The sequence below is a fragment of the Dyadobacter sp. Leaf189 genome (genome assembly GCF_001424405.1).
GTDB lineage: Bacteria > Bacteroidota > Bacteroidia > Cytophagales > Spirosomataceae > Dyadobacter.
In genome coordinates, this window is record NZ_LMPS01000001.1 from 1,501,956 (window position 1) to 1,732,641 (window position 230,686).

The window sequence follows — 230,686 nt, forward strand, 5'->3', positions numbered from 1 at the left end:
TTTTAACATATTTTTAGAATTGACACCTGACTGTATACGTTGCCAAAACCGGTACAAAAGGCATACCAAGAATAGGGTTTTCGGCTGGTTACAAAAACTTTTTGGTAACACGTTCCAGGTCGTCAGGAGTGTCAACGCCGTGTGAATCGTCAGAGGTAATCACCGCTCTTATCGCGTAACCATTTTCCAGCCAGCGCAGCTGCTCCAAAGCCTCGGCCTTCTCCAATGCAGACACCGGCAGCTTTGTGATTTCGGCAAGTACGTCGGCCCGGTAAGCATAAATTCCAATGTGTTTGTAAAACGTATGTGCAGCAAGCCATTGCTCTTTTTCTGCATTGCGGAGATAAGGTATTGTTTGGCGGCTGAAATACATTACTTCATCTTTCTTGTTCAATACAGCTTTTGGCACATTTACATTAAACAGAAGATCTTCCTGATCGATCACTTTCACCAGGGTCGCGAGCTCGGTGCGACTGTCAAGTACCCCGGCGAGCTGGTCGATTGGTTCGGGGCTGATAAATGGTTCATCGCCCTGGATATTAATGATATAGTCAAAGTGGCCTTCTGTTTTTGTAAGCGCCTCATAGCAGCGGTCGGTACCGCTCTGGTGAGCTTCAGATGTCATTACAGCAATTCCTCCGAAGCTTTTTACATGATCCATAATCCGTTCATCGTCAGTGGCCACGATCACCTGAGCCAGGCGGGCCGCTTTGGATGATTGTTCGTAAACTCTCTGGATCATACTTTTACCCCCGATATCCACCAGGGCCTTCGCCGGAAAGCGGGTAGAGGCGTAGCGGGCGGGAATGATTCCTAATATTCGCACAAGGTCGTTGGTTTGATTTTTGTCCAATTCTGTTCCAAAATAAAGCTAAAAATTGCAAAATACTTTTTCACATCGCTTTTCAAAGAATATCTGGCGCATCCTTCCCGATGCCGATCCGGCAAGCTCGTTATGGGCCATTGAGCTACGTGACACGGAACATAAAGTTGCCTCTGTCGCGGTGATTGACTTAGCACAAAAAACAATGCAATGGGAAGGTGTCCCGCTGGGGATGGACTGGTGGTCGTCAGTGACTGCATTCGCTTACGGCCGGTTTTTCCTGCATCATTACAGATATCCTGATCTGCCGGAGCCGACAGACTTATCTGCATTATCTGCGGAGGACGGCGCGCATTTATGGGATTTACCGAATCATCTGCTGGTTAAAGTGGCTGATAAGAACCGCATTGGAGTTGCAGCAAAGGCTGGGAGCGGGTTCAGCTATCATTTGTGCGACGTACGTTCAGGCGCGTTGCTGCCGCATGAGGAAATTGTTGCAGTTGACGAGGATCAGGTAATTTTGGAAGAACCTGTTCGTTACAAAAAAGGAAATGTATTTTTCGATAAGCTGGCGCTCTTTATTGAGGAGATTACGGGCGGGCATCAGCCCATTAGTATCGATTATTTAGAGAAAAGGCCCTTTATGATCTTTTCTTATTATATTTACCATCAGGATAAAACCGTGCAATATCTTCTGATTATCACTACTAAAAGAGAGCTTGTTTTACACGAAAAGCTATCAGAAGAACGCGAAGGAATAGGCCGCTCCACAATGATATTAAAGGCGTCAGCACTGATTTATCTTAAAAATAATAACGAATTTTCGAGTTTAACGCTTTCATAATAAATGAAATACATTTTTTGCCTGACTGTTCTGGCAGGTATTTTTTCAGGAATGATCAGTGCCCGGGCTGCGGGGAATGTAAGGATTGATTCAGTAGGAGTTGAGAGGGTAGGAGGCAAGGTATTTGTCTTGCACAAGGTAAACCAGGGACAAACCATGTTTGCGGTAGTGCGGCAATACGGTACTTCTATCCAGGCCCTGCGTGAAGCCAATCCCGGCATGAGCGATCAGATCCAGTTTGGACAAACTATCCGAGTACCCTATACTCCGAAGGTCAGCAAAAAAGAAGCTAAGAAAGAAGAGAAAAAGGAGGAGAAGAAGGAAGAAAAGAAAGAAGAGAAAAAAGAGGTTAAACCTGCGGTTCCGGCCACAGCTGCAAAGCCTGATACTACGCCATCCACTACTTCTGCGCCTACCGCAGGATCTGCCGTTTCGGTATCCCCCAATGGAAAGCACATCGTTGAGCCAGGACAAACACTTTACCGTGTTGCTGTGAAATATGGCGTTTTAATGGCAGATTTGCGTAAATGGAACAATCTGGCGGACGATAACTTGAAAGATGGTCAGGAGCTGATTGTAAGTGAAAAAGGTGCTGAAAAGGCTGTTGCGGCAGTTACACCACCCGTGGCACCGAAAGTGACGAGCACAACAGTTGTGAAAGACTCTGTAAAAGCAAAAGCGGTTGTTCCCGAGAAGGTAGTTAAGCCTGTGGAGGAAGTTGTTGAAGCGCCGAAAGTTGTCAGAGGCAAGAGGAAATCAGAATCCGGGTTGGCAGAAGTGATTGAGACTGACGAAAGTACCAGTAAGTTCCTGGGCTTGCACCGTAGTGCGCCAATTGGTGCGTTGGTAGAAGTATTGAATGAATACAATCAGGAGAAAATCATCGTCCGCATTATTGGACGGATACCGGATACCAGCGTTAATGATGACATTGTTATTAAATTATCATCACGCGCATTCGAAAAAGTATCCCCGAACAGCAAGCGTTTCAGAGCAGTTGTAAGTTACCTGGAATAGTTTTGTTATTAATCCCGTCATGAAACATTCACCCCAATTCCGTTCGAAGAGAGAAGAGGAAAGAGAAGCCCTGAAAAATACGGCTGGTTATAAAATTTGGAGCGTTATGTTCACATTGCTCTACCCCTTCATCGCAATTTTTACATTTCTTTTTTCAGGAATAGTCATGTTCTTCTCTGGTATCTCCCGTGTTCTGGCTTACCTGTTTGGAGGAAGCCATGCAAAGCATTGAAGTGCCCCATTTATCTCCCTACATCATTGATTTATTGGAGGAAAAAGTCGTGCAATACAACAAGCCCGACTTTATCTCCCTCGATCCCGTCAGTATCCCACATCGTTTTTCTGTAAAGCAGGACATCGAGATCATGGGTTTCTGGGCGGCAGTACTTGCCTGGGGACAGCGCAAAACGATCATCAGCAAATGCCTGGAACTGGCTTCGCTCATGGATAATGCTCCTTTTGATTTTATCAGAAATCATCAGGATAGTGATTTAAAACCCTTCCTGGACTTTAAGCACCGCACGTTTAATGCGACTGACACGCTTTATTTCCTTCATTTCTTCCAAAACTACTACCGGCAGCACGATTCACTTGAATACGCATTCAGCAAGCACATCAGCGCTTCGGACGAGACGATAGAAAAGTCGCTGATCGGTTTTCACAACATGTTCTGCGATTCAGAAAATTTTCCTTCGCGAACTGCCAAGCACATTGCCACTCCGGCCCGGAAATCCTCCTGTAAGCGGTTGAATATGTTTCTGAGATGGATGGTCCGGAAAGACAATCATGGTGTGGATTTTGGTATCTGGAACAACATTGTACCTGCACAGCTGGTCTGTCCCTGCGATGTGCATGTTGACCGCGTTTCCAGATTTCTGGGCCTTATCAAAAGACCTAACACTGACTGGCAAACTGCATTAGAACTTACTGCTTCATTAAAACAGCTCGATCCGTCAGATCCTGTCAAATACGACTTCGCATTGTTTGGGTTAGGGATTGAAGGTTTTGCAAAGTAGTGTTACAAACCCGCTTCCAAGTACTTAACCCAAGAAAAAAGGCGCTCCCGATCGTTAATTTTCCCCAGCCTCTGAATTATCCTTTTCTCGTAAATCACTCTAAGTGTAAAACTTGCAGCTGCAAAGTTTGCAACAATTCACTAAACGATCGGCGAGATGAAAAAAATCTACAGGTTATCAGGTGCTGTCTTTTTAGCGGCAGCAATGTTTAACAACGTTTGCGCACAAACCACCTCTTTCGGTTCGCAAGCCGGCAATCAGGGTACCGATGGTACTTACATGGGAATCTGGGCGGGCTCCTCCACAATTGGTGAGCATAATACATTCGTTGGAAGTCTTTCGGGGTACGGGAATGTTGGTGGGAATCAGAATACAGCGCTTGGGAGCAGGTCTGCCTACACGCTCTCTAGTGGTAGTGAGAATACCTTCTTAGGGTACTTCTCGGGTAAGGCAAACACGACGGGCAGTTGGAACACTTTCGTGGGTTCAAAGTCTGGCGCAGCGAATGCGGTTGGTCTGAGAAACACATTCCTGGGCGTAGAAGCAGGGGGTAAAAATTACTTCGGAAACGAAAATATATTCATCGGTTGCCGAAGCGGTTTTTTCAATACGGACGGAAACTACAATCTGTTTGCAGGTAATGGCGCCGGAGAATACAATTCAAGCGGCAATTATAATGTGTTCCTTGGCCATGGTTCCGGGAGAAGCAATTTGAAAGGACTTGCCAATACGTTTATCGGGTACGAAACTGCGGGTAGCGCTAACGTGACCTACGCGACAGCAATTGGTGCGGCGACCAAGGTTACCCGGGACCATAGCATTGTGCTCGGAACAATTTTCGACAATGTGGGAGTGGGTGTTGAAGCTCCCACTTACAAGCTCCATCTCAGTACTTTCTCAGCCGCAAAAGCAGGCTCTTCTGCCTGGATCATTGCTTCTGACAAACGTCTTAAAAAGGATGTTTCAGAGTACGCGGAAGGGCTTGATGTATTGAAGCAGATCAAGCCTGTCTGGTTCAGCTACAATGGAGAGGCGGGGTTGCCGACGAATAAGAAATTCGTGGGTATCATTGCGCAGGATATGCAGAAAATTGCTCCTCACATGGTAGGTACATTTACCTATCAGGATTCGCTCGGGAACAAAACGGACTATCTTGATTATGACGCCAACGCACTGACCTACATGCTTGTAAACTCTGTCAAAGAGCAGCAGCAAACGCTTGATCGGAAAGACGAGGAGATTCGCCAGCTCACCGCAGAAACTGCGGAGTTAGCAAAGAGGCTTACCCAACTTGAACGCATTGTAGCTTCCAATACAACCCGGCCGCTTACGACTCCTGCCGCAAGAACCAATGATGTAAATGAAAATGGCGTGATCCTGGAACAGAATGCACCGAACGGCTTTTCAGGTATTTCTTCTATCAGGTTCTTTATTCCGGATACGATCAAGGATGCGGTATTGAACATTTACTCAACCAATGGACAGAAAATCCGCTCAGAAATCGTCAGAACACGCGGAGAAGGCGCTGTACAGCTTTCTGCTGATGATTTTGGAACGGGCGTGTTTGTTTACGATCTCATAACAGATGGTAAGAGCAACGGAGCTAAAAAGATGATGGTAAGTAAATAGTGCTTTAAAACGAGAAAAGCCGGACTTCAATGAAGCCCGGCTTTTCTCATTTTACTAATTAAACTTATAGAGCAGCGCGGTCAAATCGTACCGTTTCAACAGTAAACAGCGGCTTTCCTCCTGCATTTGGATTTTTGAACACAAAGAACAGCTTGTGCAGCTTCTGGTCAGCCGGACCTTTTACTGGAATACTTACTTCTCCGGTTTTGTCAATTTTCACTTCACCGATCTTTGTACCGGCCGGGCTATCGAGGCGCACTTCCAGCGTTCCGCCAGCTGTAAACTTTTCGTTGCTGCCGCCAGCAATCGCCAGGTTTGTAATTCCCGACAGGTCAATACCGTCGAATGCGAAGAAACTGCCGCTTTTCGATCCCAGCACAACTTCCTTGCCATTCTCAACCTTGAAATTAACAGTATGCATGGCTGAGTCTGCCAGTGCGGCTGTCAGGGTAGCAGGGCGTAAAGCAAGTGTTTTCGCGCCTGTAAGTGGTCCCATTGTGCTGCTTCCCTTGTCGGTGTAGCTGGCCGAGATAATGTATGAACCCTCTTTTTTCTTCGCTTCCGTTACATAAGAGCCTTTCAATGGTTTTTTATCAACAGCCTTATCATTAGCAAGAGAAAGGATGTATTTGACCATATCCTCAATTTCCTCCGGCTTATGCTGCGGGTGGCCCGGCATTGCCTGCTCGCCCCAAACACCACTTCCGCCTTTCAGAACTTTATCAGACAATGTTTTAAGTGAATTGCGCTCGCTTGCATACTTCTTGGCAACTTCCTTGTAAGCAGGGCCAATGGATTTTTTGTCTATCGAATGGCATGCTTTGCAGTCGCTTAGTTCGATTAACCTTTTTCCGGTTTCAAATCCAGTATTTGCCTGGTGACCCTGGGCAAGTATGGTTTTGTCAAAACCTTCCAGATAATTAATGGTCACAGTTACTTCATCCTCAGCTATTTTCTTGTTTGCAAGGCTGCCATCTTCTTTATCCGAAACAGAAACTTCGTAGTTAACGGGTTTGTCGTTCCAGTAAAAGGATTTATTTCCTTTGATAGCTACATCCACTTTCGGGATCGCATTGCCAACTCTCACGATTACTTCCGAAGTATTTGCATTTCCTGCATTATCAGTCACTTTCAACACGGCGGTGTATTCACCCGCTTTCGCATAGGTGTAGCTTGGATTAGCCACATTGCTTTTTGGAAGACCTTTTCCAAAAGACCATTCGTACTTGATCGGATCGCCGTCGTAGTCGACTGAGCCTTTTGATGAAAAGTTAACTTTCAATGGCGTAGCGCCGGTGGTGTTGGTAGCAGAAGCTACTGCCAGTGGCACGCGGTTGCCAGCATTGTAAGTGATGTGTGACAGACTGGCTTCATCGTTTTGGGCAAACCAGTTTGGTCCGTATTCCAGTGTATAAAGCGAACCGTCATTGGCAAACTGCATATCAATCGGGTGACTGAATTTTGTATTTGGCAAGAAGCGGTCAATGCTTTTCAAATCACCTTGCTCGTTCATGGTAACTATATTGATATAGTCACGAATCCAGTCGTAAGCGAAAAATTTTCCATTGTAATACTCAGGGAATTTCACTTTACTGTCCTTAAAATCAGCAGAATAGTAAACCGGCCCGGCCATTGCATTACGGCCGCCTTTGCCCACGATCGCACCGAATTCAGGAGAGTCTGCATAAGGATAAAAGATGAATGCAGGATTAGCCGGCGGCAACTCTTGCAAGCCCGTATTATGCGGTGAGTTATTGATCGGTTTCGCAGGGTCAAATGGACCATGTGAAGTACTGTCAGCGAAATTGAAGTCGATATAAGGCTTGTTGTCCGCAATGAAGAGGGGATATCCGTAATAACCTGCCTTTCTCGCCTGGTTTACCTCGTCGTAACCGCGTGGGCCACGCTTTGGATCGTCCAGAGAAGCGTCAGGACCTACATCACCCCAGTACAGATAACCATTATGCTGGTCAACTGAAATGCGGTAAGGGTTCCGTGTTCCCATCACGTAAATCTCAGGACGTGCTTTCGGGTTGCCGGCAGGGAAGAGGTTGCCTTCGGGAATATCATACAAATTGGTTCCGCCTGGCATATTCGCGCGACGATCGCCGTAACGTGGTTTAATGCGTATTACCTTGCCTCTGAGCGAGTTTGTATTGGAAGAAGTATGCTGTCCGTCAAAGCCTTCACGTCCCGGCCGCTCGTCAATCGGTCCGAATCCATTGGACTGGAATGGGTTTACGTCGTCTCCGGTGGACAGGTACAAATTCCCTTTACTATCCCAGGCAATGGACCCGCCCGTGTGGCAGCAGTCTGTTCTTTTCACAGGAACAGTCAGTAAAACTTCTTCCGTACTGAGGATCAGCGTGTCTTTTACATCGTCATATTTGAAACGTGATAAATGCTGCGCCGTATCAGGAGCAGAAGAAAGCGGAGAATAGTACAGGTAAACAAGCTTGTTGGTTTTGAAATTAGGATCGATATTCAAGCCCATTAAGCCGTATTCCTGTTTGGTATAAACAGGTACCTCGGCTACAACTTTCACTTTGCCCGTTTTCGGATTATACAATTTCAGCTTTCCTTTTCTTTCTGAGAAAAGTACGCGCTGATCTTCCAGCACTACCAGCTCGGTAGGTTCGTCAAGCTTGGTAGCGAGCGTCTGTTTGGTAAAACGGTTTTCTTCCGGTCTCGACTTCGCGAAGTCCAGCTTCTCGGCCATTGCCCATTTCAAGCCGCCGATGAAATGTTTTACAAATACCGGATTTTCATAGGTAGCATCTTCATGTCCGAAGTTGGTGTAAAATGCTTTTCCCCCATCATATTCATGGTACCACGACATAGGATGGTTGTCGCCCATTTTTCCGTCTTTGTAAGACTTCTCGTCGATGTTAACTAAGACATTTACCTTTGGATTAAAGTTTTTGAAATCATAAAACTCATCCTTGATCTTCCATTTCTTCGGAAAGCCCGTCATGGAAGGGTGCTGATCATTTACAACGTAAGCTTCACCTTCCTGCACGTTCGGGTTGCCTGGGTGGCTTGCGAAATAGGCGCCGGACAGCTGGTTGTACCAGGGCCAGTCGTACTCGGTGTCGGTAGCCGCGTGAACTCCCACGTACCCGCCTCCTGCCTGGATGTAGTGTTCAAATGCCTCCTGCTGTTTCTCATTCAGGATATTGCCGGTAGTGTTCAGAAAAACAACCGCCCCATACTTTTGCAGGTTTTTCTCTGTAAAGACAGTTGCATTCTCGGTAGTATCTACCGCGAAGCCATTTTCTTTGCCGTATTTCATGATAGCCGCTTTCCCGGCAGGGATAGAAGAATGCCGGAACGCAGCCGTTTTGGCAAAAACAAGCACACGCTTTTCAGGTGTGACAGTCTGTGCCACGGACGCTAAACCGCAACAGACAAGGCCCATTGCACCAATTACTCGGAAGCGGTTCAGTAAGTTTTGATAAAGAATTTTACGCATTACAGATTAGGTGAACTGGTTATTTTTTAGTGTTGGAACTGCATTCTCATTCTACTCAAAACGAAATAATGCAGCAGGTAATTATATGAAAAAAACCTCCCTTCCATAAGGAAGACAGGTTTTTAATATACTTGTACAATCGACAATTACAAACCTAAAACTTTGCGGTTGAACGCCTCGTCAGCGCCGGTTCCGGCAAAATCGTCAAATGCCTTTGTAGTTACTTCTATAATGTGGCTTTCGATGAAAGGCGCACCTTCGGCAGCACCCTGAACAGGCGACTTAATGCAGCATTCCCATTCCAAAACTGCCCAGCTGCCGTAATCGTACTGAGATAGTTTGGAGAAAATACCGCCGAAGTCAACTTGTCCGTCACCAAGCGAGCGGAAGCGACCAGCCCGGTCGGCCCAGCCTGCAAATCCGCTGTAAACACCTTGCTTACCCGATGGGTTAAACTCGGCATCTTTTACGTGAAATGCCTTGATCCGATCGTGGTACAAGTCAATGAATTGAAGGTAGTCGAGCTGCTGGAGTACAAAGTGGCTGGGGTCGTAGTTGATGTTGGCGCGGGTGTGACCATTAAGGTAATCAACAAACATTTCGAATGTGGATCCGTCAAAAAGGTCTTCCCCGGGGTGGAGCTCGTAAGCTACATCCACACCGTTTTCATCATATACATCCAGGATTGGTTTCCATCTTGCAGCCAGTTCTTTGAATGCAGTCTCTACCAGTCCGGCCGGGCGCTGTGGCCACGGATACAGGAATGGCCAGGCCAATGCACCGGAGAAAGTAGCGCTCGCGGAGAGGCCCAGTCTGCGGCTTGCCTGCGCAACGTATTTCAAATGTTGCGTCGCCCATTCCGCACGTGCTTTCGGATTGTTGCGCACTTCGGGTACTGCAAAACCATCGTACATTTCGTCGTATACCGGGTGCGATGCCACCAGCTGGCCGATGATGTGCGACGCGAGCTCCGTAATTTCCAGACCTTTATCAGCCAGTTTGCCTTTCAGCTCATCAGCATAAGTCTGCGACTCGGCGCATTGTTTCACATCAATCACCCGCGGATCCCAGGTAGGAAGTTGAAGGCCCTTATAGCCCAACCCTGCCATGTAATCAGCAATTGAATCCAATGAGTTAAACGGAGCTTCGTCACCCAAAAACTGAGCAAGGAAAATTCCAGGTCCTTTTATCGTTTTCATATTTGTTGATTTAAATAGTTACCCAAGACTGCGCTCTGTTGCTTTCAAGTATCTTCTCACAAATCAATAATTCCCGGTATCCGTCTGCGAAGGTTGGGAATGTTGGGTTTTCTGGTTGTTTGCCTGCGGCGATGGCTGCGTATACCTCTTTGAACATTTGCTTTGAAGTATCAGGGAAGCCTTCGTTGTGCCCGCCAGGGAATGTAATTGTTGAGCGCACATCTTCATTCACAAGAGAAGGATCGCGCATCAGGATTTCATTGCTCTTGTCACGGTTACCGATCCACATTTCGTTCGGCGACTCTGAGCACCAGCTGAACGTTTTCTTGGATCCGGCAATTTCAAGCGCCATTCTGTTTTTCCGGCCCGCTGAAACCTGTGATACCGTAATTACCCCTTTGCTTCCGTTGTCAAAACGCAGCAAAACGTTTGCGTGGTCTTCCGTATTAATAGGTACATCGGCATAATCCTCAGGCTGCAGCATTTTGCCTGAATACGTTTCCACCGGTTTAAGCGGCTTTTTACGTGTTTTGTGAATGGTATTGAAGTCCGCCATTACTGAAACCGTTTTCAGGCCGGTAATGTATTCCAGAATGTCCATCAGGTGAGAGCCGATATCTGCAATCGCACGGGAATCGCCTGATTTGTCTGGTTCGAGGCGCCAGTTGTAGTCGGTTTCGTAGAAAAGCCAGTCCTGCAGATAAGATCCTATGAATGAATAAATCTCACCCAGCTCGCCTTTTTCGCGCATGGATTTCATCTGACGTGCCAGCGGATAGTAGCGCAGGTTGAAGTGTACAGCATTCACCAGTCCGGTTTCAGCAGCAAGCTTTACCAGCTCTTCGGCTTCGGCAAGGTCTTTGGCAAGTGGTTTTTCACAAATTACATGTTTTCCAGCGAGCAATGCAGCTTTCGATTGTGAGTAGTGCAGGAAGTTGGGCGTACAGATATGTATTGCCTGAATGTCATCCTGTTTCAAAAGGTCTTCGAAAGTATAGGAACGTTCGATTCCGAGTGCGTCTGCTTTTTGAGCGGCCAGTTCAGCCGTTACTTCGCAAAGCGCTGCTACTTCAACATTAGGAAGGCGTCGCAGCGCTTCAATGTGCGCCGGGCCGATGAAACCTGTGCCGACAACGCCGACTTTGATTTTATTCATAAACGGGTATGGATAATAGGTGAGAAAACAGTCCGCCGGAGCGGGTTGGGGATTTAAGGTTAAAAATAATGTTTAATGCAGGTCAGAAGTCAGTCCACTTGGTGTCCGTCTGATTGGAGGCAATGACAGTGTCAATGAACTTCATTCCTCTCAAACCATCCTGCGCAGTCGGGAAGTCGTATACCGGATCGACTTTGCGGCCCTCCCAATAAGCCCGCAAATGCAATGCAAAATTGCGGTAGAGGTTGGCAAATGCCTCGAAGTAACCTTCCGGGTGGCCTGCGGGAATGCGCGTATGCACCTGGGCAGCTTTTGAAAGATTTCCTACGCCCGTGCGGATAATGCGTGCGCCCTGATTGGTTTTGTGGATCAATGTATTGGGGTCCAGCTGCTTCCATTGCAAGCCGCCGGTTTCGCCGTACACGCGGATATTAAGGTCGTTTTCTTCTCCGTTGGCGATCTGGCTGTTTTGCAGGATCCCTTTCGCGCCGTTGTTAAAGCGGAGGAGAATATTGGCGTCATCATCCAGCAGGCGACCTTCTACAAAAATGGTCAGGTCGGCGCAAAGCTGCGTGATTTTTAGTCCGGTAATGTATTCTGCGAGGTTTTCGGCGTGCGTTCCGATGTCGCCTAAGCCGCCGGCTGCACCGGAGCGTTTTGGGTCGGTACGCCAGGCAGCCTGCTTGTTTCCGGTCACTTCTACCAGTGTAGCCAGCCAGCCCTGCGGATATTCCACAATTACTTTCCTGATTTCGCCGATAGCACCCGACCTAATCATCTCGCGGGCTTCTTTCACCATCGGGTAACCGGTGTAGTTGTGGGTCAGACAGAAGATCAGGCCGGTTTTTTCAACCAATGCAACAATCTCTTCTGCTTCCTTAGTATTTAATGTAATCGGTTTATCGCAAACGACGTGAAAACCATTTTCAAGGGCAAGTTTGGCAGGGGAGTAGTGAACGTGATTGGGGGTAACGATTGCAACGAAATCCATTCGCTCTCCTTCCGGAAGCTGCTTTTCCTTCGCAATCATTTCTTCAAAATCATTATAAATCCGGTCCTCCGGTAAGTACAATGCTCTTCCTGACTCTTTTGACTTCAATGGGTCGGAGCTGAAAGCGCCGCAGACAAGTTCAATTTCTCCATCCATGATCGCTGCACGGCGATGTACCCCGCCAATAAACGCGTCCAGGGAACCACCTACCATGCCCATTCTGATCTTTCTTGACATTCCAGTTGGTTTAAAGTTTTGAAAAGATTTTAAAGGTATAAAGAGTAGTATATATCACTCTTACTTCTTACAAATATAATTTTAACAGTCAAAAAACACCCCCGAAAGCCTGTTAAAACCAGTAGAATCGCCGTTAATTTGTTTTTTCTGTGAAAATCTTAAATTAAAACTTTAAGGCAGACCGTTTTCAAAAAAACCATCTAATTCAAATAATCAAACCCTTTTAGTCTTATGACTCAAACTGTTAACAGCAGCAGGTTATTCAACGCCAGTTGTCTTGCCATCATTACAACGGCCTTTTCATTCAGTATAAGAGCAGGTATCCTCCCGCAATTAGGCACTGAATTTGGCCTTACCGCCGAGCAGTTGGGCTTTATTAACTCCATGTTCTTCTTCGGGTTTCCAATCTCGATGGTCATAGGAGGTATCGTGTACCACACCATCGGACCGAAAATTATCATGCAGGTGGCCGTTGTGGCTCACACGCTTGGTATCCTGCTGACTATCTATGCAGGCGGCTACACAGGTCTTTTGGTGTCTACATTCTTTATCGGGTTTGGAAACGGCTGTACAGAAGCGGCTTGTAACCCGATGATCGCGGATATGTATTCTTCAAACAAGCTGAACAAAATGCTTGGCCGCTTTCACATGTGGTTCCCAGGTGGGATTGTACTCGGAAGTTTGATCTCGAAATTTATGACAGATGCAGGTGCATCATGGCAGACTCAGATCTGGGTATTGATGATCCCAACCGTTATTTACGCATTCCTTTTCCTTGGTCAGGCTTTCCCAAGACCAAAAGTGGAAGGTGTAACTTCACTTGCGAAAAACTTCCAGGCGATGCTTACTCCTTTATATATCTTCATTTTCTGCTGCATGGCACTTACTGCGATCACAGAATTTGGTCCTAACCAGTGGGTTAACGTGGTATTGAGTAACAGTGGAGCAGATCCAATGCTGGTATTGGCATTGACATTCGGTGTGATGACGATCGGCCGACTTTTCACAGGCCCTGTTGTTGATTTGGTTGGACAAACAGGTATTCTGCTTTTCGGAGCGGTTCTGGCAGCTATCGGTATCTACATGTTTAGCACAGTAACCGGCCCGATCGCCTATTTCGCAGCTGTGATTTTCGGACTTGGTGTATGCTTCAACTGGCCAACTGTGATCGGTTTCGTAGCGCAACGCGTTCCATTGAGCGGTGCACTTGGAATGTCCATCATCGGTGGGGTAGGTATGTTGTCTACTTCAATCTTCCAGCCTTTCATTGGTCGCTGGATCGACTCAGCGCATGCTGAATATTCGGCACAAGGTCTTACAGGCCCTGCATTGGAGCTGGCGGCAGGCCAGGCTACATTGTCTACCATGCTTACTTTCCCGATCATCCTCATCGTCGCATTCGCGATACTGTGGTTCTGGGCGGGGAACCCGAGAGCAAGTGCAATGGACGAAAAAGTCGTTGCTGAGCAGCCTCAGTTGTAAGGTCAGCTTAATAGCATGAAAAAAGCGTCAGGCAGTTATCTGCCTGACGCTTTTTTCATGCCGTCTAACCTATTTCAGTTTCACAATGGTAACCCCCGCGCCGCCACGGTCGGGATGTTCGTCCTGCATTCCTTTTACCTGCGAATAGCCCCTCAAATGGTTTCTCACAAGTGTTCTCAGGATTCCGTCGCCTTTTCCATGCACGATCCGCAGCTCATCATAACCGAGCATAATTGCATTGTCCATAAACTGGTCCACAAGCCCCAGCGCTTCTTCTCCGCGTTTGCCGCGCATATCCAGGTTGAAGCTGAAATTGAGCATGCGCTCATTCAAATCAACTCCTTTGGCAGTGGATTTCAGCTTCTTTTCGCCTGTGGCCGCTTTGTAGGTCTTGTTGGAAACCTTTTCGAGACGGTTCAGCTTTACATTCGATTTCAAATCCCCGATCCTGATCTCAGCATCTTTACCTTTTACAGCCAGTACCTCGCCAATAGCAGTCTGCCCGAGAATGCGCACGTAACTTCCCGGCACGATTTCGCCGCCTTCCGGCTCGTATATCTCCTCTGCCGGCGCTGTCTCTTTTACTTCTTCCAGCGCCAGGTTTTTCTTGCCAAAAGTTTCAAGTTCGCTTCGGACGGATTTCGTCTTCTCTTTCTCTGCTTTATTCTCCTTGATTTCCCGAATGGTATTCTCGATCAGCTGATTTGCATCAGTTAGCAGGTTTTTCGCTTTTTGCTTTGCCTCGTTTACAATCTTTTTCTCATTGTTTTCAAGACGTTCTTTCAAAGTAGTATAGTCTGCCAGCTGCTTGGCCAGCTTCCTTTCCTTGATCCCGATTTCAATGTTCTTCTCCGAAAACACTTTGCGTTCAATGTCGAGCTCTTTCAAAAGCTTCTCAAAGTTAACCTGCTGCTTGCCGAGCTTGTCTTTGGCGCGGTTTACCACAGATTCCGGTAGCCCGATCTTCGATGCAATTTCAAATGCAAACGAACTGCCGGGACGGCCAATTTCCAGTTGATAAAGTGGTTCCAGGTGCTCTCCATCAAACCGCATTGCGCCATTCACGAGCCCCTCGGTTTTGTCGGCGAGTACTTTCAGGTTTGTATAATGTGTGTTAATCACGCCATAAGCGCTCGATTTTACGAGGTTTTCCAGGATAGACTCCGCGATTGCGCCGCCCAGTCCCGGCTCGGTACCCGTTCCGAACTCGTCAATGAGGAATAAGGTACGCCGGTTTGCGGTTGTCAGGAAGTAACGCATGTTCGTTAAATGGGAACTGTACGTACTCAGGTCATTTTCCAGCGATTGTTCGTCGCCTATATCAATGAAGATATTTTGGAAAAATCCCATGGATGAACCTTCGTCGACAGGTACCAGCAAGCCGCATTGGAACATATATTGAATAAGTCCCACTGTTTTTAAAGACACAGACTTACCTCCCGCATTCGGTCCCGAAACGATCAGTATCCTTTGCTTCTCACTCAGTTCAATGTTCAGCGGCACTACTTTCTTGCCTTGTTTTTGGAAAGACAAATGCAGCAGCGGGTGACGGGCATTTCGCCAGTCTATAAACTGTTTGTTGGTAAAAGGCGGATTGATCGCGCTCATTTCAGCGGCCAGTTTGGCTTTAGCCCGCAGAAAGTCCATTAACCCGAGAAAACCATAGGCTTTTTGGAGATCCGGAACAAAAGGTCGCAGCTGACTGGTCAGTTCAAGCAATATCCGGTTGACCTCGCGCCGTTCTTCATATTCCAGCTCGCGGATCTCATTATTGGATTCAAAAACGTCCGTAGGTTCAATGAAAACGGTTTGTCCGGTGGCGGATTCATCGTGGATAAATCCCTTCAGCTTCCTTTTATGCTCGGCCGCCACAGGAATAACCATTCTTCCGTTCCGCACCGTAAGTGAAACATCGTCACCGATCCAGCCGCTGCTCCGAGCCGATTTCAGGATTGTATCAAGCTTTTTACGGATTCCTGCCTGCTCCGAAATTAGTCTTTTTCGGATGCGTGACAGTTCGCTGGAAGCAGAATCGCGGATTTGTCCGCGGTCATCAATAATGCGGTCGATAGCGTCAGTGATCGATTTGTCGACTTTGATAGTCCTGGCGTACTCGCCCAAAATAGGGTAGGAGTCGGGCTCCTGGCTTTCAAAGAAGCGCTGACAAAGCTTGATCGTGAGCAATGAAACTTTAAGGTCAGAAAACTCGGCCTGTGTCAGCAACATTCCTTCGATTGCGGCGCGTTTGAGATAAGGTGTCGCGTCTATATAGTTCTGGGAAGGAAAATTCTCTCCGATTTCCAGGATACGCTGCATCTCCGCCGTCTGGCTGACGAGCTTTTCTACCAAAGTAAAATTCTCCGAAAACTTGATCTTTTCCACAAAAGCTTGTCCCAGCGGACTGATACAAGCCTCCTTCAATCGCTCCCGAAGGTTATCAAAACCTAATTTTTGTTCTAGTGTATTGGGGTAAAGCATTATTTGGCTTTCGGCGTTCAGCTTTCGGCTTTCGGCCTTTTTTAGTTAAAGATGGAAGTGGTGGCTTGTGAGTACTTCGGTTTTCGGCAATCGGCTTTCGGCTTTTTGGTTTATTGCTTGCCGGTTTTAATTCGCAGAGCAAAGGTCTGATTGCCGACGGCCGACAGCCCTAAAATATCCCCCTGATCTCCTCTTTCAGCACTTTCAATGCATGTGAGGCTGGCTGTACTTCTTTTTCGATTACGTGTGAAAAGATTTTTTTAGCCAGGTCAGAAGGTGGGGCTTCTGCTGGTACTTCGGTGGCTGCCTGGTTGATAACCGCAACGGTTTCGTTCATTGCATTGGTGATCTGTTCCCAGGCGTGTGTACTCATATATAGCTGCTGCGCCACGTTGTGATTGTATTCATCCCTGATCTCCTGCAAAAGGACCTGCTGCAATTCCAGCGCGCTCATTGCCGAAGGTACCAGTCTCAATAACAAATTACTAGGCGTGATACGTTCAAGAAAGAGGCACATGCGCTCGTAAGCCTGCAATCTCAGGGGAAGGGTGATTTCGACGTTTTTGCTTCTGATATCCAGTTTCTTGTTTTGAAAAATCTTGTCTGCAACTGTCGTGACGGTCATGTAAATGCCGAACGTAACAATCCCACCAAGTAGCAAAAAGGCCAGTATAAGCTGATATTCCATATTCTAATGTTAATTTTCGATCCAAAAACGAATTGCAAAATTAGCGGATTGCCAGAATAAGCGGATATTTATTTAAGGTCGCGAAATGGAACGGGGATCGCCGCTGTTTAGTTTTTATCCGAACGAGTATCTGCATTCAAATGGAAAGTCCGATTCAACTTACAGAAAACGCAAGGCTGGAAATAAAATCTACACTGGAAGCAAACAAGATTCCTGACACCTACGGACTGCGGGTAGGATTGCGCGGCGGCGCGTGCAGCGGCACTTTTCTGCTCGGATTTGACACTGCAACCGAGTTTGACCAGACTTACCTCGTGGAAGGAATCAAGGTAATCATAGACCGCCGCCACCTGATGTACGTGATCGGAGTATCGGTTGATTATGAAGAGGGCGTGAACGGCAGCGGCTATACGGTTTCAGCCAACGAAAGAAACATGAAGTAAGTAAATCAGTTATTCTTCGATTGTTACGTGTTTCCAGTTTTCGCCTGAACGGATCCGGTTAAGCTGCGTATGCGTAATCCCAAATTGCTTCGCAATCATTTTAAGTCGGTTATTGTCATTCTTAAGCAGCTTTTTAATGATACGCACTTTGCTTTCCGTCAACTTGTAATTTTTTGTACGTCTTGGGATCACACGGTTAATGAATGCCGGATTTTCGCGGTTATGCTCAATCATTTCAGCCTTCGTAACCCATTTTAGATTCTCGTAGTAGTTGTTTTGTTTTTCAAAGTCGATGTGTATAACAAAGTTATGCTCTGCATCAGGCTTATCTACAAAGTGCTCAGCTACAAGCTTGTGTACGTATCGATTTATTGTTTTTCCTCCCGCAACCCTGATATTCAGCGATCTGTACCCCTGGATAACTGATCCTTTAATGACCACTCCCTCCTTCGGATTGTTCTGAAAGCTTTTCAGCCTGCCGTAATTAGATACTTCGTAATGAGGAGCGTTCTCGATTTCGTCGAAATTAATTTTTGCCCACTTTTCGTTCCAGAAACTCCGACTTACATTTAACTCATTCATTGTGTTAAGGATATATTATTAGGTTTTTTCAGGTTGCATTTAAATTTGCCGCGTCGGCTTGCTATGCGCTTTGCTGGAAACATTTTTGCAATCTTTTTCTGTTGCTATAAGTGTGCCTTATCAGGTTTACACATTTACATTCATCAAAAACTATAAAAATGAAACGTACGCTCATCATCGGCGCTACCGCCAATCCAACCAGGTACGCATATCTGGCTGCTCAAAAACTCAGGAATTACGGTCACCCGATCTTGTTACTCGGCCGGAGAAAAGGTTCGGCTCTGGGAGAAGAGATACATCTTGAAAAGACAGACTGGGAAGACGTGGATACCGTTACATTGTACATTAACCCGAGCCACCAGCCTGAATATTACGATTATATTGTCTCTTTAAAACCCAAACGCGTCATTTTTAACCCTGGTACTGAGAACCCTGAATTTAAAAACATGTTGTTGGATAAAAATATCATACCAATTGAGGGCTGTACGCTGGTAATGCTATCAATTGGTCAATATTGATTGTATTACCACTTAATTAATGCAGAAGCCCACGTGAACCCGCTTCCGAAAGCAGCCAGACAAATCAGGTCGCCGCTCTTCAACCTGCCTTCCTCCCAGGCTTCCGATAATGCAATGGGAATGGAGGCGGCGGTGGTGTTACCGAAGCGTTGCAGGTTATTCACTACTTGCGATTCGCTCAGTCCCAACTGCTGCCGCACATAGTCGCTGATGCGGATATTAGCCTGGTGAGGTACCAGTAAGTCAAGGTCGCTGTGAGTGAGTCCGTTAGCTTCAAGTGCTTCACCAATTACCTCTCCAAAACGCACAATTGCGTGTTTGAAGACTGCATTTCCATTCATGTAAACATTAAATCCGCCTTCTTCCAGCATTTCGCTGTTCACAGGTCTTCCCGGCCTGCTGCTTCCTGGGTCGCGGACATAAAGTTCTTCTGCAAATCGCCCGTCTGCGTGCAGGTGTGTAGATAATATACAATGTTGGGGATCGTCGGTTGCCGATACGACGGCCGCACCTGCGCCATCACCAAAAATCACCGCAGTATTGCGCCCGGCGGTACTTTTATCTATCCACGAAGACTGGATTTCCGAACCTACCACCAAAGCATTCCTGTACATTCCCGATTTGATAAACTGGTCGGCGATAGAAAGCGCATATACAAATCCCGAGCATTGTTCACGAATATCAATGACGGGCTTTCCGTCCATTTTGAGCTCTCGCTGCATTAAAAATGCGGAGCCGGGGAAAAAATAGTCGGGGGTAATAGTTGCGTAAACGATTACGTCAATCTCATCAGCGCTCATGCCAGCGCGTTCCAGCGCCTGGCGGGAAGCAGCGGCGGCCATGCTGTAATTCGTGTCTTTGCCATATTCAAAGTAACGGCGCTCGCGAATGCCGGTACGTTCCTGGATCCATTCATCGGATGTTTCCATCCATTGTGTCAGATCATTATTGGTCACGATGTTTTCAGGAACGTAGTAACCCAAACCTGTAATGCGCGAGAATTTCATATTTGTATTTTGAACAACAAGTTGTCAATGATTTAGTCAGGCCTTTTGTCTTCTCAGATTCTCTGCCAGCGATAATCCGATATAAAGGACGAGTATCAATGGTATTGCAAGGAATTTTAAAGTAACAAGAAGCACGATCGAACTAACTATTAAAAGAAACCGTGCCTCGTTTCCTTTCCAACCGAAATGTTTGAATTTTAATGCAATCAATGGCAGCTCCATTACCAGCAGGTACGACATTACTACTGTAAGGATCAGGAGATTGGTTGTGTTGATGATGATATCTTTCCAGAATTCACTTTCGAACTGAACTATGAATGGCAGCGCGGCGATCAGCATGGCATTGGCCGGGGTAGGTAAGCCAATGAAGGTATCCGATTGCCTGGTGTCGTTATTGAATTTGGCTAAACGCAATGCCGAGAAAATCGCAATGATAAATGCGGGATAAGCCTTCCAGATCCCCATCAGGTCGGGAATGCTTTGCATTAACAATTGGTAAACGATGATAGAGGGCAGTAGTCCGAAAGTGACCATATCTGCCAGCGAATCGAGGTCTTTTCCTATGGCGGAACTCACTTTCAGCAGTCGCGCCAGAAAGCCATCAAAAAAGTCAAAAATCAGCGCCACGCCGACGAGGATGCAGGAGATCAGCAGGTTATTATGAAATGCTTCCACCACGCCAACGCAGCCACAAAGAAGGTTTCCGCAAGTGAGTGCATTGGGTATGTTTCGCCTGATCATGATATCGTCGGGTTTCTTATCTGAAAAATGGATTGTTCTTTTTCTCAAAACCAACCGTGGTTGCATCCATGTGGCCTGCATAAACGGTATAGTCTTCCGGTAATGTGAAGATTTTGGTACGGATGCTTTCCAGCAATGCGGCGTGGTTCCCGCCTGGTAAGTCTGTGCGGCCGATACTGAGCCGGAAGAGCACGTCGCCGCCGATTACAAAACGGTCTTCGTGACTTACAAATGCAATGTGGCCCGGCGCATGTCCCGGCACAAAAATGATTTCGAGACTGCTGTTACCAAAGCTGAATACTTCTCCTTCTTTGAGGTAACCGTCAAGTTCCGGTTCTTCGAATTTGTAAAAGCCGTAATTGGAAGCGTAAGTTTTCACGGCTTTCAGCAGCGATTCGTCGAGCTGGTGCAGTGAAAATGGAATGTTGTATTTCCGTTTCAATGCAGCTACGCCCAGTACGTGGTCAATGTGTGCGTGGGTGTTAATAATATGTACCGGTTTGAGGTTGCTGGCCTCTATAAAACCGGCCAGCTCCTCCACTTCCGACTGTTCATAACAACCCGGATCTATGATAACGGACTCGCCGGTTTCATCATAAAGCAGGTAAGTATTCTCGGAAAATGGGTTGAATGTAAAATCTTTTACGCGAATCATTAAAGTCAGATTTACTGCATTTGACGCAGGGGCGAAGTTACAAAAGACTTTGTAAACAGCCCCGCGGCGTTGACGTAATAAGACCTAAAAGAAAAATGCCACAATGCAAGACCCTCGCATTGTGGCATTTTGGTGCTTTGCTTAATTAATCCGCCTTTACTTCCTGCAAAGTGGCTATAATGCGGTTGTAGTACAATCTGGTAGTTCCCTCGTAGCCCGAATCCGTACCAACGAAAAGCCAGATCTCTCCATTTGGATTGGCTTTGACGATGAACGGTTTGTCTGCATTCGACTTGTCGATGAGCGTGTATTTCACTTGATCTGTTCCATTTGCCACATCTCCCAGCACCAACACATCCGCACCTCCCTGCGACTGCTGCCCTTTATCCAGGTTAAACTCGTACTCGGTACCTTTCAGGATGGTCCTCGGTTCTGTACCGGATGCGCCTACCTTTACATAAACCGAATTGGCGGGCGACCCCCCGATTCCTACACTGCCGTTTGCTGCATTGGTTCCCAGGTTGATATCAAAGACAGTCTCGTAAGTTTTACCCGGAACAAGGCCGGTTACCTTTTTCTTTAGGTACATAAAAACATCGTCGCTGCGGTTTGTGCTTTGAATCATAAAAGCTTGCTGAGAGCTATCGAGTCCCTTCGGTAAGGAGGTTACACCGGCAGCTAATTTCAAGATCGAAGTGTCAGTTTTGGTGGAATAATCGGAGAATTCAGCCACCCAGCCTTCCTCTCCTGTCTCAAAATTGGAATTCACTGTTGTAATTGCATCCAAACCGTCATCATTGCAGGCAGCCATCGCCAATGTGAAAAGTACACCTGCTGCTGCGATCCATTTTTTCATGGTACAAACTATTTTATTGATAAGGTAAATAATGCGTTGTTTCTTCCAAGAGGCAAATTCCGGCTGCAAGGTTGGAAACGGCACTGCTTTAAAATGGCTTTACACTTACCCGATTGAAAATATAACGGGCCGCTTGTGCAGGTCAGGTTTATTCGATTTCCAGTTCCTGACGGGCATTGTTTTCAAAAATTCGGTAGCTGCAGTGATGTCGGCTGCGATGCTGAGCATTGTATCCGGCTGGCAGGTTTCCAGCAGTGTGTCAAGCAACTGGTTATTCCTGAAAGGAGTTTCCATAAACAGCTGCGTCTGCTGTCGCTGCCGGCTTTCCCTTTCCAGCGTTTGTATCATTTTCTTACGCTGTACCTTGTCGATCGGCAGGTAACCATGAAATGCGAACGATTGTCCGCTCAGCCCCGAGGCCATAAGCGCCAGCAAAATGGAAGACGGACCTACCAGCGGCACCACCTGAATGCCCAGCTGATGTGCAAGATTCACCGCAACGGCACCGGGATCAGCAATACCGGGGCAGCCTGCTTCGGATATTACACCCGCATCGCGGGTCAGCCTTTTCAATGCATCATAAGTTTCGGCCTCAGGAGTGTCTTTGTTCAGTTCGATAAATGTGAGCTCGTCAATCACTTTCCCGAGTCGCAGACTGCTGATGAAGCGCCTGGCGGTACGCACATTCTCCACAAAAAAAATATCCAGCGATTCAATAGCCGAAATCACCCCCGGACTGAGTACCTGATCTTGTGTATCATCAGCCAGGACGGTGGGTATCATGAAAAGCTTTAAGGCAGTTTTATGCATTGAAATTGTAGTTATTGCTTGTTTCCAACCAATCCGGGGCTATTTGCATCCTAAGGTTTATACAAACTTAATCACTATGAAAAGGCTTTTATACTTCACACTATTTCTTACGGTTCTTATTTCCTGTAAAAAAGACAGCATGGACGCGGCCATGAATGGAATTGCTGTTGCAAGCCCGATCGCCGGTAAGTGGCGCCTGAGCCAGATTGAACGCGCTTCTGTAGACAACAGGAACGAATGGGAATACGTTGCTGCTTCTCAGATCGATACCATTGGTTTTCGTGAAGATGGGGTTGTTCTGCAAGCCGACGGCCTCCCGATGTGCTGTGCGCCCAAATCCCTTATTATTAATGGCGTGTTGATGGATATCAAGCCTCAATATCCGATTCCTGCAAACGGACTTTGCGCAACTGTCAACTGTGTTTATTGTCCGGTATGGGAAATCACAGTTACCAACAACGAACTGATCGTATCTTCCTGCCTCAAACAACGCCGGAAATACATCAGATAGCCTCGTCGAAAAAGCCTGTAACAGCTGCAACGAATTCTTTCGGTTTTTCTGCCTGCACCCAATGGCCAGCGTCTGCAATGGTTTCAAACCTGGCATCGGGAAACATTTCCTGTATTTCCGCAAAATCCTCGTCTTTAATATAATTAGACTTTTCGCCACGTATAAAGAGCACTGGGCCAGGAATGGGTGTCTCGTATGTGATCTCCTGACCTACATTGGCCATATCCGTTGTGAGCAGCGGCAGGTTAAAACGCCACGCAAAGCCGCCTTCATCCTTTCTGTACAGGTTTTTGAGTAAAAACTGGCGCACTGCCAGTATCGGCTCATATTCCCTTAACAGCTCATCAGCCTCGTTCCGGCTTTCTATCTTATCAAGGGGAATCGCATTCAAGCCTTCCAATATCCTGGCGTGGTGAATAGGGTAACCTTTCGGGCCGATATCAACCACAACCAGCGCCTCGTAAGTGCCCGGGTAGGTTACGGCATATTGCATCACCGTTTTGCCGCCCATTGAATGTCCGATCAGGATTGGGTTCTCTAAATGATGTTCTGCTATAAATTCCTTTAAGTCTGCTGCGAAAGTGTGAAAGTCAAGCGGTCCCGCGTGTGGGGAGCGGCCGTGATTTCGCTGATCGACCAGGTATACGCGGTATCCCAGCTCCGCAATCGTCTTGCTGATTCCGGACCAGTTATCGAGCAGGCCGAAAACGCCGTGAAGTATAATGACCGGCTTGCCGTGTTTACCTACCTGTTTAAAATTGAGCTGCATGATATGAGTTGAATGAAATTTAATAATACGATAATATTGGAATTTTTGCCCGCAGGCGCCTCCATTTAAAAAAGTTTTAAAATTACCGAAACCGGTAAATAATCGGCTGAATACGGTAATGCTGCTGATAAAGGATTTTTAACGATTTGATAACTTGTAAAATATTGAAGTATTGGTACACTATTCTGCATTATTCCAATAGATCAGTTAGTTACGTATATTAGTATTGTATTTTAGTAGGATTAACGTTTTTGTTTCTAAAATAAAAATCTTATTATTTTGCGGTAAATGATCACTCATCGCTATCGATGATGCCCCCATTTATACAAACCAAATCACCAACTTTTATGAACGGGAAAAGTTTACTTTTCAAGGCAGCGTGTTGTGCGCTGGTTACTCTTCTATTAACCATTTTCGGGCCGGATGTTTCTGCCCAGGTAACTTCATCAGCAATCACCGGCCGGGTTACAGACACAAAAGGTGACGCGCTTCCAGGTGCAACCGTTGTGGCGATTCACACGCCTTCCGGTACAAGGTACGGATCTGTTACTAACGAACAGGGTCTGTACACGATTCCGGCAGTTCGGGTAGGCGGGCCTTACTCAGTGACTGTCTCGTTCGTCGGCTTCAGCGACAAATCTCAGGAAAATATCTTCGCAAACCTGGGAACAGCGGCAAATGTTAACTTCGATCTGCAGGACGGCTCTACAGACCTGAACGAAGTAGTTGTGACAGGAGCAGGAAGTGACATTTTCAGTTCTGATCGTACTGGTGCAGCTACAACCTTTAACAAAGGATTGCTGGGCAGCCTGCCTACTTTGGGAAGAACGCTGAATGACATTACCAAATACATTGCTTACGGCAATGGCCGCTCATTCGGTGGGCAGGACAGCCGTTATAATAACTTCACCATTGACGGATCGGTTTTCAACAACGGTTTTGGATTGGGTAACGAGGCAGCAGCAGGTGGCCGGACAGGTTCTTCTGCAATCTCGCTGGACGCGATCGAAGAGGTTCAGATCAACATCGCGCCTTTTGACATTCGCCAGTCAGGTTTTGCGGGTGCAGGTATCAATGCGGTAACCCGCTCGGGAACAAACGAATTTTCAGGATCGGTTTTCCATTTCTTCAAAAACAAAAGTCTTGCAGGTGATAAGACTTACGGAAGCAAGATCAATGTAACTGAGTTCAATGAAAAAACGACCGGTTTCCGTTTTGGCGGCCCGATCATTAAAAACAAACTTTTCTTCTTTGTAAACGGGGAGTTTGTAAAACGTTCGAGTCCTGCATTGGATTTCGTTTTAAACCGCGGTCAGTCGGGTGACAACGTGTCCCGTACTACTGCTGCCGATCTGGAAGATCTGGGTGCTTTCATGAGAGATAAGTTCCAGTATGATATCGGTGCGATTGACGGTTTTAATAACGAGAACAAGAGTAACAAGTTTCTTGCCCGCATTGACTACAACATCAGCGACGCGCACAAACTGACAGTTCGTTACTCACACCACGATTCTGATTCTGACGTGTTGATCAGCCAGAGCAACAGTAGTAACACAGCTGGTTTCGGTAACCGTACCAACTCACTTTCTGCTATTTCTCCTCAGAATACAGGCTACATTATCCAGGATAATACACGTTCTTTTGTAGCTGAACTGAACTCGAACTTCGGTGGGAAATTTGCAAATAACCTGATCGGTACATTCAACAAGCAGATCGAGGACAGAAAGTATAAAGCGCCGATTTTCCCGACTATTGAAATCCAGAAAGACGGATCTACTTACACTACAATTGGTTCTGATCCATTTACACCAAACAACAAACTGGATTACTCCACGCTGAACATTACAGACAACCTGACTTATTTTGCAGGAAAGCACACGCTTACAGCCGGCGCTTCTTACGAGTATTTCAAGTCGAATAACCTGTTCTTCCCGACTTCAAACGGAGTTTATGTTTTCAGGTCTATCGCGGATTTCAAAAATGCGGCTAACGCATACCTGGCTAACCCGAATCTGACTGTTGCACCGGATACATTGGTTCGTTTCAACTATCGTTATTCATTGCTTCCAGGCGGCGCTGCACCTTGGCAGGAGTTCAAAACGCAAACGATCAGTTTGTATGTTCAGGATGAATACCAGGTTACGCCTAACTTGAAAGTGACGGCAGGTCTTCGTGGCGATTATATCACAATCCCGAACACTTCAAAGCAATATTACAATGCAGAAGTAGCAGGTATCGAATTCAAGGATCCTGCTGGCGAGCCTTACAATGTTAACACGGGTAATGTTCCAAAAGCACGCATTTACCTGTCTCCACGTATCGGTTTCAACTGGGACGTAAAAGGAAATCGTACCACCCAGGTTCGCGGTGGAACAGGTCTGTTCCTGTCCAGAATTCCTTACGTTTTGATTTCAAACCAATTGGGTAACAATGGTGTGAACTCTGCGACAGTTGCCGGAAACAACACGACAGCTTATCCATTTACATTGGATCCGTCACGTTACAACCCGACAACATCGGCTCCTTTGCGTGGCTACCAGGTGAATGCATCTGACGAAAACCTGAAATTCCCTCAGGTTTGGAAAAGCAACATCGGTATCGATCAGCAACTGGGCTGGGGTGTTGTAGCGACTGTGGAAGGTATTTTTAACAAAAACTACAATGCACTCCGCTATATTGACGTGAACCTGAAAGCGCCTACTGCACAGTTTGCAGGTGTTGATAACCGCGACCGCTTCCCGGCTTCTGGCTTGTCTGGCAATGCAGTTAACCCTGCCCGCCTCGTGAACACGACGGTTTCAAACGTGTACGTTTTGACCAACACCAACAAAGGTTATTCTTACTCGATCACTGGTAAACTTGAAAAAGCAGCAACACGCGGCTTCGGTGGAATGATCGGTTATACTTACGGACAAGCGAAAGACATTGCTTCGGTATCCAGTACAGTGGAAGGTAACGTACCGGGTATTAATGGCTTGAACTACCTGGATCTTGCATGGTCGGGTAACGATTTGCGTCACCGTTTTGTAGGATATGTAAGCTACCGTAAAGAGTATGGTGGTAAATTCGGCGGCGCTACCATGTTTACATTGGGTGGTGTTTCTAACAGTGGCACGAAGCTTTCTTACATCAGTTCAACGGATTTGAATGGTGACGGTCAGAACAATGACTTGCTTTATGTTCCAAACAGTGCTTCGGAAATCAGATTCTCTACGCTGACTACAACTGTTAACGGGAAAACTTACACATTCTCGCCTGAGCAGCAAGCACAAGCTTTCCAGCAATATGTTGACAATCACCCATATTTGTCAAAAAGAAAAGGACAATACACAGAGCGTAATGGCGGTGCTTATCCTTGGCTGACTAGATTTGACTTCACAGTTGAGCAGGATTTCTTCGTGAAAGTAGGAGCGAAAAACAAGAAGAACATCATTCGCCTGAGAGCTGATATTTTCAATGTCGGTAACCTGATTAACAACAAATGGGGTGTAGGAAACCAGGTGACTGTTTCTTCAAACAGCACACAATCCAACCCGCTTAACTTCGCCAGTGTTTCAGCAGACGGAGTTCCTTCTTACAGAATGGGAACGCAGGTTGTAAATGGCGAGACTGTCCTGGTTCGCGACGCTTTCGTGAAAGGTCGTACGATCAATGACGTTTGGCAGGCACAGGTTGGTATCCGTTATATCTTCAACTAAGCAGAAATCTGCTGGTTAGCAAGCGAGCCCGGTCATTTGGCCGGGCTCTTTGTTTTTATTCCTTTTTGTAAAATATACTTTGTACCAGCACCGGATTGTCGGTGCAGATGATATCCGGCCCGCCACTCTCCCAGAGCTTCTGGTACATTGGCCGCGACGCGCTTGCCTGGAGTGTATCTATATTGCCATTGGTACCCAGCGACGATACGACATTCAGGTTATGTATTTTGTCGTAAAATGGCTTATCCTGCAAATCCCGCGGGGTTAATGCAACCAGCTTTTCCATCGGCAAGCCTGATCTGGTGACTGCTTCAATGTGATCATTACTGTTAAATCCGACAGCCAGCATCATATCCGGCGCAAGCTGGTGCGCTTGTTTTGCCTCTGCCAGCGAGTAGCAAATCAGCACCGACTTATTTGCATTACCTGTCGCTTTCAGCATTTCAATGGTTTTGGGTAAACTGGTTTCCGGCTTTTTATCGACAATCAGTACCAGGTTTTTGTCTTTGCTCCAATCCAGCACGTGCTGTAATGTAGGTATACCATGCTCCGTGATGGTACCCTGGCTGTCTTTCAATTTCAATTTGCTTACCTCTTTCCATTTCTTCTTATCCAGCAGCCCTTTTCCATTGGTGCGGGTTTCGAGTTCGTTATCATGTGAAATGACGAGGAGGCTATCTGCCGTCATTCTTACATCAAATTCAAGTAAAACGCAGGGGACCTGCTTGTAGGTCCTTTCAAAAGTGGCCAGACTATTGCCTGGGAAACCGTCTTCGGTACCGCCCTGGTGCGCCATGATCATGGGAGTGGTGCGGCCGGAGGGTTTCAGGTAGCTTTGCAGCGCGTTAGGGGTGTCAAACTTGCATTCGCCTGTTTGTGCATAACTATACATCGGAATGGCGCCTAGCAGCATTGCAATTCCGTTTTTGACTATTGAGTTCATGAGATTGGAAGTTTAGTCCGCTACGTTGTCCGTCTTCAAAATCGATTCCATCCCTGTCCGGTAGCCTTCTATAATCAGCCTCGAAATATCGTCTGACGTAAAATGCTGTAAGTCCAGGAACAGTGGGGCGATAGGGCGTATTACAGTGAGCTTCATCTGCTTTCCTCTTAGTATAGACCGGTCAACATACGATTCGGCCCAAAGAATATTACTGTTAACAATTTGGTTGACAGTGATATCTCGAACGCGTTCGATCAATGTAATGAGGTTTCGTGCATTGATTCCTTCGGGTTGGTATAGCAGAGGGGAGTGGCAGGCAATGAGCACGATTTCGGTGGCGCCATCTTCAATAGCCTGGCGAATGGGCGCTACTTCGCGCATTCCGCCGTCCAGGTAAAGTTGCTGCTCTATTTCCACGGCAGGCATCAACATGGGAATGGAAGAACTCGCAAATACGAAATCCACATAATGCGGGTCCGTTGTCGAAACATACCTGATCTCGCCGGAGCTGACATTCACAGCACCTACTTTGACTTTAACAGGGGTGTTTGCCAGATAGTCGTTTTTAATGTTTTTGCGGATCAGGTTGTGCAGGGGTACCGGGTCGACGATTCCGTCAAACCGGCTCATTAATGTATTCATTCCGAGCATTACGCGGGAGCGCAGCATAGATATATCCTGCGGCGCAGTGATGTTTTTGATCCAGAATTCAAGCAGGCGACGACCGGCGACCTGCCAGTTAACCTCATTCTTTTCAATAAGCTGTTTGCCTGCCTCATTGGCCAGAAAGGTTGTATTTAATGCGCCTACCGAAATGCCGTAAATCATTTCAGGTTCGAACCCATTTTCGAGTACCGCCTGGATCACGCCAACCTGAAAAGCGCCCTTCATAGATCCGCCCCCAAGGACAAGTGCTTTCATTTATTTAATGAGTTAATGGGTTTATGAGTTAATGAGTTGATGAGTTAATGAGTTGATGAGTTAATGAGTTAATGAGTGAATGAGTGAATGCTGTGGAACCAAGATACAAGCTTTGTCACCCTGAGCGCAGTCGAAGGGAGGAGCGACAACGCAATCCCTTCGACCGCCCGGCGGCGCGGTCCGCTCAGGGTGACAAGATTTCCCTTCCTCCCTTTTCTCCTTCGTCCCTTTCCTCCTTCCCTTCCAATTCTAAACATTTTCAATATTAAATTGATATAAACAGAAGATTTTATTCCAAATTTGAAGATTAGTGTTCAGGAACATCTTTGGTGTTCACAGGATCGGAATCCTGGCCTGGACTACCTCTTAATATCCAGAGGGACGATGTCCCTTTTACATGCATATGACCCTTTCAATAAAGGAAATTCAAGTTCCTATTGCAGATGAAATGAAGGCTTTCGAGCAGAAATTTCGTCAATTTATGAAGAGCGATGTAATGCTTCTTGATCAGATCATGAACTACATTGTAAGGCGTAAAGGCAAGCAACTACGTCCGATGTTCGTCTTTCTTTCCGCTGGGGTCTGCGGTACTATTTCAGAATCAACATACAGGGGCGGCGCTTTGATTGAGCTTTTGCATACAGCCACACTCGTGCACGACGATGTTGTGGATGATTCCAATTATCGCCGTGGCTTTTTCTCGGTCAATGCATTATGGAAGAATAAAATTGCGGTGCTGGTAGGGGATTACCTGCTTTCCCGCGGACTGCTTTTGTCAGTCGATCATGAAGAATTCTCCTTGCTCAAAATCGTTTCCACAGCAGTCCGTGAGCTGAGTGAAGGCGAGCTGCTGCAGATAGAGAAAGCGCGCCGGCTTGATATCGACGAAGAAGTATATTACCAGATCATCCGTCAGAAAACAGCCTCACTGATCGCTTCCTGCTGTGCAGTGGGCGCGAGCTCGGTGGGTGCGACCGAAGAGATCGTTAGACGAATGCACGCATTCGGAGAGAAAGTTGGAATGGCATTTCAGATCAAAGACGACCTTTTCGACTATGGCGAAGAAGAAATCGGAAAGCCGCTTGGCATTGATATTAAAGAAAAGAAAATGACCCTGCCGCTGATTTATGCCCTCAACAAAGCATCCTGGCTGGAAAAAAGAAGGGTAATTAACATCATCAGAAATGAAAGCCACAAACCAGGCAAGGTGAAGGAGGTCATTGATTTCGTAAAAAGCTCCGGCGGACTGCGCTATGCTCAGGAAGTAATGCAGCGGTACGTTGAAGAAGCACATGCGATTCTCATGCAATTCGCAGATTCCCCCCACAGAAGATCTCTGGAACAGCTGGTACAATTCACGATAGAGCGGAGCAAGTAAAAGTCCTATAGAAAGGCAGCAAAATTTAATATATAAGTAAGTGTAATAATATGACTAAGGATTTAGTTATATTCGTGTACTCACCTTAACGCTGCCGCTTATGAAAACTTTTCTGCTGTGTCTGCTCTTATCCTGCGGACAATTTTCAATCGCCCAATCAGTTGTGCTCTATCAGAATGAAAATAAAGGCGGAGCACCAGTTCCTCCTGATCTGGATAAGAAGTACGGGAGCCAACCCACCAACAATTTCGAAACGCCTTACAGCATTCAGAAACGCTTTCAAAATGCCTTTCAAAGGATACTCGGCAGCGAAATGCGTCAAAACCTGAGTATAAGGGCAACGTTATACCTCAACGAACAAGGCAAAGCTGACTACCTGTTTTTCAGTCTCGCCAACCCTTTCTACCCTACTACGGGGCAGACTGCGAAACCCGAGTCACTGAATCTGGATTCATTATCCAAAGTTGTGCAAATCGGTATCCAGCCTTTTGCAGATAGTCTGATATCGAGACGAACGATAGGCCGAAAGGCGGTGATAGGGATGTACGCTGCGCTTAACTTTTCAAATCTGCCTGCTGGCGTTCCCCACGCTGTTAAGGATAGCGTCATCAGAACACTCGCGGAAGCCGTTGAAACCCGCGATACCATGAGAGTAAAAGAACTTTCGTTAAGCCGGGCGCTGCTTACCTCCGTTCCTGACGTAATCTACCGCTTCCCCAACCTGGAAAGACTTTTTCTCGCTGACAATGATATTGAAAATGCAAGTATAGATCTGTCCAGGCTACCGAAACTGCAGCAATTGGATTTAAGTGGCAACATACTTAAAACTAACGCGATCAGCCTTCCAAAGAACAAAACCCTGCATTCTCTGAATCTGCTTAAAAATCAAATGGACGATATTCCGCCTGTTGCCAAGAGTTGTAAAAAGCTTCAAACCCTCTGGCTGGGCAGCAATCAAATCACCGCATTGAAGAACAGCAGTTTCAGAAGGGTAAGGCGCCTCAGGGACCTTAATCTTTATAAGGCTGAATTAACTTCGGTCCCAAAAGGCATCAGTAAAATGAAGAGACTGGAAGTGCTCGATTTATATTATAATCAACTTGAAGTGCTGCCCAAGTCTATTTGCAAACTTAAAAGACTGACGCACCTGGCAATTTCTCATAACCAGATCAGCGCGCTTCCGGAGAAAATATACAAGCTGAAAAATGTGCATACCTTATACGCGCACCACAACCACCTCAGCAAACTGCCGGAGCGCATTGTACAAATGCAGAACCTGAAAATACTCGATCTGGGTTATAACTGGCTCACTCAATTCCCAAATGAACTGGTGGCTTTTACAAACTTGCAGGAGTTGGATTTATCAGCCAATAACTTCCCCGAATTCCCTCAGCAATTGCTTCAAATCAAGAAGCTGGATAAGCTTTATTTGCGTGGTAACCCTTTCCTGGGAGAGGATAGGGAAACCAGATATAACCGGCAGTTCAGCTTGTTGAAGGATAGAAATATCGAGGTTTTCTATTGATTGCTATAAATTCCACCAGTAAGTAAACTTCAACACAACAGCTCTGTTTTTAACGCGGAAATTCTCGGGTAAATAGTTGTCGGTATACACGATAAACAAGTCAGAAGCTGGCTTGTACCTCCATTGCAGACGGGCATTCAGGTTGATATTGTCAGCCTGATTGTTGTACTGCATGAATGTCGTGAAGAACAGCCGGTTCGTGAAGGTAACATCTACACGCGGCCCCACGAGCCAGAGCTGCGTGCGGTTCCAGGGTTCGGGAAGACGGATATCGTTGTAGTTTCCCGCCATTGTAATAGCCACATAAGGCTGAAAACGATAACCCAGCTCCGCGCGGAGGTTGTTTCTGTGCCCATTTTGATAGTAACCCCCGAAAATACCCGACGCGAGGAAGGTAAAGCGGTTTTGTGGACCAGAGACAATGTCAAAACCGGTGGCCTTCCATTTATGAAGACTGCCCGTTTCCAGAGTGAAACTGCCCAGGTTTGTTGGGTCAAATGGACGAAGCAAACGAATGTCATAGCTTGCAGCCCACAACGCAATTGTAGCCCTGCTGATAAAATTCACATTGTAGGATAATGTAAATTCTTTATCACTAACATTGAATTTATTATCCCAATACACATTGCTGACCAGCTTTGGTCCGTGACTTATGATTTTCGGGTTTTTGATAAAAAACAGGTAACCGACATTAGGACTGATCTTGTAGTATCCCTGGCGCGTTGCATTGGGTACATATCCGACTTCTGCATTGAAGTTTTTACCCACATACTCATGCTGCCACTGCCAGAAGAAGTTGGCACGATTGAATTTAAGGTCAGCTGCGTGCGTGAAATCATTACCTGATTTGCCGGGAGTAAACGATTTCAGCACCATTACTTTACCTGTCCAAAGGTTTTTCGCACTGGCCAGGTTGAATTCCGCACCGACATTCCGGTTGTAGCGATTGGTACCTACATGTCGCTCGGCCACAAAGTTGGTCGCATCCTTATTTACAAAAATGAAACGCACGTTGGAACGGGCAAGTACCTGTCGCTGTAATGCGAGAACGGCGTAGTTATTTCTGGGAGTTAATGTATCATTTGAGCCCGTCTGTACATCGAGCAAGCCTACACGCCAGTTTTTATTGATCTTGCCGCTTACCCTCGCACCAAACTGGATAGGTACTCCCAAACCAATGCGACGAGAAAAGAATGGGCGAATGGTAGCGTACCCGAAGTTGGCGAAAAGGTCAGCGTTTTCGAGAAAAAACTGGCGTCGCTCCGGGAAAAATAGCTCAAACCGATCCAGGTTAGTTTGCTGTACATCCACATCCACCTGCGAAAAATCTGGATTGACTGTCAGGTCCAGGTTCATGGAAGGTGTAAGTCCGATCTTCACATCACCGCCGATAGCGGGTTTGTAGTTTGGATGTGCATCGGTTTGATAGTTTTTGGTCAAACGCGTCGCTGCGTAAGGAATAAGCGAAACGTTTGGTCCCGGGTTCGGTGGCGGGGTATCCCAGACCAGCACGCCCGTGTAAGCTAGCGAAGCCGAAGGAAACTGGCGTGGTACCGGCGCCCAGGCCGACTTTTCGGAGATTGTCAGATCCTGGCGGCTGAAATTAATTCCCCAGCGGGTAATACCGGGTTTGTAGCGAATACTTTTGAATGGAACCGCAGCTTCCCAAACCCATTTGTCATCGTCGTTTTTCACCACACTGACCCATTTATTATCCCAGCTCAGATCCACAGTACCGCCGTCGCCCTGCTGTCCGTCCCAGGGAGCTCCTGCCGCATTGGCCCCAAACGAAAAACCGTTTGTCTTATCGTCAAACGTATCCATGAAGAGGAGAAAGTTGTCGTTTTTACCAAAAGAGAAATCCCTTTTCAGTGACTCGACGATAATGGAACCTTTCACGGGCTTGTGGTTGACGACGAGTATGTAGAGGTTGTTCTTGTCATAGCAGAGCTTTACGTCGGTCTGTGCCCGCGAAAAGCTGGTGTCCATGGGCGTAATCATAAAGAAGTCCCGCGCCGTTTCCGCAGCGCCCCAGGCCATATCATCGGCTACACCGTCGATAACAGGCTCCGACGTTGCTGCATGAATGTGGTACTGGTAATTTTCATTGGGTTTCTGGGCAATGCTTCCTGAAATGATTAGGCAGAATAATAGGCAGGTTAGGATAGAAGTACGTTGCACTTGTCGGGGTTAAGGAATTAGGAAGATGGAGCTGAATGCATTAGTTTCTGAACCACTTGGCATCGGCATAAAATGTGCCAAAAGGAACAATCGAAGAAAGGAAAGATAAGAGCGACTTTTTAAAAGACCAGCTTCTTTCTATTGCAACCTGAATAAGTAAAATAACGAAAAGGACGAAAAGAACACCGTGGGCTGTACCCACGTGACGAACAGCCATCGGCATGCCTGCGAAATATTTCAATGGCATTGCAATGCCGAGTAAAACCAGGTAAGATATACCCTCCAAAAAAGCCACGATGCGAAGGCGGCCCAATGCAGATTTAATAAGGTCGGAAAACATATTGAAATTCAGATTAGAAATAACAGATTGGAATGTAAAGATACATACTGAACGGTTTTGAACCCGGAACTTTTTGTATACACCATAACAAAAAAGAGGGTTCAGCCAAAGCTAAACCCTCTTTCCGGGAGACCCGGCTATTCGTTACACAGCTGCCACTTTCTTCGTTTTCACTTTCGGAAGTCCGGCAGGTGCATTTTCCTTATTTCTCATTTTTACAAAATCCTTGAAGCGGCGGATAGTAGCCATTGTAAAGCCGATCACCAGTACGAATGTACCCAGCCAAAGAATGTTGATCAGTGGCTTCTCCGTTGCTTTCATAACAATGAAATCACGTTGGGTAGTGTTCACGCCGAAGGTAAATTGCCCAGTTTGCGGATTGATTTCCTGGAACTGGATGCGTAAACCCAGATCGTTGCTCGTTTCCGGTTTGCGGGCCACCATTCTGTCGCGGATTACGAATGAAGGTGTAATCACAAACTCCTTATCCTTATCCAGAATGCGGACGATGGCTTTTACAGCAGCATCGCCAGAGCCCAATGTAACACCTTCTACTTCTTCCGTCCTTACTACATTGTCCAGAACAGCTACGTAATCGTTAACGAAAAACGTGTCGCGCAGGTTAACTGTAAAGTTCTCAGTCTGGCTCCAAACCGGCTCAGCAGTAGGGTTGGTGACCATGGAAACGTAGGTGTACAAATCTTTATCAACCTTGCGCTGAATGTCCGGAGAGGAGACAATGCCGCCCATTCTCGGGTTGATCTGTACGCGGGGGAACAATGTAAAAATCCGGCCTGACGGTTCGCGGTACTCGATTTCGTAGTAGAAGTTTTCGGGGAAAATCTCGATAGTATCTCCCTTTGCATTGTATTTCTTTCCGTCTAATACAATATCGCGCAATGCCACAGCATGGAAATCGCCTTCTACGATATCAACCCAGCTTTTTGGTATATAGCCCGGAATGTGGCGTGGTTCTACGCGTACATCGCGCCAGGTAAGCATATAGTCGCCCATTTTCTCGGCTTTGTTGAGCCAGAGCGTAATGTTCTCCTTGTTCTCTTTATTGTCGTTGCTTGTAAATTCCTCACTGCGAGAGATCATCAAACCTGAGTTGTTAATCGAAACAACTTTGGTATAGGCAGACGAAAACAGGATCCCTATCAGCATCAATGCAACACCAATGTGCGTTATTGCGCCTCCTGACAGGTTATAGTTTCCACGAATGATATTCAGCAGGATCGTTCCGTTTGCAACAATGGCGAAGATGGCGGTTGTGAGCAGCACGATGTACTGGATATCACTCACACCTTTTACCGTAATCACAGCCGCACTGATCAGAAGCGAGATAAGCAGTGGGTTATAAAGTGCCTGCAGATTTCCTTTGCCCGTGCGTTTCCACCAGAAGAACTGACCGATACCAGTCAACACGATGATAAGCGAGAAGAACCAGAGCTGGAATTTATTGTAATGGGCGATCTGGTCGGCCGGCAGCGCCATGTTCAATACCGTTCCAAATGCTTCGGCTATCTTATTGTAAACCGGGATTGATGTTGTAGCCAGAATCTGAAATCCGGAAAGGCAAAGCAGGGTAGCGCCAATGAAAATCCAGAATTCCTGAGAGTAGGTAGATACTTCCTCTTCGTCGCTCGGCAAAGATTTCCAGCGGTAAACCAGCAGTGCAATCGAAACGATTGTGAATGTGAAAAGGTAGATCAGTAACTGACCGGACAAGCCAAGATCTGTAAACGAGTGAACAGAAGCGTTACCTAAAACTCCACTTCGCGTCATAAACGTGGAATAAAGGATCAGGATAAATGTCGCGATTGTTAATATGAAGGATGTTTTCAATGCAGTTGCATTCCTCCTTGCGATGATCATGGTATGAACCGCCGCTACGAGCACCAGCCAGGGTACAATGGAAGAATTTTCAACTGGATCCCAGTTCCAGTAGCTACCGAAGTTAAGCGTCTCGTAAGCCCAGTAGGCACCCATTAAAATTCCGACACCGAGTATCAGCGCAGAGAAAAGTGCCCATGGCAATGCAGGACGTACCCATTCCTGAATTTTCTTGCTCCAAAGTCCTGCGATCGCAAATGAAAACGGGATCAGCGTGGAAGCGAAGCCGAGGAAAAGGGTAGGAGGGTGGATTACCATCCAATAGTTTTGCAACAGCGGGTTCAAACCATTTCCGTCTTTTGGAATGAAGTTCGGGTCCATCTTGTAGACAGGCAGATCCGGCATTACTTCTTTTAATAACAAGAACGGGGTAGAACCTATTTTCAGATCCAGGCCTGGAATGACCACGCCGAGGATCATCGATGTAAGGAATGCTTGTACCAATGCAAAAACCGTCATCACAGGAGCCTCCCATGAACGGTTTGAGAAGATCAGAATGCAGCCCAGCACTACATTCCAGAAAATCCATAGCAGGAAGCTGCCTTCCTGATCCTGCCAGAAGCTGGAAATGGTATAACCGGTTGGTAGAGAAAGCGAGGAGTTTTTCCAGGCATAGTGGTATTCAAAATAGTGGTTTCCGATAATCCAGTACAGCGAAAATACCACACCGATTACCGCAGCCATATGGACAAAGAACACAACCCTCGCAAATCGTTTCCAGGTGAGGGTATCTTCCAGCGAAGCCGCCTGCATTCCGGATTTGAAATAGGCGAATGTAGCAACTAGCGCTGTTACAAATGCAATAATAACCAGCAGGTGCCCTGCACTTCCTATGGTACTGTGAATCATGATTGTACTGCGGTATGTTCAGTGGTTTCCATCTTCCCGTTCTCGTATTTAGACGGACATTTCATGAGTATTTTTTCAGCTGAAAATGTTCCGTTTTTCATTTTACCAACCACAACAACCTGTTCTGATTTGTCAAAATCCTGAGGTTTAGAGTTTTTGTAAACAACCTTTTGCTCAACATTATTATTATCCACCAGCGTGAACACAAAGTAGTTAGGGTCTACTTCTGGCTGGTATTCCATTTCAAGGATCTGGCCGACATTGTCTTTTTTAAGTTTTCCAACAACGTGGATACTTTCTTCGTCACCATCCTTGGCCATTTCCCTGGCTTTGGTAAAATCTACATAAGTACTTGCGTCTCCGGCAGTTGAGACGATAATTCCTATTGCAACCGCAATAATGATAAGGCCGAATATCTGGATCTTTTTCACTGGATTAACCTATTTGATATTTAACTCTTTTTCAATTTTTCTAAGCTTGCTGTCAATGCGCAGCATATTAATGGCAATTCCCGCAAACACTACGGCAATTACAGCCACAACGACCCAGATCTTACCATCTTCTCGCAGCTTATCGGCCATAGGCACATCGTCAGTGGCCTGTGCGAATACATTGACGGATAGAAGAAGTAAGGTCAGCAGGATGAGAGAAAGTCTTTTCATCATATTTAATAGACTCAAAATCTTAACGAAATTTTGATTTGAAATGTTTACCGGATTCTAAATTAAGCTTAGTGTGCGACTTTATCGCCGGTTGTCAGGGATTCTTCCTGCACCCGGTTGATGTGCTTCATACGTATCCGCAGCTCGGCCAGCCAGAGTCCCAGAAGGATATAACCGATCACAGCCGGGTAAAATACTTTGCGGATATCGTTGTTGAAATCGTAAGAGCCGAATGTGCTGTTACCGCCACTTCCCGGATGCAGCGAGTCTGTAAGTCTGGGCAGGATGTAAATGATCGGGATAAAAACGGCAAATGCGAAAATGTTGTAAACCGATGAAATCCGCGCTTTTCTCTGCTCGTCCTCAAAGGAGCTTCTCAGCAGCAGGTAAGCCAGGTAAATCAATATTCCGACAGCCGCTCCATTCAATTTCGGATCGTTTGGCCAGGGATCCCCCCAGGTGTAATTGGCCCAGATAGAGCCCGTCAGGCAACCTAGTATACCAAAGAAAATGGCAGACTTGGCAAGCTCGCTGGCGATATCGTCGTCGTTGATTTTTCCCTTGTTCAGGTACCTGATCGAAAAAACCATGGATAAAAACAGCAGGGTTGTCATGGCAAGCCAAAGTGCCACGTGAAAGTAGGTATTGCGGATACTTTCGTTGATAATGGCCAGGCGCGGTACGGGCCCGATCAATCCCATGACGATCACATAAAATATGATCGCGATACACAGGATTTTCCACCAGATCTTTCTCATTTTGAATCTTTTTACCTTAATGTTTGTGCCCGCTCTCTGCTAAAATCAACTTCTCCACAGATAAGGAAAAAGCAGGTAGCTGAGCGTAATTACTATGAGATCAATAGATAATAGTGTGGTGATTTCGTCCGTACTGACAGACCAATCCAGTCCGTCAAGCGCGTTTTTCGCCAGCCTGATTGTCATCAGAAGCATGGGCAGGATGATAGGGAAGCTGAGTACCGCCATTAAGGTCGCACTGTTGTCTGCTTTGGAGGCGATACCTGCCACCAGCGTGAGCACGGAAGCAAAACCGATTGCCGCCAGCACAATGCTGATCAGATACAAGCCGATATCTCCCACCGGATTTCCCATAACCAGAGAATAGATCGCAAAACCGATTCCCGACAATGCGAGCATGATCAGCGAATTATAAATGATTTTGGAAATGATAATCGCTTGGGGGCTGCACAAGCTGTAATAGTACATCAGCCGTCCATGCCGTTCCTGAGAAAAACTCTTGGCAATTGCATTGACCGCTGTAAACAAGATAATGATCCAGAATAACGTATTCCAAACGATAGGAGTGAGCTGGTTCCGGCGAAGGCTGAAACTCAGGTAAGCCACAAAAACGGTGCTGACAACGTACAGTAACATGCCGCTAAGCGCATATTTTTGTCGCCATTCCAGGGTTACTTCTTTCCAGATTAGGGTTCTGATCTCGTTCAAATCGTGCAATCGGCTATCTGCGATCAGCTATCGGAGCGTCGCTTAATGATGAAAATCCCGGACTGGGATCCTCTGTTTCGAGCTGCAAAAATACGACATAAAGCCTCAGGGAAATAATAAAACGGACAGGATTTTGAGCGACTGTTGTCATAAAGCATTTGAATTCCGCGTGGAAATATTTGAATTGCGGGTGGATAGTGCTTTATTTGTGGTTTAAATAAAATCAATCTAAATAAGCATAGATGCCCGGCAAGAATGTAGCTCAGCTTCGCAAAGGCGAAACAGGTGTGATCAAATCTTTCACCGACCGGGATCTGTCTTTGAAGTTGCTGGAAATGGGCTGTCTGCCCGGTGCGGAGGTGAGAGTGGAAGCGGTGGCACCCTTTGGCGATCCGATCTGCATTAATGTTTCCGGCCAGTATAGTTTATCTCTTCGCCTTAACGAAGCGTCTGTCATTGAGTTGGAATAAGGTTTAATGCTGTTTACAGTCTTCTCCATTGAAACAAGGAAATATAAAAGTAGCGCTGGTAGGTAACCCGAATGCCGGCAAATCCACATTATTTAATGCATTAACCGGTTTACGTCAGAAAACCGGCAACTTCCCTGGTGTTACAGTCTCCAAAAAGTCAGGAACATTTAGAATCCCTTCCAATAATAACCACGAAGAAGCACAGGTAACCCTGGTCGACTTGCCCGGATTGTACAGTATCTATCCTAAATCGAAGGATGAAAGTGTGGTAATGGACATTCTGGCTAATCCAAAACATCCAGACTTTCCGGACGTGGTTGTAATTGTGGTGGACGCTTCGAACCTGCAACGAAACCTGCTGCTGTTTACCGAAGTGAGCGACCTTGGGATACCTTCCGTCATTGCTTTGAATATGCTTGACGTTGCGGAAAGTATGAGCCTCACAGTGAATGCAGTACAGCTTGCAATGCAGCTGAATGTGCCTGTTGTCAGTATCAATGCAAGAACAGGAAAGGGAGTTGACAAGTTGAGGGATGCGATCGGGCAGCTTTACCATTCTCAGGAGAAGGCCGCGCAACGCTATTTTTACGAACCACAGGAAAGTGAGGTAAATCTTATCGGAGAAGTCAAAGAGATTTACCAGCTTGAAAATGACTATGTTGCATTGCAATATGTTTGTCAGCACGATAATTTCTCCTTCCTCGAACAGCCGGCCCGGACACGTTTGGATAAGCTGATCGAGAAGTATGGTTTTGATGAAAAGCATTTTCTCGCCACGGAGACCATTGCGCGGTATGAAAAGATCAAACCGATTGTTTCAAAAGCAGTTAAATCTGCCGGGATCACGGAGCAACCTTACTGGACCAGAAAGCTGGACAGTATCCTGCTGCATCCGTTTTGGGGTTACATCTCGTTTCTGGCTGTCCTGGTCATCGTATTTCAGGCCATTTTCGCGTGGGCAACTTACCCCAGCGACCTGATCGATGCAGGTATTGCGCAAGTAATCGAATGGACTAAGGAAGTACTTCCGCCTGGGGTTTTAAATGACCTGATTACGGACGGTATCCTTGCGGGAATTGCTGGCATTGTCGTTTTTATTCCACCTATTGCTATTCTTTTTGCATTGGTTTCGATCCTCGAAGAATCGGGGTATATGGCTCGGGTAATGGTAATCATGGACAAATTAATGCGTCCATTTGGCTTAAATGGCCGGAGTGTGGTGCCTCTTATTTCAGGAGCTGCCTGTGCGGTACCCGCGATTATGACGACAAGGAGCATCAGCAGCAGATATGAACGGCTGCTTACCATCCTGGTCACTCCCCTGATGAGCTGTTCTGCGCGGTTGCCCATTTATACGATTCTTATTGCGCTGGTGGTACCATCTACCACAGTGCTTGGTTTTCTCAATTTGCAGGGTCTGGTTTTACTCGGACTGTATGCTTTGGGTTTGATTGGTGCCTTGTTCTCAGCCTGGCTGCTTTCACTTTTTATTCCAAGAAAAGAGCCCAGCTATTTCATGCTTGAAATGCCTTCCTATAAGTTGCCAAGGTGGGGACATGTGGGTTTTACGATGTACGATAGTGTAAAATCGTTTGTGCTCGAAGCCGGGAAAGTGATCATGGCGATCTCGATCATTCTTTGGGTGTTGTCCAATTATGGTCCGGGCGATAAGATGGCGCTGGCCGAGCAGCAGACTGTTGAGCAAATGCAGGCTGCACCTCAGGAGCAAATTGATGCGGCAGTAGCTTCGGCAAGATTGGAGAATTCCTATGCAGGACAGTTCGGTCGTTTTATCGAACCTGCAATCCGCCCGCTAGGCTACGATTGGAAGATCGGGATTGCGTTGCTTGCTTCTTTCGCGGCGCGGGAGGTATTTGTGGGTACAATGGCTACTATATACAGTATTAGTGGTGATTCGGAGGATGTACCTACGGTAAAAGAGCGGCTTTTGCAGGAGAAGAATCCGGATACCGGAGCGCCGATGTTCAGTCTGGCAGTATGTTTTTCACTCCTGATGTTCTACGTATTCGCGATGATGTGTATGAGTACGATCGCAGTGGTACAGCGCGAAACCCACGGCTGGAAATGGCCACTGATCCAATTAGCTTACCTCATGGTACTTGCGTACGGATCAGCATTTGTAGTTTATCAGTTGCTGAGTTGAGCTGCTTCGATGTCGGAATGCGTTATCCGCTTTTTGCCACGAGATAGGTCAACGATTGTGGAAAGATCTACTTCCAGAGGTTGATTAAAATCTTTCAAGGAAACATTTTTGGGCATGGTCCGAACAAAAAAAGGTTTACTTGCTTTTGCAGTATAATTCCTTCTCTTTTTCGCGGGCAACCCGTGTTCCAATGATTCTGACTTTCCCATCTCTAACTAAAAAATAAGAAGTTAATATTCTTTTCAGGAAGCTGGTTCCAATGCAAAGGAAGCGAACTTCTCTGGATCTGTTGCTAATCAGGATTAGCCTATCGAGGTCTCTAAAAGTACTTTCCGCCTCAATATTAAGGATTTGGTGTTTTTCCTCAGATTTTCGTTCGTTTCCTTTGTCCCAATCAAAGTTTAGTGGTGCCAATTGCAAATCAACTAATATGATATGCATTTAGACGTACATGACTCAAATTAGTAACGTATTCCAATATCACCAACCCAGGCTATCCACAACATCGGAAGCAATTAATGCGCTTTGACCTCTTTGAGCGGCGGCTTTGTCCCCGGCCAATCCGTGTTGGTATACTCCGAAAATTGCGGCTTCGTGAGGTTTGTATTTTTGAGCTAACAGACTGAGGATTATTCCCGTCAGTACGTCGCCGGTACCGCCCGTTGCCATTCCGGGGTTTCCTGTTGAATTGAAATGTACTTCTCCATTTGGAAGAATGACAGCGGTATTAGCACCTTTCAGACATATAATGACCTTGTGTTTCGCCGCAAATTCCCGACCAAGTTCAAGACGATCAAATTCGTTCTCACTATCACCTGCCAGTCGCTGGAATTCTTTCGGGTGCGGAGTCAGAATGGTGTTCTTGGGTAGCTTGTCCAACAAGTCGCGTTTCGAGGATAGTATGTTCAGCGCATCTGCATCTATGATCAAAGGTACCCTGACTTCTTCGAGCAATCTTTCAAGTACATTCGCCACCTCGGCCTCCTGTCCGACTCCCGGCCCGATTCCCACCGCCGAGTAGGAGCTAAGCTCAGGCAATTTACTCAGGTGATTTTGCGCCTGATCTGCTGAAACCATGGCTTCCGGAATGGAGATCTGAATGATATTGTAGCCGCAAAGCGGAGAATGCATTGTCAATAAACCCACTCCTGAGCGCAGGCAGGCTTTTCCGGATAACACTGCCGCACCCATTTTACCGAAACTCCCGGCCAGCAGCAAAGCGTGTCCATAGGTGCCTTTATGCGAAAATTTATTCCGTGGCTTAACCAGCAGTTCAGCTGCCTGTCGATCGGTGAAGAAGTACGGACTTTGGGCTTCATTAATGAACTGTTGATTCAACCCGATATCAACTACGTGCCACTCTCCGGTGAAAGCGGCATTTTGCGGGAATAAGAATGAAAGCTTCGGAAGTTGAAAAGTAACCGTAAAATCCGGCTCTATAATCACGTCCTCTTTCGCATTCGACTGGTCTGTGTAGAGTCCGCTTGCTATGTCAACAGATACAATCCTGTTGGGTAATGCGTTGATTCTGGCGATGATTTCAGCCAGAATTCCCTCTACCGGCCGCGACAAGCCTGACCCAAGTAATGCATCAATGCAAACAACCTGGTGCGAAATCACTGGGAAGTCAGCAACTGACTGAATGTAAACCGGCGTAAGCTGATCCTGCAACCGGATCAGATTGGCTTGGAAATCTTCTGAACTTTTGTCTGTATATTCAACAATAGCAACCTGCACATCGTAGCTCCGCTGGCTAAGTAAACGCGCAATCGCCAGGCCGTCGCCGCCATTGTTTCCCTTTCCGCAAAACACGCAGATTGGTCTTGTATTAACATATTGATTGCAAAACCAGCTGACAAAAGCTGCCGACGCACGTTCCATCAGATCGAGAGAAGAAATAGGTTCGTTTTCAATCGTGTATTTGTCCAGGCTCCGGATTTGTTCTGCACTTAATATTTTCATGCCCTTTATAATGAATGAGGTAAGTATCTGTTCCAAATCTTCATACCAGCTGGTCTGGCCGATTGTTTTACGCCAATAATTGCGATTAGTGCTTTTAGATAAGCGGAAATAATCTTAGATTTGCACTCGTTTTCGCAAAAGCTGTTTTGAATGAAGGGGCGTCACCCCGTCCGCTGGGAACAAGCTATCACTTAAATCTATAAAAAGCATTCGTCATGAGCGAACTTATTAAACTCGTAGAAGCTACGATTGAAAATCGTAAATCCGAGTATCCTGAATTTTCATCAGGCGACACAATCAACGTACACGTTAAGATTCGTGAAGGTAACAAAGAGCGTATCCAGCAATTCCAGGGTACCGTTATGCAACGTCGTAATCTTAGCTCAAGCGGCGAAACTTTTACAGTACGTAAAATCTCAAACGGCATAGGTGTTGAACGTGTTTTCCCAATTCTTTCACCAAGTATCGCGAAAATCGAATTGATCCGTCGCGGTAAGGTGCGTCGTTCACGTTTGTTCTATCTACGTGGCCGTCAGGGTAAAGCAGCTCGTATTAAGGAGCTTAAAGCGACTAAATAAAGTCCGTCTCAAAAATTTTAAAACCCTGCAAGTGATTTTTTCTTGCAGGGTTTTGTTGTTTTGTACAAATCCGTCAACTCAAACAGCAAAATACAATGACAATCGAATTCTTCAAATACCAGGGCACCGGAAATGATTTCGTGATGGTCGACGACAGAAACCTGCAATTCCCGGTTTCGAAAGAACTCATTGCGTCAATCTGCCACAGAAGATTCGGTGTAGGCGCTGACGGGCTGATCCTGCTTCAAAATGACACAGCGTACGATTTCAGAATGGTATATTTCAATGCAGACGGTGGAGAAGGCAGCATGTGCGGCAATGGCGGGCGCTGTGTTGTTCAGTTTGCCAGCGACCTTGGCGTTTTCTCCGGTAAAACGCGGTTTATAGCTATTGACGGCGAGCACGAAGCTACAATCAGCGGCGACACCATCACGCTAAAAATGTCGGGAGTGAAAGATTTGGAGCGGTACGATGCATTTGATTTCATGAATACAGGCTCCCCACATTACGTCACTTATGTGGATGATGTAAATGAAGCAGATGTTGTAGGTATAGGAAGCGAGATCCGGTATGGTTCGGTTTATGGACCCAAAGGCGGCACAAACGTGAATTTCGTTGAGATAATCGAGGAGAACCATCTGAGCGTAAGAACGTACGAGCGCGGGGTAGAGGATGAAACGTTCAGCTGCGGAACCGGCGTTACAGCTTGTGCATTATCTGCCCATTTAAGAAAAGGCTGGGGAAGTCCGATCAAAGTAGAAACAATCGGCGGTACGCTGCAAGTCGCTTTTACCAACACTGACAATGGCGAATTCAGCGATATTTATCTGATTGGCCCGGCCGTAAAGGTTTTCAGCGGTACATTGACTGTATAGGGATTTGCAGGAAGGCAGCCTAACTTTCGAGTATGCCGCCTTTTACATGAAAAATGGTCTTTTCAGACCATTCAGGCACCCGGCAATAGTCCATCGCAGCTACCTTGCTGCGAACACCGTTGGTGCAGATCACAATAATAGGATCGTAGTTTGCCAGCAGCTCCCTCTTTTCCCTGATATCAGCGAGCGGGATGTTGATCCCGCCCTCATTAAATTCCTCAAATTCCCATTGCTCACGCACGTCAACAAGCACTGAACCTGGCTTTTTGGTCAAATCCAGTGCCTGTGACAAGCTGATATCAGAGTAACTCTTACGCATTTACCTCAATACAGCAAAAGGATGGTTGGTCTCAACCGGGATGTTTTTGGCGATCAGCTTGTGAATGTCGCGTAGAAAAAGCTTTTCTTCTTTGTCGCAAAAGGAGATAGCAATCCCTTTTGCTCCCGCGCGGCCGGTCCGCCCAATCCTGTGAACATAAGTTTCCGGAATATTCGGGATTTCATAATTGATCACGTGGGTAAGATCGTCTACGTCAATTCCGCGGGCAGCGATATCAGTTGCTACCAAAACGCGGGTAGTCTGGCTTTTGAAGTTTTTCAATGCATTTTGACGTGCATTCTGCGATTTATTACCGTGGATAGCTTCCGATGTAACGCCGGCTTTTCTCAAAACCTTCACCACTTTATCGGCTCCGTGTTTGGTACGTGTAAAAACCAATGCAGTTGAAATAGACTGGTCTTGCAAAATATGCAGCAGCAGCGAATTCTTATCCGATTTGTCCACAAAGAAAACAGACTGTCTGATCGTATCAGCTGTGGATGAAACCGGAGTTACTTCCACTTTTACAGGCTGGTTCAGGATCGTTCCCGCAAGCTGCACAATTGCAGCCGGCATGGTAGCCGAGAAGAAAAGTGACTGCCTTTTAGCCGGCAATAATTTTATAACTTTTTTGACGTCATGCACAAAACCCATATCCAGCATACGGTCTGCCTCGTCTAAAACGAAAAATTCCAGCTGGTTGAGTTTAATGAAACCCTGGGTGATCAGGTCGAGCAAGCGGCCCGGTGTCGCCACCAGGATATCAACTCCTCTTCTTAATGCGTCGGTCTGGGGCTTCTGCCCGACACCACCGAATATCACTGTATGTTTTAACCCGGTATGGCGGCCATAAGCAGCGAAACTTTCGCCGATCTGAATCGCAAGTTCCCTCGTTGGTGTTAGTATCAATGCGCGGATCCGCTGTCTCTCGGTATTGCCAACAGGCTTGTTGTAAAGCAGTTGCAACATAGGTATTGCAAAAGCGGCCGTTTTTCCTGTGCCGGTCTGCGCGCAGCCGAGCAGGTCTTTCTGGTCTAAAATAATCGGGATCGCTTTTGCCTGAATAGGGGTGGGGGTAGTGTATCCTTCTTCTTTCAGAGCCTTCGTAATAGGCTCAATGAGTGTTAATTCCTGAAATGTCATTTGTTTTATTTAGCGGCTGTTTCAGATATTGATTCCCAGCCAGATTTTATTGTGGCCAGCGGCCGACGGTATAACAGCAGTTACGTTTTTAACGTTCATGAAAAAATATCGCACGATTGTCTGCCCTTTTCATAAATTTAGCTAATTCTCATCAACCATATGTAGCCATGATCAAAAACAGTACTTTAACATTCCTGCTCTCCCTCATGTTTTTTGCCGTACACGCGCAGGATATCATCGTCAGGAAAAATGGAAAAACAGTCGAAGGAAAGGTAACCGAAGTAGGCGTCGACCGCATTACTTACAAGATTAACAAGGAAGAGAGCAGCGCCAATTTCGTGATCCTCAAAAAGGATGTTCTACGCATTGAATTCGAAAATGGACAAACCGTTTTCATGACCGACCGAATTGATGGTGGCCGGGCCAGGACCGTCGTAGAACGTGAAAATGAAGATTTCGGCGCTAACCTGATCAACATCTCTCCATTTAAAGCACTTGACAGCGGCCCCGGTTTCGGCATCAGCTACGAGCGTATAGTGGACAAAAAAGGCTATTTCGGAATCATTATTCCGCTGACTGTCACCATTCCTGGAACTTCCACCTACATCTTTGACGTGTCAGATAACAATGGATCTTACATGTTCTATTTTTCTCCCGGTTTAAAAATCTATCCATTCGGACAGCGAAAAGTTACCTATGCCGTCGGTCCGAACTTCTTCTTCGGCAAAGGCGAAAGATGGAATAATTCATCGATCTACGATCCCAATACAGGCGGGTATATCTCAAACGAGCAAAACACTGAATGGGTGAGAATGGGCTTGCTGGTTAACAACTACATTAATTTTCAGGTTACACCCAAATTTCAGATCAGCCTCAACGGTGGCCTGGGTTCCAGGTATGTGGACCGGGAAAAGTACCAGGTATCTACCACCGTTATCCGTGGCCTGCAGGTAACCGGCGAATTCAGTTTCAGCCTCGGATTCAGGTTCTGATCATGCAATAATCTATTTAACAACCCTGAAAACCGGATACCGCAAGTATTCCTTCTCGCGGTAAACCGACTGATCATAAATAAAGTCGAGCTGGGCATTTGCATTCTTTGCAAACTCCGGTTCGGCTTTCTTTTTTGCTTCCAGCTTTTGTTTCAGCTCAGGTGATTTGGCAAGAAGCGCCGCCGCCAGATCTTCAAAGACATAATTGGAATAATGCTCCTTCGCCTGCAAAATCGTGTCAAAGAAATTCCATTTGAAAAAGGAGTCCACTGCTTTCGGTTCCAATGTTTCTACAATATAGCGGTTAGTCCATTGGTTGACAGGTATATACCAGTCTCCTTTCTTGAAGGGAAGCCTTTGTTTTTCAGTTCTGACATTTACGCTGGTATGCCAGTAATGTCCCTCAAATGGCGACTTTGGTGATTCCAGATCTTCTATATAGTAGGTTTCAACATCAAGTTCCGTATCTTTTTCAAGCTGCTGCATGGATACCTGGTTGAGTTTCAACAATGCAACTACGTTATGCCAGCCTTGCGGAATCACATATGCATCTGGTTTCGTGACTTCGTCCAGCGGAACGTAAGTATCATAGAAAGGGATTGTTTTGGTAAATGGCTTTGTGCGGTCATAATGAAGCCGCTGGGCTCCGGTTACCTCGCTTTTGATATACTCTGGTTCGTACCCTTTGAATTCGATCTGCGTATTTTTCTCCTTATCCACCTGCCAGGTTATCGCAAATCGCTCCTGCGTTTTCACCGATTCTTTCGTTTCCTGGCGTAATTTCAGCAGCTTGTTCCTGTTAGCAGCCAGGAATTTGAGGTTCCCGTGCAGGTAAGCGTACGTGACCTTCACACGCTGATCGTACGGTTTGAGCATGTGGGTCTCTGTCATCACACCAATCGTGTGAAACAATGCCGCATAACCCGTAGAATACCGCGGCCAGTCAGGAAACTGAACAAATCCTTTGTCGGGCGTCTGGCCCCAGGCATTTACATAAGGAGTGGATTCAAACCCTGCCTCTTTCAGGTGTTTGTACATATAAGGCAGGAAAACATCATTGTTGAAATCGCCCAGCGGTCCGCCCAGCTTGTCTTTCTGCGCATAGTCGAGGGTCATCACATATTGGTAATCTGCTCCATTGCTTACGTGCGTATCTGCAAAAAGATCGGGGTCCAGCTCGTGGAAAATAGCCGCGAAACTCCGTGCATTTCGCGTATCACTTTTGATGAAGTCTCTGTTCAGGTCATAATTGCGCGCATTTCCCCGAAATCCATATTCCTCAGGACCTTCCTGATTGGTGCGCGTCGTACTGTTCCGGTTCAATGCGCCGCCAATGTTATAGAATGGAATAATTGCAAGCACCACACTATCCATTTCAGGGTACTTACCTGGATTTGTTACGATATCCCTGAGTAGCATCATGGAAGCATCCACGCCGTCGGATTCTCCCGGGTGAATCGCATTGTTGACGAACAAAATTGCCTTGCGCTGCGCTTTCAGCTTTTTAATATCAAAAACCTTGTTTTTCGAATACAGTACCAGGTGCAGCGGCCAGCCACTATCTGTCGGGCCTTTTTCGGTGATCTGAATCTGCGGGAAATTCTTTGCGAGCAGTTTATAAAACGCGATACCTTCATCGTAAGTCGGTGTTTGCTTGCCGCCGCTTGTTTCAAAACGCGTTTTGTACTGGGCATTCGCAAAAAGGTGGGTAAGAAGCAGGAGTGAAATCAGCAGTATTCGCATTGTATAATCGGGGGAAACGGATTTAGTATTTATATCTTTCTATCAGGTACAGATAGGGCGCTGTGAGGTGATGGACAAAAATATCCTTTTCAGAATCGGGGAAATTGCGATAATACGCTTCGTCCGGCAATAATGTGATAGTCGGACCAATGCGGACGTAGTTACTCGTATTCGCATAAACCGGCGGTTGAAATTCAGGAAGTACTTTTTTGACAGATTTTGAAGCATAATTGCCAAGATACTTCACGTAGTTCCGTTGCGCCTTCATACTGGGGTTACGCATTTTCTTATACGCATGCTTCATCGCAACCCGTGCGATCAGCTTTTGCTTTTTGATGATACCATCTATGTTTTTAAATGGATTGGTTTTATTGAAATCGTCGAGCGTCTGCACGGAAAATGGAACCTCGGGAATCCAGTCAGCCGCATTCACTACATTGTAACCCCAACCTCCGTCGATCAGGTGCTCATATTCATAGCCAAAGTAAGTATTACCCACTTTCGGGGCGGCACTGCAATACGTTTTGAACCTGATATCCTTCGGCAGCTTCCCCTCTTTCTGGAGTGCATATAAGTGCGCTGTCAGCAAGTAAGCGATTGCGCCGCCCTGGCTGTGCCCCATGATCAGAAATTCACGTGTTCCGGCCTGGTACATAGAATCTACTTTAGGGACGATATCCCTCGCGAGGAATGCAGTGCCGACCAGCCAGCCGATGTGCACAGCTGCTTTTGGGTGATCGGCCAGATGATAACTAAAGGTAAATGTGCTGGAAAGCTGCAGTTCTCCCCTGGCTGGCACCATCGCCGCGTAGAAGTTTTCAAGCCAGCCCGTCGGGTTCAGCGTAGTGCCCCGCACATTGATAGCCGCCACCCGATCATTTTTCTTCCATAAACCCCATTTGTTATCAAGACCTACAATGGGAGATTGGTAGACGGACTGGTAATGCGCAGGCCGTGGAACAACTATTTTGGGACGTGTGGTATCGGTTTTAGTTGAATCGTAAAGGAGCACATGCATTTGGAAGAGCTCCGTGTATTCTGCTTTATCAAATCCCGGCCGTAACTGGTCCCGCGCTGCAACGTAGTTTGAAATAAATGCAAGAGCAAATGCGGGCAAGATCCTGCACAGGTACATTTTCGTGAAAATATGCGGGAAGAAAGGCTTTTCCATGAAGAATAGTTACAGGTGAATGCTGCCGGCAAATCACATTCTTAAATGTAGGAAAGAATCAGTTTAAAATGCTGAAAACAGTCGGCGGCATTCTCTGAAATGGGCAAACCTTGTCAATTACAGAACATTAGAATACCCTTAGAATTACCCCTGCTCACCCGGCCTGAATTGAATACTTTATCAGTAATCGTTATTTTTGACTAGTCTAAATTTTTTTTATGGAGCTGTATTACTCGTTTTCTGCCTTAATTGTCCTTTCTGCTGTCTTTTCCTACATCAATGCGAGGTTCTTAAAGTTACCTGCTTCCATTGGTGTTATGGTGATCGCACTGATTGTTTCCATGGGCCTGATTGCGACTGACAGCCTCTTTCCAAGAACGTTTTTGCGCATCTCCACATTGATCGCAAGTGTGGACCTTACCGAGATCCTGATGGGCGCCATGCTGAACTTCCTACTGTTCGCAGGCGCGATCCACCTGCACCTGGAAGATCTCAGGGAGCAGCGGATCCCCGTTATTGTATTTTCGACGATCAGCGTGGTGATTTCTACCTTCGTGATCGGCTTTATGATGTTCAACCTGCTGCCGCTCACAGGTATTCACATTCCATTGATCCAGTGCCTTGTTTTCGGCGCATTGATTTCCCCCACAGATCCTATTGCAGTACTCGGTATTTTGAAGCAGGCTGGCGTGCCCAAATCACTCGAAACAAAGATTGCCGGCGAGTCGCTCTTCAATGACGGCGTGGCTGTTGTGGTTTTCATTTTAATGCTGGCAATTGCCCGGGGAGAGGAGGTAAATACTTCGTTTAGCGGCATTTCCATGCTTTTGATCAAGGAAGCGCTGGGCGGCATTGTGCTGGGATTATTACTTGGTTTTGTCGGTTCGCAAATGATCTACCGGGTTGACGGATATAATGTGCACGTTTTGATCACGCTGGCGATTGTCATGGGCGGGCACCTTGCGGCTCAGGCGATGCACATGTCGGGACCGCTGGCTATGGTTGCGGCCGGTCTTGTTGTAGGTAATTATGGTAAAAATCTGGGTGGCGTTTCGGAAACGGAACGTGACTATATCGATAAGTTCTGGGAGCTTGTCGACGAAATATTAAATGCGATTTTGTTCCTGATCATCGGTTTCGAGCTGTTGCTTATTCCTGATTTGAAGCAATACGGCTGGGCGGGTATCGTGGCAATCGTGGTGGTACTTTTCGCGCGGTTTATCTCCATTTACATTCCGGTGAGGCTTATCCCATTCCGTAACCGGTTTGGCAAGAAATCTATTACGATCCTGGTATGGGGAGGCTTGCGGGGCGGGGTCTCCATTGCGCTCGCCTTATCGATAGATAGTGGATTAAGCAAGGATATCCTGCTTGCAATCACCTATTTCGTGGTACTGTTCTCGATAATCGTGCAGGGACTAACAGTAGGCAAGCTGACTGCCAAAATGAGCAATGCAGAAGATTTTTCTGATTCAGAGAACGCGTGATTTAGCAGAAACCATGCTGTTGATCTCCGCATTTACCTTGTTGAGCCACAAGTACTGCCCGGCACAGGTCCAATGCGAGTCGCCTTTAAGATAAGAACTGCGTCCCATTTTGCGGAAATCGGCAAGTACGTCGATTGTCGGCATATTCAGTTTCGGGTGGGCGTAAATGCGTTCGATCAGATGATTGTAAACACCGTACCCGGGATTTAATACGGAAACTTTATTGGGTATCACAGACAAGAAAACATGCGCAAATCCTATGGATTCAGCAAACTTGCGACTTTCATTCAGGTTGAGTACCATCGTATCGATTTCACCATTACTCACTTCCTTGAAAGAAGATGTTACGCCGGCAGTGTCGGTATCCATATAGAAAACCATATCCTGGTCATTATTCACCATCGTTACGGATTCATTAACACGATCGAAAAGTCGGTGCTGCAGATCTGCTCTCCATTCCTTAACACGCAGGAAAAAGTCATTCTGGAATAAAACAGCGTCCAGCCTGTCGCGTGTGTAGGTCGCATTGAAAGCATCGTCAAGCCTGTTCATAAACGGAGGCGGTGATACCTCAGTCCTGAAAGTTGCAGTATCGGGGATCAGTACCTGAATCGGGCTAACCATTTTCTGGCGAAAATGTCTTTCTACTGATTCTAAAAGCAGTATGTTAGTCTCTGTGGTATCAAGCTTGATATGCAGGAAATCAGACCAATGGACGTAGGTATATGCATCAACAGAAAAGTCCTTCAAGCCCACGCGCTGCGCTTCCGTAAAGCTGTCTCCAATGATATAAAGGTGAACTTTGCGCATTCCCGGCGCTTTGGCGGGCGGAATGTAATCGGTGCATGTGCGCCTGGGATCTTTGAAGTCCGATAGGTTCGATAACCTGTAAAGGTCTCCGTATTGGTAACCATCGTTGATAAGCTTCCATTCTCCCACCTTCGTAAGCAGATACTGACTTTGCCCGATCGCAAAAACGACCGAGCCAAGAATCAGCAACAAGTATTTCAGAATCTTCATTTAACTATCGCAATTTGACAGACCAAACCTGGATCTTTTTCTCTGATCTGCTGAAAATCAATAATTTGTAGTAGCCTGGCTGATACGTAAGCTGCACCGGCATTTCGGATGGAATAGCCTTGTCGCCCAAACGTTTGCCACTCATATCAAAAACAGTGGTATAGCCTCCCGACTTAATAGTGATAAAACGGTTATCCACGCCGAAGAAATGATACTGGATAACAGGATTTGGGAGGATATCCTTGATCTCAAACAGCTCTTTTCCATCTTTGTTAATGATCGCGGTCTTCGAGTTAACAGATCTCACCAATATCCAGTCAAGGGAATTCCGGTCAAACAATGTCCTGAAAGAAGAACCGGGTTCCGGGCGCAGCAATTGTTTTCTGGAAGTGATTTTTCCCTCCATATTGATCCTTACCAGCTCACCGGAAACACTTACGCCCACCAGCTCCGGCTGACCGGTTCCGGGATCCTGTGTCCAGGTGAATGCACTCGCAGTCCGTGTAAGGATATCAACCGGGAAACCCTGCCGTACGCTGCCGTTTTCTTTCAGCAGGTAGATCTTGCCGTTTTTCTGTGTGACAATAAACCCTTTGTTGCCGATCTGGTTCAATGCGATAACGGGGCTTTGAATGTTCTCAAACCGCACAGAGCTGTTCAGTCTTTTCACCGGCTTGGTCACACTTTCCCAAATGAAAAGCTCTTCCGCAGTAGTTTTGATGATAAAGCGGTTACTGCCTTCGTCGCCTCCGTCAATGGAATACAATGCATTGATATCGGCGGAGGAGGGGAGTATACCGGTGAATGTAGATACTACCGTAGAATCATCTTCATCCAGCGCATAAATCGTTTTTGCAGTAGCGAAAATGCGTTGCTGCCTGCCGATATTCAGAAAATCGACCTTGTAGGAAGCCGTAACAATCGGGCCGTCCAGCTTGGCGATCACCTCTGTTTTACCTTCTCTCAGGTTATTGGTCCTCAAAAGATTGCTGCTTTTATCGGTCAGCAGAATTTCTGAACTTCCATCGATCGGGTTCTGCAATGCGGTTAGTTCCGTGTCAAAGAGATCAGGCCATTCGATATCAATATTGAGGAAAGTGCGGTTAAGTACTTTGCTGGCTGTCTGCCGTTTTTTAGGTGTAAATGTAATCTCCGGAAAAGCCTCGCCCTTTGCATAACGGCATTGAAAAGAGACCGATTCCATTTTTGAGATCAGGTCGGAATACTTGGTAAATCCCTCATTTCCTGCCCGCGTTTGTGCTTTTCTCAGGTTTACGATCACCGAAAGCTGGGCTTCTACATTTGTTTTGGTTAAAACACTGTCGTATTCGGGAGATTGTTTCCAGGTGATCTGGTTTTCGTAATCGACAATGTAATTCTGTAAAACCTGTGAATTGTTGCTGATCACGAGATAGGGCGCCACATAAGTGAAATAGCTGCGTGGAAATCCTGAGAACATTGGTCCGTAAAGCCCGGAAGGCAACTCTGGAATCGGCACTGAATAAATATCATAACCCTGGTACTGGTCCACCGACGCATTTGTTTCGGTGTTCGACAGCCGCGCAAGTTTCTGTAAAACCGGCCGCACTTTGTCATAATTTGAAAACTCTGCAAGCAAGATCTTCCCGTCGCTGATACTGTTATTTTCTTCCAGCTGGCACAAGATCAGCTCGGAACCGAGATTGTTGATGAGCAGGTTACTTTCAGAAGAAATATAGTAATTCAGCTTATCCCAGGAGGACGATTTATATTTTTTATGCCATTTTGAAAACTCTTTTTGGAAGGCGGCTTTGTCCGCAGCAGCTGAGCGGTATAGAAATGAAGTTTGCTGCGAAATGTGCTTGTGACCTGCAAAGGGCATTCCCGGAATATCCTTTAAAATATTCGCCATGTAGTAATCCGGAGCGTCGCTGCCCAGCGATTTCAATGTCAGATTCCCTTTTTTACCAAGCTTTGATTCAATGTGGAAATCCTGGTAAGTCGGGAAGTTCCTGGCGAATTCGGTGTATATGCCAATCGCATTATCTGGTGAAACCACCGATTTCCAGGCATCGTTGCGAAGGTAAATGCTGGTGCCAAATTCGGAATCATCAATATTGGAAAACCTGGAACGCAGCCGGAACGATTGAATGCTGAGGGAAGAAGCGCGCATTGCATCTTCGATCAGGTCACCGTAATAGCTCACGATCAAAAGATTATCTTCAACCAGGTAAGAGAACAGCGGCCGTGAATTGCGGTCGATAATGTCGGTAATGCGGTGATTCTGGAAATTATGGTGCAATGCCCGGATGTTTGCATTTTGCGGACTCGAAAGCCACTGTTCTTCCTCGGAAGTAACAGGAATATACATCAAAACACCCCATTCAGTTGCAGTACGAGGGTGGTAAGAGTAGGAGACAGCTTTTGATTTCAGGAAGTTATAAAGCCGCTTTTTATCCGTGGTAAGCAGGTTGAGGAGGGAAAGGTTGTCGCTCGCAACATCTAGCAGCGGCAGCCTTTTCAAATCAAGACCTGCCTCGGTAGCCACATAGGTGGAATCCTGCAAATGTTCGCTGGTTATCACCACCACTGCATTGGAGGGTATAAACTTCCATGCAGCCGTGGAACCACGTGTCCACTTATATAAGAAATATCCTGCCGACGCTATGATAACAATCAACAGGACAATGAAAATGCTCTTTTTTGACACAGCTTATGTTTTAAGCACGTATCGCTCTGACCTTCTTATTGAGTTCAAGACGAAAACGCAGCAGTTCCTTGAAGCTTCGTATACAAACTTTCCACAGGTTCCATTTCACGATCGATACGGTTCCGGTTTCACGGTCTTTATGCGTGATAGGTATGTCAAACAGTTCTTGTCCGGACTTTTTGGCCATAACCGAAAGGAAAATGTTAGGCGCAAAAGGCTCCGGGTTTGGAAGCTGGTTCATTAATTTTTGAAGAAAACTCCCTTTGATCAAACGGAATGGAATGTTACTGTCCATAATATATGTACCGTAAACAAGGGAGATGGTACTGCGCAGGAACTTGGTAATGAACAGACGCACACCTGCATCGTGCCTTACTTCGCGATAGCCCAGAATAAACTGTGAACGATCACGCTTTTCCCACAATTTATGAAAGTCACCTGAAACGAACTGGTCGTCGCTGTCGGTTTGAAATACGTATTCAGAATTGAGTTCCAGTGCTTTGCGATATCCATTTACAACTGCATTGCCGTGGCCGCCATTCTTTTGATTGATCACCGTCAGATTGGAAACTTCTTTTTCCAGTTTATCCAAAAGCACTTTTGTGTTGTCCTTGGAACCGTCGTTGATGACAATGAGCGTTGTATTATCGTTGGGAAAAGTTTGTTTCAGGAAGTCTGTCCAATTATAAACTACTTTTTCTATACAATCCTGTTCATTGTACGCGGGCATCACTATACTTAGACGGTATGACATGCAGAATTTTATTTGGTATGGTTACGCGAAATTAATAAATAAAGGCTGGAACCTTGATATGTCAAATGATTAATTACTTAGCGTACTTATCCTTTAACGCATTGATAGGCTTTTCAAAGAAATGCCATGAAAAAGATGCCACGGCTATTGTAAGTGCCATTACGACAAACGCTTCAAAGGCCACAGAGCCTTTAAGATCAGGTACATACTGGTAAATTTTCCTGAAAAGGCGCACGGTAGGGTGCATTGGTCCACTGTGAAAATGATTGTACACAAAATTGTGATAGAGGTACAAACCATAACTGATTTTACCCAAGTATATGATCACCGGGTTTTCCAGGAACGCAGCCATGATCCCCCCATATCCCATAATCGCCCGGCCAATCAGGAAAAAGCCGAACAGAGATGATACCGTTCTGTCAAATACGACAAACGAGATGTTGAACCTGTCTTCAAAGGTTTTCGACCAGGTTTGCAATAATACCCAGCCCAGAAAAGCGAGCCAGACCGGCCAGGATTTACTGAATAACTTCTCAAAGGAACTAGTTTTATAAACCTGCAGCCAGGCCATTAAGCCACCTAATGCAAATGAATCCAAACAAGCCGGTGTACTCACATACGTTACGATCCAGTCGTCAATTCCAAACCCGGGATTTGCATAGTAATAGTATAACCGGAACGCAATGCTGAGTGCGCCCATGATCCCGAGCACGGGTACCAGCTTGTTTCTGGGTATAAAAAAGATCAGGAATGGAAAAATGAGATATACCTGCTCCTCAACTGCCAGCGACCACAAATGATCCATTGAACCCATCCAGCTTTTGTAGGTCGCCATGTAAATATTGGTACCATACAAAGCCAGCCAACCCAGTTTTTCACGTGTTGGAGGTACATTGAAAATGTACAGAAGCAAGATGACGAGGTAGTAAACCGGAAAAATCCGGATTGTCCTGCGAACCAAGAATTTGCCCAGGTATTTTTTAAAACCGCCCTCGGTACCGTAATTTTTATCCTTGCTTTTTAAAAGTATGCGGGAAATCAGGAAACCACTGAGTACAAAGAAGATAGTAACACCTGTTGCGCCTACGGGGATTGTATTCACCTCTACAAAAAGGTGCTCTATCAGCACGAGGGCGATCGCTATAAAGCGGATCCCGTCCAGCTGAATAATATGTCCTGATGAATTCGTGCGCATGTTTACCAGTTTACCCTGACCTTGTTGGCTTTGATCGGATTGATCGTGATTTTTTCGTCTTTGAAAAGTATACCGGTGTTATCCCCGTCCTGACGGATTAATGCCACATTATACACCCCTTTTTCGATCGGTTCTGTGAACGGGATATCCGCATAAAAACCTTTCGAAAAGTAGTATTGCTTCAAGAACAGCTCTTTGCGGCTCTTATTGCGTGTCCGGTAAGCCGGGAAGATGTAATACCGGTCTTTTGAGCTCAGCAGCACATAAACACCGCTGTCCTGTAAACGCTGACTGCTGAAAAGGTTGTTTTCGACCAGCAGCGACTTTTCACCTTTCTTGAATGTGGTATTGTCAAACAGCTCCACCATTCCGCGTGATCCGCCGGCATAGTTCTGCCTGTCTGCAATGCTGATCAGTGAAAGCCATTTATCGTAAATAACAGGTGTTTTCTCAACGATATTGGCTGCAAAGGATGTATCGGCAGGGTAATGCAAAGACTTGTCCGTAAACGTCGAGTTGAATTGTGCGGTCACCAGCATTTTACGAAGATTGTAGGCATCTACAAGGTGGTAATGATAGCTGAAAACATTGAAAACCACAGCAAGGAAGACGATTGCCGTAATGTACGGTGTCAGGAACGAACCCCTGATCGGTATTACCACGTAGAGGTAGGCGACGAGCAGCAGCAGGACCGAGTAGATCTTATAACGGCTCGTAACCAATGTTTCGATGCCGAATCCGGCGCGGGAATAAACAACGATCAGCGCAGTTCCAAGAATGAACAATACAGTTCCCAGGCAGAACAAGTCAGTTGTTTTCTCAAACTTATTCGTGTATTTATTTCTGACAATCCTGAAAAGCGTTGTTGAAACAATTGAGACGGCCACGAAGAACAGGACAATACCCAGGAAGAAACAAACCTTGAAGTGGTCGAGTACAGGGAATGATTCTGCAAAAGAGCCGAGGAAAGACATATAACCTTTGATCAGCTGAAAAACGCCAGCCCTTGTAACCGGGTTATTATCGAACTTCTCGTAAGTCGAAAAATAGCCGAAAACAGCGGCACCACTCCAAAGGATCCAGATTGCAAAACGTTTCCGGTCGCCTGATAAAAACAAGAGCAATGCGCCCAGCGGTAGCACCAGGAGCCCATTTCCGCTCGTAAGCATTGTGAGTACCGCCAGGAATAGTGAGATGACAAATGGGAGCGTTTTGGGCTTCACACAAAGGAACATTGTCCAGAGCGTCAGTGTAACTACCCCAAAATTCTGCACTGCCGACATTCCCCAATACATATTTTCCCAGAATGCAAGCGTAAGCCACAAAAAGGGGACAGGCAGTAAGGCGAAAAGTGGCTTTTTGTTCTTTTTCAATAACTCAAACCAAAGCGGGATCACGCCGATGAGTAACAGGTTCCCGCAGATCATCAGGTGCTTGTAATTCAGCGACCCGAATATCCAGAAATCCAGCCACGCGAAAATGCGGGTAAGTACGATCCTGTGCTCGTTATGCTGACGCAACAGTGCACGAAGCTCGCCTTTCCAGTCAGCTGCCTGGCTGTATTCAATGATAAATGCCTTGAATGCGTGGTCGTCCCACTTGGGGATATTGATAGCGTAGTAGTTCCAGACCGTAAAATAAATCAGGACCGGTAGCAAAAGGATCAGGCTCAGAATGACAGTTAAAGCCTTTTTTGTCATGCCGGTATAAGTAATTGATTTAAATGCGTGAAAATGGAATCAGGATCTAGGCCGGATTGCTTCTGGTGGTAAGTCTGACTTCCGTAGCGACTGTTAGGGTAACCTTCGGCTTTCAAACTCTTAAAACCGCGCGGAGCAATGCCATTTTCCAGCAATTGAACTGAAAGCTGCTGTGCGAGCCCGCCTGTGCTGATATGTTCCTCGGCAACCAGGATAGCCGGTGCGTTTTTGATCAGCTCAACAAGATCGTTTTCGATTGTCAATGGAAAATGCAGGGCAGTAACCACGTTCACTTTTGCCGAAAGTTCGGGGGATAAAGAAAGAGCTGCCAGCACATTGTTGGCAATCGGGCCCAATGCAAAAACTGTGATATCGGCATTGTCAGGCTTGTGAATGATCTTGAAAGAGCCTGTTGCGATGCTGTTTGCCGGTGTTGTTTTTCCGGCACCGAGACGCAGGTAAGCCGGCCGGCTGTCAGCAGCAATTTGTCTTACAACTGCTTCCACTTCATCAGAGAATGCAGGTACCCACACATTGGCATTTTGCTGTCCGCTGAGACAAGCCAGATCTTCAATGGTATGGTGGCTGCTTCCCATTATTCCATAACCATAACCTCCTCCGTTGCCTACAAGGAAAACAGGTAAATTGTTGAAACACACATCGTTCCTGAACTGTTCGAGACAGCGGTAAACGATGAATGGAGCAATACTGTAACAAAAAACCTTATAGCCTTTGTGTGCAAAACCGGCTGCTACTCCGACCATATTCTGTTCGGCCACGCCAGCGTTAATAAACCGCTTGCCCAATTTCGCCTGCAAGTTTTCCAATGCATTATAGCCCAGGTCACCTGTAATGAAAACGATTGAATCGTCTTCCATTGCAAGTTGTTCCATGGCATTTGAAAATTCTTTTCTCATTGTTGATGATGAATCAAACTGTTATTTATGAGTAGCTCTCTCCGTCTCGAAAGAGTGTAATGGATAATGTTTTTTTTCATACTCCTGAATAGCTTTCGCGAGTTCAAGAAATTCGTGCTGCTGACTTTCCGATCGCTCGAAACTAGCCGCAACCAGGCTGTCAATTTTTTTGAAAGCCTTCTGATAATCAGTTTCGTTCCGGATTTCCATAGTACAATCCTTAAACTTTTTGAACATCAATTTTATCATATTCTGCGTGTGTTCCAAACCAGCGAATGTAAACCGTCCGGACTGAGAAAAACATCATTACGATCAATCGGTACTGATTTCCCTTGATGTTAAAAATGTACCGGTTGTCGCTTGCAAAATCAACACTATTAAAAACAGCTTTAACTTCACTAAAATTTGCCCAATCTGCGATTTCCGTTTTCAGTGCCCACTCACTGATCGCGCTTCCAGCCGCAGGGTACTTCAATTGGTAGGTATGCAGCGTTTTTTGTTTGATAATTACCATGAAGGCCCTCAGGATTTGGAAAATATTCAATACTTATCGAAAATTTCAAAATGTTGAGTTGTTATGGTTTACTACTATTTACTTCCTTAACTGCTTTACCAATGCGCGAATCTCTTCTGCTGTTTTGTAGGATTTAGGGCCTCGCCTGATCCTGGTGCGAATGTATTTGGGACGTTTTTTGGTCTCTTCAAAGATCTTGGTGATGTATTCTCCCAGGAACGAAATTCCCAGTATTGTTAATCCGCCGAAAAACACGATCAATACAATTACCGTACTGATACCCTGTGGAGTATTCGGGAAAAAGAACAGTTTTGCCAGTATTTGCCAGATAATTCCCAGAATCGAAAGTCCGGTCAATGCAAAACCTGCGTAACTCATTAATTCAAGCGGCGCGAAACTGAACGAGAAAATAGCCTTTTTCGCCCACCAGATGTTCTTTGTCCAGTTGTTAGTTGATACTCCGAACATCCGCTCAGGTCTCACATAAGGTACGCCGGTTTGCTTGAAACCGACCCACGCCCGAAGTCCTCTCAAAAATTGCTCCGTCTCGGGAAGGTCTACCAGTTCTTTAACCACTTTGCGGTCGATCATCGAGAAATCGCCTGCGTCCCTTGGAATGGGAATGTAGCTGAGGCCCTGGAAAACCTTATAAAATGTCTTATAGAAAAAATGAATGTGCGGCTTCATCTCGCGTTGCACGCGCACACCGTAAACCACATCATTGCCTTCCATCCACTTCTCGTAAAATGCCGGGATAATTTCAGGCGGATCCTGTAAATCGCCGTCCATTAAAACCACGCAATCGCCGGTCGCGATTTCCATTCCGCTCAGAAAAGCTGATTGGGACCCGAAATTGCGGGAGTGACTGATACCCACTACATTCGGGTCTTTGTCACAGATTTTATTAATAACTTCTTCCTGATTATCAGGGGAGCTGTCATTTACAAATATGATCTCGTAGCGTACTTTAAGTTCATTAAAGGTCTTTACCAGCCGGTCGTACATAAAAGGAATCGCCTGCGCATCCTTGTAGCACGCGATAATCGCCGTAATTACCGGGTTCAGTTTCGGGTTTTCAAATGCGGGGATTACCTTACTCTCGTAGCTGATACTTTCCTGCCACGCACTGTATTTTGATAGCCCTGTTTGCAGTGAAGTCCGCGCCTTCCAGCCAAAATCCTGCTCGAAAGCAGAGGGATCGCCATACCATTCGGCCAGGTCCCATTTACGGTTTGAAAAGCTGCCCCACTGCGGTTCCTGCGTAATAGAAAATGTGGCCCGGGTAACATCCACGAGGTCGCCCATTGTGGTCTTTTTGCCCGTTGCAATATTATATGACCTGCCGGACGTTGCTGGGCTGATCTTCAATGCGGCATCCAGAAATGCTTCGACACAGTCTTCTATAAAAACAAAATCCCGGCTGATATCCGGTGATACCAGCGAAGGCAGCTCCTTTCTTCTGGCATTTTCAATGAGCTTCGGGATCAGCCGGTCTGGCTCTTCCCAGTACCCGTAAATGGAATAAAGCCGAAGATTCAGTGTTTTCAGACTGGCAACTTTGGCATAATATTCAAGCAGATAGGCTGCCGAGACCTTAGAAACTGCATAGTGGCTGTTTGGCTCCACACGGTCGGTTTCCTTCGGAGAAGTACAGTTAAAACCATATTCCGAGCTGCTGCCCGCATGAATGTAAACCATTTCGGGTGTACAGTTTTGCAGGATATTGGCAGTTCCGATTACATTGGTTTCGTAGGTCAGATTGACATTGCTTTGCTTACTGTAAGCGCCATAAGCAGCCAGGTTAAATATGGTCTGGGGCTTGTATCTTTCAAAAATCTCCTGAACAGAGTTATTGGAAAGGATATCGCAGTGCACAATATTTTCGAAGGGCACATTCAACAGCTTCAACCGCCAGGCTTTGGTCGCATCGTGTGTCAATGCGTAGCAATCTTTACGGATCTTGAATATATCGTTGAAAAGATTGGCGCCGATAAAGCCGCTGGCTCCGAAAACGAAAATTGGCCCTTTTAAACTTTCAATTTTTTCGCGGTAAACCGGTAAATGGTCAAGCATTCGTCAATTCATTAAAATAGCGCTCCTTTACTTCAAGGGTTGCTTGCTCATATTGGTCTTTGTTCATCGGCAGGTAATGCCATTCCAGCTTGTTTTCCATGTAGGAAACACCCTTGCCTTTTACCGTATTCGCGATAATTGCTTTTGGTAATCCGTTTTTGTGGCTTTTCAGCTCATTCACCGCCATACTGATGGATACAACATCGTGACCGTCCACTTCAATGGTTTCAAAACCAATTGCTTTCCATTTTTCAACAGAAGCTGTTTCACCTAAAACCTGATCCGTAAAGCCAAAACCCTGCAAACCGTTTTTGTCGACGATCATCATCAGGTTATCAAGCTGATTTTGAATGGCATAATGGGCTGCTTCCCAGGTAGTACCCTCGTTTGTTTCGCCATCAGAAAGCAATGCATAGGAATAGCTTTCCTCTCCTGCTACCTTGGCGGCGTGCGCAATTCCGGTCGCGATAGGCAAACCATGGCCCAGTGAACCTGTTGCAAAAGGAATTCCCTTGTACTGGCGTGGAGCCGGGTGGGCTGGTAATGTAGTGCCGTCAAGATAAAAGGTATCCAGCTCTTCGTCAGTGATTTCGCCCAATGCATTCAGGCAGGCATAAAGTGCAGCTGCTGCGTGGCCTTTGGACAGGATAAAAGTATCGTCAACCGATTTTTGAAGAAAAAGCACTGCGATCATCAGATCAATGCAGCTCAGGGAGCAGCCGATGTGGCCTGCATTGGCTTTATGGTATAAACCCAGGATTTTAACGCGGAGCTCACCGCTTATTTGCCGTGGATCATTCAATATCTCTTCTGCGGTCATGCGTGATGTGTATATCAATTGTAGGGAACTGCTCACAAAATAACGGTCAAATCGTGTGTTTTAAGTGCGCAATATACGAAATCTTATTGGACGGCTTTGAAAAGGGCAGGTTATGCTGGCGGGTTTTCAGTAACGGACACCTTTCAGGTTGACAATTACCATCGGTACCGGCTGTCCAGCTTTTTTGAGCCTGATCAGGTCGGTTTCAGTCGTGTCCATTACCTGGATGTACTGTGCGTCTTTGGGTAGGTAAAGGTTGGTCAATTGAGCGTCCTGAACGGAGTAGGGAAGGAAAGTTTTATCCATTTCACGCCTCGCTATCAGTTTGATCGCGGGATAAAGGATGGTATCTCCCTTCTGATAGGTGCTTTTGATCTTCTGCGCTGCTGCGTAATAAGGATTCGATATGCGAGGCTCCGCGAAATAGCCGTATTTGGTAGAACGGTCCTGGTAAAATTCCCGCAGACGCAAGCCTACAAAGCACAGCTGAATTGCCAGGAACACGTAAAGTAATACCCTGTATCCAAGTTGCAGCTTGCGGTAGTATTGCAGCAGCAGACTTAACAAAACAATTACATAAGGAAATGAAAATCCCGGGTAGCGCTGGTTCAAACCATACGTGTGCCCCGCGCGGAATGCCATGAAGATCAGGAAAAAAGTAGGGATCAGTCCCATTAAATAGAGCATCCACAATCTCTTACGCTCCTCAGTACTGGCAGCCCGGTGTATATCGGGAATAAACGACAATGCAAAAATGCTGACAGAGAAGATGCTGAACTGCAGCTTATGATGACTGTAAAACAGCCCGGCAAGAATGATGAACAGGAAAGGTACTTTGTCTTTAATATGTTCCGGCGCCTTGATGTGATTTCTGAAACGAAACCAGAGGATGAGCAGCAAGCCCGTAGCAATTGCGACTACAATATTCCTTTTCCCGCCCAATGCATCTGTAAGCCCATTTGTAAAGATGACGAGATCGGTGAAAATCGGTAATGCACGTTGAAATACATTGCCGAGGGTAGCTGGCAGGATTGTTCCGTAAGGATTGTTTAGAGGCATCGTCTCCGCCATTCTTTTATAAAGGTCCGCCTGATCCTTTAACGTATATAACGTGTATTTACCGCCTCCCAAAGTAAGCCACCAGGTAAGTCCCGACAATGCAGCCACTGCGGCCAGCGCCATTCTGATCCAGCCTTTTATACTCCTCAAAAAGAAAAGTGCATACGCACCGTGTGCAAGCAAAACGGAAATGGTAAGAAAGTGCGACAACAAACCTAGCCCTGCAGAAAGAATGTAGCCCAGGTACAACAATGCCGTTTTTTGCTTGCTCGCTTTGTTTTCGATGATCTGAAGAAAGAAATACGTCGCCAGAAGCGTCAGGAAAAAAGTAAGCGAGTAGTTGCGCGCCTGGTGACTGTATGCAATGAAAAATGGCTCGACAGCAACAATGGCAGCTGCGATCAGCCCGGTATTCGCACTGAAAAAGCGTCGGCCAAACAGGTAAGTCAAACCGATGATCATCACACTCAGAAGCACCGAGAAAGATCGGGCGGAGTAGTCGGACAAGCCAAAAATGTCCATCCAGATGTGCAGGAGCAGGTAATAGAACGGGCTGTTACCAATATCGCTGCGCGTCAGGGCGTCGTAATAATCGTTAATTGTTTTGGGTGCCCAGAATTCAGCAGGGGTAAACGCGCGGGCAGTCGGAATTTCTTCGTAGGTAAAAGAGCGTATTACCTGCAGTGGTCTGTAATCCAGTGGAGGCGTTTTCCAAAACTCCTTGATCGCAAGTCTTTGCGTTGAATAAACCGGCTTTTGATTCGCGCCTTCCAGGACAATTCCCTGGCTGACAACCATCGTACTTTTCTCATCAAAAAAAATGCTGAACCGGTCCAGACGATATAATCTTAATGCGGTTCCGGCAATCAGAATGACAATTAAAATGAGCCAGGAACGCAGATTTTCGCTTGTGAAATTTTGGGACATCAGATGTTTGCTGGTGGGTTCCGTTTTGAGAAAATGCACGGAATTAACATATCAAGTAGCCGCGAAAATAAACAAATTTCCTTAACAGGGCATTTTTCAGATTTTAAGAATCGTAAATTCTACCCTGCGGTTCCGCTGGCGCGTTTGTTCGGTCTGGTTGCTTGCAATCGGCCTGGCCGGTCCCCAGGCTTTGGTTTGAATGCGTTTTTCTTCAATGCCTTTTGCGAGCAGGTACTTCTTCACTTCGGCCACCCGGTCAGCCGACAGCTTCACATTTTTTTGTACTTCACCCTGGTTATCCGTGTGTCCTTCCAGCAGTATTTCCATGGTCGGGTAAGTCTTCATCGCATTCACAATGCGGTCGAGCTCCGGAAAGGAAGTTTCTATCACAGTGGCACTGCTTTGTGCGAACATGGTGTTGCTCAGCCGAATCTGCGCTCCCTTTTTTACTGGTTGTAAATAAAGGTTTTTACGTATGGTTTTAAAACCGGTGTCACCCATCAGGTCTATTTCTTCTGAGATCGGGAAGTAACCTTCCCCGGAAGCGGCTACTTTGTAAACTTCTTTCAATGGCAAAATGAGCCGGTACTCGCCGGTTTCAGGATCAAAGGTCGCTTTGCTGAAAACCGAGTTATCTTTCTTGATCTCGGCAACAATCTCGGATTTGACCGGCTTGGTCGTTTCTGCCTCATACACATTGCCTGCTACGATCACCACAGGCTCCGGCTTGATCTCCGGCGACATTCTTATCCTGAAAATGTCCTCCGTACCCGGTGTTTTTTCGCTTGCGGCAAAGTATGCATAATCGCCGGTTGCAGGTACGTTCAGGTATGCATCCCACAAAGGCGAGTTAATAGAAGGTCCCAGGTTCTCCGGTTTCGACCATTTCAGCCAGGTATCGTCCAGCCTCCTTGTCAGGAAAATATCTCCGCGTCCGTAGCCGCTGTGCCCGAAGGAGGAAAAGTACAGCGTTTTATTGTCCAGCGCCAGAAAAGGAGTACCCTCGTCATCGGCCGAATTGATCAGAGAACCCAGGTTGCGCGGTTCTGTCCAGGTTTCATCTTTTTGTAAAAACGAAATATAAAGGTCTTTGCCGCCCTCAGTGTCCGGTCTTTGAATCGAAATGATCAGTACATTCTCAAATGGGGAAACGGTGATTTCAACACTCTCCGTTTTTTCAAGCATATTCAGGATCTTGGATTCTTTAGGAAAAGACCAGCCTGTCTTGGTTTTAAATGATTTGGAAAACCCGAAGTACATACTCCCGTCAGGACGGTACACATTGATCAGGTAAAGCGTTTTGCCGTCGGCTGAGATACTGGTCGCAGCATTGGGTCCCGCGTTATTGATCGGCGAACCCATATTCACTGCATTTGCCCACTGACCTTTCTCATTAGCTGTCGAAAACCAAACGTCCTGCATGGCCGGGTTACCTACATTGCCGGCGAAATTGCTGCGGGTGAAGAAAAGGGTTTTTCCATCTGGCGAAATGACCGGCGCCACGTCCTGACCGCTACTGTTAATCGCGCTACCCAGATTTTCCTTCTTTGACTTAAAGTCAATGCCTGTCGCTACATTGATGCGGGCTTCAATCGGTTCGAGACTTTCCGAAATCCCTACCGCGTCAATTTCATTAAAGCCTGACACTTTGCCGGTTTGCATCACCAGCTTCACTGCATTGACCATCAGGTTTTGTTGCTTTGGAAAAATCCGCAGCATCCGTCCTTTCACAGTTTGCTGACTGGCGGGCGCCTCCATTACGAGGTACTCTTTGCCCGAAGGATCGTAAGCATATACCCGCACAATCGCTCCCGGGTTAAAATTCTCAGCTATTGCAATCTGTTTTGCAGGAATGGCTTTTTCAAATCCGACTTTGATCCAGTCTTCACTTCTGTTGTCCGCCTCGGCGGGCGACCATGCACAGGGACTTGTCCCGAAATCGGGCAGCTTATTTGGTTCACCCAGGATTTGTTTGGCGCGGGAAGCGTGGCCGAATGCAGAAGGCCGTAATTCAGAAGAGTAGCCAAGTACTTTGCTGGCCCATATTACCTCCTGAGCTTCACTGTAATGGGGAAAAACGGAGGTAAGCAGGCAAAATGTAATAAATCGTGTCAGTAAATTCATGGGGGCGCTCCTTTCCGGCAGAGGCAAGTCAGTATCTAGTAATATTATTAAGAATACAGATGAATGCCAAACTTACTGTTTGGAGCCGATCAGCAATATCCAGTCCCAGCCGGGCTGTGAGTCGGGTGGTTGTACCACAACCTGTTCTGCCGTGCTGAACTTTCCGCCGTCCCACCTGCGGCCTGTCCGCGGACTGTACCAGACAGCGCCAAACTCACTTCCGTGCAAGTATTTCAGATCAACTTTGACGGGCCTGGACTCGGGCAGGTACATCATGCACATTCGTTTATTGGACAGGGAAACAATGCCGATATCGGCTTTGTCAATGGAGTCGGGCAGCAGGTCGGGCTTGTCGGGTTGCATGTATTCCCACGGGATACCTTTGAGGATTTTCACCAGCTCGTGAATGTACTCTGCGCCGTCTTTGGTGATATTGACTTTCCAGGTTGGATTGAAATTCTTGATCGTGCTCATGTGGCAAAATCCCGCTGCCGAGCTCATAATAGATTGGTAAGCCTGTGTCCGGATCAATGAAGACTGATCGGTTATCTCTCTTGGAAACTCAGAGTTTGCAATTAAAAATGGCCTTAATGTAGCTTCTGCCGAGTTTTTCTGCCAGTTGGCCAATGCAGCGTACTCGGAAGGAGTTACTGTTGAATCGGGGATAATGAATTTCAGACTCGAAAAATTCGAAGGGTTCTCATTCAGATTAGTAGGTGAGCAGGTATTCAGCGAAGCCAGTATCTGTCCCTCCGAAACCGACCTGATCCCTTCCGCAATCGCGCCAAATTGCGCCGCACTCTGGTATTCTTCTTCACTTACGATCCAGATAACGTTGGAATAACCGGCAAAAGCCTTGCCGACGTAGGTGCCGTACTCTTTCCACGCTGTTTCACTATGGGTGTCGAAAATAACGTTCCAGCTTTTTCTGGATACGACAATGCCCACGACCAGATTTCGCTCCCTGGCGGCTGCTATGATCTTGCCAAAATAGTCGAAGTATGCCTTATTGGGCTTGGTAATGTCATTGTTGATAAAAGGTGAGACCTTGTTGAAGTTTCGCTGGTTTGGCAGCATGGGCAGCAGCTGCACCAGGAAGGTGTTAAAGGATTGCGACTTCCTGATATCCATATATTGAACCGCCTCATTGTAGCTGAGCCGCCGCAGCATTTGCCAGGCCACGTCGGCTACCATCAGAAACGGAACCCCGTTATTGTCGGTAATATGCCTCCCGTTGGGGCTGATTTTCAATGGAAATTTGGGCGCAGCCTCCTGGGTTGACTTAAATGGATGCACAAAGCCCAGACAAAAGGCAATCAGTATTCCCAGGCATGCGGGTAAAAGCAACTGCGCGCGGCAGCTCCTGATTTTCTGTACCAAGTTCAAATTCAATTTGTGCGGAAGCTGAGATCTTACTAGCTGTTTCTTAACTTTTCGATTGTGGCCGCAGGATCATTTGAGTTAAAAACAAAGCTGCCAGCCACCAAAATGTCCACGCCTTCTTTAACAAGTTGTGGTGCATTGTCCAGATTAACGCCGCCATCTACCTCAATCTTGAATGAATACCCAAATTTTTCACGAAGTGCGCTCAGCTTTGCGATTTTTTTATAGGTATTTTCAATGAATTTCTGTCCGCCGAATCCCGGGTTGACAGACATAATCAGCACCAGGTCAACATCTTCCAGTATATCTGTAAGTAGCTCAACAGGCGTATGCGGGTTTAAGGCTATACCGGCTGACAAGCCAAGCTCTTTCAGATGCTGAATGTTCCGGTGCAGGTGCGTACAAGCTTCGTAATGAATGGTCAATCCCCAGGCACCGGCTTTCTTAAATGCTTCAAAGTAACGTTCCGGTTTTTCGATCATCAAATGGACATCGAGCGGCTTGCCGGCGTGCTTATGAACTGCTTCGCAAACGGGTATTCCAAAAGAGATATTGGGAACAAAGGCACCGTCCATCACATCTACGTGAATATATGCGGCCGAACTTGCATTCAGCATTTCAACATCGCGTTGCAGATTGCCGAAGTCGGCAGCTAGTATGGAAGGGGCAATTTCAGCCATTGGAAATCTTCTTTTTGTAAAAACGATATCCGGCGAAATTAGCGAATTACTTATTTAAATGTTGAAAATGGCTTTTGGCTGAGAATCAAAGTCTGGAAATACAGGGGTTTGAATCAGCTGCTCGCCACTAAAACTGCCATGCAAAAGATACTTTCCCAAATGCAATGTATAAACTTCAATCAATGCTTTTTCAGGAAACACAATCCAGTACTCTTTCACGCCATATCGCTCATAAATTTCCTTTTTTATAACGGTATCTATTCGGTACGAGCCTTTTGAAACTATTTCGAGCGCCATTGCTGGTGCGCCCCTGACCCAATCCTGCATGATATCAGCCTGCTCTTTTGCAACAAACAATATATCCGGTTGTAGCACATTGAATTTCTCTTCCAGGATCGTGTCCAAAGGCGCAGTGAAAACCTCTCCCAAATCATTGTCTTCAACATAAGTCGTTAGCGCGTGCAGCAATTTCCTGGAAACCCGATGATGAGAAAGCTTCGGACTAGGCGACATAACTTCCTCTCCGTTGATGATCTGCGTAAGATCTGGATTGTAAAATACGGTTGCTTCCATTGTTTTCATTTTCAGTGCCTTTTACGAAAATACATAAAATTGGAGCAGAATACATTTTGGCTTGCTAAGGTGTTTCTGTTTAGACGCTCGGATTGCAGGCAGGTCACATGGAATTACTAAAATTTCGAATAAATCTTAAATTTGGGCCGAATCCATAACGCCATTCCGCATGAGTCCCGAACAGCAGATCCAGGAGCTTACCGATAAGCTGAACCATTACAACTACCGCTATTACCAGGATAGCGTATCCGAAATCTCTGATTATGAGTTCGACCAGCTCTTAAAGCAGTTGAAGGCACTGGAAGACGCCAATCCGGAATTCAGGCAACCCGATTCACCGACGCAACGCGTGGGAGGGACGATCACAAAGTCGTTTAATACCGTGTACCACAGGTATCCCATGCTTTCGCTCGACAATACATATAATGAACAGGAATTACGCAACTTCGATGACCGCGTAAAGCGCGGACTCGATGGAGAGGCTTACGAATACATTTGCGAGCTCAAATTCGACGGTATATCCCTGAGTTTTACATACGAAAACGGCGTTCTGGTAAGAGGCGTAACGCGCGGCGATGGTACCAGAGGGGATGAGATTACAACCAATGTAAAGACCATCAGAACCTTGCCATTGCGCGTTAAATCGGACAAGCTGCCGCCATTGTTTGAAATCCGGGGAGAGGGTTTTATGCCGCTGAGCTCATTCCAGAAGCTGAATGAAGAAATGGACACGCTGGGTGAAAATCAGTATGCAAACCCGCGCAATGCGGCATCCGGCTCATTTAAATTGCAGGATTCTGCTGAGACTGCGCGCCGGCAGCTCGATTGTTACATTTATTCTTTTCTGTCTGATACTGCATTTTTCAAAAGTCACGAGGAAAGTCTGCTTGCGCTGAAATCCTGGGGCTTCAATGTTTCTCCCGGCTGGAAAAAGGTGAGCAATATCGATGAGGTAATCGCTTATATCCACGAATGGGAAGAGAAAAGAATGACGCTTCCGCTCGCGACCGACGGCATTGTAATCAAAGTCAATTCGTTTGAGCAGCAGCAGGAGCTGGGCTTTACAGCCAAGAGTCCGCGCTGGGCTATTTCATTTAAATATAAAGCAGAAAACAAGCCGGCTATCCTCCGAATGGTCACTTACCAGGTGGGAAGAACGGGCGCGATTACGCCGGTTGCGAACCTTTGTGATCTGACAGAACGTGCGCTCCCGTACAAAGATGTGAAAGGTGTGCATTTGTCGGGTACCCGCGTGAAAAGGGCGACGCTGCACAATGCAAACGAGCTGGAAAGATTGGGCGTAGAAATCGGGGACACCGTTTTTGTGGAAAAAAGCGGAGAGATCATTCCCAAAATCACGGGCGTGGACGTGACCCAGCGCGAACTGTTCCCCACTGAACCTATCGTATTTCCGACAAAATGCCCCGAATGTGGCTCCGAGCTGCAGCGGAATGAGGGAGAGGTTGCATTCTTTTGTCCGAACGACAGCCACTGCCCGCCTCAGCTGAAAGGCAGGATCGAGCATTTCATTCACCGGAAAGCAATGAACATCGAAAGTTTGGGCGAGGGTAAGATCGAGACGCTTTTTGACCTGGGGTTGGTAAATACGCCGGCAGATTTGTACGATCTTAATGAAGGGAATTTGCTGGGTATTGAGAAAAGTATTTTTAATGAAGAAACCGGGAAAACGAAGAAGATCAGTTTTCGTGAAAAAACGGTTGAAAATATTCTTAATGGAATTAAGTTATCGAAAACAGTACCTTTCAAAAATGTCCTTTTTGCGTTGGGTATCCGCTTTGTAGGCGCTACTGTAGCGGAAAAGCTGGCTACTTACTTCAAATCCATTGAAGCGCTCCGCAACGCAACCTACGATCAGCTGGTAGCGGTTCCGGAGATCGGCGGGCGCATTGCGATGAGCATTGAGTCTTATTTCAGCGTGCCCGAAAACCAGCAGCTCGTGGCCCGCCTGCAAGCCGCCGGGTTACAAATGGAGAGCAACGAAAAACCTGTAGAAAAGGAAAGTGATGTGCTGGAAGGTAAAACTTTCGTGATTTCAGGCGTATTTGAAAATTTTGAACGCGACGATCTGAAAGAGAAGATTGAAGCGAATGGAGGAAGGGTTTTGAGCGGCGTTTCGGGTAAACTCAACTACCTGCTGGCCGGAGCGAATATGGGTCCTTCCAAACTGGAAAAGGCACGCAAGCTCGGTGTGACAATTCTTTCGGAGGAAGAATTTTTGGCAATGATCGATAATAAGTAAGGTAAAACGACTTAGAAAGCTAACTTTGCGTTTTCGAAAATCAACCAATTATATAGTTTAATAATGCCATTGGACCAACGTTTCAAAGGGGTAGGTGCCGCATTGATCACTCCTTTCGATCAAGAGAATGAAGTAGATTATACAGGTTTGAAAAAGCTGATCGACCTGGTAAGTGAAGGCGGTAGCGACTACCTGGTCGTACAGGGAACAACCGGCGAATCGCCGACAGTATCTTCCCGCGAAAAACGTGAAATCCTGGCATTTACGATCAAGAACAACTACAAGTCGCTCCCGATCGTGTACGGTGTTGGCGGAAATGATACCCGCGCAGTACTGGAATGCATTAAAGAAACCGATTTCACCGGCGTCGACGCAATTCTTTCTGTTTGCCCGTATTATAATAAACCTACTCAGGACGGTATTATTGCGCATTTTACAGCAATTGCCGACGCTTCTCCTGTTCCTGTGCTGCTTTATAATGTTCCCGGCCGCACGGTTATCAATATGAAAGCGGATACGATTGTGAAGCTTTCTGCTCACCCCAATATCATCGGGATCAAGGATGCGGGCGGAAGTATAGAGCAAAGTATGGAGCTTGCCTCGCGTGTTCCCGACGATTTCCTGCTGCTTTCGGGGGACGATAACCTTGTTACTACCATGATCAGCGTGGGCTGGCACGGAGTTATTTCAGTTATCGCCAATGCATTTCCGAAAGAGTTTGGTGAACTAACCTGGCACGCGCTGGAAGGACGGTTCAGGGAAGCCGCCAGATTACAGCTCTCATTCCTGGAATTCGATACATTGCTTTACATCGAATCCAACCCGGTTGGGATCAAGAAATGCCTGGAAATTAAAGGAATATGTAGCTCAAACGTACGCTTGCCACTGTTGAAAGCTTCTCAGGAGCTTGGTGAAAAGCTTGAAAAAGCGATGATACGCGAAGGATTTATATAATGATTACATTTTATCCCGGGCCCTCCAAAGTTTACGATGAGGTTGGTCAATATTTGCAGGAAGCGGTTGAAAGTGGAGTGATCAGTGCGAACCACCGTAGTGGTTCCTTTATGCAAATGATGGAAGAAACCATCAGCAACCTGAAATCAAAACTGGACGTTCCTGCGGATTATGAAGTTTATTTTGTTTCCTCAGCCACTGAATGCTGGGAGATTATTGCGCAATCGCTGATCTCGGTGCCGAGCCTGCATATCTATAATGGTGCATTCGGCGAGAAGTGGATGGAATACACCCAGAAACTTACCTCCGGCGCAAGCGGGCTTTCATTCGATATGAATGAGCTTCCGGATCTTCCATTTGCCAGCAAACTGTCTGGCAGCGAGGTGATTTGTCTTACCCACAATGAAACATCCAACGGAACTGCGCTTCCTGCAGGTTTCCTGGAGTCTTTGAGATCAGAGGGCGATAACCTCATTGCGGTGGATGCGACTTCCTCTATGGCGGGCGTGGTACTTCCCTGGCAGTCAGCGGATATCTGGTATGCATCGGTGCAAAAATGCTTTGGACTTCCTGCGGGAATGGGCGTGATGATTGTTTCACCAAAAGCAATTGAACGCGCCGAGGAGATCGGAGAAAAGAAGCATTATAACAGTCTGCTTTTTATACGCGAGAACTTCCTCAAAAATCAGACTCCATTTACACCTAACACATTGTGTATCTACCTGCTCAACAAGATCATGCAGCAGGTAAAGCCCATCAGCGAGGTAGCTGAGCAAACCAAATTACGCAGTGCTGGCTGGTACCGGTTCCTGTCTTCCAACAAGTATAACCCGCTGGTAAAGAACGAAGCCGCCCGGTCTGAAACGGTGATCGCGGTGACCAACACGCCGCAGAAGATCACGGAGATCAAAGAAGCGGCCAGGAAGAACGGGATCACACTCGGGAACGGATATGGAAAACATAAGGATACCAGCTTCCGGATCGCGAATTTCCCTGCTATATCCGACCAGGAAATAGCGGCTTTGCAGTATTTTCTCGCTGAAATGGCGCGAAAGCAGTAATGAGTAGTAAACGGAAAGGTTTGTATTTAGTAAATAAAATCAACACCATTTCCCGCAATTTTAAGTTGTGCGTTTAGACCTATTAAAGCAATACCAGGCGCAAACAAAATGCCTCGTGGCCCTGGACTCCATCATTTTCGGCTTTGATGGGGAAGAATTAAAGTTACTGCTCGTTAAAAGGGGGATCGAAGATGAAGACCGGACCTGGTCTTTAATGGGCGGCTGGGTGCAGCCCGACGAAAGTCTGGAAGGCGCATCTTCCCGCATTCTGTTCGAACTTACCAATCTCAAAGACATTTACCTGGAACAGCTGCATACCTTCGGCAGCCCCGATCGCGATCCCGTAGAGCGCACAGTTTCAGTGGCTTATTTCGCATTGATTAATGTGGAGGATTACGCGCACAAGATTTCCAGGAATTTTGAGGCGCAATGGTTTTCGGTACAAGAGCTTCCAAAGCTGCTGTTTGACCACGGTTCCATGGTGGATATGGCGATCCAGCACCTGCGATACAAAGCCTCCCAGCACCCGATCGGATTTGAGCTGCTCCCCGAGAAATTCACTATTCCGCAATTACAGAAGCTTTACGAGGCAATTTTTGGAACTGAACTCGACAAGCGCAATTTCAGCCGCAAACTGCTGTCCACCAACTTACTGATCAAGCTCGACGAAAAGCAAAAGGGATACTCCAAAAAGGGCGCATTCTTTTACAAAATCGACGAAGAGAAGTACAAAAAGCAGTTTAACACCTTCCTGAACTTCCTTCCCGGAAGCGGCTCTTAATCAGTTACCGTGACGGTAATGACCTATTTTCGTCTTAATATATTAGACGAAATACAACGATTTTGAGCAACTTTGCGGTTCTACCTCAATGGTCGCCGCATGTTCAATTTCAAAGAAATCGTTTCCGTCACCCTCATTCTTTTCTCCGTGATTGACGTACTTGGCTCGCTGCCGGTAATTGTTGATTTCAGGAAAAGACTTGGCAAGATAGAATCTGAAAAAGCGACGATCACGGCCGGAATCATCATGGTCGTGTTTCTTTTTTTGGGCGAAAGGCTGCTGAGTCTTTTTGGGGTAGATGTGGCTTCTTTCGCCATTGCGGGTGCGATTATCCTCTTTTTGTTGGGATTGGAAATGATCCTGGGTAGGAACATTTTCAAGCACGATAACATTGATGTGGGCGTTGCCTCCATTGTTCCGATCGCCTTTCCCATTATTGCCGGGGCTGCTACCATGACCACCTTACTCGCATTGCGTTCCGCTTACCAGATCCAGAACATTCTCGTCGGCATCCTGCTCAACCTGTTCTTCGTGTACCTGGTTTTGAAATCATCGACCTGGATTGAAAAAAAGCTCGGTCAGGGTGGTACGGATGTACTCCGGAAAATTTTCGGGATCATCCTGCTGGCGATCGCAATCAAATTGTTCAAGACCAATCTGGTTTTGTAAAAGAAAATCCCGCGGTGTAGTCACATTTGACACTCAATAATCAAATATTTAAACTAACAGAAAGTATATAGCAATGCAACAACTGGATAGCCTTAACCAAGTCGCCGAATTTCACAAAACATTCAAACACCCGATCGTAGCCGCACCTGCTATCCCGTCAGAAGAGCGCAGCCGGTTGCGTGTGGCGCTGTTGGCGGAGGAATTGAAAGAGCTCGAAGTAGCTATTCTTGAAAAGGACATTGTTGAAGTAGCAGACGCACTTTGCGATTTACAATATGTATTATCAGGCGCTGTGCTGGAATTTGGATTAGGCGAAAAATTCAGGGAGCTGTTTGACGAGGTACAGCGCTCGAATATGTCAAAAGCCTGTCTGACAGTGGAGGAAGCAGAAGCGACCGTAGCACATTATCAGGCAAAAGGTACAGAGTGTTATTTTAAAGAAGATAATGGTAAGTATCTGGTATACAGAACTTCCGACGATAAGACTTTGAAAAATATCAACTACTCGCCGGCTGATCTGGCTTCCATTATCGGTTAATCTCGTTCTCAAACAGATTTCAATATGAAAACATCAGTTCTCGAACGGTTTCTCAGGTATGTGCAGATCGATACGCAATCAGACCCCGAATCTGAAAGCTTCCCGAGTACAGCCAAACAGCGCGACCTGAGCAACTTACTCGCGGTGGAATTGCTTCAGATGGGTGTTTCTGACGCGCATGTAGACGAGCACGGTTACGTGTATGCGACCATTCCATCGAATTCCGGCAAAACCAATGTGCCCGTGATTTGCTTTTGCTCGCACGTGGATACATCCCCGGATGTCACCGGCGCGAATGTGAAGCCGATTGTGCACGAGAACTGGGATGGGACCGACATTGTGCTTCCTGACGATCATACACAGGTTTTAAGACCAGGGGAATTACACGACCTGGATCAGCAGATCGGAAACGACATTGTTACAGCCAGCGGAAAAACCCTGCTCGGCGCCGACAACAAAGCAGGTGTGGCCGAAATAATGGCCGCTGCCGAGTACCTGATCAACCACCCTGAGATCAGGCACGGGGAAATCAAGATACTTTTTACGCCCGATGAGGAAGTTGGTCGTGGTACAGAGCGGGTTGACCTGGCTAAACTGGGAGCTCACTATGGATACACGGTTGACGGTGAAGCTGCCGGAACACTTGAAAACGAGACTTTCTCTGCTGACGGCGTGAAAATCACGATCAGCGGCGTGAGTACCCACCCCGGGTACGCGCTCGGAAAGTTGGAGAACGCAGTGAAGATAGCCGCAGATATCATCGCGCGTTTGCCGAAAGATACATTGTCACCGGAAACGACCGAAAACAAGGAGGGCTTCATTCACCCGACACATATAGAAGGTATCCAGGAGAAAGTGACACTCGGCTTTATTATACGGGATTTCACAACAGCCGGTCTGCACGAAAAAGAGGAATACCTCAAAAGCATAGTGGACGAAGTGCTGAAAGCTTATCCCAACTCCACAGCTGACTTTAAGGTGCAGGAGCAATACCGCAATATGAAGGAGGTTCTGGACAAATACCCAGAGATTATCGCTCATGCAGAGGAAGCAATGCGACGCGCGGGACTCAATCCCGTTTGCAGAAGCATCCGAGGCGGTACCGACGGTTCCCGCCTGTCATTCATGGGCTTACCCTGCCCCAACATTTTCGCCGGCGAACACGCATTCCATTCGAAATTAGAATGGGTATCAGTGCAGGATATGGAAAAAGCCGTGGAAACGATAGTCAATATTTGTTGCGTTTGGGAAGAGAAGCGTTAGAGGGAGGATGGAGGACGGAGGAAAGGGAGGATAGAAGTTGAGGTTATGAGTTTATATTCCTTTCCTCCATTCTCCCCTTCCTCCTTCCTCCCTTCCCAAATCAATCATTCATTCATAATTAAAAAGATGTCTCAAAAGAAGACCAAATTTTACGTAGTGTGGCAGGGCAGGAAGACCGGGGTTTTCACGGACTGGAAAGAATGTGAAGCCCAGATCAAAGGCTTTGAAGATGCGCGCTACAAGTCTTTTGAATCCATTGAAGAGGCAGAGAAGGCGATACAGCGGGATTACTGGGAGTTTGTGACAAAAAAAGAGAGTAAACCTGTGTTGAAAGAGGCGCCTGCTTCGGTAGGTAAGCCCATCAAGAACAGTATCATTGTGGACGCAGCCTGGAACACTGCGACCGGCGATATGGAGTACCAGGGGATTTACTATGCAACCGGGAAACGGATTTTTTTGCAGGGACCTTTTAAAGACGGTACCAACAACATTGGCGAGTTTCTGGCGATCGTACATGCGCTGGCTTACTTGCAGAAAAACGAAAGTGACCTTCCCATTTACAGCGATTCACGCACTGCGATCGGCTGGATCAAGAAAAAGCATGCGAATACCAAGCTGGCATTGACACCCAGAAACAAGCCCGTCTTTGAAATGCTCCAACGCGCTGAAAGGTGGCTTGCCAGTAATACTTATCCTAACAAAATCCTGAAATGGGAAACGGAGTACTGGGGCGAGAACCCTGCGGACTTTGGAAGAAAATGAAATAATGGCCAGAAACACACATTTCCAGTTCAAGCAATTTACTGTGCAGCAGGACCAATGCGCCATGAAAGTGTGCACGGACGCTTGCGTGCTCGGCGCCTGGGTGGACGTTGAGAATGCAGACAGGATACTTGACATTGGAAGCGGAACAGGATTACTGTCGTTAATGGTTGCGCAAAGAAATACATACGCAGCTATCGACGCCGTTGAAATTGAGGCCGAGGCTTTTTATCAGGCCGGTGAAAATGTGGAAAACAGTCCGTTCAATGGGCGAATTACATTGTTTCATGCTGCCATTCAGGATTTTACTTCGGAGCATTTATATGATCTGATTATCACAAATCCGCCATTCTTCCAGTCCGATCTGCGTTCTCCTGCCGGGAAGGTGAACCTGGCGCATCATGCAGAAGCACTTGATTTTGTATCCCTGTTGGCATCAATCAAAAGGCTTCTTGCGCCCGAAGGCAGGTTTGTGATTTTGTTGCCGGTAGATGAAGGAAATCAGTTCAGGAAAATGGCAGCTGAACAAAATTGGCGACTGGACCAGGAACTAACCCTTTTTCACCAAACTGACAAAAAGGCTTTCCGTGTTTTAATGGAGTTTAGAAATGCAGCCAGCCCCACGCGTGATACAGTAACCGAAACCCTGAACATCTACCAGGAAGACGGAATTACGCACGATCCGAAATTCAGGGAGCTGCTGAAAGACTTTTATTTAAAATTTTGATCGGGAAAAAAGCGAACTTTGCGGCATTATAAATCCAGTCCGCGCCATTGCAGATTATTCATGACCCATTCAGCTATCCAGATATCCGTTATTGTTCCGCTTTATAATGAAGACGAATCACTCCCAGAGCTTAGTGAATGGATTGGCCGGGTGATGAACGAAAATGGGTTTTCCTACGAAATACTGTTCATAGATGACGGTAGTAAAGACCAATCCTGGGAGGTTATCTCCCGGCTTTCATTAGAAAATGCCAGCATTCGCGGCTTCCGGTTTGTTCGTAATTATGGGAAAACAGCCGCATTACAAACAGGTTTCCAGGCTGCAAGAGGCGATGTAATTATCACAATGGATGCCGATTTGCAGGATAGTCCTGATGAAATCCCCGAGCTGTACCGGATGATCACGCAGGAGCGGTACGATCTCGTTTCGGGCTGGAAAAAGAAACGCTTCGATCCCGTTACCAAAACAATCCCTACCAAAATCTTCAATGCAGCAACCAGGAGTATTTCGGGTGTGTATCTGCATGATTTTAACTGCGGGCTGAAAGCGTACCGTAAAGAGGTGGTCAAGAACATCACGATCTACGGCGAAATGCACCGTTACATTCCGGTAATCGCCAAATGGAATGGCTTTGCCAAAATAGGGGAGAAGGTTGTGCAGCATCGTCCACGTAAATACGGGCACACCAAATTTGGTCTGGAACGCTTTATTTTTGGCTTTCTTGACTTGCTTTCAATTGCCTTTGTGAATAAGTTTGGGCGTCGGCCGATGCATTTATTCGGTAGTCTGGGAACCCTTATGTTTTTTCTGGGAACCATTATAGCATTCTGGCTTCTTGGTAAGAAAATATACAATATTTACCATTTGCTGCCTTACCGTAATGTAACCGACAACCCATTATTTTTCCTCGCGCTTGTTGCGATCATGGTCGGTTCCCAGTTATTTCTTGCAGGTTTTCTGGGTGAGCTCTTTGTTAAACAATCTGTTTCCAAAACAGGTGACTACAACATTTCTGAGCGGGTGGGGAATTGAAACTGAATTTATTTAATCAAAAAAGATAAAAAATATTACCTATTACACAGATAATGATCGCTAACGTACACAAAGCACATCCCTGGCATGGAATTCCAATGGGAGACAACGCACCCGAGCTTGTAACTGCATTTATTGAAATTGTTCCTACTGATACAGTAAAATACGAAATAGATAAAGCGACAGGTTACCTGATGATCGACCGGCCGCAAAAGTACTCCAACATCGTTCCCGCGCTTTACGGCTTTATTCCAAAAACTTACTGTGCCGACAAAATCGCTGCATTGGCGCGCGAGCGTTCAGGTCGCGATGTGACCGAGGGCGATGGTGACCCGCTGGATATCCTGGTATTATGCGAAAAGATCATTTCACACGGGGATATCCTTTGTACAGCCAAGCCAATCGGCGGAATTCGCCTGATCGACGGCGGCGAAGCAGATGACAAGATCATTGCTGTGTTAAAAGGAGATGAAGTTTACGGTGGATTTTCTGATATCGCTGAATTGCCTGAGGGTATCGTAGAGCGTTTGAAACACTACTTCCTTACTTACAAAAACCTTCCGGGAGAAGCTGCTCACATTGAAATCACCAATGTTTATGGTCGCGATGAGGCATTGGAAGTAATCATGACCTCTGTGGAAGATTACAAACATTCATTCTACTGAGCGTCTGATTTACAGCCAGAATAGCAGTATAACAATGGAATATTCGAGCCGTTTCCGATAGGGACGGCTCTTCTTTTATTCGTATCTTTGCGGAAATTTTGAATTATCAGAATCTCTGAAATCAGTATCTCCATACTTCATGAGTAATATACAGGAAATAAAAAAGCGCCGCACATTTGCGATCATCAGCCACCCCGATGCTGGGAAGACAACCCTCACGGAAAAGCTGCTGCTATTCGGTGGCGCGATCCAGACGGCCGGGGCGGTTAAGTCAAATAAAATCAAGAAAACAGCGACCTCCGACTTTATGGAGATCGAAAAACAAAGGGGTATCTCGGTGGCTACTTCCGTGATGACCTTTGAATACAAAGACCTGCTGATCAATATCCTTGATACACCAGGTCATAAGGATTTTGCAGAAGATACTTACCGGACATTAACGGCTGTCGATAGTGTAATCCTCGTTGTGGATTGCGTGAAAGGCGTTGAGGAACAAACGGAAAGATTAATGGAAGTGTGCCGGATGCGCAATACGCCCGTTATCATTTTCATCAACAAGCTCGACCGCGAAGGTCAGAACCCGTTTGAACTGCTGGATGAACTTGAAAGCAAGCTGAGCATCCGCGTTCGTCCGCTCACGTGGCCGATCAATATGGGAGCCAATTTTAAGGGAGTTTACAGCTTGTACGAACAAATGCTGTATTTCTTTAAGATTAATAAGACCAAAATCGAAAGCAATGTTGCCAAGGTAAGTCTGGACGATGAAAGCCTGGTGGACCTGGTAGGAGAAAAAGATGCAGAGCAGCTGACTGAGGATGTGGAGTTGGTAGAAGGTGTGTACGATGCATTTTCGGAGGAAGCATACCAGAAAGGCGAGCTGGCACCCGTATTTTTCGGCAGTGCGATCAATAACTTTGGTATCAAAGAATTGCTCGATACGTTTTGCGAAATATCGCCCATTCCACAGCCGCGTCCCACAGATGTGCGCGAAGTAGAACCTACTGAACCAAAATTTACAGGTTTTGTATTCAAAATCCACGCGAACCTTGATCCGCGGCACCGCGACCGCATTGCATTCCTGCGCATTTGTTCAGGTAAGTTTGAGCGCGGTAAGTTTTACAAGCATGTGCGATTGGGTAAAGAAGTACGGTTTTCAAGTCCGTTTACATTTATGGCTTCTGATAAAAGCGTGATGGACGAAGGTTTCCCGGGAGACGTGGTGGGACTTTACGATACGGGTAACTTCAAGATAGGCGATACCCTGACAGAAGGGGAAAGCCTGCAATTCTCGGGGATCCCAAGTTTTTCTCCTGAGATATTTAAAGAGCTCATTAACATGGACCCGATGAAGTCCAAGCAATTGGAAAAAGGGATTCAGCAGCTTACAGACGAAGGTGTCGCCCAGCTTTTTACATTGGATCTGGGTAACAGGAAGATTGTGGGTACGGTGGGAGAACTACAATTTGACGTAATCCAATACCGGCTCGAACACGAATACGGCGCCAAATGCCGCTGGGTACCCATGAACATTTCCCGCGCCTGCTGGCTTACCGCCGACGAAAAGCCGGCAATGGATCAGTTTATCAGACTCAAAGGAAACCAGATCGCCTACGACAAAGACCGCAACCCAGTTTTCCTAGCCGAATCAGAATGGATGATCCGCATGAACCGCGAGAATAATCCAGCCATTCATTTCCATTTTACTTCGGAGTTTAAGACAGAAATGGCGATTTAGGCGATGAATGAATGAATTTGTCATGCTGAGCTACTTTGTCATGCTGAGCGCAGTCGAAGCACAATGCACTATGCTTCGACCGCCCGGCGGCCCGGTGCGCTCAGCATGACAAAAGCTAACTTACCTCTTCGGCCGGTCGCCCCGCATTCCTCTTCTGTCTTCCAGCATGGTTTTGTATTTTTCCTGCTGCTCCACTGTCAGTATTTTCGACAGCTCGTTGTTGAAGGTTTCCATTGAAGCGCGCATTTCTGTGCGGTCTGCATTTTGTGCGTTTCTTAACTCCTGCATTTTCTGGGCACGGGCAAGGCTCAGGTTGTAAACCTGCTTCTTCTGGTCTTCTGATAAGTTCAGATTCTCGGTGAGCGTTTTGGTCTGGTTTTCGGCACGCTGCTCCGCTGTCATATTGCCTCCTCCCTGACGCTGTGCAAATCCAGCGAGAGTCGTGAAGGTCAATAGAAATACAAACACGATTTTCTTCATGGTTTTTTCATTTAGATACCAGGGTTAGAGTCAAAAACCGTGCTTGGGTTTAAGCGGGTATATTATTAATTATCAGGAACAAAGAAGTAGTCAGGCAGTTTCCAGCAATGTGCGCGTCAGGCTTTCCCATTCTTCTTTCAATGAGCCTTTGAAAACATCAGCTCCTGCGCGCCGGTACCAGTAACCTGCATTGAATGTATCGCCTTCGACCCTGTGCAGGTAGGCGTGCAGGCGATCGTACTCCCGCGTTCCTTCTGCGCTCTGTGCAATGTTATGTGCCGCTTCCCAGTCGCCTTTGGCATCATACCAAAGTGCTTTCAGTAGTTCCGGAATGCCTGCCGGTGGTATTTTGAGTGCGAGTGATTCTTTGAATTGCTCGTAGGTCATAGCGGGATTAGTTCTGTTTTTGAATAAAAGAGTGTTTGCAAAAAACTGAAAAAATAAGTCAACATGAAAATTCACGGTGGTATATTGTAAAGTTGTACAGACTCCATCTCTCTTTATGTTTAAACCATTATCAACCTTACTGGCAGGGCTGATTGTCAGCTTTTATTGTCAAGCACAAGAAACATTCCCGCAGAACGGCGCCTACGATGAGCGACCCGGCCGCTTTGCATTTACCAATGCGACTATTGTAGTTGATCCTAAAACCACCATTGAAAATGGTACACTGCTGATCGAAAACGGCACGGTAATCCAGGCGGGCAAGCAGGTGAAATTACCCGCAGGGGCTGTTACCATTGATTTGAAAGGTAAATACATCTATCCTTCATTGATCGATCTCGACTCGGACTACGGAATGCCGGAAGTAAGACGGGAGCGGCCAGCAGGCGGAAGACAAACGCCGCAACTGGAATCCAATAAAAAAGGTGCTTTTGGCTGGAATCAGGCAATCCAGTCTGAAAATGACGCGAGCCTTATCTTTACACCCGATGCTAAGAAAGCGGCTGATCTGCGCAAAATCGGCTTTGGTACCGTACTGGTTCACCCGCATGATGGTATTGTCCGGGGTAATGGAGCAGTAGTTACATTGACTGACGAGCCTGCCAACAAAGCGCTCCTGAACCGGAAAGCATCGGCCCATTTTTCATTCAGTAAAGGTACTTCTTCGCAGACCTACCCTTCATCCACAATGGGCGTGGTGGCGCTTTTGAGACAAAATTACTACGATGCAGAATGGTACGCACGTACTCCGAAAGCAAAAGAAGCGAACCTGTCGCTTGAAGCTTTTAACGAGATCAAGAACCTGCCTTCGTTTTTTGAAACAGGAGATAAATACAGTGTGCTCCGTGCAGACAAGGTAGGGGACGAATTCGGGGTTCAATATATTATCAAAGGCGGCGGCGATGAATACCAGCGCATTAGCGAGATTAAAGCCACGAAGGCGACGCTCATTTTGCCGGTTCAGTTTCCCGAAGCCTACGACGTAGCTGATCCCTGGGATGCAGATGTGATCAGCATGTCACAACTGAAACATTGGGAAATGGCGCCAAAGAACCCTGCGGAGGTGGCGAAAGCCGGAATACCGTTTGCATTTACTTCGGCAGGGTTGAAGAATAAAGCCGATTTTCTTAAAAACATTAAAACTGCCATTGAATACGGGTTGACCAAAGAGAAGGCGCTGGAAGCATTGACTACTTTGCCTGCTGCCCTTATCAAAGCTGAAAACCAGATAGGGAGCCTCAAACCCGGTATGCTTGCCAATTTCATCATCACCTCGGGGGACTTGTTTAACAAGGATAATGTGATTTATGAAAACTGGGTACAAGGGAAGAAATTCATCATTTCGCCCATCAATGCGCCTGATATCCGCGGTACCTATTCCTTATCGATCAATAATCAGCCTGGTGGAAAATTGCAGATCAGCGGCTCGGCCGATAAGCCGGAGTATAAAGTAGTCGTTCAGGATTCCGTGAAAATCACGCCTAAAGCTGTATTATCCAATGAATTGCTGACGCTGACTTACCAGGCCGATAAGAAGGTTCCTGGTACAACCCGGCTCACTGGCTGGCGCAACGGTACCGGTTTATCAGGAGAAGGTGTACTGCCTTCCGGCTCCGTTGTACCCTGGTCTGCGACACTTACCGAGAAATTCCAGCAGGTTGCAGCTGCTGACACAGCTGTAGCGAAAATAAAGGAGACCGGCCCAGTCGTATATCCGTTTGTAGGTTTTGGCAATGAAGAATTGCCGAAATCGGAGACGGTACTGATCAGGAATGCGACGGTATGGACCAATGAGAAAGAAGGTATCCTGCAAAATTCGGATGTAGTTGTGCAGAATGGAAAAATTACAAAGGTTGGGAAATCGCTGAATGCGCCTTCTGGAGCAAAGACCATTGATGGTACGGGCAAGCATTTGACGAGCGGCATTATCGATGAGCACTCCCATATCGCATTGTTCACGATCAATGAGGGCGGACAAACCAGCTCGGCAGAGGTAAGAATGAGCGATGTGATCAATCCGGATGATATCAATATTTATCGCCAGCTGGCAGGTGGCGTAACCGCCTCTCATCTACTTCACGGTTCTGCGAATTCCATTGGCGGACAGAGTGCGATGATCAAGTTAAAATGGGGAGCAACCCAGTCGGAAATGTTGGTGCCGGATGTGAAAACGATCAAGTTTGCATTGGGTGAGAACGTGAAACAGTCTAACTGGGGCGACGTGGCGCGCGTTCGTTTTCCTCAAACCAGAATGGGCGTAGAACAGGTGTATTTTGATCACTTTTTACGCGCTAAGGAATATGCGAAGAGCTGGAAATCTTTCAACGGTACCTCCAAGAAAGTAGCTGCCAATGCGCCCAGAAGGGATATTGAGCTGGATGCTTTGGCCGAAATTCTGGACAACCAGCGCTTTATCACCTGTCACTCTTATGTGCAATCGGAGATCAATATGCTTATGCATGTAGCGGATTCCCTGAAATTCCGGATCAATACATTCACCCACATCCTGGAAGGTTACAAGCTGGCCGACGGAATGGCGAAGCGTGGAATCGGTGGTTCAACTTTTGCCGACTGGTGGGCGTACAAAATGGAGGTGAAAGAGGCAATTCCCTACAATGCGGCTTTAATGTACCACGAGGGTGTTACCGTAGCTATTAATTCCGATGATGCGGAAATGGCGCGCCGCCTCAATCAGGAAGCAGCCAAGACGGTAGAATATGGTGGAGTTCCGGAAGAAGAAGCATGGAAAATGGTAACACTTAATCCTGCCAAATTGCTGCACGTTGACAATCGAATGGGCAGTATCAAAGCTGGTAAGGATGCTGACCTGGTGCTCTGGAATGCACACCCGCTGTCAGTTTACGCGCGTCCTGAGTTTACCATGGTCGAGGGAACGGTGTATTTTGACCGTAAAAAGGATGAAGAAAAGCAAAAATCCATGCAGCTCGAAAGAGAAAAGCTGATTCAAAAGATGCTGAGTGATAAATCGGAAGGAAAACCTACGCAGAAGCCTCAGGCCACGCAGCCTAAAATGTGGCATTGTGAAGACATAGTAGGTGTGCACACAGAGCACGAAGGAACCAGGTAATTACTCCGTAAATCATCGAAATCATGATACAAAAAATAATAGCAGGAACAATCAATACACTGATCACGCTGGCAGCAATTTCACCCGCATTTTCCCAAAACCCTGCGCCCGCATTGCCCCAATCGAAACCAATGGTACTCACCGGTGCAACGATCCATGTGGGAAATGGACAGGTGATCCAAAACGGAGTGATCGCATTCGATAAGGGTATTATCACTTACGTAGGTGCCGCAGGTTCCAATCCGGCAGCAGCAGGTGCTGAAACGGTCGAGGTAAAAGGCAAACACATTTTCCCGGGCGTTATTTCGCTGAACACTACGGTCGGTTTGCAGGAAATTGCAACTGTGCGCGCTACCCTGGATTTCGCCGAAGTTGGAGAGATTAACCCGCATGTGCGTGCGCTGGTCGCTTATAATACGGACTCAGAGGTAATCCCTACGCTGCGTGGGAATGGAATCCTCGTTTCGCAGGCGGTACCGCAGGGCGGCGTTATATCCGGATCTTCCTCAGTTTTTTATAGCGATGGATGGAACTGGGAAGATGCTGTTTTGAAGAAAGACGATGGTATCTGGGTAAGCTGGCCGCCTTTCCTGGCAAGCAGCTTCAACTATGACGATTTTTCCGTTTCTACTAAAAGAAATGACAAACGCCAGGAGGTAATTGACCTAATCCGAGCTACTTTTTCGGAGGCGAAAGGATACAATGCGGTGGCCGAACCTGCTTCTGTAAATCTGAGAATGGCTGCATTGAAGCCTGTTCTGGCTGGTACCGCCAATTTGTACATTCGGGCGGAGTATGCAAAAGATATCATCGAAGCAGTGAAGCTGGCAAAGGAATTTGATATAAAAAGAGTGGTGATAGTGGGTGGAGATGAAGCCTATAAAGTGGCTGCTTTCCTGAAAGAGAACCAGGTGTCTGTGGTGTTAAATCCAACTCACAGACTTCCCGGCCGCGTTGATGAGAATGTATATATGCCTTACGAGCTGCCCGGTTTGCTCCATAAAGCCGGCGTGAAAGTGGCGATCACGTATGCGGATGAATGGTGGAGAACCAGGAATCTGGCTTTTCTGGCAGGTACTTCTTCCGGCTTTGGTAATGTAACACCAGAGGAAGCACTTCAATTTGTCACCAAGAACGCAGCCGAGATTATCGGTGCAGAACGGGAAGTAGGTACGCTTGAAAAAGGCAAACACGCATCCCTGATCGTTTCCGAGGGCGATATCCTGGATATGCGCGGTAATGTTGTGGGAATGGTGTTTGTAAAAGGCGGGAAAGTAAACCTGGATGACAAACAAAAGCGGCTTTACGAGAAGTATAAAACGAAGTACGGAAAGAAGTAGGTCCTTCCGTACTTTACTGGATCAATCAACACTAATCATATAAATACCATCATCGGCGATCTTGATCAGGCCTTGTCTGTAGAGACCGCCGATTGCTTTTTTAAAGACCTTTTTGCTGATCTGCAAGCGTTTATAGATTTCCTCGGGCGAGCTGTTGTCAGATAAATTGAGGAAGCCGCCTTCTTTCTTAACGATGTCAAAAATCAGTTTGCCGGTAGGCTCAATGATCTCGGTAACGCTCTTTTGCAGACTGATATCCAACTTGTTCTCTTCACGGATCTTCTTAACATAGCCTTTCAGACTGTCTCCAACCTGCAAGTCGCGGAAAACTTCATTGGCGTAGATCAAACCTTTGTGATATTGATTGACAATCGCATTGTAGCCCAGGTCTGTTTTTTGGAAAATCAACAAATCCACTTCGTCGCCTTCTTTAATTGTCAGGCGCTCGTTATCAAGGAATTTATCGACTTTCGTAGAAGCCAGTAATCTCGCACTTTTCTGATCCAGGTATAAAAACACCACGTGCGACTCGCCGATTTCCATTGGTTTGGTTTGCTCCCGAAAAGGAACAAACAGGTCTTTGATCAAACCCCAATCCAGAAAAGCGCCGTACTCGGAAACATCCTTTACTTCCAGGTACGCAAACTCGTTGCGGATGATCTTTGGAGTTTGGGTGGTAGCAACCGGCCTGTCTTCTGAGTCAAGGTAGACAAACACGCGGATCGTATCGCCAACCTGCATTTCATCTGTAATGTACTGGTTGGGCAAAAGCACTTCCTCCCCTTCCACGTCACTCAGGAACATGCCTACACTTGTTACTCTTTCAATGGTCAGGTGATTGTATTTTCCTATAAAAAGCATTATTGATCGTCAATTGTGAGGTACAAAGGTAATGTTTTCGGCACACTATCAGTCTTCATCCCCGCCGCCTTCTCCTTTACCTTCCATACTCTGCCTTTCTTTGGAGCGGTTGAGCCTGTACGACAGTGTCACCAAAAACTGGCGCGGCCTCCATTGGAATTCATTTCGTGAATAGTAACCGGCATTTTCTACAATGCTTCTACGCTTGTTGGTATTGAATAAATCGCGCACACTCGCAGTAATGGTACCGCGACCTTTAAGGATATCTTTGGACAATCCGAGATCAATGAAATAAACCGAAAGATCTTTTCCCTGCGTGGTCTTTCTAGGCGCGCGATAATTGGCGGAAGCCTGAAAATCAACCGACTTAAAGAGCGTCACGCGCGAAGAAACGCGGCTGGTCCATGAGTATGTATCACTTTCATAAAGTTTGTCATTGTAATAACCCTGGTTCATGGCGCGGAAAATATTGGCATTGGCAGTCAGCTTCCACCACGGAGCAGGATCGTAGGTAAGGTTAAATTCAAAACCGTAGGAGTCGCCCGTGGAAAGGTTGATCGGGGTGATGGTTGTAAAACCTGTCGAGTCTACCGAGGTAATGTTCTCAACAACACCCAGCCTGTGGCGGTAGTAAACGCTCGATAGCAACGAGCCTTTTTCCATATTCAACAAATGACCAGCTTCAAATGAATGCGTAAATTCAGGATTCAGCAAAGGATTTCCAGCCCTGAATACGCGCGAGTCGCTGAAATTGGAGAATGGGAGCAAATCCCGGAAACCCGGCCGGCTTAGCCGGTAACTATAGCTGAGCTGCAAGGTTTGTGCTTCCTGCAGCTTGTACGACAGGTGCAAACTTGGGAAAAGATTAAAATACCTCCTCTGGTTGGTCAGTGCAGTTTTTTTGAGCTCAGTCAGGATGTCGGTGTACTCTCCCCGCAATCCTGCTTGTACGAACACCCTCCCGAACTGGTTGCTCGCCATTACATAACCCGCATGGATCTTCTCATCGTAAGCTAAACGGTTGTCGAAGTCAGGCAAAATGATCCAGTTCATCGCCTCATTCTGTTGATGTACCGAGAAGTCATTATCCAGCTGCCTGACCGAGGTTTTCAATCCGGCTTCAATTTTGCCGTCTTTGGCAAATGGGTGAATGTAGTCGAGTTGTGCCAGGAAATTCTTCTCGTCTTCGGTATTGAATGCACGCTGTACGATCCGTGATGCATTATTACTGGCAAACTCATTGTATTTCGCCGCTTCGGTCTCATCACTCAGGATATACTTGGCGTCAAATGAAAGGCTTTGTCCTTTTCTGTCGAAAGTCTTTTTATAGCTCAATGCGGCTTCCAAATTTTGCCTGGGTTCCGTTTCGTGTTCATCCCTGATTACAGTTCGCGTCAGCACATTATTAAAATCAAAATCGCGGTATTGAAGCCTGGATTTATTATCATTTTGGGAATTACGATAGGAAACGGTACCAGTCAGCGTATTGGAATTGTTGATGAAGTAATCAAGACCTACCATTACATTATTGGAATAACCAGAGCGGGTGCGGGTTGTATTCGACTCATATACAAAGCTGGTATCCGCGCCGGTGTAGGTCTGCCGGGAGTTTCCGCGTCCCGGACCTTCGCGGTACATTAATCCGTAATTGGCAATAAAATTGACCTTTTTGCGACGGTAGTTCAGGTTGAAAGATCCGCCAAAATTGGAGGGGTATCCCGCCGTTCCGGTAAATGATCCATTGAGACCATACCGGATATTTTTCTTCATCACAATATTCAGGATACCTACTTCCCCTTCCGCATCGTACCGGGAAGAAGGGTTGGTGATGATTTCAATGCTCTCGATCAGGTCTCCCGGTATTTGCCGCAATGCTTCCGCAGGATTAAGTCCCACCATTCCCGATTGCTTGCCATCGATGAGTATCCTCACATTCTGGCTGCCGCGAAGTGCGACATTGCCTTCCACGTCCACCGTCACCGAGGGCATATTGTTCAGAATGTCGGATGCATTGCTGCCGATATTGCTGAGGTCTTTACCTACATTAAAAACCCTTTTATCGAGTTGCAGGTCCATTTGACTTTTCTCTCCCCGCACCACGAGCTCTTCCAGCTCCTTCGCATCCGATACCATCGCGATCGAGCCGACATTTACATTGGAAGAAACGACATTAATATTTGGAACGACCTTCTCACGTAATGCAAGGAAAGTGATTTTGATGAAATAATTCCCCGGATCAGCTGAGACCGAGAAGGTACCGTTCTCATCCGAAGTACTGCCGCCGATCAGCGTAGAATCCTTCGTCCCGTAAAGCGCCACGTTAGCAAAAGGTACCGGCTTTTTGTCGGCATCGAGCAGCATGCCCGTAATTGCGAAGGCGGCTGGCTCTTCCTGCGCGAGCAGCGGGGTTGAGAGCGTAGTCAGCAACAAAAACAAGCGCAATGATTTTTGCATAACGGGATTTTTAATGCAGCAGCGGGATAGCCGAAGCAATACGTTGAAAGAGATGAATGTTTTAGATGGCAAAAGCCGGTGGAGGTTTAACCGAATTTTAATCTCGGCTAAAAGTATTTGATAAAAAGCTGTTCCAGAGGATATTACTATCCTGTCACCAGCCGGGGAGGCTGGCGTAAATTAGTTCTGAAATCGTATTCGGGGAAGTTACTGCAGCGTGTTGCTCAATCTTTTGAGCTCAATCTCAGCTGCTTTTGCAGCGTAGTTGAGATTGATAAGTCGATAACCTGCATCTTCAAAGCTTCTTTGCGCCTCGCGTACATCGATGATCGTAGCCTGTATCAGCTCAAAACGCTGTAATGTAAGATCGAGCAACTGTCGGCTCAAATCGTAATTCTGCTTTTGTGTTTGCAGCTGTTGAAGTGAACTTACGTAAGTCTGGTACATTTTCACAGCGCCTGCATTATAGTCGCGCACGATCGAATTCCGCTGAATTTTCGCACTTGATGTATTGATTTCTGCTGCCTGTTGCTGCCTTTTAAATGCAGATCCATTGTAAATCGGTATGCTCAGCGTTAGACCGGCTTGCGGTCCGAGGCTACGGTTAAGCAATGTAAACCCGGCCGCGGTCTGGTTACGGGAATAGTTGTAAGCTGTGTTTAAACGTACGGTAGGGTAGCGCAAAGCCGCTGTTTCCCTCACAATGAGTTCATTGATCCTGATCTGGTGATCGGCCGCTTTCACATCTGCATTGGCTGTAATCCGGCCGGCTATGTCATCCAGTTTGAGGTTGGTATCAACAGTGATCGTATCCCTGAGTGTAAGCGATGATTTTGGGTCCAGAGTCAATATGCGGAGCAGCTCGGCCTTTGCTACCTGGGCTACCATCAGCTGGTCCAGGAAAGTCTGGTTCAAGGTATTAAGATCGATTTGCGCCTGGAACAGGTCTGCATTGTTCGCCATTCCCGCTTCTTTCCGCACCTTCAAAATTTCAAGCCTTTTTTCCGAAGCCTGGATCGAAGTGCGCACTGTATTAAGGTAACTCAGCTGGCGGACCACATCATAATAGCTCGTCATAACCAGCGCGATCGTATTCTGGATCTGCGAATTAAGCAGCTCGCTGCTCTGATATTGCAGTTCAGCGAGTCGCTTTTTCGTGGAAACAATCCTTTTTCCATTATACAGGATAATACTAGCTGAAACGTTGGCCTGGGTATTGTTTCCCGCTGCCGCACTTCTGTTGATCTCGGTACCGTTGTTAAGCTTTTGATTTACCTCTGTGATTTGCTCAGTGTTAGACGCATTGGCGGCCACAAGCGGCAAGCCGCCAGCCACTCCGTAGTGGTTAAGTACCGTGTTTACTTCCACATTGTTCTTTGCGATTTCTATCTCGTAACTGTTCTTTAAAGCTGTGGCAATCGCTTCATCCAGAGTCAGGGACAAACTGTCGGTTGCCTGAAAACAGAATGCATTGCTTCCGCAAAACAATAGAGAAACGAACAGGTAGTTTTTAAGATTAAAGATCGCGAGCGGGTTCATGCAAAAACAATATTGGATTAAAACAAACAGGAAAATCAATGGGTGCTTACGGACAGCTCTTCTGCCATTTTCTCTTCTTCTGTCTTTTTATGTTTTTTAGGTGATATAAACGTGTAAATCGCCGGAATAACGAACAATGTAAGGATCAGGGAGAACATCAATCCACCCACAATCACGACTCCAAGCGGGACCCGGCTTGTTGCCGCGGCGCCCAGACTTAATGCAATCGGCAATGCACCAAAGGCAGTTGCAAGGCTGGTCATCAGGATGGGCCGCAAACGCTGTGTGGCAGACTCAATCGCCGCTGACATTCTGTCCATTCCCTGTTCCCGTTTCTGGTTTGCAAACTCAACGATCAGGATACCATTTTTGGTTACCAGACCGATCAGCATGATCATTCCGATTTGGGAGAAAATGTTGATTGTTAACCCAAACAGGTAGAGACTCAGCAATGCACCTGCCAATGCAAGCGGCACGGTGATCATGATAATAAACGGATCTGTGAAGCTTTCAAACTGCCCGGCCAAAACCAGGTACACCAGCAGCAGCGCCAGCCCGAATGCAAAGCTGGTATTGGAAGAACTTTCTTCAAAGTCGCGCGAAGGTCCGGTGAGTGACGTCTGGAAAGATTCGTCCAGCAGCTTATTGCCAATCCGGCGCATTGCTTCCACGCCGTCACCAATCGTTTTCCCTTCCACCAGAGAAGCAGAAATCGTGGCGCTTTTGTACCGGTTATAGTGGTAGATCGTCGGCGGGCCGCTTTCCTCCTGCATTTTGACTACCGCAGTCAATGGAATATTCTCACCCCTGTTGTTTCTTACATACAGTTTTTCAATGTCAGCCGGTCTGTTCCTTTCCGACTTTTCAACCTGGCCAATTACCTGGTATTGCTGCCCGTTCATGATAAAGTAGGCGAGCCGGCGACCGCTGAATGCAGATTGAATGGTAGCCGCAACGTCAGTAGTGGAAAGTCCGAGATCGCGTGCTTTGAGTCGGTCAATCGTTAGCCTTACTTCGGGTTTATTGAATTTCAGGTTAACGTCCACATTCTGGAATGTCGGGTCCTGCCGCGCTTCGTCGAGGAACTTGGGCAGAATATCATATAGCTTTTCAAAATCCAGATTCTGAAGTACAAACTGGACAGGCAGCGATCCTCTTGATCCGATACCAACAGAAATCGTTTGTTCCTGCGTGGCGAAAATGCGCGCGTCATTGAATCGGGAGAGCTTTTTGTTGATTTCCTGCGCAATGTCATTCTGGCTCTTTTTACGCTCTCCTGCCGGTACCAGACCGATACGGCCTGTAGCGCTGTTAACACCACCGCCACCAAAACCTGGTGTAGCAGAGAATGTAAATGCCTTTTCAGGGATCGAATCGTTCAGGAAGTTTCCGAGATCGTCAGAAATCTGCTGCATTTGATCAAAGCTGGTACCTTCCGGCGCGGAGAGATTGAAACGGATACTATTCCTGTCTTCCATGGGCGCAAGTTCACTTTGCAGATTGGAGTAGCTAAACCAGATCAGTACGCCGCAGACTGCCACGAGTACCCAGGATAGCCAGCGTGCTTTCATGAAACCGGTAAGGCTGCGGTTATAGCCATTTTCCATTCCTTCAAAAAACGGCTCGGTTTTGTTGTAAAACCAACCGTGGCCCGAGTTCTTTCTGTTAAGGAATACGTTAAGTACCGGTGTAATTGTCAGTGAAACAAATGCAGAAATCAATACTGCGGATGCTACTACAATACCAAACTCGCGGAAGAGGCTACCCACGAAGCCTTCAAGGAAGATTACCGGGAGGAACACCACTGCGAGCGTCAGCGAAGTTGAAATAACGGCAAAGAAAATTTCCCGGCTTCCTTCCAATGCCGCCTGCCGGATCGGGAGTCCGCTTTCAAGCTTTCGGAAAATGTTTTCAGTGACTACGATACCATCGTCAACCACAAGACCCGTTGCCAATACGATCCCGAGCAATGTCAGGATGTTGATTGAAAATCCGAACAGGTACATAACGAAAAAGGTCGCTACGAGCGAAATGGGAATATCGATCAACGGGCGTACAGCGACCAGGAAGTTCCGGAAGAAGAACAGGATCACGATCACAACCAGCGCAAATGCGATGAAGAGTGTTTCCTCTACCTCTTCAATAGACTGCCGAACGAGCCGCGTATTGTCGATCAGAACGCTGAAAGTAATGTCAGATTTGTTTGACTTCTGTATTTCTTCCAGCCTCTTATTGAATTCATCCGATATCTGAACATAGTTGGCGCCAGGCTGAGGTATAACCGCCAGACCAACCGCATAAACGCCATTGTATTTCCAGCTTTGCTCTTCATTTTCAGGTCCGAGCTCGGCTTTCGCTACATTGCCCAGCCGCACGATTCCCGCGCTGTCATTTTTAATTACAAGGTCATTGAAATCTTTCTCGCTGGTAAGCCGGCCCATTGTACGAATGGTCAATTCCGTTTTGCTACCGTAAATCTTACCTGCGGGAAGCTCTACGTTTTCGGCGGCGAGAGTATTGGAAATGTCATTGAATGAAACATTGTAGGCGCTCATTTTATCCGGATCAAGCCAGATGCGCATTGCGTAGCGTTTTTGACCGAAAATATTGATCGCACTTACTCCGTCAATCGTCTGCAAACTTTGCTGCAATACGTTTTCCGCATATTCACTCAGTTCCAGGAGTCCCTTTGACGGGCTTTGTACAGCAAGCAGCAGGATAAAGTCGCTGTTTGCATCTGCTTTGCTCACAACCGGCGGGGCATCAATATCCTGCGGCAAATTGCGTTGTGCCTGACTTACCTTGTCACGCACGTCATTGGCCGCCCCTTCCAGGTCGGATTCGAGGTTAAACTCGACCGTGATATTACTGGACCCGATCTGGCTGGAAGAGCTGATACTTTTGATCCCAGGAATACCATTAATGCTTTTTTCGAGGGGCTCAGTGATCTGGCTTTCGATGATGTCCGCATTCGCGCCGGTGTAGCTTGTCCGCACGTTCACGATCGGGGGATCGATGGCGGGATAGTCGCGGAGCGAGAGGAAGTTGTAACCTACCACACCAAAAAGAATGATGAGCAGGTTCATAACGACCGCAAGTACCGGCCGCTTTAATGATAGTTCCGAAATATTCATACGGTGGGTTTCAAGGGGATAGTCAATGTAAAGCGTTACATCGTCGCAACTTTCAGGTTTCTTACACTTCTCACTTTCACAGGAGCATCGGGACGGGCGAACAATACACCCGAAACTACCACCGAGTCGCCAACACTTAATCCGCTGGTGACTTCCACTACATCCGCCAGGCGGTCGCCGGTTTCTACCGTCACAAATACGGCTTTACCACCCTTCACGGTAATTGCCTTTTTTCCCTGGGCCTCAGGTATGATACTGTTCGTAGGAATCAGTATGCTGCTTTTGTTTGAATTTGTTTTCAGATAAACCTTTGCGAATGAGCCTGGACTTGTTGATCCTGCGTTCAATACAGCGCGTACCGTGATATTCCGTGTTGACTGGTTTACCTGCGGTTCCGTGGCAATCACCCTGGCCGTTTCCTTTTTCTTGGAAGACTGATCGAGCAATACCTCTACATTCTGGCCTTTGGTGACGTATTTCTGGTAAGTTTCCGGTACTGTAAAATCAATGCGGAGATTGGAAAGCTGCTGCATTGTTGCTATTACGCTGGTAGGAGACACATAGGAACCGGCGCTGACCTTCCTCAAACCGATCACTCCCGTGAATGGCGCTCTTACGATCGTTTTGTCAATGAGCGCCTGGGTGTAAACCATATCTGCCTTGAAGCTGTTGACCTGGTTCAATGCAAGATCATAATCAGCCTGGTTGATACCATTGATCGCAACCAGTTGTTTTAATCTTTTTTCGGTAGTCTCGGCGAGGTTAAGCTGGATCTTGATCTTGTCAAGCTGCGCCATCAGGTCTGCATTGTTTATTCTTGCGATTACGGTCCCTTTCTGAACCGTTTTTCCTTCCGGTACATCCAGGAAAGTAAGTAGTCCGCTCACTTCCGGGCGGAGTTCAGCAAATTCGTTTGCGACAATGGTGCCATTTACTTCAACCTGGTCACTTACCTTTTCCGATTTCGCGATGATCACGTCGACCGTAGTAGGACCTCCGCCACCTTTCTGCTGAAAAGTGTCTTTCTTTTCGCCACAGGAAAGTGCCATGAAGAGCGTACCCGAAATTGTTAGAATAGAGAGGGGAGTAATTCGAAAGCCGCCTGAAAAAACAGACTTTTTGTTATACTTCATAAGTTGGTAGAATCCGCAATTAAGGTTTAGGGGTTTTTCGGATCTGAAATATGCTTTTGGCAACAGTTTCAAAATTATATATTAAATCTGAAACCGATTAGACTTTTCTGTATTATAAAAGTTTAATTTGGAAAAATAAATTCTATAAAGTTTTTGCGATTACCCGCAGCAATGTATCGCATTTCAGCTCTGTTTCTTCCCATTCATGTTCTGGAATGGAATCCTCAGTGATACCTGCGCCCGCAAAAAATGTCGCTTTCCCATTTTTAAATCTCACTGTCCTGAGATTCACAAAGAGGCTTGTGTTTTCTCCCACCTGCGTTGGTCCAAGAAACCCACTGTAAAAAGACCTGTCATACCCTTCGATACTCAGAAGGAATTCCAAACTTGGTTCTTTGGGGACACCGCACACGGCCGAGGTCGGGTGAAGGAGCTTCAACATAACCGGGCCAAGCTCAGGGAAATTGACAGCCGCAGTATCTACTTCAAAATCCGTGCGAAGGTGATAAAGGTTTCCTGCCAGAACAGTTTTTGGTCCCGTTTCAAGATATTCTCTCAGTCTGATTTTCTTAAAGCATTCGACAATGTACCTGCTCACAAGGGCGTGTTCCTCAATTTCCTTTTCGCCCCAGCGGATATCATATTTTGGGAGCAGCTCACCCGACTGTGTTCTCGCTTTTTGCGTCCCGGCCAGCGACATGGTCTTGAAAAAACCGTTTGAATGCTGTTGGACAAGCAATTCGGGACTCGCGCCGAGCCACAGCTCGTTTTGTTCTGGAAGGTTTACAAGTGAGACAAATGCGTGCGGGTATACTTTGGAAAGTTCGCAGAATGCTTTGGCAGGCTGAAAATGTTCGGAGTAGTTAAGGTCTTTCGTTCTTGACAAAACCACTTTTTTAAACTGATTTTGCCTGATTGCCGCCACTGCAAGCTCAACAGTACGCTGAAAACGCGTTTTTGCGTCCTCGTTTTGCTCCGGTTCCAGTACCGGAAGCTGACTGCCGGCGACATATCCAGCTTCATTTTGAGTTGTAGCAGACGCGAGCTCAACCAGCTTCTGAACTTCTACGTGCTCTTCTCCAAGCTTGTTTTCAACTGCATTCACCTGGTACGCGTCTGAAAAGGTGACAACTATATCACCTTCCATAAACTGTACATCCTGTCCGGCCTTCCAGTCGAAGCCTGCGATCATAAATCCTGCTGAAAGCTTGTCAAATTCTGGCTGTACCTTCTTTATTCCATTGCGGATAGCAATAAGCAACTTGATTTCACTGGTGTGAGGAAGCCGCCAAAGTGCAGCCGGGAATCCCATTTGTGTAGCAGCCGCCCATATCTGCTGGATTTGTAAACCTTCAAATATTGAAAGTGAGGTGCGGTTTTCTACTGAAAGCATTTATAATGAAAAATGTGTAAGTCGAATTTGTTTGATTTTAATGCAAAATAAAGTCAGCGGTTTGCATTCACAATAGCGACCGTCAACCTGCTGATGCATACCAGCTTGTTCTGGTCGTTTGTAATCCTGATATCCCAGATGTGCGTGGTCCTGCCCAAATGGATCGAGGTTACTTTGCCCGTCACAAAACCTTCCTTAACAGGTCGTAAATGGTTCGCATTGATCTCCAATCCGACAGCGTGCCTGTCGTCTGACTCCGGTATTACTAAAAACGAAGCAATGCTGCCCAATGTTTCAGCAAGTACTACCGAGGCTCCGCCGTGCAAGATGCCAAATGGCTGGTGCGTGCGGCTGTCAACAGGCATTCGGGCTGTTATAAATTCGGCGCCGATCTCGGTGAACTCGATTCCGAGGTGGTCGGCGATCGTATTAGTGCTGAATGATTTAAGTTGTTCTAATGAAACGGTTTTAACAAACATATCTAAAAAATGTATAAATTTGTTAGTGCTTTATGAAGTAAAAACAAGGTATTTGCAAAAATAATATTTAAATAATCCTATTACTTTGAAAAGAAAATCTATATACCTCATTCGTCACGGTGAAACAGATTTCAATCGCAGAGGAGTGGTACAAGGTAGCGGAGTTGACTCCTTGCTTAACGAATGGGGAGAAGCCCAGGCAGCGGCTTTCTTCAATGCTTATCAACATGTTCCTTTTGACAAAATATATACCTCTGATTTAAAGCGAACACACCAAACTGTCCGTGGGTTCATCAAGCTGGGCATACCCCACGAAAGTTACTCGGGCCTCAATGAAATCTCCTGGGGAGCCAGAGAGGGACGTGAGCCGAACACGGGCGATAACAACTATTACAGAGAGCTGGTAACTGCCTGGCGCAATGGTCACATTGAGCTTGCAGCCGAGGAAGGCGAAAGCCCGATTCAGGTAAGAGAGCGGCAAATTCCGGTGATCGAAACGATCTTATCCCGGCCCCACGAGCGCAACATCCTTATAGCTATGCACGGACGTGCCATGCGGGTTCTGCTGACGACGCTTTTTAATCAGCCGCTTGTGCGAATGGATGATTACGAACATAGCAACCTTTGTCTTTACAAAGTCAATTATTCCTACGATACCCAAAAGTTCGAACTGGAAGTCCGTAACGATATCACCCACCTTCTTTCCCTCGAAATTCCACAAACGCTGTAAAAGCCGCTTGTGTAGGTTCGTTTCCTTTGATGTATTTATACGGCATCCCACATTCCGTGTAAATACATTTGTTATTTTCGGGGTAATCAACGCGCTACTATTACATGTCCAAAAAACGTACTTACTGGATTCTTCAGATCCTTGGATGGACATTGCTGATCATGTTCGAATACGTTCCTTACGTGCTCGAATATGGTTTTGAAATCGGTGAATTTTATACTGCCCTGGCCAATATTCTGCTGGGGATCGTGCTTACCCACGTTTACCGGCTGGTGATCCGTAAATGGAACTGGTCGTCGCTTCCATTGCCGCGTTTGGCTTTGCGGGTGGTAGGGTCGGTGTTGTGGCTGGGCCTTATTATGGCGATGATCAACCAGCCGATGGACCGGGAAATGCTGGAACATAACCTGCTCAATCAGCCGCTGGTTTTTTGGAGTTATTATGCAAACTGGTGTAAGAACCTGCTTGCCTGGATCTTATCCTATACGGTTTACCATTATGTGGAACAGAACCGGCTTGCGAGCTATGAAAAGATCATGCTGAAAATGTCTGCGCGGGAGGCTGAGGCGAAAGTGTTGCGGTCGCAGCTTAATCCGCATTTTACATTCAATGCACTGAACAGCATCCGCGCGCTGGTATATGAAGATCCGTCCAAAGCACAGCTGAGTATAACGCAGCTTTCCAATATTCTAAGGAACTCGCTGCTTGCTGACAGAAGAAAAACGGTTGACTTGCAGGAAGAGCTGCGCACAGTAGAGGATTATCTTGAACTTGAAAAAGTGCGCTACGAGGACAGGCTTCGGTACACGATCAATGCCAATGCGCAGGCTGTTTACTGGCAGGTACCTCCTATGATGCTGCAGACATTGGTGGAAAACGGCATTAAGCATGGCGTTTCAAAGGAAGTTGGGGGCGGCTTTATCGATGTTAAAGCAGAGATCGCGAACGATGTGCTCGCAATCAATATATTTAATTCAGGTAACCTGGGAACCACTGAATCCGGTGGGGTTGGTTTGAAAAATACAGCTGAGCGGCTCTCCATTCTGTATGGAAAGGCTGCTACTTTCAGGATTTATCAATGTGAAGACAATGTAGTTTGTTCGGAAGTTAAAATTCCAATGCTGTCGGAGAATGTGATGATGGTGGGGCAGGAGTCGGGCGCGGGCCACTGAGAAGCAATGTTCTAAATTCTATATTATACTAACTAATTCCCCAACTTATCTGCCATGAGAACCTTGATTGTTGACGATGAACGCCTTGCGAGAAATGAACTGAAACGTTTGCTTGAACCATATACCAAAATTGAGATCGTAGGTGAAGCTGCGAATGCGGACGAAGCGCTGGTAATGATCGATGAATTACAGCCTGAGCTGCTGTTTCTCGACATTCAGATGCCAGGCAGGAACGGATTCGAGTTACTCTCCTCCATCGAAGGGAAAACGCCGGAAGTGATTTTTACAACCGCTTACGACGAATATGCGATCAAAGCTTTTGAATACAATGCGCTTGACTATCTGCTTAAACCGATCGATAACGAGCGCCTAAAAGATACCATTCACAGGATTGAGGAAAACCAGGCACTGCCCGAGGCACCTGCTCCGACCCACGAGCGTGCTGAGAAAGTACTGGGTGGAAATGACCAGGTATTTGTGAAAGACGGAGAAAAATGCTGGTTTGTCAAGCTGGGCAAAATTCGTTTGTTTGAATCAATGGGCAATTACGTCAGGCTACACTTCGACGACCAGAAGCCGCTGGTACTTAAATCTCTCAATAACCTGGAAGAAAGACTGGACCCGAATACGTACTTCAGGGCCAACCGTAAACACATTATCAACCTGGGCTGGATTGAGAAAATCGAACCCTGGTTTAGTGGCGGTTTGCTGGTAACCCTGCAAGGCGGAGATAAAATTGAGATTTCGCGCCGGCAGGCAATTCGTTTTAAAGAATTAATGAGTCTATAAAATCTTAACCCCGACGTGGACTGCGCATGAAAAAACAGGCTCTGGTACTTCTCTTTGCAGCTGCTTTGCTTTACAGCTGTAACCCTTCTGCCAAAAATGAAAATTCGGGCGATCGCAACGGACTTTCGCAAGGCCAGATAAGAATGGCGACTTTCGGAAAATGTGATACCGCTTCGAACGGACAGGGTGTGAGCGTGAAAGTCGAGGTGTGGGAGCCGGCAGATTCCAGTGAAGTTGCTTCTGAGATCCGCAACACGATCGCAGCCAAACTGATCGATAGGGTTAACCAACATGGCGATTCGGCCAGTATCGCCGCTAATCGCGCCGCAGGAACAACGCTCGAAGGTGCATTCAATGTGTTTCAGCGAAACTACAACGACTTCAAGAAGGATTTTCCAGATGCGCCCGGCTGCTGGGAAGTGAGCCTGAAAGGTGATACGGTAATGGTAACTTCCAAAGTTCTTTTTTATCAACTTGACCATTACGCTTTTACCGGCGGTGCACATCCCAATACCTTCCGCTCGTTCCACGCATTTGACGCGACGAATGGTGCAGAAGTGGAGATGAAAAAGTTTGTTGCTGACTCTGCTGCATTGTTACAGCTGGTGGAGCGGCATTTCAGAAAAACCGAGAAGCTTACTTCTGATATCGACCTGGAAGAAGCTGGTTATTTTCTCCTGAATCATCAGTTTGTATTACCCGTTAACTATGTTTTCACGCAAAAAGGTGTTTTGTTTTACTACAATCCTTACGAGATAGCTGCTTATGCGCGTGGTGCAATCCAGTTTACGATCAGCTACGAAGAACTCGGCGATATGATCAGGAAAAAGGGCATAATGTAACTTCCTCACATTTCGCCGGAATCCAGGAAGCTGTAAAATCCACTATCGGTGAAAATCATGTGATCCAGGATGGGAATGTCCAGCAGGAGCCCGGCTTCCTTAATCTGAGTCGTGAGCATTTTGTCCAGCATGCTTGGTATCAGCTGTCCGGAGGGATGGTTGTGGACGAGAATCACGGCGCTTGCCAGGTAGTCAATGGCAAGTTTGAAAATCAGCTTGATGTCCACAGCTACTCCCGAAACCCCACCTACACTCACTGGCAAAGCCCGCATTACCTCGTTTCCGCGGTTAAGAAGCAAGATCCAGAATTCTTCGTTTGGCTTGTCAAGCAGGTATTGCCGCATTTCCTTGTAAACCGACTCCGAGCCCATGATTTTTCGTTTTCGTGTTGGCATGATATCACTTCTGCGACGGCCAAGTTCGAGTGCTGCCACAATGGAAATCGCCTTCGCTTTCCCCATTCCTCTGTATTTCATGAAAGTCTTGTAATCCAGCTTGGCAAGCTCATGTATGCTGTTGCCTACGCTGGCCATAATGATCTTTGCCAGGTCGACAGCCGAAGTTTCCGGTGTGCCGGAACAAATGAGAATGGCGATTAATTCGGCGTCTGTTAAGGCTGCGCGGCCTTTCAGCATTAGTTTTTCACGCGGCTTATCTTCTTCGGACCAGCTGTGAATGCATCTTGGATTGTCTGACTTTGGTTTTCTGGACATTTGGATCAAATTCGGAACCTACTTATCTGTTAGACGTTCGGTCTCTCATTTGGTCACATTTTATTGTCCCAATTCTGTCAATGCAGCCCTGGCTTTATTATCGATGCTGTTCTTGTATTCGTGTTTTTTGAAAGACATTGCTTTCTTAAAATAGTCTGCCGCCTTCTGTTTCTCTTTTTTCTCAAGATAAATATAGCCCAGCTGTAATGCGGCGGAGGCACCGAGGCCAGGGCTCCCGGACTGACTTAGAAGCAGGCAGCGCTCGTAATAGGGCACTGCGCTCGCATTTTGCTCCATTTTGTGCAGTATTCGCGCTTTTCTGTAATTGAACTCGGCCTTTTCGGAGATAGCTGTAAAGTTGTTTTCCGAAAAGTTTTGCATAATAGTCAAAGCTTTTGGCAGAAAGCCGCCGTCGGTCGCGTAGCGCGCCCGGTAAAGCGTTTTTTGTTGCGCACTAATTTTGCCTGCCAAAAATTCTTTGGCAGTTCGTTCCGCAAGCTGATCAGCTTCTACGATCATTTCTCCTGACGAGCCGATTTTTCTTATAAATACATTTGCCTCGGCATCTTTCCCCGCCAGCCAGCGACACATGAAAAGTTTGAAGTAAGTGTCCTTGATATAGTTGAAGCCGCGGTACTGTTTTTGGAATAAAAGATATTGGTCAACCGCCGCATCATAATTACCTCGCTGCAGCTCAATTTCTCCTTTAAGATATTTGAGAAATGGAAAGCTGACATAAGCTTCTCCGCCAGGCGCATCATTCAGAAAAGCGATCGCTTCATCGCTTCGGTTTTCTTTCATTAAAACGGTTGTAGCAAAGAAATGGAGCAGGAGATTGTCAGGCTGCTCAATGGGCCATTTACGGATTCGTTTTTGTTGTTCCGGAGAAAGTTTCAGCGTGTAGGCATGTAACAACAAATCCACCAGCTCGGCTTCCTGACGGAAAAAGGGCTCTTCCTGCTGTACAATCCTCAATTCCCGGATGCCAGCCTGTATGTTGCCTTTTAGGCCGAGTATCCGTTTTACCCACGCATAATTATCAGGGATCGATCCGATCAGTACGTGCAACAAGCCCAGCGACTTCAATGTCGGGATGAAGTCGGGAAATTTCTTGCGGTTCTCTTCAAGCAACTTGTATGCTTTGATTATCTCCCACGCGCCGCTCGCCTGATCACCAAATTTTAATTTTGCAAATGCCCAATGCAGCCGTATTTCTGCGAGCAGGAAGCGTTTGTATGGAGATTGATCCGGCAGCTGCGACACCAGTTCCAGGCGCCCGCTCTCTAATGCAAGCAGCTTTTTGTAAGATACCCGATCCTCCGATATCAGCAGGTAATGCAGATCGGCATAGTTATCGAGATAGGGGATAAATGCATTATTTATCTGCTCTGCCCGCTCTGCATCTATCAGTTTTCGTGCATTGGGCAGCCGAAGCTTCTGAATCTCAAAATATGCTTTCTGCAGCTTCGGGGTAAAATCAACACCGGCCGCCGCGATCTCTGCCTGCACATAATTGGCAGAAAGCACGAAAAGTAACAAGAGAATGCTTGAAAAGCATTGCTTACTTACGACCAGCATTTTGATGAAAAAGTACATAGAAGACATAAAAAAAGGTTGTCTCTTCAGACAACCTTTTCATTCAATTTAATGATTATTACCGACGCTGGTGAACTGGCTCAACGCTTTCCACATCAGCCAATATGCGGCCGCAGTGTTCGCAGACAATCAGTTTTTTACGCTCACGGATATCAGCCTGACGTTGTGGTGGGACAATGCTGAAACAGCCTCCGCAGGCGCCACGTGATACGTGAACTACTGCAAGTCCGTTCATAGAGTTGTCACGGATTTTCTGATAAGATTTAAGCAAACGATCTTCAATCTTCTTCACGTGCTTTTCTCTCTCCGAGATCAACCCTTTTTCCTCTGCTTCACTTTCGCTTGTGATTACTGAAAGCTCACCTTTTTTCGCTTTCAGATCTTCATTTCTTTCATTCAAAACCGATTCGGCACGATTTGCATCCTCTTCAATCAGGCGGATACGGGCACGAGCTTCATTGATTTTCTTATCAGCCAGCTGCATATCCAGCTCCTGCAGTTCTACTTCTTTGGTGATTGCATCGTACTCGCGGTTGTTGCGGACGTTCATCTGCTGATCTTTGTATTTCTTGATCAGCTTTTCACCTTCTTTTTGTGCATTCTTGAAATTGTCGATCTCGTTATTAAGATTGGCAATTTCACTTTTAAATTTTGCTAAGCGGGTCTCAAAACCGATAATCTCGTCTTCCAGATCTCTTACCTCTTCGGGAAGATCACCGCGTGTTTTTCGTATTTCGTCAAGGCTTGAATCAATTTCCTGCAATTTCAGGAGAGCATCTAATTTCTGTGCGATTGTGTTTTCCATGTATGTCTTTTATGGACTTGTTTCAATGCGTAATAAGTGAAGGCAGTCAGCCGAAGATTCTCAATAAATAATCAGAAAATATTCTTGATGAAATTACTTTCTATACAAAATATCGAACTGGATTGGTATTGACCTCTGACAAACAGAGTGCAAAATTAGGAAATTTTCCGGACAAATAGTTATATAGTAAATTTTTAGTATATACTTCGCTTTCGTAGTGTCCGATGTCACAGATCATTATCCTCCGCTCTGCGTCGAAAAATTCGTGATATTTATAGTCGGCAGTTACAAATACATCTGCCTTCGCCCGGATTGCATCCTTTAAAAGGAAACTTCCCGCCCCGCCGCAAACCGCAACTTTCTGAACAGTGTGAGAGCTGGTCGGAGTGAATTTGATCATCGGGAGCTGCATCCGATCTTTCAGGAAACTCAGGAATACATGCAATGGCATCGGCTCAGGCAGGGAGCCGATAGCGCCTGCACCTACTTCCTGGTTGAGATTTTCAAGTGAGGTGAGGTAATACGCTACTTCCTCATAAGGATGTACATCGCGAAGTACCCGAAGCATTTTGCTTTGTAAGTAAGTCGGGAACATGACTTCCACCCTGTGCTCTTTTACTTCTTCCAACTGGCCGTTTGTCCCAATGACAGGGTTTGCCTGCTCACCCGGCAGGAATGTGCCTGTGCCTTCTACTCTGAAACTGCAATTTTTATAATCGCCAATTTCGCCGGCCCCGGCAGCAAACAGTGCATCAAGAATCGACTGGGTATTTGCTACGGGTGTAAAGAATGCGAGTTTGGTAAGTATCTGCGCCTTCGGAGCGAGCACTTTCAGGTCGGTTAACCCTAATCTTTCAGCGATTTGCCAGTTTACTCCGCCTGGTACATGGTCCAGATTGGTGTGCGTGGCGTAGATGGCAATGTCGTTTTTGATCGCTTTAATAACAGTGCGCTCCACATAGTCAGACCCATTTAATTTCTTTAATCCCTTAAAAACGATAGGGTGGTGGGCCACAATGAGGTTGCATTGTTTCAGTATCGCTTCTTCAACTACTTCCTCAGTGACGTCAAGTGTAAGCATTACGCCCCGCGCAGTTACTTCCGGCGATCCTACGATCAGGCCGGCGTTGTCATACCCTTCCTGGTACGAGACAGGAGCCAGGTTTTCCAGCTCCCGGATAACATCCTTTATATAGGTCATTTTAGCTCTGAATACAACTATTTCATTCTCAGAATCTTCCTTTGTTGCGGATTATTCTTTTACAAATAAAATAACTAAATTGATGTCTCAGCTATTGTAATCAATAATAATAATACTAGTTTTGCACCACGTTTTTCAGGAAAGAGCTGGAAAATAACATGGTTTGGTAGTTCAGTTGGTTAGAATACATGCCCGGGCCGCGTAGGCTGGAATGCATGGGGTCGCGGACTTCCGCAGCCCGGTTCGAGTCCCGTCCAGTCCGGCAATTTTGAAAGTTTGTAATATCTGGTTTGGTAGTTCAGTTGGTTAGAATACATGCCTGTCACGCATGGGGTCGCGGGTTCGAGTCCCGTCCAGACCGCCAGAAATTTTAAGTTTAGTTCTTTAAGTATTGGTTTGGTAGTTCAGTTGGTTAGAATACATGCCCGGGCCGCGTAGGCTGTCACGCATGGGGTCACGGACTTCCGCAGCCCGGTTCAAGCCCCGCCGGGTGGCCGTATCCCCAGACCGCCAGAGATTTTAAGTTAAGTTCTTTAAGTATTGGTTTGGTAGTTCAGTTGGTTAGAATACATGCCTGTCACGCATGGGGTCGCGGGTTCGAGTCCCGTCCAGACCGCAGAAAAGCTCAGAGAGATCTGAGCTTTTTGTATTTTAGCGGTATGAGAAAGCCGGCTTTTATTTGAAGCCGGCTTTTGATCACAAATTTCCAAATTGACTAGTACCCTGGATTCTGCTCCATACTTGGGTTGCCTTCCATTTCTCTTGCGGGAATGGGCCAGAGGTAATCTTTGGCCTTGAAGGTGCGGGTTTCTACACTAACCGGCTTCTTGGTTCTCGGGTCAATGGCGCCTTCAACAACACCATTCATTACCTTTTCTCCAATCTTCCACCTGCGGATATCGAATAACCTGCTTCCCTCAAATGCCAGTTCAACACGTCGCTCGCGCTGGTATAACTCCCTGATTTTAGCTTCACTGTTGTATACTTTCGTGTCTATATTCGGCATTTTTGCCCTGTTCCGAATCGCATTCAGATACTTGACTACATCCGGGTGGTTCCATTGACCGCTTTCCACGAGTGCCTCGACGTACATTAAAAGCAAGTCTCCGTAGCGATAAACCATATAGTCCAGCGAGCCGCGTCCCCTGCCTTTATCAGCCATATCAACATACTTCCGGAGCCAGTAGCCCGTTTTTGACGAATAGTTGGCCGCCAATCTGTTCGGGTTGTTAGGTGAGTCGTCCCACGGATTTAAGTCACCATAAAAGGTGGAGCCTGGGTAGGCGATAGTCAGTTCGAGTCTGGGGTCACGATTTGAATGGAAGTTGGGATTAAGCTTATAAATCGCCGCACTGTCGGGAGATAACTCAGCAAGCGTTTTTCCCTGCTTTGTTTCGTATGTGTTAACCAGCGAACCTGTGGGATTCAGACACGCATTTCCGCCTATGTAGCCAGGTGCGCTTCTATAAAAGGTATCATCATTTCCCGATTGCCGGATGAAAATACGCTCTTCGTTTACCTGGCCTTCATAATTAAAAAGCGAGGCGTAGCTGGGGTGCAGCTTGTACAGATTCAGGTCGATCACCTGCTTCGCGGCACTAACTGCCTCGGCATACTGGTGATTGTTGAGGAATGCCACTGTTTGCATGGTGTAACAAGCTCCCTTACTCACCCGCCTGATATCATTTACAGCGTAAACTGCCGGTAAGTCGGCTGCCGCTGCATTCAGCTCAGCGACCACAAAATCAACGACTTCCTGGCGGGTGTTTTTCTTCAGATCGGTTTCAGTCGGTAACACAACGGTGGTGACGATGGGGATATCACCGTAGTACAGCATCAGATCCAGGTGAAACCAGGCACGTAAGGCGCGGGCTTCTGCGAAATAGCGCCTTTTCAGATTTGGCTCAATCAGCGCTTTTCCCGCATGCTCAAGAAAACGGTTGGCTCTTCGGATAGCGGTGTAATTTTCCTGCCAAACCGGCTGAATAGCCGCCCATTCAGTAGCGCGCATTTGCGAGTTGGCATTGCCGAGTGCGACAATGTTGACCTCACCAAAAAAGTTTGCGTACCAAACAGCATTGTCCGTCATGCCCTCGAAGGTAATGCGGGTGTTGTTCTGATACCTGAATCCGCCGGTGGGTACCTGATCGTACAAAATGTTGAGCGCAGTATTGATCTCGCCCTCGGTGTTCCAGAAGTTCTCGTCTGTTGTTGCGGTAGGATGGTCTCTTGTTAAAAATTCCTCAGCACAGGACGATAGCAACAATGCTGACAATGTAAGAGTTAGTAATTTTTTCATACGGTTGTGAGTCTAGAATTTTACATTCAAACCAACTGTAAAAACCTTCATTAACGGGTAGTTGGCTTCGCTTCCCCGGGTTTCAGGATCAAAATATTTCATCTTGCTGAGTGTAATTGCATTTTGCGCATTGACAAAAACCCGCAGGTTAGTAAGCTTGATTCTCTTGACTAGTTCGGGATCGAAATTGTATCCCAGCTGAATGTATTTAATCCTCAAAAAGGCCGCATTGGTGAGCCAGTAATCGGAGGGAAGTGCATTGTTGCCCGGCGCAGGTGACAACCTTGGGAACATCGCATCGGGATTTTCCGGGGTCCAGTAATCAGTTTGATACTGCATCGGAGTTCCTCCGTCGAAATTTGAAGTTACATTCAGCACAGTTTGGTACCTGCCTGTGTAGTAAGCAAGACTTTTTGTAAAACCATTCAGCTGAGTTTCGAGGCTAAAACGCTTGTAGACGAAGTTCAAATTGGCGAAGTAGCTTCCCTGTGGGTTCGGATTTCCCATTATCTGCTTATCCTCCTTATCTATATTACCATCTGCATTGATATCCAAGTATTTGATATCGCCAATCTGCTGGCCGGGCAGCAGAGGTATACCGGATTCAATGTCAGCCTGCGTAAGAAGTCCGTCGGTTTTGTGCAGATAGTAGCTATTGATCGGCTTGCCTACCGCGTTAATTTCCAACCCGCTTGAACTTACATACGGACCGCCCCGCAAAGACAGGATTTTATTATTGTAATAAGAAAAACCCGCGCTTCCACTGATCTCAAAGTCTTTTCCGAGGGACTTGGAATAGTTGAACATGAATTCCCAGCCTTTATTGGAAACCGATCCTGAATTGACAGGCAGGGAATTAACGCCTGAGGAAAGTGACAATGGCGGAGAAAGAAGAATGTCATCCGTTGTTTTACTGAACCAGTCAATGGTAATGCCGAGATTGTCAAACAGGCGGATATCTGTTCCTATATCAAGCATTTTGACGGTTTCCCAGGTGATTTCCGGGTTGCCAATTGTGGTCTCCACTCCATTCCCTCCGTCAATCAGGCTCTGGTAGCGGTACCTTTCCACATTTCCGTTATTCCCCATTAATCCATAGGAGGCGCGCAGCTTGAAGCTGGTCAGGAAGCCGACGTCTTTCAGGAAGTTTTCGTTATGAACGTTCCATCCCAATGCAACCGAGGGAAAAGTACCCCATTTTCTGTTCGGGCCAAATTTGGAAGATCCGTCGGCGCGTACGGTACTTTCAAGCAAGAATCTGTTGTCAAATACATAATTGAATTTAACGAAATAGGATGCGAGGGTCATCTGATCGAAGTTGGACGGGTTATCCGCTTCCCTGGACAAACCGGCTATCGCATAAACAAAATGCTTTCCGTAAGTCTGTGAGAATTCAAGATTGGAGGCCAGGTAATTATAAGTGCTTCTTCCGACACTTGAACCTTTCGAATTGCCGTACGTGAACACCAGATTTCCCGTGTAGTAATCTAAAAAGTTATAGGAGTTCCGGTTGTCCAGGAACCCATTTGAATTGATGCGATATAGGTATTGACCCCGGATTTTCAACTCGGGCGTAATTTGCCAGGTTGGTTGAAAATTGATATTGATCTGATCTGACTTATTCTGCGCGTAGCCGCCTCTTTCCAGTTCAGCCATCGGGTTCATCATTTCGCCAAAATTTCCGTAAGCCTGGTACCCATTGTCTTTGAGCGGATACTTGGGCACAATGTTCGGAGGTGTTGAGTAGACCAAATGCAGCGAATTTCCGAAGCGTACCAGTTCAGATCTGTTTCTGCCACGATTAGCCACCAGGTCCAGCAGCATGGATATATTTTTCGTGAGCGTTACCCCCGTATTGGCCCGGAATGAAAATCTTTCATAATCGCGCTTTGGTGTCAGTCCATCCTGATACAAATAGTTGCCACTTACCGCAAAGCGAGCCAGCTCATTTCCGCCGGAGATACTTACCGAGTGACTTTGGATAATTGGATTCTTGTTCAACATCAGTTCCGACCAGTTCGTATTGGGATATGCGATCGGATCATTGCCTTCTCTGGTTTTTTGGATGGTTTCGCCGCTGTATGGTTGCAGCCCGCCTATGTTTGCATAAGCCTCATTCACCATTTCCATATACTTGGGTGCATCGACGAATTTGGGCAGGTAAGTGGCATTCTGTACGCCGCCGTAGCCGTCGTAAGTAACAGAAAGCTTCCCTGGAATGCCACGCTTGGTAGTTACCAGGATCACGCCATTTGCGGCACGTGCGCCGTAAATGGAAGCTGCGGCTGCATCTTTAAGTACCGTAATGCTCTCAACCGTCGTCGGGTCGACCGAATTGATATCGAATGGAACACCATCCACCAGCACAAGAGGGGAGGAATTGCCGATTGTTGAAATTCCCCGGATCAGTATATTGGAACGATCTTCACCCGCCATTCCGCTTCCCTGCATGACAGTAAGACCAGTTACGCCGCCTTGCAATGCCTGGGAAAGTTGGGTAATTGGTTTATTGGCGACGGCCGCCTTTACGTCGAGCTTACCGATCGCATTCGCCAGGTTACGGGCTTTTTGTTCCGAATAGCCGGTTACCACTACTTCGTTCAGAGCAGTATTTTTTTCTTTTAATGAGACTACCATGTTTTTTGAGCTCAACACAGGCAGTTCTTTCGGATCCAGACCCACGAAGGTGAAAACCAGTGTATCACCGATGTTCGTTTGTATCTCAAAATTCCCATTTGGGTCGGTAGTTACCCCACGGTCTGTCTTTTTGACCTGAACCGTAACGCCGGGCAATGCAACAGGTGGTTCACTTCCATCGAATACCTGTCCTTTTACAATGAGCGTATCGGCCGCCACCGAAGTAAGAGGATTTGCATCAAATGGCTTGGAGCGGGCGCTCGCTGTGCCTGTGAGGAAAACAATCAGGCACAAAGCAGGGATCACGCCCGGCAGTAAGCCGGGCAGACGCAGCAGTCGCAGTTTTTTCATACTCTTGATTAAGGATTGAGCTTGTTTTACAGTGAGTAATTCCTTGTGCAGCCCGGTCCGGTTTACCAGACCGGAAGTAGCCGGGCATGCAGTTCAAACGGTGGTGTTACCAGCATCACCGTTTTTTATTTTCAATGGGTTCAACTCATAGGCAAGTGGCTTGATGAAGAATCGTTACAGGGAACATCCATAGAATTCGATGAGATGTTGTGAACGATGAGTAGTAACTCTACAAATAGTACCCACGGTTACATAAAAATTTTTAGTTTTTTCTTACTTAATCAAAGTTAAAGGGGCGAAAACTATTATTGTACAAGACGGGAGAGCTGACGCGAGACGCGGCATAATTTTTCCTGATAACTCAACAGGCGAGTTAAAAAGGAAATGAAGAAGTTGGAGAAGTCTGAAAGTTCGTTGCGAACTGAGAAACGTAGAAGAGGAAGAAGAAGGACTGAAAAAGCCCCATTCCATGTTGAACAGGCATAAAATGAAAACACGCAGGTTTCAAAATGAACCCGCGTGTCAAATTACACTTCATCAACAAACTAAAAACCAAATAAAACTAATACGAAAAAATTCGCTTGTCAAGTTTTTTTTGCTGTAGGAGGGGGATTCGAACCACCCACGGTGCGGTTAGCTACGGTACAAATACTGTTGGTGGTCCACCCCAGTCGACGTTAGTCGGCATTATGCCGCGTTTATCCCTTATTCACCACCCCCGAGACAGGAGGGCATGGCTGCCAATTTCATCACCCTACAATGTGATCTTCAAACATTCAGGAAATATTATAGTTCCATTCCCGTTTGGTTTTGCAAAATTATAGCTTCCAGATTTAATATAAAATATTTTCATTAAAAATTGTCAAAATTTACAATAATCACATAAATTAGGTTCTTGTATTGCGAAAAATTCAAACATTCAGATCGAAATGCAGAAATATTCAGATATCGATAGTACCGATCTTCGTATTTTATCCCTCCTGATTGAAAATGCTGCGTTGCCGTACACGGAGATCGGTAAGCGCGTATTTGTGTCGGGCGGTACCGTACACGTGCGTATGAAGAAGCTGGAACAAATGGGAATTGTTAAAGGATCTCAGCTTGTCATTGATCCGGCCAAGCTGGGTTGGGACATCAGCGCTTTTTTGGGAATTTATCTTGATAAAAGCTCCCTATACGAACAAGTGGCTACCGAGCTTGAAAATATTCCCGAAGTTGTAAACATTCATTATACAACAGGTATCTATAGTATCTTTCTAAAAATCGTTTGCCGCGATACCGGGCATTTACGTGAAATTCTTCATGATAAGATCCAAAAAGTAAACGGAATACAGAGAACAGAAACTTTTATCTCGTTGGAAGAGCGTATTAACCGCTCCATTCCGCTTACGGAGGGCTAATTATCAGCCAAGTATTGACTTCGGGAAAAAGAAATTCTATTTTTGTATTGTATATATAAAAAACTTATATATATTCGCTTAATCAAATTTTAACTCATGGATAATAACACAACAAGTAACGAGTATGTCCGGGGAACATTAAAAACCATCGTGTTGAATTTGTTGGCCGAGCATGACAGGATGTACGGATACGAAATTACGCAGGAGGTAAAGGAAAGAACGGGCGGCGCAATCGCGCTGACGTTCGGAGCACTTTATCCGGTGTTGCACAAGCTGGAACAAGAGGGGTTTCTCATCACAGAGTCTGTGGAGGTTGATGGCCGGCTTAGAAAATATTATTCACTTACCAGTCCTGGGAACGAGGCTGCCCGTAATAAAACCAATGACCTTGAACGTTTTATAGACGCAGTTCGATTGTTACTCGCTCCTAAAAATCTGGCCACCGAATAAACGAGTTACATGGTTAAAATCTAAAACAGATTGTCCTATGAAACGCCTTCAGGAACACCGCATTGATTTGATTAAATCATATTTGAAGTCGAGCAAGCTGAATCCGGAATTGTTGCCGGAGATCCTCGATCATTTGGCTTGTGAGGCTGAGGAGCGTCTATGGGACGGAAAACCGTTTGAACAGATATTCGAGAATATCGTCGAAACAGCGGATTCCAGGACACTTCTAGATTTGAGTGTTGACCATAAAAATCTGTTAGCCATGGAAAAATCTTTAAATGACATCGTGTTTGAAGGTCGCAACAAGCTTTACGGCGCCTATGATCTGAGGAAATCGTACGGACAAACCATTCAGAAATCCGTCATAATGGGCGTTACCCTATTTGGATTGATCGTGTTCCTTCCGAATCTGTATGCAAGACTGGTACCCGATCCCAAGCCGGATGATATCGCATACATTGTTGAAGCGAAACCGATTGACATTCTCCGGGAGACACCTAAACCTCCTGTGGAAGTGAAAGAGCCAGCACCCGTTGCCAAATCGGTGAGGATGTTGCCGCCGGTTGTCATGCAGGATGATCAGGTTTCCATGGAAAACCTCCCGCCGGCCGTTGAAGAGCTGGAAAACGCAGTTCCTGCTGAAAAAACATTAGAGGGTATAGAAGATATTGACATTATTGTTCCGCCATTAGCAGATATCGGGACTGCCAAGACGGCGGCGGCGGGCGTGAAAACAAGAGAGGAAAGTATCTTTTTACACGTAGAACAAGCCCCGGAATTCCAGGGCGGAATGCAGGCAATGGCCGCGTTTCTACAAAAAAATCTGAGGTATCCTTCTGCCGCTTCAAAGGCGGGGATTCAGGGGAGGGTATTTGTGCAGTTTACAGTTGGATCTGATGGAAAAATTGAAGACGTATCGGCAATCAAGGGAATAGGTTTTGGCTGCGATGAAGAGGCGGTACGTGTAGTGAAACTAATGCCTGGCTGGGTTCCTGGCCGTCAGGCAGGAAATCCGGTACGGGTTAAGTTTACATTGCCGATTGCATTTCAGTTAAACTGACCACCTTTGGGCATTCCGTAAATGCCTCCTGTTATTCAGAAAATCCTCGCTTCGGTGAGGATTTTTTTGTTTTTTTGTAGTTCGAAAATGACTTCATGTACGCAATTGTTGATATAGAAACCACTGGGGGAGGAGGCGCTGCGCGAATTACAGAAATTGCAGTTTTCAGGCACGATGGTCTGAAAGTGGTTGACTTTTTTCATTCCCTGATCAATCCCGAAGTTTACATTCCACCGTTCATCACCCGACTTACGGGAATTGACAATGCGATGGTGAAGGATTCGCCAACTTTTTACGACGTGCAGGATGCAGTACGTGCAGTTACAAAGGATGCATGGTTTGTGGCGCACAATGTGCGTTTTGACTACGGATTTATAAAAAGGGAATTTGGTGCATTCGATGAGTATTTCCAGCGCGATGTATTGTGTACGGTTCAGTTGAGCAGGAAAATATTCCCCGGGCTTAAATCATACAGTCTCGGTAACCTTTGCCAGAGCCTCGAAATAGGCATTGAAAACCGTCACCGCGCTCACGGTGACGCAGAAGCGACTGTCCGGCTGTTTGAAAAGCTGCTTGTTCACGATCGCCAAAAGCTGATCCCGGTTAACCTTTTCGTATAGCGTCACGGTTTGTTTCTCGTGTGGAATGATTTTTTAAGTTTTAGCTGAAAAGTTTTTAACCTAAAAATCCTTTCCAATGAAAGCCTATTTGAATTACCTCATAGTTCTCCTGCTATCATTTACACTCGCAAGCTGCGAAGTGATCGGTGATATTTTCAAAACGGGTATGTGGACAGGAGTGATCTTGGTTGTCGCAGTAATCGCCGTTGTGATCTGGCTTCTTGCCCGGGTATTTGGCGGCGGCAGGCGATAGTTCCTGTACAGAAAGCGTAATTGACTTCCGCGATATAAATTGCCTGCGGGCTTGTTTATAAAAATTCTCCGTTTCATCTTTGCACTCCCTTGCGGGGCGCTATGAAACGGGGGATTAGCTCAGTTGGCTAGAGCGCTTGCATGGCATGCAAGAGGTCGACGGTTCGAATCCGTTATTCTCCACAGATAAGAAGTCACTTACATTTTTTTGTACGTGGCTTTTTTGTTTTTGGACTGTTTTTATTTTGTCTAAAATGCAGGGGTGAAAATCCGAAACCAGCTTTTTTTCGTAAACTTGGGATCGACAGTCTTGATGGAACGAGCAGCTAATCACGTTGCGCATTTCTTCAAAAGCGTGAGTTGTTCAGATAAGCAGATTAAGTGTTTGATAAGCTGCGACTTGTGCCTGCCGATGATTTTTCAAATTGAGTAAGCAGCAGCATTCGCAGGTTAAAGTAATGAGCGATTCAACTTCCAGTAAGGCAATTTTCATAGCGGACGACGATAGCGACGACAGGTTTTTCATCAAACACGCCATCGTTTCGTCGAACATAACAGCAGAACTCATCGAGGCCGAGAACGGACTTTACCTCATTGAGTTACTTAAAAATACTGCATTAAAAGTATCGCTCATCATTGTCGATATGAACATGCCGAAGATGAATGGACTGGAGACCGTTTCGCATGTTCAAAAAATCCCCGCTGCCGAGGGAGCTCCCATTGTAATCATGTCGACTTCCCCCGGTGAGCAACTTGCCAAAGACGCGCAGCGCGCAGGTGTAGCCGCTGTTTACAAGAAGCCGGATTCTATCGAAGAATTTGAGCAGCTCATTCAACAACTCCAAAGGAAATACTTACTTTAAGACAATAAAACGCTCTTCAACAGGCACTATGAATTTTGATCCCACAAAAATAAACGCACCAAAGCTGCCGAAAGCACCCACCGGCATCAATGGTCTCGACCAGATCACATTAGGCGGATTACCGAAAGGGCGCCCCACGCTGATCTGCGGCGGAGCCGGATCCGGAAAAACGCTGATGGCAATGGAGTTTCTGGTGCACGGTGCACAGAAATTCAACGAACCGGGTGTTTTTGTGGCTTTTGAAGAAAAATCAGAGGAACTGGCGCAAAACGTAATGTCACTGGGATACGATCTCAAACAGCTTGAACAGGATAAGCTGATCAAAATTGACCATGTGCACGTAGAGCGGCACGAGATCGAAGAAACCGGAGAATACAATCTGGAAGGACTATTTATCAGGCTTGGCTATGCAATTGATGTTATCGGAGCCAAAAGGATTGTCTTGGATACGCTGGAAAGTCTGTTTTCAGGTCTGGGAAATCAGGCGATATTAAGGGCCGAGCTCAGAAGATTGTTTCAATGGCTCAAAGAAAAACAGGTAACTGCGGTGATCACAGGAGAGCAGGGCGACGCAAATCTGACCAGACAGGGCTTGGAAGAATATGTCTCGGATTGCGTGATCCTTTTGGACCATCGTATTGAAAACAAAGTTTCCACCCGTATTCTGCGCATTGTCAAATACCGCGGTACCGTGCATGGTACCAACGAGTATCCTTTCCTCATTGATGAAGAAGGTATTTCCGTGCTGCCGGTAACTTCCCTGATGCTGGACAATGATGTTTCTTCCAATAAAATATCTTCCGGCATTTCTACACTGGACAAAATGCTTGGCGGTACCGGATTTTACGAAGGAAGCAGCATTCTCGTGTCCGGGACAGCAGGTACCGGGAAAACGAGCATTGCAGCCAATTTTGCAGATCAGGCATGTAAAGACGGGCGGAAGTGCATATTCTTCGCATTCGAAGAGTCGCCGCAGCAGATCATCAGGAATATGCGCTCCATTAATATGGATCTGCAAAAACATGTGGACGACGGACTTCTTTACTTTAAGGCGTCACGCCCGACATTGAATGGTCTTGAACTGCATTTGCTGTCAATGACAAAAATGATCGAAGATGTTAAGCCACAGGTCATTGTCATGGATCCGATCACGAATCTGATCACAGTCGGCTCTACCAGCGAGGTAAAAAGTCTGTTGATCAGACTTATTGATTACCTGCAGTCCAAACAAATAACAGTTATGTTCACGGCGCTGGCGCTGAAAGATAACCGGTCTGAACAATCCGACGAGGGAATATCCTCTCTGGTGGATTCCTGGCTTCTGGTGCGTGATATCGAGTCCAATGGGGAACGTAACCGGGGAATGTACGTGATGAAATCCCGCGGTATGAAGCATTCTAACCAAGTTCGGGAGTTTTTGATTTCAGACACAGGTATCAAGCTGGTCGATGTATTCCTTGGCCCGGGAGGTGTGCTTACAGGTTCAGCCAGAGAGGAACAGCAGCTGCTTGAAAAAACGGGTATTGCCCTGCGTGATCATGCCGTAACAAGAAAAGATCGCGAGATAGAGCGGAAGAAGTTTGTACTCGAATCAAAAATCGCTTCGCTTCGTGAAGAGTTTGAATCAGTTCAGGAAGAACTTAACAAGACGTACATCGAAGAAGAGCTAAAAAAAAGTATAATTGAGGAAAACCGGCAGGTGCTCACTCAAAAAAGAGATAAGCAATGATTTCTGATCAAGTGAATACAGAACCCATCGAAGGAATTTGGGAGTTAAGACTTTACATTGCCGGACAGACACCACGATCTGTTGCGGCACTTACCAATTTGAAAAAATACTGCGAAGAGCACCTGAAAGGCAAATACACCATTGAGGTCATTGATTTGCTTCAACAGCCGCAGCTGGCCGAAGGCGATCAGATACTCGCAATTCCTACGCTTGTAAAAAAGGTACCCGAACCGATCCGCAAGATTATAGGGGATCTTTCCAATGAAGAAAAAGTGCTTGTTGGTCTGGATATTCGTTCGACTTCCAAACAATGAACGAAATTCCACCTGTTTTACCGGATACACCCGACCACAGCATTGAACCTTACGTGCTGCGGCTCTACGTTGCGGGCGCATCGCCAAATTCGACGCGTGCAATCGTCAATATCCGTGAAATATGTGAACGCTACCTGAAAGGAAATTACAGTCTGCAGATCATTGATGTTTATCAGGACAAATCGCTCGCGTCACAGCAGCAATTGCTGGCGTTACCCCTTCTCTTAAAAATAAGTCCTTATCCGGAAAGAAAATTTATCGGAGATATGTCCGATACGGCAAAGTTGCTGCACGGCCTTGGACTATCTCCGGAAAGCAATGGATAACAGTAAAACATACGAAGAGCTACTCGCAGAAGTGCAGCAGCTTTCCCGGCAGTTGCAGGAATCAAACGACACGATCCATGCAATCAGGACCGGGCAGGTTGACGCTATTATCGTGAATGATCCAGAGGCCGGAGACCAGCTGTACACATTGAAGTCGGCAGACCATACCTACCGGATTTTCATCGAAAAAATGAATGAAGGTGCTGTGACGATCAATCGCGACGGGACAGTCCTTTACTGTAATTCGATGTTTGCAGAAATGGTCGGCGTGCCGTTGTCGAATGTGGTAGGCTCTTCATTGGAATCATTTATTGCAGAAGAATTCCAGGAAGCATTCAAAAATCTGATCAGCAACGGGTGGAAAGAGGATATGAAAATGGAGCTTTGCATTCAGCAGAACGACAAAAATATCCCTTGCCAATTATCCGTCGCCACGCTTGATCTTGACGGACGCGAATCGCTGAGTGTAATCGTTACTGATCTTTCCTTTCAAAAACATACTCAAAAGCAGCTCAAAGAAAACTATAAAAGGCTCGAAGAAACCAATTTGCAGCTGGAAGCAAGTAATCACGATTTACAGCAATTTGCTTCCGTAGCCTCGCACGATTTGCAGGAACCGTTGCGGAAAATCCTTATTTTCTCTAACCTGCTTGCGACTACTTACGGGAAAGAAGCGAATCCGGAAGCGAAGATATATCTCGAAAAGATCTCTGCATCCTCAGTACGAATGCGGAATATGGTCAATGATATCCTCAAATATTCGCGGTTATCCAGTGATCAGATTAATCCGGAACTGTTCGAGCTTCGCGAGCTGATCAGGGAAATTGAAGATGATTATGAAATTTTGATTGAAGAAAAGAAGGTCCAGCTGGTCGTAGGCGCATTGCCCGCTATCGAAGGTAACCGGGCGCAGATCAAGCAGGTGTTCCAAAACCTGATCAGCAATTCGATCAAATTTGCTGACCCTGCTGCAACGCCGGTCATTAAAATTACCCACATTTCATCTGACCTAAATAGAAGTGCGCCTGACCAATCCGAAATCCCGATGTGCTGCATCCTGGTTGAGGACAATGGAATTGGTTTCGATATGCAGTATCAGGAGAAGATATTTTCCCTTTTTGAGCGGTTGAATACCAAAGAAAGCTACGAAGGATCAGGTATCGGTTTATCCGTAACCAAGAAGATCATCGAAAAGCACCGCGGGCAGATTTCAGCAGAAAGCAAAGAAGGAGCTGGTGCCCGGTTTACAATTCTGCTCCCTTTCAGCCAGCGTTTTCAGGTTTAGTTTTTCGTGCGCGGCTTAAAGTACTCTTTTACTCACCTTACCTTTCAACAACAATGAAGAAAATCTACAAAGGTCTTTCACTTATTCTGCTATCGCTTTTTTCGCTCCAATGTACATTGGTTGATCACGTAATACCATCTGCGCCGGATGTATACATAGCAGGTTGGGAACAATCAAATGGGAGATTCACCGCTAAATATTGGAAAAACGGCAATCCTGTTGATCTGACATCATCAAGTTCGCTTATTCTGACAACCTCAATTGCAGTATCAGGCAGCGATGTGCATATAGTAGGTTACGCGAATGATAGCTTAGGAGCTGCGAAAGGAAAGTATTGGAAGAACGGTATGTTAGTCAATCTTGCAAAGAACCAAAATCCTTCTGCTTTGAGTGATGTTGTCGCATCGGGCGCAGATCTGTACATAGCAGGTGTATTCACAGATACACTGGGCTCTTCTGCCGCTTACTGGAAGAATGGCGAGCTGGTTAAGTTGGACGAAGGTAAATGGGCAAGGAGCATTGCTGTCTCTGCGGGTGATATTTACGTAGCAGGTTTTGGTGTTTCCGGTAACAATTCTGTTGCCAGTTACTGGAAGAATGGCGCGATTACGAAACTCACCGATGGATCCATGAGTGCGTATGCCAATGCAATTGCGGTTTCAGGTAGCGATGTTCACGTAGTTGGCAATCAATACAATGGCACATTTGACGTAGCAAAATATTGGAAGAATGGCATTGAAGTGCCTCTTGTTGACGGTTTAAACTATTCAGAGGCGCTTGATATAACTGTTTTCGGAAGTGATGTATATATCACAGGGCGCGAATTCAGCGGAAGTACCAGCATTGCCAAATACTGGAAAAACGGAGTTCCTGTTATTCTGCCGGGTGGGAATTATACCTCGGGTATTACGGTCATAGGAAATGACGTTTACGTATCCGGTGGTGCATATAACGGCTCGAAAAACGTTGCCAAATATTGGAAAAACGGAGTTCCGGTCGTGCTTTCAGATGGCAGCCAGGATGTTTACTCTTCTTCGATTGTTGTAACAAAACCATAATATCAATAACACAAGCTTCTGTAAAGCCATTGAAGACAACGTTCAACGTTGTTTTCAATGGCTTTTTTGTTGTTTATAGTGCCCGAATACTCCGCATTCAAACTTCTTTGTACGGGTAAGTAACGAAAACCCCAGTCAACAAAACTGCATAAAAGATCACCCCGCAGGCTATTTTCACTTAATATTGCAGGGACTTTATTTTAGACGAATTTATCATGGCAGAAAACATATTCGATTTTGGAATGATCGGGTTGGGCGTAATGGGCCGCAACTTCTTGCTGAATATGGCCGACCACGGCTTCTCGGTTATCGGTTTTGACAAAGATGCGGCCAAGAATTCCGCATTGGAAGGTGCAGCTACGCCCGGAACTACCGTAAAAGGTGTATCCGAGCTGGCAGAAATGATCAGCCTCTTAAAGCGCCCGCGCAATGTAATGATGCTCGTGCCGGCTGGTCAGCCTGTTGACGATGTGATTGCCTCTTTGCTGCCGCTGCTTGAAAAAGGGGATGTGATCATCGACGGAGGAAATTCGCATTACACCGATACATTGCGCCGCGTCAAATACCTGCGTGAAAAAGAGATCCACTTCATGGGAATTGGCGTTTCTGGCGGTGAAGAAGGCGCGCGCCGCGGACCAAGTATTATGCCGGGTGGCGATTTGCTCGCGTATGAAAATGTAAGACCAATGCTGGAAGCAGTTGCCGCCAAAGTGGATGGTACGCCTTGCGTGGCTTATCTTGGTAAGGAAGGTGCCGGGCATTATGTCAAAATGGTGCATAACGGAATAGAATACGCCATTATGCAGCTGATCAGCGAATCATATGCGATCCTTAAAGCAGCCGGATTGAGCAACCAGAAGATCCAGGATACATTCAAAACCTGGAATGAAGGCAAGCTCAAATCATTCCTTGTTGAAATTACAGCTGATATTTTCCTGCAAAAAGACGATAAAACAGACGCTTACCTGGTAGATGTTATCTCCGACAAAGCGGGCTCAAAAGGAACCGGAAAATGGACTTCTCAGGATTCGATGGAGCTTCCTGTTGCGGTGCCGGTGATTGATACTGCGGTAGCAATGCGCACATTGTCCGGCTACAAGGATGAGCGGGTACAGGCGGCTGCATTATATACCCAGGCTGCAGCGGCTGATCTCCCTGAGCAGGAATTGATTGATCTGGTTTATGATGCATTGTATTTTGCTACTATCCTGAGCTACGCACAGGGATTGGCGATGTTGTTCCAGGCTTCCAAAGACCTGCAAATGGATATCCCTCTTCCCGAGGTTGTAAGTGTATGGCGGGGCGGCTGCATTATCCGCTCTTCGCTGCTTCCGGTCTTTGTTGAGGCTTACAAGCAGAACCCGGAATTGTCCAATATATTACTGAACCAAGAGGTCGCTGCACTCGTTAAGTCAGCAGAAGGTAAGACGCGTGAATTGATCGCGTATGCTGTGAAAGCAGGTATACCGTCGGCAGGTCTGATGTCAGCATTGGGCTATTTCGATGCTTACAAATCGGAACGGATGCCGACCAACTTAATCCAGGCGCAACGCGATTATTTCGGAGCGCACACTTACCAACGTATCGATATCCCCGGTACTTTTCATACAGAGTGGGGTCAACAATAAAATCGAAGTTTTATGCAAAGCAATAAACGTCCTCCTGCCTCGGTACTTTTTATCTTCGGCGGAAGCGGGGATTTGAATTACAGGAAGTTAACTCCGGCACTTTACAATCTTTTTTTAGATAACTGGATGCCGGATCAGTTCGCAATCGCCGGAATCGGAAGAAGTCCCTATACAAACGAAGCTTATCATGAGCATTTGCTGGATGGTGTAACCAAGTTTTCCCGGAGAAAAGGAAAGCAGAATGGTCACTGGACAGAATTCACCGAGCATGTTTCGTACCTGCAAATGGACGGAGACGATGCGGCTGCTTACCACAAGATCACAGACCTTGTCAAGCAGAAAGAAGAGGAGTGGGGAGTTCATCCCAACGTGATTTTCTACCTGGCAGTTGCGCCTCAGCTTGTTCCATCGATCGCGCAGAAGCTTGGCGCGTTGAAGATCTGTTCTGAGAAAGGTACAACGAGGATTGTGGTTGAAAAACCTTTCGGTCACGACCTGGCGAGTGCGCATGACTTAAACATCCTGCTTTCTGAAATGTTCGCAGAGGAGCAGATTTTCAGGATTGACCATTATTTGGGAAAAGAAACCGTTCAGAATATCCTTGCATTGCGTTTCGCAAATGCATTGTTCGAGCCGATCTGGAACCGGAATTACATTGACCATATCCAGATCACTGCCGCCGAAAGTGTAGGCCTTGAAGGTCGCGGTGGCTATTTCGAACATGCAGGTGCATTGCGTGATATGGTGCAAAACCACATCCTGCAAATCCTTTGTATGATCGCAATGGAACCGCCCGTATCATTCGATGCAAACGAAATCCGTAACAAGAAAGTAGACGTTCTGAATGCGATCCGCCGGATTACAAAAGAGCAGGTTCACGACTTCGCAGTGCGTGGCCAGTACTCAGGTGGCTGGAAAAAAGGAGAAAGAGTAGTGGGGTACCGTGAAGAAATTGGAGTTAACCCGCAGTCTAATATAGATACTTTTGCTGCTGCCAAATTTTACATTGACAACTGGCGCTGGCAGGGGGTACCGTTCTATGTAAGGACCGGTAAGTACCTCAACCAGAAAGCAACACATATTACATTGCAGTTCAAACCTGCGCCGCATTATGCATTCCCGGCAGAAGCAGCTGAAACCTGGCGCGCCAACCGGCTGACGATCAGTATTCAGCCGAATATGGATATCAGCATTCGTTTCCAGTCAAAACGCCCGGGGCAGACGATGACGCTTGATCCTGTGGACATGACATTCGACTACGACGCTGCGGCCGGGGAACACCTGCCGGAGGCTTACGAAACGTTGCTGCTGGATGTAATGGAAGGTGACGCGACGCTGTTCATGCGAAACGACCAGGTAGATGCAGCGTGGAAAGTGATTATGCCGATCCTGGAAACCTGGGAGGCAAGATTGCCGCAGGATTTCCCGAATTATGCACCGGATTCATGGGGTCCTGACGAAGCCGATGCATTGATCGCCCGCGACGGACATACCTGGATCAATCTCCCACCTGTACCCTGACATATGGAAATCCACATTGCAAAAGACGGGAAGCAGCTCAGCGAGGAGCTTGCTTCCTGGCTTGTAAGTTATATAAAAGAGGTACTTTCCGAAAAGCCGCATTTTACATTCGTGCTTTCGGGCGGAAGTACTCCGAAGCAACTTTATTCACTGCTTGCACAATCCCCTTACAAAGAGCAGATCCCGTGGGGAGATATCCTTTTCTTCTGGGGAGATGAACGCGCTGTTCCTTTCGAGGATTCGCGGAATAATGCCAGAATGTGCTACGATGAACTGCTCAATAAGGTTCCGGTAAGCAAGGAGAACATCTTCATGATGCGCACTGACTTGTCGCCGGAAGATGCTGCTGCCAACTATGAACACCTTTTGCGAACACAGTTTGAAGGAAAAGAAACCACCTTCGATTTTGTGCTGCTCGGAATGGGCGATGACGGACATACACTGTCATTGTTTCCGGGAACCGAAGTAGTACATGAGGAAAAACGCTGGGCAACTTCCTTTTTCCTGCCTGCGCAGGATATGTACCGCATTACGCTGACAGCACCCATTGTCAACCAGGCAGCGGCAGTTGCCTTTCTGGCGGTTGGCGAAGGCAAAGCACAGACGTTGAAGAATGTTCTGGAAGGTGAAAGAAACATTGACCTTTATCCGTCCCAAGTCATTCAGCCGAAAGGACAATTGCACTGGTTTGTAGATGAGCCCGCTGCGGCATTGCTTTCCAAATAGTACCTTATTCAGGTAAATGAAAGGCGCTCTGATTCACAGGGCGCCTTTTTTTATGTGGCAAAATCTTGCGTTTAAAATCTCTGGAAACCATTGGATAAAAATAAGCCGTCGTTTGGAAGCCGCAACTGTACATTTATTCCAACAAACCTCAACCAAACTATGCAACATCTCCTGAAAATGCTCGCGGTGATCATCGTGATTACCTATTCCCTGCGGCTCGTCAATGCAGAGCATGACTTACTGGTTTTCAGTGGTCTGGCAGTGATACTGGCTGCGCTCTATTACCTTTTCCGCGAACTGGACCACATTCTTCAACTACTTAAATCTAAACTTTAATCTATATGAGAAGAAACATTATACTTGGCTTAATCGGTTTTATTCTTCTGACGATCATTATTACAGTACAACCTTTCAGTTTCGAGAATATCGACGCCGGGAATGTAGGTATCCGCATTAATCTTTACGGGAGCGACAAAGGTGTTGATAATATAACCATGGTAACCGGCCGCGTATGGTACAATTCGTGGACAACCAAGATCATCGAATTCCCTACTTACACGCAGAGTGTCGATTATGATTCATTCGTGATCACAACCAAAGACGCCGCTGAATTCAAGGTTGACCCGAAGCTGAACTATCACATTAATCCTGATAAAGTACCGCAGATTTACCGCCAGTACCGGCGTCCGCTAGGTGAAATTCAGCAGGGATTTATGAAAAACACGATTTACGACGCCTACCGGATCGTTGCCAACTCATTTACTTCTGATAGCGTGATGTCAAACCGCGAAGTTTTCGAAGACCGGGTACAAAACGTTTTAACCAAAACACTGGGAAAAGACGGGTTCATTTACGACCAGCTTACCTCCGCCATTACCCCTCCGCCTTCACTCAGACAAATGATCGATGAGAAAAATACGTCGATACAAGCAAGGTTAAAAGCTGAGAATATGGCGAAACAGGCAGAGGCAGAAGCGAAAGTAATTATTGCACGAGCAGAAGGTCAGGCAAAGGCTACATTGATCAAAGCCAGGGCGGAAGCGGAGGCAAACCAGCTGCGGCAGAAAACATTGACGCCGCTGCTGATCCAGCAGGAGTGGGTTTCGAAATGGAATGGTGTGTTACCCACCACCAATGCAGGCGGCAGCACAAGTTTGATGCTGGGTGTGAAATAAAGGATTTTACGACGAGATGTTTGTTATTATGCCGGGCGGTTAAATGCCCGGCATTTCTTTTGCTACCGCAGTTTCTCGTACAATTTTCCGGGTATCTCTATGTGGGCAAGCGTGTCTATATCTGCTTTGAACGATTTGAAGGTGTCTTTCTCCACTTTCAGGCTGCTGCTGTCCCTCAGCTGAATATTTACATTCCCAATGCTGTTACGTCCCCCAAACCTGATCAACCCGCCCGATCTGACGTCAGTGTCCAGGTTTTCGATCGCATTATCAGTCAGAAGTAACACGCCATTTTTCATTGAGATAGCCAAATCCCCTTTTTTCCAGTTTTTAACCCTGAGAGGTACATTATCTGCTGTGATCGTCTTTATTCCCGGAGCAGTGATATAGAAGTTAGGTGCGATATTAAAAGTCTGCTCGGTAAATGGCCCGTATTGCTCCCATTCCCGCTTGTAATTGAAAACCAATGTGTCACCTATGATTTTCCATTCGTAGTATTTCTTTTCTGGTGATGCCATTACTTCAAACTTATCGCCCTGATTTATTTCTGTGAGGCCAAATGTTTTTCCTCCAAGTTTTACATACTGGAATGGCTTCACGGTTTCTTTTCGGAAACCATAAAAAGGATCATTCAGGTCTATTTGGTTGAATTCAGCCTTTAAAATCAGATTTGAACCCAGCAAGACAAGAAATGTCAGCGAAAAGAGTGCGATCAGGAAGATGTTACTTTGCTTCATTTTGGTAGAAATTAATTCGTGACTGGATAGGTTTCCGTAATAAACTTGTCATAGCGCGTCTGTAACTCGTTCATGCTGATATTTAAAAGGTAAAGTGTACGGAAAAAATCCGGCAGCTCACTTTCCAGGAACCGCTCTTTCCGATAAAGCAGGATTCTTTCAATTGCCTTATCATCAGCTGAATACCCAATTCCTCTCTTGTTGAAAATGATCTCTTTGTTTTGGAGAAATTCATACGTTCTCATCACCGTATTGGGATTCACTTCAAGGGCAGCGGCCAGGTCGCGAACTGATAAGATACGCTCTCCGGGCGGCCATTTGCCCAGCAGGATCTGCTCGCAGATGTAGTCTGCGATTTGCAGGTAAATGGCTTGTTTATCTTTAAATTCCATGAATAGCGTAGGTTAAATTTCCTTCTCTTTAAGACGCAGGTAAGCAATGAACCAGAAACTGAGTGCCACAATAGCAGCAAATGCCTGCAATATGTAAATAGCAGCCGGCGGAAAAAGCACATTGTAAAATTTGGTATGTCCGTCACGGATCATATACACATTATCGCCCTCCCAGATTTTCCAGCCGGTCAGGGGGAACGCAACAATTTTTGTCGGGAAGCCCGTAAAGTAGCTTGCAACTGCTGTATTAAAGAAGAAAAGAGTAAAAACAAGGATTAGAATAAAGATCGCCGTTTTGATATAAGAGGCCTTTGGGAAATAAATGGATCCCAGGAAAACAATGGAATGCAGAATGAAGTAGCTGAAATAAAAATATTGCAGTGGCTCGGATTGGATGTAACTGTATTTGTACCCTCCCGCCGGAATCTTCGAATTACCGATATCAATGGTGTAATGATGAAGTTTGAGGAAAAGGAGCAGGAATGGAACGATGAAGATGATATTCAAAACGAATGCACTCAAATACTTTTCAAATTTTGAAGCCGGTACCATTAATGCGGCAATACAGGTTTGTGGTGAGGAATACTGCGTAAGCGCGTTGCTGGAATAAAAGCTGCCTCCGAAAAGCAGTACCACGAATAAGGCCAGGTAATGTAGTGCCTCCCGCAGCCCGCTCGGCTCGCGGTACATGGTGATAGGCAGCAGCATCAGCAACAAAGCGAAGATCAGGAGTATTGCTAACAGCAGCATATTCCTGCCTTTTTCCGCCAGGTCCAGCTTAAGTACCAATGTAAAGCGGTGAATATCGAATGTCTGATTCATAAGGTGATTGTTAATATTGGCCTGGAAAAACAGATGGCATGAGGTGTTGGATCAGGAAAATGAGCACAACAAGGAACATGATTAGTAGTTGTTTCATGAGCTCAGGAGAAAATGGATCTGATGCGCGCAGGATTTTCCATCACTGCATTAAACAGCTGTTCAAGATCAACCCGGCTATCTTCCTGATCAGAGTTTTCAAATACTGCTCTATAACCGCGTAGGGACGGTTCTGAGTAAAGTACGCGACTGTCCATTTCAACAGAACTTAATGTCCCGAAACACAGCCGCTCGGTAACAACGTCGAGACTGTGCTGTAAGAGGATCTGGCTGTTTTCCAGAATGATAATGGAGTCAATAAGATTGTCCAGGTCGCGTACCTGGTGTGTGGATATGAGTATCAGCCTGTCTTTGTCCAGCACCGACGATACAAGTCGCCTGAACTGACTTTTGGACGGAATATCCAGCCCGTTTGTAGGTTCATCCATGATCAATACCCGCGTATTGGCGGCAAGTGCGAAGGCGATCAGCACTTTTTTTCGCTGGCCGTATGACATACCTGTCAGCTTGTTTTTCTCAGGAATGTCCAGTTCGGTAATGTAACCTCTGAATTGTTTCTCGTCAAACCTGGGGTAGAATGGCGCGAGCATATCCAGATATTTTTCGATCGTTACGGAGGGTAGATAAATTTCTTCGGGAATGAAAAACACGTCCTGCAGGAAAGCTGGTTGTCGTTTCCGGGGTTCATAGCCAGCCACAGTGATCTTCCCCTGAAGTGGAAAAAGTAATCCTGCCATATTTCTCAGCAAACTGGATTTTCCCGCGCCATTCTTTCCCAGCAATCCATAAATGTGACCGGAGTTGAGATTTAAAGAAAGGTCTTCGAACAGCTTGTGATGTTTACTATATCCAAAGGAAATGCCGTCAAGGTGGATCATAGTTTATATTGTTTTAGTGTTCTAGGTAAATAGTACACTGTAAATGTAGAAAAGCGGATTCGTTTTTCAGCAGATCAGCTGAAAATTTTTTTTATCAATAAAACTTCAATGGGGTTGCTAGGTGTTACGGAGCAGCCTGCGGTAATCTTCCTGGGTGTCGATATCAACTGAGCCGAGCGGGAACGAAAGAGCGGCTACCTCACTGCCATGTAGTAGAATCAGCTTTTTCGCACCTTCGCTACCTTTTAGTTGCAGCAGCTGATCGAAATATGATTTTTTAAATAAGACCGGAGTGCCGATGGTACCCTCGTAATAGGCGGCCACAATTGCTGCACCCGCGTCGGCTTTATCGATAAGAGCCAGCAGGATTTCGGCAGTAACGAAGGGTTGGTCGCTCACGGTAAGAATGCAGCCGGCAGTGTCGGGAAAGCACTCTTTTGCCACCGTGATACCTTTCACAATGGAAGAAGCCATTCCTTCCTGCCAAAGCGGGTTGAATGCAGTCCGACAGGGAAGTCCCGCCAGCTGGTTCTCAACCAACGCGGCCGCGGAGCCCGTCACAACGATTACGCTTTCGCCCGCTACTTCCGTTGCAGTTTCGGCAATGTGTCGGATGAGGGTTTTGTTCCGGTATTCCAGCAGCTGCTTAGGCTCGCCCAGCCTGGAAGAATTGCCCGCTGCCAGGATAATCACTGCATACCGGTTTGGAGTTTCTTCCATTATGGATGCGCAGTTTGAATCGCACAAAGAAATTCATCTTTTTCCTCCTTGCTGTACTCCATTGTTTTCTGTGCACGGTTGTGGATCGGCTCTTTCTTTTCCCTCAGCGAGCTGCCGGATTTATCATTCAAAACCGCCTTGATTTCGGCAAGTACCGACAATGCGATTTCTTCCGAAGTTTCCGCACCGATATCCATTCCAACTGGTCCGTAAATGCGGGATCTCTGCAATTCGCTGACTTCAATGCCTTCTTTCAGGAGCTCGTCAAACATCCGGTTCAGCTTCTTTTTAGGCCCGAGCGCACCGATATACCTGAACTGGTCTTTCAGAACGAGGGATTTTAAAAGCGAAAGGTCATAATTGTAATTATGAGTCATAAGCAGAAAGAATGTCCTGCTGTCGGTAGGTACGTGGGTCAGTAGATCCTCCGCTTTTGCGACAACCACCCGGTTTGCTTTCGGAAAGCGCTGTTTGGTAGCGTGTCCCGCGCGACCGTCAGCAACAGTAACTTCCCAGCCCAGCACGGCGGCCATTTCGACCAGCGGAATGGTATCGTTGCCAGCACCTGCGATGATCAGCGCGGGTGGGGGATTGAAGTACTCCACGAAACCGGTTACTTCCTGGTTTTGCAGATTAAAATTCTTGAAAAACGAATCGCCGAGCTGATAGGCATTGACTGACTCCTCCATCAGGATCGTGGAGGCGAGCAGGTCTTCGCCTTTATTGATTACCAGGTTATCATCTTGCAAATGCAAAAAGCAGGTACCCGGCTGCACGCCGTTGCGCGAGTTCAGGGAAAACAATGTAATGGCGACGGCATGCTGTCTTTTCGTCACAACCTTTTTCAGTAACTCAACAGGATTGTCGGGCTGTGCGGGCTGAATGGGTTCAAACAAAATATGGACGATGCCATTGCATCCGAGCTGTACGCCAAGTGTTGTGTCATTTTCGTCTGTTGTGTCGTAGGTTACAAGCTTGTTTTTCTGCTGTGAAATGGCCAGGAGCGCTTTTCTAAGCGCATCGCCTTCAAGGCAGCCTCCGCTGATTGCACCTGTAAGTTGTCCGTCATCGGTAACGAGCATGCGCGCGCCCGGCCGGCGGTAAGAGGAGCCTTCCACATGCACTACGGTGGCGAGCGCCATTTTTTTACCGGTGGAAATAGCCTGTTCGTACGATTTGATAATTTCACTGATCTCTTTCACTGCGGTGCGCTTTTACAATTGATGATAATACCTTCACACTATGCGCAACATCTTCTTCCGTCGAAAATCGCCCGAAACTGAAACGGAAGGAATTGTGGATTGTTTCGTCGGATAATCCCATTGCTTTCAGTACGTAGCTCGGCTGCAAAGTGGCTGAGGAACAGGCAGAGCTGCGGGAGAATGCAACATCGCTCCCGGCTTCGAATATCAGCCTTTCGCCGTCAATTCCTTCAAATGCAATATGGGTAGTATGCGGCAGGCGGGATTCCGTATTTCCGTTGATGTGAATGCGGCCGATTGCAGTGAGTTCTGTTTCAAACCGGTCGCGCAGCTTCGCCAGCCGCACTGATTCCGCGCTCATTTCTTCCATGCACAGCTCGCAAGCTTTACCAAAGCCGACAATGCCGGGTACATTCAGGGTACCGCTGCGCATGTTCCGCTCATGTCCGCCGCCGTCGATCTGGGCTGTGAGCATAACCGCCGGGTTCTTCTTGCGCACGTACAATGCGCCCATTCCTTTGGGTCCATACATTTTGTGCGCACTGAAAGCAAGCAAATCGATACCATCTTCCTGAACATTCACCGGGATTTTGCCAACTGCCTGCGTCGCATCTGTGAGCAGAAGTATGTGGTGCTGCCTGGCAATCGCCGCGATTTCCCTGATCGGATGCACAACCCCAGTTTCATTATTGGCATACATGATGCAAATCATGACGGTACTGGCCGTGATCGACTTTTGCAATAATTGCAGATCGATGGTTCCGTCACTCTCAACCGGCAGATAAGTAACATGTACCGCATTGTTTTCCACGTGCCCGCAAGTATCCAATACTGCTTTATGCTCGGTGGAAACGGTGATAATATGCTGGTGTGGCCGCTCGTCGGCTTCCAGTACACCTTTTATTGCGAGGTTAACAGCTTCCGTGGCACCCGACGTGAACACGATTTCATTGGGATGAGCGCCAATCAATGCAGCTACCTGCTCACGCGCAATATCGACAGCCTCCTCTGCTTCCCAGCCGTATGAATGCGTTCTGCTAGCTGCATTGCCAAACTTTTCGCAAAAGTAGGGCAGCATTTCTTCCAAAACCCGCGGGTCCATGGGAGTAGTAGCATTGTTATCGAGGTAAACGGGCAGCTTCACGGCCATAGTTTTCTTTAATCGGAACCAGATGTATCCTGATTAACCAAATTAAACAAAAAACCATCTCATTTCACGAACAAGATGGTTTCCTAAAAACTTAAACGAACAGGCTAATTGTGGAATGAACCACAATGCTTTTCAGCGGGCGGTAATCCGCGTCGCCATTAAATTCCATTTTTTCATGCACAATATATATAATGTAAAAAAGAGCTTCTTTTGAAATGAGTTGGGTTTATAAGCTGCATCGGCCCACTTTTTCCGGTGCTCACTTGCCAGACTGCCGAGCGTATGAGGCAATGCATCCAGCTGGTAAATCCGCAGCAATGCGTTACCGGTTAAATGTACCATAGCGAGCACCTGCAAGCCGGCCGCCATTTCGATCAGTACCAATCCGAGCTGCGCGACGAAAGCGTAAGCCACCTGCTTCCTCACAGAGGGTTGTACCAGGGAAATGCCTGTTGAAATCAATGCCGCTGTGAGCCCTGTCAATCCCATGAGTACCCGGACGAAAACGTGATTTGAAATGAATGCAATCATATTGAAGTAAATGCGGCTGCCAGGTAGTATTTAGCCCGGGAAGATTTGGCTGTACGATTTGTAAGGTTGAAAATTACCTTCCCTAAAAACATAAAATTGTTGGTCAACCGGGTTCAAGGCAACCAGATGCACCCATTCGTTGTAAAACCATTCATAATGTTCGCCCAGCTTTTTAATCGTACTCAATACCAGCTGAGGCTCCTGCTCAATGATGAAAAGCAACCTGATCGGTTCGTGATCTTCTACCATTTGCGCGGGTAATCCGTGCCGCAAATCTCCATTACTCCGGTTTGCAACTCCCAAAAGTCCCATTGCATGCCATTCCGGCCTGTTTCCTGCACCGAGTTGCTTATTGTCCAGCTTCGAGAAGAAGTAAGTGAGGTTGGTTCCTGCGCAAACTGGTACCAGCACTTTCAGGATGTTCAGCAATGAAATGCTACCGGGATCAGTGGTAGAATCATAGGAGCTCAGGTATGCAGGCCATTTAAACCCGTTATTTTGAGTTAAAAACGCTCTGCCTATCACACAAACTGTATTACCTGCGTGATTTGCAATGATCTGCTGCGTAATTGAAGGCTCCGAACTTAAATAGCCGGCATTACGAATGCCGGGTTTGTGAAATTGATGTTTTGCAGCAGGGTCAAGTGCTTTCTCAAACGTCTCTGCATTGCTGCTGTGCGCCTCACGATTGCGTGGCGACAATGCGTCCAGATCATAAAAGGTAAGCACGTCGGAAGCAGTATCGTGCAGTGCTGCAATGAACTGGGTAGCCGGCGGAATGATAATGCCCCGTATATGCAGGATCGCGCGAACGCCTGCGTGATTGGCCATTGCACTTAATACCCTTGCATTGAGCGCGCCCGTGTTGCCGGAACAAAAGGCACAATTGTGAGCCGCCTGATAAAGTTCCTGCGCACCGGAAGTGTGGCCGGTAACATATATAACCGGTGCAAATGCGCCCGTAAGTCCGATACTACGCAAAAGCGTTTCAACCTGGCCTGCCATTTCTTGCACCGTAAACCCGACCTGCAGTCCACTTTCACGGTCGGTCAGACTTTTGTTTTCTACGGTCAATCCCGACAAATGCCTACTCTCGTGGGTGCGGGATTCCGGCTTAGTCCATTTAAAAATGCGCCTGATTTTTCCCGTTATCAGTTTTAAACCATTGTAAAACGAGTTCTCTTGCTTTGGTAAAAATGAATGTGATTGCCCAGTTGGATATATCTGACCCACAATGTTTTGTTCGGGTGCATTCTCTTTAATCAGGTGTTTTGGGGAAGTTCCTGCCGGAGCGCATTTGGCATAAAGTTTCGAATGCGCCTTTTGATAAAAGAACTCAACACCAAAAAAGCCAGGCGTGCTGAATGTTTCGCATTCTGCATCAAACTGTTCCAGGGAGCTGCGGAAGGTACTTTCCGGGCTGTCGGAGCAGCATATTGCCTGAAAGCTTTTGGTATCGGGGCTTTTTTCGTCTGGCTGCCGGGTTTGGATGGAAGCGAGTACCTGGTCGTAGTAGCTCCATTCAAAAGCCTCCTGCCAAACCGTTGTTACCCGGCTGAGTTCAGTTACGGGCACTCTGGCAAAGAGATCAACCGGAGGTTCACTGATCCTTTCCGCGAGCGGTGCCCAGTTTTCTCCATAATGCTTGTCGAGTGCGTCAATTTCAAGCAGCAGCTCAAATGCAATCAGATCGTGCAGCGAAATGGCGGCACCGCCAAGCAGTACTGCCAGTTGCGCTTCCAGGGTGGACACAAGCCCCGACCATCCCGGATGTGCAAATTGCTGGTCGAACAGGTATTGTTTAAAAAGCTGCTCATTTCCCACCAGCAAGTCGAGCAGGTAAGGGATATCACATTGGGTATAAACCAGCAGGTTCCGCGCGCGGCTGGTTTTGAAAATACTAGCGAAACTGTTTTTCTCCATTTCCCGGATTGAAGCAAGGAACCCGTTTTCGTGTACAGGGAATTTCCAGATCGCAACTCCCTGATCGAGGTACCCACTCAATATTCTGAAAAGAGTAGGGTGGACGAGGCTATCCAGGTCAATGCGACAAGTCTTCTTCCAGGTAGCCCGCAATGCGCCGATCCGCGGATAAGATTTGCCAGTGTATTTTTTAAACAAAACCCGCTCTCTCCATTCAGACGTATCATCACCGCCGTTCTGTTCGAGAAGTACTTTTTCCAGTCGCTCTGGCGCTACTTTCCTTGCATTGTATAAAGCACGGTAAGCCTCCGGCGCAAGTGAAACCTGGTAGCCGAGGATTTCAGAAGCGTGGCGCAGACCGTCATGAAAATGTAAATTTTGGAAACCGGATAATGGATTTTGATACACAAAATCAGTCAAAGGCAGGTGAGCTGGCAGAAAGCGTCTCAATTCATGCAGTACCTCCTGCTCGTCAAACGAGCTGGTCGCATCCAGTATAGTGGTAGTTGGCGTCTGCATTGTCCCCGGCTGATTAGAAGTGTACGCTTCTTTTCTTTATCCAAAGGAGCTTACCCGCAATTAAAACGCAGTTAAAGGCGCCTTAAAATCAGGTTAAATGTATGGGAATGGCCGCAATGCAGCTTTTCTGAGGTGTTTTTTGATGTTAAAGGAATTCTCCTGCATTTGATTTCAAATGAAACTATTTCTTTAATTTTGTGTTAAACTCTACAACATTGGTAGATTAAATTTGTTTCACTTAAATATATAAACATATGTCACTCAGACTTGGAGATATTGCCCCTGATTTCGAGGCAAACACTACACAGGGACCAATTAAATTCCATGAATGGCTTGGCGAAAGCTGGGGCTTGCTGTTTTCTCACCCGGCGGATTTTACGCCTGTTTGCACAACAGAGCTTGGCAAAACCGCTCTATTGCAAGGGGAGTTCCAGAAACGCAATGTAAAAGTACTGGCAGTGAGCGTAGATGATATCGATTCACACAACCGCTGGATACCCGATATCAATGAAGTAAATGACACAGAAGTTAATTTCCCGATCATCGCAGACGAAGGACGGAAAGTAGCTCAGCTATATGATATGATCCACCCGAATGCAAGCGAAAAGTCTACTGTGCGCTCTGTATTCGTGATCGGACCTGACAAAAAAATCAAACTGACATTGACTTACCCGGCATCTACCGGACGTAATTTCAATGAAATCCTGCGCGTAATTGATTCACTGCAGCTGACAGCAAACTACTCGGTAGCAACACCGGCAGACTGGAAAGACGGAGAAGATGTGATCGTAGTTCCCGCTGTGAGCACAGAAGATGCAGAGAAGAAATTTACAAAAGGTCTCAACATCGTGAAACCATACCTGCGCTACACGCCGCAACCCAATAAGTAAGGGAGAAAGGAGGAAGGAGGACAGGGACAATGGATTTAAATGCGAAGGGGTGTCCAAATGAACACCCCCTTCGTTTTATTTTACCCCTTCCTCCATCCTCCCTTTCCTCCTTTGTCACACTGAGCGCAGCCTACGTACCTTGTCAGTCTGAGCGGAGCCGAAGACCTGTCACGCTGAGCGCAGTCGAAGTGTCACTCTTCCTCCTGTATCACCTTCTCAGGAACAATCATTTCATCCCCATAATATGTCATTTGGCGGGCTCCTTTGTAGTAGTACCAAATGGAAGTTGCCATAGCAATGTGACTGATATCATTATAGTTGAACCACGGCCCGAAGCTGAATTTCAATGCGTGTAACCCGGCTGCAATTGCGCCCCAGAGTGTTGCAATGAAAATATTAACGCTACCCGGATCCTTGCGCTTCTTGTAAACATATATTTCAATCAGGAACAGCATCAGGAACAATCCGTAGAATGCGTGAACTTCAACGACGATGAAGTTCAATGTTACGAAGGTCAGCACGAAGAAAATTGTTAGCTCCACGTAGTTCAGCCAGCCCAGATATTGTCCATTTCGCTTGTTTAGCAGCGGCTTGATGTGCCAGATCGCGGCGCGTTCAAACAACGCCACAGCGATCATGCTGGCAAACCAGCCGGGAATTTTACCTCGCTGTCCGGTGAGGTATAAAAATCCATGACCCAACACACCGCCGATTGCGGTTGCAATTGCCATAAAAAGGAAGAAATACTGGATTTGTTTATACATACGATGCGCTCTCCCCAGCTTGTTTAGGTGGAAAAATGCATAGAGGCAAATAACCGTCATCGCAAGGCTCGATAACACAGTGGAAGGTTCCAGAATGGTAATACCGAAGACCTGGACTTGGTGGACTTTTGAAAAGTCGATTGCAACATCATTCATGAACAGAAGAGCGTTTAGTCGCGGAAAAATGGGAAGCTAAAACCAATTTTATGGCTAAAAATAAACTACAAACGGGTAAGTAGTGGTAATAACTTGTCCTGAGAGCTCACTTTACCAAAATTATACCAGCTCTGCTTCACATTCTCCAAGGCCGGCGTGCCGCTCGTACTTGTCGTAACGGACAAAAGCGGCAATTGGAAGATGAAAACAGCCCGGCTGTCTATTATCACTTTGGAAGTGGATACAATATTTTTCTTTTGTATCAGGAATTGTATTTAAGTCAGGACAGGTGAACTGCCCCCTCTTTTTATCAAAGTTTTAAAATCATGAAAAACACATTGCTCCTCATTTTAAAAAACGCCTTGCTGATCCTGGTAGCGGCTATTTGGTGTCAGAATGCAAATGCGCAGGTGCCGGCAGGAGCTTCGCAGAACGTTGTAGAAAGTCCTGCAAAAGGCAATTCGAAGATTTCCGGAATTGTACTGGATTCAGCAGCAGCGAAAGGTGTAGAATTTGCCAGCATTGCATTATTCAGTGCCGCAGAAAACAAGGCGATCGACGGTACTACTGCGGATGAAAACGGCAAGTTTACGATTGCGAAAATAGCACCGGGGACTTACAAGCTGCTGATTTCGTTCATCGGGTTCAAAGACAGAACAATTGACAACATTAAAGTAGAAAAGGGCAGGGATATCGAGCTCGGTTCCATTCAGCTGGCTTCGAGCATTCAGAATTTGCAGGAAGTGACCATTACCGGCGAGAAATCGCTCGTGGAAGAAAGGGTAGACCGGCTCGTTTTCAATGCAGAAAAAGATATTACCTCCAAAGGTGGTGACGCAGCTGACCTTTTGCGGAAGGTTCCTATGCTGTCCGTTGACCTGGACGGAAACGTGTCGCTGCGTGGGAGTTCCAATATTCGTGTATTGATCAATAACAAACCTTCAACGATCATCGCCAGCAATGTGGCCGATGCATTAAAGCAGATCCCGGCAGATATGATCAAGACTGTGGAAGTGATCACTTCGCCTTCTGCCAAGTACGATGCGGAAGGATCGGGCGGGATCATTAATATCGTTACTAAGAAAAACAACCTGCAAGGTTTGACGCTCAATATCGATTCCGGGGTAGGTAACCGGGGTACTAACCTGGGTTTGAATGGCAGTTACCGCAAAGGAAAAATGGGTTTTACCCTTGGAGGATTCGGCCGCGCATTTTACAACAAAGCCACTTCTTTGCTGGATCAGACTACGTTTTCAAGAGAAACTTCTTTTCTGACCAAGCAAAGTTCCGATGCGAAAGACCGCGGATTGTTTGGGCAATATTCACTGGGATGGGATTACGATCTGGGTAAGAACCAGGCGCTTTCGGCCGGGCTGCGTTATGGAACGCGGAATTTTATTCAAAAACAAAACCTGACCATTAATCAGTTTGAAAACGATTTGCTTAATCTTACCTCCCAGCGGAAGGTGGATCGGAAGGATCTATCGGGTACCGTAGATTTTAACATCGACTATATCCGCACATTCAAGCCTCAGCAGGAATGGAGCATTTCAACTCTTTACAGCCGCACGGGATTGACAAATAACTTCAATACTGATATACTGGTGGACGAGAATACTGTGAACAGTTCGCTGAAAAACGAGAATAAGAACCATAATTCTGAGTTTACATTACAGACTGATTACCAGACTCCGATAGGTAAAAATCAGCTTATTGAATTTGGTGCAAAAGGCATTTTCAGGACTGTGGACAGCGACTTTCGGTACCTGGTCTCCATTCTGTCAGGAGACTTTGTACTAAGCCCGACCAGTCCGTCAGGTACATTGAATTACAGGCAGAATGTAGGTGCTGGCTACTTATCTTACACACTCACCACAAAGCAAAAATACACCTTCAAGGTAGGTACGCGCTATGAATTCACAGGTATCAAGGCTGACCTGGGCAGTGCAGGCGAAGTAGCAATCCCGAACTATGGTAACTTGGTGCCGAGTATCAATGTTTCCAAAGCGCTTTCGGGAAGTACGACTTTGAAAGCTGCTTATAACCGCCGGATCCAGCGCCCGGGTATTCAACAGCTGAACCCGAACGTGAATCTTTCCAATCCGCAAAGTATCAGCACAGGTAACCCTGCATTGAACCCGGAACTGACGGATAATTTTGAACTCGCATTAAGCACCAACATCAAGAAAACATACCTGAATGTTTCTGCATTCGCCAGACAGACCAACAATTCGATCACACAGGTAAGAATGGCCGTGGATACCTTGCAAGGGGCGATAGTGACAACATTTGAGAACATCGGAAAGCAGCGGGCTTATGGAATGAATGTGTTTGCAAACGTTTATCTCACTCCCAAATGGACTTTGAATGGAAGTCTCGATATTCTGCATACTTACCTGGAAGGACAAACTACCAACCTGGATGGACTTTCGGAGCAGGCCAGCAACTCGGGATTCAATTATGGCGGCAGGTTAATGTCACAAATTCAGCTTCGCCAGGGTTGGGGAGTACAAGCTTTCGGATTTTACCGCGGCAAAGAAATCCAGCTGCAGGGAACACGCACCGGATTTTATATGTATTCGCTGGGCTTCAAAAAGGATCTTGCTAACAAAAAGGGAAGTGTTGGTTTTGCAGCTGAAAATTTCATGACCAAAGGAGTGCGGTTTACTTCTGACCTGACTTCTCCTCAATTCAACCAGAGCTCTCAAACGCAGCTTTATAATCGCAATTTCAAGATTACATTCAATTACGCGATCGGGAAAATGCGTTTTGATGCGCCTAAACGCAAAACTAAATCAGTCAATAACACGGATGTAATCGGCGGAGGCGACCAGAAATAAGGGATAGTTAATTACTTTTGAGAGAACCGGTGTGCTGGCTGCGCGCCGGTTCTTTATTTTGATACCTTCTAAAAATATGAAAGCGCCTAAGTAATACGTTATTTTGACAAGATAATTTAGCATTTTTGATATAGAAAGAGAGAGGAGCGACCGGGTCAACCTGCATGTTATGAAATGGACTTTTTTAATTCAACGGAAATTGCGGGCAATGTGCTTGCTGGCAGGGATTATGCTGGTGATCATTCTGGGTACGATGCTGTCGCAGCATAATGTAGAGGGGATCGGTCATTCATCTGCTTCTATTTACAATGATCGCCTTATTCCGGCTACTACCATTATTTACATTACTGAAAATCTGTATAGCAAGCGGTTAGCACTTGAAAATCACCTTTTCAGCAATGGCGCTGCTGTTTCCGCCAAGGTGGAAAAGCAGCTGAAATCTTACGATAAGAGCATTGATTCGCTTTTACACCTGTTTGAAAAAACGTACCTGGTGGAAGAGGAAGCAAAAAGCCTGTCTGCATTCCGTGACCAAAACAATCGGTACGCGATGCTGGAAGCGCGGATTCTGTCGCTTTGTGCGGCTGGTGATGTGGAGGAGGGGAAACGGATATTTGCCCAGCATGGCGCATTGAAGTTCAGGGAGGCGGTAACAAGCCTGAATGAACTGACCGATATCCAGTCGAATGTCGGTAAAGATCTGATGAAGGAATCCAAAAGCAATATGGCCAGTTTCGGGGTAATCACTTCGCTGCAAATCGGGCTGGCATTGGTGATCGGGCTGATGATACTCGCATTGTTTTACGACTCCAAAATAATTGAAAAGCCCGCCCTGAAAGATAAAAGCCAGTATTTTAACCTGAACTGACGAATAACAAAAAAGGCCGGCAATTTGCCGGCCTTCACTTTCTCAGGAATATTTTATTGACCTACTTTCCGTCCTTTCAGCGTTTCCCGCTGATTTTTCACTTGCTTCAAAAGGTCTTTCTTTACAAATAATCGCGTTCCGTTTCCGTTTTGCAGATCGAATGTACGCTCTTTGTAATCGAATTTATTGTTAGGTAAAACGTCCAGAAAGTAGTTTTGGCCACTCAGGTTGAACTTCATTCCTTTGGTATCCTGCTGCGTATCGTCCCAGGAAACATGGATCGTCCCGCTGTCAGAGCCCAATGCAACACCTGGTGTGAAAGGAAGTACATTGATTGTCTGAATGCTTTTTCCATTGCTCATCGTGATCTGACCTTCCGGATTTACTTTAATGTCATTTGGATCAGACACTTCTCTTCTGATATTGATCGCCTTGTCATTAAAAAACTGCACTTTTTCCAATGGGATATTGGCTGATTCCAGATCGCGGCGTAAATCTTCTGTAAATACCGTGTAGTTAGATAGCGGCACCGAATTCATGGTGGTACAAGCCGAAATCGTGCAAAGGAAAAATGCACCTGCAATTGCTTTTTTAATCAGATTCATGTTAAATATTGGTGTTCGTATGGAACAGGTTTGAGATTTTAGCTGGGTTGCTTACACTCGCAATATTAAGAAAAAAGCCTTTCACATACCAACCGTTCACTAGCGGGCTTTCAACAATGCGTTAACTGACAATGTGTCAGCCAAAGTGTGTTTTGATTGTATTTGGAACGCATATTTGATCCGGGTATTGCGACAGCCGAAAAACAAATTGTTAAAATAAATAACTAAAAAACAGACTATGGAATCAGTGATTCAGGAAAAAGGAAATCTTAGCATTCACACCGAGAATATCTTTCCGATTATCAAAAAATTCCTTTATTCGGACCACGAAATATTTTTACGCGAATTAGTTTCCAATGCAGTCGACGCTTCCCAGAAGATCAAAAAGCTGGCTTCGTACGGCGAGTTTAATGGAGAGCTGGGCGAATTGAAGGTTGTTGTGAAACTGGACAAGGAGGCGAAAACAATTACTATTAGCGATAATGGTATTGGTATGACAGCCGACGAAATTAAAAAGTACATCAATCAGATCGCATTCTCGGGAGCAACCGAGTTTGTTGAGAAATACAAGGATAAAGGGGAAGACGGAAAAGGTGACAAGGGTATCATCGGGCACTTCGGTCTCGGATTTTACTCCGCTTATATGGTTGCTGAAAACGTTGAGATCCTGACCAAATCCTATAAAGAAGGCGCGGAGGCAGTTCGCTGGCAATGCGACGGTTCGACAGAGTTTGAACTTTCACCCGCAGAAAAGGCAGAACGCGGATCGGATATCATCCTGCACATAGCGCCCGATTCGGAAGAATTCCTTGATGAACACCGTCTGCGCGGGATACTCGAAAAATACGGCAAGTTCCTTCCAATCGAAATTGAGTTTGAAGAAAAGATAATCAATAATCCAAGTCCGATCTGGACTAAGAGCCCGTCGGACCTGACGGATGAAGATTACCTCGCATTTTACAAGGAGCTGTATCCTTTCAGCGAGGACCCGCTTTTCTGGATCCATTTGAATGTAGACTATCCATTCAATCTGACCGGCGTTCTTTACTTCCCGAAGTTGAGAAGCGATTTTCAGGGACAACGTGAGAAAATCCAGCTTTACAGCCGCCAGGTGTTCATTACTGATGAAGTAAAAGACATTGTTCCCGACTTCCTGCAATTGCTGCACGGGGTGATCGACTCTCCGGACATTCCTTTGAACGTATCCAGAAGCTACCTTCAGGCGGACGGAAATGTGAAGAAAATCAATGGATATATCACCCGCAAAGTGGCGGATAAGCTGCTGGAAATCTTCAAAAACGACCGCGAAGGATTTGAGAAGAAGTTTGACGATATCGGTTTGTTTGTGAAATACGGTATTATCAGCGACGATAAATTCTACGAAAAGGCCAAAGATTTCTGTCTGCTGAAAAATACAGATGGTAAATTCTTCACTTTTGAAGAGTACCGCCAGCACGTAGGTGAAAACCAGACCGATAAGAACGAAAACCAGATCTGGCTTTACACTACTGACGAGAAAAAGCAGGATGCATTTATCCAGTCTGCCAAAAAACGCAGCTACGATGTACTTGCGCTGACCAGCGTAATCGATTCACACTTTATCAATACTTTGGAGCAAAAGCTTGAAAAGGTTAATGTGAAGCGCGTGGATGCGGATACGCTTGACAAGCTGGTTGAAAAAGATGTGAAGCTTGAAAGCATTCTTTCAACTGATGATCAGGAAAAAGCTAAGAAAATTTTTGAGGAAGTTACCGGTAGCAAAACTGCCAATGTACAGGTGGAGGCAATGCCGGTTGACGAGCTGCCTGTGGTAATCACATTCCCTGAATTTATGCGCCGCATGACAGATATGCAGGCTAGTTCAGGTCAGCGGTCGATGTTCGGAGATATGCCACTGATGTATACAGTTTCATTGAACTCGAACCACCCGATTATCGGACGTATCCTGCAAACGGAAGACGAGAATGCACAAAAAGCGTTGGCTAAGCAGGTTTATGATCTGGCTCTGTTGTCGCAGGGAATGCTCTCCGGAAATGATCTGACACAATTCATTCAGCGCACTGTTACGACGCTTTAACGCATTGATTATAGCTATTTTGATAAAAGTAAAAACCCGCTGTACGGCGGGTTTTTTTATGGCAAAATGGATTGGATTTCTGTTACTAGACTTTGCCTGCCATCAGGCTGAGTTTTAGCTGAGCAAGTTCCTCCCATTTATGGTCGCGGGCAAAAGCAGCCTGTTTTGGCCAGGAAGAAGGATTTTGGATCTGGAACCTGGGTCCTGCTTTTTTCAGGATACCTGCCATTCTGATTACCGAAGCCTCGGCCAGCTGCTCGTAAGTGTATATGCCTTCTTTATTAAACAATTCCTCGATCTTTGGTCCGATACCATCAATCAATTTCAGGTTGTCGGGTTCAGTGTTCGGGCTGGTGGTTGGGTAGACTGTTCTGGTAGCGCTTGTTGCGATAGGCTGATTTGTGTTGTAAGTCATGGAATGCTAAATCGGCGGGTAAAAGTTTTTTCCATTCAGGTAAACAGGAGGAATGAAAAAAGCCTGAACGGTGAAGTCCAGGCTTTCTCTTAATTATCGGTTCATAGAAATAAGGAACTCTTCGTTGTTCCGTGTCCCTTTCATGTGTTCGAGTAGGAAGTCCATTGACTCCATTGCATTCATATCCGACATGTGCTTGCGCAGGATCCACACTTTCTTCAATGTTTCCTTATCAAGCAGCAAGTCTTCGCGACGTGTACCGGAAGCCATTACATCGATCGCAGGGAATACGCGTTTGTTTGAAAGTTTGCGGTCCAGTTGCAATTCCATGTTACCGGTACCTTTAAACTCTTCAAAAATAACTTCGTCCATTTTAGAACCTGTATCGATCAGCGCAGTAGCGATGATCGTCAGAGAGCCGCCGTTTTCGACGTTTCTCGCCGCTCCAAAGAACCGTTTCGGTTTGTGCAATGCATTTGCATCCACACCACCTGAAAGGATTTTACCGGACGAAGGTACCACGGTATTGTAAGCACGCGCGAGACGCGTAATGGAGTCAAGCAAAATCACGACGTCGTGACCGCATTCAACCATTCTTTTCGCTTTTTCCAAAACAATGCTCGCCACTTTCACGTGACGATCTGCCTGCTCATCAAATGTAGACGCAATCACTTCGGCACGAACGCTGCGCTGCATATCAGTAACCTCCTCAGGGCGTTCGTCGATCAGCAGGATTAACAGGAATACTTCGGGGTGGTTGCGTGTAATTGCATTCGCTACTTCCTTCAACAGGACAGTTTTACCAGTTTTGGGCTGCGCTACGATCATTCCACGCTGGCCTTTTCCGATCGGTGCAAAAAGATCAAGGATACGTGTTGAATATTGATCAGGGCGGGAGCTGAGTTTGAGGCACTCGTCGGGGAACAATGGGGTCAGGTATTCAAAAGGAATACGGTCCCTGATTTCCTCGGTTGTTTTACCATTTACAGTTTCCACGCGAAGCAATGCAAAATACTTCTCGCCTTCTTTCGGTGGACGGATCTGCCCTTTCACAGTATCGCCCGTTTTGAGACCAAAAAGTTTGATTTGAGAAGGAGATACATATATATCATCGGGACTAGCCAGGTAGTTGTAGTCTGCCGACCTTAGAAAACCATATCCGCCATCCTGCATAATTTCGAGGACACCTTCATTGATAATCAACCCGTCAAATTCCCGTACGTAGTTATTGTAATTGCGTTTTATTTTGGATGAAGGATCTTCACGCTGTTGTTGTGGCTGCGCCTGGCGCTCTCCTCCTTCGTGCTGTTGTCTGGCAGGTCTTTCTTCCCGGGCAGTTCCATTTCCGTTATCATTGCCTGCTGCTGCGGGTTCTTCCTGTGTTTCTGTATCAGATACCTGATCTGTTTCGACCGGAATAGCAATTTCTGCCCTTCCAAGATCATTCAATGTATCGTTATCTTCGTCTGCTTCGTCCGCAATATCAATATTCTTTGGAAGATCTTCTGATATGGGCTGCGCCTGCGGTCTGGGGCTATCAAAAAGGGGAGCTGACGATTTGCCTGCATTGTCTTTTTTGCCTTTTCCAGGGCGGTTACCGCCTTGTTTTACAGCAACCGGAACAGGTTCAGCCGGGCGACGTGCACGTTTCTTCTTAGGCTCGTCGTCGCCTTCTGCCACGGCTTCGGAAACAACGGGCTGAGTTGCAGCGCTTCCATTTTCCTGATTGGCGAGAATGCGGTTAATAAGTTCTTTTTTAGCGAGTTTAGTATGATCAGGTATTCCGAGCGAACCTGCTATTTCTTTAAGCTCCGAGAGAAGCTTAATGTTCAATTCATCAATTGTAGGCATAAAGAGAATGGAAAGTAAAGTAAGACTTTACCGATGGGATAATAAGTTGAATGTTATTGATATAAAATTTGGGCCCGACCCAAAGCCGTGTGATGGTCATTGATATTGAAATAAAAATTTATCGAAGTAGCCGGAATTAATGACCTTACTAGCTGGAAAACTTGAATGGATCAATGGTGAATTTCTGCAACTTGATACAATGGAAGTATTGACAATAAATCGGCAAGATTTTTTAAACCTAGGTAACGTTGGGAACGGAGCTACCGATAGATGGATTCTGGATTTATAAGTCGATACTGACTTAGATGGACGAAGGTGCAAAATATCTTTTTTATTTCCAAATAAATAAGCTTTAAAATGTTTACTACTGCCCATTAGTCAGAAAATGACCGTTTTAACTTTAATTAAGACGCCGGTTTCCCGCATTTGTTTGATGGTACCTCGTAAAATCAGGATATTTGTTGCGGTTCAATTACGCAGCTGTTTTTCCCATTTACATGAATATTGTTATCGATTCAGGCAATACTTATTCCAAAGTCGGCTGGTTCCAGAGGGAAAAACTGTTACGCTATACGACGGGGTTGAATTTCGAAGAATTGATTGATACGGTGCGGCGGGATAGTCCGGATTACATTCTTTTTTCCTCAGTCAGCTACACCGAAGAAGAGTTCACAACTGCTCTTCGGCTGGACACGCCGGTTATGGCACTTACTCCCCGGTTGCCTTTGCCGATTACAAAGGAGTATGACACGCCGGAAACTTTGGGTGCGGACCGGATTGCTGCATCTGCCGGTGCAAATTTCCTGTTTCCGGGTGAGGATCTGTTGGTGATAGATATGGGAACCTGCATTACGTACGATCTTGTCGATCGTCGCGCCGCTTTTCAGGGCGGCATTATTTCGCCTGGTGTTAAAATGCGATTCAAGGCGATGAATTCGTTTACCAAAAGACTTCCCTTGATCGATCCGGAAAAGGAGCCGCAGCTAATCGGGAAAAGTACTAAAAATGCGATGCTCAGCGGCGTGATGAATGGCGTGCTCGCAGAAATTGAAGGAATAATTGAAAGATACCGACACAAATTCCCCGCATTGCGCGTAGTAATGTGTGGTGGCGATGTTACTTTTTTTGAAAGTAGCCTGAAACCGCCCATCTTTGCGGTGCCGGAATTGGTTTTAATAGGCTTGAACAGAATTTTAACTTATAATGTCTCAATACAGTAAAATATTACTACTTACATTAACATTAGGACTGGGATGGAGTTGTGCAAATCTCAACGCGCAAGGTCTTGGTAACTCGCCTTATTCGTCACTCGGAATCGGTGAGTTTTACGGAGATGCATACTCCGACAACTCGGGAATGGGACAATCAGGGGTAAGTACTGCAAGTGGTTTCCAGATCAACAATTTAAACCCGGCACTCTGGGTCCGCAACCGTTTTACTACACTGGATGTGGGGCTGGTTACGCAGTACAAGAATATCACTGCCGGTTCTGACAAGCAGACCAACTTTGGTGCCAACCTTGCCTATCTTTCTCTTTCATTTCCTGTTAAACCAAGGTGGGTGATTGGAGTTAATTTAAAACCTTACAGCTTTATTGACTATCAGAATGAGGCCACAAAGCCGGTGATAGGAACTGCTTCCGAGGCGCTTTATATTACCTCAGGGAAGGGTGGTATAAACAAGGCTTCTATCACGAACTCGGTTCAGATCAATAAATATATCAGCGTCGGTCTTGAAAGCAGCTACTTTTTCGGCAATGCCAGAAGATCTTCGGACGTAATTCTTGTGATGCCGGGTGAGAGTGCTTCTAATAATTACCTGGTTAGTTTAAATCAGAGAACCACCTATTCTGACATTGCTTTCAGAGCGGGAGCGGCAGTAAGGATCCCGATTAAAAAGGAAAACAAGCTGAACCTGAATCTTGGAGGTGCATATAGTTTCAGCACGAGCCTGAATTCTGAGAATACAACTACTTTCGAGTTAACGCAGAATTCTTTCCCGCTTACATTGCCCGATACCCTTGATAACAATCAGTCGGGTAGTTTGACGATTCCTGAACAATACCAGGTAGGCGCAAGTCTGGAGTGGCCTTTCAAGCTGATTCTTTCGGCTGATTACAGCCGCCAGTCTTGGTCACAGTATCGCAATTTCAATAATTTGAGTGAGTCACTCAGAGATGTTAACCGCATCCATTTGGGTGCAGAATATCTGCCGCGTTTTACTTCTCTTAACTACTTCAACCTGGTGCGTTACCGACTTGGTTTCAGTTACGGCAATACGCCTTACGTTGTAGCCGGAAAGAATGTAAATGATGCAAATATCAGTCTCGGATTCACATTCCCGATGGGCCGCGGTTACCAGAATTTCCTTTCAGTCGCATTGATAGGCGGGCAGAGGGGAAATACCGGAGTAGGCCAGGTCAAAGAACGTTATGCCCGCGCGGTACTTGGAATTACATTACTGGAGAGGTGGTTTGTTAAACAAAAACTAGACTAACTATGCCATGGATGCGCTTACTTCTTTCAAAGCTGTCGTAAAGCAAATGAAGCACTTATCTCCCTTTTGCATCGTAATCCTGCTGGGAGTTTTGCTTTCCTCTTGCGAGGACAAAAAGAATAAGGTAGGTGCGCTATATACCGGACCTGTTGAAGTCATTAACGAGGTGCAGGTGAAGTACAGTGAGCAGGGGAAGATCAAAGTGCTGATGAAAACGCCGCGATCGCAGCGCTTCCAAAATGATAATCAGATCTTCCCGGATACGATTAATATCAGCTTCTACGATACACTCAGCCGAGTTATTACCCGTCTGCGATCAGATTCAGGGAGGTACGATAAGGCCGCAGACGTTTACATTGTAAAAGGAAATGTGCGCGTCGTGAAATCCGAAACACAGGAGATTATGACCACTTCCGAGCTCAGCTGGAGTCCGCGTACGAGGAAAGTATTTACGGACAAGCCGCTTGCAGTGCGTAACAACAGGACCTCAGAAGTTACCAATGCGATCGGAATGGATGCAGAGCAGGATTTTACCCGGATCAAGTTCAGAAAAGCAACCGGGATCTATAAGTTCAGCGGACCTTAGCGGGCTTTGCACTTTGTCAATGCTTCTTCCACAAAAGTTATCGGCGTATAAACGCTGTCTTTACCCCACTTCACAGACACGAAGGTTACAATCTCAGCAATTTCAATATCTGTCAATTTCGGGTTTCCCGGCATAGGACGATTGAATTCCTTTCCATTAACCAGGATAGTGCCTTCCATTCCATTTCTGATGATACAGGAAAGGAAAGCTTTATCTTTTAGCAAAGCAGAGCCTTTGATTGGTGGATAAAGATTGGATAATCCTTCACCGGTACTCTGGTGACAGTTCGAGCAATGCGTCATATATAACTGCATTCCTTCTACAAAATACTGCTCCGTTTTAAGCTCTTCCTCGTTTTTGCACGATAAAAAGGCAATGCAGCAAAACAGGAAAGCTATTCGGGTGATCGTAGGAACTCTCAAAGCAGTATCAACTTTCGTACTCTTTCATTAATTTCTTAATATCCCTGATCAGGCGCTCGGCTCCTTCGTCCGTTGTACCGTCGTACATTCCTCTCACATGCTTTTCTTTATCGATCAGGATAAATGCGCCGCTATGCAGGAAACCACCGGCTGAGCCGCTGTCTGTCTCGACAGTAACCATATAATTGGTCTGTCCGATCTTGAATATTTTCTCCTTGTCACCTGTCAAAAACTGCCATTGCTTGCCTTCTACACCGAGATCTTTGGCATATTTATTCAGTACCTCCGGCGTATCGTGTTCAGGGTCGATGGAGTGGGAGAGGATCATCACGTCCTCATTCCCTTTGTATTCGTTATAAACCTTGATCATCTGTCGCTTCATGACAGGACAGATGGTTGGACAGGTGGTAAAGAAAAAGTCGGCTACGTAAATTTTGTTTTCGACCGCTTTCTCCGTGACAGTCTCGCCATTTTGGTTTACAAAAGAAAATGCCGGAATTACATTGTAGATCGTATCCACAACTTCCTTTCCATTCACCGTCTTCGTTGTCCAGTCGCGCTCACCGAGGATGGGCAGTTTATCATTGTTATTGCACGACCATAATGCGGCCGAGGAAAGCAGTAGGGTGAGGGAAATGCTGAGTGGGTAACTTTTATTAAACTTCATAAATGCTTACTGTAAGAATGTTGAGGCCTCTTGCATGGATTTCAGCGTGAGCTGTTTCACCTGCAGGATTTTGTCTCTTTGACTTTCAAAGTACAGAACTGCCTGTTCCGGTTTAAGCTTTTTAGCCGAATCGCCTCTGTACTCATGCATCCAGTCCATCATCAGCTTATCCGACTCATTCAACTTTTGATTGAGATCCGCCGCCTTAATGCGTTGCTCCGCCATGGTATTGCTGCTCACGCCCACATTGCCCAGGCTATCAATTTCCTGTATTTTCTTGGATAGCCTCGATTTAAGCAGCATAATGCTGTCCATTTTCGGCATTACTTCGTCGTGAATTGCCAGCACTTCATTTTCCAGTGTGGCCACTTTATCTTCTTCTTTCTTGGCACAGCCGGTCAGCAGGCCGATCATGATTGTAATTGCGAAAACTGGTTTCATGAAGAGAGTAATTTTTACGTGGAATTGGATGAACTTTTAACCTTTTAAAATCAACTCCCGTGCATTGAGCAAAACAGCCTCGGAAGGATTATGCCCACCGATCATCTGCGCGATTTCCTGCACCCGCTCATCAATTGACAGTTTCTTGATTTTACTCACTGTGCGGTCTGAAGAGTGGTCTTTGTACACAAAGTAATGTGCATCGCCGCTGCTGGCAATCTGGTGCAAGTGGGTGATGGCGATGATCTGATGGTTTTTAGCCATATTCTGCATCATTTTGCCCATTTGCTTGGCTATTTCGCCGGATACGCCGGTGTCAATTTCGTCAAAGATAATGGTAGGAAGCTTGCGTTTGTCGGCAAGTATGTATTTAATTACCATCATAAGCCGCGAGAATTCACCGCCTGAGGCTACCTGCCTGAGTTCCTGCGGAGTAATTCCTTTGTTGCCGCTGAACAGGAATGTAACTGCATTGGTGCCTGTAGGAGAGGGTGCCGTCTCCGCGATTTGTACTGACAGGTTTGCATTGGGAATACCCAGTTCAGCCAGCCTTTGAAGGATCAGCTTTTCGATAGCGGGCACTACTTTTTTCCGGCTCTCCGACAGATTAGCTGCGCTTTTCAGCATTGCTTCCTTGGCTTGGTTGGTCGCGGTTTCAGCAGCTTGCAGATCATCGTCGAGGTTCAGTACAACAGTGAGCTTGTTTTGCAGCTCCGCTTCAATGGCGAGCAGCTCATCAACTGTCGATACCTGATGTTTTTTGAGTAAATTATAGATCAGATCCAATCTTCCCTGTACCTCCTCACTCCTTCCCGCATCAACTTCAACCGAACTGTTAACCTGATCAATTTCGTCGGCAAGGTCACGTAGTTCGATCAATGCACTTTGTGCACGCTGCCGGAGCGTTTCGTAGCCGCCAACCAATCTGGAAGCCTGGCCCAATGCACCAATGGTATTTTTGAGAAAATCCAGAACCGAAGCCTCGGGATTATCAAGGTAAGTATATGCGAGTTGCAGCCGCTCTTTTATTTCAACTGCATTTTCAAGAATTGTCAGCTCTTCTTCCAGCTTCTCCTGCTCGCCGGACTTTAAGCTCGCAGTATTGAGTTCCTGAAACAAAAATTGGTCATAGTCGAACTCTTTCCTGAGCTGCCCGGCTTTCTTTTGAAGCTGGTCAAGTCTTGCAGCTGCGTCGCGGTATACAGAGTAATGCTTCGAGTAGGTTTTTAAAAGATTGTAGTTGGTGGCAAAAGAATCAATGACTTGTAACTGAAAATCATTGCTGCCCAGCAAAATCGAATCGTGTTGTGAATGGATATCCAGCAACTGACCGCCGATTTTCTTTAAGGTTTCAAGATTAACGGGGGTATCATTGATAAATGCCCGGGATTTGCCCGAAACTGCAATCTCTCTGCGGATAATGCATTCATCTGCAAAATCGAGGTTCTCCTCTTCAAAATTCGGCCCGAGATCGTAGCCGGTCAGATTAAAGCTTCCTTCAATGACGCATTTTTCCGAAGAATCATACAGCGATTTTACATCGGCACGGTTACCGAGCAACAAGCCTATCGCGCCCAGCATAATGGATTTACCCGCACCGGTTTCCCCGGTTATTATATTTAAACCCTGATCCGGCGACATTTCCAGTTGCTTGATCAGTGCGTAATTCTTGATAAGTAAATTAGAAAGCATGTCTGAATATACTTATGATATTCACAATACGAAAATATAACCGGCAAGCGGCTACGAATTAATGTTCAACGCTGAATTGGCGTCATAAACAACCTCATAGAGTTCGGAAATTACCAATGTATGCGGGTGGCTCCGGGTATCTTCAATAACCAGACTGTTTTCGTTGAAGCTGGCAAGCGTACCGAAATAAGTTTTGCCATTGTTCAGGACCGCTGTAATTTCCTGTTTCACGAGGGATTGAAGCTGCGCAGAAAGCTGCGTCGAAGAGATACGAACCAGTCTTTTACTCATATTATAGCGAAAGCCGCTGGTATAGTTGTGTTTTGGTAGGATCCAGGCTAACGAGCAAGTTGTAAGCCTGTGCGCGCTCAGCCGGTTGTGCCTCTATCAGGATCCGGTATAGCTCATCGGATTTTGCGTCAAAGAATGCATTTACGACGACGCTGGCCGGTCTAAGCTGATTAACTTCCTTTATTGTTGTCAAAAATTCAAGCACTTTCGCGCGAGTCTCTGCCGGATTTTGCGTCGCTACATCCAGCCCCTGACGATAGTATTTATACATACCTTCACGGAATGGGGTAAACTGCTGGCTCATCAGATTTTCTATCAGCCAGTACCTGTTTCTTGAATCACCACCGGAGTCCCATCCCCGCTTATTTGGCGACGAATTTCTCGCCTGGTTCACCAGATTGAAAGCTTTTTGAACGTAGGGCGCTCCGCCCATTCTGCTGAAAGAATCATAGTCAAATATCAGCGCCACGTTTGCGTAAAACGCCAGAATGTACGGGAGTTCTTCGGTATAGCTGTTTTCGTTGAAATAAAGCTGCGTGCTCGGCAGATAGGTGAAGGTGAAATTCTTATCTACATAAGTAAACAGCACTGTTTCGTAATTGGAATTATAAACCGGCCTTGAAACCACCAGTTGCGCATTGCCTTCATAATTGCCCTGACTTAATGAGCGCGTCAGGTTTACATTCAGCTTGCATTTGATCTTCTCTTCCTTCGCAAACTGATCGTTTGTCCACCGGGTATTATTCAGAAAATCGTTCATGTAAGTTTGCAGCTGGCTCATCGATTGCGGATTTGTTTTCTGCTGCGCAACGAGCTGCTCGTAGTTCAGGTTTACGGTAAACTGAAACTCCTGCGCCCAAACATATCTGGGGCAACATAAAGCCAGAAACATTGCAAAAACCGACAAAATACCTTTCATGCTTCGCTCCATTTATCAATCACAATACGTAGGATATCCCTGGCAACTTCCTCTTTTGATTTTAATTCGAAGAGGCGCTTTGTACCATTCTTTTCAATAACGGTAATTTTGTTAGTATCGTGCGCAAAACCGGCACCTGCATCATTGAGGGAATTTAAAACAATGTAATCGAGGTTCTTCCGGGCCAGCTTTTCGGCGGCATTCTGTATTTCGTTTTCCGTTTCAAGGGCAAAACCAATCAGTAGCTGTTTTTCACCTTTATCACGACCGAGCGTTCCTGCTATATCCTGGGTTTTCGTCAGTTCCAGAACCATTTCACCGCCCTGCTTTTTGATCTTCTGGTCTGCTACGTATTTAGGCGTATAATCGGCAACTGCCGCTGCAAAAATGACTACATCCTGTTCGGAAAAATGTTTTCTGGTTTCATTCAGCATTTCACCCGCAGTGGTTACCTGAATGCGGTTTACTCCTGCAATTTCCTTCATCTGGGTAGGTCCGCTCACTAGTGTAACCTGTGCTCCTGCAGCCGAAAATGCGGCCGCAAGTGCGTAGCCCATTTTGCCGGAAGAATGATTACTGATAAAGCGAACAGGATCGAGCGGCTCAACAGTAGGGCCGGCAGTAATAAGTACTCTTTTGTTTCTGGCAACCGGCTCCTGTGCAAAGTAGTTGCTCAGTTGTAAAACGATGGTTTCAGGCTCGGCCATCCTTCCGTCGCCAGTAAGCCCGCTCGCCAGTTCACCATATTCAGGTTGTATAAAAATGTTTCCGAATGTAGTTAGCGCGCTGATATTCTGTTTCGTGGAAGGATGATGAAACATATCCAGGTCCATCGCAGGTGCAAAAAATACCGGGCAACGCGCGGAAAGGTAAACTGCGGTGAGCAGATCGTCACAGTTGCCGGTAGCGCATTTGGAAAGGGTACGTGCGGTTGCAGGGGCAATTACGATCGCGTCAGCCCAAAGTGCGAGATCAACGTGGTTGTTCCATTCACTGCCATCGCCACTTGTAAAAGCGCTGTAAACCGGATTTTTGGAAAGTACCGAGAGGGTAAGTGGAGTTATAAATTCAGTGGCAGCCTTTGTCATTACTACCTGAACCGTGGCTCCGGCTTTTACCAGAAGTCTGACCAGCAAAGCTGATTTATAGGAGGCGATGCTTCCTGAAACACCAACCAGGATCTTTTTGTCTTTGAGGTTCAAAGGCTAAGAAGTTAAAATCGGAACAGTAACCAAACTTCCGCGTAGTGTTGCAAAAGTTTTCCGCAAGGTATAAAATAAGAAACCAGCCACAATCCAAATCGGGGCTGGTTTCTCAGTGTCAATGCTTGTTATTCTTCGTCAGTGCTGGTACGGTAGCTGCTGTAAGTTTTGCCTTCAATAAATTCATCGATTGCAATGCTACCTGCTTTCGGCATACGCTCGTAGAACTTTGAAATCTCGATCTGCTCCCTGTTCTCAAATACCTCTTCGAGATTATCTACACCAGAGGCAAACTCAGCAAGCTTATTATTAAGCTCTTCTTTCATCTTGCTTGAAATCTGGCGCGCCCGCTTTGAAATAACGGATACAGATTCGTACAGGTTACCGGTAACGTCGGCTATTTTATCAGTATCCCGTGTAATGATCGATGGATTAGTTGCCATGATTGTCTTATATAGTTTGAAAAATTCTAAATCTGTTAATGTATTTTACTGACCCTTTGGTTCCGCAATGGCGGGAGTTGTAACCTTGGTCGGTGCATTTGAAGGTTCAGGCTGCGTTTCTTTCAGTTTCTGCTTTTCGAGTTCCAGCTTAGCAATAACCTCTATCTGCTTCTGGCTATCATCAAACATCCTCTCAGCGTCGCGGTTGTATCTTCCTGTCGGATATTTGTCAACCATCTCCTGATAAAACTTCACAACATCCTGATAACGTTCCTTCTGTTTATCAATAAAGCTGTTTGTTGCAAGATTGTACTGTGATTCTACTTTCAGGAATGCAAGTTCTTCATTGTACCGGGAGTCGGGAAAATCCCTCTTGAAGTTCTCAATGGAGATTACTGCCGATTTAAGCGATACAATATTGAAGTCGCTGATCTTATAGTACAATTTCGCTCGTTCGTAAGCTTTTCGTTCCAGCTTTGACCGTAGTTCAAGGATATACTTGGTACATTCATCACGAAACTGGCTGTCAGGATACGTGTTGATGAAATCCTGCATAGCCGAAATCGCCGTGTGCGTACTTGCCTGATCCAGGTTGTAAGGCGACGAGTCTTTATAGAGCGAAAATGCGTGCATATAATATGCTTCCTGCGCGTAATCGCTGCGTGCGTAAGTGTCGTAAAATTTCTTGAAAAGAAACTGACTGGTGTTGTACTGACCCTGCTGGTACTGTGAGTATGCGTAGTAAAACTGAGCTAGTTCTGATTCCGTGCTACCTTTCAGCAGCGGGATAAGTTCTTCAAACAAAAGACCTGATCTGTAAAAATCACCCTTTTTGTAGTATGCCATTGCGGCGTCGTATTTCTCCTGGTCAGTCCCTGTTTTCTGTAATCGGGAGAATTTGCTACAAGAAGTAGTGAGAAGCAGAACTGAAATAAAAAGCAAGAAATAGCTTGCAGGACTGTTTTTTCGCATATTGGCTGCAAAGGTAATAAAAAAAGCTACACCATTCATAACGAAAGCGTAGCTGATCTAGTGTTAATTAGTAACCTATTGCTGATGGCGAACGAGCATTTTTTTAGTGGCTACTTTCTTTCCATCAACAGACAGTTGGTAAAAGTACAGGCCGGTTGGCATGTCCCTGGTATTCACCCGAAGCTTCCTGTCGTTTTTGTTCAATGTAAACTGATCCATCTGCGATCCTAAGACGTTGTAGAAGATCAGCTTAGCTTCCCTTACTGCTGGCGAAATGTTGAAGTCAAGCTCCGCATATTCGCTTGCTGGATTAGGATAAATATTGGATACTGAAATCTTATCATTTACGTAAAGCAATTCTTCCACTTTCGCTTGCGCCTCAACCGCATTGGATCTTTTTTCTCCGCCTTTCTCAACAGCCTCAGAAGCGAGTAAGTTATTGCTATCAGAATTGGTAGAATTTGAGAATAAGAATGAAGTGTAGAAGTTGTTAAGTGCTTTTGGATTTTGTAAAGAAAGTGGTTTGTAACTGAGGCCTGAGGGCATAACCGCGAACTTTAAGTTGTTGGAAGTGGCTGGTTTCTTCTTTCCAACGATATTCAGCCGGCTCCCGCCGGAGACAGACTGGGCATTTAATCCCTCAAAACAGAGAGCAAATGCGATCACCAAATGTAAACAAAGTATATATTTTCTCATAGCTGGTATTCAGATACTTATTGACTAATTTTTTAGAATTTAGTTAAAAAGTACACTACAAAAATATAGAGAAATAATTGTATATTCAATATATATTGTGTGAACGGCTAACTTTATTTTTTTAACGTAAAAAACCGTGCCGTACACCTCACCAACTCCTCATTGCACTAATTTTTTATAGCTCTGCCCAAATTGTCTTTTCCTTAGTTGGCTTCTCTTTGATCCGCCAGCTGAATCCATCGAGCTGGCGCTCAGCCGGCTTGATCTTCGCCGGAGGTATCAGCTTTCCATCCGGTTTGCCGATAAATGATATTTTTTGTACCCGGTTGTCTTCAAAAATCAGGTTCATCCTTCCGCATTCAACCCGGTTAAGACCTATACTTTTTTGTTTGTCGTCAATGGCATAATAAGCACTTTCGCCATTTCCGTCGACGAGAACCTGTTTAAGTTTATTCCCTTTGTCAAAGAATGCATTGATCGTGCGCCCTTTAACCTGATTGAACTGGCGAACGAGGGTATCTTCTGTGATCACAAATGACTTCCCTTTGAGTAACATTCTATCAATTTCGTTATTGACCAGAAACGCTGTAATGGAATCGGCTTCCATTTGGTAGTGTTGCTGGCTCCACAGAATGGGTTGCCGGAAAAACCGGATCACCGAGTCGGCAGTATTATAACTGATCGAGTCGCATTTGCCTTGAAAATCAGCTTTGTATATAAATACATTCTTGTTTCCTATCAATTTACGTGTTGAGTCGGCTGCATTCTCATAAGAGTAAAGCGTATCTGCCCGGATATACAGTGTATCGTTTGAAACCACATTCCTGACGTATGCATGACCAAAAATCTTTGAATAACCTTTCGATTTCCAGTAGTAGCCTTCGTCCCCGTTTAAAACAGTTTTGTCCTTTTTTGCAACAATGACCACATTCCCTTTCCCCTGTCCGTTGTTAGTTTTCCCATCAACCACAAGCGAGTCAGCGGTAAGTGTATACGTTTCATTATCAACCGTTGTTCTTTTGTGAAAAGACGACTGTGTCGATTCCGTATTATACTGGCCTCTTGTTCCCACCACCGTACCATCTTTGTTCACAATCTTGGTTGGCCCATTGAAATAAGACCACTTTGTTAATGAGTTGTAAAGCAACGTATCGGTTGTAAGCGTGTACTTTTTATTGACCAGCTTTACATTCCGGTAATAGGTAAATTCCTTTGTTGCGGTGTTGTAAAACCCTTCTTTACTCGTCAGTACATTCTCTTCATCTACTGTCCGGCCCGGTTGCTTATAATAAGCGATTCCATTTGCCATCTCATATTCAATCTTGCGGGTAGTCAAGGTTCGCTTGCTATCTTTCAAGACGGTTTTGCGTCCGCTTACAATCGCGAGTCGCGTATTTCCGTAATAGTAGAGGGTATCGCCTGTCACGGTAACGGTATCCCCCTGTACGATTTTTACATTCCCGAAGGCTTCAATGACGTTTGTGCTGATGTTCTGAATCGCGAGATTACTGTATAAAAGAGCGCCCTTATGTTTGAAAACGCCATTGATCACGCGTCGGGAATCGACACCATTTGCATTGATAATTTCAAGTTCATCCGATTTGAGAATCTCTACCAGATCTTCACTTGAACTGGCATTATTTTGAGCCAATGCATTGAAAGACAGAATGACAGGTAAAAAAAACAGCAAGGTAAAGAACGTTCGGTAATTGATATACCCTTTGATATTGATGACGCGTGAAAGTTTAAAAGAGTTGCAGCCGCTATGGTAATTTTTTTTCTTCATGTTACTGTTCTTTCCTTTACCTTTGAAATTACCACAATTGCTATACTGAGGCCTTCCAGGCGAGGGTTGATCTATCTGGTTGTTTCAAAAGTACATCAAATACGTTTTTGAGGTTCAACGTGGATTCTTTTTTAACTTTTATTAACCAACACCGGCTGGAATTAAATAGCAATCCATGTTTGCTTGCGGTGAGTGGGGGAGTGGATTCGGTTGTAATGCTGCATTTGTTTCAGAAAGCCGGATTTCCGGCCGGCGTTGCACACTGTAACTTCGGGTTAAGGGGAGAAGAGTCGGAAGGGGATGAGCAATTCGTAAAAACGCTTGCCGAAGAATATCATTTTCCATTTTACTCCAGACGTTTCAATACCAAATCTTTTGCCAGGGAAAAGAGTATCTCTACTCAAATGGCTGCGCGTAACTTGCGCTATGAATGGTTTGAAGAACTCAGAGCTGCCCACAATTATACATATATAGCCACCGCACATCACGCCAACGACTCCCTTGAAACCACGCTTTTAAACCTTGTGCGCGGTACCGGATTATCCGGACTTCACGGCATTTCAGGTATCAATAACCACATTATCCGTCCATTGCTGTTTGCCACGAAGGAGCAAGTAGTAGCCTACGCACAAGAAAATGGGCTGCATTGGAGAGAAGATCTGTCTAATGAATCGGATGATTACAAACGCAACCTGCTCAGGCATAAGGTTGTTCCTGTTTTGCAGCAGCTTAATCCTTCACTGGAATCCACATTCATCCAATCCTCGGCAAAGCTTCAAAGCGCAAATCTCTTACTGAAAGCAATGCTAAACAAATGGGTGGAAGAGGTGGTGGTAGAGAAAGAAGGCCAGCTCCGGATTTCGAAGCAAAAGCTGATTTCAGAAAGCCAGCCAGCGTACCGGCTTTGGCACGTGCTGGATAAGTTCGGCTTTTCTTTTCAGCAATCAACACAGATCATAGCGACGTTATCCGGCATTTCCGGCAGGCAATTTCTCTCAGATACGCACGCATTGTTGATCGATAGGGAGTACCTGATAGTCCAAGAGAAAATCAACAACGAAGCAAATTTAAGTTTTTTAATAGACACGCTGGAAGGCGAATTTGATTTTGGCAGCTTTTCTTTAAGCCTTTCGCACAGCCCAAAAAATTTTAGACTTCCGATGTCACACACTGCCAATTTCGCATTCATAAATGCCGATACGCTCAAACTTCCTCTTACCATCAGGAGGTGGCAGCAAGGCGACGTTTTTCAACCTTTAGGAATGCAAGGCAAGAAAAAGAAGCTCAGTGACTTCTTCACAGACCTGAAAATGGATCTGTTTAAAAAGCAAAATATATTTATCCTGTTAAATGGAAATCAGGATGTAATCTGGATAATAGGCTTGCGATTAGACGAGCGTTACAAAATTGATGAGGATACTGTGAATGTTCTGCAGGTTAGGGTAGCTGAGGGAGATAAGTGATGCTAATCTGGTAATCGTTTCAACAATCCACATCTTCTGCTTTACAGATTCCGTAAATAGGTAAATAGAAGTTATATTGACTTTGCTATTGTAGCCTATCAAGTTTGCCGGTACTATGAGCTGCTCGTCGAAGCGTGTTTTGAGTTTCCTTCTGGGATTCTTTACTTGTCTTTTTGCCAATCTGCAAGCGGATCCCATTGTTTCGCATCAGTCCTTATTTAAAAAGGCAATGGCGGAGCAAACTGTGGGTCAGGTTGAATCTTATGGTCGCAAAGCTTGCGAAATAGCTATCAGGCAAAAGCATTTTCAGGATGCGGCCAGTTACTATCTTGAAATAGGAAAGGTACTTTATAACAGAGGTAATTATTTGCCGGGGATTGCCCAGGCATTGACCGGATTGAAGGTCATTGATCGGTTTAAAATCAAGAATGATACACTGAAGTTTAAGCATTTCTCTTTACTGGCGGCATTTTACAGTCGGTTGCCCATGAACGATTCGGCGACTTACTGGTTTACGAAATCCAATGACTGGCTGAAACAACAGCCAATTGTTTCGAAAACGATTCCTGCGGAAGTTTGTGGGCACTATCTCAACCAGGCGCTTTTTCATGGGTGGACCGGCGATTTTGGCCGATCGACAAAATACCTTCATGAAGCATTAGTGTTGTCGAAAGAAGCGAAAAGTGTTCGCTTGGAATCCATTGTTTACAATTATCTGGGAAACAGTTATTATAAAGCGGAGAATTTCATTCAGGCTGATCAATATTACAGAAAGGCGCTTGCGGGTTACAAGTCCGGTTCTCTGGACAATTGTTGGGGTGAAATTATCCTTGCTAATAACCTCCGGGCAACGGGAAATGCGTCCAGGGCGATCCTGCAAATACAACGTGCGCAAAGGCAATATGAACAGATTGTAAAAAAAGATCCATTACAGTATGATTTTGACTTCGAAATTCAATCAGCCAACTATCTAGCGCAATGTTTCCGGCTAAACCATGACCTCGATGCGGCAGAAAAGGCATTTAAAACCTGCATTGACCTGCACAAGAAGTCGGGTCAAAAGCAGGGGGAATTCCTGGCATTCAGTTGGGTAGGACTGGCAAGGATCGCGCTGGACAGGCAACAGGCGGACGCTGCGCTGGATTATGCAAGAGAAGGAATAAATGCTGCCAGATACCCCGACGGAAGCAAGAAAACAGCTTTTCCTGCCATGGCGAGTGAAAAAGCCCATTATGAAGCATTGCTTGTTTCGGCAGAGGCGAAACGGGGTAAATGGGAAAAATCGCAGGATCTGGAAGCACTTGTTGCAACGGTGCTCGCTTACGACGAAAGCCTGAATGCAGCAGCCAGGCTTCGCCGAAATATGATCCCTGTAGAATCAAAGCAATTTCACATAGAAAAAGTCTCGAAAAGTACGGATACAGCGGTGCGCCTATGTTATGAGCTATTTATAAAAACAAAATCAGAGCGCTGGAAACGCCTGCTTTTCGACCTCACAGAACGCAACCGCAGCATGGTCATTTCCGATCTGCTACATGAAAAATATCGGGTGGTCAAAGAAGTGCCATCTGCGGTCATCACAGTCGAACGTTCGCTCAGGCACCGTACCTCCGATCTGAAAAAACAATTGGCTGCAAGCCAATCAAAAAGGCCGACGGACAGCTTGCTTGCTCTTATTAACAAAGTGGATGTGCAGTCCTTTAATTTCCTCGACAGCCTCGAAAGGGAGTTCAAGCCCTATTACGAACTTAAATATGATTTTAGGGAAATGAGCCTGGATAGTCTGACCGCCAGGCTGGATCGGGAGACCGCCTATCTTTCCTTCTTTCTCGACAAAACACATATTTACTGCATCCTGATCCATCATGGAGTTAGCGAAGTGAAGCGAGTGCTATTACCTGCCGGTTTTTCGCGGTTGGTGATGCAGCTTCGGCAGGCGCTTGTGGCTGATCCTGTGATGTTTGCCTTTTCAGGCCAAAGCCAGTCGGCAGCACTTTACGATATGCTTGTCAGTCCATTCATGAAATCAGTAAAGTCGACTACGCGACTGATTATCGCCCGGGACGGGATGTTGCATTATCTGCCTTTTGAAGTGCTTGCGCCGAAGAACAAAACGGACCAGTTTCTTGGAAGGCACTTTGCGATCAGTTACAGCTATTCAGCGAGGCTTACATTTGAAGGAGAAAGTCAGTTCAATGGCGCGCCGAAAGTCTTAAGTTATGCGCCTTTCGCAGGTGATCGGACACCCGATTCATCCAAACTGATCAGTTCGCTTTCAGAAGTGAATGCGTGGAAGGGAAAGTTTTTTACGGATTCTTCGGCCACAAAACCGTCGCTTTACCGGAATGTCAGTGAGGCAGATGTGCTGTTGCTCGCTACACACGCGATGGCAGATGTTAAAGTGCCAGAAAACTCATTCATTGCATTTCATCCGGATACGCCCGATAGCCTGCTTTACGCCACCGAGATCGTTAACATGCCGCTGGAAAAGCTACGGCTGGTTGTGCTGAGTGCGTGTGAGGGGCATGAAGGTTCTTTTAGCAAAGCAGAAGGATTGTTAAGCCTGGCTCGGGCATTTCGGATTGCAGGCTGTAAAACCATTTTGACCACTTCCTGGAAGGCTCAGAGCGAGAGCATTTCCGAGTTTTCTAAATTGTTCCACCAATTTTTGCGGGAGGGGCATCCGGCTGATATTGCGCTTTTGAAAACCCGGCAACGGTTCTTTGAAGACACCCGTTTGCTGAAATGGGCCCACCCATATTACTGGGCAAACTTTACATTGATTGGCAATGCAGCAGTAATCTATCCGCCCGAAACAAGCTATGATCCCTGGTTTTACGGAGCAGGTGCATTGCTGCTGGCGGCATTTTCAGTCCAGGCATTCAGGCGCTCAGGAGTTACCCGTCCATTGTGACCTTTTCAGGTGCCACCAGATCTTCCAGCGCTCGATCGCCGGCACGGAATATTCCCTGGAATTTTGAAGCTCCTCGTAGGTTTCGCTCGCTTTGCTGGTCTGCTCGTTTTTGAGATAACAGATCACCAGGTGCCATTGTGCTGCCTCTTTGAAATAAGGCCGGAGATTATTGTAAGTCAGCACCCTTTCAAATCGTTGCTGTGCCAATTGTGATTGACCTTCCGCCAGGTAAGATTGTCCTTCGAAAAACAGGTCGAAAGCCTGCTTCTTGGCAAGCGAAAGATCATTCGTCGAGTCTGCTTTGAACTTCGTCCGGAAATCGCGCAGGATACTCAGGTCGTTTTCCTGCTCGGGCAGCCTGAGCGGGGCATAGGCAAGGAAAAGAATGAAGGCTGCACAAGCTGCCGCGGCAAAGCTTCCCGACATAGCGATGATACGTGTGTTCTTTCTTTTCGACCGGCTTTCCTCCGTTAATTTCTGTAAAGTAGCCTTCGCATTCTTTTCAAAGCGGACTTCTTCCAGGAGCAGTATGCCGGCACGAAGACTTTGGGCTTCCCTGGCAAAATCTTCATCTTCTTTCATCTCTTTCTCAAAAAAAAGTTTCTCTTCATGGGATAGCATTCCGGTCCAGTATTTCTCGATCCATTCCCATTCTTCTAATTGTCCAACAGGGCGTTTCATAGGTGCGGATTAATAAAATTTCCCAATTTCTGTAAACAATGATATTTCTGCGCTTTGGCCGACTTCGCATTTTTTAATCCGACCATCACAGCGATGTCCTCCATGGACCATCCATCCATAAATGCCCTGAGTAATTTCTGGCATTTCGGTTCCAGCATTCCCAGCAGCTTATCCACAAGTTCACGGTTCTCGTAATCTGTAAACTGTGAATCATCCGCTTCTCCCGCCCACGAAAAGCTGTCGAAATCTTCGGTATTGCGGGGCGTTATATTCCGCTTTTTTAGTTCACTGAGCCATTTACGCCAGGCCACGCTGTAAACATAGGTGCTGATTCTCGCCTCCTGCTGCTCGTATTTTCCGGCACGGACATTCTTAAAAAATGAATAAACCACATCGTTCAGAATTTCTTCCGCTTCCTCCCGTGAGCCACTGTTGGTAGTGACCAGCCGGAAAATCATCGGCTCGTAAGTTTTGTACAGATACCCGAGCACATCGTTGTGCATACGGATTTCTGTCGACAGCAGCATTGAAATCAGTTCCTGGTCTGAGTAGCGTTTGGCCATGTGAAAAGGGTCATTTTACCTGTTAATGCCCTGTTTTTCAAATAAGGTAAAAATTAATTCAAAAAAGATGTGAAAAAGTATCGCGCTATCCGATAAAGAGGGGAAGAGCGGACCAAGGCGCCAGTCCTGCTCAGTTTTTTTCCTCACTTTAATCCATCGAAAAAAATGAAACTGACAGTGCTTTTGGCGCATGGTCGCTCCGTGGGAGTATGCCTTGCCGTAACAGGAATGCTTTGCCTTGCCTCCTGCGAAAAACAATCAACCAACATTAAGCCGGTTATCGAGACCGCGCCGGATTCCACAGGGCCTCCTGTGAAGCCAAGCGGCCCGGGCGGCGGGGCATAGCCGGAGTGATTTGGCTGTTACGACTCACGCTGTGGCAGCCAAATCAGCTTTGATTTCTCTTCAAACGTATATTATACAGCGTTAATTTAATTTAAAGTACAGACAAAAAAATATTTCAAATACACTTTACCTCGCCCGCTGCAATGTGCATTCAGTTATGAAGTGTCAAATCACATCCTCAACTCAAATCCTGAAAAAACACTAACCAAGCAACTCAACTCATTATGAAATCTTTTTCCATTTCTATTCTCATGCTGGCCCTTTGTGGAAGCGCATTCGCCCAAAGTATCAAGATTGCGCCGGTAATCGGGCCGGGTGTAACCGTTCCTATGTTGTCGACCGCGCTGAAAAATCTTTACACGGATGGTTTTCTGGAAGATTACCTGGATGATTATGATTTATCTTCAAAAGGGACTTTTCCTCCCTTTGCTGGATTTCAGGCCGGAGCGCTTGTTGATTATGGGATCAGCGAAAAGATCAGTTTGCAAAGCGGGCTAATGTTCAACGTAAAAGGACTCACATACAAGTTGAAAGCCAATTTCACCGATTGGGAAGGCGATGTGCAATCTTTGAAAGCCAAAACCACCCATTCCATAACCTACCTTGAAATTCCGGTTTGGTTCAGCTTTCGCCTGGGAGACAGCGGCTTCAAAATAATTGCCGGCCCTGGCTTCAATTTTGCCGTTGGCGCAAAGGCTAAATCAAAATACAGTGGCGGAGGCGAATCAGGGTCCGAAACAGAAAAGCTTGATATCGGCACAGATCCTGATTTTGACAGTGTCAAGCCATTTGACCTGAATGTGAATTTTTCCGTTGCCAAAGAGATCCCATTGGGTGACCGGCCGCTGGAAATATCCCTTTTTGCACAACCGTCTGTGACAAAATGGATGCCGATGGCGAAAGAAGATTCCGATTATTTCGCAAGACATTTCACAGCCGGGATCCGCCTCGCTTATTTCTTCACGATCAAAGATTACTAAACGTTTAATGCAGGCACATTCCATTGTAAACCAACCTTTATCATGAAAAATACTTGCTCTTTTTCTTCATTATGTTCATCCTGGGAGGTTGTGACAACAACAATCTCCTAAAAAACAAGCCGGACATTTATGTGTATGCAAGTGTAAATGGTGAAGAGGTCGCTTTCGGGTGAGATACAATTAAATTTTTACAGATGAAAACCGCATTCCTATTCATAGCCTTTATCCTGGCCGTCCAGAACCTTTATGGGCAAAAAGCCGAGGTGTTGCGCAACGATGATGTCGTTGCCATGCACCAGGCCAAAGTTTCGGCTAACCTGATCAAACAGAAAATAAACATGAGCGAGCGCCGGTTTGATATGTCGGTACCCGGATTGCTGGCGCTGAAAAGCGTGAAGCTGCCCGAGCCCATCATAGAGGTCATGCTAACATCAACGACGCCCATCGACCTGATGCAAAACGAACATGTTATTCAGCTGCATAATGCCGGATTTTCAAAACGCCTGATCATTCAGAAAATTCAGGCGGGGCCAAGCCGGTTCAATGTCACGACGGACGGACTGATCCAGCTACGGATCGCGAAAGTCCCCGAAGCAATCACAAAGGTCATGATCAATGGAAATTCAAAGTCGAAATAATGATGAATAATTATTACACATCGCTCTTGGCGGTTGCATTGCTGGTCGGGCTGTCGGGAGGCTGCACGCAAACAACTAAAAAGGAGGCAGACAGGTCCGAATGGAATTTTGACAAATCGGAAATCACAGGCAGCCGGCCAACCGGCGCGGATAAGCTCAATGTAGATGTTTACCTGGATGTGACCGGATCAATGGAGGGATTCTCAGTTCCCGGGCAAAGCGATTTCGGGCGTTTTGTAGACGATATCGAATCTACCTGTCAGAATACCTGGAAAAAAACGGACATTAAGTATTTCAAATACGGTAGTCGTGTTGACAGCATTTCAAGGAGCGAATTCATTTCGGCGAAGAATGATAAAACCATTTTTACCGATCAAACCCTGAACAATAAAACAGACTTCGCCAACACGATCAAGAACACGGACCCGAAGCGCGTAAGCGTTCTGATCACGGACCTGTTTTACAACAACAACGACATTAACTCGGTTGTCGGGACAATCAAGGAACAATGCATTCAGAAAGGGATCGAGATCGGGGTAGTGGGCGTAGTCAGCAATTTCAATGGCTCCGTCGGTGACCTGGGACAGGGTATCAGCCGGTTGAATGTCAATGCACCACGTCCGCTTTTCGCATTGATTTTTGGGGACAAAACCAACATTAACCTGCTTTTCAAAAGTTTGCAAAACAAGCCTTATGTCAGCGGAAACCGGTTTTTGATCCTGACCCATCACCCAGCCGAGCGTTTTGATGTAGCCTTGGAAAAAGACAGAAAAAGCAAGTCGATCAATAGGAGCAGTCTTCCCAACAAGCAGCTCGAACAATATGGGACTGTATTCGCTTTCACGATGAGAGAACGCGAAAAGGAGGCGCTGCTCCACCTGGATGCGACCGTCCAAACGGATCAGTTCATGCCCGGTTTTGCCGAAAAAAATATCAAAGCGCAGGTTTTTAAACGCAAAGTTTCCGCCAGCGATTCGGTGGCAGCAGACACGGAGATCAAGCTTGAAAACCTGAAAATTTCCGGTGGAAAAATTTCTTCTGACATCAGGCTCACCAATTTAGATCCCGCAGGCGAATATTCTTACGCAGTGTACCTCACGCTGGATAACACGGTGCCACTGGTGATCCCGAAGTGGATTCAGGATATCAGCACCGATTCCATTGATGGCGTGCAGGCGGGTAAAACTCTGAACCTGGTGAAGCTCGTCACCGATATTGCCACCAGCCACACCACGGCAAAGCAGCCGAAAATCGCCAAGTTTTACATCTATCTCGAAAAAAAATAAACCTTCAAAACCGCAACCAAAATGAACAAGAGTCCGATTAATTATTTGCTGACAGCCGTAACCGGCGCATTGCTATGGGTGATTTTTTCCATTTTTCTCGCCAGTTATTTTACCGAAAACCCGAGCCTGGCTGAAAAATATCCAGAAGAACTGGCCGCCGAGCTGCGGCTGGTTTTCGGCGCAGGTACTCTGCTGAGTATCATTTTCGCAGCCTATTGGTATTATTACGGAAGCCAGGAGAAAGTCGCGGGTGAGCTCTCGGCTGCAAAAACCAAATGGCGCACGATGTTTTTCGCGCAGGTGCTCATTGCTGTGGCGCTCGCATTCGCGATCGTGATCCGCAACCGGAACGAAGGGATCGAATCGCAATGGTTCGTGATTTACTTCCTGGTGCTTTCGGTGCTGACATTTACATTGTTCTGGCTCACTACATTTCTCTTTTCTCCCCGGACTGTCAAGTTCGTCCCATTCGGTAAATAGCTAAACTCCCGCCACCATGTTAAAAAATGTATTGATCGGAATCGGGGGAACCGGTTCCCGGGTTATTGAATCGGTTATTCACTTATGCGCGGCAGGACTTGGCCCGGATAAGCTGCACATTTTCATGATCGACCCCGATCAGGGAAATGGTAACCTGACCAGGACGCACACATTGATCAAAAATTACATTGAGCTCAGAAATAAGTTCCAGCGGACTGAAAACAACAATTCTTTCAAAACAGAAATTGTGATCCCGCCGGGCGACAAGCAGTTCGTCTGGAATATTTTCGAAGAGAGCAATTACACCCTCGCGAAATACATTAACTATGACAATATCGTCAAGACCAAACCGGAAATTGCGGATCTCGCGAATGTCCTGTTTACTGAAAAGGAGTTAAACACTTCCCTTAACAAAGGTTTTCGCGGGCATCCATCCATTGGCGCGGTGGTCATGGCAGATCCGCCGATGGAAGAATATCCTTTCAAAATGCTGTGGGACGGGATTGATGCTTTCGGGGAAAATGAACTGCGCGTGTTTATTGTCGGCTCCATATTTGGAGGAACGGGTGCAGCCGGGTTTCCGACGCTGGGTTCTCGCCAGCTGATCAAATTCAACGATACCATGCAGGCGACGCTGAGTGGAGAACAAAGCCGGGTTTTGCTGGGCGGCGCATTGGTATTGCCGTATTTTAGCTTTTCGGTAGACAGCGCCAGCAGCGCGGGCGAGCCGATGTTTGTCACGACCGGGGATTTTCCCATTGCGACCAAAGCGGCTTTGCAGTATTACAATGACAAGCAGCTCGGTTTTGACCAATATTACTTTATCGGTGATTCGCTGGCGCAAAAGGTTGGGGATTTCAGCACGGGCAGTTCAACCCAGCAAAACAAGCCGCATTACATTGAAATGGTCAGCGCGCTGGCCGGATTTGACTTTTTCAGCCAGCCTGCGCAGTTACCCGCAAACAACAAAAAATACTTTCTGGCCAGTCGGGAAACTGAGAAAATTAACTGGAATGTGCTCCCGCTCACGAGGGACAGTGCAGGCCTGACCGCCCATAAGCGCAAATTCAAAACTGCTCTTTCTGATTTCACGGTTTTTGCCTACGCCTATCTCACTTATGGAAAAAAGGAGCTTGGCAGGACGCACAACGAGGTTTCCATGCAAACCTGGTACCGGGAAAATTTCGGCCGCATTTTGAAGGAAGATAACCACCTGCATAACCCGCGGCACAATCAGAATAATGACCTGTACGCGGCTGCGGATTATTTTCTGAATGCGTTTTTGTACTGGATAGCCTCCATGGATGATGGTGAGACCGTTTTTCTGATCGACAGCAAAAAGCTGGTAAACGGGTCGATCACGCCCAATAAAAAGCTTGACCTTTTTGATCCCGACACCAACATCGGGAACATTGGCGAACTGATCAAAGGCGATTCCAAGCGCAAGACTTTTCACGCGTTCCTGGGAGACGACGGACTTCAGGATGCCATTATCAGGGACAATATCACTGCTGGCAGCAAATATCTGAACATCTTTTTTGACGCAGCTGCCAGGTTTAATCGCAAAAATCAGGTCAACAATTAACGCGCTGATCCATGTCACAGAAACATTTATATCTCCCTAAATTGGCTGCGGGCGCTGAAATCAGCGAACCTGCTGCGGATGCACTCTGGGAGGACAAGCAACGAAGGGTAATCACCGACATAGGAAACGGGATCGAAATAGACGAGTCTGCTCAAACGCGGGGCGTCTCGTCCATTCCCGACATTTACGCACGGCCACTTACTTTTCAGGGCGCGCTGAGTTCCGAAAAACATCCGCTCCGCGACCGCATTGTGCAGGAATGGAAAGGATTGCTAAGCTTGCTCGCATTGCATTCCGTGAAGCCGGATTTAGGAAAGCTGCAAATCTCGCCGGTCCAATTCAACGATGAGAAATTCTGCCGCGCGTTGGTGAACCTGGCGCCGAAACCCATCGAGCTGCAATCCAATGGTACCACTTATGCGTGGACGGACATTCTGATCATTAAGTTCGGGGATATCGCGATCGGTGCAATGTCGCCGGCTACGTTGGTTTACACCTCGGCCGACTACAACCGAAAGTTGAAAGACCTTCGCGGATTTTCACTGAAAGACAGCGAAGGTTATCTGCGGCCGCCGCTGAAATATGAGGGGCTGGAATATGTGGGCAAATGGCTGGAAGATTTCCTTGACAAATTCAACAGGATCGCGCAGACCAATGACACACCTTCTCAGGGTCACATTTACATTGGTGACATTAACCGCCTGCTGGCCGACTGGCTTAAAGAAATCAAGCAGGAGCTGGGCCTTGCTCAGGATAAGATTATCCAGTCCAATAAGGTGAAAGTAGCAGAGGAAATGCCCGAGGCGATCCGCCGGAATCCGCCTGCATTTCTGTCGCGTTACGAGATTTATCAGCACATACTTACGCCGCTTGTGGAAGGGGATGTGGATAGCGAACGGACGAAGTCCGATTACAGCCTTTCTATGTCGCGTAATAAGTCGGGTTATCTCGAAAACAAATCGGGATACAAGGAAGTGGTTGTCATCACGCCCTCGCTGCTGTCGCAAAACAAAACTTTGTGGGACGGGTTAACGCCCCGCGAGCTGGGTGACGATACGCATTCGCTGGTAAGCAAATTCTTCAATGAAGAATCCGGTGCATTTATCAATAACATCAACCTTAAAAACCACGACTCGATCTGGATCAGACCCGAGCTTTATTTCCTGACAGACTCGCTGTTGAAGAATAAAACGGACGACGATATCCTGAATACGTCCGAGTCATTTTTGAATGGAAACGAAACAGAATTCATTCTGCCGTTCAGGAAAGAAATCCTTTATTTCTTCACCCCGGACGATATTCAGGAGAAACTGAAACCACGCTTTGTCAAGACAGACGAAAAGGTGATTTTTTCTTTCTTCCTGCCGCTGATCGACGGGCAGCGTGTGGAAATCAAAAAGACATTCAGGACGGCCAAGTCGGGTTTGCAGAAAGGGGAGGGCGAAATTGTGGAAGTGGAAGTGCCTGTCCTGGAAATCTTCCCGGACTATCTTGGCGATTTCTGGTGCCAGTATTTCATGCTGTGTTCCAACATTGATACTTTCAAAATCGCGCCCCTGAATTTTGCGGAGCATATCACAGTCTCGCAGAAAGAACAAAAAATAGAAACCAATCAGGATCGTGAACGGGCCGAGATCATCCGCATTTCGGGATATAACTCGTTCCCGGAGGCGGTTTCCATTAATAGCGCCAACCGGGGCAATCAGGCTTATGGTCTCGTTTTGCTCAGCAGGAACCCGGATGTAGAGGGTAAACAATTTACCGGCAAAAGCATTGTTGGCGTTGACCTGGGGACTTCCAACACGAATATTTATCGCTACTCCAATGAAAATACTAAGCGGTGGGTTTTCAGCTTTTCGAAGTATGTGCGATCCATCCTGAACTCGGACCCGCAGTCGCAGGGAGGAAACAGTGTGAAAAAAGAGAAGTCGAAAAGGGAAAAGATCACGCGCGCATTTTTCGTCCCCACCGAAGACCAGCATCTGCCTATCCCGACGTTGCTGCGAATTTTCAAGGCGGGAATTACAAAGGATATTCTGCTTGACCAGTTCATTTATTTTCCAAGCGAGCCCGAATATCCCAATTATGTTTTCACAGATATAAAGTGGCACGAGGATACGACCAACATGATCGCATTCATCCGTTCCACCATTTTCCTGGTTATTGTTGATCTTTTGCAAAACCGGACGGGAAAAATCGAGTTCAGGTGCACTTATCCCAAGTCTTATTCGGATGATAAAGTCCGCGCGATGAAAAGGGCCTGGACCGAGGCGCTTGAAAATTTTGTGCATGTAGCCGAAGACGGAGACAAGGAAATTCCGGAAGGAAAATTCATCTGGGTGGAAAAACGCCGTTTTGACGAGTACCAGGGCTTTTATAACATTACCACAAAGGATAATGGTAAAATCGTCATCAATACGCGGCCAAGCTTTACCACCGAGGGCATTGCGGCAGGAGAATATTTTTCCAGCGATCAGATCAATAATGATGGAACCAGCCCGGCAAACAAGGAAGATGGCGCGCTTTGCCTGGATGTAGGAGGCGGGACGACGGATTATAGTATTTGGTTTGACAGCAAGATCAGGCTGGATGCTTCGGTGAAACTGGCCGGTAAGCAGATCGCCAATTTGCTTAAAAACAATTCCAGGGTAAGGGCATTGCTATTTACAAATGAATCAGCGGCTGCCCTGAATGAGGTGAAGGATGATTCGCTCCTGTTCTTTTCCAGGCTGAATTTTGTGCTCCGGAAAGAAGAAAAATTGATCGCTTCCAATCTGAGCAGCAATGCCGGAAGCGTTGAAATCGCCTGGTTGCGGCGAATTCTGGCGATCGAGTTTGGTGCGCTGTCGTTTTACGCTGCGCACCTCTGCCTGGCCGTAGACGAGTTTCTGGACTCGGGCCTATCTAAGCGGGCCAAAGAGAATATTTTCAAGCTTCACTGGGGCGGTAATGCGGCCAAATTTATCAACTGGATCGACTATGGGCGGTATGAGCAGGATGGAATTGCTTCCCAGTTTCTGGACGGAATTTTCGCAAACACGATCTATGAAAAAAGCATTGGGAGCAGGGCTTTTCTGCCACTCAAAATCGGACAGATCCAATCTCCCGGACACAAGGATGAGGCGTCTGGAGGTATTGTGGTAATGGAAAAAGTGTCCGGCCCGGACGAACAATCCAGTGGGTCAGCGCGCAGCCTGATCCTGATCGATGACGATGTGGAGACGAAAGGCAGGCTGGAAGGATTGGTTCTGGGAGAACGTATCAATGTCAGCGGCAGGAAGTTCGAGCATTACGAAGTGATTGGTAAAAACGACTTTTTCAATGAAACCAGAAGCTTGTTCGAAAATACCGAACTGGTGCAGCTGGAAAGGTTTATTAGCCTCATTAACCGGGTCGGACGCAGTACAGGCCTCTTTCCGGAAGGCGCACAGATCAACCTTTCACTGGAAGAAAAGCTATCCATTAAGCAACGGGTAAAAAATGAGCTGGCCAAACAGGCTCAAAAAGGTCCGGATGAGCGTGATGTAGAGCCGGTGATTATATTGGAAGTCAAGTACTTGCTTGATATTTTAAGCCATAAAATGAAATGATCCCACGTGTAGGAATAGATCTCGGAACCACATTTTCGTGCATGAGCTATATTGACGAGCAGGGGCTTCCCGTGGTGATCAAAAACAGTGATAACCAGGAAACGACGCCTTCAGTAATCTGGTTTGATGGCAGGGTAGCATATGTCGGCAAAAAAGCAAACGACCGGAAGTTGCAGGCAAATTCACCTGTTTTTGAGTTTGTTAAAAGGGATATCGGCAAATCTGTGGCCAATCGCTATGTGATCGACGGCTATGACTACGGTGCGGCAGGAATGTCCGCCATTATCCTGAAAAAGCTGAAATACGACGCTTTCTATTTTTTCAAAAGACAAGGCTGGCTTTCTCCGGACGACAGTCTGCAAAACCTGGTGATACCCGCAGTGATTACAGTCCCCGCGTATTTCCGGGACAAGCAGCGGCACGAAACCCGGCTCGCAGGCATTGCAGCGGGCTTTGATGTGATTGCGATCGTAAATGAGCCCACAGCCGCGGCATTAACTTATGGTGTAGACCTGAATGCCGCCAAACGGATCCTCGTTTTCGACCTGGGCGGAGGCACATTTGATGTGAGTATCCTGGAAATAGCGGGTGGGAATGCAAAAGTGATCGCCTCTGACGGTGCCGATCAGTTGGGCGGGAAAGACTGGGATAAGCTGATCAAAGATTACCTTCTGGCTGAATTCGAGCGGCAAACAGGCCGCGAAGTTCCCGACGATCTTTGCTGGGACATCGACCAGCGTGCGAATGAAAGCAAGATCAATCTTACGGATCAGCAGGAAGTGAAAGTGTTCCTGAATGCAGAAGGAAGCACCGCAGAACTGATCCTGTTCAGGGAGCGCCCGACCGGAGGCGGCAATGTGCTTGATAATCTGATTTTTGATGATGAAGACGACGATTACGCGGGATTTTATTTCGAAGAACGCGCACAGGATTTAATGGCGATATGCAAGGCCATTATGCACAACATGCTCGATAAAGCTGGTTTTACCTGGAACGATATCGACGATATTGTGCTTGCGGGCGGCTCTTCAAGAATGCCCATGATCCCGAAAATGCTGGAACAGGTATCCCGTAAAAACGTGAGACGCAACATTCCCGGTTACAGCTTCGACACGGCCATCGCGCAGGGCGCCGCTCTTTATGCCAGGAACCGCGAGCGGGTCATTGATGTGGCTTCCAAATCCGTGGGGATCCAGATGAGGCAAGCGGGCAAAATGATCATTGAGCACCTGATCAGAAAGAACATGCCGCTGCCTGTAAGCATTACCGAAACTTTTCCAGCCGAAAAAAATACGACACTGAATATCTACGAGGGGGAAGACAGCACAGACCCGGAGCATTGCTATCCGAGGGGTAAGCTGCAGCTTGAAAATCCGGCCGGGAAAGTGATCGTCGGACTGGCGATTGATGCATTCGGGATCATCCACGCGTCCATTGATTCCAACGGCACCAAAGCTGAGCTGAGGATCCAGTCGGAGGAAGGCGAAATTGACATTACAGAGCTGAAAAGCAAAATCGACGCAATTGACCTAAGAGCATAACCAGATATGGAAAGTTCAGACGAGAAGATAATCCCGGGCACCGATAGTAGGCCAGGGGAGACTGGCCGGGCACAGGAGAAAATCATTCCCGGCGTGGGGACGCCCCGCGTGGATAAGCCCGATACGCCCACAAACCAAACCACTCCTCCAAGATCGCAGCCGGAAGAACCGGGGGAACAGACCGATGTGACCCAGCTTATTGCAGCTTCGACCCGTGCAGGCGGGCTGAACGAAATCCCGCACGATTTTGACAACCGGAATGGGTCGTGGAGCAGCATCAGCTCCTCCAATCCGTTCGAAATCCTATATCTGGATTATAAACAATATCGATCGATCACATCCGAAATGGTCCAGAAGAACTACCGGATCATCTCGGAATTCTGGGCGGATAAGCTGCTGATCATGAACAGGGGCGCGCGCGACCAGATCGAAAAAAAGTACACGGCCGTTGTCGTCAATGGCGCGGAAAGAAGATTGGAAGCAGCACTTAATAAGCTTAAAACGCCTGCAAGCCTGGAACTGAGCTTTCAGCAAGTAGACGGAAGGCGGCTTGAAACAGGTTTCGCCGCCATTTCCGAGCTGATTGAAATCTCTGTGCAGGATGGACATATCACCGAAAACCAGGCAAATGTCATTGTTGCAAAAGGTTTGAAAAACGGACTGGAAGCGCACGAAATAGAGGGCCGCATCATTTCCATTATTACTGAAAAAGGATTCAAACCCAGAAAAGAAGTTGATAAATCCCGCACGTTCAGAAATCTCTGGATGACGGAGGATGCCTGGACCGCTTATCAGAGACGGGATGTAAGAGTGGAGTGGCTGGTCGAATATGCGTCGACGCTTGAAGAACTGGGGGAGATCACATTCAGAAAGAAAACAGAGTCTGAATATTATCTCAGGAACGCGAATTATCTTCCGGCACTTGTCAACAGGGTAACTAACAGCGCCTCGCGCGCTGCTGAATTCGAGCGGATTATCGAGGAAGAAAAGGATACGGAAAAGAAATACCTTAAAATCCTTTATCACTTGCACCCGGCGCTCCCGTTCCGGTTCCGCGGATCGGTTTATAACGACATTCACAAGCTTTTCGACGATGCCACACTGGCCCCGGAATCTTTCTGGATGGCGGCGGCTTTGTTCTCAAAGGACCATTTTCGGATCTGGCTCAATGAGTCGGCGCCACAGGTGGCTATGCTCATGCCGGAGACAAATGATGTCATTGCTTTTCTGACATTCCTTTATGCAGTCAACAGGCACTATCCGTTTTACCTGAACAACACGAAATTCACCAGCCCGGAAGATCTCGCACGTGCGATGAAAGTGAACCAGGGCATTTGGGTAAATGTGGCCCAGCACATGGAGAACGGCTATCTTCCCGCCTGGTTTAAAGCAATCGGCCGGGCGGATATCAACAGCCGCTACAATGCGCACCTGGAAGCAATTATCAACGCTGGATTGTATGATGCAAAAGAACTGAAACTGGCTGCGGCACAAACGCTCATCCTGATCATCGACGCTTCGGTCGCCGTGCCGACGCTTAGTGCAGATATCAGTCAGATCGTTCTACCGGAAGTAGAGGGTGGGAGCGTGGTGCGGTCCGGCGTGCGGCTGCGCGTTCAAAACGCCGGATTTGTTAAAGCAGCGGTGAGGCTCGACACAGATATTGATGGTATCACTATTAGCGAAAATGAGTTGACATTCAACAGTTACGCGCATGAAAGTGAACGGGAGGTTGTGTTAATCGTCGACTCTTCCAGGCTGGTCAAGGACAGGCTTTACATGCTTAACTTAACCGTAAACACCTCTTACGGCGCGATCAGTATCCCGGTGCAGATCAGGGTTGTGTTTCCCAAACGTGCGGTTACCATCAAAGTGGCGCAATATGCTGCTGCGACAGCTTTGTATTTCAGTCTTTTCAGATACCTGGTGAGCTTGTTAATGAATTTCGACGGTTGGCTGGCGGGCTACGGCTATGTTACCGGAGAATATCCATTCCTGTTTTTTCTGCTTGTGGCAGGATTTACTGCGGGGGCCTTTTATTCTTTCAGATATGTTAAAAAATTGGAGAAAATATGAAAAAGAAGAAGTCTTATTTTTGGCCAGCTGCCCTTCTGGTTACTATCCTGGTTATCATAGGCGATTTTCTGGCGAGGGTCAGCTCTGTGTTATTTCTTCCTGTTGAAAGGCTCCTGTTTGTAACCCCCGGCATCTCCCCCGTCATCATGTGGGCGTTTCTGGGAATGATGCTGGGGGCCATTTATGGCTGTTACGTATCAATTAGAAAATTCAGGCTGGACAACAAACTGATTGTGATCCCAGTGGGCATATTCGTTGTCGTAATCAACCTGATGATCATTTTCTCTTAGGCAATCAGTTTACGCCGAATGCAAATGCGTCCACGGCGGTAGAGCCTGTGGAAGGTTTTCCGGTAAAGAAATATTCGCCCGGCAATAGCTTTCTGCCAGGAGTGATTTTATAAACACCGGCACTTTCTTTTGAGATGTCAAGACTGATAACAGACTCACCGGTTTTCATCCCGCTGAATGAGCTGGCAGCCATGGTAACAACTTCTCTTTTTCCTTTAACTGGTTTGAGTTGGTATAAAACCAGTTCGGGAAGCGCATCGCTGCCTGTGTTGATCAGGAAACTGTTGATCTGGTCGCTCTCAATGCGCAGGCCCGATTTATCGCCGTCGACCTGCAGGAGGATTTTACCGCCGCTGAACCCTTGGCGCGAGCGAATACCCGCCACCAGTTTTTCCAACGGTTGCGCATCTTTTTTGGCCGTGAGAAGATATACGTGGTTTAATAGAACGAGTGACCGGCTGCTGCTTTCGACAACTGGTTTCGCTTCCGATGTGGAAACGGCCACCGCTTTGGCCGCAGCAGGTTTTGCCGGTGAGCCTGACTGCTTTTCAATCATGGCTTTGATAACAGATTCATCAATTCCTGACTTTTTGAGTGTGACGAGGCCGGTAGGCGTGACATTGAATTTACAGACCGAAGTTTCAATGCTGGTTAAAATCACGTCAGAACTGAGACCGGCTTTGTGCATTTCAATAACGCCTTGATTGGTGAGGGCAGTTGAGGCGGTTTGGGCAAATACCGAAAGAGAGGAAAGAAGAAAAATGAAGGAGGAACAAAGGGCAAAAATAAATTTCATAAAATGGAAGTTTAAGATACGGCTATTAATAGGATTTCGGGCGAGAAGGTAAAATGCCCGTCGTGGGTTCAGAAATGCCGAGAAATAGATGATGTGCAATGCAGCAGCATTACATATTAGGAAGCACGACCCAGTAGAAGGTGACAACCCTTCTGCGCTTGTCGTTTTTCAGGGCGTCTTCTGTGAGTCCGGGCGGGAGTTCTTCTCCTCGTCCAAGGGTTTGCACGGTAATGTCTATCAGGTTGGAATGTTCCTTTTTACGGTCAGCAATAATGCGTTCCAGCAATTGCTTAACAGCCTCGGCGCGTAATTCGGACAGTTTGCGGTTAAGGTCAGGCTGAGTGGGCTCTGTCAGGTTTTCGGATTGCAACAGCTTTGAAGCAAGGTCCCTGTATAATGCTGACCCGGTTTCCACAGCTGTCGCATCGGAGTAACCGGTGACAATGATTTGTCCTTTCAGGCTGTTGAAGGCATTCTTGTATTTGTTCGCAAAGACATATAGCTTTTCTACGACGGGACCGAAGAGCCGCTGTCCTTCCCTGAACTGTTCGCGGATGAGCCTGTATTCACCCGGCCTGAACAAGGCGCCGATCTCTGACTTGGAAAAGGTTTCGCTTCCGAGAAAATCGACGATAACCTTTGTCTTTTCCTCCAAAATCCGGAGGATCTCGGCCGACTCGAACACCGTACGGCTGGCATTTGCCAGGATTTCGGCTTCTTTCTTGTTGCTTTTCTTGTCGCCGAAATCTTTCAGATCCTGCTGTGCTGCTTCCAGTTTTTGCGTGGTTTCATGGATTTCTTTGCGTTTCCCCGTCAGATAATTCTGAATGTCAATATTGGTGTTATGGTTGATCTTCTGCGTAGAATCGGCTTTGTTGGCCGTTTGGGACACTCTTTCCAGCATTGTCAGTGCATTTTGCTGCGACTCCAATGCAACTTTAAGCGCCAGGGAAGATTGTGATAATGCAGTACTCTTTTTTGCACATCCGGATAGGACTAAAATCAGTAAAAATCCGGGAAGCACGAACAGGAAGCGTGGTAAAAGTGCTTGATGCATAAGGGAATTAAGTGAGGTAGGGGTTTCGTGGATAAAAATTAAAGTGTATTGATTACAACACCAAGCTTACCACCCATTTTACCTGTTTATTTTTTAGTTTTGAGATAGCGCCCTATCGAACCTCTATGAAAAATTTGTGTGCCTTCCTTCTTCTTGTTGCGATTCCCGGCTTTGCACAGCAGTCTGAAGGGATCAGCTGGCGCGCGTTGTTTGAGATCCATGATGCCCGCGACCGGGTTTCAAGAGAGGCCAGGATCAGTTCGCGCTTGTTTCAGCAAAGTCCGGAAAGATCGAATATCTGGCGCAGGAACAGGTACGGTAATGGAACAACCGGCAATAAGAAATGGACCGAAGAAATTCACCTGAATGCCGAAAAACCAGAAACGCTGATCTTCATTACCAATGAGCCCGCCGAATATGACAGGCTGGTGCAATCACTTACCAGCGGGAATGAAGTTTCCAATGCGGAGGGGCAGGGATTTCAAATGCTGGAAACAAAAACGTTCCCGAGTGGACGGACAATGTCAAGTTTTTCAAAGGGTAGCCGCCTCGTTGAAGTGCTTTCCAACCAAAAGGGTGGTGCGCGCGAGTGGATTTTTCAATTGTCCAAAACAGAGACCGCAGCCCCTGTCGCTGCGAAAGATCAAACTCCACCGGAGATTACGATCATAGAACCAAAACTGGCACAAACGCGCTCACTGGTCGAGGTGAAGCTGAGCCGGGTTTTTGTTAAGGTAAAGGTTACTGACGACAGTGGTGTCAGAAGCGTGATGATGGACGACAAGGCGGTAAAGCCCGACTTGGATGGTACCTATAATGCCGTGTTTACTCTTCCCCCCAATCTTTCCCAAAAAACGGTTGAAATCCGGGCAACGGATCACGCCGGCAATGTCGCTTCGGTTCAGGTAATACTCAAATCACCTGCTCAGGTGCCCCTTTCCGCCGGAGACGAAGCCGACTTTGATGACATTGCCCAAGGTCGTTATTATGCGCTCATTATCTCCGTCCAGAACTACCAGCCTGGCATTCAAGCGCTTTCGAACCCGCATAAGGATGGAGAGGCGCTTTCCAAAGTGCTTTTGAGCCGGTATAAATTCAATCCTTCCGATGTGTTTACGCTCAAAGATCCGACGGTAGCGGAATTGGGACAAGCTTTGGAAAAGCTGAAAGCAAACCTTACCAAACGGGATAACCTGCTGATTTTCTTTTCCGGTCATGGTGAATGGGATGAAAAGATTGGACAGGGTTACTGGCTTTTAAAGGATGCTGAGCCTCAGAATCAGGCTACCTGGATCTCCAACTCCACAGTCAAGGATTACATTCGCGGGATCAATTCCCGGCATACGTTGCTGGTCACCGACGCTTGTTTTGGAGGTAGCATTTCGACAAAAGGCACGGATGATGCGGCCGAGAAAAAGATTTACAAACTGCCAAGCCGCATCGCCATCACCAGCGGAAATCTGGAAAAAGTGCCTGATAACAGTGTCTTTATGAAATATTTCCTGGAAAGGCTGCGCGAGAACAATAGTAAATACATGCCAGCCCTCACATTTTTCAGCTCCTTTTACACGGCTGTGATCAGTAACTCGGGTGAGAACACGCCTCATCAGCCGCAGTACAGCCGCATTGATAACACCGGTCACCAGGGGGGCGATTTTATTTTTACCCTGAAATAAATGCGTAAAGCCTGGCTAAAATGTGCCGGGCGATACTGCGCTCAAACCTATCCCTAGTTTTTTCTGAAAAGTTGTTCGCGGGAGTCTCCCCGAGCATTTTCATAAGCATTCACCCGATGTCCGGAAGTCAGCCTGAATGTGTTACCTGATTCAGAAAAGCCGTCGCTGTCGTAGAAAGCCCGGCCGGTGTTGACCGGAATGAGATCGTCATTTACGTCGCCGTAATCATCCAGCATGACAATTGCATTTTCCAGATTTTTGATGCCGCTCGCCGTCACTTCTCCGGAATACACTTCCAGCATTCTTGCCTTGGTACTGTTGTAAGTGTACTTTGTCTCGGTAATAATAAAAATCGTAAAAAAGTTGCCACTCCCTGCAATATACGCGCCATCCTGCCCGATAGCTTCGCCGCGCAGATCGCCGGAAAAAGTATAATTCTTTGTATCCAGCGAGATAGTAAGCTTTTTAGAATCCTGATTGTACAGCCTCACTTTATAATCATTGAAACGGTGCCCTACTTTGTAGTAGTCGTTTGGTACTTCGGTGTGGGTCATAATCATGGGAGAGAGCCAGTATGTTCCTTCCAGGGCGGGCGGCCTGGTGCCCTCATTTACATCCACGCCCATTTCCCGGATCTTGTCAATGGTTTGCTGTGGAACATTGCTGCGAATGGCTTCACTAAATGGTTCTTCAGGCTGTGGGTCGTTGTTTTTGCAGGCGCCGAATGTGAGGGCAATTCCCATAATAAGTACCAGGCGAAGGCTGAAAATTTGCTGGAATAGCGTTGTTGTTTTCATGATTTTGAAAGTTAAAATGGATGGTTGATTTTGCGTATCAGTGATACATCGCAGAAGTCCATCGATTTTCATTTTCATCCAGAAAAAAAATTGAGTTTTTTTTTCTGGAACACTTTACTTTCCAGTCCCACAGGTTTATTAATCAGATATATAGTCCTCTCTTTTCATTAAACATCCGGTTCAAAAAAGTCCGGCTGGAAAAATGAAAACTTTGGCGATTCTTCGATATATTTTGGTTACTAAACCTTCTTCTATTCATGACCACAGAAAAGCGGCCTTGTCCGGAATACAAAACGGACGCAGAATTATTAGAGGCCTTTCTAAAAAAGCTGGATAAGGCATATACATGCCTGTTGCACATTTGTTACACGCAGATTATCCCCAGTCTGAAAAGGAAAAATCTTCCTCTTCAAAAAGACGTGGAAGATATTGTAATCAATGCGCTGACGGAAGTGATCGTGAAAACGGATGTTTACGGCTCTCTGAAGCAACTATTATGGACCGTCAGCAACCTGCGCCTGATTGACTGGATCCGCAGGTTTGCGTCGTATGATGAGGAGGGAGAGGTGATTGTGAAAGAAAATACGAAAGAAAGCTGGGGCCTGTTTGAATCGTTGTTTGTTCAGGCCGATCCAATCATGGAAATCGCGTTTGAAGACGAATTCCGTTCTTTCCGACGAACGCTGAACGACCGCGAAGAAGAGCTGCTCAGGCTGCTATCGGAGGGTAAAACCGAGGAGATGATTGTGGTCATGATGGATTTGAAAGCTGGAACTGTGGACAACCTTAAATCGAGGGTGAAAAGAAGCTATCTGCAGTTTTTCAACATCAATAAATAATTCAGACGCGGCAGATTGTCGGCAAAGAATAAAATTAAAAACTTCTGAAAGTGGAAAATTTAAGCCAGGAAGAAATAAATCAGATCCAGCTCTATGTGCACCAGCTCATGGAAGCTGAGGAACGGAAAAGATTTGAATTAAGAATGCAGTCGGACCCGGCATTTGCTGAGGAAGTTGAAATCCGGCGCATTGCTCAAATATACCGTTTCACGAAAGTAAAGGACCATTTATTGGAACTGCGAGACCAGATGATGGCAAATGGCCAGCTTTCCCGCGAAAAGGAGGATTTGCCCCTCAAAGAGATTCCGCTGCTAAGGCCGCAGCAGGATAGCACGCCGGAAAAGGAAACGCAGGTGGTGTCTCTCTGGCCTACGCGGCTCGCTGCGGCTGCAGTGGTCCTGATCGTGCTGGGTTTTGGCGCGTGGCTTTGGAATAGTCAGAAACACACCGGTGACAATGTTGCCACAGATAGCAACGAGGAGAACGTGATCAATCCGAGTGCCGCAGACATGGTAGCAGTGTTTATCAGCGAAGCTTCTCAGCCGCGCGGAAATGTTCCCCGAAAGCTCAAAAAGGCGGTAGGCGCATTTGAAAACCAGCAAACCGACGAGGCGATCAGGTTGCTGAAAAACAGAAGGTTAAGTTTGTTACCGCGAAAAAAAGATGAATACGGCGCAGGGGAAAAAGGGGTCCAGGAGAACACAGATCCCGTGCTGGAATCTTTCCGGAAATTCTACCTGGGCGTAAGTTATTTGTCCAAAGGGGAAGCAGCGCGCGCATTGACTTATTTGCAGGAAGTGAAAAATCCGTTGCGGGACGAAGCGCGTTGGTATACTGCATTAGCCCATCTCAAAAACAACGACCCTGGCAAAGCCCGCGTGATCCTGCAATCCATTAAAAATGATAGCGCTTCGAAATTCAACACAGAAGCCGGGCAGTTATTGAATGAATTGAAATAAAGCACTGGTATATGAGAATACTGCCGTTCTTCCTATTCAGCCTGTTCCATGTAGCATTCGGTCAGGCGATTTCGCGGGAGGCTGAGCTGGAAGTCAATGATTCTGCTTACCATAGCATAGAAGTTGCGAATATGCTTTTCGGTGCGGAGGGAAATGCTGCTGTGCCAAAAAGTTTTAGCATGCGGATGTATTGTCCCGTTTCGCCCATTACTGCTACCGGGGGACTTGGCTGGAGTGCGGCTATCGGCAAAGCAATGAGCATTCAGGTAGGGATTGAAAGAAAATGGAACCGGGAGCAAACTGAGAAATACGCCTTTTCACCCTATTTTTTATTTGATATGCTGCCAAAATCCTCCCCGGTAAGCTGCAAGCTTCAAAAAGACTGGATGAGGCAAACGCAGGATCTGCTTACGAAGGTCGGGATAGTCAGGCTTGCAGATTACCGCGAAAAAGCTGCGGATTGTCACCGTCAGCCGTCGATGGAGCTGCTCAACGGGGTAGACCGCTTTCGGATCCGCGCCATGACGAGGCTATTTACTAGTGACCAGATAAATGCGCAGCAAAGCATCGGGCAGAAGCAATTTGTGATGAAACGCAGTCTGGGGCGCAAGCATCCGGTCGTCCTATGCATGCTGGCCGGTGAAGCATTTGAAAAACTGAAAACAGACCAATGGGTGCCACGCGCATCCGCGCAGGAGCTAAGGACAGTCGTGGTAACTGGCTATGACGATCAGAAACAGGCATTTGAAATCACGCATCCGGCCGGGAAAAATTGGGGTAGGGGTGGCTTTGCCTGGTTGCGTTATGCCGATCTTGCGTACGCAAAGTATGCCTTTGAGATCACGATGGAAGACGGGCTGGTGCCTGCTCAAAAATCGGTGGCCCAGGCTCCTGCACGTCAACAAACGCTAACTGGCAACTCCACTTCAAAACATGCGGCCATGCGGGGTTCGCTGCAGCTTAATGTGGTAAATGAGCAGGGGGCTTATGTGCCTGTTATATTGAACCTGCATGCGGATGGATATTACGAGACGGGCAGAGGATATGATGTGCAGTCGCAATTCCGGTTGGTTGGCTCCGCCACTGCCAGCAGCTTCTTATATGTAGTGGGTGTTGATCCCGAGGGCGGGGCGCAACTGCATTATCCTTATCAGAAGAAAACAGATGCGGGTGTTACAGAACATTCATCGCCCTTACTGGCCGAAGCTGGGAGCGAGGTGGTTATTCCAGAGCCTGTCCTGCATTACGAAGCGAATGGAAGGCAAACCAGGCGCGAGCAGGTTTTTATCAAAGAACAAGCGGGAACGGACTGGCTCCTGGCCATTTACAGCGCCACCAGACGGGATCGGGAAATTGAATCACTTGTTGAAAAGCTGAAAGGACATTCCGCCGATTTTCCGTTGCGCTTGCAGCAGGTTTTTGGAGAATATCTTGCTCCTAAATCGCTTATCAATTTTGACAAGGAGCACATGAAATTCGTTGCCGGCGCATTGCCTGAAAGGTTCGTCGTGCCCATTATCCTGAAACTGGAAGGGCATTAAATAATTAAAGATTCAGCTTAGTCAATGAAACCGGTACCTGCGCTTTGTCTTACAGCCCTGCTGATGCTTGTTTGCTCCATGGTTTTCGCCCAGGCGCAACAGGGCTTCGGGCTCATCTTTAATGAAGCGGATTTTTCGCGTATCCCGAGAATGCCGGAGCAGGCTTCCGGAACAAAGAGCCTGGAAACCATTTCGTTGACAAAAGATTTGCTGCAATATGCGCCTACTCCTGCCGCGCAGGGCACCATACAAAGCTGCGTTGCATGGGCGACTGCCTATTATGCCTACACAATTCAATATGCCATTCAGCACAAGATCACGGAGCGGGCTGCAATCGATGCAATCGCCCTTTCCGCCATGTATCCCTACAAAAAGTTGCGACCTGGCTGTGAAGGTGGTATGGACATTTTTGAAATTGCGGATTATATGAAGACGCAGGGTAATATCCCTTACGCGAAATTTCCGGTTAACGCCTGCAATGGAAAGTTACCGGCGTCTGTTTCGCCGATCTTTCCAATCCGGGATTATCAGGCGGTATTTGACTACAAAAAAGATCCAGGGAACAAGGGCGTTCAGGCCATTTTGCAGGCAATTGCGTTCAATGACCTGCCTGTGATCGTGGGTATGGAAGTGGGCGACGCTTTTGCAAGACTGAATGCATCGGACACTTATTATGATCCAAAAAAAGAAGGCGTCCGGAAATACGGTCACGCTATGACTGTAATAGGGTATGACCTGCCGAAAAAAGCGTTCAAGATATTGAACAGCTGGGGAAAAGCCTGGGGGCAGGAGGGGGCTTTCTGGATCAGATTTGATGATTTTTCAAAAGTGGCAAAAGCAGGGATTGTCCTGGTCCTCCCCGAGGAAGTGCCTTTGCAATCTCCTGCAACCGCAGGGGTTGCGAAAGTTGGCGGGGTATTTGGGTTTCAATACCTGGACGAGAAGACCGGAGGTTTCGTGCGGATTGCTCCTACGCACGCAGGCAACGGCGTTTATCAGTTTGCAAAAAAAGACTGGAAAGTGGGGCAGGCATTTCAGCTGTTGACCAATAACCTGCACAATGGACTTTCGATGTGCGTTTTCAGCGTCAACAGCAAAGGAAAACCGACTTTGCATTGGCCGCGGGAAAAGGATTTCGGGCTGGGTACAGGCGACAAATTACCTGTCAGGAATTTCGACATGGTGATCCCTTCACCTGAAACTGCATTGCTTATAGAAGAAGCCGGATCAGACTATCTGTGCGTGCTTTACAGCAGCGAGTCTCTGATGCCCGACTTGCAAAGCATTTTTAACCGCATTGAAAACGGAACAGGAACTATTCCTTCACGAATCCGGGAAAGTCTGAGTGATCGGCTCATGAAGGCTGGTACCATTCGTTACGAAGCAGGCGAGATGCGGTTTTCAGGCGCAGGCGAACACGGCAATACCGTTCCTCTGATACTTAAAATTGAGTCAGTAAAGTGAAATTGGGCTAGTGTGCCAGCTAGTTGGGAAAGGCTCTTCTGCCCCCTTATTCCCCCCAAAGAAAATTCCTGAAAAAAAAAGTTAAAAACCACGTTACCTTTTTCATTCTGCGACGATAAATACCTGTAAACCTATAATCCTTTTATTATGGCGAAGCGGTACAGTATCGGCAGAAACCCGGATAATGCATTCAGCTATCCAGCTGAAACGACCGTTAGCGGAACGCACGCCTATCTGACGCTGGTCTCTCAGAGCCAACTTTTGATTGAGGATAACCGCTCAACGAATGGTGTTCATGTGAATGGACAGCAGGTATCGACCTACTTACTACAACGCGGTGATAGCCTGCGGCTGGGCGGCCTTTGGTTGAATGTGGAAGCGCTTTTCCGGGAAATCTGGAATCGGGAACATCCTGCCGAGCGCAAATCCAGCCAGCCTACTTCCAATCTTCCGGGTGTGGATGTGTCCGATCAATTTCTGCAACTCAGAGATGTGTTCAATAAGTACAGGGCTCACCTGGACGAGATCGACAGGCTCAGGCAGGGTACCCTCGCGGACAAAATTGTGCGCGTGTCCACTTTGGGGATGTTGACGAAGTTGGATACCACCAATCTGAGAAAGCTCGATCAGGATGTCAGAGACTGGTTTAAAATGAATTATGTATGTCCAAACTGCATGGTGCACCTCAACGATTTTCCCTGGGAGGCATTGGCAAGACAGAAGAAATGTGCACGCTGCAAAGCAATTTGGGTCAAATAACAGGGACAGAACGTAAACCGTACATAAATGAAAAAGGAACCAGATAAGAACACAAAACAAACGCTGACTGCCTCTGCTGCGGGAGTAGTAGGTGGACTAGGGGCTGCCCTGGGCACCCAGTATGCAGACGGGCTATCTCGGGAAGACGAAGAAGGTAACGATGCGACCAATGTTCATGCTGCAGAACCAGGCGGATTCGAAGCAGGGAACATAGAAAGTGAAAATGTGGATGCTAATACGATGAATGTAAGCCAGGACAACAGCTCAGAAGATGATGAGATTATCGAGGGAGTAGCATTCGATGCCAATGGCGACGGTGTTGAAGACTCCATGGCCTACGATCTGAATGGGGACGGCGTGCTGGATGCGGTGGCAATTTGCATTGACACCGATGCTAACGGTGAGATTGATGCAGTAGCGGTGGCGGCGGACATGAATGGTGATGGCGCCATAGATATGGTCCAGATGGATTTGGATGGGGATGGCGTGCTGGACGCATTGGCGATGGATTACGACCAGGATGGTATCATGGAATATGCGGGTGTGGATACCGATGGAGACCACGTGGTAGAAAGCCATTTTGTAGATACGAATGCCGACCGATCTTACGACCTGGTGATCCAGGACGAAGGAACGGGTGACTACGACGATAGTGCTGATGAGGGTGAGTATGACGCATCGGCAACGGGTGACGACATTGCCTACGACATGGACAATGATGCAGATGTATCCGACTGGGCGTGATCTTAACGAATTGACATATACCTAACTTCGATACACATGGCCGGTCAGACAAACGAACAAGACGCAGCTAAGAAAGGCAATAAAAAAGGCGACGAAAAAGAAATGCAGGGCTGGAAAAATGTGGGAACTGCCGGAGCAGGAGCTGCAACGGGAGCTGCTGCCGCAACCGCGATTAAATACAGCGACGACATAATCCACTTTGTTGCTGGTGGGGAGGAAGAGGACGATCAGACTGGCGATCCCGAGCAGGATCCCAACGTTCCCGGGTCCGATCCAGCGCATTCGGAAGGCGTTATTACTTCGGCTTCCGCCCTACCGCAGAATCAATCCTCCCCGCAAGCTACTCCCAAAGCGGGAATTGCAGGCGAAGTAGATGTGGAAGCAGACGGAACTGGGGATGAAATCAGGGATTCACAGGAGGGGTATGCGCAGGAGGGCGGCCCGATGGACGAAGATGAAGAGGTGATAGACAGTGTGGATGGCTTCATGACGGACACAGAGTTTCATAATGCGGCAGACGCGGTATCCATTAGCGAAGATCATGATGACATTATCGAATCGACTTACAGCACAGAGTCCGACGAGGTAGCGATCACTGAAGAAGTCAGCGAGACTGAAATGGATGATGAGAATGAGTTCATCGGGCCCCCGGAATATGATCTGGCTGACGATATGCTCCATCATCAAACAGACGGTACGGACCAGTCGGGCGACGAAGATTGGGATGCTTATAATCCTGAAAACATCATCTAGATACCAAATCTGCTGTCATGAATATCAAGTTAGGCGAATGCGCCACGTGTCGACAATGGCTTGGGCTGGACGATAAGCACCCCAAAGTAAGGCCCGGCAATGTTTTGCAAGTAAGGTGTTCCAAATGCGGTACGGTGAATGCTGTAAAAGTACCTGCCGAATCTATTCCCATAAGCCAGGCTGCACAGAAACCATCCGGGAACCAGGGCAAAGGTTTTCCCGACGAACCTGAAAGAGCGGGAGTGGAACCCGGCTGGATGGTGGTCCATGACGAAAACACGCCGTCCCAGACATTTTCTCTCAAACCCGGCAAGAATGTTATAGGTCGCTATTCGCCGGACAAGCCCTGCGAGATCATGATCAAAACCAATGACGCATTTATGAGCCGGAACCACTCCCTGATCGATATTACGAAACAACCCGATGGCAGCCTCGTGTTCGTGATTTCCGATGTTGGAAGTACCAATGGCACATTCATCAATGCGGTCAGAAAGCTATCGAGATACGACAAGTTGATCCTTAAAGACGGTGATACCATTCAGATGGGGAAAACAAAGATCGTACTTAAAACACGCCAGTCTACGCAGGATGCGCAGGAAGCTGAAAGTAAAGTGAAGCGGGGCGCTTACCTGAAAACCGTGATTATGTCAAAATGAACTGCCCATGATGATGAATATTGAAATCTATCCACCCCTGGCATTGCACGAGATAGGGAAGCGGGAAAACAATGAAGATTCCATTCTTCCGGCAAAAGGATCGGCAATGGAAACACAGCGGCTGTTTCTGGTATGTGACGGAGTAGGCGGCAGTGCGAAAGGAGAGGAGGCCAGCAGGCTGGTATGCCAATCATTTGACCACAAATTGCAAGGTGGCAGCCGCGCTTCTAATCCAGCTGTAATTGCCGATGCCCTATACTATGCGGAAAAGGAAATTGACCGTTTCGTACTGGCTACCCCGGAAGCTGCCGGAATGGCTTCCACGCTCACCTTGCTCCATTTGCACGAGAATGGCGCCACGATCGCGCACGTGGGTGATAGTCGCGTATATCATATCCGTAAGCGTATGATCCGCTTTGTTACGAATGATCATAAATGGGTAAACAAACTGGTACTCTCGGGTGACCTGACGCCCGAAGAAGCATTGCATCACCCCCGGCGCAACGTGATTGACCGCGCTATTCAGGGGCACGGGCAGCGATCCACAGAAGCAGACGTTGTGCAGATTACCGACATCCGGGCAGGAGATTACTTTTTCCTTTGTACCGACGGTATCCTGGAAGGAATTGAGGAAGAGCAACTGGTGAATATCCTGGCAACCAATGCTGGTGATGCCGAGAAGCTAGGCGAAATCGAGTCGATTTGCTCGGCCAGTTCCACGGATAATTTCTCGGCATACCTGATCAGAATAAAGTCCGTAAGCGGCACAGCTGTGAAATGGACGCCGTCTGTAATGCCAGAAGAGAAAGCTTCCGACATCATCATGACCGAAGAGCGTGAGGGTGAATCCCGCGAAACGCTTGCCCGAACTTCCCAATCATCAATGCCAGATTCTGTCGCTGCGACTGCCGTTTCCGCATTTTCCAATGAAACTCCCCCGCTCGTACGACAGACTCGGCCAGTGAACCAGGAGGAAAAGGCTGGTATGGGGCTCGTCATGCCTATTGTCATTGCTTTGGTATGCGCGTTGCTGGTATTAGGCGGCTATTTCTTTTCAAAAAGCATTTTTGAGGGCAAAGAGGAGACAACAGTGGAGCAGAACAAACCTGCGAGACAAGGTATCCTGGATCCTGATGACAATCAGGAAGAGATGAAATCAGCAGAAAACCAGGCCGGCAAGCAAGGCGACGCCAAGCCTGCAAAAAAGCCCGACTCAAATAAGAAAGCGGATGAAACCGGCAAAAAATAAGGGACCGTATCTTACCCGACTGTTCTGCACTTTCTCTTTGCTGATATGTGCAAATGAAATGGCTTTCGGGGGAACAACCTATGCGGTGGTGGTCGCTATTGCCGACTACAAAAACTTTCGTCCACGTGAAGGTGACCTGACCTACACGGTATCCGACGCCACGAGGTTCTATAACTACCTCAGAAGTAATGCTGGTGGTAATATACCCACCAACCAGATGCGGTATATCACGAACGACAAGGCTTCCAAAGCCGAAATCATCAGCGCTGTTCAGTACATTTTTAAGTTCGCCAAATCAGGAGATAAGGTCATTTTCTACTTCTCGGGCCACGGTGACAAAGGGGCATTCCTTCCGTACGACACCAGGCCGGATGGACATCAAATGCTGCAACACAGTGAAATAAAGGAGCTTTTTAAAGCTTGTCGCGCCGGTACCAAAATCTGCATTGCCGATGCCTGCTACTCAGGTTCTATCACACGCAAGGACATTCAGCATCGTGTAGCTGACAAGGCCTCTAACCAGGCGGATAGTAACGTGGTGCTACTGATGTCGTCACGACCGGATGAGACTTCACTGGAGTCAGCCGAGTTGAAACAGGGATTGTTCAGCTACTATCTGATCAGGGGACTTCAGGGACATGCTGATACAGACCGCAACCGAAAAATCACCATCAAAGAACTGTTTGGGTATGTGCATAAAAATGTGTCAGCAGTAGCGGATAAGCGTTTTCGCTCGTCGCAGCATCCCATGGCACATGGAAGGTTTTCCAAAGAAATGATCATCACTGCCTATTAAATCAATCCATAATCAATAACCTGAATGCAATGAAGAAGTATTACATCATGAAAGGCGGCTCTCAGCTGGGACCGTATTCTGTTGAAGAAATGCATGCCTTCAACCTGCCGGCCGAAACCATGGTCTGGTATAATGAACTGGAGGTTTGGAAAATGCTGAAAGATGCACCTGAGCTCAGGCATCTTTCCGTAAAGCCGGATCAATCAAAAACGTTCTGGTATATCGGTGGGGCAGTGGCATTACTGCTGATGATCGGTGTGTTTGTGGCGTTCGGGAAAAAAGAGGGATCTCAGGAAGTAGCTGATCAATTGGCTTCAACATTCGCTTACGACTCCATGAAAGCCTGTAATGCAACAACCGGAAGTGATGCTACTTATCATGTCAAGGATTGGGAATGCAAGGACAAACGCTATACCATGGATGTTGAGGCAAGCTGGAAAGGTTCAACTTATGAAGGTAACAGTTGTCTGCACGTAGTACGCTGCAAGGTCATGGTCGACGAAGACGGGACCGACCGAGAGTTTGTTGTAAATGAAACCAATGCCTGTATGGAAGAGGATGCCCGTGGAGACTTCAATGTAAGGCGCTATCTCGGAAGAAATTAAACCAGAACACGTTTACCTCCTTACTCAATGAACCTTTTAAACACCCAAATCAGGGAATATACGCTCCTGAGAGAACTTTCACGCGGGACAAACAGCGTTGTATACTATGCCAAAAATCAGCTTGGCGCCGAAGTGGCCATCAAAGTAATGGAGGGCGATGCCAACCTGGATGTTGAAAACCTGCGGAAGCATTTTCGTCAGCAGGCCCAATTGCTGGTAGCTCTTAAACACGAATACATCACGCAAGTGTACGATTTTTACGAAGACGACCGCTGCGTGGCGATCATCATGGAATACCTGAATGGAGAAAGTCTGGAATCTTACATGGCTGCTCATCCGGTTACAGAGGTTGCCAAAGTGGTAAGGTGGTACAGTCAGGTTTTGCCTGCATTTGAAAAAGCGCATCAGATGGGAGTGGTTCATAGGGATGTTAATCCGTCCATGTTATTCGTAACCAAGTCGGGAAATATGAAGATCCTGAGCTTCGGTACGGCGAAGATCGTGCAAGACGCATTGGCGGAAAGTCTGGCCGGAGGCATGAAGACAATTATCAGGCCGGATGTACCCTACTACAAAAGTCCGGAGCTTATAACCCGACCTAAGTCTGCGGATCAGGGAACCGATATTTACTCGCTCGGGGTACTTTTTTACGTGCTGACTACCGGAGTAGAGCCTTATGATAAACAGAATCTGCTGGATGATATTATTTATAAGACAATACCCAAACCGCATTTTTATAGCCAGGAACTGTATGATGTTGTGGCCAGGGCAGCAGCAAAGCAACGCAAGGACCGGTTTGCCAACTGTCTCGAGTTTTTGGAAGCGCTGCAATCGGCAGGTGTAAATCACAATGAAAGCGGCCCTGGTCGGCGAATCAAGCATGAAAATACGTCAACCGGCTTTAAGCCCGGGAAGACGGAAATTATTCAGGAAGGTCCTCCCAAAAAGCCTGAATCAAGGTCGGGAAGTGCTACTGTGATAATCAATGATCATTCGACTTACAGCAATCAGTCAACACGGCAATCGTACCAGCAAAGCGCGGCTAATTCTACGTCTTCCAAAGATGTAGGCCCGCCTCCGATCGGAGCAGCTGCTAATGGAAGAGAGGGTTTCGAATTGGATGTTGGTAACGAAGTCTTCTCATTGTTACAAATGCGCACGGCGGCTATCCTGGGCGGCCCGGCGGTGTTCGGCTATTTTATGTCTGAAAATTTCAAAGTCTTCAAGGAGTATGATAAATCGTCGAAAACGATGACGATTGCGATTATTGCTACGCTGGCTTATTATCTGTTTTCGGCATTGAGCGAGACTTATCCGCTTTTTGGATTTTTGATCTTAGGTAGCTGGGGCTACATGTTCTGGCTGGCTAATGAGCAGGTCAGGGAGATCCGCACTTTTATTGATAAGGGAGGTAAATACAAGCCCATCGGAACAGTGCTGATTGCATATCTGGTCAACATTGCCATTATGATTTTAATCAGCTTGAAATTCAGTTAGTGATCCGACAAACACAATCCAGCTCATTCCTATGACATACATTAATACAAAGATCAAGGATTATACCATTGTCCGGGAGATTTCAACAAGTGGAGGCCAGGGGGCGGTGTATTATGCTACCAACAGCCTGGGTGCCGGGGCCGCAATCAAAATCCTCCATAAAAACCTTACTACCAACGAATCGTTTCGCAAGCACTTCAAGAAGGAGGCCGTCATCACTGCATCTATCGGACATGATCACATCGTGAGAGCACTGGATTTCTATGAAGATGGGGAAACGGTGGCGATCATTATGGAGTACCTCGAAGGTCAGGACCTGCAAAGTTACATGGAGCAGCAGGGTGAATCGCGGGTAGTGCCCATTCCGTTAGCTATGAAATGGTATGCACAAATCCTTCCTGCATTTGCACATGCGCATCAGAAAGGATTAGTACATCGCGATGTAAAGCCTTCCAATTTTTTTCTGACAACATCAGGTAATGTCAAAATACTTGACTTTGGAATTGCTAAAATCCTTGAAAGTGCAGAGTTGAATGGAGATGTTGCAGGCAGTCCAAGTGTGATGTCGCAAGCGGGCACGGCGTATTACAAGAGTAAGGAACATGTACTCCGTCCCGCGTCCGTAAACCACCTGACCGACGTGTACGCGCTGGGTTTGATGTTTTACATTATTACTACCGGCAAAGAACCATTTGACAGCGAGCAGATTACCGACGATATCCTCAACAAGGAGCTACCGCCGGTAGATGGGTATCCTCCGCGCCTGATGCAGGTCTTGCTAAGAGCAACTGCCAAAGACCGTGACAATCGATATCGTGACTGCCTTTCTTTCTTGCATGCATTAGAAACTGCAGTTGCAAATCCGGACGAAAACGTGGAAGAATATGACGACTTGAAAGAAAATATCAAACCACCACAGGAATCTACCAGGCAGCAGAACACGACTACGCCGCCACCGCCCGTCCCGCCACCACCTGTTGGTCCCAGATATGGCGTTTATTCATCAGCGGCAGTCGCGTTCGCGGCATTTGTCGGCGGAGGTTTCGGTGCGGGTTATTTTCTTTCTCAAAACTCGAAACGTCTCGAAGGCGGACGGAACTCGGTGGCCTACCTGATGGGGTGCATTGTAGTGGTATTCACTGCTTACATGTTTTTAGTCAGGGACTTTGATGAAACGGATGTGTGGATGGTGTTTGTATTGATACAAGTGATGACCGCTATCATAGCCTTCGTGCTTGTGGAATCCGGCCAGAAAAAGCGAATTGAAGAGCATCTGAGAATGGGCGGCACCTTCGAGCCCCTATCCGGCATGATCGGTCTCCTCATTACATTCGCAATCATCAATATGACAGTCATCTTTTTCGGTGTAGCGATGATTTATTATACTTAGGGAGGCCTCACAATATTCCTGGTGATTTTTTATAGACTGATTTCTTCATTCCATTTGAAAGCATAAGTGCTATAATAAACATGAGGTATTCCAAAATGTTGAAACCTTGATTGATAACACGGAGCGATTTAAATAGTACGGTATCATGTTTTTGAAGGGCATTAAATATACCGTTCATAACGAATGTACCAGAATGATAGATTATGATAGAAAGGCAAATCCAGAAAATGGGGAGTTTATAAAAAGCGAGTGATAAATTGGGCTTTACTGAAAACATGACAACCATTGCCCATAGGATTAATAGCGAGCCCTCTATATTCAGGTTAAGACCTGGAAAATGGGTCCAGCCTGTTATATAATGGGAGGATATAAAACTGATGATACAGAATAAAATTATAGATAGATACGCCAGTCTTCGGAACTTTAATTGTTCAATCCATTGTGACAGAAACGCAATGACCAAGGTAAATTCAACTGGGATGTAAAAATGATAGAGGGTGTAAAGTGGGAAGTTCAATTTACCTCTATCAATATAGAAAACCAGAACTTCAACGAGTAGTGCCCACAAAAAAATATACCTGAATATCGTAAGCGATCGATCGTGAAGATAAACATAAAAAGAAATGCCGCAGCAAATTACAAGCAATAGCATGTAAACACGATAAAGAATATAAGCAACACATTCGATTGAAATATCCTGCGGCATAACTTTCGCCTATTTGAAAGATGAAAATTCTTTAATAACATCTTCGAAATTATCACTATCTCCCTTTAATTCTTTCATAGTACGCGGAGGGTTTGTTTCAGACTGCATCGTGTCCGCAACTTTGGATCCCTTTCTGTTCATTATTGATGTATTTTTTTTGCTTGCCGAGACACCGAGATCGTTACCGTCGATGTCCATTCCTACTGCAACGAGGGTTGTTTCACCAGGATTTTTAAGTTTATACTGCGTTTCATTATCAACCTCCTCCGGAAGAACGCCGCGAGCTTGATAAAAGCGTAGTCCCTCACACTTGGGTTGCGACAAGATCATCATCAACATTTCTTTTCCAATTTCAACAGCAACAATCCGGTTATCGAGCGAAATTTCAAGGCTATTCACCAGTTGATCGCTAATCGCAATGGCTTTATCGAGAAAATCTAATTCCTTTGTATCGGTATTTTCTTTGTCAGTACCATCTGAGTTCTCTTTCTTGCGTTGTCTCAACTCGTCCAATTCCTTTTTTAACCGTTTCAAGTCACTCTCTTCCTTGGCCAAATCTTCCCAATACTCATTGATTATCATGATGCTGGATTTGTCATGGAAGAAAGCTCCATAGCCCGTTACTTCACTATCATTAGCAAGTTTATACTCGATATCAATCTCTGACAGGGAGCCGGGAGAAGTGGAGGTTACCGCCCTTGTTTTAAGCACACGTTTTCTTTCCATGATTGTTTATGTTATACAGGTTTACAATAATTAAAAGTATCATTCAGAAATGGATAAATTTACCTGGGTTCCGGATCCTGGGCTTGATGTGATGGTGAATGCCGAATTGATCAACTCTGCTCGCCGCTGCATATTCCGCAGGCCAGCTCCTGATGCATTGAGATTTTTATTTTCATCATGCCCGGTACCAAAGCCTTTCCCATTATCAATAATAGATAGACTGAATCCCTTTTCATAAGACATAAGAACCTGAATGTAATTCGCTCCTGAATGTTTTAAAATATTATTGAAACACTCTTGTACAATGCGGAAGAGCATAATTTCTCTTTCATAGCCCAAAGAGACGTGGCTTCCGGAGACAATTAACTGCGTATCATATCTGCCGGTCCGCTTAATTCTTGCTAGTTCGTTCACGAGGCTTTGGTAAAGACCGAACTCCTTGACAAAGTCACCATCAAAACTCTTGGTAATCGCACGGAGATTTACAATTGATTTATCAATAACTACGAGGGCTTCATGAATATGCACCTCCTTCTCGGAGACCTCAGCAACTTCCTCCAAAATATCAAGATTAATTCGGGCTACTACAAGGAGCTGGCCAATGTCGTCATGCAATTCCTGCCCGACTTGTTGTAGTATGGCGTTTTGAATCTCAAATTGCGATTGCAATATCTCTCGCGCATATTCATTACGCAGATTGGATATTTCTAGCAAACTGTTCCGTTTTCTATTCTGATAACTTACAATCGCGACTATAACTACAATGGACAGAAACAAAATAAATAAAGAGCTTCCTACAACTGTAATTATAATTTCCCGGTCGGAGGCTTGCATATCTGAATGATCAATATATCCCAAGGTAATGTAAAATTCATCTTAGCGCAAGTTGATGTTACCTTTTGATATATACGTGTTAAATCAGCCCCTCTGCATTAGCTTTTCCGAAAGCTTCATTAAAGATGCTGTTGGCCAATATGAGAATGCTTTTGTCTCGTGTCATATTTCAATCAAACACTCACAGTCAGCGCCTGCTTCACCAAACTCATAATGTATTCCAGATTCGTAGTGTCATGCACTTTTATCTCATAATCCCCATTGCCCCAGGTTCCGACATTTGAAACATCCCTGGACAGATTTTTTGGACCATCCAATTGTCCTTTTTTTAGGTTAATCCACCATTTCAGACTTGTTTTCAAAACAAGCACATCAGCAAAAAATTTTCCTTTCACCGTAAACCCGATCACCATCTTTTGTGGCTTAACCTCAATATCAGGTCCAAGGTTAAGGATCGCATTCTTAAAAGTCTCATATAGCTCAATAGTCTCGTCGCTTTTACCAGACAAATGACCTTCTTCCGGGTAAGGTTTGGTTTCTTTTGCAAGCTTGCCAATTTGCCATACGCTTCGTTGTATTCCACAATGAAGTCCGCCCGGTAATCGAGCATCAGATTGAGATACGAAGATTTTGAATGTCCTTTTCGAGTTTAAAAGGTACTTCGCTGAGGGGAGAGAGGGCAGATTGATTGGTGGTGAAGATTTGCATGCAAGCGTTTTCAATAATTCTCTGTATAAATCACTTCCGGGTTCAAAACCGTAAAAAGTATACAACAACCCTGAATTCGTATGCATACCGGCCCCGTTTTCACCCCGACCTTTGATGCATCATTTTAAAAATCAGAGATCATGAAAACCATTTTAATTACAGGAGCAAGCAGCGGTATTGGTAAAGAAACTGCTAAGTTATTTCACGCCAAAGGCTGGAACGTTGTCGCTACCATGCGCAATCCGGAATCCGACATTGAACTAGGGGAATTAGAAAATATACTGGTTGCCAAACTGGACGTGCTTGATCCTTCCTCCATTGATCATGCTGTGAATGAAGGCATTGCCAGGTTCGGGCAGATTGATGTTTTGTTGAATAATGCCGGTTATGGCGCGTATGGTGTGCTTGAATCTTTTTCGAGGGAGCAGATCATTCGCCAGTTTGATACAAATGTGATCGGGTTGCTGGATGTGACAAGAGCTTTACTGCCGCATTTCCGCAGCAACAAAAGCGGGATTATTATCAATGTATCGTCGATTGGTGGCAAGATGAGCTTTCCACTCGGGACCTTGTATCACGGGACAAAATTCGCGGTCGAAGGCATTTCCGAATCGCTGAACTTTGAAGTGCAGGAGTTTGGCGGAAAGGTCAAAATCGTAGAGCCGGGCGCGATCGCTACCGATTTTACGGGCCGCTCGCTGGATTTCAGCAATGATGAAAGCATGACGGAATACCAGCTGATCATCGGTAAATTGCTGGCAGCAACGCAGGCCATGTTTGGAGACGCCTCCCCAGCGAGCGTTGTGGCCGGTGTGATTTTCGAAGCCGCCACCGACGGCACAGACCAACTGCGCTACACGGCGGGCGACGACGCAAAAGCCATTATTGCCCAGCGCCAGCAGGCCGACGACGCCACTTTTACCGGCATCATTAAATCCCAGTTCGGTTTGTAATTTAGAGATTATTTACGCCTCATTGTCAGCACAATGAGGGTATCTTTGTTTTTATGAGCACAAATATTCACCTGCACACCATCGAGGAACTGTTGAAATTTTTCAGGCTTGACCAGCCTGTGCACCACCCGCTCGTGGCGATCATCGATTTCAGCCAGGTTCGCGAGGCGGACATTGGGAATACCAAAATCTCGACAGATTTCTACACGCTGATTTACAAAACTTACAACCGGAATCACGTAAAATACGGGCGGAAGCTGGTCGATTTTACAAATGGAAGTCTGATCTGTCTGGCACCCAATCAGGTGCTGGAAATGGACGACGATATCGAGGGATCAGCCCAGCCATTGGGTTGGGGCCTGGGCTTTCATCCCGATCTGATCCGGGGCACGCCGCTGAATGACAAAATGAAGAGTTACAGCTTTTTCTCCTACGAAGTCTCGGAAGCGCTGCATTTGTCGGAAAAGGAGAAGCAGATTTTGACGGAATGTGTTCAGAAAATCGAAGCTGAACTGCACGAAAATATCGATGTGCACAGCCAGTCTATCCTCGTATCGGGCATTGAAATGCTGCTAAACTATTGCTCCCGGTTTTACGGCAGACAATTCATCACCAGAAAAACCTCCAACAACGCAGTGATCGTGCAGGTCGAGAAGCTTCTCAACGAATATTTCGGTCTCGGCGACCTCAGCGAACGCGGCCTGCCGACGGTAAGATACCTTGCGGAACAGGTGAACTTATCGCCCAATTACCTGAGTGACCTCCTGAAAAAAGAAACCGGCAAAAACGCGCAGGACCATATCCACTTTCACCTGATCGAAGAAGCCAAAAATATCCTTTTAAGCAGCAGCCGCTCAGTCAGCGAAATCGCCTATGGCCTGGGTTTTGAATATCCTCAGTATTTCAATAAGCTTTTTAAGCAGAAGACCGGGAAGACGCCGGTAGCGTTCAGGAATATGAATTAAAAATAGGTCTTCACAGCGAAGTTGAATTGGTCGATAAATATTTTCTTAAACGGGCTGATATTATTCTGCTCGTAAAAAACCAGCATTGCTTTTTTGTATTCAACCGAGTCGACAGTCCGGAAAGAAATCGGGCAATATTGGTGAGCAATCAGAATTGCATTACTAACAATGCGGGCTGTTCGTTTATTACCATCATTGAATGCCTGAATGTAAGACAGCAAGACCAAGGCTAGCAGGGATTTTTCAAACACACTTTCTTTCCGATTAATCAATCTGCACATGTCTTCCAGCGCTTCTCTGATCTGGTGTTCATTGTCGAGCGGCTTATAGTTTGTCCCGGAAATACCTACACGTCTTCGCCTGATATTTCGGTCAACGTCAAGGTCCTTGATGAGAAGGCTATGGATATCTTCTATCCGTGCGGTGGACAAAGGCACTACATAATCAGGGTTCTCCACAATGAAGTTGATCGCTTCTTTGTGGTTCAGTAACATGGTCGCATCATCCTTGGGCTTGCCTGCGGCGGTTTCTTTATCCTTCAATAAACGTTCGGTCTCCAGCAGCGAATAGGTATTACCTTCGATTTGTGAGGACTTCCAGCTTAGGTCAATAGCAAGCCTTTCCATTTCCTTACCGTAAGCGGCCGGGCTCATCTCGGCCACATTATTGCGAAACTCTTCTTGCAACTGTTGCAGGCGATTTGCTTCTTCGGCCGTGAATAGATCTACATCCCATAGAACCTCGGTAATTAGCTGGAAATTGAAATCTTCCTGAATCTTTCGCTCGTCTATTTCCTGTTCGAAATAAACAGCCATGTCCAGTTGACCAAAAAGCTTATTTGCCGGACTAACCACATACCTTGTCGCTCGCGTTTGCCCCTCCACCAATAGCTGGCCAGTTTCAACCAGTGCGGCGATAGCTCTTTTGGTTGTCGCGTAAGAACCCCTGCCCACAGTTTTATGGATCTCAACAGAGGAGCATAACGGATGATCCTTTACGAAATGAAGAATATCAGAATCTATTCGTGACATAATTACGGCTCATTTGATATCGGATTAAAGTTCAAATTTAATAGAAAATGAGCTATAATTTTAGCGTTTATGAGCCGTAAACCAATTATAGCTCATAATCGATCCAATTACGGATCAATTTTCGGTATTTTTGAGCTGATTTTTAAGAGTTATGAGCCATAAGCGTTTTGGTTCCGATGGGAAAACAAAAAAGGACTGTCACCAACACTTAAGGCGTAAAGTGCATCATTCGTTGGGCTAAAAACTGCGCTCGTATATTCCTATCAGTAAGGTCCGATGGAGATCAGTATATCAATTCAAAACTGCCTTATTAATACATTCAAACGCATTTTATTGTAAACCCTTCAAAAAATGACACTGGAAGAGAACAAGAAGTTCATGAGCAACTTCATTGAGGAAGTAATTAATAAAAAGAATCTGGACGCCGCTGATGATCTGGCGGCAGCGGACTTTATTGAGCATCTGCCATTCCCGGGCCAGGAACCAGGGAGAGAAGGGCTAAAATTTGCGATCAACGCAATGCTTACCGGATTTCCTGACATGAACTGGACAGTGCAGGAGCAAATCGCAGAAGGCGAAACGGTTGTCACCCGGTTTACCTGGACCGGAACCCACGACGGCGCATTTATGGGAATCCCGCCAACGAATAAAAAAGTGGAAGTTTGGGGTGTCGTGATCGACGTAGTCAGAGACGGGTTATTTGCTGAAAGCCGGATCATTATGGACACAGTGGGGTTATTGCAGCAAGTCGGTGTGATGGGTTAACAATGAAATAGGGTGCCTCTCGATTTTGAGACACCCTATTTCATTTCTAAACCTTGCCCGCCATCCTTTGAAATCCCTCTACAAGTAAATTGACATCAAAAAGCGCCGACTTTTCAGCCGTATCACACGGAACATCCGAATGATAAAGCGCCAGATCGTGGACCATTTTGAGCGAATGCGCCAGCTCCTTACAGCCCTGACATTCTATCAGATACCAAAACTCGGCTTGTGATTCCGTCAGCGGATCGCCGACATTTGATGCGTGACGTGCATCATTCGTTGGGTTGACTGAATTTGCAATTGAGCCAACACCGGAACCATGTGACGTTTGCATTGCGAAATGGTTTGATGTGAACAAAAAAGGAGAGGTCACTGCAAACGTCACCAAAGCGAGCTTTGACAGGTCTCGGGACTTTCACCCGTATGCCCCTCCAAGACCATTTCTTCCTGTTTTTTAATTTTAAGCTCATATTGAAAATTGGAAAACGTTTGCGTGGCAAATATAGGGGAAAGTTTTAAACCAGGAAGAATCAATGAACCATCGGCAATTACTATTCAGATCTTCCGTAGCAGCTGCCCGGCGTGTTGCGTATTATGCGAAACGGCTACCATAAGGCAGCCGTTTATCTCTAAGTCCACATATACGAAGCATGAATTACATCAATCAAATAAATGCATTTGGAACTGCTCTTGTCTTGCATTACTCGCTCGCTCCTCCGATATCTCCTCCATATTATCATTAATCTCACCTACGGACACCTGGCCGTTCATGAGCATAGGAAGCAACCAATCTCGAAGTGAGGCGAGCTGTTGGTTTTGCTTTCTATTATTCAACATCTGTTCATAAAAACAGACAGATGTTTCTCCAAACAAATCAATTAAGCTTTTTGCTGGAACAACTAAGCTCGTTTGTTTAAAGTCGTTTGATACCAAGGCATCGAAAACGGAGCCAGCGGCTTTCCCTTTCATGAACTGTATTAGGTTGATACAATGCTGATGTAAAAAGCAGTAATTTATGTCCGGTTTCGGCAATACCGCATAACAAGATTGATTCATAGCCATGTTTGTTGACGCAATATTGATATTGCCTACTGTTCCACGAGCGGTTATGAAAATGGTTCCTTTCGGATAAAGCTTGCTACTGCAATTTTTAAGTCCCATCTCTGTAATATGTTCTTCTGTTTCGGTAACAAAAAAAGAATTCTCGTGGTCTTTTGGTGTAAAAAAAGGGACCGAGCCGTTCCAAAAATATGGATTATCTTTTCTCGGAGTTCCTCCGCCTAGTAGATCACCGACATTGTGAATTGTTCCAACCTTCCACCCCTTCGGAATCTCTCTTTTCAGCACCTCATCATAAACCATTTTACCGCCGGAGGATTTGTAGGGTTTTCCATCTTGATTGGGAAAATCAAACTGCACAAACCAATAATCATACAGGGTTTTGGCCATCTGTTCCAGCTCCGCATTGATGCGGTTGTTGAGTTCTATTTTATTGTCTAAGAAGGAGAGGATTGGAATAATCTGCCTCTGAATTTTGGGAGGAAGGTATGGGATTATAATTTCATGTAAATCGTTTCTATTTATTCCGGGCACCGTGCTTTTGTCTGATGTTTGTAGATTTCCTAAGCACTTCATTAAATAATAAATATACTTTGGAGAATTGCCATAAAAATTCGTGGCATATAAAGTTGTATTGTGAGGCCAGTACTCTCCATTTATATAATATACTTCCCCTAAGGTACCATATCGGCCAGTCACTATACCTTCGCCATATGCTTTATAGTCAGAATGATAGCCCGAAATGCCGCCAGAGCTAATAATAGGAATCATGCCGTCCTTTCTACTTCGAGAAGGTAAGTCGTACCCCCTCTTAAAGTTCACAATGTCTCCCAATCTTTTCCCTATCGCTTTACTCATATCTTATTCCATTCAACCTTTTCAAATCTTCTTTCAATTTTCATTTATCAATCTTTGTTTTCTTCACCAGTTTATCAAAATCACTTTCATAAATCAGGTCTTGTATCACTCTGAATTTGTCATATTCGCTTTCTGCCGTCTTTTTGGCGACAACAGCAGATATCTTTCCGGCATCCTTTAATATTCCATATTCATTAAAAGTTAGAAAAGCGTCCAGACGGCCCACCCAATCTGTCATTTTCATTTCTTTTTGACGCCGCGCCATGTTCTCTGCAAAGTCGAGATACATCGTTACTATCCGGTTGAGCTCAGAAAGCTCGCTTTCATTCAGATAGTTTTTGGCCACGCTTACATCTGTTTTCAAAATTTTTCCGCCCCTTTTCTCATTTTTCCAGGATGTAAGTCCCATATTTGGTTTCGCTGCATCTGCCCGCAATTTTACCAACTCGGCCGCAGTATGCTGATGAATAGCCCAATGTAATTTGTTTTGCACCGTCGCATAAAACTCTTGCGTAACGGGCGAATGCTTATCATAGTCGATGGAAGTGGCGTAGATATCCGTAATCTTTTGGTAGAACAATCGTTCGCTGGCCCGTATCTCCCGGATACGTTCCAGTAACTCCTCAAAGTAGTCCTTACCAAAAAGTTGCTTGCCTTGTTTAAGCCGTTCATCGTCAAGCGCAAAACCTTTGATCAGGTATTCCTTCAGGACGGTTGTTGCCCACTTGCGGAACTGAGTTGCTTGAAAGGAATTCACCCTGTAACCCAGCGCAATAATAAAGTCCAGGTTGTAGAAATCTACCTCTCTTGACACACTTCGGCCACCCTCATCTTGAACTGTCCGGATTTTCCGAACAGTTGAGGCTCTATCTAATTCGTTTGTTTCAAAAATATTGGCTGTATGCTCACTCACTGTTGATTTCGCTACGCCAAACAGTTCACCCAAGGTCTTTTGGTTAGCCCAGATCGTTTCTGCCTCGGCATCGACAATCACCTGCACCCGTACGTTACCATCATTCGCCTGATAAAAAACAAAATTTGAAAATTGCTCCATTTCCATTTCCTAGCTCAATTTTAGCTGTTTCAAATTTGCTACAATCTCTTTGTCAAGCTTGTTTCCTTCCGCAAACAATGTGTTCAACCTTTCTTCAAATCCCTGCATTTTAGAAGCAAACTCCTCGGCTGTAATATCCACGTAATCAATTTTCACCTCAAAGTACTGCCCCGCGCTGAAGCTGTAATTCTTTTCCTTTATCTGTTCTTTAGTTACAACAACAGAAAGGTTTTCCACCGCTTGACGGCTATTGAACGTATTCACAATGTCCATTTCCTCTGTTCTACTGAGGACGGTTCGCTGATTTTTTCCTTCTTTTACGTCAGCGCCCAGCTTGCTGGCATCCATAAGTACGATTTGCTCGCCGTCAGCCTCTTTGTCGATAAATAATACCGATACGTTGGTGCCCGTGCTTGCAAAGATATTGCTGGGCATACTTACCACGCCCCGCAGCCAACTTTTATCTACCAACCGTTCCCGAATTTTTTTTTCGATGCTACCCTGCGCTGTTATAAAACCCGTAGGTACTACAATAGCAGCCTTACCTGTTTCATTCAGGCTGAACATAATGTGCTGGATAAAAAGCAGATAAATCGCCATTTTATCTTTGTCCTTATTTGGGATCTTCGGTATTCCAGCAAAAAACCGCTCTCTAAAACTATCCTTCTCCAAATCCCCCCGAAAATCTGAAAAATCCAGCTTGAAAGGTGGATTGGAAACAACATAATCGAACTCCTGCTTACCTAAATAAAAGGGTTGCGAAATTGTATTTGTCTTGATTACATTGGGAATGCTATGTGTAAGATTATTAAGAATGAGGTTAAGCCGCAGCATGACGCTAGACTTTTGCGAGATATCCTCCGAGTAAATGGTACATTTATCTTCACCGATTTTATGCGCCAAAGACATGAGCAGCGAGCCTGACCCTACACTTGGATCGTAGCATTTTTTGTTGCCTTTTTCATCGCTATCTACTAGTATACTCGCAATAATGCGAGCTACGGCATTGGGGGTATAGTATTCCGCGTATTTGCCGCCGCTATCGCTATTGTAATCTTTGATAAGATATTCGAAAATGTCTTTGAAAAAGTCATATTTTTCTTCGAATAGAAAATCAAAACTCGTCTCAAAATTAAAGTCCACCATTTTATTTATGATGGCCCTGCAAAAAGCATCTCTCTCAGATGAATCTCGTATAAATTGTTGACTCAACCTATCAAACAGTATATCTTTTACTCCGTTAAAAGATTTGACAGAAAAAACGTCTGCATTCTCTGTTGAAATTTGAACCAGTGTATCATCAAACAGCTTTCCAAATTCAGGTGCATTTTGATTGTTATACAAATATCCAATCAAGTGATAAGGTTTTAGTCTTGGCACATTAGGGTCCAAAGAGGCGAGCATAAACTTATAATCCTCCTCAGTCATTGAGCTCAATGCATCTGAAAATTCTTTTGGATCTAAATGCTGGAAATCATTATTGTCTTTTCTAACCTCATAACCAAATCTATCGTTAAATATTTTATACAGAAAGCATTGTATAATTATATCGAATTCGCCTGCCGAATTACCTAAACCGTAATTTGCACAGACACTTTTTAAACTGTCTATTAAGTTTTTTGTCTTGGTGACAAATTGAATATCCTGAGTCATTAATAGTACTTGTTGTTATTGTATAATTGAAAGTATTCTTTTGATATTAAATGATTAATGTTTTCTGTTGTTTCGAAATCAAGTGGGATGTTTTCTTTTCTTTTAAATTCTTGTATCACCAGTTTCATAACATACTTCGTAAAAAAAGCCTCGTTATTTAAAATATCCTCCTGCCCTTCGAGCTTAGTATCCACTTCCGATTTCACAACGCTGAGCGCCCGATGCAGTTGCATTTCCTTTGCATTCAATCCGCCCTTTTCGGTCAAGCGCTTGTGAATGCGTGCATACTTTTCATCGTTGCAATATTTGGCTTTCAATAAGTTGTTTTTTCGGTTCAGCTCCTTGGCTTCATCATAAATCCTGCGGAGCAACGGTAGATTTGCCACCAACTCCTCCTGCGTGGTTTCAGTAATATTTTTCTTCTTAAAGATTCTTTCAAGTTCTTCCCTCAGCGTGACAAACTGCGGGTCCTGCGGGTCGAAGTTGTCTTGCAGCGCGGTTCTTGTTTTACGCAATTGATCTTTGAGTTCATCGGCCAGCCTCAGTTCTTCTTCGCCAACTTTAATGAACTGGAAGACAATGTCCTCCAAGGCGGCAGCTAGCAAATTTTGCGTAGCGGTATCATTGCCTATATTCTCGATAAAGTTGAGATTATCGAGGCGGTTTTGTGCCTCAATCAGCAAGCGATTAAGGACTTCAAAATTAACCAACTCTCCCAGACCTTCGTAGCCATTGATGGCTATCATGTTTTTAAGCTCTTTGGCAGTCCTCAGAGCCTTTACCAATTCAAGTAATGCACTTTTATCATTCAACTGCGCAATCTGCTGTGAAAAAATCTCTTTGTTTTGAGTATCGTAACGGAAGAGCGTTTCGCTGATCTTTTCCAGCTCTTCCCTGATCTCTTGCTCAGATTTAAATAGGTGATTGTAAAGCTCCGCTTCATCACCTAGCTGATCCTGCAACTCCTGGAAATAAAGCTGATTGGTACGATCAAATGCTTTGGATATATCGGCAAAGTCCACCACATACCCATATTTGTATGTTTTGTACGGTCGGTTAACACGCGTAAGCGTTTGCAGCAGGTTATGATCCTGTATCACGCGGGCAAGGTACAATTTCTTCAATCGCTTCGCGTCAAAGCCGGTAAGCAGCATATTGTACACAAAGAGAATGTCCACCTTCGCTGCCTTGTAAGCATTAATCAATTCCTTGCGGATCGTCTTGTCATTCTCGTCATGCAGGATTAGTGCTGCTGTCAGCATTTTTTTGGGCCGCTTTCCGTACGGCACAAATGGTTCTGCTGCCATACGAACCAAGTTCTCTGCGTGTGTTTCCTGGGTGCCATACTGTTCCTCAAACAACCTGAAAAGTGTTTTTGCTTGTTTTGAAGAATCGCAAACTACCATCGCGCCCAGGCTGTCGTCCCGCCAGTAATCCCTAAAATCTTGCAGATCGTTTGTGATATAATCAAGCAAGCCACGGGCGAATTTTCTGTCGGCGTATACATCCGAGGCTTTGATATCCCCCTCTCGCAGTTTGATCTGCTGCATCAAGTCCTTCATTTCCATTTTGAAAGAGGACTGAATTTCTTCCCGGATCAGGCGCAGCGTATACCCATCGGCAATCGATCGATTGTAATAATATTTATGAAAATAGTTGCCGAACAACAGTTTGGAATCATAATCCTTCGCCACTTCACGCAACAGCGGCGTGCCGGTAAGAGCGATCAAAACCGCTGATCTGTCAGAGTTGATAAGGTTAGCCAGATAATTCCCTTTCGGGTTGTAGCTTCTGTGGGCTTCATCTAAGAAATAAATGCGCTGGGTGTTGATATCATACTCAGGCAAATCTTTCGCCAGGGCATCTTCACTGAACTTCTGAATATTCACTACTGTGATTTCTGCCTTTCCGCTGTTATTCTTAATGGCGCCCGAGATTTGCATGTCGTTGATAAAGTCTGCCTTAGAATTAACCTGTACAACTTTTAATCCCCGGTTAGCAAATTCTATTTGGGCCTGAGTCAACAAATCCAGGCGATCCACCACAAAATAAAACTTGGGTATAATGTGTTGCCGCTGGTAATAGTCTGTGAGATACTTTACATTATAATAGGCTAGGGCAGTTTTCCCCGAACCCTGCGTGTGCCAAACAATCCCTTTACGTTTTCCCTCGCTCAACCTGGCCGAGATGGCCATTGTGGCAAAGAGCTGCGGATAACGCATAATGTGTTTTTGCTTGCCAGTCTCTTCCTTCACGTATGCGATGGCATACTGCAATACAAATTGCAAGCGCTCCCGGCTGAAAAGACTTGTAAGAATGCGATTTGTAGGTGTGTTAAGTTCTTTATTAGTTTTAAACTCAGGACTGTGTTTAATCACTTGCAAATTATTGTCCCTTAGCATATGGTTTTCCTGTTCTTCGCTAATGTTTGAAAGCTTCTGGCGAACAGGAAAATCTTCATCTTCTCTGAAATAGTTGAAATTCAGGTCAGCGTAGGCCGAAGTGGCGTAAAACGCACCGAATACCGGCTCAACAATGCCATCTTCATACTCCATGTTGTTGGAGAAAACCATCAACTGCGTAATATTGGCAAAGCGACGGAAGCGCTTGTTCCTGAAACGAGAATTGATTCGGCTGCGCTCAGCTAAAACACCTTCCTTGTTGTGTGGCTTTTTTACTTCAACAAAAGCGAGCGGCATCCCATTGATCAAGATGGTAATATCTGGTCTGAATTCCTCATCCCCATTTTTTGCTGTCAGTTCAGTAGTGACATGGAAATTATTATTGTCGAAATTCTCGAAATCAATCAACTTAATTCCTGACTTAGCAGTGATTCGGTTATAGAATTTCTCGCCCAGGTCTTCATAATCCAGTTCCAGGCTCAGCTCGTCAAGCACACGCAGAATTTCTTCTCTGCTGATTTCACCATTATTAATCTTGAAGACGCTTTCTATGAAAATACTTTCAAAAATATTCGTGTCTTCCCTTCTAATCTGTTGATTCAGGGGAATGTAATCATAGCCTAACTTCATCAGATGAAGAATGGCTGGTATTTTGACGCGCGAGTTTTCGTTGAAGGCCATTGAGTATGTTCCTAATTTATCGAAGGGTGAATCTCCTGCTAAGTTCCAATCTGAATATCAATCATCCAAATCCCCCGCCCGCTCCTGATACTCATCCAGCACCTTATCATTCATATATTCAAGCCTCTTCTCTAGCGAGAGGTTTTTAACTTCCTCATAGGAAATGAAGGTGCAAGATTCTCGCAAAGGGCCTTTTGGTAGGAGAGTGAAGACCGGGCGCAAAATTTCCTGAAATACTTTTTCACGTCGGTCGGCTGGTGCAACAATATGTGCATTTATCGCAAGATTAGGCTGCAATGCCATCAGGTCTGCCATCCTCAATATGCCCGAATAAATGGATGTGGTATGTTCCACTTCAAAGGCCCGGACGATCGATCTACCCTTAATCCAGAGTACGTCAATATTCTCAATTGTTCCAAGCGTGGTGTCGTCGTAATTTAATGGCAATATGGTCAACAGCGAATCATTTTCGGGTTTCCAAACTGACAGAACTCTTTGCCGATCGCTTTTTGGCAGCCAGATTTTCAGGTTCATTCTTTCTCCAATTCTCGACAGCATGGCTTGAACCCTAATTGACTCGCGTACTTCTTCTTTATCGGATGCCGGAGAAAATTCCTGCTCTTCCTTCGTCGGTACCGACACTTCGACTTCCTTACTTTCCTGCGTTTTGACGGTCAATGTGACCAGCTTCCGGCTATCGCTTTCACTGAGCGGAAAACGCCTGGGAGTCGACAGTTGCCTTTTTAAATAGGATTCGATCCAATTCCCGTCTTCCTCTTCAAAACGGCGCAAGTTTCCGCGCACCATATTGGTCCACGCGGTGCTCTTTTCGGGTAGGTTTTTGGTAAAAGAAAGGGCGGCCCAACATTTTGGTCACATAAGCAATGAGCTTGTCCCCTTTTTTGATGGCATTTGCCTGCGTTTTTTGCGACTCACGAAATCCGGAAATCGATCGCTCAGTTTCAGTGAATGTCTGATAGGTATCGGGGGAGAAGAGGGTGATGTAGTAAGCCATTTGCCTTTTAAACCTTTTATGCGCTGGTCGTCGATTCGCTTTCAAAGAAAATTACCCCAATCCGATCAATATGACTAATTAATTCCTGATTTTCAATCTGATGATAAGCCGCCAGATCAATTTTATAAGGAAGCATCAAATCATCCAGTTCGAGTTCAATTTTAAATATCAGAGATAAATCCAGCTCAGCGCCGACCAGTGCCAGGTCAATGTCGGAGCCGTTTCGGTAATTTCCTTTTGTGCGGGATCCGTATAGAATGGCGCGTTCAATCTGGGGATAATTGGCAAAGACCCCCTGAATGGCCTCTATCGTTTTTTCTGACAATCCGTACATCATTCTTCGTTGGCCTTGATCGCCTCCATTGTTTCCTGGAATGCTACGAAAAGCGGATAAAACTCGCTAACGATATTTTTGTAGATCTCTTCTGAGATTACTTCGTTGTAGGTGTGACTGGTGAGGTTCCTGTTCTTGATCATTTCCATCCAATGATCTCCATCTGTGATGAGGTTAGCGCTGAAAGCCTGGCGGGTCGCATCCCTCGAACCTCTGATTTCTGAATTGCCCTGGTAAATGAAGAAGTCCTGCATTACTTTCCAGGCCAGTTCGTGGGTGTATTCGAATGCCTGTATAGTTCCTTGCTTTTCAAGCTCGCTCAGTTCACGCATTGAATCCAATTGTACCGCTTCGCCGAGTTTTGCGAGTGCTCTTTTATAGTTTTCAAAGCGCTGTTCCCAACGGATATCCTGCTCTTTCATAGGTTCGCGGTTTGCTATATTTAAGATAAGCTAACCACCTGCCCTTTTTACCAGGGATTTCAGGGCAGCCTTAAAAGCAAAAAACCTCGCTTAAACGAGGTTTTTAAAAATGCTTGCAGAGAGAGAGGGATTCGAACCCCCGGACCTGTTACAGTCAACGGTTTTCAAGACCGTCGCAATCGACCACTCTGCCATCTCTCTAAATGTTTCGGCGTATCCGAAACGTGGTGCAAAAATAGGAACAAAATCTTTAAGCGCAAGATTTGGGATAAAAATTTTTGAAAGTTATACGTTTTGCCACCACTTACATCTGTCACCAAAAAGGAACTCAGAATGCATTAAAATGTTTTTTATGAATAGCAATCTTACAGTTAGTAATCGACATGGCAGACAAACTCATTCAGGATATACCTTTTTCCATTCTCGATCTTGCGCCGATCACGGAAGGGAATAACGCAGCAATCACTTTCAAAAATAGCCTCCGGCTCGCGCAGCGTGTTGAGGAACTGGGATATAAAAGATACTGGCTCGCTGAGCACCACAATATGGCGAGTGTTGCGAGTTCGGCGACGTCCGTGCTGATCGGCTACATTGCCGGCGGCACAAAAACCATCCGCGTCGGCAGCGGCGGCATTATGTTACCCAACCACGCGCCGCTGGTTGTGGCCGAGCAGTTCGGTACCCTCGCGTCGCTGTACCCCGACCGCATTGACCTCGGACTGGGCCGCGCCCCGGGAACAGACCAGGTTACTGCCCGCGCGCTGAGACGCAATTACATGGAATCCGCGCAGGATTTTCCGGATGATGTGATCGCATTGCAAACCTACTTTTCAGCAGAGAACAGCAACTCCAAAGTACGCGCCATTCCCGGCGAAGGCCTGGATATTCCGATATGGATTCTAGGTTCAAGTACGGATAGTGCGAGGCTGGCGGCGCATCTGGGACTCCCTTATGCATTTGCAAGCCACTTTGCGCCAACGCAGTTTATGACCGCCATTGAACTCTACCGCCGCAATTTCAGGCCGTCGAAATACCTCACGCAGCCTTATGTAATGGCCTGTGTCAATGTGATCGCCGGAGATACCACCCAGGAAGCTGAGCGGCTTGCGACTTCTTTCTTTCAGCTAGCTACGGGCATTATCACGGGCAAGCGCCGGCCTTTGCAACCTCCTGTTGATAGTATGGACGGACTTTGGGGAGAATACGAAGAAGCCGCTGTGCGGGAGATGATGAAATACACATTCATCGGCGACAGAAAAAAGATTGGCAGCGATCTGGCGTACTTTCAGAAACATACCCAGCTCGACGAGTTGATGGTCACCAGCCATATCTACGATCCCGAAGCGCGGATCCATAGTTATGAAATTTTGAAAAGCGTACAGAATGAAAGTGTGCTCAGCGCTTGATTTATTCCTCAAAACACATTGTCGTTATTTCGCATAATTTTGGTAATTGCAGTTCGTAAATTACCACGTCATTAATCCAGAGAACCCTCACCGGCAAGAAGAAGAGTTGCTTAACCGTTTGCGGCAGAGCGACAGGAATGCTTTTGCCGAGCTATACAGGAAGTACTGGCGACGGCTGTTCGATTCCGCTTACAAGCGACTGCTCCTGCGGGAGGAATGTGAGGAGATTATCCAGGAAATTTTCGTTGACATCTGGGAAAAAAGGGAAACGCTGATCATCACCGTTTCCCTGGAAGCCTATCTTTTCGGGGCACTTCGCTACCGTATTTACAACCTGATCCGTTCGAGAAAAATCCGGAATGCGTATCTGGACCACCTCACCAATACGCAGGAGGTTGAACAAAACTATATTGAAGACAGCCTGTATTACGAAGAGCTTGCCGGGGCTTTGGCGAAAAGCATTGAAAATTTACCTGAAAAGATCAGAAAAGTATATCAGCTCAGTCGTCGTGAAAACCTTAGTTACAAGGAAATTTCAGTCCGGCTGAACATTCCTCTCGATACCGTAGAGAAGCAGATGGGCAAGGCGATCAGGATTATCCGGGCCAATCTGAAAGATTTTACATTGTTGCTGATCTTGCTGGCAGAGCGTGGTTTTAAATGAGGTATCAGAAAAAAAGAATGCATTGAATGACGGAAGTCAATCCTGAGTGTTACTAGTAACTATTAAAGAAGTTTGATCATCAATGGACAGGGAGCGGTTACAATACTTATTGGAAAGAGAAAGGGGAGGGGCGGCTTCCGTTGAAGAGCGCGCGGAGCTGGAAGCATGGTACCTGAGTTACGAAAGTCAGCCTGATTTTACGAAACGCCTTTCAGAAAGGGCCTTGCCGGCATTGGAAGCAAGCATATTTGAACGAATTGAAAGTGCTCTGGAGCAGGAAAGTCCATCGCTGATCCAACCGGGAAGAAGAACGCTTTATGCAGGAATGCTGCGGATAGCGGCTTCTGTTCTGCTTGTTGTACTGGCTGGCGCCGGCATATACTTTTATCTGAGCCGGGCTGAAATGGTGCGGGAACAAACGGGTTATGGCGAAGTGCGTAAAGTAATGCTCCCCGACGGTTCGGAAGTGACCCTGAATGGTAACTCGGAAATCACCTATCTTTCCAACTGGGGGAATGAGCAGCTTCGCGAAATTAACCTGAAAGGGGAGGCTTACTTCAAAGTAACCCACACCAGCGACAATCGTAAATTCCGTGTCCGTACCGCGAAGGATTTTAGCCTTGATGTACTCGGAACGCAGTTTACCGTGGCCAGCAGAAAAAGCGGCACGCGCATTGTGCTCGCCCAGGGGAAGGTACAATGCAATCTGAACGCTGCTGAAAACGAGACGCTCATTATGAAACCCGGAGAAATGGTGAAGTTTACCGGTAACCCTTCCGATTATGTACGCAAAAACGTGCAAGCCTTCGAGTATTCAGCCTGGAAAGAGCATAAGCTGATTTTCAACAACACTACTCTTGAAGAAGTGTCACAGATATTGGAAGACACTTACGATTTCAAAATAAATGCAGAAACCCCCGAGCTGTTGACGCGCAAAATCACAGGCTCTGTGCCAACAGACAACATTGAGATACTTATCCAGGGTATCGCCGAAGCTTCGGGCGTAATCATCGCTCAGAACGGCAAGGAACTAACAATTACAAACAGGAAAAGGCAATAAACACAGTCAGTACGCAAATTCTGTTTGCGAAAACTGTGCACTTTGATTTAATAAAATAGATTATTAATTAGTAAATTATTTGTATTTTAAAATATAAACTGTTGATTTAAAGGCAAGTTGAATTGTGTGGGCAAGTTGAAGTATTGCCATTTCATAAAATTTTCAATCCGAAATGGCGGTAAGGCGAAGGAAATGTTACTATACAGTCACAATGCAGAATTAAATGCTTGTGATCCAATCATTTCCTTACTTAAACAAAACCCTTTTGCAGCCTTTGCCTATGAAACGATTAATTATTACACTCAAACTTTTTGCGCTTTGCAGTTGCTTCCTGGCACAGGCAACCGCGCAGTCCATTGCACTTTCGCGGGTGGACAAAGTCACTGCTCCCAAAAGCGACGTGGAGCAAGCCGTCACGCTGGAAAGCAAGTTGAGGGACCTCGAAAAGCAGTTTAATGTATCCTTTCTTTACAATTCCGGGTACGTGGCCGGCATCAAAATCAAGGATTCAGGAAAAGCATCGTCCCTTGAATCTTACCTCAAAAGGATCCTTGAACCCAACAAACTGGCATTCCGGAAATTGAGGGACAACTTCTATGTGATCTACACCAAAGAAGAGATCGAAGACAGGGAAGGGCAGAAGTCACAAAAAGATCAGAACACATCGGGTATTCAGCGTTCGCAAGCAAATGCGCTCGCTTCTGCTACCAATGTCAATCCGGCTGCATTGACGGTTTCAGGCGTTGTTGCGGATGCGGTTACTGGAGAGCCGCTACCCGGAGCAAGTATCATTATCAAAAATACAAGCAACGGAACAACCACCGATAACACAGGTCACTATACGTTGTCCAATGTACCTGAGGATGGTACGCTGGTTTTCTCTTTCATCGGTTACCTCTCGTCTGAACTTCCGGTCGATGGAAGATCGGTTATTGACATGAAGCTGTCGGCTGATTCGAAGGCACTTTCGGAAGTGGTCGTGGTAGGTTACGGTTCTGTTTCCAAGAAAGATGTTACCGGTGCAGTCTCCTCTGTGGGCGGAAGCGAAATCCAGAACATGCCGCTTCGCACCGCATCTGATGCATTGCAGGGCAAAGCGGCCGGAGTAATGGTGACGCAGAGCAGTGGTAGTCCGGGATCTGCCGGCGTGGTGCGGATCCGCGGTATTGGTTCGATCAATAATTCAAATGAGCCTTTGTACATCGTTGATGGTCTTCCGCAAAGCGGGATCGGCTGGCTTAACCCGAATGATATCGAGACGATGGATATTCACAAGGATGCTTCGGCTGCTGCTATTTACGGATCACGTGCTTCAAATGGATTGGTGATTATCACCACCAAAAGAGGTACCAAATCTGAATCTGTGAATGTTTCATTTGACAGCTATTATGGGCTGCAATCGCCTTGGAAACGCCCTCACATGCTGAATGCAGAGGAGTTTATCACATACAAAAACCGCGCTGCCGAGGCAGTGGGCGTCACTCCGCCGATTTCTCCTTCCATGAAGGAACAGGCGCTGGCATTTGTGCGCGCCAATACCGGACAGGAAGGTACCGACTGGTGGAAATACATCACACAGAAAAACGCGCCGGTGCAGAGCTACAACATTACTGTATCGGGTGGAAGCAGGAAAGTGGATTTTGCTTCATCGGTAGGTTACATGGATCAGAAGGGGATTGTGCGCGGGTCCGACTATCGCCGTATTTCGTGGCGAAATAATGTGAATGCTGATATTAATGAGCGTGTGCGGCTTGGAAGCAACATAGCTGTCGTATACGAAAGCCGTCGGAATATCGACGAGAACAATCCATTCTCCGGTACCATATTCAGCGCGATGACTGCCGATCCGATCACGCCGGTTTACCGGGATAACCTTACCAATATCCCTTCCTTTTACCAGACGATCATGCAGAATTATGATGCGAGCAATGCATTTTCAAAGTATGCAGGTGTACTCTATTCTAACAAGCCAAACCCGGTTGGTCAGATCGAAAGAATGCGCCAAAGTATCTGGGAAGGGATCAGCTTGAAAGGCGGCGCCAATCTGGAAGTGAAGATCATCGAGCCGCTTAAATTCCGGAGTAATTTCGGTCTGGATATCAACCGTGCATTGTCGAATGGATTTACGCCGCAATACTATCTCAATGGATATGATTACAGTAACTTCAACACGGTGAGCAATTATTCCTATTGGTCCAATTACTTTGTTTGGGAAAATACGCTGGCTTTTGATCAGGTGTGGGGCCAGCACCGCGTGAATGCGCTGGTGGGTACATCGGCGGAGCAAACAAAAGGACTTGAATATGGTGCATCCAAGCAAGGTGTCGTGAACAACGATCCTGATATGCGGATCATCAACTCCGCTACCATCAACCCGGCTGCCTCAGGTTATACTTACTCGAATGCACTGAATTCATTCTTCGGAAGGGTAAGCTATTCGTACGGAGGCCGCTACGTTCTGACAGCCAATGTGCGCCGCGACGGGACTTCACGCTTTGCAAAAGATTACCGCTGGGGCACTTTCCCCTCCGTTTCCGCCGCATGGAACTTTACTCAGGAAAGCTTCATCAAAGACGCCGCTCCGAAATGGCTGACGAGCGGAAAGCTGCGGGCGAGCTATGGTATGATAGGAAACCAGAATGTATCTAACGGTGCGTATCTATCGACTTATGGAAACAATGGGCGCTATCTTTTTGGAAATAATACAACGGCTTACCTGGGTGCAGGCCGGAGCAGCATTGGAAATGCTATGCTGCAATGGGAAACCTCCACGCAGACTGATCTGGGTTTAGATCTTGCATTCCTGGATGGTAAGCTCAATTTCACTGCCGATTATTTTAATAAGGCAATCGATAACATGCTGCTCATTGTCCCGTTGCCGACCACGCTGGGATATCCCAACTCGCCCTGGTCGAATGCAGGTAAAATGGTGAACAAAGGCTGGGAATTTGCAGTTGGATACGACAATGCGGTTGGTGATTTTCAGTATGGCATTAAGGCGACTTTCTCGACTTTTACCAATAAAGTGACTACACTGGGCGGCGGCGAGCCGATCTATTCCACAGCCCACCTGGGTGAAACGATCAGCAAAACAGAAGAAGGAATGCCAGTAGGTTATTACCTGGGCTGGCTGACCGACGGGATTTTCCAAACACAGGACGAGGTAAATGCAAGTCCGCAAAATGGGCTTTCTTCCCCCGGCGACATCCGTTTCCGCAACATAAATGGTGACAACATTCTGAATGCTGACGACCGCACGAAAATCGGGAACCCCTGGCCGGATTTCATTTATGGTTTTACGGTGAATGCAGCTTACAAAGGATTTGATCTGAGCGCATTCATCCAGGGCTCGCAGGGAAACGACGTCATGAACATCCTGCGTTACGACACCGAGGCCGGAACAGGCTGGTACAATGCACCGAAAGGTTTTCTTGAAAAAGCTTGGAATGGTCCGGGTAGCACAAACGAGTATTATAAAATCTCGCAGAATGCAGGTCTTAACACGAATGTGTCCTCTTATTTTGTGGAAGACGGATCTTACATGCGGATGAAAAACATCCAGCTGGGTTACAGCCTTCCGGCCGGTCTTTTACAAAAGGTTAAGACCAAGCAGGTGCGGTTGTATGTAGGCGCTCAAAACCTTTTTACCATCACCAAATACAGCGGACTTGATCCTGAAATGGGATCAACAGACCCTAAGTTGATGGGTATCGACCAGGGGTATTTCCCTCAGGCGCGCACCTGGATGTTTGGTATCAATGCGAAATTTTAAATAAATCCACTCTCGAAAATATTCTTAAAACAGGAATAGAAATATGAAAAAATTATCATTCATGATGCTTGTATGGTGCCTGGTTATGACCGGCACATCCTGCTCCGATGAGTTTTTAGACCGTACCCCACCGGGTAACCTGACTGACGAAACCTTCTACAAATCACCAGATGCCGGTTTTAAATCACTGATCACCTGTTACCGCGGATTTTACGATTTCTGGGGTTATGAGGCTGCACGTGCCGAATTGGGCAATATGACCACCGACGACAGCGACAAAGGCGGCTCGGATGCAGGTGACCGCCCGTTCGTAACCGACCTGGGTTTTGGCCGTGCGATCGCATCCAATGAAACGCTTACGGGTTACTGGACAGCACGTTACAATGCGATCGGAAATTGCAATGTGGCATTGGAAAAATTACCCGCAGCGGATCTGATCGATGCGAGCGGAGCGCCGCTGGACGAGACCCTGAAAAACCGCTATCTGGACGAAATCCGCTTTTTAAGAGCGATGTTTTACTTTGAGCTGGCCGAAGTTTTCGGGGGCGTGCCTTTGGTGACAAAAACGCTCACCGTGGATGACCGCACGAAACTGAACCGCGCTTCAAGCAAAGAAATATTTGCATTCATCGAATCGGAACTGCTGGCAGTTAGCAGTGACCCGGCCATGCTCTCGGCCACGAGCATTCAGCCTGGCGAGATCGGGAGAGCGACCAGGGAAGCGGCGCTGGCTCTGTTGGCACGGACTTATCTGTTTTTTGCCAAAGATGATGTTGCATTATATGCAAAAGCCCGTGACGCAGCCAAGAAAGTAATCGACTCCAAGGCATTTGCGCTGCATCCGCAATTCCAGGAAATTTTTCTGGAACATGGTTACAAGACCAAAGAAGCCGTGTTTTCCATTATCATGGGCGATGATCCCGCTATTCCTATTTACGGCAGTACAACTCCTGTATATTGCTCGCCACGCGGGGCAACAGGTGGCTGGGGCTTTGATATGCCTACGCAGGACCTGGTAAATGAGTTTGAGCCGGGTGATCCGCGTTTACTCTTCACCGTAATCCAGCCGGGTGATGTGTTCCCAAAAGTAAATGGAACGAAAGAAGTCCTGGACTTTTCCACTTATCCTAACACAGGTTACCACAACAGGAAAGTGTACCTCCCCGAAGTACGGCGCGGCCAGGGTTGGGGAAATGACGCGTGGACTTACCATCCGATCCGTTATGCCGACGTGCTGCTGATGTATGCAGAAGCATTGATTGAAAGCGGAGGCAGCAAAGCCGAAGCCGCAGATTATATCAACCAGGTTCGCAAGCGTGCTTCGGGCAGCATGAGAAAAGATGTGGAAGCCGTGTCAAGGGTTACGAGCATTGCCGAGAAAGCTTTGCCGGATGTGAAGGCAACCGACGATCTGCGCAAGGCGGTCCGCCACGAACGCCGCGTGGAGCTCGCTATGGAATACCATCGGTTGTTTGACCTTATCCGGTGGAATTCATTGGTAGAAACCATGAAGACCTATTCTCAGAAACCTGCGTCCAACGGCAAGGGGAATAATTTTACTGCGGGGAAAAATGAAGTCTTCCCTGTTCCGCAAATTGAGATAGACAGATCAGGCGGATCTATCACCCAAAATCCTAATTATTAAAGATTACAGACTTGCCACATTAAAGATGTGGCAAGTCTGTGTTTCTACATTGTAAATTAGTCCGACGTATCTGACTGATCAGTAACATACCTAATATGTTTCAAGTGAAAAAAATCTTGTATTTGAGCGGGTTGCTGTCGATCGGCCTGTTAAGCATTGCCTCCGCTCCGAAAAAGGAACAGTCGCTGTTCAGGGCTGTTGATCCCCGGCAATCTGTTCCGGTCAATGTGCCGGATTCGAGCCGGTTTACCTACACAACGATTGTCTCGGGCTTAGATGAGCCTATGGAAATGGCCATTTTACCAAATTACGACATTGTTGTGGCGGAGAGGAAAGGCGGCGTCCGCTACTTTGATAACAAGACCAAGGAACTCTCGACCATCTCTCAGTTCAATGTTTTCAGCGGCATTGAGGACGGTTTGCTCGGGGTAGCCGCAGATCCTGATTTCAAGAATAACAACTGGATCTACTTCTACTATGGCGTCGGCGGCGACAGGCACGTCAGTCAGTTAACGCGCTTTGAACTGAAAGGCCGTAAGTTGATCCAGGAGTCTAAAAAGGTGTTGCTCGAAGTGCCAACCCAGCGACAGTATTGCTGCCATTCAGCCGGTTACCTCACTTTCGATTCAGCCGGATTTTTATATTTGTCAATTGGCGACAATACCAATGCAGAAGAAATCGAAGGACATAACCCGATAGATGAAAGACCGGGAAGAGAATTGGCGGACGATCAGGCATCGACGGCTAACAGCAATGATTTTCGGGGAAAAATTCTGCGGATCAAGCCGGAGGCGGATGGAACTTACAGTATTCCTGACGGTAATTTGTTTCCAAAAGACGGTTCACTTGGCAAGCCGGAAATTTTTGCAATGGGGGTGAGAAATCCATTCAGGATGTCGGTAGACCCAAAAACCAAGTACGTGTACTGGGGAGATGTGGGCCCGGACACTGAAGTTCCGGCCAGTGAGGGCAAGCTGAGCTATGACGAGATCAACCAGGCACGCAAGCCGGGCTTTTTTGGATATCCCTATTTCCTGGGTGATAACGAGGTTTTTCCGGACTATGATTTTGAAACAAAAAAAGAAGGCCCCGGAAAAGATCCGAAACGCCCGATCAACGATTCGCCGAATAATACGGGCGTGAAAGAATTGCCAGCCGCACAGCCTGCATTCATCTGGTATGGAAAAGGCCCTTCGAAAAAGTGGCCGTTGGTGGAAAAAGGAGGAGCGAGCGCCATGGCTGGCCCGGTGTATTACAGTGATCTTTACCCCAATGCGCCCTACAAACTGCCCGAGTATTACAGCGGGAAGCTATTTATCTACGATTGGATCAGAAAGTGGATCATGGCTGTCACAATGGATAAAGAGGGGAATTATGTAAGTATGGAGCCTTTTCTGCCTCAACTGAAAGTGGTGGCACCCATGGACATGCAGATCGCCCCGGATGGAGCCGTTTACCTGCTGGCTTATGGTACCAACTGGTTTGCAAGAAACACCGATTCTGGGATCATCCGGGTTGAATATTCGGAAGGTAACCGCAATCCGGTTGCTTCATTGAAAATCGACAAGACAATAGGAGCGGCCCCGCTTACTGTCGCGTTGTCGGCCAAAGATTCAAAAGACTTTGACGCGGGTGACAAGCTTTCCTATTCCTGGAAAATCGGTGGTAAAACTGCTGCCGGCAAAGAGTTGAAGCACACATTCAGCAAGCCCGGAACTTACAATGTAGTATTAACCGTGTTCGACCAGAATGGCGGCAAAGGAACAGCCACCACGCAGGTAAAAGTAGGGAATACGCCTCCCGACGTGACGATAGCAACAAACGCAAACCGCACCTTTTACTGGGATAATTCAGCATTTGACTACCAGGTAAAGGTGAGCGATAAGGAAGACGGAAAGGTTGATCAGCAGCGTGTAAAAGTGAGCTTCAATTACCTGCTCTATGGAAAAGACCTCGCCGGCGCCCTGACCTCCGACGGGGAAACCGATCTCCGTTATGCAAGCACCGCTAAGCTGTACGCTTCGCTGGACTGCAAAGCTTGTCACACACCTGATACCAAATCAATCGGACCTGCATTAAAGGAAATCGCTAAAAGATACGCAGGCAAAGAAGGCGCGGATGCGCTTCTCGCCCGCAAGATTATCACTGGCGGAAGTGGTAACTGGGGATCGTATCCCATGCCGCCGCACGCAGATTTATCAGAAACGAATGCAAAGGAAATAGCGGGCTATATTCTATCAATGGGACAGGCAACACAGAAGACGCCTTTGTCGAACAGCATAAAGCTTACCGAGCACATTGGAAAAGGAAATGAAGGCGCCTACGTTTTGCAAGCGTCGTATGCAGATAAAGGTGCAAACGGCATTGAATCCCTGAAAACCGCCAGCCATATTGTACTTAAAAATCCCCTGATCCAGCTGGAGGATTACCATGAAGGCAATGTAAATGTGGTGATCGCCACCAGAAACACGGGATATATTTCGTACATCGCTCACATTACCGATGGTAAGTACACCCGCTTCAATGCCATTGATCTGAACCATGTTAAGGCGATCCGGTTCCGCATTCAGGAGCAGGGAATCGGCGGAACTATCGAAGTTCGGCAGGGTTCTAAGGATGGTTTGCTGCTGGGAAGCTTGAAAGTGCCGGAAGGGAAAGTTGCAGATCCGAAGACGGATTGGAAGGAATTAGTAATGCCCGTTACCCCGTCCAAAGGAGTTCACGATCTGTTCTTTGTTTTTAAAAATGAAAACAAAAAAGGTCCGCTGTTCCATATTGACTGGATGTATTTTGAAAATTGACCCTTACCCGAAAACAGATATGATGAACAGGCGCAAATTCATTTGCAATACCGCACTTTCAGCAACAGGAATGATCATCGCCAGCAAAACAATGGCTTTGGGAAGCGACTTTAATGCACCCTCAGGAAAAAGGATCGGCATTATTGGATTGGATACCAGTCACAGTGAAGTATTTACCCGGATGATCAATGCGGGCGGGGCTGATATGAATGGATACAAAGTAGTGGCTGCTTACCCGCACGGCAGCAAAGACATTGCATCGGCGTTGAAAATGAAACCCGATGTGATTAATGCAGTGAAAAGCCTGGGCGTGGAAATCGTGGATTCCATTGAAGAGCTGCTCACAAAAGCAGACGTGATTTTACTCGAAAGCAACGACGGAAGGCCCCATTTGGAACAAGCTTTACCCGTTTTTAAGGCCGGTAAACGGACTTTTATTGACAAACCCATTGCTCCCTCCCTGGAAGGTGCAAAATCCATATTCAAGGCTGCCGCGCAATACAATACGCCCGTTTTCACTTCTTCCGCGCTTCGTTTCGATGCGAGCGTACAGAAAGTAGCGGGCGGTTCGATCGGCAGCGTAACCGGTGCCGACGTGTACACTCCCGCAGAAATTGACAAAAACCATAGCGACCTCGCCTGGTATGCCATTCATGGTGTGGAAATGCTTTTTACGGTCATGGGGGCGGGGTGCAAAAGTGTAAGCCGAACATACCAGCAGGGTACAGATCTCACTGTGGGAGTCTGGCAGGACGGCAGAATAGGGACAGTAAGGGGAATAAGGAAGGGTTCTGCCAACATAGCAGGCACTGCCTTCGGCGAAAAGGGTATCGCAGCCCTGGGGCCATTTTCCACTTACGAGCCGCTCGTGAAGGAGATCATCGCATTCTTCGATACGGGAAAGCCGCCGGTGGAAGCCAGCCAGACGCTCGAAATTTTCAGTTTTATCCAGGCTGCGGACCAGAGCAGAAAAAGCAACGGGAAAGTTATCCTGTTGTCATAAATTCAAATGGTGGCATAACGTAAGATCTATAAAGAGCAATTACCTTAAGCCTGCTATGGCGCAAATTCCTTTATCCTCCACTTACTCAGGCGCAGACAGCGGGCAACAGAACTATGTGCCCGCACTTGCTGCATTGGGCGTGCTGTATTTTATGATGGGGCTGATTACCTGTTTGAACGACACGCTGGTGCCTTTCTTCAAAAACAGTTTCAGCCTCACCTATACGCAGTCGGCATTGGTGCAGTTTTACTTCTTTTTTACCTACGGAATTGTGTCCATTCCTGCGGGTTCATTGGTGGAGAAATTTGGCTATAAACGCAGTATGGTGTTGGGCTTTCTGGTTGCGGCGTCCGGTACATTCCTGTTTTTTCCGGCGTCGATCATGCACCATTATAACCTGTTCCTGGCTGCATTGTTTGTACTGGCGATCGGGATTGTGATTCTGCAGGTAGCGGCCAATCCTTACATCAGCATACTCGGCCCGGCTCAGACAGCTTCTTCCAGACTGACCCTCATTCAGGGAATTGGTTCGCTGGGCACCACCATCGCCCCGCTTCTTGGTTCCTGGCTGATCCTCGATTCGGCAGCCCCGGGGCCGCAAACCAGTGACGCGGTGCGCCTGCCTTACCTGGGTATTACCGCATTGTTGGTCCTCATTGCTACCATTGTTTCTCGTCTGCGCTTGCCCGACCTGCGGTCACGTCCCGATCAGGTAAAGGAAACCGGCTCAGTCTTCGGCTTCCGTAACCTTAAATTCGGAGTGATCGCCTTGTTCTGTTACGTCGGCGCCGAAGTGTCAATCGGCTCTTTTCTGACCAATTACATTGTAGATATCCTGGCGGTCAGCGAGAAGCTGGCCAACAGCTTTGTCGCATTTTATTGGGGAGGTATGCTGGTAGGCCGGTTTTTAGGCGCCGGGTTGCTTAAATTTCTGAGACCGTCGCTGGTACTGGCGATTTGCGCGTTATGCGCCTTTTTATTGATCCTGATTTCCATTAACACCGGAGGGTACCTGGCAGTCTGGACGATGATCGCGGTGGGTCTGTTTAACTCCGTAATGTTTGCTACGATCTTTTCACTGTCACTTTCGGGCGTAGAAAGCTATGCGACAAAAGCGTCCGGCTGGCTTTCAACGGCCATTGTCGGAGGAGCTGTGGTGTCTTTTGCGCAGGGTTGGCTGATCGATCATTATAGCTGGGGGATTGCATTTATCCTGCCTTTGATCTGTTATTCTTATGTACTGTTCTTTGGTTTGAGCGGGCACAAGCAAATGTAAATACCTTATGAGCAGACCTCTCAATGTGACGGCTAACAGCAAGATTAAAGACCCGGGACGTATCATTCTCGGTTACCTCGCTAACAATGGCGGCATGACTCTGCCGGAACTTGGAAAGCATATCAATGTGAGCGTCCCGAAAGTGACGACACTTGTGAATGAACTGAAAAAAGATGGTCTCGTACAGGATTATGGCAAGATCGATTCTTCAAGCGGTCGCAAACCTACACTCTACGGAGTAGCCCCCGACGCGGCTTATTTCTTGGGAGTAGATGTAAAGCAAAGCTATATCAGCTTGGGGCTGTCCGACCTCGATAAAACCCTGGTAAAGAACTCCGGCAAGATTCCCTACAATTTAGAGAACACCGTCGCATCCCGCGATGCGCTCTGCGATCATATCCTTACATTCATTCAGGAGCTTACCATTGATAAAAACAAGATCCAGGGTGTCGGGATCAACCTTTCCGGGCGCGTCAATTACAAAACGGGCCATAGCTACAGCTACTTCAATTTTGACGAGCGGCCGCTGAGCAAGATCGTGGAAGAGAAGATAGGGTACCCGGTTTACCTCGAAAACGATTCCCGCGCAATGGCTTTCGGCGAGTTCTGTATGGGCGCGGTGGAAGGTGAAAAAGACGTATTGTTTTTAAACCTGGATTATGGAATTGCGGTCGGGATTTTAATGGATGGCCAGCTCTATTATGGCAAGTCGGGCTATGCAGGCGAATTCGGGCACATGCCCATTTTTGATAACGAATTTATTTGTCGGTGTGGCAAAAAAGGCTGCCTTGAAACCCAGGCATCCGGCTGGGCGCTGGTACGTATGTTCCGCGAGAAGCTGCTGGAAGGCTCATCCTCACTGATCACCTCGAAGGTGAGCAGTAATGCAGAAATAACCATGGAAGACATTATCGAAGCCGCCATAGCGGACGATGTACTCGCCATTGAGCTGATCGCAAAGTTGGGCGAAAACCTGGGTAGGGGAGTCGCATCGCTCATCAATGTCTTCAATCCCGAACTCGTCATTTTGGGCGGAAGTCTCATGGAAACGGGTGAATACATCTGGTTACCCATCAAAACAGCGATCAACAAATATTCCCTCAGCCTGGTCAATAACGACACAAAGCTCACTATCTCGAAACTGGGCGAAAATGCAGGGCTACTAGGCGCCTGTTTGCTTGTAAGAAACAGATTTCTCGATCTTGCGGAGTAGTGGCGGGTTTCTGTTTTCAGAACAAACTCACAGAGTAAGTTTTGAGGAAAGCCGGGTTTATGTATGATGTCAATGCAGATTGACCTTCGTCAATAATTCTTGAAACCATACTGCTTCATGTTACGCCAGATACTGCAATGCCTTGTACTTGTTGCCTTGTTTGTAGGAAATGTACAAGGCCAGGACAAACAACCTCAATTTGCGGCATTGTTTGATTCTCTCAAAAACTTCAATGGATCCGTACTGATTTCGCATCAGGGCAAATTACTGTTTCAAAAAGCTTACGGCATTGCTGATCAATCCACAAACCGCCAGCTCACCACTGAATCGGTATTTGAACTGGCCTCGGTTTCGAAAGCTTTTACGGGTATTGGCATCATGCAGCTAAAAGAAAAAGGCTTGCTGTCTTATGACGATTCCTTACGTAAATTCTTTCCGGAACTGCCATATGCGGGTGTTTCGGTCAGACACCTTTTGGCAAACACATCTGGCATTCCGGACTTCCTGGGGTGGACAGAGGAGGAGATCAACGTCAATGCAAAAAACACGAATGCAGCAATTCTTGGCATTTTACCCAAAAAGTTTGCTGCTGTTGCATTCGCTCCGGGTTTGCGATTCCTGTATTCCAATACCAACTATGTACTGCTGGCAAGTATCATTGAAAAAGTATCCGGCTTGTCGTACGCGGAGTACATGAGAAAGCATATTTTCCTGCCTTGTGGAATGTCCAATACTGTGGTTTCACCGAGATATGCAGATAAGCTGCCGAAAGACTATGCATTCGATTATGCCTGGGATGGAAGTGAAAATCGCTTCTTACCTGCGGATAGCCTGAAACGGTATATCCACTATTTATCTGGAGTCACAGGCGCATTTGGCGTGATCAGTAATACGGCAGACCTGTACAAATGGTGCCGCGCGCTTAACACGAATTTGCTGGTGAGTGAAGCAACAAAAAAGGAGGCTCTTTCTCCTGTTAAACTCGCAAGTTCTGGTGAGACCGCCGGGTTGTACCCGGGACTTCCCTACGTTTTCGGGTGGCAGCTTTTGGAAGATCCTCCGGTGAGTGGAGATATGTTTTCCTCGGGAAATTATGGGGGGTATAGATCGCTGGTTGTCAACAAGGTATCGCAGGATCAGATCGTCATCATTCTGTGCAATATGGGCGAAACCAGTGACGTGATTTCCCTTATGAATAGTGTGGAAGAAATCTTTGAAGGTGCTCCTGTTTCGCCGCCGGACGAGAAAGAAATGCGAAAAGGCATTAAGCTCTCGTCGGAGCAGATGCGGGCACTCCAAGGTACCTACACAACAAAGGATGGAACCTTTCCACCTATGAAAATCAGGTGTATCGGAAACAGATTGTATGCAAAGTTTGGTGAAACCATGGAGCAGAATATCTTTCCGGAATCTGCGGATACTTTCTTCGTAACCGGCACGGACGGGAAGGTAATATTTAACAGGAACAACCAGGGCGCAGTGATTTCTCTCTCACTGAATGGCGCCGGTATGAGTCAGACTTTCTTTTTGAATCAGTAACAAGGCCCCTCGATCATCGGGGGCATTGCAGGAGCTCCCGGGAGCTCAATCGCTAGTTACTTGCCAATTTTCGAGAACACGTACAACGTTTCCGTTGCAATCTGCCGGCAGCGCTCGTCGTATTTTGCTGTTTCCTGCGCTGTACCGTCGAATGCTTTCGGGTCGTCATACGGTATAGCAACGCGTTTTGAAGCGCCGTTGACAACCGGGCACGCTTCATCGGCCTGGGAGCATGTCATGATGGCGCAGAAATCTTTTTGAGGATTGGCGGCATCGTTATATTTCTTGGAAAACGCTTTTAAAGGCGCAGCGTCGGGCGCATAGCGAACGTCATAAATCGGGTTTTTACCATCAGCTGTTTTCGAAATCTCAAAGCCCGCCCGCTTGCAGGCGGCGACTGCTCTCTCGTTGAATGCGCTGATCTCCGTCCCGCCAGAGTACGTTTTTACATTCGGAATGCCATAGTAAGCAGCAGCAGTAGCTGCCCAGATCTGTCCGAAATGACTTCTTCTCGAATTGTGGGTGCAAATGTAAGTCAGTTCAACAGGCTGGTCCGCGGCAACCCGCTGCTGGATGAAAAGGGCGATTTTATCAAGCTCCGTGATCCGGTCAGCCGGGATTTCTGAAAAACCAGCTTTGGCTGTTTCAATGTATTTTGTGAGTGCGCTATTAAGCTTTTGCTTTTCGCTCAGATCGTTGGATTGCATGGTTGTGGCGAAGGTTAATAGTGTAATAATCGACAAATTGATCAGGTTCATGTCCGGTGTAGGTTATAAATCAATCGTAAATATACGATAGACTTGATCAGACTTAAAAATATTTATCGTAATATTGCAATTAATAAAGTGAGCTTTATATTCGCATCATGGGAGCTACCAAAACCGAAGTATTCACCGAACAACAGAACCGCATTGCTGATCTGGCAAAAGCATTTTCACACCCGGCCAGGGTTGCGATCCTGCAGTTGCTGGTAGCAAGGAAAGCCTGCGTGTGCGGCGACCTGGTGGAAGAGCTGGATCTTGCGCAGGCAACAGTTTCCCAGCATTTGAAGGAATTAAAAAGGATAGGGATCATCCAGGGTGAAATCAATCCGCCGAGGGTATGCTATTGCATCAACCCGGTGGTATGGGAGGAAGCGCGGAAAACCTTCGGGTCGCTGCTGGACACTTTCGCTCTTACCAGTTCCTGCTGTAACTAGGCAGTCCCTTTTTTTTAAGTATATCAATCGTAATATTACATTTAAATAACAGAAAACATGAGCCAGTCAGATCAAGAGTTACAAGCGCCGGTGACCTGGGGTAATTTCAAGAAGATACTCGAACAAAACCCCGATTTACACCTGCAATTCCAGTACGCAGAGGGCAAGTTTGTCGATAGTTCCTACCATATTACCGAGATAAAGCAGGCGCCGATTGTATCTGTGGATTGCGGCGGACAAATGAACAGCTGGACGGAAGTGATCGTGCAACTCTGGGAGCCTTCGGTAAAAGAAGCAGAGCGCTCCATGAAAGTGGGTAAGGCACTCAAAATTGTGAATCTCGTCGAAAAAACGCTGCCGCTGAATCCGAATGCAACGGTTAAGATCGAGTTTGGTAATTCCAGATTTGATACACGCCAGATGTATCCGGGTGAATTCAGGGTTGACAATGAAACCTTCACCGTTAACCTTGTCCCTGATTTTACCCAATGCAAGGCCCTCTCGCGTAACCAGAGCTGCGGTACTTCGTCAACGGATACATCCTGCTGCGGACCAGCGCCTGTGAAAGAGGAGCTGAAATTGGTTGAAAATGAAAGCGCAAGCTGCCGCCCCGGTTCAGGATGCTGCTAAGCCTGGTTACTTCCCGGATTAAAGTTGGTGTAGCGTGGAGTTCAAAGGACAATTACAAACGTAGTAGCCGTTAATTGTTTATTTTTAGCTTTTATTTGACACCATTTCTGTGGAATGAACCTGAACATGAGGCCCAAGTTTCAAAGCATAAGCGATGCTGTAATAGAAAAGATCAAGTCTGGGGAATTGCAGCCTGGTGACAAGATCCCTTCTGAAAACGAGCTGATTAAGAACTTCAACGTCAGCAATACAACCGCTCGTAAAAGTCTGCTTGAGATTGAAAACAAAGGCTGGGCGAAACGCATTAAAGGGAAAGGGACCTTCGTACTGAACCGGACCGTAGACCATCACCTGATCCGCACATTAGGCTCCATTTACGCCACCCGCCGCGGCTTTCACGAAAGTCTGCTGGCAGAAGGATTTGAACCGCATAACCTGGTACTCGAAAAAACGGTACTGGAAGACGGTATCTCCTCCCAGATTGGCGGGAAGCATTTCATTATCGACGGGCCCGTTTTGAAGATCCACCAGCTGCGCTACGCTGACGATGAGATCATTAAAGACGAAATCAAATACATTTCACTGCGGTTATGCCCGAAGATCAACCGGATGCCGACGGAGATTTCCTATTTCAAAGTGTATGAAGATACTTATCGCCTGCGCATTGAGGAAGTGAAACAAACCCTTGGCGTGGAAATCATGGACCCGGATTCGGAGACCAACAATTTCGAGCTGAACCATTCCACGCCGATGTTCATCTTGGACAGTGCGGTGATTTGCAAGGGAGAAAAAATCGTGGAAATTGAGCGTTCCTACTATCGCGGCGACAAGTACAAATTTGCGA

Annotated in this window: 201 protein-coding genes and 4 tRNA genes (1 of these 205 running past the window's edge); 103 read left to right on the top strand and 102 right to left on the bottom strand. The window is 46.5% G+C overall.

Annotated elements, in window-relative coordinates; genetic code table 11:
• Positions 1–88: 88 nt before the first annotated feature.
• Complete coding sequence (gene kdsB, locus ASG33_RS06345) at positions 89–826, bottom strand: 3-deoxy-manno-octulosonate cytidylyltransferase (protein WP_056283368.1); 738 nt, start codon at positions 824–826, stop codon at positions 89–91.
• 52 nt (positions 827–878) lie between these two features.
• Between kdsB and ASG33_RS06350 the strand changes: the two genes are divergently transcribed.
• The 4 genes from ASG33_RS06350 (at position 879) to ASG33_RS06365 (ending at position 5,329) form a co-directional block, all read left to right on the top strand.
• Positions 879–1,667, top strand: coding sequence for a DUF4905 domain-containing protein (locus ASG33_RS06350; protein ID WP_056281465.1), 789 nt, complete (start codon positions 879–881; stop codon positions 1,665–1,667).
• A 3-nt stretch (positions 1,668–1,670) separates the two neighbouring features.
• Complete coding sequence (locus ASG33_RS06355; RefSeq protein WP_056281466.1) at positions 1,671–2,684, top strand: LysM peptidoglycan-binding domain-containing protein; 1,014 nt, start codon at positions 1,671–1,673, stop codon at positions 2,682–2,684.
• 218 nt (positions 2,685–2,902) lie between these two features.
• A complete protein-coding gene (locus tag ASG33_RS06360; RefSeq protein ID WP_056283371.1) occupies positions 2,903–3,700 on the top strand; it encodes a TIGR02757 family protein in 798 nt (265 codons plus the stop codon).
• A gap of 156 nt (positions 3,701–3,856) precedes the next feature.
• Positions 3,857–5,329: a tail fiber domain-containing protein gene (locus ASG33_RS06365; RefSeq protein ID WP_056281468.1), complete on the top strand. Its 1,473-nt coding sequence runs from the start codon at positions 3,857–3,859 to the stop codon at positions 5,327–5,329.
• Positions 5,330–5,393: 64 nt separating this feature from the next.
• On the opposite strand, the gene ASG33_RS06370 is transcribed toward ASG33_RS06365, so the two are convergent.
• The 4 genes from ASG33_RS06370 to ASG33_RS06385 all read right to left on the bottom strand — a co-directional run bounded on the left by ASG33_RS06370 (position 5,394) and on the right by ASG33_RS06385 (position 12,366).
• Positions 5,394–8,747, bottom strand: coding sequence for a ThuA domain-containing protein (locus ASG33_RS06370; RefSeq protein ID WP_409012510.1), 3,354 nt, complete (start codon positions 8,745–8,747; stop codon positions 5,394–5,396).
• Positions 8,748–8,947: 200 nt separating this feature from the next.
• A complete protein-coding gene (locus ASG33_RS06375; protein WP_056281472.1) occupies positions 8,948–10,000 on the bottom strand; it encodes a sugar phosphate isomerase/epimerase in 1,053 nt (350 codons plus the stop codon).
• A gap of 10 nt (positions 10,001–10,010) precedes the next feature.
• Complete coding sequence (locus ASG33_RS06380; protein WP_056281474.1) at positions 10,011–11,156, bottom strand: Gfo/Idh/MocA family protein; 1,146 nt, start codon at positions 11,154–11,156, stop codon at positions 10,011–10,013.
• Positions 11,157–11,238: 82 nt separating this feature from the next.
• Positions 11,239–12,366, bottom strand: coding sequence for a Gfo/Idh/MocA family protein (locus ASG33_RS06385; RefSeq protein WP_056283372.1), 1,128 nt, complete (start codon positions 12,364–12,366; stop codon positions 11,239–11,241).
• Between the two features lie 249 nt (positions 12,367–12,615).
• On the opposite strand from ASG33_RS06385, the gene ASG33_RS06390 reads away from it, so the two are divergent.
• Positions 12,616–13,866, top strand: a complete 1,251-nt coding sequence (locus ASG33_RS06390) for a sugar MFS transporter (RefSeq protein ID WP_056281476.1) — start codon at positions 12,616–12,618, stop codon at positions 13,864–13,866.
• A 69-nt stretch (positions 13,867–13,935) separates the two neighbouring features.
• On the opposite strand, the gene ASG33_RS06395 is transcribed toward ASG33_RS06390, so the two are convergent.
• Both ASG33_RS06395 and ASG33_RS06400 read right to left on the bottom strand, forming a co-directional pair.
• Complete coding sequence (locus tag ASG33_RS06395) at positions 13,936–16,344, bottom strand: endonuclease MutS2 (RefSeq protein ID WP_056281478.1); 2,409 nt, start codon at positions 16,342–16,344, stop codon at positions 13,936–13,938.
• A 169-nt stretch (positions 16,345–16,513) separates the two neighbouring features.
• Positions 16,514–17,032 carry a hypothetical protein gene (locus ASG33_RS06400; protein ID WP_056281480.1) on the bottom strand — a complete coding sequence of 173 codons (519 nt, stop codon included), beginning with the start codon at positions 17,030–17,032 and terminating at the stop codon, positions 16,514–16,516.
• Positions 17,033–17,172: 140 nt separating this feature from the next.
• Here ASG33_RS06400 and ASG33_RS06405 point away from each other — a divergent pair, with 140 nt between their 5' ends.
• Complete coding sequence (locus tag ASG33_RS06405) at positions 17,173–17,475, top strand: iron-sulfur cluster assembly accessory protein (protein ID WP_056281482.1); 303 nt, start codon at positions 17,173–17,175, stop codon at positions 17,473–17,475.
• Between the two features lie 9 nt (positions 17,476–17,484).
• Here ASG33_RS06405 and ASG33_RS06410 read toward each other — a convergent pair whose 3' ends face one another.
• Entirely contained in the window at positions 17,485–18,057 is a 573-nt protein-coding gene (locus tag ASG33_RS06410) for an NUMOD4 domain-containing protein (protein ID WP_056281483.1), read from the bottom strand.
• A 158-nt stretch (positions 18,058–18,215) separates the two neighbouring features.
• Between ASG33_RS06410 and ASG33_RS06415 the strand changes: the two genes are divergently transcribed.
• Positions 18,216–18,575: a CoA-binding protein gene (locus tag ASG33_RS06415; protein ID WP_056281485.1), complete on the top strand. Its 360-nt coding sequence runs from the start codon at positions 18,216–18,218 to the stop codon at positions 18,573–18,575.
• 5 nt (positions 18,576–18,580) lie between these two features.
• On the opposite strand, the gene ASG33_RS06420 is transcribed toward ASG33_RS06415, so the two are convergent.
• The 5 genes from ASG33_RS06420 to ASG33_RS06440 all read right to left on the bottom strand — a co-directional run bounded on the left by ASG33_RS06420 (position 18,581) and on the right by ASG33_RS06440 (position 22,617).
• A complete protein-coding gene (locus ASG33_RS06420; RefSeq protein ID WP_056281488.1) occupies positions 18,581–19,582 on the bottom strand; it encodes a 3-oxoacyl-ACP synthase III family protein in 1,002 nt (333 codons plus the stop codon).
• 36 nt (positions 19,583–19,618) lie between these two features.
• Complete coding sequence (gene pssA / locus ASG33_RS06425) at positions 19,619–20,323, bottom strand: CDP-diacylglycerol--serine O-phosphatidyltransferase (RefSeq protein WP_056281490.1); 705 nt, start codon at positions 20,321–20,323, stop codon at positions 19,619–19,621.
• A 16-nt stretch (positions 20,324–20,339) separates the two neighbouring features.
• Positions 20,340–20,978, bottom strand: a complete 639-nt coding sequence (locus ASG33_RS06430) for an MBL fold metallo-hydrolase (protein ID WP_056281492.1) — start codon at positions 20,976–20,978, stop codon at positions 20,340–20,342.
• 145 nt (positions 20,979–21,123) lie between these two features.
• Positions 21,124–21,834 (bottom strand): hypothetical protein, encoded by a 711-nt coding sequence (locus ASG33_RS06435; RefSeq protein ID WP_157474592.1) that lies wholly within the window; start codon positions 21,832–21,834, stop codon positions 21,124–21,126.
• A gap of 105 nt (positions 21,835–21,939) precedes the next feature.
• Positions 21,940–22,617 (bottom strand): SAM-dependent methyltransferase, encoded by a 678-nt coding sequence (locus tag ASG33_RS06440; RefSeq protein ID WP_229238576.1) that lies wholly within the window; start codon positions 22,615–22,617, stop codon positions 21,940–21,942.
• Positions 22,618–22,720: 103 nt separating this feature from the next.
• Between ASG33_RS06440 and ASG33_RS06445 the strand changes: the two genes are divergently transcribed.
• Positions 22,721–23,155, top strand: a complete 435-nt coding sequence (locus ASG33_RS06445) for a hypothetical protein (protein WP_056281499.1) — start codon at positions 22,721–22,723, stop codon at positions 23,153–23,155.
• Here the strand turns inward: ASG33_RS06445 and ASG33_RS06450 are convergent.
• Positions 23,148–23,924, bottom strand: a complete 777-nt coding sequence (locus ASG33_RS06450) for an alpha/beta fold hydrolase (RefSeq protein ID WP_056281501.1) — start codon at positions 23,922–23,924, stop codon at positions 23,148–23,150. The genes ASG33_RS06445 and ASG33_RS06450 overlap by 8 nt on opposite strands.
• Before the next feature lie 347 nt (positions 23,925–24,271).
• Here ASG33_RS06450 and ASG33_RS06455 point away from each other — a divergent pair, with 347 nt between their 5' ends.
• Positions 24,272–27,622, top strand: coding sequence for a carboxypeptidase regulatory-like domain-containing protein (locus ASG33_RS06455; protein ID WP_056281502.1), 3,351 nt, complete (start codon positions 24,272–24,274; stop codon positions 27,620–27,622).
• 55 nt (positions 27,623–27,677) lie between these two features.
• Here the strand turns inward: ASG33_RS06455 and ASG33_RS06460 are convergent, their stop codons facing one another.
• Entirely contained in the window at positions 27,678–28,565 is an 888-nt protein-coding gene (locus ASG33_RS06460; RefSeq protein ID WP_056281504.1) for a glycerophosphodiester phosphodiesterase family protein, read from the bottom strand.
• Between the two features lie 12 nt (positions 28,566–28,577).
• Positions 28,578–29,486 carry a patatin-like phospholipase family protein gene (locus tag ASG33_RS06465; RefSeq protein ID WP_056281506.1) on the bottom strand — a complete coding sequence of 303 codons (909 nt, stop codon included), beginning with the start codon at positions 29,484–29,486 and terminating at the stop codon, positions 28,578–28,580.
• Positions 29,487–29,889: 403 nt separating this feature from the next.
• On the opposite strand from ASG33_RS06465, the gene ASG33_RS06470 reads away from it, so the two are divergent.
• Together ASG33_RS06470 and ASG33_RS06475 are read left to right on the top strand one after the other, a co-directional pair.
• A complete protein-coding gene (locus tag ASG33_RS06470) occupies positions 29,890–30,864 on the top strand; it encodes a polyprenyl synthetase family protein (RefSeq protein ID WP_056281507.1) in 975 nt (324 codons plus the stop codon).
• Positions 30,865–30,964: 100 nt separating this feature from the next.
• The gene (locus tag ASG33_RS06475; RefSeq protein WP_056281510.1) at positions 30,965–32,389 is read left to right on the top strand and encodes a leucine-rich repeat domain-containing protein; all 1,425 of its coding nucleotides are present in this window, start codon (positions 30,965–30,967) and stop codon (positions 32,387–32,389) included.
• A 3-nt stretch (positions 32,390–32,392) separates the two neighbouring features.
• Here the strand turns inward: ASG33_RS06475 and ASG33_RS06480 are convergent, their stop codons facing one another.
• The 7 genes from ASG33_RS06480 to ASG33_RS06510 all read right to left on the bottom strand — a co-directional run bounded on the left by ASG33_RS06480 (position 32,393) and on the right by ASG33_RS06510 (position 39,783).
• Positions 32,393–34,570: a DUF5916 domain-containing protein gene (locus ASG33_RS06480; protein WP_056281511.1), complete on the bottom strand. Its 2,178-nt coding sequence runs from the start codon at positions 34,568–34,570 to the stop codon at positions 32,393–32,395.
• 40 nt (positions 34,571–34,610) lie between these two features.
• The gene (locus tag ASG33_RS06485; RefSeq protein WP_056281513.1) at positions 34,611–34,910 is read right to left on the bottom strand and encodes a DUF3817 domain-containing protein; all 300 of its coding nucleotides are present in this window, start codon (positions 34,908–34,910) and stop codon (positions 34,611–34,613) included.
• 144 nt (positions 34,911–35,054) lie between these two features.
• Positions 35,055–37,655, bottom strand: a complete 2,601-nt coding sequence (gene ccsA, locus ASG33_RS06490) for a cytochrome c biogenesis protein CcsA (protein ID WP_056281516.1) — start codon at positions 37,653–37,655, stop codon at positions 35,055–35,057.
• The gene (locus tag ASG33_RS06495; protein ID WP_056281518.1) at positions 37,652–38,086 is read right to left on the bottom strand and encodes a cytochrome c maturation protein CcmE; all 435 of its coding nucleotides are present in this window, start codon (positions 38,084–38,086) and stop codon (positions 37,652–37,654) included. The genes ccsA (ASG33_RS06490) and ASG33_RS06495 overlap by 4 nt, the downstream gene beginning before the upstream one ends.
• A 9-nt stretch (positions 38,087–38,095) precedes the next feature.
• Positions 38,096–38,317 carry a CcmD family protein gene (locus ASG33_RS06500; protein WP_056283375.1) on the bottom strand — a complete coding sequence of 74 codons (222 nt, stop codon included), beginning with the start codon at positions 38,315–38,317 and terminating at the stop codon, positions 38,096–38,098.
• 68 nt (positions 38,318–38,385) lie between these two features.
• On the bottom strand, positions 38,386–39,075 hold the full coding sequence (gene ccsA / locus ASG33_RS06505; protein WP_056281520.1) for a cytochrome c biogenesis protein CcsA: 690 nt from the start codon (positions 39,073–39,075) through the stop codon (positions 38,386–38,388).
• A 45-nt stretch (positions 39,076–39,120) separates the two neighbouring features.
• A complete protein-coding gene (locus ASG33_RS06510) occupies positions 39,121–39,783 on the bottom strand; it encodes a heme exporter protein CcmB (protein ID WP_056283378.1) in 663 nt (220 codons plus the stop codon).
• A 242-nt stretch (positions 39,784–40,025) separates the two neighbouring features.
• On the opposite strand from ASG33_RS06510, the gene ASG33_RS06515 reads away from it, so the two are divergent.
• Positions 40,026–40,253, top strand: coding sequence for a FeoA family protein (locus ASG33_RS06515; RefSeq protein WP_031525588.1), 228 nt, complete (start codon positions 40,026–40,028; stop codon positions 40,251–40,253).
• 28 nt (positions 40,254–40,281) lie between these two features.
• Complete coding sequence (gene feoB / locus ASG33_RS06520; RefSeq protein ID WP_056281522.1) at positions 40,282–42,417, top strand: ferrous iron transport protein B; 2,136 nt, start codon at positions 40,282–40,284, stop codon at positions 42,415–42,417.
• Between the two features lie 135 nt (positions 42,418–42,552).
• On the opposite strand, the gene ASG33_RS26240 is transcribed toward feoB, so the two are convergent.
• A complete protein-coding gene (locus tag ASG33_RS26240) occupies positions 42,553–42,858 on the bottom strand; it encodes a BrnT family toxin (RefSeq protein WP_056281524.1) in 306 nt (101 codons plus the stop codon).
• Positions 42,859–42,897: 39 nt separating this feature from the next.
• Positions 42,898–44,379: a bifunctional ADP-dependent NAD(P)H-hydrate dehydratase/NAD(P)H-hydrate epimerase gene (locus ASG33_RS06530; RefSeq protein ID WP_056281526.1), complete on the bottom strand. Its 1,482-nt coding sequence runs from the start codon at positions 44,377–44,379 to the stop codon at positions 42,898–42,900.
• 215 nt (positions 44,380–44,594) lie between these two features.
• Between ASG33_RS06530 and rplS the strand changes: the two genes are divergently transcribed.
• Complete coding sequence (gene rplS / locus ASG33_RS06535; RefSeq protein WP_056281529.1) at positions 44,595–44,957, top strand: 50S ribosomal protein L19; 363 nt, start codon at positions 44,595–44,597, stop codon at positions 44,955–44,957.
• A gap of 95 nt (positions 44,958–45,052) precedes the next feature.
• Positions 45,053–45,832, top strand: a complete 780-nt coding sequence (gene dapF, locus ASG33_RS06540) for a diaminopimelate epimerase (protein ID WP_056281532.1) — start codon at positions 45,053–45,055, stop codon at positions 45,830–45,832.
• A 19-nt stretch (positions 45,833–45,851) separates the two neighbouring features.
• Here dapF and ASG33_RS06545 read toward each other — a convergent pair whose 3' ends face one another.
• Positions 45,852–46,151 carry a rhodanese-like domain-containing protein gene (locus ASG33_RS06545; protein ID WP_056281535.1) on the bottom strand — a complete coding sequence of 100 codons (300 nt, stop codon included), beginning with the start codon at positions 46,149–46,151 and terminating at the stop codon, positions 45,852–45,854.
• Positions 46,152–47,294 (bottom strand): DEAD/DEAH box helicase, encoded by a 1,143-nt coding sequence (locus ASG33_RS06550; RefSeq protein WP_056281538.1) that lies wholly within the window; start codon positions 47,292–47,294, stop codon positions 46,152–46,154. It lies immediately after the preceding gene.
• Positions 47,295–47,461: 167 nt separating this feature from the next.
• Between ASG33_RS06550 and ASG33_RS06555 the strand changes: the two genes are divergently transcribed.
• Positions 47,462–48,286 carry a hypothetical protein gene (locus ASG33_RS06555; protein WP_056281541.1) on the top strand — a complete coding sequence of 275 codons (825 nt, stop codon included), beginning with the start codon at positions 47,462–47,464 and terminating at the stop codon, positions 48,284–48,286.
• 12 nt (positions 48,287–48,298) lie between these two features.
• Here the strand turns inward: ASG33_RS06555 and ASG33_RS06560 are convergent, their stop codons facing one another.
• Together ASG33_RS06560 and ASG33_RS06565 are read right to left on the bottom strand one after the other, a co-directional pair.
• The gene (locus tag ASG33_RS06560) at positions 48,299–50,029 is read right to left on the bottom strand and encodes a M14 family metallopeptidase (RefSeq protein ID WP_056281542.1); all 1,731 of its coding nucleotides are present in this window, start codon (positions 50,027–50,029) and stop codon (positions 48,299–48,301) included.
• 22 nt (positions 50,030–50,051) lie between these two features.
• A complete protein-coding gene (locus ASG33_RS06565) occupies positions 50,052–51,200 on the bottom strand; it encodes a lipase family protein (protein WP_229238577.1) in 1,149 nt (382 codons plus the stop codon).
• Between the two features lie 218 nt (positions 51,201–51,418).
• Between ASG33_RS06565 and ASG33_RS06570 the strand changes: the two genes are divergently transcribed.
• Positions 51,419–52,687, top strand: a complete 1,269-nt coding sequence (locus ASG33_RS06570) for a sodium:proton antiporter (protein WP_056281546.1) — start codon at positions 51,419–51,421, stop codon at positions 52,685–52,687.
• Here the strand turns inward: ASG33_RS06570 and ASG33_RS06575 are convergent.
• The 14 genes from ASG33_RS06575 to ASG33_RS06645 all read right to left on the bottom strand — a co-directional run bounded on the left by ASG33_RS06575 (position 52,673) and on the right by ASG33_RS06645 (position 71,124).
• A complete protein-coding gene (locus tag ASG33_RS06575) occupies positions 52,673–53,707 on the bottom strand; it encodes a hypothetical protein (protein ID WP_056281547.1) in 1,035 nt (344 codons plus the stop codon). The genes ASG33_RS06570 and ASG33_RS06575 overlap by 15 nt on opposite strands.
• Before the next feature lie 4 nt (positions 53,708–53,711).
• Positions 53,712–56,396, bottom strand: coding sequence for a DUF3352 domain-containing protein (locus ASG33_RS06580; protein WP_056281550.1), 2,685 nt, complete (start codon positions 56,394–56,396; stop codon positions 53,712–53,714).
• Between the two features lie 10 nt (positions 56,397–56,406).
• Entirely contained in the window at positions 56,407–57,150 is a 744-nt protein-coding gene (locus ASG33_RS06585; protein WP_056281552.1) for a glycosyltransferase family 2 protein, read from the bottom strand.
• A 73-nt stretch (positions 57,151–57,223) separates the two neighbouring features.
• Positions 57,224–58,345 (bottom strand): acyltransferase, encoded by a 1,122-nt coding sequence (locus tag ASG33_RS06590; RefSeq protein ID WP_056281555.1) that lies wholly within the window; start codon positions 58,343–58,345, stop codon positions 57,224–57,226.
• Between the two features lie 2 nt (positions 58,346–58,347).
• The gene (locus ASG33_RS06595) at positions 58,348–60,045 is read right to left on the bottom strand and encodes a hypothetical protein (protein WP_056281558.1); all 1,698 of its coding nucleotides are present in this window, start codon (positions 60,043–60,045) and stop codon (positions 58,348–58,350) included.
• A complete protein-coding gene (locus ASG33_RS06600) occupies positions 60,042–60,962 on the bottom strand; it encodes a transketolase family protein (RefSeq protein ID WP_056281560.1) in 921 nt (306 codons plus the stop codon). Before ASG33_RS06600 ends, ASG33_RS06595 begins: the two co-directional genes overlap by 4 nt.
• Positions 60,963–61,182: 220 nt before the next feature.
• Positions 61,183–61,476 (bottom strand): type II toxin-antitoxin system HigB family toxin, encoded by a 294-nt coding sequence (locus ASG33_RS06610; RefSeq protein WP_056281564.1) that lies wholly within the window; start codon positions 61,474–61,476, stop codon positions 61,183–61,185.
• Positions 61,477–61,554: 78 nt separating this feature from the next.
• The gene (locus tag ASG33_RS06615; RefSeq protein WP_056281566.1) at positions 61,555–63,549 is read right to left on the bottom strand and encodes an NAD-dependent epimerase/dehydratase family protein; all 1,995 of its coding nucleotides are present in this window, start codon (positions 63,547–63,549) and stop codon (positions 61,555–61,557) included.
• On the bottom strand, positions 63,542–64,369 hold the full coding sequence (locus ASG33_RS06620) for a transketolase (RefSeq protein ID WP_056281568.1): 828 nt from the start codon (positions 64,367–64,369) through the stop codon (positions 63,542–63,544). The genes ASG33_RS06615 and ASG33_RS06620 overlap by 8 nt, the downstream gene beginning before the upstream one ends.
• Positions 64,370–64,495: 126 nt before the next feature.
• On the bottom strand, positions 64,496–66,355 hold the full coding sequence (locus ASG33_RS06625; RefSeq protein WP_056281570.1) for a glycosyltransferase family 39 protein: 1,860 nt from the start codon (positions 66,353–66,355) through the stop codon (positions 64,496–64,498).
• A gap of 96 nt (positions 66,356–66,451) precedes the next feature.
• Positions 66,452–68,479 carry an OmpA family protein gene (locus ASG33_RS06630; protein ID WP_056281572.1) on the bottom strand — a complete coding sequence of 676 codons (2,028 nt, stop codon included), beginning with the start codon at positions 68,477–68,479 and terminating at the stop codon, positions 66,452–66,454.
• 72 nt (positions 68,480–68,551) lie between these two features.
• A complete protein-coding gene (locus ASG33_RS06635; protein ID WP_229238578.1) occupies positions 68,552–69,871 on the bottom strand; it encodes a DUF4038 domain-containing protein in 1,320 nt (439 codons plus the stop codon).
• Positions 69,872–69,894: 23 nt separating this feature from the next.
• Complete coding sequence (gene rpe / locus ASG33_RS06640; RefSeq protein ID WP_056281574.1) at positions 69,895–70,542, bottom strand: ribulose-phosphate 3-epimerase; 648 nt, start codon at positions 70,540–70,542, stop codon at positions 69,895–69,897.
• Between the two features lie 54 nt (positions 70,543–70,596).
• Positions 70,597–71,124: a Uma2 family endonuclease gene (locus ASG33_RS06645; protein ID WP_056281576.1), complete on the bottom strand. Its 528-nt coding sequence runs from the start codon at positions 71,122–71,124 to the stop codon at positions 70,597–70,599.
• A gap of 160 nt (positions 71,125–71,284) precedes the next feature.
• Here ASG33_RS06645 and ligA point away from each other — a divergent pair, with 160 nt between their 5' ends.
• From ligA to ASG33_RS06705, 12 genes are all read left to right on the top strand, one after another.
• A complete protein-coding gene (ligA, locus tag ASG33_RS06650) occupies positions 71,285–73,375 on the top strand; it encodes an NAD-dependent DNA ligase LigA (RefSeq protein ID WP_056281577.1) in 2,091 nt (696 codons plus the stop codon).
• A gap of 63 nt (positions 73,376–73,438) precedes the next feature.
• A complete protein-coding gene (gene dapA / locus ASG33_RS06655; protein WP_056281579.1) occupies positions 73,439–74,329 on the top strand; it encodes a 4-hydroxy-tetrahydrodipicolinate synthase in 891 nt (296 codons plus the stop codon).
• Positions 74,329–75,390, top strand: a complete 1,062-nt coding sequence (locus tag ASG33_RS06660) for an aminotransferase class V-fold PLP-dependent enzyme (RefSeq protein WP_056281580.1) — start codon at positions 74,329–74,331, stop codon at positions 75,388–75,390. Before dapA ends, ASG33_RS06660 begins: the two co-directional genes overlap by 1 nt.
• Positions 75,391–75,457: 67 nt before the next feature.
• Complete coding sequence (locus ASG33_RS06665; RefSeq protein ID WP_056281582.1) at positions 75,458–76,171, top strand: NrtR DNA-binding winged helix domain-containing protein; 714 nt, start codon at positions 75,458–75,460, stop codon at positions 76,169–76,171.
• Positions 76,172–76,270: 99 nt separating this feature from the next.
• A complete protein-coding gene (locus ASG33_RS06670; protein WP_056281585.1) occupies positions 76,271–76,840 on the top strand; it encodes a MarC family protein in 570 nt (189 codons plus the stop codon).
• Between the two features lie 73 nt (positions 76,841–76,913).
• Complete coding sequence (locus ASG33_RS06675; RefSeq protein WP_056281588.1) at positions 76,914–77,378, top strand: nucleoside triphosphate pyrophosphohydrolase family protein; 465 nt, start codon at positions 76,914–76,916, stop codon at positions 77,376–77,378.
• A 24-nt stretch (positions 77,379–77,402) separates the two neighbouring features.
• Positions 77,403–78,641 carry a peptidase T gene (gene pepT / locus ASG33_RS06680; protein ID WP_056281592.1) on the top strand — a complete coding sequence of 413 codons (1,239 nt, stop codon included), beginning with the start codon at positions 77,403–77,405 and terminating at the stop codon, positions 78,639–78,641.
• 126 nt (positions 78,642–78,767) lie between these two features.
• Positions 78,768–79,403 carry a viroplasmin family protein gene (locus ASG33_RS06685; protein WP_056281596.1) on the top strand — a complete coding sequence of 212 codons (636 nt, stop codon included), beginning with the start codon at positions 78,768–78,770 and terminating at the stop codon, positions 79,401–79,403.
• 4 nt (positions 79,404–79,407) lie between these two features.
• Positions 79,408–80,130, top strand: coding sequence for a tRNA1(Val) (adenine(37)-N6)-methyltransferase (locus ASG33_RS06690; RefSeq protein ID WP_056281599.1), 723 nt, complete (start codon positions 79,408–79,410; stop codon positions 80,128–80,130).
• A 60-nt stretch (positions 80,131–80,190) separates the two neighbouring features.
• A complete protein-coding gene (locus tag ASG33_RS06695; RefSeq protein WP_056281602.1) occupies positions 80,191–81,162 on the top strand; it encodes a glycosyltransferase family 2 protein in 972 nt (323 codons plus the stop codon).
• A 53-nt stretch (positions 81,163–81,215) separates the two neighbouring features.
• Positions 81,216–81,827 (top strand): inorganic pyrophosphatase, encoded by a 612-nt coding sequence (locus ASG33_RS06700; RefSeq protein ID WP_409012502.1) that lies wholly within the window; start codon positions 81,216–81,218, stop codon positions 81,825–81,827.
• Positions 81,828–81,966: 139 nt separating this feature from the next.
• Positions 81,967–83,562: a peptide chain release factor 3 gene (locus tag ASG33_RS06705; protein ID WP_056281605.1), complete on the top strand. Its 1,596-nt coding sequence runs from the start codon at positions 81,967–81,969 to the stop codon at positions 83,560–83,562.
• A gap of 120 nt (positions 83,563–83,682) precedes the next feature.
• On the opposite strand, the gene ASG33_RS06710 is transcribed toward ASG33_RS06705, so the two are convergent.
• Both ASG33_RS06710 and ASG33_RS06715 read right to left on the bottom strand, forming a co-directional pair.
• Entirely contained in the window at positions 83,683–84,042 is a 360-nt protein-coding gene (locus tag ASG33_RS06710; protein WP_056281608.1) for a periplasmic heavy metal sensor, read from the bottom strand.
• Between the two features lie 90 nt (positions 84,043–84,132).
• Positions 84,133–84,429 carry a hypothetical protein gene (locus ASG33_RS06715; RefSeq protein ID WP_056281612.1) on the bottom strand — a complete coding sequence of 99 codons (297 nt, stop codon included), beginning with the start codon at positions 84,427–84,429 and terminating at the stop codon, positions 84,133–84,135.
• Positions 84,430–84,544: 115 nt separating this feature from the next.
• Between ASG33_RS06715 and ASG33_RS06720 the strand changes: the two genes are divergently transcribed.
• A complete protein-coding gene (locus ASG33_RS06720) occupies positions 84,545–87,574 on the top strand; it encodes an amidohydrolase family protein (RefSeq protein ID WP_056281616.1) in 3,030 nt (1,009 codons plus the stop codon).
• 23 nt (positions 87,575–87,597) lie between these two features.
• On the top strand, positions 87,598–88,914 hold the full coding sequence (locus ASG33_RS06725) for an amidohydrolase family protein (protein WP_056281618.1): 1,317 nt from the start codon (positions 87,598–87,600) through the stop codon (positions 88,912–88,914).
• A gap of 21 nt (positions 88,915–88,935) precedes the next feature.
• On the opposite strand, the gene ASG33_RS06730 is transcribed toward ASG33_RS06725, so the two are convergent.
• From ASG33_RS06730 to ASG33_RS06760, 7 genes are all read right to left on the bottom strand, one after another.
• Entirely contained in the window at positions 88,936–89,775 is an 840-nt protein-coding gene (locus ASG33_RS06730; RefSeq protein ID WP_056281621.1) for a S1 RNA-binding domain-containing protein, read from the bottom strand.
• Between the two features lie 48 nt (positions 89,776–89,823).
• On the bottom strand, positions 89,824–92,229 hold the full coding sequence (locus ASG33_RS06735; protein WP_056281624.1) for an outer membrane beta-barrel family protein: 2,406 nt from the start codon (positions 92,227–92,229) through the stop codon (positions 89,824–89,826).
• Positions 92,230–92,436: 207 nt separating this feature from the next.
• A complete protein-coding gene (locus ASG33_RS06740) occupies positions 92,437–93,768 on the bottom strand; it encodes a TolC family protein (RefSeq protein ID WP_082489091.1) in 1,332 nt (443 codons plus the stop codon).
• A gap of 35 nt (positions 93,769–93,803) precedes the next feature.
• Positions 93,804–96,902: an efflux RND transporter permease subunit gene (locus ASG33_RS06745; protein WP_056281627.1), complete on the bottom strand. Its 3,099-nt coding sequence runs from the start codon at positions 96,900–96,902 to the stop codon at positions 93,804–93,806.
• Between the two features lie 35 nt (positions 96,903–96,937).
• Positions 96,938–98,035 (bottom strand): efflux RND transporter periplasmic adaptor subunit, encoded by a 1,098-nt coding sequence (locus ASG33_RS06750; protein ID WP_056281629.1) that lies wholly within the window; start codon positions 98,033–98,035, stop codon positions 96,938–96,940.
• Between the two features lie 142 nt (positions 98,036–98,177).
• Positions 98,178–99,428, bottom strand: a complete 1,251-nt coding sequence (locus ASG33_RS06755) for a chorismate-binding protein (protein ID WP_229238579.1) — start codon at positions 99,426–99,428, stop codon at positions 98,178–98,180.
• Positions 99,429–99,481: 53 nt separating this feature from the next.
• Positions 99,482–99,907: a hotdog fold thioesterase gene (locus ASG33_RS06760; RefSeq protein WP_056281632.1), complete on the bottom strand. Its 426-nt coding sequence runs from the start codon at positions 99,905–99,907 to the stop codon at positions 99,482–99,484.
• Between the two features lie 85 nt (positions 99,908–99,992).
• On the opposite strand from ASG33_RS06760, the gene ASG33_RS06765 reads away from it, so the two are divergent.
• The 4 genes from ASG33_RS06765 (at position 99,993) to ASG33_RS06780 (ending at position 103,440) form a co-directional block, all read left to right on the top strand.
• Positions 99,993–100,637, top strand: coding sequence for a histidine phosphatase family protein (locus tag ASG33_RS06765; RefSeq protein ID WP_056281635.1), 645 nt, complete (start codon positions 99,993–99,995; stop codon positions 100,635–100,637).
• A gap of 104 nt (positions 100,638–100,741) precedes the next feature.
• Positions 100,742–101,809, top strand: coding sequence for a sensor histidine kinase (locus tag ASG33_RS06770; RefSeq protein WP_056281638.1), 1,068 nt, complete (start codon positions 100,742–100,744; stop codon positions 101,807–101,809).
• A 54-nt stretch (positions 101,810–101,863) separates the two neighbouring features.
• Complete coding sequence (locus ASG33_RS06775) at positions 101,864–102,598, top strand: LytTR family DNA-binding domain-containing protein (RefSeq protein ID WP_056281641.1); 735 nt, start codon at positions 101,864–101,866, stop codon at positions 102,596–102,598.
• A 26-nt stretch (positions 102,599–102,624) separates the two neighbouring features.
• The gene (locus ASG33_RS06780) at positions 102,625–103,440 is read left to right on the top strand and encodes a DUF3298 and DUF4163 domain-containing protein (protein WP_056281644.1); all 816 of its coding nucleotides are present in this window, start codon (positions 102,625–102,627) and stop codon (positions 103,438–103,440) included.
• Positions 103,441–103,445: 5 nt separating this feature from the next.
• Here the strand turns inward: ASG33_RS06780 and radC are convergent, their stop codons facing one another.
• The 4 genes from radC to ASG33_RS06800 form a co-directional block, all read right to left on the bottom strand.
• Positions 103,446–104,153: a RadC family protein gene (gene radC / locus ASG33_RS06785; RefSeq protein ID WP_056281647.1), complete on the bottom strand. Its 708-nt coding sequence runs from the start codon at positions 104,151–104,153 to the stop codon at positions 103,446–103,448.
• A gap of 60 nt (positions 104,154–104,213) precedes the next feature.
• Positions 104,214–105,758, bottom strand: coding sequence for a tetratricopeptide repeat protein (locus tag ASG33_RS06790; RefSeq protein ID WP_229238580.1), 1,545 nt, complete (start codon positions 105,756–105,758; stop codon positions 104,214–104,216).
• A gap of 49 nt (positions 105,759–105,807) precedes the next feature.
• Entirely contained in the window at positions 105,808–106,554 is a 747-nt protein-coding gene (locus tag ASG33_RS06795; RefSeq protein ID WP_056281650.1) for a zinc ribbon domain-containing protein, read from the bottom strand.
• A 100-nt stretch (positions 106,555–106,654) separates the two neighbouring features.
• Positions 106,655–107,755: a Nif3-like dinuclear metal center hexameric protein gene (locus tag ASG33_RS06800; RefSeq protein WP_056281652.1), complete on the bottom strand. Its 1,101-nt coding sequence runs from the start codon at positions 107,753–107,755 to the stop codon at positions 106,655–106,657.
• A gap of 287 nt (positions 107,756–108,042) precedes the next feature.
• On the opposite strand from ASG33_RS06800, the gene ASG33_RS06805 reads away from it, so the two are divergent.
• A tRNA-Asp gene (locus ASG33_RS06805) sits at positions 108,043–108,119 on the top strand.
• Between the two features lie 178 nt (positions 108,120–108,297).
• A tRNA-Asp gene (locus ASG33_RS06810) sits at positions 108,298–108,371 on the top strand.
• A gap of 99 nt (positions 108,372–108,470) precedes the next feature.
• Here ASG33_RS06810 and ASG33_RS06815 read toward each other — a convergent pair.
• Entirely contained in the window at positions 108,471–110,054 is a 1,584-nt protein-coding gene (locus tag ASG33_RS06815) for a RagB/SusD family nutrient uptake outer membrane protein (RefSeq protein WP_056281655.1), read from the bottom strand.
• Between the two features lie 12 nt (positions 110,055–110,066).
• On the bottom strand, positions 110,067–113,042 hold the full coding sequence (locus ASG33_RS06820) for a TonB-dependent receptor (protein WP_056281657.1): 2,976 nt from the start codon (positions 113,040–113,042) through the stop codon (positions 110,067–110,069).
• Positions 113,043–113,971: 929 nt separating this feature from the next.
• On the opposite strand from ASG33_RS06820, the gene ASG33_RS06825 reads away from it, so the two are divergent.
• The 17 genes from ASG33_RS06825 to ASG33_RS06895 all read left to right on the top strand — a co-directional run bounded on the left by ASG33_RS06825 (position 113,972) and on the right by ASG33_RS06895 (position 127,449).
• Positions 113,972–114,442: an Lrp/AsnC ligand binding domain-containing protein gene (locus ASG33_RS06825; RefSeq protein WP_056281660.1), complete on the top strand. Its 471-nt coding sequence runs from the start codon at positions 113,972–113,974 to the stop codon at positions 114,440–114,442.
• Between the two features lie 96 nt (positions 114,443–114,538).
• Positions 114,539–114,892 (top strand): PadR family transcriptional regulator, encoded by a 354-nt coding sequence (locus tag ASG33_RS06830; protein WP_031525481.1) that lies wholly within the window; start codon positions 114,539–114,541, stop codon positions 114,890–114,892.
• Between the two features lie 37 nt (positions 114,893–114,929).
• Positions 114,930–115,952, top strand: a complete 1,023-nt coding sequence (locus ASG33_RS06835) for an energy transducer TonB (RefSeq protein ID WP_056281663.1) — start codon at positions 114,930–114,932, stop codon at positions 115,950–115,952.
• Between the two features lie 95 nt (positions 115,953–116,047).
• Entirely contained in the window at positions 116,048–116,572 is a 525-nt protein-coding gene (locus ASG33_RS06840; protein WP_056281666.1) for a PolC-type DNA polymerase III, read from the top strand.
• A 76-nt stretch (positions 116,573–116,648) separates the two neighbouring features.
• Positions 116,649–116,825, top strand: coding sequence for a hypothetical protein (locus tag ASG33_RS25920; RefSeq protein WP_200942722.1), 177 nt, complete (start codon positions 116,649–116,651; stop codon positions 116,823–116,825).
• Between the two features lie 108 nt (positions 116,826–116,933).
• A tRNA-Ala gene (locus ASG33_RS06845) sits at positions 116,934–117,007 on the top strand.
• A 242-nt stretch (positions 117,008–117,249) separates the two neighbouring features.
• Positions 117,250–117,687: a response regulator gene (locus tag ASG33_RS06850; RefSeq protein WP_056281669.1), complete on the top strand. Its 438-nt coding sequence runs from the start codon at positions 117,250–117,252 to the stop codon at positions 117,685–117,687.
• 28 nt (positions 117,688–117,715) lie between these two features.
• Complete coding sequence (gene kaiC, locus ASG33_RS06855) at positions 117,716–119,416, top strand: circadian clock protein KaiC (RefSeq protein ID WP_056281671.1); 1,701 nt, start codon at positions 117,716–117,718, stop codon at positions 119,414–119,416.
• Positions 119,413–119,730, top strand: a complete 318-nt coding sequence (gene kaiB / locus ASG33_RS06860; protein WP_056281676.1) for a circadian clock protein KaiB — start codon at positions 119,413–119,415, stop codon at positions 119,728–119,730. The genes kaiC and kaiB overlap by 4 nt, the downstream gene beginning before the upstream one ends.
• Positions 119,727–120,056 (top strand): circadian clock KaiB family protein, encoded by a 330-nt coding sequence (locus tag ASG33_RS06865; RefSeq protein ID WP_056281677.1) that lies wholly within the window; start codon positions 119,727–119,729, stop codon positions 120,054–120,056. The genes kaiB and ASG33_RS06865 overlap by 4 nt, the downstream gene beginning before the upstream one ends.
• Positions 120,049–121,341, top strand: coding sequence for an ATP-binding protein (locus ASG33_RS06870; protein WP_056281682.1), 1,293 nt, complete (start codon positions 120,049–120,051; stop codon positions 121,339–121,341). Before ASG33_RS06865 ends, ASG33_RS06870 begins: the two co-directional genes overlap by 8 nt.
• A 53-nt stretch (positions 121,342–121,394) precedes the next feature.
• The gene (locus ASG33_RS06875; protein WP_056281685.1) at positions 121,395–122,399 is read left to right on the top strand and encodes a hypothetical protein; all 1,005 of its coding nucleotides are present in this window, start codon (positions 121,395–121,397) and stop codon (positions 122,397–122,399) included.
• A gap of 215 nt (positions 122,400–122,614) precedes the next feature.
• Positions 122,615–124,027, top strand: coding sequence for an NADP-dependent phosphogluconate dehydrogenase (gndA, locus tag ASG33_RS06880; RefSeq protein ID WP_056281688.1), 1,413 nt, complete (start codon positions 122,615–122,617; stop codon positions 124,025–124,027).
• Between the two features lie 12 nt (positions 124,028–124,039).
• On the top strand, positions 124,040–125,548 hold the full coding sequence (gene zwf, locus ASG33_RS06885) for a glucose-6-phosphate dehydrogenase (protein WP_056281692.1): 1,509 nt from the start codon (positions 124,040–124,042) through the stop codon (positions 125,546–125,548).
• 3 nt (positions 125,549–125,551) lie between these two features.
• Positions 125,552–126,274, top strand: coding sequence for a 6-phosphogluconolactonase (pgl, locus tag ASG33_RS06890; protein ID WP_056281696.1), 723 nt, complete (start codon positions 125,552–125,554; stop codon positions 126,272–126,274).
• A gap of 159 nt (positions 126,275–126,433) precedes the next feature.
• Positions 126,434–126,610: a hypothetical protein gene (locus tag ASG33_RS25925; protein WP_200942723.1), complete on the top strand. Its 177-nt coding sequence runs from the start codon at positions 126,434–126,436 to the stop codon at positions 126,608–126,610.
• 5 nt (positions 126,611–126,615) lie between these two features.
• Complete coding sequence (locus ASG33_RS06895; RefSeq protein WP_056281698.1) at positions 126,616–127,449, top strand: SPFH domain-containing protein; 834 nt, start codon at positions 126,616–126,618, stop codon at positions 127,447–127,449.
• Between the two features lie 62 nt (positions 127,450–127,511).
• On the opposite strand, the gene ASG33_RS06900 is transcribed toward ASG33_RS06895, so the two are convergent.
• The 9 genes from ASG33_RS06900 to ASG33_RS06940 all read right to left on the bottom strand — a co-directional run bounded on the left by ASG33_RS06900 (position 127,512) and on the right by ASG33_RS06940 (position 136,380).
• Positions 127,512–128,186: a GIN domain-containing protein gene (locus tag ASG33_RS06900; RefSeq protein ID WP_056281702.1), complete on the bottom strand. Its 675-nt coding sequence runs from the start codon at positions 128,184–128,186 to the stop codon at positions 127,512–127,514.
• A gap of 11 nt (positions 128,187–128,197) precedes the next feature.
• Positions 128,198–128,578 (bottom strand): GntR family transcriptional regulator, encoded by a 381-nt coding sequence (locus tag ASG33_RS06905; RefSeq protein WP_056281705.1) that lies wholly within the window; start codon positions 128,576–128,578, stop codon positions 128,198–128,200.
• A gap of 12 nt (positions 128,579–128,590) precedes the next feature.
• Positions 128,591–129,400 carry a hypothetical protein gene (locus ASG33_RS06910; RefSeq protein WP_056281707.1) on the bottom strand — a complete coding sequence of 270 codons (810 nt, stop codon included), beginning with the start codon at positions 129,398–129,400 and terminating at the stop codon, positions 128,591–128,593.
• 101 nt (positions 129,401–129,501) lie between these two features.
• The gene (locus ASG33_RS06915; protein WP_056281711.1) at positions 129,502–130,335 is read right to left on the bottom strand and encodes an ATP-binding cassette domain-containing protein; all 834 of its coding nucleotides are present in this window, start codon (positions 130,333–130,335) and stop codon (positions 129,502–129,504) included.
• A 117-nt stretch (positions 130,336–130,452) separates the two neighbouring features.
• Positions 130,453–131,055 (bottom strand): NTP transferase domain-containing protein, encoded by a 603-nt coding sequence (locus ASG33_RS06920; protein WP_056281715.1) that lies wholly within the window; start codon positions 131,053–131,055, stop codon positions 130,453–130,455.
• Complete coding sequence (locus tag ASG33_RS06925) at positions 131,055–132,257, bottom strand: XdhC family protein (protein ID WP_056281718.1); 1,203 nt, start codon at positions 132,255–132,257, stop codon at positions 131,055–131,057. Before ASG33_RS06925 ends, ASG33_RS06920 begins: the two co-directional genes overlap by 1 nt.
• Positions 132,241–133,401, bottom strand: a complete 1,161-nt coding sequence (locus ASG33_RS06930; protein WP_056283397.1) for a cysteine desulfurase family protein — start codon at positions 133,399–133,401, stop codon at positions 132,241–132,243. Before ASG33_RS06930 ends, ASG33_RS06925 begins: the two co-directional genes overlap by 17 nt.
• A 138-nt stretch (positions 133,402–133,539) precedes the next feature.
• Complete coding sequence (locus ASG33_RS06935) at positions 133,540–133,938, bottom strand: proton-conducting transporter membrane subunit (RefSeq protein ID WP_056281721.1); 399 nt, start codon at positions 133,936–133,938, stop codon at positions 133,540–133,542.
• A 30-nt stretch (positions 133,939–133,968) separates the two neighbouring features.
• Positions 133,969–136,380, bottom strand: a complete 2,412-nt coding sequence (locus tag ASG33_RS06940; protein WP_056281724.1) for a putative inorganic carbon transporter subunit DabA — start codon at positions 136,378–136,380, stop codon at positions 133,969–133,971.
• Positions 136,381–136,634: 254 nt separating this feature from the next.
• On the opposite strand from ASG33_RS06940, the gene ASG33_RS06945 reads away from it, so the two are divergent.
• Positions 136,635–137,270 carry a peroxiredoxin gene (locus ASG33_RS06945; RefSeq protein ID WP_056281726.1) on the top strand — a complete coding sequence of 212 codons (636 nt, stop codon included), beginning with the start codon at positions 136,635–136,637 and terminating at the stop codon, positions 137,268–137,270.
• Positions 137,271–137,461: 191 nt separating this feature from the next.
• Here ASG33_RS06945 and ASG33_RS06950 read toward each other — a convergent pair whose 3' ends face one another.
• Positions 137,462–138,190 carry a DUF6962 family protein gene (locus tag ASG33_RS06950; protein WP_056281729.1) on the bottom strand — a complete coding sequence of 243 codons (729 nt, stop codon included), beginning with the start codon at positions 138,188–138,190 and terminating at the stop codon, positions 137,462–137,464.
• 326 nt (positions 138,191–138,516) lie between these two features.
• Here ASG33_RS06950 and ASG33_RS06955 point away from each other — a divergent pair, with 326 nt between their 5' ends.
• A complete protein-coding gene (locus tag ASG33_RS06955; protein ID WP_082489092.1) occupies positions 138,517–141,030 on the top strand; it encodes a TonB-dependent receptor domain-containing protein in 2,514 nt (837 codons plus the stop codon).
• A gap of 169 nt (positions 141,031–141,199) precedes the next feature.
• Complete coding sequence (locus ASG33_RS06960) at positions 141,200–141,898, top strand: MCP four helix bundle domain-containing protein (RefSeq protein ID WP_056281733.1); 699 nt, start codon at positions 141,200–141,202, stop codon at positions 141,896–141,898.
• Positions 141,899–141,951: 53 nt separating this feature from the next.
• Here ASG33_RS06960 and ASG33_RS06965 read toward each other — a convergent pair whose 3' ends face one another.
• Positions 141,952–142,503 (bottom strand): hypothetical protein, encoded by a 552-nt coding sequence (locus ASG33_RS06965; RefSeq protein ID WP_056281738.1) that lies wholly within the window; start codon positions 142,501–142,503, stop codon positions 141,952–141,954.
• A 238-nt stretch (positions 142,504–142,741) separates the two neighbouring features.
• Between ASG33_RS06965 and htpG the strand changes: the two genes are divergently transcribed.
• Positions 142,742–144,580 carry a molecular chaperone HtpG gene (gene htpG, locus ASG33_RS06970; RefSeq protein WP_056281741.1) on the top strand — a complete coding sequence of 613 codons (1,839 nt, stop codon included), beginning with the start codon at positions 142,742–142,744 and terminating at the stop codon, positions 144,578–144,580.
• An 85-nt stretch (positions 144,581–144,665) separates the two neighbouring features.
• Here htpG and ASG33_RS06975 read toward each other — a convergent pair whose 3' ends face one another.
• Together ASG33_RS06975 and rho are read right to left on the bottom strand one after the other, a co-directional pair.
• Entirely contained in the window at positions 144,666–144,995 is a 330-nt protein-coding gene (locus ASG33_RS06975) for a hypothetical protein (protein WP_056281745.1), read from the bottom strand.
• A 93-nt stretch (positions 144,996–145,088) separates the two neighbouring features.
• A complete protein-coding gene (rho, locus tag ASG33_RS06980; RefSeq protein ID WP_056281748.1) occupies positions 145,089–146,846 on the bottom strand; it encodes a transcription termination factor Rho in 1,758 nt (585 codons plus the stop codon).
• 497 nt (positions 146,847–147,343) lie between these two features.
• On the opposite strand from rho, the gene ASG33_RS06985 reads away from it, so the two are divergent.
• The 3 genes from ASG33_RS06985 to lptC are packed head-to-tail and all read left to right on the top strand — an operon-like array spanning position 147,344 to position 149,928.
• Positions 147,344–148,066 carry a type III pantothenate kinase gene (locus tag ASG33_RS06985; RefSeq protein WP_056283403.1) on the top strand — a complete coding sequence of 241 codons (723 nt, stop codon included), beginning with the start codon at positions 147,344–147,346 and terminating at the stop codon, positions 148,064–148,066.
• On the top strand, positions 148,050–149,342 hold the full coding sequence (locus ASG33_RS06990; protein ID WP_229238581.1) for a hypothetical protein: 1,293 nt from the start codon (positions 148,050–148,052) through the stop codon (positions 149,340–149,342). Before ASG33_RS06985 ends, ASG33_RS06990 begins: the two co-directional genes overlap by 17 nt.
• Before the next feature lie 7 nt (positions 149,343–149,349).
• Complete coding sequence (lptC, locus tag ASG33_RS06995) at positions 149,350–149,928, top strand: LPS export ABC transporter periplasmic protein LptC (RefSeq protein ID WP_229238582.1); 579 nt, start codon at positions 149,350–149,352, stop codon at positions 149,926–149,928.
• On the opposite strand, the gene ASG33_RS07000 is transcribed toward lptC, so the two are convergent.
• The 11 genes from ASG33_RS07000 to ASG33_RS07050 form a co-directional block, all read right to left on the bottom strand.
• Positions 149,925–150,350 (bottom strand): cytochrome c, encoded by a 426-nt coding sequence (locus ASG33_RS07000; RefSeq protein ID WP_056281751.1) that lies wholly within the window; start codon positions 150,348–150,350, stop codon positions 149,925–149,927. The genes lptC and ASG33_RS07000 overlap by 4 nt on opposite strands.
• Before the next feature lie 7 nt (positions 150,351–150,357).
• Positions 150,358–151,017 (bottom strand): SCO family protein, encoded by a 660-nt coding sequence (locus ASG33_RS07005; protein WP_056281755.1) that lies wholly within the window; start codon positions 151,015–151,017, stop codon positions 150,358–150,360.
• A gap of 6 nt (positions 151,018–151,023) precedes the next feature.
• The gene (locus ASG33_RS07010) at positions 151,024–151,458 is read right to left on the bottom strand and encodes a hypothetical protein (RefSeq protein WP_056281758.1); all 435 of its coding nucleotides are present in this window, start codon (positions 151,456–151,458) and stop codon (positions 151,024–151,026) included.
• Positions 151,459–151,494: 36 nt separating this feature from the next.
• Positions 151,495–153,150, bottom strand: a complete 1,656-nt coding sequence (gene recN, locus ASG33_RS07015) for a DNA repair protein RecN (RefSeq protein WP_056281762.1) — start codon at positions 153,148–153,150, stop codon at positions 151,495–151,497.
• Positions 153,151–153,201: 51 nt separating this feature from the next.
• Entirely contained in the window at positions 153,202–153,441 is a 240-nt protein-coding gene (locus ASG33_RS07020) for a hypothetical protein (protein ID WP_056281766.1), read from the bottom strand.
• Between the two features lies 1 nt (position 153,442).
• On the bottom strand, positions 153,443–154,360 hold the full coding sequence (locus tag ASG33_RS07025) for a DUF4835 family protein (RefSeq protein ID WP_229238583.1): 918 nt from the start codon (positions 154,358–154,360) through the stop codon (positions 153,443–153,445).
• Positions 154,357–155,562, bottom strand: coding sequence for a bifunctional phosphopantothenoylcysteine decarboxylase/phosphopantothenate--cysteine ligase CoaBC (coaBC, locus tag ASG33_RS07030; protein WP_056281772.1), 1,206 nt, complete (start codon positions 155,560–155,562; stop codon positions 154,357–154,359). Before coaBC ends, ASG33_RS07025 begins: the two co-directional genes overlap by 4 nt.
• Positions 155,563–155,690: 128 nt before the next feature.
• Positions 155,691–156,005, bottom strand: a complete 315-nt coding sequence (locus ASG33_RS07035) for a DNA-directed RNA polymerase subunit omega (protein ID WP_056281774.1) — start codon at positions 156,003–156,005, stop codon at positions 155,691–155,693.
• 45 nt (positions 156,006–156,050) lie between these two features.
• The gene (locus ASG33_RS07040; RefSeq protein WP_056283411.1) at positions 156,051–156,977 is read right to left on the bottom strand and encodes an outer membrane protein assembly factor BamD; all 927 of its coding nucleotides are present in this window, start codon (positions 156,975–156,977) and stop codon (positions 156,051–156,053) included.
• A 75-nt stretch (positions 156,978–157,052) separates the two neighbouring features.
• Entirely contained in the window at positions 157,053–157,673 is a 621-nt protein-coding gene (locus tag ASG33_RS07045) for a T9SS type A sorting domain-containing protein (protein ID WP_082489094.1), read from the bottom strand.
• Between the two features lie 175 nt (positions 157,674–157,848).
• Positions 157,849–159,459, bottom strand: coding sequence for an OstA-like protein (locus ASG33_RS07050; RefSeq protein ID WP_056281776.1), 1,611 nt, complete (start codon positions 159,457–159,459; stop codon positions 157,849–157,851).
• Positions 159,460–159,647: 188 nt separating this feature from the next.
• Between ASG33_RS07050 and tilS the strand changes: the two genes are divergently transcribed.
• Together tilS and ASG33_RS07060 are read left to right on the top strand one after the other, a co-directional pair.
• Positions 159,648–160,922 (top strand): tRNA lysidine(34) synthetase TilS, encoded by a 1,275-nt coding sequence (gene tilS / locus ASG33_RS07055; protein WP_229238607.1) that lies wholly within the window; start codon positions 159,648–159,650, stop codon positions 160,920–160,922.
• 229 nt (positions 160,923–161,151) lie between these two features.
• Positions 161,152–163,836 (top strand): CHAT domain-containing protein, encoded by a 2,685-nt coding sequence (locus tag ASG33_RS07060; RefSeq protein ID WP_162242729.1) that lies wholly within the window; start codon positions 161,152–161,154, stop codon positions 163,834–163,836.
• Here ASG33_RS07060 and ASG33_RS07065 read toward each other — a convergent pair.
• Both ASG33_RS07065 and ASG33_RS07070 read right to left on the bottom strand, forming a co-directional pair.
• Positions 163,813–164,517: a hypothetical protein gene (locus ASG33_RS07065; RefSeq protein WP_056281788.1), complete on the bottom strand. Its 705-nt coding sequence runs from the start codon at positions 164,515–164,517 to the stop codon at positions 163,813–163,815. The two genes, ASG33_RS07060 and ASG33_RS07065, sit on opposite strands and share 24 nt — an antisense overlap.
• Positions 164,514–165,080 (bottom strand): RNA polymerase sigma factor, encoded by a 567-nt coding sequence (locus ASG33_RS07070; RefSeq protein WP_056281790.1) that lies wholly within the window; start codon positions 165,078–165,080, stop codon positions 164,514–164,516. The genes ASG33_RS07065 and ASG33_RS07070 overlap by 4 nt, the downstream gene beginning before the upstream one ends.
• A gap of 165 nt (positions 165,081–165,245) precedes the next feature.
• Between ASG33_RS07070 and ASG33_RS07075 the strand changes: the two genes are divergently transcribed.
• The 10 genes from ASG33_RS07075 (at position 165,246) to ASG33_RS07120 (ending at position 177,891) form a co-directional block, all read left to right on the top strand.
• Positions 165,246–165,425 (top strand): hypothetical protein, encoded by a 180-nt coding sequence (locus ASG33_RS07075; protein WP_056281793.1) that lies wholly within the window; start codon positions 165,246–165,248, stop codon positions 165,423–165,425.
• A gap of 224 nt (positions 165,426–165,649) precedes the next feature.
• Positions 165,650–166,405 carry a porin family protein gene (locus tag ASG33_RS07080; RefSeq protein ID WP_082489095.1) on the top strand — a complete coding sequence of 252 codons (756 nt, stop codon included), beginning with the start codon at positions 165,650–165,652 and terminating at the stop codon, positions 166,403–166,405.
• Positions 166,406–166,599: 194 nt separating this feature from the next.
• Complete coding sequence (locus ASG33_RS07085) at positions 166,600–167,043, top strand: hypothetical protein (RefSeq protein WP_056281800.1); 444 nt, start codon at positions 166,600–166,602, stop codon at positions 167,041–167,043.
• Positions 167,043–168,329, top strand: a complete 1,287-nt coding sequence (locus tag ASG33_RS07090) for a hypothetical protein (RefSeq protein ID WP_056281803.1) — start codon at positions 167,043–167,045, stop codon at positions 168,327–168,329. The genes ASG33_RS07085 and ASG33_RS07090 overlap by 1 nt, the downstream gene beginning before the upstream one ends.
• A 21-nt stretch (positions 168,330–168,350) precedes the next feature.
• Positions 168,351–168,809, top strand: coding sequence for a hypothetical protein (locus ASG33_RS07095; RefSeq protein WP_056281804.1), 459 nt, complete (start codon positions 168,351–168,353; stop codon positions 168,807–168,809).
• A gap of 16 nt (positions 168,810–168,825) precedes the next feature.
• Positions 168,826–170,394, top strand: a complete 1,569-nt coding sequence (locus ASG33_RS07100; protein ID WP_056281807.1) for a hypothetical protein — start codon at positions 168,826–168,828, stop codon at positions 170,392–170,394.
• Positions 170,395–170,405: 11 nt separating this feature from the next.
• Positions 170,406–173,984 carry a hypothetical protein gene (locus tag ASG33_RS07105; RefSeq protein ID WP_157474596.1) on the top strand — a complete coding sequence of 1,193 codons (3,579 nt, stop codon included), beginning with the start codon at positions 170,406–170,408 and terminating at the stop codon, positions 173,982–173,984.
• Positions 173,981–175,525 (top strand): Hsp70 family protein, encoded by a 1,545-nt coding sequence (locus ASG33_RS07110; protein WP_082489096.1) that lies wholly within the window; start codon positions 173,981–173,983, stop codon positions 175,523–175,525. The genes ASG33_RS07105 and ASG33_RS07110 overlap by 4 nt, the downstream gene beginning before the upstream one ends.
• A 6-nt stretch (positions 175,526–175,531) precedes the next feature.
• Positions 175,532–177,601, top strand: coding sequence for a hypothetical protein (locus ASG33_RS07115; RefSeq protein WP_056281816.1), 2,070 nt, complete (start codon positions 175,532–175,534; stop codon positions 177,599–177,601).
• Positions 177,598–177,891, top strand: a complete 294-nt coding sequence (locus ASG33_RS07120) for a hypothetical protein (protein WP_056281819.1) — start codon at positions 177,598–177,600, stop codon at positions 177,889–177,891. The genes ASG33_RS07115 and ASG33_RS07120 overlap by 4 nt, the downstream gene beginning before the upstream one ends.
• Positions 177,892–177,895: 4 nt before the next feature.
• Here the strand turns inward: ASG33_RS07120 and ASG33_RS07125 are convergent, their stop codons facing one another.
• Entirely contained in the window at positions 177,896–178,687 is a 792-nt protein-coding gene (locus ASG33_RS07125; protein ID WP_056281823.1) for a hypothetical protein, read from the bottom strand.
• A 109-nt stretch (positions 178,688–178,796) separates the two neighbouring features.
• Positions 178,797–179,744, bottom strand: a complete 948-nt coding sequence (locus tag ASG33_RS07130; RefSeq protein WP_056281826.1) for a hypothetical protein — start codon at positions 179,742–179,744, stop codon at positions 178,797–178,799.
• 125 nt (positions 179,745–179,869) lie between these two features.
• Here ASG33_RS07130 and ASG33_RS07135 point away from each other — a divergent pair, with 125 nt between their 5' ends.
• The gene (locus tag ASG33_RS07135) at positions 179,870–181,420 is read left to right on the top strand and encodes a caspase family protein (RefSeq protein ID WP_056281830.1); all 1,551 of its coding nucleotides are present in this window, start codon (positions 179,870–179,872) and stop codon (positions 181,418–181,420) included.
• A gap of 53 nt (positions 181,421–181,473) precedes the next feature.
• Here the strand turns inward: ASG33_RS07135 and ASG33_RS07140 are convergent, their stop codons facing one another.
• A complete protein-coding gene (locus ASG33_RS07140) occupies positions 181,474–182,217 on the bottom strand; it encodes a hypothetical protein (RefSeq protein ID WP_157474598.1) in 744 nt (247 codons plus the stop codon).
• 257 nt (positions 182,218–182,474) lie between these two features.
• Here ASG33_RS07140 and ASG33_RS07145 point away from each other — a divergent pair, with 257 nt between their 5' ends.
• From ASG33_RS07145 to ASG33_RS07205, 13 genes are all read left to right on the top strand, one after another.
• Entirely contained in the window at positions 182,475–183,056 is a 582-nt protein-coding gene (locus ASG33_RS07145; RefSeq protein ID WP_056281838.1) for a hypothetical protein, read from the top strand.
• Positions 183,057–183,106: 50 nt separating this feature from the next.
• Positions 183,107–184,015 (top strand): tetratricopeptide repeat protein, encoded by a 909-nt coding sequence (locus ASG33_RS07150; RefSeq protein WP_056281841.1) that lies wholly within the window; start codon positions 183,107–183,109, stop codon positions 184,013–184,015.
• 11 nt (positions 184,016–184,026) lie between these two features.
• Positions 184,027–185,556, top strand: coding sequence for a hypothetical protein (locus tag ASG33_RS07155; protein ID WP_056281844.1), 1,530 nt, complete (start codon positions 184,027–184,029; stop codon positions 185,554–185,556).
• A gap of 24 nt (positions 185,557–185,580) precedes the next feature.
• Complete coding sequence (locus ASG33_RS07160) at positions 185,581–187,020, top strand: C1 family peptidase (protein WP_056281849.1); 1,440 nt, start codon at positions 185,581–185,583, stop codon at positions 187,018–187,020.
• 147 nt (positions 187,021–187,167) lie between these two features.
• Positions 187,168–187,779: an FHA domain-containing protein gene (locus tag ASG33_RS07165; protein ID WP_056281852.1), complete on the top strand. Its 612-nt coding sequence runs from the start codon at positions 187,168–187,170 to the stop codon at positions 187,777–187,779.
• 27 nt (positions 187,780–187,806) lie between these two features.
• A complete protein-coding gene (locus ASG33_RS07170; protein ID WP_056281854.1) occupies positions 187,807–188,523 on the top strand; it encodes a hypothetical protein in 717 nt (238 codons plus the stop codon).
• Positions 188,524–188,559: 36 nt separating this feature from the next.
• Complete coding sequence (locus tag ASG33_RS07175; protein WP_056281857.1) at positions 188,560–189,276, top strand: hypothetical protein; 717 nt, start codon at positions 188,560–188,562, stop codon at positions 189,274–189,276.
• A gap of 17 nt (positions 189,277–189,293) precedes the next feature.
• Positions 189,294–189,932 carry an FHA domain-containing protein gene (locus ASG33_RS07180; protein WP_082489097.1) on the top strand — a complete coding sequence of 213 codons (639 nt, stop codon included), beginning with the start codon at positions 189,294–189,296 and terminating at the stop codon, positions 189,930–189,932.
• A gap of 7 nt (positions 189,933–189,939) precedes the next feature.
• Entirely contained in the window at positions 189,940–191,181 is a 1,242-nt protein-coding gene (locus ASG33_RS25510) for a PP2C family serine/threonine-protein phosphatase (RefSeq protein ID WP_200942724.1), read from the top strand.
• A complete protein-coding gene (locus ASG33_RS07190; protein WP_082489098.1) occupies positions 191,162–191,977 on the top strand; it encodes a caspase family protein in 816 nt (271 codons plus the stop codon). The genes ASG33_RS25510 and ASG33_RS07190 overlap by 20 nt, the downstream gene beginning before the upstream one ends.
• A 29-nt stretch (positions 191,978–192,006) precedes the next feature.
• On the top strand, positions 192,007–192,582 hold the full coding sequence (locus tag ASG33_RS07195) for a DUF4339 domain-containing protein (RefSeq protein WP_056281868.1): 576 nt from the start codon (positions 192,007–192,009) through the stop codon (positions 192,580–192,582).
• Between the two features lie 27 nt (positions 192,583–192,609).
• The gene (locus ASG33_RS07200; protein WP_056281872.1) at positions 192,610–194,079 is read left to right on the top strand and encodes a serine/threonine-protein kinase; all 1,470 of its coding nucleotides are present in this window, start codon (positions 192,610–192,612) and stop codon (positions 194,077–194,079) included.
• 31 nt (positions 194,080–194,110) lie between these two features.
• Positions 194,111–195,469: a serine/threonine-protein kinase gene (locus ASG33_RS07205; RefSeq protein WP_056281876.1), complete on the top strand. Its 1,359-nt coding sequence runs from the start codon at positions 194,111–194,113 to the stop codon at positions 195,467–195,469.
• Positions 195,470–196,184: 715 nt separating this feature from the next.
• Here ASG33_RS07205 and ASG33_RS07215 read toward each other — a convergent pair.
• From ASG33_RS07215 to ASG33_RS07225, 3 genes are all read right to left on the bottom strand, one after another.
• Positions 196,185–196,901, bottom strand: a complete 717-nt coding sequence (locus ASG33_RS07215; RefSeq protein WP_056281882.1) for a hypothetical protein — start codon at positions 196,899–196,901, stop codon at positions 196,185–196,187.
• A 39-nt stretch (positions 196,902–196,940) separates the two neighbouring features.
• Positions 196,941–197,735: a sensor histidine kinase gene (locus ASG33_RS07220; RefSeq protein ID WP_056281885.1), complete on the bottom strand. Its 795-nt coding sequence runs from the start codon at positions 197,733–197,735 to the stop codon at positions 196,941–196,943.
• Positions 197,736–197,908: 173 nt separating this feature from the next.
• Positions 197,909–198,457 carry a DUF5655 domain-containing protein gene (locus ASG33_RS07225; RefSeq protein ID WP_200942725.1) on the bottom strand — a complete coding sequence of 183 codons (549 nt, stop codon included), beginning with the start codon at positions 198,455–198,457 and terminating at the stop codon, positions 197,909–197,911.
• A 126-nt stretch (positions 198,458–198,583) separates the two neighbouring features.
• Here ASG33_RS07225 and ASG33_RS07230 point away from each other — a divergent pair, with 126 nt between their 5' ends.
• The gene (locus tag ASG33_RS07230; protein ID WP_229238584.1) at positions 198,584–199,396 is read left to right on the top strand and encodes an SDR family oxidoreductase; all 813 of its coding nucleotides are present in this window, start codon (positions 198,584–198,586) and stop codon (positions 199,394–199,396) included.
• Positions 199,397–199,449: 53 nt separating this feature from the next.
• A complete protein-coding gene (locus ASG33_RS07235; RefSeq protein ID WP_056281893.1) occupies positions 199,450–200,361 on the top strand; it encodes an AraC family transcriptional regulator in 912 nt (303 codons plus the stop codon).
• Here the strand turns inward: ASG33_RS07235 and ASG33_RS07240 are convergent.
• Positions 200,358–201,392 (bottom strand): Fic family protein, encoded by a 1,035-nt coding sequence (locus ASG33_RS07240; RefSeq protein ID WP_082489099.1) that lies wholly within the window; start codon positions 201,390–201,392, stop codon positions 200,358–200,360. The genes ASG33_RS07235 and ASG33_RS07240 overlap by 4 nt on opposite strands.
• Before the next feature lie 351 nt (positions 201,393–201,743).
• On the opposite strand from ASG33_RS07240, the gene ASG33_RS07245 reads away from it, so the two are divergent.
• Complete coding sequence (locus tag ASG33_RS07245; protein ID WP_056281896.1) at positions 201,744–202,157, top strand: ester cyclase; 414 nt, start codon at positions 201,744–201,746, stop codon at positions 202,155–202,157.
• A gap of 46 nt (positions 202,158–202,203) precedes the next feature.
• Here ASG33_RS07245 and ASG33_RS07250 read toward each other — a convergent pair whose 3' ends face one another.
• The 10 genes from ASG33_RS07250 to ASG33_RS07295 form a co-directional block, all read right to left on the bottom strand.
• Entirely contained in the window at positions 202,204–202,491 is a 288-nt protein-coding gene (locus ASG33_RS07250) for a hypothetical protein (protein WP_056281899.1), read from the bottom strand.
• Between the two features lie 326 nt (positions 202,492–202,817).
• Positions 202,818–204,074 carry a restriction endonuclease subunit S gene (locus ASG33_RS07255; RefSeq protein ID WP_056281902.1) on the bottom strand — a complete coding sequence of 419 codons (1,257 nt, stop codon included), beginning with the start codon at positions 204,072–204,074 and terminating at the stop codon, positions 202,818–202,820.
• A 40-nt stretch (positions 204,075–204,114) separates the two neighbouring features.
• Entirely contained in the window at positions 204,115–205,128 is a 1,014-nt protein-coding gene (locus ASG33_RS07260) for a virulence RhuM family protein (RefSeq protein ID WP_200942739.1), read from the bottom strand.
• Between the two features lie 9 nt (positions 205,129–205,137).
• Complete coding sequence (locus tag ASG33_RS07265) at positions 205,138–206,781, bottom strand: class I SAM-dependent DNA methyltransferase (RefSeq protein ID WP_056281909.1); 1,644 nt, start codon at positions 206,779–206,781, stop codon at positions 205,138–205,140.
• Positions 206,781–209,864 carry a type I restriction endonuclease gene (locus ASG33_RS07270; RefSeq protein ID WP_056281911.1) on the bottom strand — a complete coding sequence of 1,028 codons (3,084 nt, stop codon included), beginning with the start codon at positions 209,862–209,864 and terminating at the stop codon, positions 206,781–206,783. Before ASG33_RS07270 ends, ASG33_RS07265 begins: the two co-directional genes overlap by 1 nt.
• 57 nt (positions 209,865–209,921) lie before the next feature.
• On the bottom strand, positions 209,922–210,671 hold the full coding sequence (locus ASG33_RS07275; RefSeq protein WP_056281914.1) for a hypothetical protein: 750 nt from the start codon (positions 210,669–210,671) through the stop codon (positions 209,922–209,924).
• The gene (locus ASG33_RS07280) at positions 210,643–210,879 is read right to left on the bottom strand and encodes a hypothetical protein (protein ID WP_056281916.1); all 237 of its coding nucleotides are present in this window, start codon (positions 210,877–210,879) and stop codon (positions 210,643–210,645) included. The genes ASG33_RS07275 and ASG33_RS07280 overlap by 29 nt, the downstream gene beginning before the upstream one ends.
• Positions 210,880–210,895: 16 nt before the next feature.
• Positions 210,896–211,213, bottom strand: coding sequence for a nucleotidyltransferase domain-containing protein (locus ASG33_RS07285; protein ID WP_056283419.1), 318 nt, complete (start codon positions 211,211–211,213; stop codon positions 210,896–210,898).
• Positions 211,213–211,635, bottom strand: a complete 423-nt coding sequence (locus ASG33_RS07290; RefSeq protein WP_056281918.1) for a nucleotidyltransferase substrate binding protein — start codon at positions 211,633–211,635, stop codon at positions 211,213–211,215. Before ASG33_RS07290 ends, ASG33_RS07285 begins: the two co-directional genes overlap by 1 nt.
• Positions 211,636–211,751: 116 nt before the next feature.
• Positions 211,752–211,836 (bottom strand) — tRNA-Ser (locus tag ASG33_RS07295).
• Between the two features lie 182 nt (positions 211,837–212,018).
• Here ASG33_RS07295 and ASG33_RS07300 point away from each other — a divergent pair.
• The 10 genes from ASG33_RS07300 (at position 212,019) to ASG33_RS07345 (ending at position 228,014) form a co-directional block, all read left to right on the top strand.
• Complete coding sequence (locus ASG33_RS07300) at positions 212,019–213,041, top strand: LLM class flavin-dependent oxidoreductase (RefSeq protein WP_056281921.1); 1,023 nt, start codon at positions 212,019–212,021, stop codon at positions 213,039–213,041.
• Positions 213,042–213,087: 46 nt separating this feature from the next.
• On the top strand, positions 213,088–213,705 hold the full coding sequence (locus ASG33_RS07305; RefSeq protein ID WP_056281923.1) for an RNA polymerase sigma-70 factor: 618 nt from the start codon (positions 213,088–213,090) through the stop codon (positions 213,703–213,705).
• Between the two features lie 82 nt (positions 213,706–213,787).
• A complete protein-coding gene (locus tag ASG33_RS07310; RefSeq protein ID WP_056281926.1) occupies positions 213,788–214,765 on the top strand; it encodes a FecR family protein in 978 nt (325 codons plus the stop codon).
• A 280-nt stretch (positions 214,766–215,045) separates the two neighbouring features.
• Complete coding sequence (locus ASG33_RS07315) at positions 215,046–218,537, top strand: TonB-dependent receptor (protein WP_056283422.1); 3,492 nt, start codon at positions 215,046–215,048, stop codon at positions 218,535–218,537.
• 43 nt (positions 218,538–218,580) lie between these two features.
• Positions 218,581–220,182 (top strand): RagB/SusD family nutrient uptake outer membrane protein, encoded by a 1,602-nt coding sequence (locus ASG33_RS07320; protein ID WP_056281928.1) that lies wholly within the window; start codon positions 218,581–218,583, stop codon positions 220,180–220,182.
• Between the two features lie 104 nt (positions 220,183–220,286).
• The gene (locus ASG33_RS07325; RefSeq protein WP_229238585.1) at positions 220,287–222,983 is read left to right on the top strand and encodes a PQQ-dependent sugar dehydrogenase; all 2,697 of its coding nucleotides are present in this window, start codon (positions 220,287–220,289) and stop codon (positions 222,981–222,983) included.
• Positions 222,973–223,986 (top strand): Gfo/Idh/MocA family protein, encoded by a 1,014-nt coding sequence (locus tag ASG33_RS07330; protein WP_229238586.1) that lies wholly within the window; start codon positions 222,973–222,975, stop codon positions 223,984–223,986. Before ASG33_RS07325 ends, ASG33_RS07330 begins: the two co-directional genes overlap by 11 nt.
• 55 nt (positions 223,987–224,041) lie before the next feature.
• Positions 224,042–225,262 (top strand): sugar MFS transporter, encoded by a 1,221-nt coding sequence (locus tag ASG33_RS07335; RefSeq protein WP_056281931.1) that lies wholly within the window; start codon positions 224,042–224,044, stop codon positions 225,260–225,262.
• A gap of 7 nt (positions 225,263–225,269) precedes the next feature.
• Positions 225,270–226,475 (top strand): ROK family transcriptional regulator, encoded by a 1,206-nt coding sequence (locus tag ASG33_RS07340; protein WP_056281935.1) that lies wholly within the window; start codon positions 225,270–225,272, stop codon positions 226,473–226,475.
• Positions 226,476–226,592: 117 nt separating this feature from the next.
• The gene (locus tag ASG33_RS07345; RefSeq protein ID WP_056281938.1) at positions 226,593–228,014 is read left to right on the top strand and encodes a serine hydrolase; all 1,422 of its coding nucleotides are present in this window, start codon (positions 226,593–226,595) and stop codon (positions 228,012–228,014) included.
• Between the two features lie 56 nt (positions 228,015–228,070).
• Here ASG33_RS07345 and ASG33_RS07350 read toward each other — a convergent pair whose 3' ends face one another.
• Positions 228,071–228,772, bottom strand: a complete 702-nt coding sequence (locus tag ASG33_RS07350) for a protein-tyrosine-phosphatase (RefSeq protein WP_056281941.1) — start codon at positions 228,770–228,772, stop codon at positions 228,071–228,073.
• 107 nt (positions 228,773–228,879) lie between these two features.
• Between ASG33_RS07350 and ASG33_RS07355 the strand changes: the two genes are divergently transcribed.
• The 3 genes from ASG33_RS07355 to ASG33_RS07365 form a co-directional block, all read left to right on the top strand.
• Positions 228,880–229,212 (top strand): helix-turn-helix transcriptional regulator, encoded by a 333-nt coding sequence (locus ASG33_RS07355; protein WP_056281942.1) that lies wholly within the window; start codon positions 228,880–228,882, stop codon positions 229,210–229,212.
• A gap of 57 nt (positions 229,213–229,269) precedes the next feature.
• Positions 229,270–229,842: a DUF6428 family protein gene (locus tag ASG33_RS07360; protein WP_056281945.1), complete on the top strand. Its 573-nt coding sequence runs from the start codon at positions 229,270–229,272 to the stop codon at positions 229,840–229,842.
• A 114-nt stretch (positions 229,843–229,956) separates the two neighbouring features.
• On the top strand, positions 229,957–230,686 hold the 5' portion of the coding sequence (locus tag ASG33_RS07365; protein WP_056281947.1) for a GntR family transcriptional regulator. Its footprint extends 41 nt past the window's final position; only the first 730 of its 771 coding nucleotides appear in the window; it begins with the start codon at positions 229,957–229,959; its stop codon lies beyond the right edge, outside the window.

What these genes read in the sequence shown, in the direction of transcription:
- ASG33_RS07125 (WP_056281823.1), bottom strand. Translation starts at nt 178,687, where the DNA reads ATGAAATTTATTTTTGCCCTTTGTTCCTCCTTCATTTTTCTTCTTTCC.
- ASG33_RS06745 (WP_056281627.1), bottom strand. Translation starts at nt 96,902, where the DNA reads ATGAATATTTCGGAACTATCATTAAAGCGGCCGGTACTTGCGGTCGTT.
- ASG33_RS06825 (WP_056281660.1), top strand. Translation starts at nt 113,972, where the DNA reads ATGCAGAAATATTCAGATATCGATAGTACCGATCTTCGTATTTTATCC.
- ASG33_RS07065 (WP_056281788.1), bottom strand. Translation starts at nt 164,517, where the DNA reads ATGAAACGCCCTGTTGGACAATTAGAAGAATGGGAATGGATCGAGAAA.
- ASG33_RS07140 (WP_157474598.1), bottom strand. Translation starts at nt 182,217, where the DNA reads ATGAAAACAACAACGCTATTCCAGCAAATTTTCAGCCTTCGCCTGGTA.
- ASG33_RS06750 (WP_056281629.1), bottom strand. Translation starts at nt 98,035, where the DNA reads ATGAAGTATAACAAAAAGTCTGTTTTTTCAGGCGGCTTTCGAATTACT.
- ASG33_RS06645 (WP_056281576.1), bottom strand. Translation starts at nt 71,124, where the DNA reads ATGAAAACAATGGAAGCAACCGTATTTTACAATCCAGATCTTACGCAG.
- ASG33_RS06450 (WP_056281501.1), bottom strand. Translation starts at nt 23,924, where the DNA reads ATGCAGCTCAATTTTAAACAGGTAGGTAAACACGGCAAGCCGGTCATT.
- ASG33_RS06545 (WP_056281535.1), bottom strand. Translation starts at nt 46,151, where the DNA reads ATGCGTAAGAGTTACTCTGATATCAGCTTGTCACAGGCACTGGATTTG.
- ASG33_RS06720 (WP_056281616.1), top strand. Translation starts at nt 84,545, where the DNA reads ATGTTTAAACCATTATCAACCTTACTGGCAGGGCTGATTGTCAGCTTT.
- ASG33_RS06910 (WP_056281707.1), bottom strand. Translation starts at nt 129,400, where the DNA reads ATGAATCAGACATTCGATATTCACCGCTTTACATTGGTACTTAAGCTG.
- ASG33_RS07350 (WP_056281941.1), bottom strand. Translation starts at nt 228,772, where the DNA reads ATGAACCTGATCAATTTGTCGATTATTACACTATTAACCTTCGCCACA.
- ASG33_RS06550 (WP_056281538.1), bottom strand. Translation starts at nt 47,294, where the DNA reads ATGACATTTCAGGAATTAACACTCATTGAGCCTATTACGAAGGCTCTG.
- ASG33_RS06670 (WP_056281585.1), top strand. Translation starts at nt 76,271, where the DNA reads ATGTTCAATTTCAAAGAAATCGTTTCCGTCACCCTCATTCTTTTCTCC.
- ASG33_RS06935 (WP_056281721.1), bottom strand. Translation starts at nt 133,938, where the DNA reads ATGATTGCATTCATTTCAAATCACGTTTTCGTCCGGGTACTCATGGGA.
- ASG33_RS07175 (WP_056281857.1), top strand. Translation starts at nt 188,560, where the DNA reads ATGGCCGGTCAGACAAACGAACAAGACGCAGCTAAGAAAGGCAATAAA.
- ASG33_RS06900 (WP_056281702.1), bottom strand. Translation starts at nt 128,186, where the DNA reads ATGAAGCAAAGTAACATCTTCCTGATCGCACTCTTTTCGCTGACATTT.
- ASG33_RS06715 (WP_056281612.1), bottom strand. Translation starts at nt 84,429, where the DNA reads ATGACCTACGAGCAATTCAAAGAATCACTCGCACTCAAAATACCACCG.
- ASG33_RS06620 (WP_056281568.1), bottom strand. Translation starts at nt 64,369, where the DNA reads ATGACCGCAGAAGAGATATTGAATGATCCACGGCAAATAAGCGGTGAG.
- ASG33_RS06555 (WP_056281541.1), top strand. Translation starts at nt 47,462, where the DNA reads ATGATCAAAAACAGTACTTTAACATTCCTGCTCTCCCTCATGTTTTTT.
- ASG33_RS07035 (WP_056281774.1), bottom strand. Translation starts at nt 156,005, where the DNA reads ATGGCAACTAATCCATCGATCATTACACGGGATACTGATAAAATAGCC.
- ASG33_RS06960 (WP_056281733.1), top strand. Translation starts at nt 141,200, where the DNA reads ATGAAATGGACTTTTTTAATTCAACGGAAATTGCGGGCAATGTGCTTG.
- ASG33_RS07275 (WP_056281914.1), bottom strand. Translation starts at nt 210,671, where the DNA reads ATGGTGCGCGGAAACTTGCGCCGTTTTGAAGAGGAAGACGGGAATTGG.
- kaiC (WP_056281671.1), top strand. Translation starts at nt 117,716, where the DNA reads ATGAATTTTGATCCCACAAAAATAAACGCACCAAAGCTGCCGAAAGCA.
- ASG33_RS07280 (WP_056281916.1), bottom strand. Translation starts at nt 210,879, where the DNA reads ATGGCTTACTACATCACCCTCTTCTCCCCCGATACCTATCAGACATTC.
- ASG33_RS06920 (WP_056281715.1), bottom strand. Translation starts at nt 131,055, where the DNA reads ATGGAAGAAACTCCAAACCGGTATGCAGTGATTATCCTGGCAGCGGGC.
- rplS (WP_056281529.1), top strand. Translation starts at nt 44,595, where the DNA reads ATGAGCGAACTTATTAAACTCGTAGAAGCTACGATTGAAAATCGTAAA.
- ASG33_RS06410 (WP_056281483.1), bottom strand. Translation starts at nt 18,057, where the DNA reads ATGAATGAGTTAAATGTAAGTCGGAGTTTCTGGAACGAAAAGTGGGCA.
- ASG33_RS06735 (WP_056281624.1), bottom strand. Translation starts at nt 92,229, where the DNA reads ATGCAAAAATCATTGCGCTTGTTTTTGTTGCTGACTACGCTCTCAACC.
- ASG33_RS07335 (WP_056281931.1), top strand. Translation starts at nt 224,042, where the DNA reads ATGGCGCAAATTCCTTTATCCTCCACTTACTCAGGCGCAGACAGCGGG.
- recN (WP_056281762.1), bottom strand. Translation starts at nt 153,150, where the DNA reads ATGCTTTCTAATTTACTTATCAAGAATTACGCACTGATCAAGCAACTG.
- ASG33_RS06975 (WP_056281745.1), bottom strand. Translation starts at nt 144,995, where the DNA reads ATGACTTACAACACAAATCAGCCTATCGCAACAAGCGCTACCAGAACA.
- ASG33_RS06430 (WP_056281492.1), bottom strand. Translation starts at nt 20,978, where the DNA reads ATGATTCGCGTAAAAGATTTTACATTCAACCCATTTTCCGAGAATACT.
- ligA (WP_056281577.1), top strand. Translation starts at nt 71,285, where the DNA reads ATGAGTCCCGAACAGCAGATCCAGGAGCTTACCGATAAGCTGAACCAT.
- ASG33_RS06475 (WP_056281510.1), top strand. Translation starts at nt 30,965, where the DNA reads ATGAAAACTTTTCTGCTGTGTCTGCTCTTATCCTGCGGACAATTTTCA.
- ASG33_RS06865 (WP_056281677.1), top strand. Translation starts at nt 119,727, where the DNA reads ATGAACGAAATTCCACCTGTTTTACCGGATACACCCGACCACAGCATT.
- ASG33_RS06405 (WP_056281482.1), top strand. Translation starts at nt 17,173, where the DNA reads ATGGAAAGTCCGATTCAACTTACAGAAAACGCAAGGCTGGAAATAAAA.
- ASG33_RS06590 (WP_056281555.1), bottom strand. Translation starts at nt 58,345, where the DNA reads ATGCGCACGAATTCATCAGGACATATTATTCAGCTGGACGGGATCCGC.
- ASG33_RS06950 (WP_056281729.1), bottom strand. Translation starts at nt 138,190, where the DNA reads ATGAATGATGTTGCAATCGACTTTTCAAAAGTCCACCAAGTCCAGGTC.
- ASG33_RS06465 (WP_056281506.1), bottom strand. Translation starts at nt 29,486, where the DNA reads ATGAAAGCACTTGTCCTTGGGGGCGGATCTATGAAGGGCGCTTTTCAG.
- ASG33_RS06365 (WP_056281468.1), top strand. Translation starts at nt 3,857, where the DNA reads ATGAAAAAAATCTACAGGTTATCAGGTGCTGTCTTTTTAGCGGCAGCA.
- ASG33_RS07200 (WP_056281872.1), top strand. Translation starts at nt 192,610, where the DNA reads ATGAACCTTTTAAACACCCAAATCAGGGAATATACGCTCCTGAGAGAA.
- ASG33_RS07090 (WP_056281803.1), top strand. Translation starts at nt 167,043, where the DNA reads ATGATGAATAATTATTACACATCGCTCTTGGCGGTTGCATTGCTGGTC.
- ASG33_RS06755 (WP_229238579.1), bottom strand. Translation starts at nt 99,428, where the DNA reads ATGCTTTCAGTAGAAAACCGCACCTCACTTTCAATATTTGAAGGTTTA.
- ASG33_RS07070 (WP_056281790.1), bottom strand. Translation starts at nt 165,080, where the DNA reads ATGGCCAAACGCTACTCAGACCAGGAACTGATTTCAATGCTGCTGTCG.
- ASG33_RS06895 (WP_056281698.1), top strand. Translation starts at nt 126,616, where the DNA reads ATGAGAAGAAACATTATACTTGGCTTAATCGGTTTTATTCTTCTGACG.
- ASG33_RS07290 (WP_056281918.1), bottom strand. Translation starts at nt 211,635, where the DNA reads ATGAAAGAGCAGGATATCCGTTGGGAACAGCGCTTTGAAAACTATAAA.
- ASG33_RS06415 (WP_056281485.1), top strand. Translation starts at nt 18,216, where the DNA reads ATGAAACGTACGCTCATCATCGGCGCTACCGCCAATCCAACCAGGTAC.
- dapF (WP_056281532.1), top strand. Translation starts at nt 45,053, where the DNA reads ATGACAATCGAATTCTTCAAATACCAGGGCACCGGAAATGATTTCGTG.
- ASG33_RS07075 (WP_056281793.1), top strand. Translation starts at nt 165,246, where the DNA reads ATGAAACTGACAGTGCTTTTGGCGCATGGTCGCTCCGTGGGAGTATGC.
- ASG33_RS06585 (WP_056281552.1), bottom strand. Translation starts at nt 57,150, where the DNA reads ATGTCATACCGTCTAAGTATAGTGATGCCCGCGTACAATGAACAGGAT.
- ASG33_RS07080 (WP_082489095.1), top strand. Translation starts at nt 165,650, where the DNA reads ATGAAATCTTTTTCCATTTCTATTCTCATGCTGGCCCTTTGTGGAAGC.
- ASG33_RS07010 (WP_056281758.1), bottom strand. Translation starts at nt 151,458, where the DNA reads ATGAAACCAGTTTTCGCAATTACAATCATGATCGGCCTGCTGACCGGC.
- ASG33_RS07005 (WP_056281755.1), bottom strand. Translation starts at nt 151,017, where the DNA reads ATGAAGTTTAATAAAAGTTACCCACTCAGCATTTCCCTCACCCTACTG.
- rpe (WP_056281574.1), bottom strand. Translation starts at nt 70,542, where the DNA reads ATGGCTGAAATTGCCCCTTCCATACTAGCTGCCGACTTCGGCAATCTG.
- ASG33_RS07315 (WP_056283422.1), top strand. Translation starts at nt 215,046, where the DNA reads ATGAAACGATTAATTATTACACTCAAACTTTTTGCGCTTTGCAGTTGC.
- ASG33_RS06985 (WP_056283403.1), top strand. Translation starts at nt 147,344, where the DNA reads ATGAATATTGTTATCGATTCAGGCAATACTTATTCCAAAGTCGGCTGG.
- ASG33_RS06795 (WP_056281650.1), bottom strand. Translation starts at nt 106,554, where the DNA reads ATGGAAAACACAATCGCACAGAAATTAGATGCTCTCCTGAAATTGCAG.
- ASG33_RS06790 (WP_229238580.1), bottom strand. Translation starts at nt 105,758, where the DNA reads ATGTCTTCTATGTACTTTTTCATCAAAATGCTGGTCGTAAGTAAGCAA.
- ASG33_RS06940 (WP_056281724.1), bottom strand. Translation starts at nt 136,380, where the DNA reads ATGCAGACGCCAACTACCACTATACTGGATGCGACCAGCTCGTTTGAC.
- ASG33_RS06770 (WP_056281638.1), top strand. Translation starts at nt 100,742, where the DNA reads ATGTCCAAAAAACGTACTTACTGGATTCTTCAGATCCTTGGATGGACA.
- ASG33_RS06390 (WP_056281476.1), top strand. Translation starts at nt 12,616, where the DNA reads ATGACTCAAACTGTTAACAGCAGCAGGTTATTCAACGCCAGTTGTCTT.
- ASG33_RS06420 (WP_056281488.1), bottom strand. Translation starts at nt 19,582, where the DNA reads ATGAAATTCTCGCGCATTACAGGTTTGGGTTACTACGTTCCTGAAAAC.
- ASG33_RS07245 (WP_056281896.1), top strand. Translation starts at nt 201,744, where the DNA reads ATGACACTGGAAGAGAACAAGAAGTTCATGAGCAACTTCATTGAGGAA.
- ASG33_RS06370 (WP_409012510.1), bottom strand. Translation starts at nt 8,747, where the DNA reads ATGGGCCTTGTCTGTTGCGGTTTAGCGTCCGTGGCACAGACTGTCACA.
- ASG33_RS07100 (WP_056281807.1), top strand. Translation starts at nt 168,826, where the DNA reads ATGTTAAAAAATGTATTGATCGGAATCGGGGGAACCGGTTCCCGGGTT.
- ASG33_RS07320 (WP_056281928.1), top strand. Translation starts at nt 218,581, where the DNA reads ATGAAAAAATTATCATTCATGATGCTTGTATGGTGCCTGGTTATGACC.
- ASG33_RS06690 (WP_056281599.1), top strand. Translation starts at nt 79,408, where the DNA reads ATGGCCAGAAACACACATTTCCAGTTCAAGCAATTTACTGTGCAGCAG.
- ASG33_RS25510 (WP_200942724.1), top strand. Translation starts at nt 189,940, where the DNA reads ATGATGATGAATATTGAAATCTATCCACCCCTGGCATTGCACGAGATA.
- ASG33_RS06905 (WP_056281705.1), bottom strand. Translation starts at nt 128,578, where the DNA reads ATGGAATTTAAAGATAAACAAGCCATTTACCTGCAAATCGCAGACTAC.
- ASG33_RS07085 (WP_056281800.1), top strand. Translation starts at nt 166,600, where the DNA reads ATGAAAACCGCATTCCTATTCATAGCCTTTATCCTGGCCGTCCAGAAC.
- ASG33_RS07115 (WP_056281816.1), top strand. Translation starts at nt 175,532, where the DNA reads ATGGAAAGTTCAGACGAGAAGATAATCCCGGGCACCGATAGTAGGCCA.
- ASG33_RS07265 (WP_056281909.1), bottom strand. Translation starts at nt 206,781, where the DNA reads ATGACTCAGGATATTCAATTTGTCACCAAGACAAAAAACTTAATAGAC.
- ASG33_RS06740 (WP_082489091.1), bottom strand. Translation starts at nt 93,768, where the DNA reads ATGAACCCGCTCGCGATCTTTAATCTTAAAAACTACCTGTTCGTTTCT.
- ASG33_RS06700 (WP_409012502.1), top strand. Translation starts at nt 81,216, where the DNA reads ATGATCGCTAACGTACACAAAGCACATCCCTGGCATGGAATTCCAATG.
- ASG33_RS07025 (WP_229238583.1), bottom strand. Translation starts at nt 154,360, where the DNA reads ATGAAAGGTATTTTGTCGGTTTTTGCAATGTTTCTGGCTTTATGTTGC.
- ASG33_RS06385 (WP_056283372.1), bottom strand. Translation starts at nt 12,366, where the DNA reads ATGGGCATGGTAGGTGGTTCCCTGGACGCGTTTATTGGCGGGGTACAT.
- ASG33_RS06820 (WP_056281657.1), bottom strand. Translation starts at nt 113,042, where the DNA reads ATGAAAAAACTGCGACTGCTGCGTCTGCCCGGCTTACTGCCGGGCGTG.
- ASG33_RS07310 (WP_056281926.1), top strand. Translation starts at nt 213,788, where the DNA reads ATGGACAGGGAGCGGTTACAATACTTATTGGAAAGAGAAAGGGGAGGG.
- ASG33_RS07220 (WP_056281885.1), bottom strand. Translation starts at nt 197,735, where the DNA reads ATGCAAGCCTCCGACCGGGAAATTATAATTACAGTTGTAGGAAGCTCT.
- ASG33_RS07260 (WP_200942739.1), bottom strand. Translation starts at nt 205,128, where the DNA reads ATGGAGCAATTTTCAAATTTTGTTTTTTATCAGGCGAATGATGGTAAC.
- ASG33_RS06710 (WP_056281608.1), bottom strand. Translation starts at nt 84,042, where the DNA reads ATGAAGAAAATCGTGTTTGTATTTCTATTGACCTTCACGACTCTCGCT.
- radC (WP_056281647.1), bottom strand. Translation starts at nt 104,153, where the DNA reads ATGTCCAGAAAACCAAAGTCAGACAATCCAAGATGCATTCACAGCTGG.
- ASG33_RS06945 (WP_056281726.1), top strand. Translation starts at nt 136,635, where the DNA reads ATGTCACTCAGACTTGGAGATATTGCCCCTGATTTCGAGGCAAACACT.
- ASG33_RS06530 (WP_056281526.1), bottom strand. Translation starts at nt 44,379, where the DNA reads ATGAAAATATTAAGTGCAGAACAAATCCGGAGCCTGGACAAATACACG.
- ASG33_RS06575 (WP_056281547.1), bottom strand. Translation starts at nt 53,707, where the DNA reads ATGAAGATTCTGAAATACTTGTTGCTGATTCTTGGCTCGGTCGTTTTT.
- ASG33_RS07345 (WP_056281938.1), top strand. Translation starts at nt 226,593, where the DNA reads ATGTTACGCCAGATACTGCAATGCCTTGTACTTGTTGCCTTGTTTGTA.
- ASG33_RS06695 (WP_056281602.1), top strand. Translation starts at nt 80,191, where the DNA reads ATGACCCATTCAGCTATCCAGATATCCGTTATTGTTCCGCTTTATAAT.
- ASG33_RS07170 (WP_056281854.1), top strand. Translation starts at nt 187,807, where the DNA reads ATGAAAAAGGAACCAGATAAGAACACAAAACAAACGCTGACTGCCTCT.
- ASG33_RS07020 (WP_056281766.1), bottom strand. Translation starts at nt 153,441, where the DNA reads ATGAGTAAAAGACTGGTTCGTATCTCTTCGACGCAGCTTTCTGCGCAG.
- ASG33_RS07285 (WP_056283419.1), bottom strand. Translation starts at nt 211,213, where the DNA reads ATGTACGGATTGTCAGAAAAAACGATAGAGGCCATTCAGGGGGTCTTT.
- ASG33_RS07120 (WP_056281819.1), top strand. Translation starts at nt 177,598, where the DNA reads ATGAAAAAGAAGAAGTCTTATTTTTGGCCAGCTGCCCTTCTGGTTACT.
- rho (WP_056281748.1), bottom strand. Translation starts at nt 146,846, where the DNA reads ATGCCTACAATTGATGAATTGAACATTAAGCTTCTCTCGGAGCTTAAA.
- ASG33_RS07340 (WP_056281935.1), top strand. Translation starts at nt 225,270, where the DNA reads ATGAGCAGACCTCTCAATGTGACGGCTAACAGCAAGATTAAAGACCCG.
- ASG33_RS26240 (WP_056281524.1), bottom strand. Translation starts at nt 42,858, where the DNA reads ATGCATATCATATTAGTTGATTTGCAATTGGCACCACTAAACTTTGAT.
- ASG33_RS07050 (WP_056281776.1), bottom strand. Translation starts at nt 159,459, where the DNA reads ATGAAGAAAAAAAATTACCATAGCGGCTGCAACTCTTTTAAACTTTCA.
- lptC (WP_229238582.1), top strand. Translation starts at nt 149,350, where the DNA reads ATGGATGCGCTTACTTCTTTCAAAGCTGTCGTAAAGCAAATGAAGCAC.
- ASG33_RS25925 (WP_200942723.1), top strand. Translation starts at nt 126,434, where the DNA reads ATGCAACATCTCCTGAAAATGCTCGCGGTGATCATCGTGATTACCTAT.
- ASG33_RS06470 (WP_056281507.1), top strand. Translation starts at nt 29,890, where the DNA reads ATGACCCTTTCAATAAAGGAAATTCAAGTTCCTATTGCAGATGAAATG.
- ASG33_RS06560 (WP_056281542.1), bottom strand. Translation starts at nt 50,029, where the DNA reads ATGCGAATACTGCTGATTTCACTCCTGCTTCTTACCCACCTTTTTGCG.
- ASG33_RS07270 (WP_056281911.1), bottom strand. Translation starts at nt 209,864, where the DNA reads ATGGCCTTCAACGAAAACTCGCGCGTCAAAATACCAGCCATTCTTCAT.
- ASG33_RS07105 (WP_157474596.1), top strand. Translation starts at nt 170,406, where the DNA reads ATGTCACAGAAACATTTATATCTCCCTAAATTGGCTGCGGGCGCTGAA.
- ASG33_RS07135 (WP_056281830.1), top strand. Translation starts at nt 179,870, where the DNA reads ATGAAAAATTTGTGTGCCTTCCTTCTTCTTGTTGCGATTCCCGGCTTT.
- ASG33_RS07145 (WP_056281838.1), top strand. Translation starts at nt 182,475, where the DNA reads ATGACCACAGAAAAGCGGCCTTGTCCGGAATACAAAACGGACGCAGAA.
- ASG33_RS07240 (WP_082489099.1), bottom strand. Translation starts at nt 201,392, where the DNA reads ATGTCACGAATAGATTCTGATATTCTTCATTTCGTAAAGGATCATCCG.
- ASG33_RS06730 (WP_056281621.1), bottom strand. Translation starts at nt 89,775, where the DNA reads ATGCTTTTTATAGGAAAATACAATCACCTGACCATTGAAAGAGTAACA.
- ASG33_RS06615 (WP_056281566.1), bottom strand. Translation starts at nt 63,549, where the DNA reads ATGCTTGACCATTTACCGGTTTACCGCGAAAAAATTGAAAGTTTAAAA.
- pgl (WP_056281696.1), top strand. Translation starts at nt 125,552, where the DNA reads ATGGAAATCCACATTGCAAAAGACGGGAAGCAGCTCAGCGAGGAGCTT.
- ASG33_RS06875 (WP_056281685.1), top strand. Translation starts at nt 121,395, where the DNA reads ATGAAGAAAATCTACAAAGGTCTTTCACTTATTCTGCTATCGCTTTTT.
- ASG33_RS06760 (WP_056281632.1), bottom strand. Translation starts at nt 99,907, where the DNA reads ATGTTTGTTAAAACCGTTTCATTAGAACAACTTAAATCATTCAGCACT.
- ASG33_RS06440 (WP_229238576.1), bottom strand. Translation starts at nt 22,617, where the DNA reads ATGATACCCACCGTCCTGGCTGATGATACACAAGATCAGGTACTCAGT.
- ASG33_RS06360 (WP_056283371.1), top strand. Translation starts at nt 2,903, where the DNA reads ATGCAAAGCATTGAAGTGCCCCATTTATCTCCCTACATCATTGATTTA.
- ASG33_RS07235 (WP_056281893.1), top strand. Translation starts at nt 199,450, where the DNA reads ATGAGCACAAATATTCACCTGCACACCATCGAGGAACTGTTGAAATTT.
- ccsA (WP_056281516.1), bottom strand. Translation starts at nt 37,655, where the DNA reads ATGATTCACAGTACCATAGGAAGTGCAGGGCACCTGCTGGTTATTATT.
- ASG33_RS06595 (WP_056281558.1), bottom strand. Translation starts at nt 60,045, where the DNA reads ATGACAAAAAAGGCTTTAACTGTCATTCTGAGCCTGATCCTTTTGCTA.
- ASG33_RS07190 (WP_082489098.1), top strand. Translation starts at nt 191,162, where the DNA reads ATGAAACCGGCAAAAAATAAGGGACCGTATCTTACCCGACTGTTCTGC.
- ASG33_RS07195 (WP_056281868.1), top strand. Translation starts at nt 192,007, where the DNA reads ATGAAGAAGTATTACATCATGAAAGGCGGCTCTCAGCTGGGACCGTAT.
- ASG33_RS06600 (WP_056281560.1), bottom strand. Translation starts at nt 60,962, where the DNA reads ATGAGAAAAGAATTTTCAAATGCCATGGAACAACTTGCAATGGAAGAC.
- ASG33_RS06830 (WP_031525481.1), top strand. Translation starts at nt 114,539, where the DNA reads ATGGATAATAACACAACAAGTAACGAGTATGTCCGGGGAACATTAAAA.
- ASG33_RS06780 (WP_056281644.1), top strand. Translation starts at nt 102,625, where the DNA reads ATGAAAAAACAGGCTCTGGTACTTCTCTTTGCAGCTGCTTTGCTTTAC.
- ASG33_RS06460 (WP_056281504.1), bottom strand. Translation starts at nt 28,565, where the DNA reads ATGAACTCAATAGTCAAAAACGGAATTGCAATGCTGCTAGGCGCCATT.
- ASG33_RS07095 (WP_056281804.1), top strand. Translation starts at nt 168,351, where the DNA reads ATGAACAAGAGTCCGATTAATTATTTGCTGACAGCCGTAACCGGCGCA.
- ASG33_RS06675 (WP_056281588.1), top strand. Translation starts at nt 76,914, where the DNA reads ATGCAACAACTGGATAGCCTTAACCAAGTCGCCGAATTTCACAAAACA.
- ASG33_RS06990 (WP_229238581.1), top strand. Translation starts at nt 148,050, where the DNA reads ATGTCTCAATACAGTAAAATATTACTACTTACATTAACATTAGGACTG.
- ASG33_RS07360 (WP_056281945.1), top strand. Translation starts at nt 229,270, where the DNA reads ATGAGCCAGTCAGATCAAGAGTTACAAGCGCCGGTGACCTGGGGTAAT.
- ASG33_RS06445 (WP_056281499.1), top strand. Translation starts at nt 22,721, where the DNA reads ATGAAAAGGCTTTTATACTTCACACTATTTCTTACGGTTCTTATTTCC.
- ASG33_RS07130 (WP_056281826.1), bottom strand. Translation starts at nt 179,744, where the DNA reads ATGCATCAAGCACTTTTACCACGCTTCCTGTTCGTGCTTCCCGGATTT.
- ASG33_RS06840 (WP_056281666.1), top strand. Translation starts at nt 116,048, where the DNA reads ATGTACGCAATTGTTGATATAGAAACCACTGGGGGAGGAGGCGCTGCG.
- ASG33_RS06685 (WP_056281596.1), top strand. Translation starts at nt 78,768, where the DNA reads ATGTCTCAAAAGAAGACCAAATTTTACGTAGTGTGGCAGGGCAGGAAG.
- ASG33_RS07230 (WP_229238584.1), top strand. Translation starts at nt 198,584, where the DNA reads ATGAAAACCATTTTAATTACAGGAGCAAGCAGCGGTATTGGTAAAGAA.
- ASG33_RS07060 (WP_162242729.1), top strand. Translation starts at nt 161,152, where the DNA reads ATGGCGGAGCAAACTGTGGGTCAGGTTGAATCTTATGGTCGCAAAGCT.
- ASG33_RS07255 (WP_056281902.1), bottom strand. Translation starts at nt 204,074, where the DNA reads ATGAGTAAAGCGATAGGGAAAAGATTGGGAGACATTGTGAACTTTAAG.
- ASG33_RS06775 (WP_056281641.1), top strand. Translation starts at nt 101,864, where the DNA reads ATGAGAACCTTGATTGTTGACGATGAACGCCTTGCGAGAAATGAACTG.
- ASG33_RS07355 (WP_056281942.1), top strand. Translation starts at nt 228,880, where the DNA reads ATGGGAGCTACCAAAACCGAAGTATTCACCGAACAACAGAACCGCATT.
- zwf (WP_056281692.1), top strand. Translation starts at nt 124,040, where the DNA reads ATGCAAAGCAATAAACGTCCTCCTGCCTCGGTACTTTTTATCTTCGGC.
- ASG33_RS06500 (WP_056283375.1), bottom strand. Translation starts at nt 38,317, where the DNA reads ATGAAAAGACTTTCTCTCATCCTGCTGACCTTACTTCTTCTATCCGTC.
- ASG33_RS06375 (WP_056281472.1), bottom strand. Translation starts at nt 10,000, where the DNA reads ATGAAAACGATAAAAGGACCTGGAATTTTCCTTGCTCAGTTTTTGGGT.
- pepT (WP_056281592.1), top strand. Translation starts at nt 77,403, where the DNA reads ATGAAAACATCAGTTCTCGAACGGTTTCTCAGGTATGTGCAGATCGAT.
- gndA (WP_056281688.1), top strand. Translation starts at nt 122,615, where the DNA reads ATGGCAGAAAACATATTCGATTTTGGAATGATCGGGTTGGGCGTAATG.
- ASG33_RS07155 (WP_056281844.1), top strand. Translation starts at nt 184,027, where the DNA reads ATGAGAATACTGCCGTTCTTCCTATTCAGCCTGTTCCATGTAGCATTC.
- ASG33_RS07215 (WP_056281882.1), bottom strand. Translation starts at nt 196,901, where the DNA reads ATGGAAAGAAAACGTGTGCTTAAAACAAGGGCGGTAACCTCCACTTCT.
- ASG33_RS06955 (WP_082489092.1), top strand. Translation starts at nt 138,517, where the DNA reads ATGAAAAACACATTGCTCCTCATTTTAAAAAACGCCTTGCTGATCCTG.
- ASG33_RS06835 (WP_056281663.1), top strand. Translation starts at nt 114,930, where the DNA reads ATGAAACGCCTTCAGGAACACCGCATTGATTTGATTAAATCATATTTG.
- ASG33_RS07040 (WP_056283411.1), bottom strand. Translation starts at nt 156,977, where the DNA reads ATGCGAAAAAACAGTCCTGCAAGCTATTTCTTGCTTTTTATTTCAGTT.
- ASG33_RS06815 (WP_056281655.1), bottom strand. Translation starts at nt 110,054, where the DNA reads ATGAAAAAATTACTAACTCTTACATTGTCAGCATTGTTGCTATCGTCC.
- htpG (WP_056281741.1), top strand. Translation starts at nt 142,742, where the DNA reads ATGGAATCAGTGATTCAGGAAAAAGGAAATCTTAGCATTCACACCGAG.
- ASG33_RS07160 (WP_056281849.1), top strand. Translation starts at nt 185,581, where the DNA reads ATGAAACCGGTACCTGCGCTTTGTCTTACAGCCCTGCTGATGCTTGTT.
- ASG33_RS07045 (WP_082489094.1), bottom strand. Translation starts at nt 157,673, where the DNA reads ATGAGAAAATATATACTTTGTTTACATTTGGTGATCGCATTTGCTCTC.
- ASG33_RS06915 (WP_056281711.1), bottom strand. Translation starts at nt 130,335, where the DNA reads ATGATCCACCTTGACGGCATTTCCTTTGGATATAGTAAACATCACAAG.
- ASG33_RS06630 (WP_056281572.1), bottom strand. Translation starts at nt 68,479, where the DNA reads ATGAATTTACTGACACGATTTATTACATTTTGCCTGCTTACCTCCGTT.
- ASG33_RS07205 (WP_056281876.1), top strand. Translation starts at nt 194,111, where the DNA reads ATGACATACATTAATACAAAGATCAAGGATTATACCATTGTCCGGGAG.
- ASG33_RS06565 (WP_229238577.1), bottom strand. Translation starts at nt 51,200, where the DNA reads ATGGAAAAGCCTTTCTTCCCGCATATTTTCACGAAAATGTACCTGTGC.
- ASG33_RS06455 (WP_056281502.1), top strand. Translation starts at nt 24,272, where the DNA reads ATGAACGGGAAAAGTTTACTTTTCAAGGCAGCGTGTTGTGCGCTGGTT.
- ASG33_RS06870 (WP_056281682.1), top strand. Translation starts at nt 120,049, where the DNA reads ATGGATAACAGTAAAACATACGAAGAGCTACTCGCAGAAGTGCAGCAG.
- ASG33_RS06965 (WP_056281738.1), bottom strand. Translation starts at nt 142,503, where the DNA reads ATGAATCTGATTAAAAAAGCAATTGCAGGTGCATTTTTCCTTTGCACG.
- ASG33_RS06800 (WP_056281652.1), bottom strand. Translation starts at nt 107,755, where the DNA reads ATGACCTATATAAAGGATGTTATCCGGGAGCTGGAAAACCTGGCTCCT.
- ASG33_RS06705 (WP_056281605.1), top strand. Translation starts at nt 81,967, where the DNA reads ATGAGTAATATACAGGAAATAAAAAAGCGCCGCACATTTGCGATCATC.
- ASG33_RS07165 (WP_056281852.1), top strand. Translation starts at nt 187,168, where the DNA reads ATGGCGAAGCGGTACAGTATCGGCAGAAACCCGGATAATGCATTCAGC.
- ASG33_RS07250 (WP_056281899.1), bottom strand. Translation starts at nt 202,491, where the DNA reads ATGCAAACGTCACATGGTTCCGGTGTTGGCTCAATTGCAAATTCAGTC.
- pssA (WP_056281490.1), bottom strand. Translation starts at nt 20,323, where the DNA reads ATGATCAGGCGAAACATACCCAATGCACTCACTTGCGGAAACCTTCTT.
- ASG33_RS06395 (WP_056281478.1), bottom strand. Translation starts at nt 16,344, where the DNA reads ATGCTTTACCCCAATACACTAGAACAAAAATTAGGTTTTGATAACCTT.
- ASG33_RS06570 (WP_056281546.1), top strand. Translation starts at nt 51,419, where the DNA reads ATGGAGCTGTATTACTCGTTTTCTGCCTTAATTGTCCTTTCTGCTGTC.
- ASG33_RS06435 (WP_157474592.1), bottom strand. Translation starts at nt 21,834, where the DNA reads ATGAAAAAATGGATCGCAGCAGCAGGTGTACTTTTCACATTGGCGATG.
- ASG33_RS07110 (WP_082489096.1), top strand. Translation starts at nt 173,981, where the DNA reads ATGATCCCACGTGTAGGAATAGATCTCGGAACCACATTTTCGTGCATG.
- ASG33_RS06485 (WP_056281513.1), bottom strand. Translation starts at nt 34,910, where the DNA reads ATGTTTTCCGACCTTATTAAATCTGCATTGGGCCGCCTTCGCATCGTG.
- kaiB (WP_056281676.1), top strand. Translation starts at nt 119,413, where the DNA reads ATGATTTCTGATCAAGTGAATACAGAACCCATCGAAGGAATTTGGGAG.
- ASG33_RS06515 (WP_031525588.1), top strand. Translation starts at nt 40,026, where the DNA reads ATGCCCGGCAAGAATGTAGCTCAGCTTCGCAAAGGCGAAACAGGTGTG.
- ASG33_RS06355 (WP_056281466.1), top strand. Translation starts at nt 1,671, where the DNA reads ATGAAATACATTTTTTGCCTGACTGTTCTGGCAGGTATTTTTTCAGGA.
- ASG33_RS06400 (WP_056281480.1), bottom strand. Translation starts at nt 17,032, where the DNA reads ATGGAATATCAGCTTATACTGGCCTTTTTGCTACTTGGTGGGATTGTT.
- ASG33_RS07180 (WP_082489097.1), top strand. Translation starts at nt 189,294, where the DNA reads ATGAATATCAAGTTAGGCGAATGCGCCACGTGTCGACAATGGCTTGGG.
- ASG33_RS06380 (WP_056281474.1), bottom strand. Translation starts at nt 11,156, where the DNA reads ATGAATAAAATCAAAGTCGGCGTTGTCGGCACAGGTTTCATCGGCCCG.
- ASG33_RS06660 (WP_056281580.1), top strand. Translation starts at nt 74,329, where the DNA reads ATGATTACATTTTATCCCGGGCCCTCCAAAGTTTACGATGAGGTTGGT.
- dapA (WP_056281579.1), top strand. Translation starts at nt 73,439, where the DNA reads ATGCCATTGGACCAACGTTTCAAAGGGGTAGGTGCCGCATTGATCACT.
- ASG33_RS06610 (WP_056281564.1), bottom strand. Translation starts at nt 61,476, where the DNA reads ATGGTAATTATCAAACAAAAAACGCTGCATACCTACCAATTGAAGTAC.
- ccsA (WP_056281520.1), bottom strand. Translation starts at nt 39,075, where the DNA reads ATGAGAAAGATCTGGTGGAAAATCCTGTGTATCGCGATCATATTTTAT.
- ASG33_RS06725 (WP_056281618.1), top strand. Translation starts at nt 87,598, where the DNA reads ATGATACAAAAAATAATAGCAGGAACAATCAATACACTGATCACGCTG.
- ASG33_RS25920 (WP_200942722.1), top strand. Translation starts at nt 116,649, where the DNA reads ATGAAAGCCTATTTGAATTACCTCATAGTTCTCCTGCTATCATTTACA.
- ASG33_RS07300 (WP_056281921.1), top strand. Translation starts at nt 212,019, where the DNA reads ATGGCAGACAAACTCATTCAGGATATACCTTTTTCCATTCTCGATCTT.
- ASG33_RS06625 (WP_056281570.1), bottom strand. Translation starts at nt 66,355, where the DNA reads ATGTCCCAAAATTTCACAAGCGAAAATCTGCGTTCCTGGCTCATTTTA.